Genomic DNA, 228,496 nt, shown 5'->3' on the forward strand with positions numbered 1-228,496 from the left:
GTTTGTCGATCCGGACGAGATTAAAGCGTTCTGTGAGAAATACGGCTACCGCATCTGTTATGACACGTCGCATTCCATGATGGCTTGTAATTACTACCAATGGGATCTTCATGAGTTTACCCAGAAGGTCGGCCCTTACACCGCACATATGCATATTGTTGATGCTTTGGGAGTGGATGGTGAAGGGGTACAGATCGGTAAAGGCGATGTGAACTTTGACGAGCTGGCTGATGATCTGCGGCGTCATGCGCCGGGAGCGCAGTTTATTCCTGAAGTGTGGCAGGGGCACAAAAACCAAGGGGAAGGGTTCTGGCATGCGCTTAACTTCCTGGAAAAGTATCTGTAAATGAGTAAAGCCATTATGGGGGCTGCGGCCTTGTCGGTAGGGGATATTCTCGGCAAGGTCATCGGCTTCATCATATTGCCTTATTTGACAGCACACCTAGGCGCGTCGGGGTACGGCGCGCTGACTCTTTATTTGTCCGTTATTCAGATCTTGATCATTTTCATTTCGTTCAGTGGTCAAGGTCTGTTGCCGGTCAAATACATGCAGGAGGGGGAAGGGAGCTCCCTGGTGTTCCGCAGAGATAACATCGCCTTGGCTTTCGCGTCGAGCGCGCTACTGGTGGCTATATTCTACATTGTCACACTGGTCACCAAGATCTCTGTTTCTTTCAGCGACGGTTTTCTGGTTGTTTTGGCATCTCTGGCGCAGGCGCTGAACTTTATCAATTTATCGCATTTGCGCATTAGTCAGACCTATAAAGTTGCCGCTATCGGCCAATTTTTGCTTTCCGCATTCAACGTTTTATTCACTATCGCTCTTTTTGAAATGATAGCGTCGACGCCAGGACAACGTTTGATAGCGATCGCGGCATCATTTTTCAGCATTCAGCTGGCCTACGAGTTCTTTGTTTACAGAAAAATAGCGGTTGAACGCAGCGTGCTCCAACCGTTGCGTAAGCGTTATAAGGAAATCATTAGCTACGGGGTATCCCTATTGCCACATCATGGCAGTTATTGGATTAAATCCTCGGTAGATAGATTCTTCATAGCGCATTACATGAGTACGGCGGTAGTCGGGGTTTATGGCTTGGCGTTTCAGCTAACCTCTATCGTTATGCTCTTTTTCGGCGTAATCAACCAGGCGTTCCAACCTTTCATTTATCGCAAGCTTAAAGCGAACGATTTTAGAGGGGTCGAGCTCATTCAATATGGTTACACAGCTCTGGTTATCGTTTCGTGCATTATTTACTTCTTTATTTTGCCATTTGCTTTCCCGTATCTGTTTAATGCTGAGTTCAATCGCGCTATTTATTACTTCAACATTCTTTTGCCTGGAACTGCATTTTTATCGATTTATTATATTTTTACGCACTCACTGTTTTACTATCGTAAAAATAAATTAATCTCAATTATTACCATGGGTTCGATGATAACGCATTTGATTGGTATATTTGTCATCACCATGACAGAAATCAAAGTTGAGTATTTCTGCCTGGTTTATGCAATTTCTAGTTTTTATGCGTGTGCAGTGACTTTTTATTGTGGTAAGCGACAGATCAGTATTGAGAGGAAAAGATGATAGCAAGTCTTAAACGATGGTTGCGAAACTTACGTAAGCAGCGTTATCGTTCAAAAGTTATCAGAATGGCTGAAAGATGTGGTCAAGATCCGAAAATTAACTTTTTAACTATCGTTAATAATAAAACCCGACTTGGTGATAACTTTAACTCCAATGGTTTGACGGTGGTTGGAAAGGGCGGTGTTACTATCGGTGATAATTTCCACTGTGGTTTTGGTTGTGTATTGATCACAGAAAATCACAATCATCATGGGAATGCGATTCCCTACGATAACACTTATGTGATTAAGGATACGCATATCGGGGATAATGTTTGGCTTGGGATCAATGTGATTGTTCTGCCCGGGGTTTCCATTGGGGAAGGGGCCATTATCCAAGCCGGCAGCGTGGTGGTTAAAGATATAGAGCCCTACGCTATAGCCGGCGGCCATCCAGCGAAACCCTTTTCGCAACGCGATGTTGCTCACTATCTGCAGCTTAAGGCTGAAGGCAAATTTCATTGAACGGCAGTTATACATTCATGCCCGTAGCTTAATCGGATATTAGAAATATGAGTAAATACATTGCGTATATTGAGTCACCGCTTCAGGCTTTTAATCTCATTGAGTATCTTGATGCGAAGAACATTGTGCTCGATCTGCTGATTGTCAATAAGCGTTCGGCCAATTCTGCGTTGAATCACGGGCAGATTGTTTATCTGTTGAACATGATTAAGCATCGCTCCCTGGAAACCATTGATGTTGAAGGGAAACTGGGTAATGCTTTTGATATTAAACGGCAATTGAAGAGTGTAACATCGGTGGTGAGTGCGAAGGAAACTGTCACTTTGATTGCCGGTGAGTATCGCGCGAGGGTTTTTTGGATTTTAGCGCATAAATATTCGAGAAGAAATGTGGTCCTGCTGGATGATGGTACGGCAACGCTCAGAATTAAACGCTACAATAATCTCACTGCTCGGGGCGTCGTGAAGTCGGTTTTCCTCAAGTCACTTGGTATGACCAATAATGAGAGAGAAAAAATAACCTTTTTCTCTGTTTATGACATCGAAGGTAATGTTTCAAAAAGAGATGTGGTCGTTAAGCACAGTTACCAAAATTTTAAGGCTAAACTGGCCAGTCTTCCTGATGGAAAGAACAGGGTCTTCATTATAGGTACGCCGCTTTATGAGGCAGGGGTAACGTCTGTTGATGATATTGACTTGACGCTAAGAATGATAAATGACTTAAAGTCAAATCAGATGGGTGCCGAGCTTGTTTATATTCCCCACCGCCGCGAGCGTGAAGAGAAAATAGATGAAATCAGAAAGTCTGTAGAGGTCCGTCGGTTGGATTTTCCCTTTGAGGTTTATCCCATTGTGGCTGGTGAGAACGTCAGTTGTATAGCCGGATTTTATTCATCATTGTATGACAATCTCGTAAAAATATATGATGAAAAAATTAAAATAATCGCTTACGTACTTGATGAGAAAGTTTTATCGCCAGAGTGGAGTGAATTTGTTAACGCGATTTATAAAAACTATGAGAGTTATGAAAACGCGGATATTACGCTGATTAAAAATAAATTTTAATTTTATAAATTTACCGTGGTGATGGAAAATGAAGATTGCTTTAATTAACACACTTTATGCTCCTTATAAAATCGGTGGTGCTGAAGTATCAGTTCAGTTGTTGGCTGAAAGCCTGCAACGAGCCGGGCATGAAGTTGGTGTGTTTTGTCTTCATGAATTTGATGAGATAAAATATGACACTCTTAATGGCGTTCATATTGCTTATTTACCTCTCAAAAATATGTACTGGCCATTTCAGGCTTCTTCGGCAAGCAAATTAAAGAAAGCGGTGTGGCATCTGCTTGATTCTTATAATCCATTTATGGCTCGTGCCATGCGTAAGGAGCTGCGCAAATTTTCTCCGGATGTGGTGCATACCAACAACCTCAGCGGTTTTTCCGTCGCAGCGTGGCGAGTGGCCAAGAAGCTGGGGGCGCGCGTGGTACACACGACTCGCGATTATTATCTATTCCATCCGAACGGCACGTTGTTTAAACATGGCCAAAATATGGACGTACAGTCGTCTGCAGTGCGCATCGCATCTTTTCTGAAGAAAAAAGCCAGTCAGCGCGTAGACGTTTTTGTTGGCATAAGTAAATATATTTCCGCCTTGCATCGGGAAAATGGATTTGCGCGCAACGCGGTACATACGCATATCTACAATCCTGTCGCCGCGATAGAGTATGTACCGACCGTCAACGAAAAGGTCAGGATCGGTTTTGTCGGTCGCCTCACCGAAGACAAAGGTTTTGATGAGTTTTGTGCTCTGGCAAAACAGGCCAGCGGCGATCCGCAGGTTGCATTCTACGCCGCCGGCAGATTCAATGGTGACGCCGCTGGCGAGAAGTTGAAGGTGTTAGCGTTGGAGGCAGGTATTCATTTGCTTGGCTTTATCAAGATTGAAGAGTTTATGACGCAGATTGACGCCGTTGTTCTACCAACGCGATGGAATGAGCCCTTTGGGCGAACCGTTGCGGAATCGGCCATCTCTGGTAAGGTTGTGTATACGCCTTTCAATGGCGGAGTGGCAGAAATCGCAGCTTTTTATGATAATATTTTCGAGCTAAAAGATTTTTCTGTCGCCAGTGTGGTTAGCGTCGTGAGAGAAAATAACAACAAACCGCGTCGTTCGTTTTTTGAACTAGAAAAAATAACCGATGCTTATGAGAGCGTGTATAGAGGGTCATAATGAGGGTATCGACAAAGTCGTTGGTTGTTTTTCTTTTGCTGATGTACATGACATTGCTCTCATTGAATGGCGTTGTGACCGTCGCTGCGTATATGTCGACCAGGGCACTTTTATTATATAAAGACTTTTTTGCCATGGCAGTGCCGGTTTTCGTCCTAATCTTGCTTTTTGCGCGTAACCCTAACGTGTCAAAACAGTGTAGAAGCGTAATGATCTTTTTCCTGTCGATGGTGATCTTCTCGTTAGTTTATGTACTTTTAAGTATGATCACCGGCAGGTTTGATTTCTTCCGCTCTATCGTTCAGTTTCGCTTAGAGTTACTGACATTCGGTTCTTTTTTCTTTGCCGCCGTTTTACTTCTTTTTGAATATAATGAGCGTGTCGAGATTGTTAATAAAATCATTAAGTACTATATTTTCTTTGCCGTATTGAATGCGCTCTTTGCGGTCGCCGAATCCAGTTTGGCAGGCCTGCTTTATGCACTAATCGGTTTTGACCCTGGCCCACAGTTGACACAGTTTGGTAAAGAATATGGTCTTCTGTTACGCACCATTCAGGGGCAATTACGTGCTTTTGGTCTGCTCACCGGGCCATTCAGCCTCAGTGAATATCTGTTTTTTGCACTGGTATTATCGCCTTATGTAAGCGAAAAAAATCGCAAGAAATATATTCTTCTCATTATGGTTGGGATCGCATTTTCAACATCGAAAACGGCGATTATCATGGCACTGCTTTATATCATGTTCCTGATGCTGAGACGCTTTTTCTCTCAACGTTTTAGCCTGAATTCAGTCACTATGGTAACGATGGTCTTGTCACTGTTCTTTTATATTACGACGACCAATTACAGTATTTATGAGATGATATTCCCGAAGGAGAATGCTTACGCGGAGAACAGCATTTTACTTCGTACGGTCAATATAGAAGCCGTGCGAGCTGACAGTGAGTATTCGCCATTTATCGGTGCTGGGTACGCTGTGAATGGTAACGCGGTGGTTGGTGATGACAATACGAACTCAATCCCGCTTGATAGTATGTATATCTACATGTTGTCGAATTACGGTAATGTCGGAATTATCCTTCTGGTTATTGTCGCTACGATAATTCTTGGCATTCTTTATCAGCGTACTCGTCTTGGCCTTAATCCCAGTGTTTACCTATACTGGATGATCTCGCTTTCGATGAATTTCGTTTATAATAACCCGTTGACAAACTATCCAGGCTATATATTCGCAATCATAATATCGATTTTGTTATTATCGATTAGAACGCCGGAGACGGGTTCCGTGAGTCGCTCAAGAAAGAATGTAGGTTATGTGCAATCGCTACATTGACACGGTATTATTTAAAATTGCGAGGTAATTAATGATTTATGTCAATGCGCGATTCTTAACGCAGGATTTGACAGGGGTTCAGCGGTTCGCTCAGGAAATATGCCTTGCGCTGAGTAAGATTAGGCATGATATCGTTTTTGTCTCGCCACTTAAAATTATTCACCACGATATCGCGTCGCAATTGAATGTTCAGGTGGTGGGTAAGAAAAGCGGTCACTTTTGGGAGCAGGTAGAGCTTCCTGCTTTTTTAAAGAAAAATAAAAGCCCGCTTCTAATAAATCTTTGCAATACGGCTCCGATCTTTTATCGTAATAAAATTGTTACTCATCACGATGTTATATATAAACGCTATCCGCAAAGTTACTCTGCAAAGTTTCGTTTCGTTTATAATAACTTTGTTCCCCTGATGTTGCGTCACAGTAAGGCGTTGATTACAGTTAGCGAATTTTCTAAAAAAGAAATTAGCCAGGCGTTTGACTACCCATTAAATAATATTTACGTAATCTATAATGCGGTGTCCGAGCAGTTTAAACCCATTGCGTCGGCATCCAATACAGAACGCCCTTATTTATTGGCCGTTTCGTCTCCAAATTATCATAAGAACTTTCATGGTCTGATTGCCGCTTTCTCTCAAATGGCAAACGGCCAGGATGTGACGCTGAAAATCATTGGGGCCGCCAACAAGAATTTCGCGGATGTTGGGTTTTCGACGGAAGGAACTGCAAGGAACGATAACATACAGTTTTTGGGGCGTGTGAGCGATCAACAGCTTGTAGAACTCTATTCTCATGCTCGCGCCTTTGTGTTCCCCTCTTTATATGAAGGGTTCGGCATTCCTCCGTTAGAAGCGCAGGCTTGTGGTTGTGCGATAGTAGCGTCCAATCGGGCTTCTATGCCCGAGGTATTGTCGAAGAGTGCATTGTACTTTGATCCGGAAAACATCCTGGAAATGAAACAGGCACTGGAGCGGATTATGCAGGATGAAGCGTTGCGCCAAATTTTAATCGCTGAGGGATTTACGAATGTCAAACGTTTCGATTGGATGCGTTCGGCAGCAGCGTTGAGCGAGATAATGACGAGATCTATGCAATGAAAAAAAAAGTGCTGCATGTCGCCGAAACAGTGAAGGGTGGCGTCGCTACGGTAATTAGACAACTTGTACAGCAAAATGATGAATTTGATTTTTACTGTGTGTTGCCCGATAGTCAATATCGTGAGATTGGCGCTTTCCCCGCAGAAAAAATGAAGGTATTTACGCGGACAGGGAGAAATATTTCTTCGTTTATCTCTTTGGCTATTAACTATATCCAGATGGTACGTAAAGAAAAACCGGATGTCATTCACGTCCACAGTACTTTTGCGGGGGTTGTTTGCCGGCTGTTAACGCCATTGGTAAGAATGACATGCAGGCCTAAAATTATTTATTGTCCGCATGCTTTTTCTTTCCTGATGGACACATCAGAAAAGAAAAAGAAGGTTTATGCCAAGATAGAGAAAATTCTGCAAAAGAATACCGATGTTATCATCTGTACCAGCGAATATGAGAAACGAACGGCACTGATGGCCGGATTGAGTCCTGATAATTTGACTGTGGTGTATAATGGCGTTGAACCCCCTGTAAAGCTGCCGGATGATACCAATCCTTATCGCCAAGATAAAATAAATATATTGTTTGTCGGCCGTTTTGATTATCAAAAAGGATTTGATTTGGTTCAGCGGATTGCCGACGAATTGGATGACAGATTTTTAATCACGATCGTCGGTGGCAATGTACACGCAAAAGAGCAACCGGCGCCACATTCCCGGATGGATTTTAAAGGTTGGTTGACTTCGGCAGAGATGGCGCCTTATTTCACCTACGCCGACGTGTTGTTGATGCCAAGCCGATGGGAGTCGTTCGGTCTGGTCGCCGTTGAAGCTGAAAGCTATGGGTTGCCCGTTGTCGCCAGCCGCTGCAGTTCATTGCCGGAGGTGGTGAGCGAAGGCGTTACGGGGTATCTGTTTACGACCAATCAGGCCGATGAGGCCGTTGAGATATTGAATGCTCGCGACCAACGCGATTGGAGTGCAATGAAAGTTGACTGTGTCGATTTCTACAATGCTAATTTTACTTCAGAAAAAATGATATCCAATACTTATCGTCATTACAGATAATCGATACATCCGTTTTTTGGAATGAAAATAATTTTTTTACTATTTATATTTAATCGGTGAGAGTAAAAATGAGTAACCTTTATCCTGTTATTATGGCTGGGGGAACAGGGAGTCGCCTGTGGCCGCTTTCTCGTGAATTATTCCCCAAACAGTTCTTAGCGCTGTGCAATGAATTTTCCATGTTGCAAACGACAGTCATGCGGCTTAAAGGGTTAGAGATTATTAATCCTCTTGTTATATGTAACGAAGAGCATCGTTTTATCGTGGCCGAACAACTGCGCCAAATCACGCGTTTATCGCATAATATTATTCTGGAGCCGGTAGGGCGTAATACGGCGCCGGCGATTGCGCTTGCCGCTTTGCAGGCGGTTTCCAGCGGTGACGATCCGCTCATGTTGGTATTGGCCGCGGATCACGTCATTCAGGACGAAGCGATTTTCCGCGATGCGGTCAATCAGGCAATTCCCTATGCTGAAGCGGGAAAACTGGCTACTTTCGGCATCGTTCCGACGGGCCCGGAAACGGGCTATGGGTATATTCAAAAAGGTGCCAGCGTCGACGGTTCCAGTATCTGCGGCGTTTCGCGCTTTGTCGAAAAGCCTAATCTTGAAACGGCGCAGCAGTATCTGGCCAGCGGCGACTATCTCTGGAATAGCGGTATGTTTTTGTTCAAAGCCAGCCGTTACCTGGAAGAATTAGGCCGTTTCCGCCCAGATATTCTGGACGCGTGTAAGCAGTCGCTTGCGCATTTGACCCCCGATATGGACTTTATCCGCGTTGACCGAGATGCATTCATTGCCTGCCCGGATGAGTCTGTCGATTATGCCGTGATGGAACAAACTGCCGATGCTGTCGTCGTACCCCTGGATGCGGGATGGAATGACGTGGGATCATGGTCTGCTTTGTGGGAAATCAGTGAAAAAGACACAAAAGGGAACTCTACTTTCGGTGATGTTCTTGAGCATAACTGTTCAAATAACTATATTCGCGCGGAGCATAAATTGGTGGCCGCTGTCGGGGTGACCAATTTGGTTGTGGTTGAAACCAAAGATGCCGTGTTGATTGCCGATAAAGATAACGTCCAAGACGTAAAAGAAATCGTCAACCAACTGAAGCGACAAAAGCGTTCCGAAAGCAAACAGCACCGTGAAGTTTATCGTCCGTGGGGCAAACATGATGCGATTGCTCAGGGCGATCGCTTCCAGGTGCGCCGCATTACTGTAAAGCCAGGCGAGAAATTGTCCTTGCAGATGCACCATCATCGTTCGGAACACTGGGTAGTGGTGTCAGGCACTGCCAAAGTGCATACCAATGGTAAAATGCAACTGATCAGTGAAAACGAATCCGTTTATATCCCTCTTGGGGTCGAACATTCTCTCGAAAACCCGGGAAAAATCCCGCTGGATTTGATTGAGATTCAGTCGGGTGCCTATTTGGGAGAAGACGATATCGTGCGAATCGGCGACTCCGCTCAGCATAATTAATCATTTTGGTGCGGTGGATATTTGAGCCGCATCACTGTATTTACGTTTGGTAAGGATCTCAACATGTCTCAATCATTGACTTGTTTCAAAGCATACGACATTCGCGGGCAGCTGGGTGAAGAGCTGAACAACGATATTGCCTATCGTGTCGGCCGTGCATATGGGGAGTTTTTGCAACCTAAAAGCGTTGTCGTCGGGGGAGACATCCGTTTGACCAGCGAGGAACTGAAACTCGCGTTGGCGGAAGGGCTGCGCGATGCCGGGGTTAATGTTCTGGATATTGGCGTCAGTGGGACGGAAGAAATTTATTTTGCCACTTTCCACTTAGGTCTCGATGGCGGCATAGAAGTGACGGCCAGTCATAATCCTATGGATTACAACGGAATGAAGCTGGTGCGGAGCCAGGCTAAACCGATCAGCGGCGATACCGGTTTGCGCGATATTCAGCGTTTGGCAGAAGATAATAACTTCGCTGCGGTGGATCCGACCCGACGCGGCAGCTACGAAACAATATCGATTGAAAAAGAATATGTGGATCATCTGCTGAGCTATGTGAATACGGCTAACTTCAAACCGTTGAAGCTGGTCGTCAACTCCGGCAACGGCGCTGCAGGTCACGTTATCGATGCTGTCGAATCGCGTTTCAAGCAGCTTCAGGTGCCGGTTGAATTTATCAAGGTTCACCACCAGCCTGACGGCAATTTCCCCAACGGTATCCCTAACCCGCTGCTGCCGGAGTGTCGGGAAGATACGGCGCAAGCAGTGCGTGCGCACAAGGCGGATATGGGAATCGCGTTTGACGGTGATTTCGATCGCTGCTTCTTGTTCGATGAACACGGCGGATTCATTGAAGGTTACTATATCGTTGGCTTGTTGGCGGAGGCGTTCCTGGAGAAAGACGCTGGGGCGAAGATCATTCATGACCCGCGCTTGAGCTGGAACACCATCGACGTGGTCAAGCAGGCAGGCGGGGTGCCGGTGATGTCGAAAACGGGCCATGCATTCATTAAAGAGCGTATGCGCCTGGAAGATGCCGTTTACGGTGGTGAGATGAGCGCCCACCATTACTTCCGCGACTTTTCATATTGCGACAGCGGCATGATCCCATGGTTGTTGGTTGCTGAATTGCTGTGCATTAAAAACAAGACGCTCGGGGAGTTGGTCGGGGATCGAATGATCGCTTATCCAGCATCGGGTGAAATTAACAGCAAACTGCAAGATCCAAAAGCTGCAATTGAAAGAGTACTCAATCGCTATCAGCCTTCGGCACTGGAATTTGACACGACCGATGGCATTAGTCTGGAATTTGCAGACTGGCGATTTAATTTACGTAGCTCAAATACTGAGCCGGTGGTGCGTTTGAATGTCGAATCACGAGCCAATCCTGCACTGATGCAGCAAAAAACAGAGGAAATACTGGCCTTGCTTCGACGCTGATCTCTGGTTTTAAAGCTATATTTTAATGCTGGGCGAGCGGTATATGCCCAGCGTTGTGAAGCGATATAGGTACCAGAGAAAACTAACAAAAGGCATCTATACTATGATAGTTAATAGGCAGTTATCTATGAACGGTTTCCGTCGGGGCGTGTTGCATACTAATGCGTCTCTTACTTCAATGCTTCAGCGCTTCTCTGATATTTTCGTTATCTTTAGCGGGCTGTACTTGTCTTGCCTAATCTCCGGTGCCGCATTTAGCGTGCAACACTGGATTATGGTATTAATATCGATCGTTATCTTCCAAATGATTGGTGGGATTACTGACTTTTATCGTTCGTGGCGTGGTGTGCGTGCGGGGCTGGAGATCCAGCTCATTTTGCAAAACTGGTCGCTGAGCCTGCTGTTGACCTCAGGAACGGTGGCGTTGATAAATGTGTTCAATAACGAGTATTCCGTCTATATCCAATGGTATCTGCTGGTCTGCTGCGGTTTGGTCATTACGCGCAGCGTGATCCGGCTGCTCTTGGGATACATGCGCAATATTGGCTTCAATACCCGTAATGTGGCCATCATGGGTGCGATGCCCGTCGGTATTCGTCTGGCAGAATCTTTACGTGACGCGCACTGGATGGGATTTAAAGTGTTGGGCATTTACGACAACGATAATTCTCCGTTGAACAGCAAAATCGAACGCTGCGGCGACTTGTCTCAGCTCGTGAGCGACGCGAAAAGTGGGCGTATCGATAGGGTCTATATCGCAATGTCGATGGAGCAGGAAAAATTGATCAAAGATACGATCGCGGATCTTTCTGATACGACCTGCTCAGTGATGCTGATCCCGGATATCTTTACGTTCAACATATTACAGTCGCGATCGGAAGAGATTAATGGCGTTCCCGTCGTTTCGTTATTCGATACGCCAATGAGCGGGATTAATCAGGTAATTAAGCGTATTGAAGACATCATTCTGTCAATATTTATTTTGCTGTTCATTTCTCCGGTTCTGTTGCTGATCGCCTGCATGGTCAAATTTACCTCTTCCGGGCCCATCATTTTCAAACAAAGGCGTTATGGCATGGATGGCAAGGCCATCGAGGTATGGAAATTCCGCTCGATGACCGTGATGGAAGATGGCGATAAAGTCGTTCAAGCGAAAAAAGGGGACGCGCGCCTGACGCCGGTCGGCTCCTTCTTGCGTCGTACCTCTCTGGATGAATTGCCGCAATTTGTCAATGTACTGAAAGGCGACATGTCGATTGTAGGCCCAAGGCCGCATGCCGTGGCACATAATGAACAGTATAGAAAGTTGATCAACGGCTATATGCTGCGCCATAAAATGAAGCCGGGTATCACGGGGTGGGCGCAGATCAACGGTTGGCGTGGCGAGACGGATACGTTGGAAAAAATGCAAAAGCGCGTTGAGTTCGATCTCGACTACATCCGTAACTGGAGCGTTTGGTTGGACATTAAAATCGTCTTCCTGACCATTTTCAAGGGATTCATTAATAAAGCGGCGTATTAGATTTTCTTTAAGGATGTCGCGCCTGGGAAATGTGGATTTCCTGATCTCTGGGGATGTTGAGACAGTTCATTTTTCTTTTAAAACTGGAGGTCGGTCAGATGTTGACTAAAACAAACCGTAAACTGAGGTGCTGGAAGGGGGCGGCTTCATCGCTGGCCTTCGCATTGCCGCTGATGTTTATCAGTGCGAACGCCTTGGCTTTCGAAGTCGGGGTTCATGCGCATTTTCGCTGGTATCCCAACGATCCGGATAAATATTTGGATCTGATTAAGCGTTACGGTTTCACGTCGTATCGAGCGGATTTTCCCTGGAGCGGATTGGAACAGCAAAAAGGGCAGTATGTCATAACCGGCAATATGCAAAAGGCCGACCAAGCGTTTAACGATGCCCAGGCAAAATTTGGTCTGAATGGGTTATTAGTATTGGCGTACGGTAACAAACTCTACGATCCATCGGGTTATCCAACGACGCCTGAAGCCATTCAGGCTTTTGCCAACTACGCGTATTGGACGGCCTCCAAATATAAAGGCAAGATCAAGTATTACGAGATCTGGAACGAATGGACGAATGCCACTGCGATTAAGCCGAAGCCGCGCACGCCACCGCCGCCGGAGATTTTTGTCGCGTTGGTGAAAGCTACGGCTGCTGCGGTTCGAAAGGCCGATCCCAACGCAATTGTCATTACGGGAACGGCCAACCCAACAGGAACTCGCGATCCTTCCTGGGTTGATAACATCGTTAAACTCGGCGTGTTGAATTACGTTGATGGTTTCTCCATCCACCCTTACTCCTATGGCAACGATAATTACGCTATACGGGCCCCTGAGGGGAACCTCGGCGTCGTGGATAAATTCGAGGCTCGGCTTGCAAAGGCAGCAGGTAAGACGGTGCCGATTTATATCACTGAAATCGGCGTGCCAACCTATGACGGTAAAGGCGGGTTATCAAAAGATGTGGCTGCGCAATATGTGGTGAAATATACTTTCCTGGCCAAATCGCGGCCCTTTATCAAAGGGATATGGTGGTACGATTTGCTCGATGATGGAGACAACCCGAAAATCAATGAACATCGATTTGGGCTGCTGACGAGAAACGGTCAACCGAAGCCGTCGATGCTGGCTTTAAGTAAGGTCGCAGATGTTGCGCGATCGTATTCCGTTGAGAAATACCAAGTGCTGCCGGGCGGTAAAATTTCCATCGCATTGAAAGGGAATAATCAACATGCGATGCTATTCTGGCAGGAAAAACCGGTGGCTAAGCCATCCAGCGGTATTTCTTCAGGCTTGCGCAGTTTTATGGCGAGTGAGGCGCCGCAAAACCAAAGTGCTACGCCGCTCAAAGAGGTTCAGGGGAATACGGCTGCGCCCGATGGCGATGTACCGGTAATGATGCGCTCCAGTGCTCCGATTGCCTCGCCCTGGTAGGCAGGCTGTGAGTAAAAAACCGCAAGCTTATTAAGCTTGCGGTTTTTTTTTGTCCAGCGTCATAAGCGGCTTGCTGCTTCGTCATTCGCCTGCATTTGCCGCCTATAAAAAAGCCAGCCGGCATAGCCGGCTGGCATCAGTATATAACTGCCGTTCTCCATGCGGCCCTGAATAAATAATCAGGACGCTTGGTGAAGGCGTTACGCTTACGCGTAGTGCAGCGTATCCACCAATTGCTGGTGGTTTTGCCCAGTCAGGTATACCACGGTATCGTTGAGGTCCAGCGAGTGGTTATCGTTGTTGTCGATAATCACGTAAGAGCTGGCAGTGTTACCGCCACCGCTGAATACAACGGATGCCACACCCACTTTCGACGTCAGCGAGTTGCTGCTATCCAGGCCAAGAATACCGCCCAGCAGGCCGATAACGCCATTGGTCAAACCGCCCACCAGTGTCCCCAACAATGCATCCAACGTGTCGGCAGAACGCGTACCGTAGTTCGCTACCGCGGTGCCGCTGGCGTCATCGGAGATAGTCAGGCCGCCATGGTTTACGTCGACAATCGAGTCCTTGAGGCTATTAAAGTCCTTGATGGTCACACCCGCCTGCGTGTTACTGGCCTTGATGTCGTAGGTGTTGGCACCTGCGCCGCCGGTCAGCGTGGTGTTGCCAATCACGCCCAGAGTATCGGCCGCACTGGAACCTTCTACGGTCATTTGGTAACCGTTCAGGCCCAACGCCGTCAACACCGGTGCCAACAGGTTGGTGGTGACAACGCTCAGCGGCAGAATGTTCAGCAACTGAATGATGATACCGTCACCGGTACCGCCATGGCTGGAGTCGAGATTCAGCCCCGCGGTATTGGTGGACGCATTGATATCACGCACGTTGCTGAAACCGCTGCCCACCGTCAGATCTAGCGCGTGATCACCGGTCACGTTGATGGTCTGAACCTGCGCATTGGTGCCGGCCAATGACAGAATATTGTCAAAGCTGCCGGTACCGCCCGAGGCTACGTTAACTGTACTCAATGCAGTACCGCCAATCAGGCTGCTGCTGCTGTTGAGGGTGATGGCACCGGCGTTCACATTGGCGGAACTCACCGCATCGAAGTTGATGTCGAAGTGATTGGTGGCATTCTGGACGAAGGTAAAGTTCAGCGTGCTGGCAGCGGTCGCGTCCCCTTTCACTGCCAACTGTGCGGCGTTGCCGCCGGCGGCGTTGATGACGTTGACGTTAGCCAGACCGGAAACCACAAACCCCTGAGTGCCCAGATTGGTGGCCGCCGCGTTCTGCGTAACCGTGCCGCCCGTAGTGCCTTCGACCGTGGACGTGCCGTTGGTCAGGCCAAAGTCAAAGGTGTTGTTTGGCGTTGTCACGCTGGTGGTAGTCGGTGAACCGATCAGCGGCGTCGTAATCAGCGTACCGACGGACTTGCCGATATAGCCGGTCAGGTCGATCTGCTCGAAGTTCGAGAAGTTGTTGGCGTTGCTGGTCACGGTGCTGGTACGAACGCCCAGGGCGTTTTGGTTGGTCACCACGGTTTTGGTGATGAAGTTGGCGGAGATGGAGTCCGTACCCGCGCCGCCATTAGCGGAGATGCCGGCGCCGACGGTGTTGGCTGCGCCGGTTGCCGCATTCCCCGCCCATTTCAGCGAGTCGTTGCCGTTGCCAAGGTTAAAGTCGCCGGTGCCTGTGGCGATGTTGGCCGTCGACGTCACGATGACATCATCATTTCCGGAACTGGCGTTCAGAATCACGTTGCCATTGTTAACGGTAATATCGACACCAGGGTTAACCCCGTTGTCAGACAGGTTGACCGTTGCTGCACTGGTGCCGTTGATGGTCAGATTCGCCAGGTGGTCGGCGAACTTCAGGTTCACGATGCTGGCGGCATTGGCGTTCAGTTGCACATCCGTCAACACTGCCGTTTCGGCATTGCTAATTTGGTGAGATGCGCCGGTGTTGACGGTGCCCGTCGCGTTGCCGCCGGCGGCCGTTGCCGTCAGAGACGCCGCGGTTTTGTACAGCAGGCTGGTACCGATATCGTATTCGAAGCCATGCTGCTGAGTGACGGTGGCACTGTCAGTGGCGACGGAGCTGCGCAGGTCGTTGATAATGGCCTGCGTGATGGCCGTTTTGCTCCCCAGCGCACCATAGCTGGCTAATTGCGCAGCGGTGGCGGCAGTGCCATGCACCAGGGTAAAGATATGCTGAACAAAATCATCGCCAGTCAATTGAGCGCCTTTCTTTTGCGACTCTGCTGAATTGATCAGGGTAGTGATGACCTGTGCATAAGTTTTACCGGCAAACAGTTCTTTGCTCCAGGTGTCCAGCCCGCGGGCATCGACGCCACGGCCAGGAATTGCCAGGAAGGCTGCTGCGACTTGTTCCTGATAGTTCAGAGCCGGCAGTTCACCCGGTTGCCACACGTGCGTCGCCGCCTGGAAGTGCTGTTGGGCCGTGGTATCGCCGGCGGCAACGGTGCCCTTCAGTGCTGCGATCACTTGAGCTACGACGTCGCCACGAGTCGAGCCGCCACTCAGCAAGGCGAGATAGCTGCTGCTTTCGGCCGAAGTTGGTGCGCGTTCATAGCTGTTTTGGAAGATGGCGTTGATGAAATCGCTATCGCTTAACGTTTTCAGCGGGCTGTTGTTCACGAAGGTTTGTGCGACCGCCGCCAGCGTTTTGCTGCCCTGCGCCAATACGGTTCCCCAGTAGGTAATGCCGTCCTGAGTTTGCGTTAAGCCCACGACATGGAAAACACCCTGTACGTCAGCTGCGCCGGCCGACGATGCGGCTGTCGCGACAGGGAACAGGGTTTTTTCGACTTGAGCTTCGAAATTGCTCTGTGCTGTCAGCAGCGTTGAATCAAAACCGCTGTAGCTAAGTACGTCGTTAATCACCTTGGCAACAACGGATGCCGTGGTGGGGTTGCCCGCTAAAAGATCGGCAAGCACGCTGCTGCTGGGGGCACTACCGTTCACTGCGGTGTAGACCTTGGTTACGATTTGAGAAGCCGTCAGACCGTTCAGGCTTGAGGTGCCGGTAATGAATTTTTGCGCAACTTGCTCCAGAGAAAGTGCAGAAGTTTCAATTTTCTGCGAGTAGTAATCTAACGCCGCGGTATCAATATTCTTTCCAGAGATTGCAAGGAAAAAAGCAGCCGCTTTTTGCTGTGCTACTAATGTGGCCATACGTTACCCCTTTGGATGTACCCATTTTCTACGGACATAAGAAAGATGTGACCGGCCCCCCATAGCCGTGCCAGGAAGAGGTTTGGTCAGATTTTTTAGTATTAAAGCTTGTGAAAACAACGGCATATAAAAATGACATACTAATGCCAATTGTTGCTTTCACGTTTTAATCAAAGGAGCTGATGAGATTTTTGTCAAGGCTATAGGATTTTTTTTATTTCTATTGTTTTGGTTTTTCTATAACTAATTGTGTTGTCAATTAATCCTGCGTTTTTGTCGCAGTTGATTAATATTTTTTATGAGTGCAATGATTTTGGTTGTTTTTTTAACGGTGGGGATTATTAGATTTCTAATTATTTCCAGTGGTGGCGGTTTGACTTTGCCGGGGCGTGGGAAAGGGGGGCGGTGTCCTGTCATTCAGGTTTGGATAACTTTTTGCTTTATATTGGTTTTTTTTTGAATTTTTGAGGAATGTTTTTTTCGTCTGCCGCCTTGCTGGAATTCCAAATGTGTATCTATAGTTAATGAAAAAGCAGCTGCAGTCTTGAGCATGTTTGGGGGCTTTTTTTGTGAGGTTAATCTCATAAAAATCAATGCGGATTTTGACTGACAGTGCACATGATGTAAGGGCAGAAAGTGAACCAATTTATACCGCGCAATGAAATTGCGGATGTTATACGGACTCGCAGCAAGGTTTTCTGGACCGTTGGCATATTTACCGCATTTATTAATTTATTAATGCTAGTTCCTTCTATCTATATGCTCCAGGTTTATGACCGGGTGCTTCCTTCTCGCAATGAAATCACGCTGTTGATGCTGACGCTGATCATGCTGGGCATGTTCGGGATGATGTCGCTGTTGGAATACGTGCGCAGCATGGTGGTGATCCGTATCGGCAGCCAGCTGGATATGCGGCTCAACACGCGAGTCTATACCGCGGCCTACGAGGCGAATCTGAAAAACGGCTCGTCTGATGCCGGCCAGATGCTGAGCGATTTGACCAATCTGCGCCAATTCCTCACCGGCAGCGCGCTGTTCGCCTTCTTTGATGCGCCGTGGTTTCCAATCTATCTGTTGGTGATATTCCTCTTTAACCCTTGGTTGGGGCTTTTCGCTCTGGTCGGTGCGCTGTTGCTGATCGCATTGGCGGTGATCAACGAAATGGTGTCGAAAAAGCCGCTGGCGGAAGCCAGCAAGCTGTCGATTATGTCCGGGACGCTGGCCAGCACCAATCTGCGCAATGCCGAAGTGATCGAAGCTTTGGGGATGTTGCCTAACCTGAAACGCCGGTGGTTCGGTCTGCACCAGCGGTTCTTGAACAGTCAGCGCATCGCCAGCGAACGCGCATCGCGGGTCACGTCGATCACCAAGTTTGTGCGCATGTCGCTGCAATCATTGGTGCTGGGGCTGGGGGGCTGGCTGGCGATCGATGGGCACATCACGCCCGGTATGATGATCGCCGGTTCCATTCTGATGGGGCGAACCCTGGCGCCGATTGAGCAGGTTATTAACGTCTGGAAGAGCTACAGCGCGGCGAAGCTTTCTTATGGCCGGTTGGTCAAGCTGCTGGAAACGCATCCGCAACGGGGTACCGGCATGTCCTTGCCGCGCCCGGAAGGGGTGCTGGCCGTAGAAGGCGTCACCGCCACGCCGCCGGGATCCCAAGGCGATGCGGTATTGCATAACGTGAGTTTTGCCATCCAGCCCGGTGACGTGCTGGGGATCATTGGCCCGAGCGCGTCGGGGAAATCGACGCTGGCGCGTTTGCTGGTCGGCATTTGGCCGGTCAGCGAAGGGATTGTTCGGTTGGATAATGCCGACATCTATCAGTGGAACAAGGATGAGTTGGGGCCGTATATCGGCTATCTGCCACAGGACATTGAGCTGTTTGCCGGGACTATCGCCGAGAATATCGCCCGCTTTAACGATATTGACTCAGAGAAAGTCATTGAAGCCGCCAAGCTGGCCGGCGTGCACGAACTGATCCTGCGTTTCCCTAACGGCTACGATTCGGTGCTCGGCAACGGTGGCGCTGGGCTTTCCGGTGGACAGAAACAGCGTATCGGCCTGGCGCGCGCATTGTATGGCGACCCTTCGCTGGTGGTATTGGATGAGCCTAACTCCAACCTGGATGATGCGGGCGAGAAAGCGTTGAACCAGGCCATTATGTTCCTCAAGCAACGTAATAAAACGGTGGTTCTGATTACCCATCGCACCAATTTGCTGTCGATGACCAGCAAGCTGTTGCTCCTGGTAAATGGCAACGTCAACGCATTCGGCCCGACTCAACAAGTGCTTCAGGCGTTAGCCAATGCGCAAAAAGCGCAGGCGCAACCGCCTCAGCAAGCGGTGAGGGCGGTAAATTCCGAGCCGGATGAAGGCAATATCCCGAAAACGCAAATTAATTAAGCCGTGAATTGCCTGGCGGCTATATTGCCGTCCGCAGTTTAAAGGAGTTGGTATGTCGACGCACATTGGCGAGCCGCAAGACTCGTATATTGAAGAGATCCCGCAGGATGAACGGCGGTTTACCCGGATGGGCTGGCTGGTCGTGGGAATTGGTCTGTTCGGATTTTTGGCCTGGGCAGCGTTCGCGCCTCTGGATAAAGGGGTGGCATCGCCGGGATCGGTAACCGTTTCCGGCAACCGCAAAACGGTGCAGGCCCCGGCCAGCGGCATCATCAAGAATATCGCGGTGAAAGACGGCGACAAGGTGAAAGCCGGAGAAGTCCTGGTGCAGTTGAGCCAGGTGCAGGCACAGGCGCAGGTCGATTCCCTGCGCGACCAGTACTACACCACGCTGGCCACCGAAGGGCGTTTACTCGCCGAGCGCGACGGTCTGAGCAACGTCACTTTTTCCCCTATTTTTGCCCAGATCAAAACTCAGCCGCGCGTGGCTGAAATCATCGCGTTGCAAACGCAGCTGTTCGCCTCCCGCCGCCAGGGGCTGCAAAGTGAAATTGACGGTTATAAGCAGTCGATGGACGGGATTCGTTTCCAATTGAAAGGCCTGCAGGATTCGCGCGCCAACAAGCAGATTCAACTTTCCAGCCTGCGTGAGCAGATGAACAGCATGAAGCAACTGGCGGCGGACGGCTACCTGCCGCGCAACCGCTACCTGGAAGTGCAGCGTCAGTTTGCCGAGGTGAACAGCAGCATCGATGAAACCGTCGGGCGGATTGGCCAGCTGCAAAAGCAGCTGCAGGAATCTCAGCAGCGTATCGACCAGCGTTTCGCCGACTATCAGCGCGAGGTCAGAACGCAACTGGCGCAAACCCAAATGGACGCCAGCGAGTTTCGCAATAAGCTGCAAATGGCCGATTTCGATCTGGGCAACACTGCCATCACCTCACCGGTGGACGGCACCGTGGTCGGATTGAATATCTTCACTCAGGGGGGCGTCGTGGGAGCGGGTGACCACCTGATGGACGTTGTACCCAGCCAGGCGACATTGGTGGTGGATTCTCGCCTCAAAGTCGACCTGATCGATAAGGTGTACAACGGGTTGCCGGTGGATCTGATGTTTACCGCCTTCAACCAAAACAAAACCCCGAAAATTCCGGGAACGGTCACGTTGGTTTCCGCCGATCGCCTGGTCGACAAAGCCAACGGCGAGCCTTACTACCAGATGCAGGTCACGGTCTCGCCGGAGGGCATGAAGATGCTCAGTGGCGAGGACATCAAGCCGGGGATGCCGGTGGAGGTGTTCGTGAAAACGGGGTCGCGCTCGCTGCTGAGCTATCTGTTTAAACCTATTTTGGATCGCGCTCATACTTCATTAACCGAGGAATAATTTTGATTCAATCAAAACGACAGGCTGCCGGTCTGGTTATCGGCACCCTTTTGTTTGCGATATCTGCGCCGGTTTATTCGATAGGGATTTTAGACGCATATTCGCTGGCATTAGAAAAGGACCCGACTTTCCGGGCGGCTATAAAAGAGAAAGAAGCGGGAGATGAGAACGAAAACATCGGCAGGGCGGGGCTGCTGCCGAAAGTGTCGCTGAACTATCAGAATTCGCCGCGCAACTGGCAGACGCAAAAATATCCGCAGAGCGACTTTTTCGGCAATGTTTCGGAGGTCACCCGGCGGCAGCAATATCGCAGTTATTCCAGTTCGATCACGCTGACGCAGCCGCTGTTCGATTATGAAGCGTACGCGCGCTACAAAGCCGGCGTCGCGCAGACGATGATGTCGGACGAACGCTATCGCGGTAAGTTGCTGGATCTTGCGGTTAGGGTGATTAACGCCTATGTCGAAGTGGCCTATTCCAAGGATCAAATCGCGTTGGCCGAAGCGCAAAAGGCGGCTTACAAGGAACAGCTGACCTTGAACGATCGCCTGATGAGCGCCGGTGAAGGCACCATTACCGACGTATCGGAAACCCAGGCACGCTACAGCCTGGCCGAAGCGCAGGTCATCGAAGCGCACGATGCGCTGGATGCCGCGCAGCGCGAATTGGAAGTGATTATCGGCATGCCGCTGAACCAGCTGGATGAGTTGCAGGTGTTGCGGCCGGGCAAGTTCAAGGTGGCGCCGCTGATCCCGTCCAAGTTTGAAGAGTGGCAAAAGATCGCGCTGGAGAATAACCCGGTGCTGGCCGCCTCGCGTCATGGCGTGGATGCCGCCAAGTATGACGTTGAAAGGAATCGGGCGGGCTTTATGCCGCAGGTTCAGCTGTATGCTTCGCATTCGGAAAACGACTCCAGCAGCGATAACACGGTTAACCAGAAATACCGCACCGACAGCATCGGCGTGCAGGTCAGCATGCCTATTTATTCCGGCGGCGGCGTTTCGGCGTCGACCCGGCAGGCGGCGGCGCGCTATGGCCAGGCGATGTATGAGATGGATGCGCAGACGGGCACCACGCTCAACGATCTGCGCAAGCAGTACAATCTGTGCATCAGCAGCCGCGCCAAGGTGGCGGCCTATGAGTTGGCGGTACAATCGGCCACCACACAGGTGACGGCGACCCGGCAAAGCGTGCTGGCCGGGCAACGTGTCAACGTTGACGTGCTCAACGCCGAACAGCAGCTCTATAGCGCCCAGCGCGATCTGGCCTCCGCCAAGTACGCCTACATCAAGTCGTGGATTACCTTGCTGAGCGACTCCGGTACGTTGGATGAAAAAGATGTTATGCGGGTAGCGCAGTATTTTGCCCGCAGTCGCTAGCAACATATTCACTATGAGCATTAATCTGAAAGAGCAGCGTTGAGCTGCTCTTTTTGTTATCAATCCTAAACCACCCCTTATGGAGGTGGTGATCGTTCATGTGGGACTATGCCCGTAGGGGGCACATGCTAAATACTGCCTCGGTTTGTTATCAGCAAATCAAGGGGTAAGTAGCATGAACAGATATGAATCCGCTTCCCATGTATTCTATCGCTGTCAGTATCATCTCGTATGGACACCGAAGTTCGGATACAAAATCCTCAAGGGTAATCTCGGTAAAGAGCATCAGCACATTGTGCACAAAAGAGAATACACTGGTGCTGCCTACGACAACTCTTTTCGTTTGCATACTTGTAAAGCCAATCGAATCAAAGGAACTCTATGAACATAGGGATGGTCAATTATGATAGAAAAGACGTGCGTTAGTGCGAATTTCATTTAAAATCAATTGATTGCTTAAATAAGGCAGTTCATCTTGAGCGCCAGGAGCGCGAGTAAGGAGTTTTTATGGCGGTTTTAATCACCGGAGGAGCCGGTTATATCGGTTCTCACACTGTTCTGGCTTTGTTAGAACATGGCGAAGATGTTGTAGTATTAGATAATTTATCAAACTCTTCCGATGAGTCTCTGCGTCGCGTTGAGAAACTCGCGGGTAGAAGTGCTCAGTTCTACCAAGGCGATATCTTGGATGCTGAGTGTCTGCATCGCATTTTCGAGGCTCACGACATCTCGGCTGTGATCCATTTTGCTGGGCTAAAGGCTGTCGGAGAGTCGACGCGTAAGCCGCTCGAGTACTATCAGAACAATGTCACCGGCACGTTGGTTTTGTTGGAGGAAATGCGTCGTGCGGGTGTGCATAAGTTTATCTTTAGTTCTTCTGCCACGGTGTACGGCACCCCAGAGCAAGTTCCTTTGACCGAGACGTCTCGCGTTGGCGGTACGACAAATCCTTACGGCACGTCGAAGCTGATGGTAGAACAAATTTTGCAAGATTTCGCTAAAGCAGAACCGCAATTCTCCATTACCGCCTTACGTTACTTCAACCCGGTTGGTGCGCACGAATCCGGCATGATTGGTGAAGATCCAAATGGTATTCCCAACAATCTGATGCCTTATATTGCTCAGGTGGCAATCGGAAAACTGGAGAAACTGTCTATTTTCGGTGACGACTATCCGACTAAGGATGGTACGGGGGTCAGAGATTATATTCATGTCATGGATTTGGCTGAAGGGCACCTCAAGGCGATTGAACACATCGATGAGCACAGAGGCTTTACAGTCTATAATCTGGGGACAGGGGTAGGATATTCGGTGTTGGAGATGCTCCATGCTTTTGAAAAGGCTTCAGGTCGCAACGTAGCTTACCAAATTGTACCACGCCGAGACGGTGACATTGCCGAATGCTGGTCCGCTCCAGGGTTGGCGTTCAAAGAATTGGGATGGAAGGCTACCCGTGATTTGGATGCCATGATGCGTGATGCGTGGAATTGGCAGAAGAACAACCCTCTGGGTTATCGCTAAAATAACACTGAATAGGCGTGATTTTTTATTACGCCTGTTTTATTTTCCTTATATGGCAACTTGTTTTTTACATTATATTTCAGTCAGACGTCTGTATTAACAATCTCATTATCACCATCAGAGTTATCCTATGTTAAATATCCCCAAATAAGTGATATCTTTAAAAAATATTAAAAAAAATCATTTTATATCAATGAGATTAATTCTCGATGAGAGTAGCTATGCATGGTTTTTTCACGTTGTTAACGCACATACTTCATCATTAGCCTGCTATCATTGATGTGTCCCAACCAGGCCCTATGACACTTAACGATTTGATATGTTAGAGTAATGTTATGACTAGCAGGGCCTCTAGGTAGAGGCTGTGTTCATGCTGGAGGATGCTTTAAAGGAATGAAGAAACTGTGCTATCCTGCAATGTCTTCAGTAGCGAACTATCTTAAGTTGATTTAGAGGGCGTTTAGACCCACTCAAATATAGTTCAATGTGAGGTGTTCTCGGCTTATTCAAAATGGCAGCAGCGCTAGGGAGACACTGGTTGGGTAGGAAATTCCGAGTGAGTGAGTAGTCAAATGAAAGTAATTGATACAAAGATTGCCGGCGTCAAAGTGATTGAACCTAAGATTTTCGGTGATCAGCGTGGCTTCTTTTTCGAAACGTTCCAAAAGCAACGTTACCAAGAACTACTTGATATTGAACATGATTTTGTTCAAGACAACTATTCTCGTTCGACACGTGGCGTGCTGCGAGGTTTGCACTTTCAGACCTCTCGTCCCCAGGGGAAGCTGGTCTATACCCTAAGAGGGGAGGTCTATGATGTTGTGGTGGACATCCGTCCAAATTCACCTTCTTTCAAACAATGGTTAGGGATCAATCTATCTGAGGGTAACAAGAAGCAACTGTGGATCCCACCTGGCCTTGCACATGGTTTCTTGGTGTTGAGTGATGAAGTCGACTTTGCTTATAAATGCACCGATTACTATGATCCGAAGAACGAGCACTGCTTGAGTTGGAACGATCCTGAACTGGCGATTGAATGGCCTATAGAGCATCCCCAGCTTTCTGAGAAGGATCTTAAAGGCAAATTATTCAGCGAGCTTTTTTAAATGCGTATACTGGTAACTGGCGGCAATGGTCAACTAGGCCATTGCTTGGCGGATACATTGCCTGGCAATTGGCAGATCGTTAGCCTGGACCGCAGACAACTTGACATTGCTGATTGGCCTGCAGTGCAGCAAACTGTTGCGGAGTTGAATGTAGATTTCATTGTAAATGCAGCAGCTTATACGCTAGTGGATAAAGCTGAAGAAGAAATCATCGTTGCGGAGGCTGCAAATGTTATCGGTCCAGCTAATCTGGCTATGATTGCAGAGAGCCTAAGCATTCCACTGATTCATATTTCGACAGACTATGTTTTTAGCGGTGCAGAAGAGGGCGTTTCTTTGTGTGAAGATTCACCAACGGGGCCGCTAAATGTCTATGGTCAAACCAAACTGCTTGGCGAAAAAGCCGTACTAACCACGTGCTCACGCGCCGTGGTGATCCGCACATCCTGGTTATTCAGTGAGCATGGCACCTCTTTTGTGCATACCATGCTTAAATTAGGAAAGACACGTAAATCGCTTGCTATTATTAACGATCAGTTTGGTCGACCTACCTATGCTGGTGATTTAGCTAAATGTATTCTCACTATTATTAGCCAAGGGGTTAATGAACCCATGCTATATCATTTCTGCGGGGACAAGATTGTCTCGTGGTTTGAGTTTGCTGCGGAGATTTTTTCTTTAGCTAAGGTATTTGACGATAGTTATAGATTTATGGCTTTGTCTTCTATTAACAGTGAACAATATAAATGCGCAGCCAAAAGACCTAAGCATGCGATACTTAACTGCGAAAAAATATATCGTGAACGCGGGATCTGCAATAGCAACTGGCGAGTGAGCCTGGAAAAAGTAGTTCCAAAAATTATTGATCAGATGAATAATTAATATGAAGACATTGTTGAAAAATACAGGTTTGATTTTTAATCTTACCAAGCGGGATGTTGAAAGTCGCTATCGTGGGACTAGTCTTGGTATCGTATGGTCACTGCTAAACCCTGTGATTATGCTTTCTATCTATAGCTTTATTTTTGGCTTTGTTTTTAAAGCCAAGTGGGGGCTGACAACGACAGAAAATTACACTTTGATTATGTTTGCCGGTCTGCTGACACATGGTTTTATTGCCGAATGCCTTGGCAAGGCGACAACAATATATGTATATAATGTCAGCTATGTTAAAAAAGTTTTATTTCCTCTTGAATCCTTGTGCTGGGTGTCTGTTTTTGGCGCATTATTCCAATTCTTTATGGGATGCATTGTTTTTGCCATTTTTTGTATTTTACTAAAGCAACCTGTTAGTCTAATGGCATTATTAGTTCCTATTGTTATTCTTCCATTGATTTTATTATCATATAGCATTTCATTATTTTTGTCATCGCTAGGTGTTTATATTCGTGATATGGGGCAGGTTGTTTCAGTTATCATTGCCTTAATGTTATTTATGTCGCCTATATTTTATCCTATTACTGCTGTTCCAGAACAATATCGTATGCTGATTTATATTAATCCGTTAACGTTTATTGTCGAAGCTTTACGTGATGTCGTCCTGTACGGAAAATTATTCAGTCTTGAAGGCTATGCACTCTATTGGGGTATCAGTATTGTGCTGTACGTATTAGCTATAACTTGGTTCAAAAAGGTAAAGAGAGGCTTTGCTGATGTCCTCTAATATTGTTATCTCTGCGCAAAATCTGCGTAAAGTTTATCAGATTTATTCCAGCCCGATGCAGCGCCTGGGAGCCTTACTGGGGTATCGGGGGGCTAAGGGTAGGGAGTTTGTCGCTCTGGATTCCGTTAATTTCGAGATTAGAAAAGGTGAAACAGTCGGTATTATTGGTGTCAATGGTTCCGGTAAATCAACTCTGTTGCAAATGATCTGTGGAACTTTGGCGCCTACAAGCGGCAGCGTATTTACTAAAGGGCGTATTGCACCGTTGTTAGAGCTTGGCGCTGGGTTTAATCCAGAGTTCACAGGGCGTGAAAACGTTTACCTGAATGCATCTCTTCTGGGCTTAACGCGTAAAGAAATTACGGAGCGTTTCGATAAAATAGCTAGCTTTGCCGATATCGGTGAATTTCTCGAGCGGCCGGTTAAGACTTTTTCGAGTGGTATGTTTGCACGTTTAGCCTTTGCCACTGCCATTCATGTCGATCCTGAAATATTAATCGTAGATGAAATTCTTGCTGTTGGAGATTCACGCTTTCAGCGAAAATGTGTAAAGAAGTTTAATGAAATCAGAAATGATGGATGTACAATCCTGTTCGTTTCGCACGATGATTATCAGGTTCGAAATATCTGTAATAGTGCACTATACCTTGAAAAAGGTGTACAGCGTTATTTTGGAAATGCAGATGTTGCTGTTCAGCATTACCTTTCTGATATGCAGAAGAGTGTGATGGAGACTCAAGATGCCGAAAATAAAGCTATTGAAAATGAAATAAGTAGCAGATTGATAAAAATAGCTAATGTATCTCTTCTCGATCGGACTGGGAATTCAGTAACCGAGCTGGCTAGCGGTGACAATGTTAAACTGTCTTTCGATTACAAATATGAAGGAAGTGACGGGGAATTCGATGGGCTGACCTTTGTCTTTAATCTTTACCGTAAAGATGGGGTATATATCTGTGGGACGACTACAGCAATGCGTGGCTTAGAACCATTTTCCCTAAGTCGGGAAGGACGAGTGACTATTGATTTTCCCGCATTGAAGTTGTTGTCAGGTATTTATAACTGGCGAGTCGCTGTCAATGATCAAGATGGTATACAGATAATTAACGAAGCTGTACCGGTCTGTGAGTTTTCTGTAGCCGATAACTTCAGTGCCGTTGGAATTTATGATATTGAACATAGCTGGTCTGTGGTGGCCAAGGGGTAAGTATGGAACGGATTGAGAACGATCTTCTTAAGTTGCAGTTTTTAAGAGAAGAACATCACCAGCGTTATCAGTACGTTGCCAGTTTTGCCAAGGGAGTTGTGGTTGACTGTGCATGCGGTATCGGATATTCGGCACCTATCATCTTGTCTAACCCTGCTGTAGTCAGTTACACAGGGTTGGATGTTGATCGAGAGGCAATCGCCTATGCACAAGAGCACAATACGACGGATTCTCGTTTTGAGTATGGTTCGATTTTAGCCTTGCCGTTCGATGATTGTAGCGTCGATACATTTATTTCCTTAGAAACGTTGGAGCATCTTGAGCAACCTGAATTAGCGATTGCAGAAGTCAAACGCGTGCTGAAACCAAATGGGATATTTATTTGCTCTGTGCCAACTAAAGATTACGAGAATTTTTGTGTCAGTTTGTATGGGCCTAACCCTTACCATATTCAAGCCTTCTCTTTAGAAGCTTTGAAAACATTGTTGCAAGCCCAATTTTCGCATGTTGATATTGCTGTTATCGCTCAAGAACTCGTCTCTATAGTGCATACATTTCAAGATCAAAAGATGCCGCCTGCGGTATTTAATGCAAAAAACAAGAACGTAATGAACGGTTCTTTCATTGCGATTTCATCTAATGTTGACGCTATTTATAATAAGAATACGCTATTTACAGGTATGAGTCGCATAGAATATGACCAAGAATTGGTCTCTCCATTGCGTCAAAGTTTGGAGTTTGCAGAACGCTTGGCTGAACAACGTTGGCAGTTGTTGCTTGAGGCTGAAAAAAGAATCAATGAAGTAACATATTATAAAGAACAGGCAGAGCGCATCTCTGAAGAAAGAATGCAAGCATTCAGGGACACGGAAGAGATGGTCCGTTCCCGAGATCAAGCTTTGTCTGAGGCAGAGCGGATTATTCAGATGCTTAAGGAACAGCTGGAAAGCGTTTCAAAGCAAAATTCGAACCAATAACTCTGTGAATGGATTATATCTACAATGATTGTCACGATTGCCGATAATATCGAAACCATTCTGGTCGATTTTTTTGATACTGTAGTCGAGCGTAGTTGCCACCCTGAAGTCGTGAAACGTAAATGGGCTGCCGCTCTCGTGGATTCATATCGTATTTGTCTATCCGTAGAGGATCTATATGCTCTACGTTTAAGAATCGAAGCGGGATTGTGCGCCAGTAGTCAAATGCAAGGCGATGACGCTGAATTCCGTTATGATGATATGTCGCTTGCCTTGTATTATGAACTTCAACGTGCGCAGATTGCGGCTCGATTGCCAGAAAGTGACACCTTCCTTGCTTTTTGCCGCGATCTAGAGTTGGCTATTGAGCTATCTGTGCAAAAACCAATAGTAGCAACGTTGGACATGCTGAGAGCTGAAAAAGCGAAAGGTAGACGTATTTATTTGGTTTCTGATTTTTATTTAGATCAACAATCAATTGTTTATTTTGCCAAATGTCATGGGTTTGATGATATTTTTGATGGATTCTTCGTTTCCAGCGAAAATAAGCGAACGAAGAAAGAAGGGCGAGCTTATGATGTGGTTATTGCAAGATTAGGTTTGAATGTTAAAAAGACGATTATGTTGGGCGACAATGCACACAGTGATGTTGCTATGTCGACAGCCAGGGGGCTGTTTGCGCATCATTTGCCTGTGGATCAACACCGATATGATGAGAGCCTACTGGCGGATCGTGAGCGCCTTGCGGTGGAGAACAAAGTTAATCGGGTGATCGCTGAAGATAATTTCAGCTTTAACTGGGTAAGTAGTGCAATTTATTTATTCACGCGTCGGCTCTATTGGTCTTTGGTGATAAACCAAGCTAAAAACGTTTATTTTTTTGCAAGGGAAGGCGAGTTTCTTCAAAAGGCGTTTGACAAATTTCAAGCTAGTTTGCCGAAAAATTTTTCGCGTATTACTAGTCATTATATGTATGTGTCGCGTCGAGCAACCTACTTGCCTTCATTGGGGCCTCTGAGTGGCAGCACATTCAACAAGTTATTATATCAGTATGGTTCATGTAGCCTGACTGCCTTTTTGAAAAGCATTAATCTCGATGATTATGTATCTGAGCTTAAAGTGCGTTTTCCTCAGGTGGATTTTGAAGAGCAGCATTTGAATATTGCTGGATTGCCGGCGTTTTCTGCGTTAATAGATGATGAATTCTTTAAGGCTATCTATGAACGCGAGCGCAAAGAACAGAATATCTATCTCAATGACTACTGTGACTCGTTGATGGCAGAAAAACATGATGAATGGGTTCATGTTGTTGATGTCGGCTGGAAGGGTAGTATTCAAGATAATTTGGTAAAAGCGACCCAGCGCAATATGTCTGGTTACTATTTCGGTATATTGGATGGGGCTGAAACCCATAAGAACAATATTAAAGAGGGGCTGCTGTTTGATCATCAGTGGGGGCAGCGCCTTGGTGATGATATGTTTAACGAGTTCCGTGCCGGTTTTGAAGTTTTTATGGGGGCCTCGCATGGCAGCCTAAAGAGATATGGTGTTGACATCGATAATTTTGTTTTCGACCATAACGACTCAGAGCTCGCTTTCTTCTATGAGCAAATAGCGCCATTCCAAGAGCGTGCATTGCATCAATTCAATGGTTTTTCAAAAATAGAGCGTGTTTATTCGCTATCTGATCATGAGATCAGCAAAGCGGTTAAAAAGTTTTACTTTCGTGGCGTGATGTTGCCGAGTCGGGTTGAACGTGAAAAATTTTCGTTGATCAAACACTATGAGAATTTTGGCGTATTCAACTTTAGCTCCTTTGGGCAGAGTAAACGTTCCCCCCTGTCTTATTTTAAGCGCTTGGTGAGAAATCCTCGACACACCATTGGTTCTGCTTGGTGGAAACCTCTGGATTTCCATGCAAATGGCGTATGGTATTTGAAATATCCTTATTTTTTGGTGAAAAAAATAAAGTTTAAAGGGGCTAAATAATGAGTAAAATTGCTTTTTTACTATGGAGTCCGGATATCAGTGGCGGCACTAATGTCATTTTTGAACATGCTACGCGTATGCGAAAGAATGGTGACGATATCACGATTATCACTGAGGATAAACCAAACAATAAGCGGTTAGAGTGGTTTCCAGGTGCAGAAAAACTGACTTGGATGGATTATGCTGAAGCTGCTGAAAAAAAGTTTGATCTGGTTATTGCGACTTGGTGGCGTACTGTATTTTATCTCAACAAAATCAATGCCAAGAAATATGCATTTTTTGTTCAATCCATCGAGTCGCGTTTCTATCCGGAAGATGAAGTGACTTTACGCACGCTTGTCGATCTGACTTATAGCTTGCATGTTAATTTTATCACTGAAGCGACATGGATTAAAGAATACCTTAAAGAACATTTTGACCAAGATGCGTTATTGGTCAGAAATGGAATTAGCAAGGCTTATTTTAATGATGAGATTAAACCAAAGGTGCCTCGAGCGTCTGAAAAGCTACGTGTATTAGTGGAAGGTCCGTTAAACGTCAGCTTTAAAAATACGGAACTTGCAGTTGAGTTGTGCCGGCAGTCTCGTGCTGATGAAGTCTGGTTTGTCACATCGACTGAAATTGGTGCTTACCCGAACGTTGATCGTCTGTTTAGCCGTGTGCCAATTTCTGAGATCGGTAGTATTTACGCCTCTTGCGATGTTTTGGTTAAACTTTCCACCGTTGAAGGAATGTTTGGCCCCCCGTTGGAGATTTATCATACTGGTGGCACCTCCATCAGTTATGATGTGACTGGTTACGACGAATATATTGAGCATAATGTCAATGGACTGGTGTCTTTCAGCCGCCAAAACCAGGAAATCATCGAGTTTATAAACCGCCTTAAGGATAACCCTGATGAGCTGGCTCAATTGAAAGCAAATGCTTTGGCTACCGCTGAAAAGTGGCCGGATTGGGAAAGCAGTTCCAAAGAGTTTTCAGCAGCGTGCGAGCAGCTTATTGCATCGGGAGTTATTACCTCGGTTACCTTACTTAAGGCGCAGACAGAGCGCTTTTGGCTCTTCTATGAGGAGTCATTGCGCCAGGCGCAGCAGGGGGGACAGGCGGGCATTCCCTCTCTAAATCGGTATGCACATTTTCGTCAGCGTGTTATCAATAAATTGCATCGCGACTACCCTACGATTTTTTCCTTGCTTCGGAAACTCAAATGGACGGTAAAATCTTATCTGCCGGGAGCTCGATGAGTGTTTGATTACGAAGTTGTGGTGTGTACTTACAACGGTGAACGCTACATTGTCGAGCAGCTTGCCTCAATTGTCGGCCAGACAATCTCTCCGCGGAGGATCATTGTCAGTGACGATGGTTCTACGGATAATACGCTGAAATTGATTGCTAATTTCGCTGCAACGACGTCAGTTCCGTTCGATGTGCAGCAGCGTGTTGCGGGCCCAAAAGGGCCCGCGCATAATTTCCTGCATGCGCTTTCTTTGACGACGGCAACGAACGTCTTTTTGAGCGATCAGGATGACGTTTGGGTAACTGATAAAATTGAATATTATCAGCGAGCGGTCAGCCAAATCGGCGATGAGTCCGTGCCGTTATTAATCTTTTCAGATGCTGAATTAGTTGACAGCGAACTTCGCTTCTTGAGCGCTTCTTTTTTACAGAATGAGCGACTTAATCCTGATCACCAGTTGGTGTTTCCTCGCTTGCTTTTCCAAAACTGTATCCAGGGTGCAACTGTGATGGTGAATCGATCACTGCTTAAGCATCTTCGCCCTAGCCAGCATATGTTGATGCATGATTGGTGGCTGGGTTTGCTGGCTACCACTTTTGGAAGGTTGGTGTTCCTTCCTGAACGATTGATAAAGTATCGGCAACATGCGAATAACGTGGTTGGCAGCAGTGGCTATGGATTGAAACGTATTCTGGCAAAATTTATGCGGCTGCCCTCAGTTGCACATCAGAATCGGTTAGTGATTGAGCAGGCGATAAGTTTCTATGAGATATACGGTGGGGAACTCAAAAAAGAGGATAAGAAATTTTTGGAGAGGATGTTAAGATCCCGACGTTTTGTGCTTTGGCAGCTTTTCTTGCTAAAATGTGGGGTTGCAAGAACAACCATTACGAGAACTATTTCCTTGTATTTCTTATATTAGAGTTTTTATGCCTGAATCTTTAGTTGAGCCATGTCGGTGCTTCATTTCAGTTATATCTCACGGTCATGGCAACATGATCATTGATGAGGGATGTCTAAAACTGCTGGCCTCAAACAACTACATTGTCGTTTTGAAAGATAACAAGCCACAGCGTGAACTTCAGGAATATTGTCAGGAGTCTGGCATTCATTATCTTGTTGATCAGCCTATGGGGTTTGGCGCAAACAATAACTATATTTTCACTTGGTGCCAGCAAGAGTTAGGAATGCGTGATGGGGATCGCTTTTTGGTGCTTAACCCTGATGTTTTTATCGAACCATCTGTGCTGGCAGCACTGCTGTTGCACGCGGAACAAAACACATACTCGCTAGTTGCGATCAATCTCTTCAACGATAAAAATTTTACTATTTATGACAAAGGGATAAGGCATTTCCCAACCATTAGCAGCTTTGCGGTTTCATTCTTGCTGCAGAAAAATAAGTCTATCTACGATAAAGACAAAATTACTCAGGATACGGAAGTTGAATGGGCAGCAGGCTCGTTTTTACTGTTTACTGCCAAATGCTATCGAGAGCTGGGCGGATTTGATACGCGCTACTACATGTACTGTGAAGATCTTGACATTTGCTGGCGAGCGAGGCGGGAGTTAGGGATAAACGTTGTTTATTTGCCTCAATTTAAAGCATTGCATCTTGCTCAAATGCGTAGTCGCTCACTTTTTTCTAAACATTTTATCTGGCACGTTACCAGCGCTTTGCGTTTTTGCTTGAAACAAGCGTTGAATAGATAAAATTGTCTTATCAACCCTCAGAGAGTGTCGACCTATCGCACCAATCACTACCCACCCGGCTCAATCCTGAGTTAACATGTGTGCCACATCACAAAACCTGCTGGCCGACGTTGCCGGCAGGGTCATCCTCAGACAGGAGTTCCTAAATGTCCAAGCAACAAATCGGCGTTGTCGGCATGGCGGTAATGGGCCGCAACCTCGCGCTGAACATCGAGAGCCGTGGTTACACCGTTTCCATTTTCAACCGTTCTGGCGACAAAACTGACGAAGTGATCGCTGAGAACCCGGGCAAGAATCTGGCGCCGTATTACACCGTTGAAGAGTTTGTCGAATCGCTGGAAAAACCGCGCCGCATCCTGCTGATGGTGAAAGCGGGCGAAGCAACGGATAAAACCATTGCCTCGCTGACTCCGCACCTGGACAAGGGCGATATCCTGATCGACGGCGGCAACACCTACTATCAGGACACCATCCGTCGTAACCGCGAACTGTCCGACCAGGGCTTCAACTTCATCGGTACCGGCGTTTCCGGCGGTGAAGAGGGCGCGCTGAAAGGGCCTTCCATCATGCCTGGCGGCCAGAAAGAAGCTTACGAGCTGGTGGCGCCGATCCTGGAGAAAATCGCTGCGGTTGCGGAAGGCGAGCCTTGCGTGACCTACATCGGCGCAGACGGTGCCGGCCACTATGTGAAGATGGTGCACAACGGCATCGAATACGGCGACATGCAGCTGATTGCCGAAGCCTATTCCCTGCTGAAGCAGGCGCTGAACCTGAGCAACGAGCAGCTGGCCGAAACCTTCGCCGAGTGGAACAAGGGCGAACTGAACAGCTACCTGATCGACATCACCAAAGACATCTTCACCAAGAAAGACGAAGACGGCAAATACCTGGTCGATGTGATCCTGGACGAAGCCGCCAACAAAGGCACCGGCAAGTGGACCAGCCAGAGCTCGCTGGATCTGGGCGAACCGCTGTCGCTGATCACCGAGTCGGTGTTTGCGCGCTACCTGTCCTCGCTGAAAGACCAGCGCGTTGCCGCGTCTAAAGTGCTGACCGGCCCGAAAGTGGCACCGTTCACCGGCGACAAAGCCGAATTCATCGAGAAAGTGCGTCGCGCGCTGTATCTGGGCAAGATCGTATCCTACGCGCAGGGCTTCTCTCAGCTGAAAGCCGCGTCTAAAGAAAACAACTGGGATCTGCACTACGGCGAAATCGCCAAGATCTTCCGCGCCGGCTGCATCATCCGCGCCCAGTTCCTGCAGAAGATCACCGACGCTTACGCGGCGGATGCCGATATCGCCAACCTGCTGCTGGCGCCATACTTCAAGCAAATCGCCGACGAGTACCAGCAGGCGCTGCGTGACGTGGTGGCCTATGCCGTGCAGAACGGTATTCCTACGCCGACCTTCTCCGCTGCGATCGCCTACTACGACAGCTACCGCTCCGCGGTGCTGCCGGCGAACCTGATCCAGGCTCAGCGCGACTACTTCGGTGCGCACACCTATAAACGCATCGACAAAGAAGGCGTGTTCCATACCGAATGGATGGAATAAGCCCGCCCGTTGAGCGATAAAAAAAGCCGCCGAGGTTAACGCCCGGCGGCTTTTTTATTGGGCGCGAGTTAACGTCACGCTTTTTTCTGATGCCGCTCGCGCAGCCGGCCGATCACCGCGCTCAGGTTCAGATCCTGGTCCTGCAGCAGCACCAGCAGGTGATAGATCAGATCCGAGGCCTCGTTGGTCAGCTCTTCGCGATCGTTGACCGTGGCGGCCAGCGCGGTTTCCACGCCTTCCTCCCCGACCTTCTGCGCAATGCGCTTGGTGCCGCTGGCATACAGGCTGGCAGTGTACGAGCTGTCCGGGCTGGCGTGCTTGCGCTCCGCCAACAGCTGCTCCAGCTGATAGAGGAACGTCCAGTCGCTGGCGGCCGGGTGGAAGCAGCTGCTGTTGCCGAGGTGGCAGGTCGGGCCGATCGGGTTGGCCAATACCAGCAGCGTGTCGTTATCGCAGTCCGGCGTGATGCTGACCACCTTGAGGAAGTGGCCGGAGCTTTCACCCTTAGTCCACAGGCGCTGCTTGGTGCGCGAGAAGAAGGTGACGTTGCCGCTCTGCTCGGTGGCCGCCAGCGCTTCCGGCGTCATGTAACCCAGCATCAGCACTTCGCCGGAAACGGCGTGCTGCACGATGGCCGGCATCAGGCCGTCGGTTTTTTCCCAGTCCAGCTGGTTGTTCTGTTGTTCTGTCAGCACACGCGAATCTCCACGCCTTGTTCAACCAGGAACCTTTTCAGCTCGCCGATATTGATGATTTGTTTGTGGAACACCGACGCCGCCAGCGCGCCGTCGACGTCCGCATCGCGGAACGCTTCCAGGAAGTGCTCCATGGTGCCCGCGCCGCCCGAGGCGATCAGCGGCACCTTGCAGGCCTCGCGCACCCGGCGCAGCTGCTGCAGATCGTAACCGTTGCGCACGCCGTCCTGGTTCATCATGTTCAGCACGATCTCACCGGCGCCGCGGCGCTGCACTTCCTGTACCCAGTCGAGGGTTTCCCACTGGGTGATGCGGGTGCGGCTCTCGTCGCCGGTATATTGGTTGACGTGATACTTGCCGGTTTCACTGTCGAACCAGGTGTCGATGCCTACGACGATGCACTGCACGCCGAAGCGTTCCGCCAGGCGGCTAATCAGCTCGGGATCGGCCAGCGCCGGCGAGTTGATCGAAATCTTGTCGGCGCCGAAAGACAGGATTTGGCTGGCGTCCTCGGCGCTTTTAATGCCGCCGGCGACACAGAACGGAATATCAATCACCTCCGCCACGCGCGATACCCAGCTTTTGTCCACCACCCGGCCGTCGCTTGAGGCGGTGATATCGTAAAACACCAGCTCGTCCGCACCTTCTTGCGCATAGCGCTGCGCCAGCGGCACGATGTCGCCGATGATTTCGTGGTTGCGGAACTGCACGCCTTTCACCACTTGCCCGTCTTTAACATCCAGGCACGGGATTATCCGTTTTGCCAGCATGCGATCGCCTCCTCAACGCTAAATTTACCTTCCAGCAGGGCGCGCCCCACGATCACGCCGGCAACGCCGCTGCCGCGCAGCTGGGCGATGTCGTCCAGATTGCCGATGCCGCCCGAGGCCTGGAAGGCCACCTGCGGATAGCGGCGGCTGATCGCCTGATACAGCGCCACGTTGGAACCGGCCAGCGTGCCGTCGCGCGAAATGTCGGTGCACAGCACGTGCTTCAGCCCGTAGGGCAGGAACTGCTCCACCACCTGTTCCAGCGTGGCGTCGGAATCCTCCTGCCAGCCGCTGATGGCCACGCGTTTCACGCCCTGCGCGTCGATGCGCACGTCCAGCGCCAGCACCAGCGCGTCGGCGCCGTAGCGCTCGAACCAGCTCTGCACCAGTTGCGGCTGTTTCACCGCGGTGGAGCCGATCACCACGCGCGTGGCGCCGGCCTCCAGCAGGGCGCTGACGTCTTGCTCGTTGCGGATGCCGCCGCCGACCTGCACCGGCACGTTAACCCCCGCCAGCAGTTTGCGCAGCAGCGGGATCTGGCGCGCCGCCGGATCCTTGGCGCCGGTCAGATCGACCAGGTGCAGCACCTGCGCGCCCTGTTGTTGATAGTCCTGCAGGCGTAACAGCGGATCGTTGCCGTAGTCGCGCTGTTGGTCGTAATCGCCCTGATGCAAACGCACCACCTTGCCGTCGATCAAATCCAAAGCCGGAATAATCATGCTGCCTACATCTCCAGAAAGTTTTTCAACAGTTGTGCGCCGGCCGCTCCAGAACGTTCTGGATGAAACTGCACGCCGAAGAAGTTGTCTTTTTGCACGGCGGCGGTGAAGGGCTCGCCGTAGTTCGCCTGGGCGATGGTGCTGGGGCATATCGGCATCGCATAGCTGTGAACGAAATAGAAGTAGGCGCCGTCATCGATGCCGCGGAACAGATGGTGGCCCGCCTGCGCGGACACCTGATTCCAGCCCATGTGCGGCAGCGGCAGGCCAAAGTCGGTCATCTGCTTCACCGGCGTATCGATAAGGCCGAGTGTCGTCACGCCGCCGTTCTCTTCGCTGCTGGCCGCAAGCAGCTGCATGCCGAGGCAGATGCCCAGCACCGGCTGCGTGCAGGCCTTGATCAGCTCGACCAGATCCCGTTCGCGCAGTTGATCCATCGCCGCCTGCGCGGTGCCGACGCCCGGCAGGAACAGCTTGTCGGCGCGCAGCACGATCTCCGGATCGCGGCTCACCTCCGGCTGGTAACCCAGGCGCCGCACCGCGTAGGTGACGGAGGCCAGGTTGGCGCAGCCGGTATCCAAAATCACCACGTTCATCACAGCACTCCTTTCGAACTCGGCAGGGTATTGCCCTCGACGCGGATCGCCTGGCGCAGCGTGCGGCCAAACACTTTGAACAGGCTCTCGACCCGGTGGTGGTCGTTTTTGCCCTTGGTCTTCAGGTGCAGCGTGCAGCCCATGGTGTAAGAGAGCGAACGGAAGAAGTGCTCGACCATTTCGGTGCTGAGATCGCCGACGCGCTGATAGTTGAACTCGGCCTTGTACTCCAGGTGCGGGCGGCCGGAAATATCCAGCGCGCAGCGCGCCAGGCACTCGTCCATCGGCAGCACGAAGCCGAAGCGAGCGATGCCGCGCTTGTCGCCAAGCGCCTTGTTCAGCGCTTCACCCAGCGCCAGACCGGTGTCTTCCACCGTGTGGTGATCGTCGATATACAGATCGCCTTTGACGTCGATCTCCATGCGGAAGCCGCCGTGGGTGGCGATCTGATCCAGCATGTGATCGAAGAAGCCGACGCCGGTTTTGATCTTGCTGCCGCCTTCGCGATCCAGCCAGACGTTGACGTCGATCTGCGTCTCTTTGGTCACGCGGTTAACCCGCGCGTGGCGGTCGCGCAGGGTCAGCTGGCGCACGATCTCTTTCCAGCCCAGCACGCCGCGCTGGTAGCGCAGCCCCTGGATGCCCATGTTTTCCGCCAGCTGCACGTCGGTCGGCCGATCGCCGATCACGTAGCTGTGGGCGGCATTCAGCACGCCGGGTTCGAGGTAGCCCTTCACCAGCGCGGTTTTCGGTTTGCGGCAGTCGCAGTTGTCCGCCGGCAGGTGCGGGCAGATCAGCACATCGGCGAACTGAATGCCCTGCGAGCTGAGGATCTGCATCATCAGGTTGTGCGGCGGATCGAAGGTTTCCTGCGGGAAACTGGCGGTGCCGAGCCCATCCTGATTGGTGATCATCACCAGCTGATACCCCGCCTGTTGCAGCGCCAGCAGGGAAGGGATCACGTCCGGCTCGAGCGCCAGCTTGTCCAGGCGGTCAACCTGGAAATCTTCCGGTGGCTCGGCGATCAGCGTGCCGTCACGATCGATAAAGAGGATTTTTTGGCTCACATTGGCTCCTGGCGAGTCTGGTTGGCGCCGGGCAGGGCGGACAAGGCGTCCACCACGCGTTGACATTCGTCGCGGGTGCCTATGGTGATGCGCAGGCAGCCGGACAGCCCGGGCTGTTTGTTTTGGTCTCGTAAGATAATGCCCTGATCCCACAAGCTTTTAAACACATTACTTGAGGCGGTGAAGCGGGCCAGCAGGTAATTGCTGTCGCTGGCGAAAACCTGCTCGACGCAGGCGCATTTTTCCAGCTGTTGCTGCAGCCAGCTGCGGGTGGCGGCGATGTCGGTGACGCGCTGACGCATGGTGCGGATACCTTCTTCGCTCAGCGCCTGCGCGGCGATATCCGCCACCGGCGTCGAAAGCGGGTAAGGCGCGATCACTTTCAGCAGCAGGGCGATCAGATCTTCGTTGGCGAGCGTAAAGCCGCAGCGCAGGCTGGCCAGCGCAAAGGCCTTCGACAGCGTGCGCAGGATAGCCAGGTGCGGATAGTCGCTCAGCCACCCGGCCACCGAGGCCTGCGGGCAAAACTCGATATAGGCTTCGTCCACCGCGACGATCGCCTTGCCTTTGGCCAGCTCCAGCAGGTTGCGCAGCGAGTCCGGGTCGATCAGGTTGCCGGTCGGGTTGTTCGGGCTGCAGACGTAGATCAGCTTCACGTTATCCATGCTGTCTGCGATGGCCGGCAGATCCAACTGCCAGTCCTCTTTGGCGGCCACGGTGCGGCGCTCCACGCCGAAAGTTTCGGCGCTGACGGCGTACATGCCGTAGGTCGGCGGGCAGAACAGAATGGCGTCTTTGCCCGGCTCGCAGAAGGCGCGGATCAGCAGTTCGATGCCTTCATCGGCGCCGCGGCTGACCAGCACCTGCTCTTTCTTCACCCCGGCGTAGGCGGCGTAGCGTTCGATTACCTGCGCCGGCTGGCACTCCGGATAGCGGTTGAAGGTTTGCGCGGTCAGCTGGAACTCGGGCGCGATCGGGTATTCGTTGGCGTTCAGCCACACGTCACCCTTACCGCCGAGGCGGCGCGCCGATTGATAAGGGGTCAGCTCGCGAACGTTGGCGCGCGCCAGTTTTTCGATGCTCATGCTTGCTCCTTCAGGGCGGCGACGCGCAGGGTCACGGCGTTCTTGTGGGCGATCAGCTGCTCGGCGGCGGCCAGGGTCTCGATGGTGGCGGCCAGGTTGCTGAAGCCCTGCGGCGTCAGCTCCTGCACCGTCATGCGTTTTTGAAAATCGGCCAGCCCCAGGCTGGAGCAGGTGGCGGTGTAACCGTAGGTCGGCAGCACGTGGTTGGTGCCGGAGGCGTAATCGCCGGCGGACTCCGGCGACCAGTCGCCGAGGAACACTGAGCCGGCGCTGGTGATGCCGTCCACCAGCTCGCGCGCATTGCGGGTCTGAATGATCAGGTGCTCCGGGCCGTAGCGGTTGCTGATGGCCACGCACTCAGGCAGATCGCGCGCCACGATCAGGCGGCTGCTCGCCAGCGCCTGGCGGGCGGTCTCGGCGCGCGGCAGCTCGGCCAGCTGGCTTTCCACCGCTTCGGCCACCGCCTGCGCCATCGCCGCGTCCGGCGTCAGCAGGATCACCTGCGAATCCGGGCCGTGTTCGGCTTGCGACAGCAGATCGGAAGCGACGAATGCCGGGGTGGCGCCGGCATCGGCGATCACCAGCACCTCCGAAGGGCCGGCCGGCATGTCGATAGCCGCGCCGTCGAGACGCTGGCTGACCTGCCGCTTGGCTTCGGTCACGAAGGCGTTGCCCGGCCCGAAGATCTTCGCCACGCGCGGCACGCTTTCGGTGCCGAACGCCAGGGCGGCGATCGCCTGCGCGCCCCCGACCTGAAACACTTCCTGCACGCCGCACAGCTGTGCCGCATACAGGATCTCATCGGCGATCGGCGGCGGTGAGCACAGCACCACCCGGCGGCAACCGGCGATGCGCGCCGGCGTCGCCAGCATCAGCACGGTGGAGAACAGCGGCGCCGACCCGCCGGGAATATACAGGCCCACCGAGTCGATTGGGCGGGTCACCTGCTGGCAGCGCACGCCCGGCTGCGTTTCGACGTCCACCGGCGGCAGTCGCTGCGCGTTGTGGAAGGTGTCCACGTTGGCGACGGCCACCGCCATCGCCTGTTTGATGTCATCGCCCAGTCGCGCGCAGGCGGCGGCGATCTGCTCGGCGCTGACGCGCAGCGCGGCGACTTCCGCCTTGTCGAAGCGGGCGCTATAGTCGCGCAGCGCCCGATCGCCGTTGGCCTTCACGTTGTCGAGGATCTCGCTCACCGTGCGGGTGATGCTGTCGGAAGCGGCGATTGCCGGGCGCATCAGCAGCTCGGCCTGGCGTTCGGCGCTGCACGTTGCCCAGTCGATCGGCGTGTTGAAGGTCGACATGGCGTTACTCCATCATCTTTTCAATCGGCAGCACCAGAATCGAGCTGGCGCCGAGCGCTTTCAGTTTTTCCATGGTTTCCCAGAACAGGGTTTCGCTGCTGACCATGTGCATCGCCACGCGGTTCTGCGCGCCGGCCAGCGGCAGAATGGTCGGGCGTTCGGCGCCCGGCAGCAGCGCGACGATCTCGTCCAGCTTCTCGCTCGGCGCGTGCAGCATGATGTATTTGGATTCACGCGCCTGGATCACGCCCTGAATGCGGGTCATCAGGCGGTCGATCAGCTGTTGTTTGGCTTCCGGCATTTCGCCGTCGCGCTGGATCAGGCAGGCTTTGGAGCGGTAGATCACCTCCACCTCGCGCAGGCCGTTGGCCTCCAGCGTGGCGCCGGTAGAGACCAGATCGCAGATGGCGTCGGCCAGGCCGGCGCGCGGCGCCACTTCCACCGAACCGTTCAGCAGGCAAGATTTAAAGCGCACGCCCTGCTTGTCGAGGTATTGCTTCAGCAGGTGCGGGTAAGACGTGGCGATGCGGGCGTCCTGCAGGCTTTGCGGGCCGGTGTATTCGGCGTCGAGCGGGGTGGCCAGCGACAGGCGGCAGCCGCCGAAATCGAGGCGGCGCAGGGTGAAGTAACGCGGGTCTTCGCCCTGAGCGCGGCGGCTGAGCAGCTCTTCTTCCAGCACGTTTTCGCCGATGATGCCCAGATCGACCACGCCGTCCATCACCAGGCCCGGAATGTCGTCATCGCGCACGCGCAGGATATCGATCGGCATGTTTTCCGCGAAGGCGATCAGACGCTGCTGCTGCAGGTTGATCTTGATGCCGCAGCGCGCCAGCAGTTCCTGGGATTCCTCGCTCAGGCGGCCCGACTTCTGCATTGCGATCCGTAAACGTGTCTTGTCCAGCATGGTAACCTCTGTTTAATCTGTAATTTTATGAATTTGTTGTAAAAATATTCTTTCTGTCTGTCCGAAGCCAAAAAAAAACCCTCGGAAGAAATCTTCCGAGGGCTCTCTCTTGCGTTCTGCGCGCCACTGGAAGATTAACAAACCGTCTTCCAGCACACATCGCCTGAAAGACTAGTCAGGGTGATGGTGATGATGGTGGTTGAACTGAACGCGTGTCATGGTGTTTTTCTCTAATCAAAAGCCGGTAAAAACCGTATGCCGATTAAGCTAAACTATCCGCTGTCCACCGCGCAACCCTTTTTTAACGTCATAAATTTAATTTATTGAAACAGGTTAGGTTATTAGCCACACACGGCTTTACCTAACCTTAAGCCGGGCAGATTGTATCGCCGTGCACAGTGGCGTAGCCTTAGGGGCAGGGCGCTGCGATCTTCAGGAGAGGAAGAGGATGAAAAAGGTAGCCATTATTGGTTTGGGTTGGCTGGGCATGCCGTTGGCGTTATCGCTGATGGGCCGCGGGTATGACGTGGTCGGCAGCAAAACCACGCCGGACGGCGTCGAGGCCGCGCGCATGAGCGGCATCGAATGCTATCAACTGGAGCTGACGCCGGAGCTGGAGTGCGATCCGGACGATCTGGAATCGCTGCTGCGCGTGGATGCGCTGGTGGTGACGCTGCCCGCGCGCCGCACCGTCGAAGGCAGCGAGAACTATTTCAATGCGGTGCGCATGCTGGTGGACAGCGCGATGGCCTTCGGCGTGCCGCGCGTGATCTTCACCAGTTCCACCTCGGTGTACGGCGAAACCGCCGGCACGCTGCGCGAAGAGTCGCCGCTGCGGCCGGTCTCGCCGTCGGGCCGGGTGCTGGCCGAGCTGGAGCGCTGGCTGCATGAATTGCCGAATACCTCGGTGGACATTCTGCGGCTGGCGGGGCTGGTGGGCGCCGATCGCCACCCCGGCCGCTTCCTGGCGGGCAAACTCGACGTGAAGGGCGGTTCGCAGGGGGTGAATCTGGTGCATCAGGACGACGTCATCGCCGCCATCCAACTGCTGCTGAAGCTGCCGAAGGGCGGCCACGTGTACAACCTGTGCGCGCCGCGTCATCCGGCCAAACGCGAATTTTATCCGGCGCTGGCCGAGCAGCTGCACCTGGAGCCGCCGCAGTTCGCCGACGAAGCGGAGCAGGATGAGCGGCTGGTGGACGGCAACCGCATCTGCAACGAGCTGGGTTTTGAGTACCAGTATCCCGATCCGGCGCGCATGCCGGTCAGCTAACGTCCGTCAGGCCCCGCGCATGCGGGGCTTTTTTTTCGCCGGCGCGCGCCAAATCCTCCAGCAGCGCGTTCAACGCCTCGTCGGGCTGGACGGGGCGGCTGACCAGGCTAAGCGTGGCGCGGTAAGAGAGCGCCGTGCCGCCCAGCTGCCGCAGCAGCCCCTGTTCCACCCAGCGCGCCGCGTAGTGGGTGGGCAGATAGCCGAGACAGGTGCCGCTCAGCACCAGATGGGCGACGCTTTCCATATGGTGGGCCACCGCCGCCAGGTGAGGCGGCGCGATCGGGCACAGCTGCTGCGCCAGCAGGTAGCCGCGCTTGACCCAGCGCGCGTTTTCAATCTGCTCGCGCTCCGGTTCTTCCACCGCGAACAGCGGGTGATCCGTGCTGCAGTAGATCGCCTGCGTCTCCTCCAGCCACGGCTGATAACGCAACGCCTCCAACTGCTGGCCAAAGTAGCCGATGCCCAGATCGAGCTGCCGGTGCAGCAGCCCTTGCTCAATCTCGTTCGGCGAACAGATGCGGCACTGCAATTGCACGTCCTGGTGGCGGCGCTGGAAGTGTTTGATGGCCTGGCTGAACGGATTGCCCGGCAGCGAAACCAGATTATCCACCAGACCGATCTGCAGATCGCCGGTCAGCAGGCCGTTCAGCGACTGGCTGACCCGGGTGAAGTCGCGGGCGGCGTTGAACAGCGAGCGGCAGGCGATCAGCATGCGTTCGCCCTTGGGCGTCAGCCGGAAGCCGGAGCGTCCGCGTTGGCACAGGCGAAAACCCAGCCGGGTTTCCAGCGAGGCCAGGTGAGTGCTGATGGTGGATTGGTTCATCAGCAGCGTTTCCTGCGCGGCGCTGACGCCCTGGGCTTCCGCCACCGCGACGAATACCCGCAGCAGTTTCAGATCGATATCGCTTAGGTTGGTGAGCATTCCCCCTCCGCAGAACGTCGGCCGGTTAACCCATTTTTAACATCGAAGAAATAGGGGCGGCGCTGAAGATATGGCCTTCCTTATGGCATGAAGTGGAAATAAAAATCAATACTTCAATAGGTTAGTTGCATCGCGTTTTTCGATGTTTACATGCAAAAGCGGGAATGGTAGCCGGGGTGGCCAACGGGGTAGTCTGCGAATGTTGCTCAAATGTTTCAATTCATCGCAGATCAAGACAAGGAAACGCCATGCTGAACCAACCCCAAAGCGGTAACGATATGCCGCGCTTTGCCGGTATTCCCACCATGATGCGCCTGCCCGCCGCCGAACAGGCGCGCGGTCTGGACGCCGCCTTTGTCGGCATTCCGCTGGATATCGGCACCTCCAACCGCAGCGGCACCCGCTATGGCCCGCGCCAGATCCGCCAGGAATCGGTGATGATCCGCCCCTACAACATGGGCACCGGCTCCGCCCCGTTCGAACGGCTGCAGGTGGCCGATCTGGGGGATGTCGCCATCAACCCTTACAGCCTGGCGGATAGCGTGCAGCGCATCGAGGCGGCTTACCACGAGATCCTGGCGCACGGCTGCATGCCGTTGACGCTCGGCGGCGACCACACGCTGACGCTGCCGGTGCTGCGCGCCGTCGCCCGTCGACATGGCCCGGTCGGGCTGATCCACGTCGATGCGCATTCCGACACCAACGAGGAGATGTTCGGTGAACAGCTGGCGCACGGCACCACCTTCCGCCGCGCGTTCGAGGAAGGGTTGCTGGCGCCGGAAAAAGTGGTGCAGATCGGCCTGCGCGGCAGCGGCTATGCGGCGGACGATTTCGACTGGTCGCGCCGTCAGGGCTTTCGCGTGGTGCCGGCCGAGGCCTGCTGGCACCGGTCGCTGACGCCGCTGATGGCGGAGATCCGCGAACAGATGGGCGATGCGCCGGTTTACCTCAGCTTCGATATCGACGGACTGGATCCGGCCTTCGCGCCGGGCACCGGCACGCCGGAGGTCGGCGGGCTGTCGGTTTGGCAGGGGCTGGAGATCGTGCGCGGCTGCCATGGGCTGAACCTGGTGGGCGGCGACGTGGTGGAGGTGTCGCCGCCTTACGATCGCTCCGGCAACACGGCGCTGCTGGCGGCCAACCTGCTGTTTGAAATGTTGTGCGTGCTGCCGGCCCGCTGAGGCGGCGCACTGACCCTACCGGCGGAGCGGTTGCGTCGGGGCCCCTGATAACAATAACAACGGAGTGGAGGTACCCATGAATCTCGATCTGCTGGTCGTGGTGTTTTACTTTCTGGTGATAGGCGCGGTGGGGTGGATGGGCATTCGCCGCGCCAATTCCAAAGAGGCGTATCTGGTCGCCGGGCGCAACCTGGGGCCGGGGCTGTATCTGGGCACGCTGTCGGCGGTGGTGCTCGGCGGCGCGTCGACCATCGGCAGCGTCAAGCTCGGCTACACCTACGGCATCTCCGGCGTCTGGCTGTGCGGCGCGCTGGGGCTGGGCATCGTGGTGTTGAGCCTGGTGCTGGCCAAGCCGCTGCTCAAGCTGAAGCTGTATACCGTCAGCCAGGTGTTGTCGCGGCGCTATCATCCGGCGGCGCGGGTTACCAGCGGCGCGATCATGCTGGCGTATGATCTGATGGTGGCGGTGACTTCGATCATCGCCATCGGCAGCGTGATGCAGGTGATGTTCGGCCTGTCGTTCAGCGCGTCTATCCTGCTCGGCGGCGGGCTGGTGGTGCTGTATTCGACGCTGGGGGGCATGTGGTCGCTGACGCTGACCGACATCATTCAGTTCATCATCATGACCGTCGGCATGATGCTGGTGCTGATGCCGATGAGCATCGTCAAGGCCGGCGGCTGGGAGGCGTTTACCAGCCTGCTGCCCGCCGGTTACTACCAGCTGTCGTCGATCGGGCTGGACACCATTCTGGTGTTCTTCCTGATCTACTTCTTCGGCATTCTGATCGGCCAGGACATCTGGCAGCGGGTGTTTACCGCCCGCAGCGCCAACGTGGCGCGCTTCGCCGGGCTGGGGGCGGGCGTCTACTGCGTGCTGTACGGCGTGACCGGCGCGCTGATCGGCATGGCCGGCAAGATCGTGCTGCCGTCGCTCAGCAACACCGACGGCGCCTTCGCCGCTATCGCGCAGGCGGTGTTGCCGGTCGGCGTCAGCGGGCTGGTGGCCGCCGCGGCGTTGGCGGCGCTGATGTCCACCGCCAGCGCCTGCCTGCTAGCCTCTTCCACCATCGCGCTGGAGGACGTATTGCCGGCCATCCGGCGCAAACCTTCCGGCGGGTTGGCCGCCGGGCGCTTCACCACGCTCCTCATGGGCGCGGTCATGCTGGGGCTGGCATTCGTGGTGCGCGACGTGCTGGCGGCGCTGACCCTGGCTTACAACCTGTTGGTGGGCGGCATGCTGATCCCGCTGGTGGGGGCGATCTTCTGGCCGCGCGCCACCAGCGCCGGCGCCATCGCCAGCATGCTGACCGGCAGCCTGTGCGTGGTGGGGCTGATGGTCTGGCACGGCATCGACGCCAACAGCCCAATCTACGGCGGCCTGCTGGGCGGCGGCGTCGCCTTCGTGCTGGGCAGCCTGTTGAGCCGCCCGGCAGCGCAGCTGCAGACCCAAACCGAGCGCTGAAACGCACTGAGCTTTTATCGCGGCGCCTTTGCTGCTTTACTGGAGGGCGGGGCGCACGGCTCCCGAATGGGTTTAACGGCGGTCGTAAGGAGATTGGGAGTGAAGGAAAAAATCAGCGTCGCATGCTGCCAGTTAGCGTTGCGGGTCGGGGAAGCGGAACATAATCGGGCGCTGTCCGCCCAGGCTATCCGCCGGGCGGCGCAGCGCGGCGCCAACGTTATCGTGCTGCCGGAGTTGGTGAACAGCGGCTACGTGCTGCGCGATAAGGCGGAGGCGCGGGCGTTGGCCGAGGCTGAAGACGGGCCTAGCCTCAGCCTGTGGGGAGCCCTGGCGCGCGAGTTGGATGTGGCGATCGTCGCCGGTTTCTGCGAGCGCCTGCCCGATGGCGAGGTGGCCAACAGCGCGGCATTGATCGATGCGCAGGGGGTGAGGGCGATTTATCGCAAAGCGCACCTGTGGCACGAAGAGAGCACCATCTTTACCGCCGGTGATCGGCCGCCGCCGGTCATCGAGACCCGCTTCGGCCGGTTGGCGATGATAATCTGTTACGATCTCGAATTCCCTGAGTGGGTACGGCTACCGGCGCTGGCCGGCGCTCAGCTGCTGTGCGCGCCGGTCAACTGGCCACTGGCGCCGCGCCCGCAGGGCGAACGGCCGGCGGAGATGGTGAAGGCGCAGGCCAACGCCGCCGTCAATCGGCTGTTCATTGCGGTGTGCGATCGTTGCGAAACGGAGCGCGGCGTTGCGTGGATCGGCGGATCGGTGATCGTCGACGCCGACGGCTATCCATTGACGCAGAGCCTGGCAGGCGAAGGCATGGTGCTGGCATCGATGGATATCGGCTCGGCCGATAACAAGCACATCGGCCGCCACAATCACGTGCATCGCGATCGGCGGCCGATGCTGTATTGACGCGGCGGGCCGCTCCGCAGAGGTTTTTTGCCGGCGGGAAAACCCGTCGTTTTGGCGCTTACAGCCAGCCCGATTTCTTCAGCTTCTGATACAGGAAAATGCAGCCGACGGCGGTCACCCCCAGCGTGGCGTGGTAGGCCCACGGGAACTTCAGTTCCGGCATGTCGGCGAAGTTCATGCCGTACAGGCTGAAGATCACCGTCGGGATGGCCAAAATCGCCCCCCAGCCCGCCAGCCGTTTCACCACTTCGTTCTGTTTGACCGTCACCAACGCCAGGTTGACGTGCATGGCGTTGGTCAGCATTTCGCGCATGTCGTCGATATTGCTGACCACCTGATGCGCGTGATCCTGCACATCACGCACATAGGCGCGCAGCTCTTTCGGGATCACCTCTTCGTGCAGGCGGATCAGCTGGTTGCAGATTTCATCCATCGGCAACGCGGCGTTGCGCAGCGCCAACAGGTGGCGGCGCAGGGTATAGACGTTCTCGATCGCCGCCTGATCGAACTCCGACTGAAACATGTTGGCTTCGATATTCTCGATGGTGCTCTCGAAGCGCGTCACCACGCTGCGGTAGTTGTCCACCACGAAGTCCAACACCGAATAGAGGGCGAAGCCTGGCCCGCGGCACATCTGCTTGCGGTTCTCCTCCGCCTTGGCGCGGATCGGCGCGTAGCTGGGCGAGGCGCCGTGGCGCACCGTCACCAGAAAGTTTTTGCCGACGAAGAAATGGGTTTCGCCGTATTCGATTTCGTCGTTCTCGCCCCACTGCGCGGTTTTCACCACGATGAACAGCGAGTCGCCGTAGGTTTCCAGCTTCGGCCGCTGGTGCGCGCACAGCGCGTCTTCGATCGCCAGATCGTGCAGGCCGAACTCTTCCTGCACCTTGCGCATAAACGCCGGCTCCGGCTGCCGCAGCCCCAGCCAGATGAAGGTATCCGGCTGTTTGACCACCTCGCTGATATCGTCGATGGTCACTTCGCCCAGCCGTTGGCCGGCTTTGTACGCCACACAGTTCACCACCATGCTTTTGCTGTCCATCCGTCCATCCATTAATCAGTCAGGGTTTTGGTAAGAAAATAACACTCATGTTCTACCGGATACTCTTTCAGCGTCATTTGCAGCCGATAGCCGAGCTTTTCGTAGAACGGCCGCGCCTGGAAGCTGAAGGTATCCAGGCGAGCGTAGCGGCAGCCGCGCGCCTGCGCCTCGCGTTCGGCGGCGCGCATCAACCGGCCGCCGAGGCCGCTGCCGCGCTGGGAATCCGCCACCCACAGCCATTCGACGCTCAGCCAGTTGCCCCAGGTTTCGGCGGTCAGCCCGCCGATCACCGTACCGGCCTCGTCGCGCGCATAGACGCTGAGCGGCTTGCGGTGACGGGCGTCGATATGCGGCAGGTTGTAAGCGCGCAGGCCTTGCCTGATCGCATCGAGGGTGTGTTCGTCAATCGCGTCGGTAACGGTAATGTCCATTTTTCCTCCTGGGTGATGGGTTAACTTAAGCACACTGCGGCCAAAAGGCAACCTGTTGAAATGTAATGCAAACGACCGCGCCCGCTGAGTGGGCTACACTAAACGGGTCATTTCACCTCCAGGAGGATGCCATGCCCCGATTGACTTTACTGGCCGGTTTGCTGCTGTGCAGCGGCCTGCTGCACGCCGCGCCGACGGTCAGCCAACTGCAGGACGGCCTGGAACACCCGTGGTCGCTGGCCTTCTTGCCGGCGGAACAAGGCTTGCTTATCACCGAACGGCCCGGCCGGCTGCGGCTGTGGCAGCAGGGCAAAGGCCTGTCGCCGCCGATCGCCGGCGTGCCGCAGGTTTACGCCGAGGGGCAGGGCGGCCTGCTGGAGGTGTTGCCGGCCCCTGACTTCGCCGCCAGCCGCCGGGTGTACCTCAGCTTCGCCGAACCGGGCGAGAGCGGCAAAGCCGGCACGGCGGTCGGCTACGGCCGTTTGAGCGACGACGGCGCGCGGCTGGAAAACTTCAAGGTGATCTTCCGCCAGCTGCCCAAGCTGTCGGTCGGCAATCACTTCGGCGGCAAGATGGCGTTCGATCGTCAGGGTTACCTGTTTATCGCGCTGGGCGAAAACAACCAGCGGCCGACGGCGCAGGAGACCGACAAGCTGCAGGGCAAGCTGGTGCGGCTGACCGCCGAAGGCGCGGTGCCGCCGAATAACCCCTGGGTCGGCCAGGCCGGCAAACGGCCGGAGGTTTGGTCTTATGGCCACCGCAATCCGCAAGGGCTGGCGCTGAACCCGTGGAGCGGCGCGATCTGGGAACACGAGCACGGCCCGCGCGGCGGCGATGAGCTCAACCTCCCGCTGCCGGGTAAAAACTACGGCTGGCCGCTGGCCACCTACGGCATCAACTATTCCGGCCAGCCGATCCCCGAGGCCAAAGGGGAACGGGTGCCCGACACCGAACAGCCGCTGCACTATTGGCGGGTTTCGCCCGGCCTCAGCGGCATGGCGTTCTATGACGGGCAGCGCTTCCCCGCCTGGCGGCACTCGCTGTTCATCGGCGCGCTGGCGCAAAAGGAGCTGATTCGCCTGACGCTGGAAGGCGACAAGGTGGTGGCGGAAGAGCGGTTGCTGGGCGATCGCGGCGAGCGCATTCGCGAGGTACGCAGCGGGCCGGATGGCTACCTGTATCTGCTGACGGACGAGCGGGACGGCAAGCTGCTGAAAGTGGGGGCGTCGTAACGCCCCACAGCGATCAGGTGAGTTCGCTCATCACGCCGCGCTGATAGGCCGGGCGAGCGCGCAGTTGCTGATACCAGCGCTCCATGTTCGGCCGCGGGTGGCGGGCGATCGGCATTTCGAACCAGGCGTAGGCGAAGCTGCCGAGCGGAATATCTCCGAAGCCGAACGCGTCGCCGGAGAGGTAAGGCTGATGTGCCAGCGCCTGTTCAATGACGTCGAAGTGTTTTTCCAGCGTGGCGATCGCCGCTTCTATTTTCGCCATGTCGCGCAATTCCGGCGCGGTGCGGATCAGGCCCCAAAAGACGATGGTGAAGGCCGGGACGATGGTCGAGGTGGTCCAGTCCATCCACTTCTCGGCGGCGGCGCGTGCCTGCAGATCTTGCGGATAGAACGTCGCGTCGCCGAATTTCGCCGCCAGATAGCGCACGATGGTGTTGGATTCCCACAGCACGAAGTCATCGTCCTGCAGCAGCGGCACCAGGCCGTTCGGGTTCAGCGCGCGGTAGCTCTCTTCGTTCACCTTGCCGAACGCGCCGCCGGCGTTGATGTGGGTATAGCTCAGCCCCAGTTCGGCGGCGCACCACAGCACCTTCCTGACGTTGTTCGAATTCTCACGACCCCAAATGGTCAGCATGGGATAACTCCGTTAGCGGATTAAAGACCCTTAATACCTACGCCACAATGCGCTTTTTGTCACACCATAGGGCACTTTTTGCCTGCCGCTCAGCGTTCCCAGCGGCACACTTCCCAGCCGTGCTCCGCCGCCAGCGCGCTCAGTTCGCTGTCGGGGTTGATCACCGTGGCGCTGTCGACGAATTGCAGCATCGCCTTATCGTTGAGGGAGTCGCTGTAGCCGTGGCTGTGCTCGAACTTCAGGTGCGGATGCTGCGCCAGCCAGTGCTGCAGGCGGATCACCTTGCCCTGTTGGTAGGTCATGGTGCCGTAGGTGTTGCCGGTGAAGCGGCCGTCGCTGATTTCCACGCCGATCGCCAGCGCATCGTCGGCGCCGAGCTGTTCGGCGATCGGCGCCACCAGGTGCTCGCCGGTGGCGGAGATCACCAGGATGCAGTCGCCGCGCTCGCGGTGCCACTGCAGGCGCTCACGGGCGGCGGGGTAGACGCGCGGCAGGATATCGCGGCGAATGTAGCGTTGCACCCAGCCGGCCACGGTTTGCACGCTCAGGCCGGCCAGCGGCGCCAGCGTGGCCTGCATGTAGTCCTCCATCGACAGCTTGCCCTGATAATAGAGCTGCATCAGCTGCTGCTCCTGCAACTCCAGCTCCGCCGGCGCGAAGCCCTGGCCGACCAGCCAGCGGATCCACAGGCTGGCGCTGTCATCGTCAATCAGGGTTTCATCCAGGTCGAATAAGGCTAAGTCCATCAGTATTTCTCCGGCAGGCAGGGTATGAGGTCGTTTACAGGATAGCGGATAGCGCCCATCGCCAGCCAGCGGCGTCGGCGAAATTGCGCAGAGCATAAGAAACATTGATGACGGTTTTGCGACAGTTTGTTGAACGTTTGCATAACTTAGAACGCAACAATATTGGCCGCCCCGGCGAGCGCGGTGATAACTATGGAGCAAATGCAGCTACCCGGTAGGGAGTGACAATGTTGATTATTCGCCTGTATGGCAGCCCGATCGTGATTGGGGAAGAAGAGGAACCGCATGATGACGCATCTGACGACGCTGAAGACGCTGCCGCTGCTGGATCTTTCGCAGCTTGACGGCGATGCGCGTCAGCGGCGCGCCTTTCTCGACGATCTGCGCGCGGCCGCCCGCGACGTCGGCTTTTTCTATCTGCGCGGGCACGGCGTGGACAGTGCGCTGAATGCGCGGCTGCAGCAGGGCGCGCGGCAATTTTTCGCGCTGCCGGAAGCCGACAAATTGGCGGTGCAGATGGTGCATTCGCCGCACTTTCGCGGCTACAACCGGGCAGCGGCGGAGCTGACGCGTGGCCAGCCGGACTGGCGTGAGCAGTTCGATATCGGCGCCGAACGCCCGGCGCTGACGCTGTCTGACGACACCCCGCGCTGGGCGCGTCTGCAGGGGCCAAACCAGTGGCCGGCGGCGCTGCCGACGCTGAAACCGCTGCTGCTGCAGTGGCAACAGGCGATGACCGCCATGTCGCTGCGGCTGCTGCGCGCTTTCGCTTTGGCGCTGTCGCTGCCGGAGCAGGCTTTCGATCGCTTGTACGGCGAGAAGCCCAACGAGCACATCAAACTGATTCGCTACCCGGGGCGGGACGCTACCGGCAGCGCACAGGGCGTCGGCGCGCACAAGGACTCCGGCTTTCTCAGCTTCCTGCTGCAGGACGCACAAAAAGGGCTGCAGGTGGAGGTGAGCGAAGGGCGGTGGATTGACGCCCAGCCGCGTGAAGACACCTTCGTGGTGAACATCGGCGAGCTGCTGGAGCTGGCGACCAACGGCTACCTGCGCGCCACGGTGCACCGGGTGGAAACGCCGCCGGCGGGGCGCGACAGGCTGTCGATCGCTTTTTTCCTCGGCGCGCGCTTGGACGCGGTGGTGCCGTTGTATCAACTGCCGCCGCCGCTGGCGGCGCAGGCGCGCGGCCCGGCCAGCGATCCGCTCAACCCGCTGCTGCGCGACGTGGGGTATAACTACCTGAAAGGCCGCATCCGTTCCCACCCCGATGTGGCGCAGCGCTTTTATCGGGACGTCATCGGCGTCTGAATAGCGGGCACAAAAAAGCCCGGCGCGCCGGCCGGGCTGATGGCGCTTGATGCGGGCGATTATTCCGCCAGTGCCTGCTGCAGATCGGCGATCAGATCTTCCACATCCTCAATCCCCACCGACAGGCGCACCAGCTGCGGCGTGATGCCGGTTGCCAGGCGCTGTTCCAGCGGAATGGAGGCGTGCGTCATGCTGAACGGCTGGCTGATCAGGCTTTCCACGCCGCCCAGGCTTTCCGCCAGGGTGAACAGGCGCGAGCGCTGGATGACCCGGCGCGCATAGGCATCGTCGCCTTTCAGCCGCACCGAGATCATGCCGCCGAAGCGCGTCATCTGGCGCGCCGCCAGCGCGTGCTGCGGATGGCTAGGCAGGCCGGGATAGTAGACGTTTTCCACCTGCGGCTGGCTCTCCAGCCACTGGGCGATGCGCAGTGCGCTGTCGCTGTGGCGCTGCATGCGCAGTGCCAGGGTGCGAATGCCGCGCAGCGTCAGGAAGCTGCTGAACGGATCGAGAATGCCACCGACCGCGTTTTGCAGGAAACCGAGCTGTTCCGCCAGCGCCGGGTTATCCCCCACCGCCGCGACGCCGGCCACCACGTCGGAGTGGCCGTTGAGGTATTTGGTGGCGGAGTGCACCACCACGTCAAAGCCCAGATCCAGCGGGCGCTGCAGATACGGCGAAGCGAAAGTATTGTCCGCCACGCTGATAAGCTGATGCTTTTTAGCGATCGCGGCGATGGCGCTCAGATCCGCCAGCTTCAGCAGCGGGTTGGTCGGGGTCTCTACCCAGATCATTTTGGTATCCGGCTCGATAGCCTGTTCCAGCCCGGCGAGATCCGCCGGTGACACGTAGGTGACGCGCAGGCCGGCGGTGCGGCTGCGCACCTTTTCCAGCAGGCGATAGGTGCCGCCGTACAGATCGTCTACCGCTACCAGGTGGCTGTCCTTATCGAGCAGCTCCAGCACCGTGGAGCAGGCCGCCAGGCCGGAGGCGAAGGCGTAGCCGCGGCTACCGCCTTCCAGTTCGGCGATGGCACTTTCCAGCGCGGTGCGCGTCGGGTTGGCGCTGCGGGAGTATTCGTAGCCGGTATGCTCGCCCGGCGCCGGTTGGGCGTAGGTGGAGGTGGCGTAAATCGCCGGCATCACGGCGCCGGTGGCGTCCGGGGTGTAACCGGCGTGAACGGTCAACGTATCAAACTTGGCCATAATGGGTCCTTATTAACGTAATTTTTGGCGCCAGGCGTTAAGCACGTCTGTGCGGGTAATCAGGCCGAGGAAGCGCTCGCCGTCGAGCACCACCGCGACGTGGCCATGGTTGAAGGTGGCCTGCAATTCTTCGTAGCCGGCTTCTTTTTGCAGCGTATGGACCCGCTTGGTCATTGCGCTGCCGGCCGACAGGCTGAAGTGGGCGGCGTCGGCCTGGACGGCGTTCAGCAGATCCCACTCATCGATCAGGCCGACCACCCGATCGCCTTCCAGCACCGGCAGCTGCGAGATGTCGTACAGCCGCATGCGGGCGTGCACAATCGCCAACGTGTCGTCCGGCGCGGCAGAAACGGCCGCGCCTTCGTCGTGGCGGTAGGCGATCAGATCGCGCAGATCGCCGTGCTGCGGTTTGCTCAACAGGCCCTGTTCCAGCATCCAGTGGTCGTTATACATTTTAGACAGGTATTTGTTGCCGCTGTCGCAGACAAAGGTCACTACCCGCTTGGGTTCGGTCTGTGCGCGGCAGTAACGCAGCGCGGCGGCCAGCAGGGTGCCGGTGGACGATCCCGCCAGCACGCCTTCCTTGCGCAGCAGATCGCGCGCGGTGGTGAAGGCTTCTGCGTCGCCGATGCGGTAAGCGTTGCGAACCTGGTCAAAGTCGCTGAGCGGCGGGACGAAGTCTTCGCCGATGCCTTCCACCAGCCAACTGCCCGCTTCGCCGATGTGACCGTTGTCGAGATAGTCCGCCAGTATTGAACCCGCAGGGTCGGCCAGCACGAATTCCGTCTGCGGCGAAACCTCGGCGAAATAGCGGCTCAGCCCGCCCAGCGTGCCGCCGGAGCCGACGCCAACCACGATAGCGTCCACGTCCTGCTCCATCTGCCGCCACAGCTCGGGGGCGGTGGTGGTGGTATGGGCCGCCGGGTTGGCCGGGTTGTTGAACTGATCGATATAAAAGGCGCCGGGGATCTCCCCGGCCAGGCGTTTGGCGTAATCCTGATAGTAAGCCGGATGCCCCTTGCCGACGTCCGAACGGGTCAGCTGCACTTCCACGCCCAGCGCGCGCAGGTGGAAGATCTTCTCGCGGCTCATCTTGTCCGGCACCACCAGCAGCAGCTTATAGCCTTTCAGCGCCGCCACCAGCGCCAATCCCAGGCCGGTATTGCCGGCGGTGGCTTCGATGATGGTGCCGCCCGGCTGCAGCTTGCCGTCGCGCTCGGCCTGTTCGATCATCGACAGCGCTACGCGGTCTTTGATCGAACCGCCGGGGTTTTGATTCTCCAGCTTGACGAACAGCCGGCACGGGCCGGTATCGAACCGGGTCAGTTCCAGCATCGGGGTATTGCCAATCATCTCGATGACGGAATGGGGGATCGCCATGACTCATCTCCAGGATTATTCGGTATAAAAGTCGTTATATGGATGATAGCGCTGAGGATAAGCGCTTTAAAAAGAACAAATAACGGTTCTATATGCCATTATGGAATATATTAATCTTTTTTAGACGTATAGATGCGCAGATGTTTAGCGGTGCAGATGCTTGGCCGTGTAGCCGTGGGTGGGTGCAAAAATGTGCGTCGCGATGCTTTTTTGAACGATAAGCGGGGGCCTGCGTACAGTTATGTAAAAATGCTGAAAATTCACGCTAAACCCTGCAAAAATAAGATAAATCACATAAACTCACAGCAAGGGCATTTTCGGTGCGTTGCGTTACCCGCTATGGGCGCCGCAGGGGGTTGCGGCCGGCACGCGCGCACCGGGCCACTCTCGCTGGTTGGCTTAAAACGTGAACATGTTTGAAAGTTAACGCTATTTCAATGGTTTGAATGGACACTCTGGCGACGTCATGATGAAAAAAAACTTATCCACTTCCCTGAAAAAACTGACCTTCAGCGTAGGCATCCTGTTGCTGGCCGCCCCGGCCGTGCACGCGGCCGAGCCGCCGGCGCCGCCGCAGGTAGACGCCAAGGCCTACATTCTGATGGATTACAACAGCGGCAAGGTGCTGACCGAAGGCAATGCCGACACCCGTCTCGATCCCGCCAGCCTGACCAAGATCATGTCCAGCTACGTGATCGGCCAGGCGATCAAGGCCGGCAAGATCAAGCCGGAAGACCTGGTCACCGTCGGCAAAGACGCCTGGGCGCCCGGTAACCCGGCGCTGCGCGGTTCTTCGCTGATGTTCATCAAGCCGGGCGATCAGGTGCCGGTACTGGAGCTGAATAAGGGCATCGTGATCCAGTCGGGCAACGACGCCAGCATCGCGCTGGCTGACTACGTGGCGGGCAGCCAGGATTCGTTCGTCGGCCTGATGAACAACTACGCCAAATCCCTGGGGCTGCAGAACACCCACTTCCTGACGGTGCACGGCCTGGATGCGGAAGGGCAGTACAGCACCGCGCGCGACATGGCGCTGCTGAGCCAGGCGCTGATCCGCGACGTGCCGGACGAATACGCGCTGCATAAAGAGAAAGAGTTCACCTTTAACAAGATCCGCCAGATTAACCGTAACCGCCTGCTGTGGAGCAGCAACCTGAACGTCGACGGCATCAAGACCGGTTACACCAGCGGCGCCGGCCACAACCTGGTGGCGTCGGCCACCGACGGCCCGATGCGCCTGATCTCGGTGGTGCTGGGCGCGCCGAGCGATCGCGTGCGCTTTAGCGAAAGCGAAAAGCTGCTGACCTGGGGCTTCCGCTTCTATGAAACCGCGACGCCGATCAAGGCCGATAAGCCGTTCGTCACCCAGAAAGTGTGGTTCGGCGACGTCAGCGAAGTGCCGCTCGGCGTGGCGAAAGACGCCTCGGTCACCATTCCGAAAGGGCAGATGAAAAACCTGAAGGCCAGCTACAAGCTGACCCAGCCGACGCTGGAAGCGCCGCTGGCGAAAAACCAGGTGGTCGGCACCATCGATTTCCAGCTGGACGGCAAGACCATCGAACAGCACCCGCTGGTGGTGATGCAAGAGGTGAAAGAGGGCAACTTCTTCAGCCGCATCTGGGATATGGTGATGATGAAGCTGAGCCAGTGGTTCGGCGGGATCTTCGGCTGAATACCCTGATGTGAGGAGCGCGCCCCGGGCGCACGATCCTCGACCTGGCCGCAACTGAGAGGTTGCGGCTTTTTTTTCGCGATTTTTTGGGGGCGGTGATTAAAAGTAGTCCACCAGCATGGTGGCGCCGCTGGTGAAATCGCCTTCCGCCAGGGTGACGGCGCTGTTTTTCACCGGCACCGCATCAAGCGTCGGCGGATTGGCGTAGTCGATGTTCAGCGGCGTATTGATGGCGAAGGCCTTACCGTTGGCCAACAGTTTGATGCCCAATCCATTGACGCTGCTGGTTAACACGCTGCCGTCGAAGGCCGCCGCGCTGCCCATGATCTTCATTTTCAGCTGGCGGCTGTTATCCAGAAACTCGCATTTGATGCTGTAATCGATGCGTTGCATATAGCGATTGCCGTCGATGCGTTTGATGCCGACCTTGCCGAAGTCGATATCGATGGTGCGCCCGTCGTTGATCACGCAAGGCGGAGGCGCCACCACGGTGGCGGTGATGTTGACCTTGGTGCCCTGGTCGGCGGCCTGAGCCGCGGCGCTAATCAGGCTCAGCGCCCACAGCAAAGCGCAGCGCGTTTTACTCGTCATGTTCATTCTGGCTCCCGTCTCAAGGTGCGCTGAAGATCAGCGTGGCCGAACCCGACAGCGGGCCGGTGGCGATGCTGGTGTAAGGGACATTGTTCTTTACCGGTACAAAGGTCACGGTATCGTTGCCCTGGCCGTTGACGATGCGCGTTCTGAAGGCGTTGTTCGGCTTCACCACCGCGCCGTTGTACATCATCGCCACGCCGACGTTAGGATTGGTGGTCTTGATAAAGTCGCTGGAGAAGCCGCTGGCATCGCTGACCATGCGGATCAGAATATCCTGCGTCGCGCTCTGGTCGTCGCATTGGTAGCTGAGCGCTTTGTCCTGTTTTATCTGGGCATCATTGGCGCTCTGGGTCAGAAAGTCCTGACGGATCTGGCCGAAGTCGACGTTAATCTGCTGGCCGTTGTTGATGGTGCAACTGGTGGTGACGAAGTAGGCGTCGTTGTCGGCGATCAGGCGCCAGCGATAAACGCCGCACTGTGGGCAACCCGGCTGATCGTTGGTCTGAATAAAGTTGATTTGGCCGATGACGTCGCCCTTGTTCACCTTGATGTCCGGCGTTGGGAAACGGTTCAACACGATATAGACCCGGATGGCGACCGACTGGGTTTGCAGGCCGGTAAGGCTGAGTACGCTGATGCCTGATGGCACCGGGGAGTTGTAATCGCTGCCGTTGATGGTGGTGCCGCTGCCGATGGCGCCAAAAATCGCACTGTTCATCGACAGCGCCGGGCTGTCGGTTTTGAGATAGTCATACCAGCTCGCGACGTCGTTTTTACAGGTGACCTGGCTGACGTTGACGATTTCGTTTTTGCCATAAGAAAGCTGTGGCCCGATGCGTACCCGGACGTCAACCGGCGTGGTCGAGCCCCCGGGTGGAATCAGTCCGCCATCGGACGTGCGGCAGGTAAACGCGTTGGCGTTGCCAATCAGCATGAAGAAAGATAATGCCAGGCAGCAACGTAAAAATAGCAGGGCTGTTTTTCTCACGATAATATCCCAATATATATAAATAGTGTGCGGCGTTACTCCGCAATGAAATATTGCCAATCAGGCCGGCTGGCCATATTTATTCCGTTAAAGGGGAGTGAGGGGCATCGCTGTTGGAGATGCCGTCGTTATCACCGTTCAGCAACGCGGTGGGATACCACCTCAATGAGTTGTTGATAGAGCCGTCCGTCACAATCACTTTTTTCCGGGAGACAAGATCCAGCAAAAGCCGCCGCGCCCGGTAAACACCGACGTTGACGGCATTGGCCAGTTGCCGCGTCGATAGCCATTGCTGCTGTGGCGGCAACCCGCCGATAGGGCACTTACGGGGCGACTGCGCGAATAATGTTTGCAGCAGATCGTGCTGCAATTGCCGTATTTCCTTTTGTTTCGGAGATAACGCTTCCATAGCACTTCCTCTGTATTCCGATTGCCGTATTCCTAAGAAAAAACAAACTTTCGCTGCCTACCAACAACGAGGTAAAACGCGAACAAAGAAAATTCCTATCTATTTATCAGGATTGAAAAAAAAGGCGTTGCCCGCCCCGTTTTTACCTGTGCTTAGGCAGGGGTGGCGTCACGCTGAAACCTAAAATTTTGGTTTATTATATTCACAAAGCGCCACTTTGCGATCTGATTACTTGGGAATCCAAGAAAAACAGGATATTGCTCTATAAAAGCATCTTTTACGATCTATGAGGCTAAAAATAACAGTAAATTAACTTCAATTAGGAAATAAATTGCGAATGTTCGCCTTGATCAAAAAAAGCCTTTTTTTGCCGAGAGGCATTTGCCAGAATATTCATCGCCGGACAAGAAGGACGGATTAGAAAGTATTGGCCTCTGCTTGTTGTGATTTCGTTTATTTTTATATGACGGATTCATTAATGGGTGGGCCGCTGCAGACTTGCCGTTATCGACGTATTTATTGTCGATGCCTTTGGGTTTTGGCAGTTAACCAACCAGCAAGATGCTAAAGAATCAGGGCTGCGCACATATAAGCGCGAGCAGGTTTCCTGTTGCTCTTTTTCTTGATTGGAATATGCATTTTTTCTTATAAGGAATATAGGTTCTATGAAACTTAACAAAATCATGATGGCTGCAGTGATTGCATTTGGCGCAAGTTCTTTTGCACAGGCAGCCGATCAGGGACACGGTAAGGTCACCTTCACGGGCTCTATTATTGATGCGCCATGCTCTATTGCGCCCGAGTCGATCGATCAGACCGTAGATCTGGGCCAGGTTTCCAACGTGGCGTTGAAAAACGGCGGCAAATCCAACCCGCGTCCGTTTGAGATCAAACTGGAGCAGTGCGACATCACCACGCTGAAAACCGTTAAAACCACCTTCAGCGGCGTCGCATCGTCCACCGACAAGGATCTGTTGGGTATCGCGGGCACCGCCAGCGGCGCCGGCGTAGCCATCTCTTACAATGGCCAGCCGATCAAACTGGGTGAAGCGACTACCGCGCAGACCCTGAATACCGGCAACAACACCCTGCATTTCGCCGCCTACCTGCAGGGCGAAGGCGCTTCCGCCGCCATCGTTCCGGGTGATTTCACTGCCGTAGCCGATTTCACCCTGGCTTATCAGTAAGTGAGCCCGAAGGCTTAATCAACCAGGCATGGGGTTCGCCGCATGCCTGGTGAATCTCCCTGTCAAAGGAATGTCGCGATGTTTTTACCAAGGAATCGAGCGGGTGCCGTTCTTTTGGCGTCGTTGGCGTTTGCGCCCGGCCATGCAACTTCCGCCGCGCAGGGGTGGGGCAAAGTCAACATGCACGGCGCCATTATCGACACCGCCTGCGCCATTGCCGCCGGCAGCCGCGATCAGACGATCGATATGGACACTATTCCTCTCGGGCAGATCATTCGTGACGGCCAGGGGATGACCAAACCTTTCAGTATCGAATTGGTCAATTGCGTTTTGGAACGGCCGGAAAACAAGCCTGACTGGAAATTCTTTCAGGTCACGTTTGATGGTTATGCGGAAGGCGCTCTGTTTGGCGTACAGGGCGATGCGCGCGGCGTTGCATTGGAGATAAAAGACAGCAGCGGCACGGCGGTTATTCCAGGGAAACCTTTGCCGATGGAGGGAATAATACCGGGGAACCGAGTGCTGAATTATTCCATGACGTTGATGCCGAATCACCAGCCGTTGAAGGTGGGAGCGTATTTTTCCACAGTGCGTTTTAAGCTGGATTATTTTTGATTTTTTCTCGTACTGACGGTTAATTCGTTATTGAAAGGACTTTATTATGCTTTCACCGGCAGGGAAGTTATTTCGTCTTCAGGCCTTGGGGCTTTGCGTTGCCCTTTCTCTCGGAAATCCAATCGCGTTGGTCTATGCCGCCGACGTGATTCAATTCAATACCGACGTATTGGACATCAACGATCGCAAAAATATCGATCTGAGCCAATTCACGCGCAGCGGCTACATCATGCCGGGCGTTTATACCATGGTGGTGCACGTCAATAAGAACGATCTGCCGGAACAGCCGGTGACGTTTATGGCGCCCGAGAACGATCCTAAAGGCAGCGAAGCCTGTCTTTCGCCGGAGTTGGTCAACCAACTGGGGCTGAAAGAAAAACTGTTAAGCACGCTGAACTGGACGCACGGCGGCCGTTGCCTTGACGCCTCCAGCCTGGCGGGGATGGAAGCCCGCGGCGATCTTGCCAGCTCTTCGCTGTATCTCAACATTCCTCAGGCCTATCTGGAATACAGCTCGGAAAACTGGGACCCGCCTTCGCGCTGGGATGATGGTATTCCTGGGCTGCTGTTTGACTATAACGTCAACGCCCAAACGCAAAAACATCAGAAGGGCGGCAGCAGTTACAGCCTGAGCGGCAACGGCACCGGCGGCGCCAACCTGGGTGCCTGGCGTCTGCGCGCCGACTGGCAGGCCAACCTCAACCATCAGACCGGCTCTTCTCAGCCGACCGATAAACAGTTCGACTGGAGCCGCTATTACGCCTACCGGGCGATCCCGGCGCTGCGTTCGCGGCTGACAATGGGTGAGGATTACCTGAACTCCGACATTTTCGACAGCCTGCGCTTTACCGGTGTCAGTCTGCGATCCGACGACAGCATGTTGCCGCCCAACCTGCGCGGCTATGCGCCGGAAGTGACCGGCGTGGCGAAAACCAACGCCAAGGTGGTGGTCAGCCAGCAGGGGCGCGTGCTGTATGAAACGCAGGTGGCGGCGGGGCCGTTCCGCATTCAGGACATCAACGATGCGGTTTCCGGCGAGCTGGACGTGCGCGTCGAAGAGCAGGACGGCAGCGTGCAGGAGTTCAAGATGAACACCGCCAACATCCCTTATCTGACGCGGCCGGGTACGGTGCGTTACAAGCTGGCAACGGGCAAGCCGTCGGAGTGGGGGCACCATCTGCGCGGGCCGATGTTCGGCACCGGCGAGTTCTCCTGGGGGATCAGCAACGGCTGGTCGCTGTACGGCGGGGGCATCGCCGGCGGCGATTACAACGCGCTGTCGCTGGGGATCGGGCGCGATCTGATGGCGCTGGGGGCGTTGTCGTTCGATGCCACGCAGTCGCGTGCGCGTTTGCCGCAGGATGGCACGTTGACCGGCGGTTCGTACCGGCTGAGCTATTCGAAGAACTTCGATGAATACGACAGCCAGGTCACCTTCGCCGGTTACCGCTTCTCTCAGGAAGACTTCATGAGCATGGGGGACTACCTGGATGCGCGTTACGAAGGGGGGCGCAGCGGCAAGAGCAAGGAGATGTACACCATCACCTTCAACAAACAGTTCCGCGATCTGGGGCTGAGCACTTATCTCAACTACAGCCACCAAACCTACTGGGATCGGGCACCGAACGATCGTTACAACCTGATGGTGTCGCGCTACTTCGACATCGGCGATTTCAAGAACGTCAGCGTGTCGCTGTCGGCCTATCGCAACCGTTACAACGAGCGCAACGACGACGGGATGTATCTGTCGCTGTCGCTGCCCTGGGGCAGCGCGGGCACGCTCAGTTACAACATGACGCTCGATCGCGAAGAGAACGCCCACCGGGTCGGGTACTACAACCGGGTCGATGAACACAACAACTATCAGATCAGCGCCGGCGCCGCACGCAGCGGAGCGACGGCCAGCGGTTATTACAGCCATCAGGGCGATATGGCGCAGATCAACGCCAACGCCAGCTACCAGGCCGGCCGCTACAGCGCCGTCGGTATCGGCGCGCAGGGCGGCCTGACAATGGCGGCGGAAGGGGCGGTGCTGCACCGCGTCAATACGCCGGGTGGCACGCGTTTGCTGCTCGATACCGAAGGCGTCGCCGGTGTGCCGGTGCGTGGCTACGGCAGTACGGTGCTGACCAACCGTTACGGCAAGGCGGTGGTGGCGGATGTAAACAGCTACTACCGCAACAAGGCCAGTATCGATCTCAACAGCCTGAGCGACAACGTCGAGGCGACGCGTTCGGTGGTGCAGGCCACGTTGACCGAGGGGGCCATCGGCTACCGCAAGTTTGAGGTGATTGCCGGCGAGAAGGCGATGGCGATCGTCAAGCTGGCGGACGGCAGCGAGCCGCCGTTCGGCGCCACGGTGCTGAATGCCCGCAAACAGGAGACCGGCATCATCAATGACGGCGGCAGCGTTTACCTGTCCGGCCTCAATCCCGGCGAGCGCATGAGCGTGCACTGGAACGGCGCGGCGCAGTGTGAAATCCAGCTGCCGGCGCCGCTGCCGGCCGAAATGTTGATGAACACGTTGCTGCTGCCTTGCCGTCCTCTTGCCGGCGATAAGCCGGTGGCCGACGCCAACTGACATACACCCGGCGGAGTGCGCTCCGCCGCTAAACCGCCGGGGCGGGCTCGTCCGCTTCCGGCCGACTGGAACCGTGAAGACATGATGAATCTGACTATGACCAGAAAGACCGTTTTCCTTGTGGGCCCGCTCGCCGCCGCGTTGACGATCGGCGCGGTCAGCCTGCCCGCTCATGCGGCCATCGCGCTGGATCGCACGCGCGTGATTTTCGACGGCGACCTGAAAACGGTCAGTCTCAACATCAGTAACCAGAACAAACAGTTGCCGTATCTGGCGCAGGGATGGATCGAAGACGATCGCGGCAACAAGATCCAAAGCCCTTTCACCGTGCTGCCGCCGGTGCAACGGGTGGAACCGGGCAAACCGAGCCAGGTGAAGATCCAGTCGCTGCCGGCGGCGCGTCAGCTGCCGCAGGACAGGGAGACGCTGTATTACTTCAACCTGCGCGAGATCCCGCCGCGCAGCAATAAGCCGAACACGCTGCAGATAGCGCTGCAGACGCGCATCAAAATGTTTTATCGCCCGGCGGCGCTCGCCCCGAAAAAGAATGCCGCACCGTGGCAGGAGCAGCTGACGCTGACCCGGCAGGGCGACAAGTACGTAGTGAACAACCCGACCCCGTATTACGTGACGATCGTTGAGGCGAGCGCCGGCAAGGGCGGGAAAGGGGCGGCGGGCTTTGAACCGCTGATGGTGGCGCCGAAGGCCAGCGCCCCGCTGAACGTCTCCGCCGCGAGCCTCGGCAACGGGCCGTCGCTGGCGTACATCAACGATTACGGTGGGCGGCCGCAGTTGAACTTCCGCTGCGCCGGCAATGCCTGCCAGGTCGTGCCGGTCGCCAAATGACGAGCCGCGCGCCAGCAGGGAAGACAGAGTGAACACAGCGGAGTGAACGAATCATGCAACGAAAGATCCCCATGCTGTTGGGAAAAGCCTATGAACGTCATCAGCGACGCACTATCGGCCTGACGGTGTTGGCCGCGCTGATGGTGCCGCTGACGGCGGGCACGATGCTGGTGCTGATGCCACCGGCCCGCGCGGTGGACAACTGGGAGGTGGAGGGCGCGAACGGCACGCTCCACGTCTACGGCGCGTTGACGGAAAGCGCCTGCAGTCTGGAAATGACCACCGCGCGTCAGGAAGTGTGGCTGGGGGAGACGGGGACGGCGCACTTCCAGCGCCCGGGCGATCGCGGCACGCCGGTGGCGTTCGAGCTGACGCTGAAAGACTGCCTGCGGGCGCCGGCGAGTAACCGCGACGCCTGGACCGGGGTGCTGGCCTGGAGCGGCAGCCAGCCTGCGGTGTCCATGGCGTTTGCCGCGCCGGCGGATGACGATGCGCCGAGCCTGGTCAGGGTCGCCGGCGTTACCGGCTTGGGGCTGCAGTTGGCGGATGCCAGCGGCCTGCCGGTGCGCCTCGGCGCGCGTAACAAACCGATCTTGCTGACGCCGGGGCAAAACACCCTGACGTATACGGTGACGCCGGTGCGCACCCCGGCGACGCTGAGCGCCGGCGCCTACCGTGCGGCGATCGATTTCCGCCTTTATTACGACTAATACGCCGCTTGCGCCGAGCCGGCGCAAGCCTAACCAAAGGGAGTGGCGTCATGCGCGCGACAGAGACGAACCGGCGCCGGAGCGCGCTGTTGGGGGCAGGCATGGTCATGGTGGCCGGCATGATGGCGCAGCCGGCGGACGCGGCGGAAAACATGCGCTTTCACGGGACGCTGGTGGCCGAGCCGTGCGTCATTCAGCCGGGAGATGAGGATATCCAACTGGATTTCGGCACCATCGTCGACAAATACCTGTATCTGAACACCCGCACCCATAGCCAAACCTTCGCGTTGCACCTGACCGAGTGCGATCTCAGCCTGGGCAATACGGTGGCCATTACGTTTACCGGCACCGAGAACGCCAAACTGCCCGGCCTGCTGGCGCTGGATGCCGGCAGCCTGGCCTCGGGGATCGGCATCGGGTTGGAGGACAGCAGCGGCAAGGCGCTGCCGCTCAATCGCGCCAGCGATAAATTCCGCCTGAATGCCGGCAACACCACGCTCACGCTGCAGGCCTATGTGCAGGGGGAGCCGGAGGCTATCCAAACGAAGACCATCGGCCGCGGCACCTTCAGCGCGGTGGCCACTTTTACGCTGGAATACGAATAAGCGTCTACAAGGACAAAAAACGCAATGATGATAAAGCCCCTCAATCGCGCCCTGCGCATGGGCCTGCTGTGCCTGTTGGCGTTGAGCGCCGCCGCCTGTCAAAACCAAAAATCGGGCAAACCCGCCGTGAACCCCCAAAATCAGGCTGTGCAAGCGCCGTCAGAAGAGGCTTTGCGCAAGCAGCGTGAGGCCGAGCAGCTGCAGCAGTGCCAGCAGCAACTGGGTGCATTGCGCACCATCAACGAGAAGCAGTATCAGCGCTATAAACAGGCCTTCGACAGCCTGATGAGCGGCGCTTCGCAGTACGCCAATCTGCGCGCGCGGGTAAACGGCGACACGCAGGAGACGGTGGATGCGCTGTATCGCTACAAGGTCAACTATCTGTGCGCCGGGGTGAATCAGGCGGTGTTGACCGGGCTGGCGGATCGCGGAGAGCAGGTTAAATGAGGCTGCGTCTGTTCGGCTGTGTCGCTCTGCTGTTCACCGGCGTTGCGCAGGCGGACGACGGCGTGCCTGCGCTGCTGCAGTTTGCCGAGCAGTATCAACGGCAGAGCACCGGGCCGAAGAGCGAAAACGCGGCGCCCGCCGACCATGCGTCGGGGCAAAAAAAGCGTGAGCCGGCGAAGCGCCCGTCGGACACCCACCAGCCGGCTTCACCGGCCAAAGCTTTTACGCTGAGCCAGGCATTATTGGCGCGTGACCAACAGCTGGCGCGCCAGCGAATGGAACTGACGATGTTGCGCCAGGAACTTGCCGCGCTGCGGGCGGAGAAAGCGGCGCCACCCGTCGCGACGTTGCCTGATTCGTCAACGCTGCAGCAGTGGATCGCCGGGCTGGGCGCCGCCTGGCGCGGTTCGCCCGATGCCCAGCGCGCCGAGGCGCTGCTGCGTCAGGCGACGCAGGAAATCGCCAAAACCAAAGCGGCGGCGATGCAGGCCGAACGGCGCGCCAGCGAGCTGGAGTCCGCCGCGCAGGCATCGGCACAGACGCTTGCACAACGCCAGCGCGAGCACCAGGAGGCGCTGCACGCTCTGCGCGCCGCGTTGGAAGCGAGTGAGCAGAAGCGAGCCGCTGAGCAGAAGGCGACCCAGCAGGCGCGCGAGGCGCTGTTGGCGCTGCATCAGCGGCTGCAATGGGAGATGACGCCGGAGCAGTTGAAGGATGAACGCAAGCGTTTGTCCTACGCGGCGGGCAGTGCGCTGGGGCGCGACATTCGGGGGGTAGTGGCGGAGCGTCAAAGCTGGGGCGTACCGGTGGATCGCGACAGCCTGTTGGCGGGCGTCATCGATAGCGTGTCGGGGCGTTTGCAGCTGCCGCCGGATGAACTGAATGCGCTGACGGCGCAGGCGGATGCCGCCGCCGTGGCCGCGCGTGAGAAACGCGTTAACGAACAGCGGCGGCGTGACGAAGATTACCTGGCGCAGTTCCGTCAACAAAAGGGCGTTAAGCCGTCGGCGATGGGCTTCTGGTATCGGGTGGATTACGCCGGGGAGGGGGCGTTGGCGCCAACGGCGGTGGTCGATGTGGTGGTGAAGGAGAAACTGACCGACGGCACGGTGATCCAGGATATGGAACTGAGCGGCAAGGTGCTGTCGCAACCGCTGTCCGAATATCCGCCGCTGTTTCGGGAGGCGATAAGCCATCTGCATAACCACGGTTCGCTGACGATGGTCGTGCCGCCGGCGCTGGCCTACGGCGAAACCGGCTATCCGCCGAAGGTGCCGCCCAACGCCACCATGGTTTATGAATTACGCATCGACAACAGCCAGGCACCGGCAAAGGGTGCCAAGGCGGTTAAACGGGAAGCCGACACGGCGGGAGGGCAGGGATGAACACAATGATAAAAATCGCGCTATTTGATGAAAACCGTTACTTCAGCGCTGGTTGGCAGGAGGCCCTGGCGCTGCACTTCAGCACTTACGGCAAGCGCACGCTGTTACTGGATGCGCAGCAGGTTCACGAAGCCGATCTGGTGTTCTGCTATTTTCCTCCCGGCGTGCAAAGCTGTTTTTGTCACTTCTTTGAGGCGCAGGCTGCGGGGCGCCAAACGCTGTATTTCTCGTTGCGAACACCGGAGGGGCGGCATAAACGCACCGCCGGCACCCGCTGCGCGCTGGAGGCCGGCGTCGTCTACCACGATACGCCGCTGGTATCGGCGCTGTATCAGGTGAACGCCGAGTTGGAGCGGCGCAGCAAATGGCCGGGCAGGCCGAGTTGTGGCATGAACTGCGTATGCCAGCACCGAGGCCTGACGCTGCGCGAACAGGAGATCATGCGCTGCATGACGCGGGAGATGGGAGTGACGCAAATCGCACGGATGCTGGACATCAGCGTGAAAACCGTCAGCAATCACAAGATGAGCGTTATGCGCAAGATGGGGTTCCGGCGTAATGCCGAACTTTACGGCTGGCTGCGGCACAGCGCCCGTCCCGGCGCCGTGGGGGCGCGAGCCGGCATTCAGCCTGGCATTGCGGCAGGGAAGGCGCAGTACTGAGACGGCGCCGGCCCAATCGGAGCGGCCGGCGCCTTAAGTGCCTCGCCGTGGCGGTCAGTTGCAGGCCACGACCTTGATCGCCAGCCCGCCCTGCGAGGTTTCGCGGTATTTGGCGTTCATGTCTTTGCCGGTTTCGTACATGGTTTCGATCACCTTATCCAGACAAACTCGCGGTTCGCTGGTGCGGCGCATCGCCATGCGTGCGGCGTTGACCGCCTTGACGGCGGAAATGGCGTTACGCTCGATGCAGGGCACCTGAACCTGGCCGGCGAGCGGATCGCAGGTCAGCCCCAAATGGTGCTCCATGGCAATCTCCGCCGCGATGCACACCTGCGCCGGGCTACCGCCCAGCAGCTCGGTCAACCCGGCCGCCGCCATCGAACAGGCCACGCCCACTTCCCCCTGGCAGCCCACTTCGGCGCCGGAGATCGAGGCGTTCATCTTGTACAGCGCGCCAATCACCCCGGACGCCAGGAAGTAACGGGTGTAGGAGTTGGCGTTTACCGGACGGATGAACTTGTCGTAGTAAGCCAGCACCGCAGGAATGATGCCGCAGGCGCCGTTGGTCGGCGCGGTGACCACGCGGCCACCGGCGGCGTTTTCTTCGTTGACCGCCAGCGCGAACATGTTGATCCAATCGACCACGTTCATCGGGTCGATATTGTTCTTGTCTCCGGTCACCAGAATGCGGCGCAGCGCGGCGGCGCGACGCGGCACCTTCATCGGGCCTGGCAGCAAGCCTTCGGTGTTGATGCCGCGCTCTATACCAGCGCTCATCACCTGCCAGACGTCGGCGAAGTGCGCGTCGATATCGGCCTTGCTGCGCAGCGCCAGCTCGTTCTGCATCACCAGGCCGGACAGCGACAGCCCGGTGTCTTTGCAATGCTGCTGCAGATCGTGCGCCGATTTGAACGGGTAGGGCACCGGCGTGGCGCCCTCGGCGGACTGGCCGAAGTGCTCTTCGTCGACGATGAAACCGCCGCCGATCGAGTAATAGGTTTTGCTGTGCAGCAGGCGCTCACCGGCGAAGGCGCGGATGCGCATGCCGTTTTCGTGCAGCGGCAGGTTATCGCTGTGGAAATTCATGCCGCCGTGCTGCGGGAAATCCACCTCGTGATGGCCGTTGGCCAGCGGCAGGCGGCCGCGCTGTTCGACGTCGCGAATAAAACCGGGAATGCTGTCGATGTCCACGTCGTGCGGCAGGTTGCCGGCCAGGCCCATGATGATGGCGATATCGGTGTGGTGGCCTTTACCGGTCAACGACAGCGAACCGTACACGTCGACCACCACGCGGGTGGTGTCCTGCAGCTGCTGGTGGGCGATCAGATCGTCGACGAACTGTTTGCCGGCTTTCATCGGGCCAACGGTGTGGGAACTGGATGGGCCGATGCCAATTTTGAAAATATCGAAAACGCTGACCATGGTCTCGCCTCCTTCTTCAGGTTTCAGGCGGTGAATACGAATGGGGGAGTGCGGGAGGGCCGGCGCGCAGCGGCGCCGGCCGGACGTGATTAGCCGAGCAGGCTGAACACGATAGCAGAGATGGCGATCAGACCCATCACAACCACGAACACGTTGCTGATGTGGCCGCTGTACTTACGCATGGCAGGCACTTTACGGATGGCATACATCGGCATCAGGAACAGCAGCATGGCGATGATTGGGCCGCCCAGGGTTTCGATCATGCCCAGGATGCTTGGGTTCAGGGTGGCGACGATCCAGGTGGTCACCAGCATGAAGATAGCGGTCATGCGGTTCAGCTTGGCGGTGCTGACGGTTTTGCCGCGGCTCTTCATCGACTTGGCAACCAGGCCGTTGAAGCCTTCACGCGCGCCCAGGTAGTGGCCCAGGAACGATTTGGTGATGGCGACGAAGGCGATAACCGGCGCGATGTACTCGATCATCGGGTTGTTAAAGTGGTTAGCCAGGTAAGACAGAATCGAGATGTTCTGCGCCTTGGCTTCCGCCAGGTTTTCCGGCGTCAGGCTCAGCACGCAGCTGAACACGAAGAACATCACGGTCAGCACCATCATGATGTGTGCGTAGGCCAGAATGCGGGAGCATTTCTTCTCGGCGTCTGCGCCGTACTCTTCGCGTTTGGCGACGGCGAAGGCGGAGATGATCGGCGAGTGGTTGAAGGAGAACACCATTACCGGGATCGCCAGCCACAGGGTCATGATCAGGCCGTGGCCCATGCCGGTACCGCTGCCGGACAGCGACACGTTTTCGAAGATGGCGCCGGTCCAGTTAGGGATCAGATACACTGCCAGCAGCATCAGCACCGCGACGAACGGGAAGACCAGGATGCTCATGGTTTTCACGATGGCCTGCTCACCGAAGCGCACGATGGTCATCAGGCCGACGATCAGGATCAGCGACAGGATGGCGCGCGGTGGCGACGTCATGCCCAACTGGTGGGTGATGAAGCTGTCGACGGTGTTGGTGATCGCCACGCTGTAAACCAGCAGAATCGGGTAGATGGCGAAGAAGTACAGCAGAGTAATCAGTTTACCGGCGGTGATGCCGAAGTGCTCTTCTACCACGGCGGTGATGTCTTCACCGGGATTTTTGCCGGACAGAACGAAACGGCACAGGCCGCGGTGGGCAAAGAAGGTCATCGGGAAAGCGATGATGGCCATGATGATCAGAGGAATCAAACCGCCGATACCGGCGTTGATTGGCAAGAACAGGACGCCTGCGCCGATGGCGGTGCCGTACAGGCCCAACATCCACATGGTATCCGTTTTACGCCAGGTACTGCTGGAGCCCGAGGCCGCAGAGGCAATTGTGCCGGTCTGTGTAGTGTCCATAAATATCTCCGAAGTGAACACGAATTTAAAATTAAAAGGCAAAACTTAAGGTTAAACCGTCAAACGTCCTATTCAGGCAACGCTTGCGGTAAGAATCAGGTGTTGCTTGCGGGGATGTTTTGGCGTCCCCCTGGTTGTTTATTGCGTTCATTACCAAGGCACAGCGCCGGGTAATTCACTAAAGACTTTTCACCGTCACGGGCGATAAAAGTCGTTACCACTGCCGACAGGTCTTTGCCTGTCGATTTTTGTTGGCGGCAAGATAACGATTTACAGTAGAAACAACCGTGATCCTGCTCTCAAATGCGTAATATGTGCAGTTATCTGCTTTTTTATCGATTTTTCGCGCATTTGTTGCACATTTGTGTAAGATTTTGTGCTGAGAACGCTCTCATAATAATTTCTGCGATTATGCGGTTTGTACAATAATTAGCCGGATAAAGCGCTGTGCTCAGCAGCAAGCCGAGCAATATATTTTATGCGTGGTTTTGGATCTAGCGAAAAACCCGGATTAAGCAGTTTTAGTGATGTGGATCACATTGTATTTTTAAGTAAAATTTCATTCATCAATTTGTTTTTAAATGGTTTTTAATGAAAATCGCCGTTAATAACGAAGGGAAATTACTTACGTGGTTAGCGGATAGAAATGCGTAACCATTCATCATATAAATAACAGATGCCTAACAGGTATTGGCGAGATTTGCTGCAACCGCTTAAACCGCCGTTTATTTAAACATCCCGACCTTTGGCGCGATTTATCATATAAAAGCCATAAATAGTCGTTAATTCACGCAGCCGACAGCCGGTTTAGCCTGCGAGAAAATAATCACTCGGGTGACCTGTTGCATTTTATTAACCTGATGTTGCGTGCGGATAAGCGAAAAACGCGAATCGATTGCGCATTATTTGTTCATTTTCGGGCGGGGAAAGAAGGGGATTGCAACGGTGCGCCGTCGGTTTCGACGGCGCAGAAGGCGGACTAATAGCGGGTAGCGATGGCGTTGTCGTTGAAGAACGCCATGAAGTCGGCGTCCGGCTGGCGGTCGCTGATCACCCGATCGAACTGCGTCAGCGGGCCGATGCAGGCCGGCTTGGTTTTGCCGAACTTGCTGTGATCCGCCACCAGGATCTTTTGCTGCGCCATCGCCATGGCGCGATGCTTCATCTCCAGCTCGTCGAAGTTGAAGCAGGTGGCGCCATGCTGCAGGCTGAGGCCGGCGGCGGAGATAAAGGCGATGTTCGGGCAGATGTGATCGAGCTCGTTGCGGCCGCCGACGCTGGAAAAGATGTAGTTGTTCGGCTTGAACTCACCGCCGCACAGGACCACTTTGCAGTTCGGTTTGTCCTGCAGCGCCAGGAAGGTGTTCAGCGAGTGACACACGGCGGTGAAGATCAGCTCGTCGGCGATGGCGTCGATGATCGCCGGGGTGGTGGTGCCGCAGTCGAAAAACACCGTGTCGTTTTCATTGATCAACGGGGCCGCCAGCAGGCCGATGCGCCGTTTCTCCGTCACCTGCTTGGCTTTTTGATCGGAAACGAAGTAGTTGGTCACGCCGTTGCTGCGCGGATCGGTCACCACATAGCCGCCGAGCAGCACCACCGGCGCCGGTTCGGCGCTCAGATCGCGGCGAATGGTCATCTCCGAGACCCCAAGCAGCACGGCGGCTTCTTTCAGGTGGATCTTGTCAGCGCGTTTTAACGCCTGAACTAACCGGTTGATACGTTCTTCGCGCCGCGTTTCCATAGGTCCGTCTTCCCACAGGTAGTAGAGGTAAAGGGCGTGCCGGCGTGTCCGGCGCTAAACACAACAATGCGGGGCAATATCGGGCCGCATTGGCCGCCCGTATTGTCCCGCATCGTTGTGTATTGGCTGTGCCCGTCAGGGCATGCCGACGATCAGTAGCTGCCCGCCGCCGGCTGGGCGCCGGATACGATGGCGACGCCGGAGCTGGTGCCGATACGCGTGGCGCCGGCGTTGATCATCTTCTCGGCGGTGGCGCGATCGCGCACGGCGCCGGAAGCTTTCACGCCCATTTCGCTGCCCACGGTCTTGCGCATCAGTTTGACGTGCTCTTCCCGAGCGCCGCCGGTGCTGAAGCCGGTGGAAGTTTTCACGAAGGCCACATCGAGTTCGCGACACATTTCACAAACCTGGACGATCTGCGCATCGCTGAGCAGGCAGGTTTCCAATATTACCTTCAACGGGATCGCCGCGCAAACCTCGCGCACGGCGGCGATGTCGGCTTTCACTTCGTCCAGCAGGCCGCTTTTCAACCAGCCGACGTTGATCACCATATCGATCTCTTGCGCGCCGGCGGCGATCGCCGCTTTGGCTTCAAAGGCTTTGGCGACGGTCAGGCCAGCGCCCAGCGGGAAACCGATCACCGAGCAGACTTTCACGGTGCTTTCCTGCAGCAGCTGGGCCGCCAGCGGCACGTAGCCGGAGTTGACGCATACCGCATAGAAGTTGTGCTGCTGCGCTTCTTCGCACAGTTTGGCGATCTGCAGTTCGGTGGCGTCCATCGCCAGCAGGGTGTGGTCAACGTAGCTGGCGTAATCGATGTTTTCGGTGGTCATCGCGATTCCTTAGTGAGGTTAAGACAGTAAGCGGGATGGGTAATGTGAAAATAATAACATTCAGATGTCGATAAACCTAGCGATGTTTAAAAATGTCGACGAGATCGTCGCGAACAGGCTGTTATGCGTATAACTTAAAGGTGTGGTTTTGTTATTTAAATAACATTTAGCGGCTCGCGGCCTGCGCGGGCGCAACGTCGAGGGAAAAAAGATGAAGATCAACATCGATCTGGCTCCTGAAGCTTTCGGGGCGCAGCGGCAGGAACTGTTCCGCAACGCGGATTTCGCGGTGAGTGCGCATCGCTGCGCAAAATGCGGGCCGATGCTGACGCTGGCGAACAGCCGTGGCGCGCTGACGGTTTTACCGTATCAGGGCCTCGCGATCTGGGATGCTGAGTTTGACGGTTACTCACTGAAGTCGGGCCGCCGCAGCGTGCGGGGCGCAGGAAAAAAGCGCGCTGACGATGCCGCGTTCTATCCCGCCTGGTCGGGTCAGGATCCGGCGCCGCCACTGATGCAACGCGTGTGGCTGGAGCTGACGGGCGATGAGCTGACGTTGCATGGCGAAGGCGAGCGGTTGGGCGGGCGTTGGCGCATCGGCCCGGCGCTGCGTTTGGCAGCCCAGAGCGCGCAGTTCGCCATAGAGATGAAGGTCACTAACCTAGGCGAGCGGCCGCAGCCGCTGCCCTATGTGTGTCGCCTCAACTATGATTGCATTCCCGACGCGGTATTCCGCCAGAATCTGCCGACGCCGGCTTTGTTAGGGGATGCGATCGGGCAAGAACTGCTGTGCTCCGACGATCTGACGCGCTATGTGGATCAGGCCGAGTTCTTTATGCTGACGCCGCAAGGCCGGCGCTATGTGACGCGCTTCGCCACCGGGCAATTCAACTATGGTCTCCGGCGCATCGCCGTTCAGGGCAACCGGCGGCGGCTGGCCTTTGTTCAGCCGGCGAACTGCCGCCCGAATGCGCCAGAGGGTGAGGCGGGGGTGATGCTGGGAGCGGGAAAAACGCGTGCGTTCTGCGTGACCACCGGCGTGGTGTGAAATCACGGGGCGGTAATGCCCCGGTCATGTTGTACGGTTACTCTTTCACCCAGCCGCGGCGAATGGCGAAGGCGAACAGGAAACGATACAGGCGCGACAGCTTGTCGGCGAGGGGATCGCCGAACAGATTCCACACCAGCTGGGCGAACAGGCAGCCGACCAGGCCGAGCAGGAAACCGCCGACCATATCCAGCGGCCAGTGTACGCCGAGGTAAACGCGTGACCAGGCGATGCCGACGGCGACAATCATCAGCAGCGCACCGGACCAGACCCGGTGCCAGAACAGGAACGCCAGCGCAAAGGTAAAGATGGCGGTGCCGTGATCGCTCGGGAACGAGCTGTCCGGCGCGTGTGCCAGGAAGGTATACCCCATGCCGGCGACGAATGGGCGCTCATGCGGCAGCAGCGCGCCGATAGCGGAGGCGGCAAGCATGGCGAACAGCAGCGCGATCGTGGTTTTCGCCACCACTTCGCGCTGTGAAACCAGCTGGCTTTGCGGCCCCCACAGCCACAGGCCGACGATCAGCAGCGGCACGATAATGATCAGATCGCGCGCCAAAAAGGTGGCGAAATCAATCATCCACTCGGGAGACGCCGGGGTCGCATTGATCCAGGCGAAAAGAACATGGTTTAACTGCTCCATAACCGTTACCTCATCTTGCGGCACCAATAGCCGCTAACCATCCAATAAATAACCAACTGGCTTAACCAAACCCACCAACCCGCCCACAGGTTATGGGTAAGAAAATGTGCGCCGCGTATGATCTGACCAAAGCCCATCAACATGCCGAGCGCAATGCCGCCGCACCAGCACCACCAGGCCAGGCGCGGGCGCTGCGGATAAAACAGGAAAAACAACGCCATGACCGCGAAACCGCTCGAGGCGTGCCCGCCGGGGAAACAGCGGCCGGGGCCCGGCAGCGCCGGCACCGCACCGAACAATGGGAAGGACATCGCCTTGCCGCCGTACTCGATCAGATCCCACGGACAGGAGTGCGCGCTGGTGGCCTTGAGAATGCCCACTACCAACGGGCCGATCCCGAGAAGCAACATGCTGACGATCAGGCGCGCGCTGCGGCGATAGATGCCCCAAAACAGCGCCAGTACCGCCCCGACGATCACTATTTGCTTCAGCAGGCGGTGGTTGATCAGATCCAGCCAATCATTGTTTTGCCACGGGAAATGCCCGCTGGCGGCATCGTACCAAAAGTTGCTGATCGCCCAGTCCAGCTGTTCGTTGCGGGAGAGCCACAGGAACAGCAGGCCGCTGATCAGCAGGCCAAAAACCTGCCAACGGTAAAAGGATGCCAGCAGGGAGTAAAGGGCGGTTGTCTTAATTTGCGGTGCCGTTGAGGATTGATTTAATGACGATTCTGGATTCACGCGCAGGCTCGGTGGCAGGATTGAATAGCGCCACTGTAATCATTCCGTCTTAAGAAAACCTTAGTCCGCCGGTAAGAAAACCCTATCCGACGTTACCGCCTTCGGCTAAGGTAATCGTTTGCTTTTTTTGGGATGAGAGTGTGGTGATGAAGAATAAAGCGCGTGTCTTACTGTTGGCGGCCGCCGGTGCGGCCTTTTCTCCGTTGAGTTTTGGCCAACCTGCGGCCGCCGGGCCGATCGTGGTGCAGGGCGCCATGCCGGTAGAGGCGGAACGTTTCGCCCTGCGGTTGGAAAACCCGCGCGAGGAGCAGATCGGCGGCTGGCGCTTTTGGCACGGCACCGTAGACGGCTACCCGGTGGTGGTGTCGGAGACGCTGAAGGGCATGTCCAACGCCGCGGCGGCCACGGCGATCGCCGCCACGCAGTTCCGCCCGGTGGCGATCATCAACCAGGGCACCGCCGGCGGCCACGATCCTGCGCTCAAGGTGTATGACATCGTGCTGGGCAAATATTCGGTCAATCTCGGGGCGTTCAAAACGCCGGCCAAGGCGTTGGGGGCAGGCAGCGACTCGCGGCAGTGGCAGCCGATGGATCTGTTGGCTTCCAAAGGCAGCGCCGGCGAGGACAAAAAGGCGCACAGCCTGCGTCAGTTTCCCGCCGACCCCAACCTGCTGGCGATTGCGCAAAGCGTTAAGGGCGATTACCGACAGGGCAAGGTCGTGGAAGGGGTAATCGGCTCGGCCGACGTGTGGAACAGCGAGCTGGACCGCATTCGCTATTTCCACGACAGTTATCAGACTTCGGTCGAAGAGATGGAGACCGCCTCCGCCGCGCAGATCGCCGCCGAATTCAAGGTGCCGTTCGTCGGCATTCGCGTGTTGTCCAACAACATCACCAATCAGGGCAACTACGATCCGCAAACCGGGCTGGCATGCCAGGATTATGTCTATCAGGTGGTGAAGGCCTATGTTGCCAACCTGAAGAAACGCTGAGTCATTGCTCCGGTTAATCGACGATATCAGGCGATTGTCACTATTGAACGCCTATTGTAAAGAAGATTAAACCTGTGGCGGGCTTAGCTGTAGTGTATTAGTTTATAGGCGGATTATTTGACAACGTGTAGGGATAAAACATGAATAAGGCATCCGTTGTATTTTCCGGCCTGCTGATGGCCGTTTCCGCCGGCGCTATGGCGGCTACCTCTGGCGATGACGCGGATATCAGCAAACAGCCGCTGGAAAAGGTCGCGCCTTACCCGAAAGCCGAGAAGGGCATGAACCGCCAGGTGATCTACCTGCCGAAGCAAGAGCACGAAGAGAACTACAAGGTGGAGCTGCTGATCGGCAAGACGCTGGAGGTGGACTGCAACCGCCACATGATCGGCGGCACGCTGGAAACCAAAACCCTGTCCGGCTGGGGCTACGATTATCTGGTGCTGGAGAAGCTCTCTGAACCGGCCTCGACCATGATGGGCTGCCCGGACAACACCAAGACCAAGCAATTCATCGCCGCCAACCTGGGCGACGCCGCGATGCAGCGCTACAACAGCCGCCTGCCGATCGTGGTGTATGCGCCGAAAGACGCGGAAGTGAAATACCGCATCTGGAAAGCCGAAGATACCGTAAGCCAGGCCGAGCAGAAGTAATCGCCGCCTGACGCCGCTCCGCTTGTCCTGCCCTGCGCGGCAGGCGGAGACTTTTCCCCGTTACGCTTTCTTTCCGCCCGCCAATACCGCCCGTTCGGTTTCTTCCCCCATGGCGATCAGCCAATCCAACACCGTTGAGAAGATCGCATCCTCCTGGCCGTCGGCCTGGGTCATCAGCACGTAATCCGTCCCGTCAGGCGCAAAGCCATATGGCGCCACCAGCGCGCCGTTGACGATGTCATCCGCCACCAGCGCCAACGGGCCGATGCCGATACCGGCGCCGGCGACCGCCGCCTGCAGGCTGAGATAGAAATGTTCGAAACGCAGCTCGTTGCCCGGCTGGATCTCGAAGCCGCTGTGGGCGCACCAGTCGCGCCAGGCGAACGGTCGCGTCTCGGTGTGGAGCAGGGTGCCGCGCAGTTCACGCCCCGCCGCGGCATGCTCCCGGCGGCATACCGGGCCGACCCGTTCTTTGAGGAACGGGCGGGCGACCACGTCGTCGGCGATCGGGAAATCGTTGCGGCGAATCGCCAGATCGATGCCTTCGCGCGAGAAGGCGACGGCGCCGCCGGCGGAGACCAGCTGCAGATCGCGCTCTTTCCCCACCGCCTGCTGCAAACCGGCCAGGCGCGGGATCAGCCAGCGGATCAGAAAGGTCGGCTCGCAGGAGATCACCAACGGGCGATTCTGATGATGCCGACAGGCGCGGTCGATCGCCGACTGCAGGTTGTCCAGCCCCCGGCCGATCTCGCTCGCCAGCTCTTGCGCCTGCGGCGTCGGATGCACCATGCGGCTGGTGCGCTGAAACAGCGCGAATCCCAAGGTTTGTTCGAATTCGCGCACCGCACGGCTGACGGCGCCGTCGGTGACGTTGAGAGATTTGGCGGCTTTCGACACGCTGCCGTACCGCACCGTAGCTTCGAAAGCCCGTAATACCGCCAGGTTAGGCAACCTTCGTTGACGCACTGCGCCCCCTTTTTGATTGAGTTTTTGTCAATCATCGATACTACGCAAATCGTTTTTTATTGTCAGCCAAATCCGCCAAAGTGTGCATCACTTTCCACTTACGGGTAACTGCGATGATTGCCATTCTCGCCGATGATCTTACCAGCGCGCTCGACGGCGCGGCTCCGTTCGCCGCACGCGGACTGAGCGCCTGCGTCATGCTGCGCCTGCCCGATGCCGCGTTGCAGGGCGCTGAGATCGTCGCTTTCGATTTAGATTCCCGCTTCGTTTCGCCGGAGCAGGCGGAGCGGCGTTTTCGCCATGCCGCCGCCTGCGTGAAACCGGCGCGCCTCATCTACAAAACGGTGGATTCCACGCTGCGCGGCAATCTGGGGCCGGAAACGCGCGGGGCGCTGACGGGCAGCGGGCGCCGTCTCGCCATCGTTGCGCCGGCCTTTCCGGATGCCGGCCGCACCACGGTGGGCGGCCGGCAATACGTCGACGGCGTCGCGCTGGAGCAGACCGCCTTTGCGCGCGATCCGAAGAACCCGATCGTCACCGGCTATGTCATGGAGCGCATGGCGGGGCTGGAGCCGACGCGTTTTCAGGTATTCGACGCCGCAGACAACGGCGAGTTGGATGGGGTCGTGAGGCGGATCGGCATTGCCGAACCGGTGGTGTGGGTGGGATCGCCGGGCCTGGCGGCGGCGCTGTCGCGTGCGTTGTCCTCGGAGGAGAACGCGCCGCCCACTCAACCGCCGCTGAGAGCCCGCAAGGTGCTGGTGGCGATTGGCAGCCTGCATCCGGCGAATGACGCCCAGCTGGCAAGCCTGCGGCAGGCGGGCGCGGTGCTGGTCACGCTGCCTGAAGCGGCCGATCCCGAGGCGGTAGCGCAAGAGGTGCGAGCGGCGTTTGCGCGTGCCGATGTGGTTTGCCTGATGTCGCCCCGGTCGCGAGCGGCCACGGCGGATCATGCCGCTGCGCTGGGCGCGGTCGTCAGCCGTTGCACGCCCGCCTTCGACGGGCTGGTGGCGACCGGCGGCGATACCGCGCGGCGTATCGTCGACGCCATGGCGGCCGGCTCATTGACGTTGTTCGGTGAGGTGGAACCCGGCGTGCCTTTCGGGTTGTTAAATCTGCCGGGCCGCAGGCTGCCGTTCGCCACCAAGGCGGGCGGTTTTGGCCGGGCTGCCACGTTGTTGAACTGCGTAACCCGGTTGCGCGCTGACCGAGAAGGAGAAGAACGATGACCCTTTCCACCTTGCCGCTGGCGATAACCATGGGCGATCCCGCCGGCATCGGGCCGGAGATCATCGCCAAACTGGCGGCCAAAGAGCGGTTGAGCACGCCTTATGTGGTGATTGGCGATGCCGGTGCTCTGGCGCGCGCGGCGGCCAGTCTGGGGCTGACGCTGCACATCCGCGAGCTGCCCGCCTCGTTGGCGGGATGGGACGAAGCCTGGATGCGGGGAGAAACCGCCGTCTATTCCGCCGGCGTTGCGCTGCCGGTGGACTTGCCCCCCGGCAGGCTCGATAAGCGCGCGGGCGCGGCGTCTTATGCCTGGGTGGTTGCCGCCATAGATCTGGCGTTGGCGGGGCGTATCGCCGGCATCGTCACCGCCCCGTTGAACAAGGAGGCGATGCGCCTGGCGGGGATCGATTATCCGGGGCACACCGAGATCCTGGCGGCGCGCTCGGGCACCCAGGACTTCGCCATGATGCTGGCCAATGACGAGCTGCGGGTGATCCTGGTTTCCATTCACGTTTCGCTGCGGGACGCCATCGACGCGGCGACCGTGGAAAACGAGCTGCGCGCGTTTCATCTGGCGCAAACGGCCTGCCGGGCGTTGGGCATAGCGAAACCGCGCATTGCGGTGGCCGGCCTGAATCCGCACGCCGGGGAGAATGGCCTGTTTGGCCGCGAAGATCTTGACGTCATCGTGCCCGCCATCGCCCTGGCGCGGAAACAGGGGTTGGACGTCAGCGGCCCCTGGCCCGGCGATACCGTTTTCATGCGCGCCCGGCGCGGGGAGTTCGACATTGTGGTCGCTCAATATCACGACCAGGGTCTGATCCCGGTGAAATATCTCGGGGTGGATCACGGCGTTAACGTCACCGTCGGCCTGCCGTTTATCCGCACCTCGGTCGACCACGGTACGGCGTTTGATATCGCGGGCAGCGGACGGGCGGAACACGCCAGCCTGCTGTACGCCTTCCGGCAGGCGGAAAAAATGCTGCGCGCCCAATAACTCACATCACCTGAAGACAATAAGGAAACACCATGCACACACCCGAGTTTATTTTCATGCTGACGCGCAACGACAGCACGGTGCCCGATGCGCAAGCGCGGCTACCAGAGGTGCTGGCTGCCGGCGTGAAGCATATCGGCTTTAAGGATATCGGCCTGCCGCTGGATCAACTCAAACAGTTGGCGCAGGCGATCCACGCCGGCGGCGCCACCGCTTATCTGGAAGTGGTTAGCCTGGATGAGGAAAGCGAGATGAATTCGGCGCGCGCGGCGCTGGCGTTGGGCGTTGATGTATTGATGGGGGGGACGCGGCCGGAAAGCGTGCTGCCGATCATTCGTCAGTCTGACCTGCGCTACTATCCGTTTGCCGGCCGCATCAGCGGCCACCCCAGCGTGCTGGAAGGTGACATTGACGATATTGTCGCCAGCGCCCGCCAGCGCGCCGCTTTACCGGGCGTGACAGGGCTGGATCTGCTGGCCTACCGCTTTGCCGGCGACGTGCCGACGTTGATTCGGCGGGTGTGCGATGCGGTCGACAAACCGGTTTATATCGCCGGGTCTATCGACCGGGAAGAGCGCATCGCCGCCGTGGTGACGGGCAATGCGGTTGGCTTCACCGTCGGTACCGCGGCGCTGGACGGTGTGTTTCCCGCCGATAAGCCGGGGCTGACGGCGCAAGTCAACGCCGTGAAATGCCTGATTGGCAATGTGATCCGCAAACTGTAACGCGTTCCCATTCGGTTCTTTCCAGGGCGATGGGGCGGTTATCTCATTCGTTGAATCATTAATTTGTATGGCTTCTCTTTTTAATGCTCTAGCGAGCAGGCACGCCCTTGGGCGCTCGCCGACGTTTACCCGGCAAAACAGCGTGATTGCCGCCAGGTTCAATATATATAGAGGGAGTGAAAAATGAATAAAGGGTTAGGGAGTGCCGTTGTGGCGGTGAGCCTGTTGTTAACCGGCTGCGATACCTTCAGCCTGCTGCGCGATCAAAAGATCGCCGACGCTTTTCACGTCGGCGCCGACAAGCGCTCGGTCAGCCGGGATTTCGGCGCGCCGATCGCCACCCTGCCGACGCTGAACGGCCAGGGCGTGTGCCACGACTATAACCACCGCTTGCCGAACGGCACCGTGACGCCGTTCTACGTCGGCTTCAGAAACAGCGACGGCAAAGTGGTGGCCTTTGGCCCCACCACCTGCGGGGAAGCGCAGGCCAACGGCAATCTGAACAGTGATGAACCTATCAAACAGCGGTTCTAAACGGGTGCTGCTGCGCCGGCCTGGGGCCGGCGCAGCAAAAGCAGCCCAGCAACGTCGGGTGTGCCATTTTTCTTTTTCTCTATATCCCTTCTGATTCTCCGCCAGGCTTTTATCTGAGATTTATTTTCCTATGGCGTTTGCCAGACGCCGCTGCCGAAAAACGCCACTGCATGAATTTCCTCCACCGAGTGTTACGGTGTGAACAGCAAGACAACAAAGCAATCTTTGCTGAATTGTGCTAGTTTTTCGAACATTCACGGACATGCAGTGACCTGCAAGATAAGGATATCCAATGCGTTATCGTTCGCTAAATCTCGGCGAGGTGACAAGGAAAGGGGCCGGAACGCCGCCTCAGGGAACCGACGTACGGGCTGGTGCCGTATGAAGCTGCACTCTCTCTTTTCTGAACACACGGCGCCGGAAAGTTTCTCCCGGATACTCACCCCGACACAAGCTCGCCATGAGCTGGAACGGCATTATCTGTTCGGCGGCGCAGCCGGCATATCGATAAGCAGCCGGTATTCCATAACCCGTAATACTCAATCCGGTATTGGCGTCACCGGTTATCGTGAGGACGCGGCTGTGAAGCGCAGCGTGTTCGATGATCTCAATCGGGGCGGCTTGCTGGCGATTGATGAGGGAATGGGCGCCTGGACGCCGACCAAATACGCGTTTTACGTCGACGCGGAAGGCCGATTACAGCGCTATCCCGGCAGCTCTCTTCCTGCCTTTTACCCTACAGGGCGCGTGATCGCCCGCTATGAAGAAATGGTCAGCCGCTATGGCCGGCGGGCAAAACCGACGGTGCTGCCGGCGAGGCAGAATACGACCCGGAATCCCCCTCTGCAGCAAGCCATCGCTACCGCAGTGGCAACCGTTGCCGCCACGGTACAGGCCATCCGTCCGATGACCAAGGCAGAACGCTGGCAAGAACGCCAGTACCTGATAGGGCGAGGCAACCGCAGCATTTACCCGGATGCGCGCATGGCGGCACAGCGATTGGCGGAGAACAACGTCGCGGTCGAAAAGGCGAAGTTGGCTGAGAATGTTTACAAGACCACTAACCCGCTCAAGGACACGATAGACATCCCTGAAGGCTGGAAGGACATTAGTAACAATGATGGGGCGCTGGGTAAACTCGGTTTAAGCAAAGATATGCTCTATGACGATGAGGATACGCCGGGCTTTCTGGCTCGGGTTTATCAGCCAGATGAAACGGTCTTTGGTAAAGCGATGAATCCGACGGTGGTGTTCCGTGGATCGCGTGCGCCCGAGTTCCCGGAGGGAATAAGTAAGGCTGCCCAGAAAGCGTTACTGAATGGCGATTTGTCAGGCATTAAAAACCTGAGTGACTGGTCAAATAACGGCGCTCAGGGGTTGGGGTTTAACTCCGAATATTACAAGAAAGCGGTCAATATAGGTAAAGCAATTAAAGGCGGTGCCGGGATATCTGGCCATTCGCTGGGCGGGGGCATGGCGTCTGCGGCCTCCATGGCCAGCGGCAAACCGGCTTGGACGTTTAATGCAGCAGGCCTGAATGCAGGAACTGTAGAAAAATATGGCGGTTCGATTATAGGCAGCGCCGATAATATTCAGGCGTATCGCGTGAAGGGGGAGCTATTGACCAAGCTGCAGGAGGTTGATTTGTGGGAGGATGCCAAAGACCTCCAATTTTATCCCCCGGCGGTGATGGCGAAAGAACGCTTGTCCATGTTGGCGCCTGATGCAGTGGGAGTAAAACACACGCTTTCCGGTGGAACAGGCTCACTGCTGGATAAGCACGGTATAGACCAGGCGATACAATGCATTGAAAATGAAAAAGACGATGACATTGCCACAATCAAGGGAAGAATATGAAAAAAATCATACTCATTATCACGATGGTAGTGTCTACGCTCATCATGCAGGGGTGCAAACAAGGTATGGATCTACAACCACAGGATTACTTTGAAGGAAAGCAGCTGGACATCGCCAACATCATCTACGAGGGTGACAGGCAAAAGCTGGATAAGGTTTTACCGACGGTAAGCAAAGAAACGTTAAATCGGCCGGCCAAGGCGGAGATGACGTTGCTATTCTGGGCGATAAATAACGCCATCTTTGACAAGAACACGCCAGAGCGGCTCAAGATCATTACGGATTTGGTCAAGGCAGGGGCAGATCCACTGCAGCCAAGACCGGAAGGGCGAAGTAGCCCGGCTGAATATGTTATGAAAGCGGATAAAGGCGTCTGGATACAGGCTATGCTTGAAGGCGGATTATCGCCTAATGCAAGGGATGAAATAAACAATCAGCCAATAATTTTCAAGAGCTTTCAAGCGGTTAATACAGAGACATTGAGTGCCCTAATAGATTACAAAGCTGATGTTAATATCAAAGGGGCTATGAACAGAACTCCATTAATTAATGCGCTGTATAACAGTTGCCCTGAGCACATTGAGGTTCTTTTGGCTCATGGCGCTAACCCCTTAGCCAAAGATGATTTTAATGACAGCTTCCTTTCTCTGATTTCTGCGGAAATAGCCAAAGGAGACAAAAATAATTCTTATATAAAAAAATTAATTAAAATTAAAGAGAAGATAAACATTGTGAATTAGTTAGCTTTCAGGCGGGTGAAATAACGGGCGTTTGACGTGGACGGGTACGGCATGAAGCACATTACTCTGATTATCACCGTGGTGCTGTCGATGTTTGTGATGCAGGGATGCAAACAAGGTATGGATTTACAACCGCAGTATTATTTTGAAGGGACGCAACTGGACATCGCCAACATCATCTACGAGGGTGACAGGCAAAAGCTGGATAAGATTTTACCGACGGTAAGCAAAGAAACGTTAAATCGGCCGGCCAAGGCGGAGATGACGTTGCTATTCTGGGCGATAAATAACGCTATCTTTGACAAGAACACGCCAGAGCGACTCAAGATCATTACAGATTTGGTCAAGGCGGGGGCAGACCCACTACAGCCTAGGCCGGAAGGGAGAAGTAGCCCCGCTGAATTTGTTATGAAAGCAGATAAGGGAGTCTGGATAAAATCCATGTTAGATGGGGGGCTCTCTCCTAATGCAAAAGATAAAATCAACAATAAGCCAATTATATTTAAAAGTATTCTTGCGAAGAATACAGAGACATTAGAGGTCATGTTGGATTATGGTGCGGATATAAATATAAGAAATTCACTGGGTGATACGCTGCTCATCGATGCTTTAGACTATCACTCCTATGACCACGTCATTCTTCTTTTAGAAAAAGGTGCCGATAGCGATATAAGAGGCAACTCGGGTTGGACGATGGGCAATCAGCTGCAACGGCTGATTAATAGGAGTCAGGACGGCAGTGAGGCGAAAGAGTCTCTTGAGCGCATCAGAGACGAGCTAATTAAGCGTGGCGGGAAATGGCCGCCTGCTCCTGTCAGTCAATAAACCGTCTCGCTGTAATACCAGAAAATGGGCACATGTTGTAAGGGTATTCTTACCGCAGAGGCATTGTCCACAGACGGTCGAGTTGCGAAAGTTTGCTTGGGTTGCGCACGATAAATACCTGAGCCAGTCGGCCTTCGGCATTCAAACTGAGACTGACAGACGCCGTAATACGGCCTTGTTCGGATAGCAAGGCGCCTGGCACGCCATTGATGAGCGCGTGTTGCCAGAGATAGGCTCGCCAAAATACGGGCAATTTACCGCCGATAAATTCGAGCACGTCACGTTTGCCGACGAGTTCAGCCAGGTTGGCGGGCACTTTGCCGCCGCCGTCCGCACTGAGCTTAACGTCTTCGGACAACAGGGTCGAAAGCGGTTCGATATCTGCCGTTTCCACCGCCGTTTTGAAAGCGATAAGCAAGGCTTCCTGCCGCTCTGTGGGCTGGGTTTTACGCTCCTCTGGGCGGCCAACTTTTTCGCGCGCGCGTGACACCAGTTTACGACACGCCGTTTCTTCTCCACCTAATGTCATGGCGAGATCCGCGTAGGGCAAGTCAAAGATGTCATGCAGCAAATAGGCTGCGCGCTCGCGGGGAGTGAGTCTTTCGAGCAACAGCATAAAGGCCGTCGACAGCGACGATGAGAGTTCCAACGTTTGCTCGGGCGTTTTGGCTACGGCGGTTTGAATGGGTTCTGGTAGCCAAATACCGACATAATCGACGCGAGCCTGCTGCGCGGCGCGCAGCAGGTCAAGACAACGACGAGTGCAGACGGTGGTCAGCCAGGCAGCAGGATTCAGAATGCTGTGGCGATCCGCATTTAACCATTTGATATAGGTATCTTGCACGGCATCTTCCGCGTCGGCCAGAGAACCTAAAATACGATAGGCGAGGCCGATCAGAAACGGTCTTCTCGATTCGAACAGTGCTGCATACTTGTCGTTTTTCATATTAGTGGCCGGAAATATGAATTCTATTCCACAGATTTATCATAGTGATATTTGCGGTTAGCGCGCTGATTTCTTCCTCGGAATAGTACGCGCGCAATGCCGCGCGCAGTGGGCCATACTCGGTATGGCGTTCAAGCCGCGTTAACGCTTCTGTCCAGGCAAATGCGGCGCGCTCGCGAGGCGTGAAATCATCAACGTGTTCCCATACCACCAGCCTGTCCAGACGTGCGTTGGTTTCACCGTCCTCACGCGCTTCTTTGGTATGCATCTCGACACAGTAACCGCAGCCATTGATTTGCGAAGCGCGCAGGAGGACGAGATGGTAGATCTTGCGCTCTAGATTGTGCGCGTCGATAGCGCCATGCACTTTCAGCAGCGCGGAAAAAACGTTGGCAATGGTTTGCGCATGATTGACAGGGTCGGTATTCACTGGCGTAGTCATAAGAACTCCTCATTTATCGGGTTAACACATATAGATGACGAATGAGAAGAGGGATGTGTGACCGAACCACAGCAAAAATGTGCATTTCGGGGTCGTGGGCCGTTGATGTAATACGTTTTTCAGGCAACAAAAAACCCGATAATCTTGAACCTAAAAGGCGGGATTATCGGGCTCCACAAAATGGGGACATCAAAGAAAAGCAGTGGCACTAATTCAGACTGCGGCCCCCAACGAAAGTTCTGGCCGGCGACAAAAAAATCAAAATATTTTTATCGCCGATTCATCTCTCCCGCTAATCGATCAGCCGAGTATCCCTGGCCATAGCACCACGATGAGTGAACCCGCCAGCGTTAACAGCACGTTAGCGATGGCGTAGGTGCCGGCATAGCCCAGCGCCGGGATATTGCTGCGCGCGGTGTCGCTGATGATCTCCATCGCCGGCGCACAGGTGCGGGCGCCCATGATGGCGCCGAACAGCAGGGCGCGGTTCATGCGCAGCACGTAGGCGCCGAACAGGAAGCAGATAATCACCGGCACCAGGCTGACGATCAGCCCGGCGATCAGCATCTGGCCGCCGACCGCGCCCAGGCTGTGGCCGATGCCGGCGCCGGCACTCAGGCCCACGCCTGCCATAAACACCATCAGGCCGAATTCTTTCACCATGTTCAGCGCGCCCTGCGGAATGTAGCCGAAGGTCGGGTGGTTGGCGCGCAGGAAGCCGAGCATGATGCCGGACATCAGCAGGCCGGCGGCGTTGCCGATGCCGAACGAGAAGTTACTGAACTGAATGGTGATCTGGCCGATCAGCAGGCCGATGATGAAGAAGGCGCAGAACGCCAGCAGGTCGGTCACCTGGCTGTGGATCGAAATAAAGCCAATCTTCTCCGCCACGCTCTTCACCCGGCGCGCGTCGCCGCTCACCTGCAGCACGTCGCCTTTGTTAAGCACGATGCTGTCGTCGATCGGCATTTCGATCTGGCTGCGGATCACGCGGTTGAGGAAGCAGCCGTGGTCGGTCAGCTTCAGCTGGCTCAGGCGCTTGTTCACCGCGTTGCTGTTCTTCACCACGATCTCTTCGGTGACGATGCGCATGTCGAGCAGATCGCGATCGAACACTTCCTTGCCGTTGCGGAAGCTCGGATCCAGCCGCGCGTGGGCGTCCGGGTAGCCGACCAGCGAGATTTCGTCGCCCACCTGCAGCACCGCGTCACCGTCCGGGTTGGCCAGAATGCCGTTGCGGCGGATGCGTTCGATGTAACAGCCGGTCTGGCGGTAGATGCCCAGTTCGCGCAGGTTCTTGCCGTCGGCCCAAGCCACCAGTTCGGGGCCGACGCGGTAGGCGCGGATCACCGGCAGGTAGACCTTGCGCTGGCTGTCGGTGTCCAGGCCGCGTTCGCGGGCGATCTGCTGGGCAGAGGTGGATAGGTCCTGGTGCTGCAGCTTCGGCAGGTAGCGCGCGCCGAAGATCAGGCTGACCAGACCGATCAGGTAGGTGAGGGCGTAGCCGAGGCTCAGATGATCCTGCGCCGCCAGCAGCGCCGGGCCGTTGACGATGGTGTTGCGCAGCGTATCGCCGGCGCCCACCAGCACCGGCGTCGAGGTCATCGAGCCGGCCAGCATGCCGGCGGTCAGGCCGATGTCCCAGTGGAACAGTTTGCCGAGACCGATGGCGATCACCATCGCCGAGCCGACCATCACCAGCGCCAGCATCAGGTAGTTTTTGCCGTCGCGGAAGAAAATCGAGAAAAAGTTGGGCCCGGCTTCCACGCCCACGCAGAAAATAAACAGCATAAAGCCGAGATTCAGCGCCTCGGTGTTAATGGCGAAGTGTTGCTGGCCGAGCAGCAGCGAAACCACCAAAACGCCAATGGAATTACCGAGTTGGACGGAGCCCAGACGGAGTTTACCGAGGCACAGCCCCAGTGCGAGTACCACGAACAGTAACAGAATGTAGTTACCGTTTAACAAACTAGCGACGTTTATGTTCACGGAGGATAACTTATTGTTTACCAGTAAGTGCTTGATATAGATAACTATAAGAGATAGATTCAGCCTTAAAACGACGTTATAAATCACCACCAGCGGAAGGCAAAGCGAACCATCGTTCGGCGGCGTTCATTCTAGACGCTATGACCGATGACAGCCAGCACAGAAAGCTGATTTCCTGCGCCGCCGTGCGCATTTAACTCTCTTTTGACCAAGGAAAAAATTCGGTTCAGCGTCACCGCGCGGGTGAGCGGTCCGATTTCTATTGATGCGGTAATTGGGCGGGGGAGAATTCGCATGACGAGTTATAGATATTGGCTGGGCATTCTCAGCTGTTTTCTGTTGTTCAGCCTGGTGTTTCTCGGCCAGCAAACCGGCCTGTTCGGCAGCACGGATCATGAGCACCACGGCGAAACCGGTCTGCTGCTGTTTGTGATCCCCGGTGCGATCGCCAGCTATCTGTCGAGCCGCAAGCGGCTGCTTTGCCCGCTGCTCGGCGCGCTGTATGCGCTGCCGCTGTGTCTGCTGATCCGCCATTTCTGGCTGACGCCGTCCTCTTCGTTCTGGCAGGAGCTGGCGTACGCCACCAGCGCGGTGTTCTGGTGCGTGTTCGGCGCGATGCTGATGCTGTTCGCCCTCGGCCTGTTGCAGACGCTGCAGCAGCTGCACCGGCGGCAGCGGCAATAAAAAAAGGCGCGTTAAGCGCCTTTTTTGTCTTTGTCGTTCAAAAACTTACTGGAACAGGTTCAGGTGTTCTTTGGCGTAAGCTTCGAAATCGGTGCAACCGCCGATGTGCTTCTCATCCAGGAAGATCTGCGGCACGGTTTCAACCGGTTTGCCGACGGTTTTTTCCAGATCGGCCTTGGTGATACCTTCCGCGTGGATGTCAACGTAACGGAAGTTGAAATCGTCGCGTTCTTCAGTCAGTTTTTCCGCCAGTTCTTTAGCGCGGACACAATAAGGACAGCCAGGACGCCCGAAGATTACTGCAAACATGCAACGCTCCTTAATTGGATTTTCAATAAATTGTTCGCTACCGCAACGACATCCCGTCACCGAAAAAGTCATTACCTGCGTCAGATGGCGCCTACTATGCCCGTTGAGCCGGCGAAAAAAAAGCAGGAATTACCTGTTAGTTTGATTCATGTAACCAATTAGTCTGCCGGGACTGTCGCCGCCGACGGGAATTCACTACACTGGAGGCAGACCTTCTGGAGAAGAAAAATATGCGTTCATTCGGTGACTTACCGCGCCCGGTGCTGGTGTTGGAAGGGCTGGGCATCGTGATGCTGGTGCTGGCCTACCTCAGCATTCACGGCCACCTGCAGCTGCCGGGCTGGCTGGCTTCGCAGCAGGCGGCGGTCGGCATGATTTTCCTCGGCGTGGCGCTGATGGTGCCGGCGGCGGCGTTTCTGGTGTGGCGCGTGGTGCAGGGCTTCGGGCCGCTGATGCGCGGCGGGTTGCCGCCGGAAAACGATCGCCGCAAACCGCAATCGAAAGATAATCAGGACAGCGATCCGCGCGCCTGAGCGCCGCGGCTGCTAACCCGCCTGCCGGGCAGGCGTTGGCCTTTGGGGTGACGAGTGAAAATTGCCATTCTTTCTCGCGACGGAACGCTCTACTCATGCAAGCGGCTGCGTGAAGCGGCGGAAGATCGCGGGCACAGCATCGATATCATCGATCCGCTCTCCTGCTACATGAACATCAATCCGGCGGCGCCGACCATTCATTATCGCGGCCGCCAACTGGAGCGTTACGATGCGGTGATCCCGCGCATCGGCTCCGCCATCACCTTTTACGGCACGGCGGTGCTGCGCCAGTTCGAGCTGCTCGGCAGCTACCCGCTAAACGAATCCGTGGCCATTACCCGCGCCCGCGACAAGCTGCGTTCGCTGCAGCTGCTGGCGCGGCAGGGCATCGATCTGCCGATTACCGGCTTTGCCCATTCGCCGGACGATACCGGCGATCTGATCGAACTGGTCGGCGGCGCGCCGTTGGTGGTCAAGCTGGTGGAAGGCACGCAGGGCATCGGCGTGGTGCTGGCGGAAACCCGCCAGGCGGCGGAAAGCGTGATCGACGCCTTTCGCGGGCTGAACGCCCACATCCTGGTGCAGGAGTACGTGCGTGAAGCGCAGGGGCGCGACGTGCGCTGTTTGGTGGTCGGCGGCCGGGTGGTGGCCGCCATCGAACGGCAGGCCAAGCCCGGCGAGTTTCGCTCCAACCTGCACCGCGGCGGCACAGCCCGCAAGGTGACCATCACCGCCAGGGAGCGGGCGATCGCGGTGAAAGCGGCCAGCACGCTGGGGCTGGACGTCGCCGGGGTGGATATCCTGCGCGCAGAGCGCGGCCCGCTGGTGATGGAGGTCAACGCGTCGCCGGGGCTGGAAGGGGTGGAAACCACCACCGGGCTGGACATCGCCGGCATGATGATCGAATACATCGAGCAGCGCGGCCGGCCAGGCTTTCGCCTGAAATCCGGCGGTTGACGGGCGGGCGGCGTGCTTTTCCCGCCGTGCAATATCTGAATTAGTGAATTAAGCCGCATTGATCGTGGCGTATCGGGTGAATATTCCGTAAGCTATGCGCCTTTTCGCGTATTGAATATTGTGAGGCTGGTTATTATGGATTCACTCATTGTCCCCGATTTGGCGCTGTTGCGGCGCTGGCTGGATCAGTCGGGCATCTCTTTCTTTGAGTGCGATTCCTGCCAGGCGCTGCACCTGCCGCACATGCAGAACTTCGACGGCGTGTTCGACGCCAAGATAGATCTGGTGGACAACGTCATTCTGTTTTCCGCGTTGGCCGAGGTGAAGCCGACCGCGCTGATCCCGTTGGTGGCGGACCTGAGCCAGATCAACGCCAGTTCGCTGACCATCAAGGCGTTCGTCGACATTCAGGACGACAACCTGCCGAAGCTGATCGTCTGCCAGTCGTTGAGCGTGGCGGTCGGCATCACCTACGAGCAGTTTACCCACTTCATGCAGCAGGGCGAAGAGCAGGTCTCGATGGTGATCCTCGAGGCGCGGGCGAACGATCTGCTGTTTATGGGTGATGAAGAAGAGATCCCCGCTGGCGCCGTGCGTCAGCCGATGCTGCACTGATCCTCGTCGTACCTTAAGCATGCCGTCGCTCCGGCGGCATGCTGCCGTTATTCCCCTCCGCAATAAAATATTCTGCACTTTGGCCTTTGCCGCCCGATCTTTCTCGCCTTTTGTGCCGTTAATGGCGTATCACATAGAGAAAAACTGCATAAAAAATCGATAAAAGGCGTTTTTTACCCTGGGGGCTGGCGGGTTGCGATGGCAGCGGCTATGCTGCTGATTCTGCAAAGGGCTTGCGATTTCCCTTGTGGCCACGCGAGCAGGGCAGTGAAAAAAGGCGCATGCAATCATATGCATAGCCATTCAGTTCGCGGTTGCAACGATTGCGCTCGATCAGGAAAGGTTTTGTATCGCTGCAGATACAAGTTCAATTCTATGATTCACCCTGTTTTGGAGGAAGTTACGGATGGTCACCCAACGTAAAAAGTGGTTATCGGGTGTGGTTGCCGGCCTGTTGATGGCCGCGTCCGTCACGGCGTCAGCCGAAGAGAAAACGCTGCACGTGTATAACTGGTCCGACTATATCGCGCCGGATACCCTGGCCAAATTCCAGAAAGAAACCGGCATCAAGGTGGTGTACGACGTCTTTGACTCCAACGAAGTGTTGGAAGGCAAATTGATGGCGGGCAGCACCGGTTATGATCTGGTGGTTCCTTCATCCAACTTCCTCGAGCGCCAGTCGCAGGCCGGCATCTTCGAGCCGCTCGACAAGAGCAAGATGCCCAACTACAAGAATCTCGATCCCGAGATGCTGAAGCTGGTGGCGCACAATGACAAGGACAACAAATACGGCATCCCTTACCTGATGGTGACCACCGGCATCGGCTACAATGTCGACAAGGTGAAGGCGGCATTGGGTAAAGACGCGCCGGTCGACAGCTGGGATCTGATCCTCAAGCCGGAAAACCTCGAGAAGCTGAAAAGCTGTGGCGTCTCCTTCCTCGATGCGCCGAGCGAGGTCTACGCCACCGTGCTGCACTACCTGGGCAAAGATCCCAACAGCACCAACGCGGCGGACTATACCGGCGCGGCTAACGATCTGCTGCTGAAGCTGCGGCCGAACATCCGTTACTTCCACTCGTCTCAATACATCAACGATCTGGCGAACGGTGATATCTGCGTGGCGATCGGCTGGTCGGGCGACGTGATGCAGGCGGCCAATCGCGCCAAAGAGGCGAAGAACGGCGTGAACGTGGCCTACGCGATCCCGAAAGAAGGGGCGCTGACCTACTTTGACATGTTCGCCATGCCGGCGGACGCCAAGAACAAAGACGCCGCCTACCAGTTCCTGAACTTCCTGATGAAACCTGACGTGATGGCCGGCATCAGCAACTATGTCTATTACGCCAATGCGGTGAAGGACTCCACGCCGTTGGTGAACGCTGAGGTGCGCAATAACCCGAACGTCTATCCGCCGGCCGATCTGCGCGCCAAGCTGTTCACGCTTAACGTACAGTCGCCGAAGCTGGACCGTGTCATTACCCGCGCATGGACTAAAGTTAAAAGCGGGAAGTGATGATGGGGGGATATCCCCCGATCGTCGGTAAACCGGCAGGCGGGCGCTCCCCGCCTGCATTGCCGTTTTGGGCCACGGCGCTCGCCGTGGTTTTGTGCCGCTTTACGCCGGAGAGCACCCCGATTGAACGACGCCATCCCTCGTCCTCAAGCCAAGTCGCAGAAGGTTTTCACCCCTCTGCTGGAAATCCGTAACCTCACCAAAACCTTCGACGGGCAGAACGCGGTCGAAGACGTTAGCCTTACCATCTACAAGGGCGAGATCTTTGCGCTGCTCGGCCCGTCCGGCTGCGGCAAATCCACCTTGCTGCGCATGCTGGCCGGTTTCGAGCAGCCCTCGGAAGGGCAGATCGTGCTCGATGGGCAGGATATGTCGCACGTGCCGCCGTACCAGCGGCCGATCAACATGATGTTTCAGTCCTACGCGCTGTTCCCGCACATGACGGTGGAGCAGAACATCGCCTTCGGCCTGAAACAGGACAAAATGCCACGGGCGGCGATCGCCGAGCGGGTGGCGGAAATGCTGGCGCTGGTGCACATGCAAGAGTATGCCAAGCGCAAGCCGCACCAGCTTTCCGGCGGCCAGCGGCAGCGGGTGGCGCTGGCGCGCAGCCTGGCCAAGCGGCCGAAGCTGCTGCTGCTGGATGAGCCGATGGGCGCGCTGGACAAGAAACTGCGCGATCGCATGCAGTTGGAAGTGACCGACATTCTCGAGCGCGTCGGCGTCACCTGCGTGATGGTGACGCACGATCAGGAAGAGGCGATGACCATGGCGGGGCGCATCGCCATCATGAACCGCGGCAAGTTCGTGCAGATCGGCGAGCCGGAAGAGATCTACGAGCATCCGAACAGCCGCTTCAGCGCCGAATTTATCGGCTCGGTCAACGTCTTCGACTGCGTATTGCAAGAGCGCCACGACGATGCGCTGATCCTGCAAAGCCCCGGATTGCGCCATGCGATCAAAGTCGATCCGGACGCCTCGGTGGTGGACGGCGTGCCGATCCAGGTGGCGCTGCGGCCGGAAAAGATCCTGCTGTGCGAACAGGTGCCGGAAGACGGCTGCAACTTCGCGGTGGGAGAAGTGGCGCACATTGCCTACCTGGGCGATCTGTCCATCTATCACGTGAAGCTGCACAGCGGGCAGATTATCAGCGCCCAGCTGCAAAACGGCCACCGTTTCCGCAAGGGGATGCCGACCTGGGGCGATGAAGTGCGTCTGTGCTGGGAAACCGACAGCTGCGTAGTGTTGACAGTGTAGTGGAGCCGGTGAGGAGTAACCCGTATGACCCTGCTTTCTGAACGCACGCCGGAACCGCCGGCCAAAACGCCCGGCACCTTCAAGGCGCTGTTCCACCGCCTGCTGATGGCTCACGGCCGCAAGCTGGTGATCGCGCTGCCGTATTTATGGCTGACGCTGCTGTTCATGCTGCCGTTCCTGATCGTGTTCAAAATCAGCCTGGCGGAGCTGGCGCTGGCGGTGCCGCCCTACACCGAACTGCTGAGCTGGGCGGACGGCAAGCTGAATATCGCGCTCAACTTCGCCAACTACCTGCAGCTGACCGACGATCCGCTGTATATCGACGCCTACCTGCAGTCGCTGCGCGTGGCGGCGGTCTCGACGCTGTGCTGCCTGATCATCGGTTATCCGCTGGCCTGGGCGGTGGCTCACAGCAAGGCGTCAACCCGCAACATTCTGCTGCTGCTGGTGATCCTGCCTTCCTGGACCTCGTTCCTGATCCGCGTCTATGCCTGGATGGGCATTCTGAAAAACAACGGCATTCTTAATAACTTCCTGATGTGGCTGGGTGTCATCGATCAGCCGCTGGTGATCCTGCACACCAACCTGGCGGTGTATATCGGCATCGTTTATTCCTATCTGCCGTTTATGGTGCTGCCGATCTACACGGCGCTGATCCGGCTGGATTACTCGCTGGTGGAGGCGTCGCTGGATCTGGGCGCCCGGCCGCTGAAAACCTTTTTCAGCGTGATCGTGCCGCTGACGCGCGGCGGCATCATCGCCGGTTCGATGCTGGTGTTCATTCCGGCGGTGGGGGAGTTCGTGATCCCGGAACTGCTCGGTGGGCCGGACAGCATCATGATCGGCCGCGTGCTGTGGCAGGAGTTCTTCAATAACCGCGACTGGCCGGTGGCTTCGGCGGTCGCCACCATCATGCTGCTGTTGCTGATCGTGCCAATTTTGTGGTTCCACAAACACCAGAACAAGGAAATGGGGGGGCAGGCATGAACAACTTGCCGGTAGTGCGTTCACCGTGGCGCATCGCCATCCTGACGATCGGCTTTACCTTCCTGTATGCGCCGATGCTGATGCTGGTGATCTACTCCTTCAACAGCTCCAAGCTGGTGACGGTGTGGGCCGGCTGGTCCACGCGCTGGTATACCGAACTGTTCCACGACTCGGCGATGATCAGCGCGGTGGGGCTCAGCCTGACCATCGCCGCCGCTTCCGCCACCGCCGCGGTGGTACTGGGGGCCATCGCCGCCGTGGTGATGGTGCGCTTCGGCCGTTTTCGCGGTTCGACCGGCTTCGCGTTTATGCTGACTGCGCCGCTGGTGATGCCGGACGTGATCACCGGCCTGTCACTGCTGTTGCTGTTCGTGGCGATGGGGCACGCCTTCGGCTGGCCGTCGGAGCGCGGCATGTTCACCATCTGGCTGGCGCATGTCACCTTCTGTACCGCTTACGTGGCGGTGGTGATCAGCTCGCGCCTGCGCGAGGTGGATCGCTCAATTGAAGAGGCGGCGATGGATCTGGGGGCGCCGCCGCTGAAGGTGTTCTTCGTCATCACCTTGCCGATGATCGCGCCAGCGCTGATCTCCGGCTGGATGCTGGCGTTCACCCTGTCGCTGGACGACCTGGTGATCGCCAGCTTCGTCTCCGGCCCGGGCGCCACCACGCTGCCGATGCTGGTGTTCTCCAGCGTGCGCATGGGGGTGAATCCGGAAATTAACGCGTTGGCCAGCCTGATCCTGCTGGTGGTGGGCATTCTCGGCCTGATCGCCTGGTGGTTTATGGCGCGCTCGGAAAAACAACGATCGCGCGAATTGCAGCGGGCGGCCCGTAGCTGAATCGTAACAAACCTGCTATTTTTGCAATCAATAAGTATTGCAACTAACCACCTGACTTTACATGCGCCACCTGTATAGGTGGCGCGTCGTAGCGGAATACGGATATGTCAGACATGCTGAAAAGCGGGCAGGGAATGGGATCGACTTCGGATGCGCCGGTGCCGGTGATGGTGGCGGGTACCGCCATGGTCGCGATCAAGTGTATCAGCGTGGTGCTGCTGCTGGGCGAGCTGGGCGTCGACGGCGCGCAGGAGTTCGTCAACACCAGCGCGCAGGCGTGGGATTCTACCTTTATCTTTCTGGCCGGCCTGCTGCTGCTGTGTCTGCAAATCAGCTGCGGTTTTGCCGTGATGCGCGGCCGCAACTGGGGGCGCTGGGGCTATGTGGTCTGCCAGTGCATCGTAGTGCTTTACCTGCTGTTGGCCACCATCGGCAGCGTCTTCCCCGAGGTGTTCACCGTGGAAGGCGAAACCAGCGGCCAAATCCTGCACGTTCTGATCCTGCAAAAGATCCCCGACGCGGTGATCCTGGCGTTGCTGTTTGTTCCCACCGCCAGCCGCCGCTTCTTCGCCGCGCGCAAGTGAGATTTTAGGCGCGCGGAGTGGTAAACTCTGCGCCCTTGATTCGTCATCCTGAACTTCACGGTAATCTTCATGCATTGCGCTTTGTATACGGCGGGCACCTGCCGTTCCTGTCAGTGGCTGGATAAGCCCTATCCGCAGCAACTGGCCGACAAACAGCATCACCTGCACTCGCTGCTGGCCGGGCGCGACGTCGCGCAGTGGCTGCAGCCGGTGGCGGGGGAACTGAGCGCATTTCGCAATAAAGCCAAGATGGTGGTCAGCGGCAGCGTGGAGCGCCCGCTGCTCGGCATGCTGCACCGCGACGGCACACCGGCCGATCTGAGCGACTGCCCGCTGTACCCTGCCGGTTTTGCGCCGATGTTCGCGGTGCTGAAAAGCTTCATCGCCCGCGCGGGCCTGACGCCGTACAACGTGGCGCGCAAACGCGGCGAGCTGAAGTACCTGCTGCTGACCGAAAGCACGCTCGACGGCGGCGTGATGCTGCGCTTCGTGCTGCGCTCGGAAACCAAGCTGGCGCAGCTGCGCGCCGCGCTGCCGTGGCTGCAGCAGCAGTTGCCGCAGCTCAAGGTGATCTCCGCCAATATTCAGCCGGTGCACATGGCGATCATGGAAGGGGAGCGCGAGATTGCGCTGACCGAACAGCAGGCGCTGGAGGAACGGTTCAATCAGGTGCCGCTGTTCATCCGCCCGCAAAGCTTCTTCCAGACCAACCCGCAGGTGGCCGCCGATCTGTATGCCACCGCCCGCGACTGGGTGCGCGCGCTGGGTATCGACAGCATGTGGGATCTGTTCTGCGGCGTCGGCGGTTTCGGCCTGCACTGCGCGCAGCCGCAAACGCGGCTGACCGGCATCGAAATCAGCGCGGAAGCGATCGCCTGCGCGCGCCAGTCGGCGCAGCGGTTAGGGTTGTTGCACGTAGATTTTCAGGCGCTCGATTCCACCCGTTTCGCCACCGCCGAAGGCCAGGTGCCGCAGCTGGTGCTGGTCAACCCGCCGCGGCGCGGCATCGGCCAGGCGCTGTGCGACTATTTGAGCCGGATGGCGCCGGACTATATTCTCTATTCGAGCTGCAACGCCGAGAGCATGGCGAAAGATATCGAGATGTTGCCGGGGTACCGCATCGAACGGGTGCAGCTGTTCGACATGTTCCCGCATACTGCGCACTACGAAGTGCTGACGCTGTTGGTGCGGCGTTAAAGGCGCTTTTTGGCAGCCGTGTAAGCCGCTGAACGTTCGCGTTTGCCCACAGACAGGACCAGAACCACGATCTCCGTTTCCATGACGCGATACACCAAACGAAAGCCGGATGCTCTGAGTTTGATTTTGTAGCAATCGGGCAAACCGGCGAGTTTGTTGGCAGGGACGTGGGGATTAACCAATACCGATACCAGCTTTTTTTTGAACTGTTCCCGGATCACCGGGGACAGTTTTTTAAATTCCTTCAGCGCATGTTCTTCGAATTCAAGCTTATAAGTCATCCAAATTGACCTTAATGCGTTTGCCGTTCATCCGTGAACGAACGATTTCAGCGAGTTCGATATCTTCCAGGTACTCCGCGATAGCCTCCCAGGTTTCCGGTGAGACGTAATATCCCGAAATCTTACCGTTGGTCAGGACGGCGACCGGCTGCCCTTGTGCCTCTTTAAGGGCGGCGTTGGGCGATTTCTTAAAATCGCTGATGCTGACTGCGGAATCGGCAAGAATGGGTTGAACCGTCATGATGTTATCCTTGATGCTAAATTCAGTATCAAATTTAGCACTAAATGGATGGGGTAGCAATCGGATGGAGCCGCCAAAGGATGGCGGCTCCACATGCGGACTTACTGCGGGAACCACTTGTCGTTGATGGCCTTGTAGGTGCCGTCGGCCTTGATGGCGTCCAGCGCGGCGTTCAGCTTGGCCAGCAGCGCCTGGTTGTCCGGGCGCACCGCGATGCCGAGACCTGTGCCGAAGTATTGCGCGTCGGTAACGTGTTCACCGACCGGCGCCAGCTGCGGGTTGGTTTTCAGCCACTCGTTCACCACGGCGGTGTCGCCGAACACGCCATCAATACGGCCGTTTTTCAGCTCCAGAATGGCGTTTTGGTAGCTGTCGTAAGAGACGGTGGTAATCTCCGGATGCTTGTCCTGCATGTATTTCTGGTGGGTGGTGCCGTTTTCCATGCCGAGTTTTTTGCCTTTCAGATCCGCCAGCGAGCTGAACTTGCCTTTTTGCGCAATCACGATCGCCGAGTTGGCGTAGTAAGGCTGGGTGAAGGCGACCTGTTTGCTGCGCTCCGGCGTGATATCCATACCGGAAATCACCGCATCGTATTTCTTGAATTTCAGCGCGGCGATCAGGCTGTCGAACGCCTGGTTGGTGAAGGTGCACTGCGCCTGCATCTGCTTGCACAGCGCGTTGGCCAGATCGATATCGAAGCCGACGATCTGGTTATTGGCGTCGAGCGATTCGAACGGCGGGTAGGTGGCGGAAGCGGCGAAGCGGATGGTCTCGGCCGCGGTGGCGTTAAAGGTGATTCCGGCCAACATCGTCGCGGCAAGCAGCAGTTTTTTCATGCGTAGAGCTCCTGTCTGGATCCTGAAAGTGATTTTTCGCTATCGTTTGTTTTTACTGGTAATCGCCAGAGGTTTTTGCGAGGACACCTGCTGATAACCCTGCCATCGAGTGAATTAAAATGCAATGAAAATGATTAAATATTGCCTCGAGAATAAAAAAAGCCCCGCACTACGGCGGGGCTTGAGGGGAGGCGGCCTCAGTTGCGGCGCTCAAACGCCAGCGCGCGGCGCTCCACCAGCCGCATCAGCAGCGTCAGCAGGCCGTTAACGCACAGGTACACCAGGCCTGCGGCGCCAAACACCATGACGTCGTAAGTGCGGCCGTACATCAGCTGGCTGTAGCCCATCACTTCCATCAGCGTGATGGTGTAAGCCAGCGAGGTGCTTTTGAACACCAGCACCACTTCGTTGGAGTAAGACGACAGCGCGCGCTTGAAGGCGAACGGCAGCAGGATGCGCAGCGTCTGCCGGCGCGACATGCCCAGCGCTTCGCACGACTGCCATTGCCCGGCTGGAATGGCGCGCACCGCGCCGTAGAACAGTTGCGTGGTGTAGGCCGCGCTGTTCAGCGCCAGCGCTATCATCGCGCACAGCCAAGGCTGCGACAGCAGATTCCACAGCCACGGGTAGTCGCGGATCGCCGGGAACTGGCCGGGGCCGTAGTAGATCAGGAAGATCTGCACCAGCAACGGCGTGCCGGTGAACAGCGTCACGTAGATCTTGACCAGCGGCGTCAGGATTGGCGTTTTCAGCGTCAGGATCACCGTCAGCAGCAGCGACAGCACCAGCGCGACGATCAGCGCGGCGACGGTCAGCGTCAGGCTGGTGTGCAACCCTTTGAGGATTTCCGGCAAATACTCAATCATCAGACCGGCTCCCGCTCAAAGCGCGTGGCGCGCAGCTCAATGCGTTTGATGACGTATTGGCTGAACAGCGTCACCAGCAGGTAGATGGCCGCCGCGATCACATACCAGGTAAAGGGTTCTTGTGTGCGGGTGGCGATGCTCTTGGTTTGCAGCATCAGATCGTTCACGCTGATCAGCGACACCAGCGCGGTGTCTTTCAGCAGCACCAGCCACTGGTTGCCGAGGCCGGGCAGGGCGTGGCGCCACATCTGCGGCATGATCAGGCGAAAGAAGATCGCCGCCTTGCCGAGCCCCAGCGCCTGGCCGGACTCCCACTGCCCCTGCGGTACCGCTTTGAGCGCGCCGCGCAGCGTCTGCGAGGCGTAGGCGGAATAGAGCAGGGCCAGAGCGATCACCCCGCACAGGAACGGGCTGACTTCGAAATTGTCGATCGCCAGCTGAATCGGCAGCTGGAACAGACCGAGGTTGAGGGTAAAGCCGTCGGAGAGCATCAGCAGCAGCTGCGACGAACCGAAATAGATAAACAGCACCACCAGGATTTCCGGCAGGCCGCGTAGCACGGTCACCCAGGCGGTGCCGAGCCAGCTGACCGCTTTCCAGCGGGACGATTCCCATACGGCGAACAGCATCGCCAGAATCAGCCCGAGGATCAGGGCGCAAACGGCAAGGCCGACGGTCATGCCGGCGGCGCTTGCTAAAGGTTGAAATTCATTCATCGGGGCGTATTACTGCTGGAACCATTTTTTGTAGATGGTTTCATAGGTCCCATCCTGCTTGATCTTGTCCAGAGCGGCGTTGAACTTGCCCTGCAGCTCGGTGTTCTTCTGGCGTACCGCGATGCCGAGGCCGGTGCCGAAGTAGTCTTTATCCGTGACTTTGGCGCCCACTGCCGCCAGCGCGTCATTCTGCTTCAGCCATTCGTTAACCACCGCGGTATCGCCGAACACCGCATCAACGCGGCCGTTCTTCAGATCCAAAATGGCGTTCTGGTAGCTGTCGTAAGGCACGGTGGTGATTTCCGGGTGCTTGTCGGTCAGGTATTTCTGGTGAGTGGTGCCGTTTTGCACACCCACTTTCTTGCCTTTCAGCGCCGCCACGTCGGCGATTTTGCCTTTCTGCGCGATGAACAGCGCCGAATTATCGTAGTACGGCTTGGTGAACAGCACCTGCTTTTCACGTTCCGGCGTAATGTCCATGCCGGCCATCACCGCATCGAAACGCTTGAATTTAAGGCTTGGGATCAGGCTGTCGAACGCCTGGTTGGTGAAGGTGCACTCGGCCTGCATCTCTTTGCACAGCGCGTTGGCCAGATCGACATCAAAACCCTGAATCTTGTTGCCGGCGTCAATAAATTCAAATGGAGGATAGGAGGCTTCGGTAGCGAAACGGATGGTTTCGGCTGCGGAGGCGGAAACGCTGATGCCGGCCAGAACGGCGGCGATTATTAGTTTTTTCATCGCAAACTCCCCAAATTACAGCAAGTTAATTGTTAGTGTGATAAGTAGTTGGCAAACTCGGTGGTCCGCGGCTGCGTGAAGTGGCTGCTGTCGCCTTGCTCCACCACGTGGCCGTTTTCCATGTACACCACGCGGCTGGCGGTCTTGCGCGCCACTTCCACTTCGTGGGTGACGATCACCTGCGTGATGCCGGTGCCGGCCAGTTCGCGAATGATGCTGACGATCTGAGCGGTGATTTCCGGATCCAGCGCCGCGGTCGGTTCATCGAACAGCAGCACCTGCGGTTCCATCATCAGGGCGCGGGCGATTGCCACGCGCTGCTGCTGGCCGCCGGAAAGGTGCAGCGGGAAGCGATCGGCGAAGTCGGTCAGGCGCAGGCGCTTGAGCAGCTTGTCGGCGCGCTCCATCGCCTGAGCCTTGGTCAGACCCAGCACGCGGCAAGGCGCTTCGATCAGGTTCTGAACCACGGTGAGGTGAGGCCACAGGTTGTATTGCTGGAACACCATGCCGACATTTTGACGCAGTTCGCGAATGGCTTTCTCGCCAGGCGCCTGCTTGAAGTCGAATTGGTTGCCGGCGATCTGCAGTTGGCCCGAACGCGGCATTTCCAGCAGGTTCAGCACCCGCAGCAATGAACTTTTCCCGGCGCCGCTTGGGCCAAGCAGCACCAGGGTTTCCCCGGCTGGACAATCCAGCGTGATGTCAAACAGCGCCTGGTGAGCGCCGTAATAGCAATTGATACCGTTAAGTTGAATACTCATGCGCCAGAATTGAATAGACATTGATGCCGCAAATGTTAACTTCCACAGAATACTTATGCAATCTTTGTGCGTTAAAATTTATGAGTGTGCGGCGGGACAGTAAAAGATTAGCACAAGATACCGCGACTCAAGCCGAGGGAGGGGATTTGTGGTGCAGGCTGTGAGATCGGTAGCGAAATTTTTTCTATTGGACGAAATCTGAGCGGCAGGCGGGAGGCGGGGATGGCCGACGCGGCAAACCCGCGTCGACCTGGGGATCGCGGGTTACTGGTTTTCCAACACCTGGCGCACGCTGCCGTTGGTGGCATGCGCTGGAACATTCAGGTAGCGAATATCATCAACCACCCAGCAGGTGCCTTCGCGCACCATCAGCACTTCGTCCTGCCAGTTCACGGTGCTGTTGGCGTCTTTTTGGTAGCTCAAGTCGACGCGCAGCGGGATGTTTTTCGCATCGGTGTTAGGAATGGTCGAGGCGCTGGCGACGGACGCGCTGCTTGGTCCCTGCGCATTGCCGGAGAACAAGTCGCCGGTGATCCGATGCTTGCCCGGGTTCTGGGCGGCGCTGACCAGATCCTGATACAGCACTTTGCTCAGGTAAGGCTGCAGCTGCGCCAGGCGGTTACTGTCCGGCAGGCCGGCGCCCTGCTGGATGCGCAGGTCATAGAACTTTTGCGCGACCGTATCCGGGCCGCCTTCCACACAGCTGCCGCTGCGGGTGCCGATATCCTTGTATGCCGGCTCCACCGTGGTACAGGCACTCAGCAACAGCGCTAAGGGTAAAACAGCCGCAATCGTTTTTGTTTTCATCTTATTACCTTATGTGAAAGTCTCTACCATGAAGACCGATAGCTTACAGTATAAATGCGTTTTTTGGCCTTGCATTCGTACTGCGTGCCATTGATTAAGCGAACATAACGCTAATCTTCTGGTCATAGATACGTTGAATTAATCAAACAAGGAATTCTGATGCAGCTTTCAACTACCCCGACCCTGGAAGGGTTCACCATCACCGAATACTGCGGCGTGGTCACCGGCGAAGCGATCCTCGGCGCCAACATCTTTCGTGATTTCTTCGCCGGCGTGCGCGATATCGTCGGCGGCCGCTCGGGCGCTTATGAGAAAGAGCTGCGCAAGGCGCGCTTGATCGCGTTCGAAGAGCTGGAAGATCAGGCGAAAGAGCTGGGAGCCAACGCGGTGGTCGGCATCGATATCGATTATGAAACCGTTGGCAAAGACGGCAGCATGCTGATGGTGACCGTCAGCGGCACCGCGGTGAAAGCCAGCCGCTAATCCCACTCCCCAACGCCCTGGCGCGTCCGGGGCGTTTTACTTTGTCCGACGGTGGCTTCCGTGGCGATTATTGATTAACGTTAACGCTATATCAGGTCATCACATCACAGGGAGGATAAGTGAAAATTTGGCCAGGGATCATCGCCGCCGCGCTGCTGGCGGGATGCCAAAACCCGCAGCAGGACACGCTCGTCGATCGCGGCGCTTACCAGCTCGAAACCCTGCATCAGGCGCAGGGCGCGGATCAACGCATCCGCTTTCTGGTGATGCACTACACGGCGGAAGACTTCCACTCATCGCTGAAAACGCTGACCGACGAACACGTCAGCGCGCATTATCTGCTGCCGGCGCATCCGCAGCGCGAACACGGTAAACCGACGGTGTTCCGCCTGGTGCCGGAAGCGATGCGCGCCTGGCATGCCGGCGCCAGCGCCTGGCGCGGCCGCAGCAACCTCAATGACACCTCGATCGGCATCGAAATCGTCAACAAGGGCTTCACCCGCAGCATGCTGTTCACCCACTGGCAGCCCTATACGGCGGAGCAGATCGCCGTGCTGATCCCGCTGAGCCGCGACATCATCCAACGCTATGGCATCCAGCCGCAGGACGTGGTGGGGCACAGCGACATCGCGCCGCAGCGTAAACAGGATCCCGGCCCGCTGTTCCCCTGGCGGCAGCTGGCGCAGGCCGGCATCGGCGCCTGGCCGGACGAACGCGACGTGCAGCGTTTGCTGGCGGGGCGCGATCGCCATGCGCCGGTACCGATGGCGCCGCTGCTCGAAAAGCTGGCGCGTTACGGCTACGCGATCGACCCGTCGTGGAATGCGCGGCAGCAGCGCAATGTGCTGGCGGCGTTTCAGATGCACTTCCGGCCCGACGATGTGCGCGGCGAACCGGATGCGGAGAGTGAAGCGATAGTCGATGCGCTGCTGGTGAAGTACGGCGCGGCGCGTTGATTACAGGCCGTGCAGCTTGCCGTGATCTTTCAGCCAGCGGGCGGTGCGCGCGATGCCTTCTTCCAGCGAGACGATCGGCTGATAGTCCAGCTCTTGCTGCGCGCGGGTGGTATCGAGCGTGAGGTCGAAATTGAGTTTGGCGACGCCGTAGTGGGTCAGCACCGGCTCCTTCTCGCTTTTGCTGCCGAGGCGCTCCATGCCGCGCGCCATCATGTCGAGCATCGGATAGGGGACGGAGCGGATATGGCACTTCATGCCCAAATCGTCGATCAACTGCTGCACCACGGTGCGAAGCGGGCGCGGCTGCTGGTTGGTGATGTTGTAGGCGCGGCCGGACGGCGTATCTTCTTTTAGCGTCGCCAGCCACATGGCGTGCACCGCATTCTCCAGGTAGGTCATGTCCACCATCGCCGCGCCGCCGCGCGGCAGCAGCAGGTTGCCGTAGCGTTTGATCATCTGCAGCAGCCGCGGCAGCATCACCTTGTCGTGCGGCCCGAACAATCCCTGCGGGCGCAGAATGGTGAAATGGGTCTGCGGATTGGACAGCGCCAGCTGCTGGATCACCTGCTCGCCGGCGGCCTTGCTGCGCGCGAACTCGTTGGCGTAGCGCTGCGGGCGAAAGTCTTCGGTCACGTTGCGGTGATGGTGGTAATCGAAATAGATCGCCGGGGAAGAGATGTGAATGAACTGCGCCACGCCGTAGGCCGCCGCCCATTCGCCGAGGCGGCGGGTGGCGCGGACGTTGGCCAGTTCGAAGGCCTCTTCGGTGCCCCAGGGCGAGGTGAAGCTGGAGCAGTGCCACAGCACGTCGACGTCCGTCAGCATCGCCTTGGCCTGCGAAGAGATCAGATTGGTGAGATCGGCATGAATGAACTCCGCGCCCATTTTTTCCAGCAGGCCGCCCATCGCCTGGTTGCGGCCGGTGGCGCGCACTTTGATGCCCTGACGGCGCAGATATTCGACGGCGTTACGGCCTAACCCACTGGTGGCACCGGTGACCAATACCTTCATAACGGACTCTATTCTCACCCAAAATCGGAATACCGGCGGGCGCTTGCGGCGCTCCCAGCAAATAAGATGCCATTCTTCCGTGATTTCGTGCGCTATGCAATCGGAAAGCCCCGAAGCACAGCGGCAAACTGTGCGGTTGATCGACAAATGAACGGCGTTCAGCGCCGTTGGCGGTCCAGGCCCTCGGCAAGTTCGGCGATGCGCTTCGCCATGCCGCGGAAAATGAACAGATGCGCGGGCATCATGGCGAACCAATACAGCAGCCCGCTAAAGCCGGCCGGATGCCACCAGGCGCGCACGTCCAGCGTGCGGCGATCGCCGTGATCGGTAATGGTGAAGCTCAGCCGCCCCAGCCCTGGCGCCTTCATGCCGAACAGCAGCGCCAGTTGCCGCAGCGGTTTCAGCGTGATGACTTTCCAGCCGTCGATCTCGTCGCCCAGCGCCAGGGCCGCGCGCGTCGGGCGGCCATAGACCACGCCGTTGCCGATCATGTCGTCCATGCGGGCGCGGATCCGCCACAGAATATTGGCGTAGAAATAGCCTTCTTCGCCCCCCAGTTGCTGCACCGTTTGCCATAGGGCCTCGCGGGTGGCGGCGGTGTCCAGCGAACAACCGGCCTGTTTCGGATAGTAACCGTAGCCGGGGCGCCAGCGGGCCCGCGCCGCCGGATCGTAGCCCCAGTCGGCGGAATCGACCACCTCCTGTTCGCGCTGCAGCGTGGTGGCGACCGCCTGATCGAAGGTGTGCAGCCGCTGCGGGATCAGGGCCTGCAGCGGCCGGCCGTCGGCGGGCAGATCGTGCTTCAGCCCCTGGATCAGCGCGCGGGCGATCGGCGTCGGCACCGAGGTGATCAGGCTGATGAACCACACCGAAATCAGCCGCGTCGGCAAAGGGATCGGGATCAGCCAGCGCCGTTTGCCGCTGAGGGCGATAAAGCGTTGGAACATATCCTGATAGCTGAGGTACTCCGGCCCGGCAACGTCGAAGATGCGGTGCTCCTGCGCCGGGTGCGCCAGCAGATCGGCCAGATAAACCAGCAGGTTCTCCAGCGCCACCGGCGACGACTTCGAGCGCACCCAGCGCGGCGGCGTCAGCACCGGCAGGTTATAGACCATGTCGCGCATCACTTCGAACGCCGCCGAGCCGGGGCCGACGATGATGCCGGCGCGCAGTTCGGTCACCGGCACGCCGCTTTGGCGCAAAATCTCGCCGGTCAGGCGGCGGGCCGCCAGGTGCGGCGAACTGTCGTCGTTCGGCTGCAGCGCGCCGAGGAAGATCATCTGTTTGACGCCGGCATTGCGCAGCGCGTCGCGCAGGTTTTCCGCCGCCTGGCGCTCCTTCTCGATAAAATCGTCGCCGTCGCCCATCGCGTGCACCAGATAGTAAAGCGTATCTGTCTCCCACAGCGCCGCGCTCAGGGTCTCCGGGCGGTACAGATCGGCATACAGGCAGTTGACCTGCGGCCAGTTCCGCTCCTGCAGCCACTCGATGCGCCGCGCGGCGGCGGTAATCTGGTGCCCCTGTTCGATCAGGTGCGGGATCAGGTTCTGGCCTATATAGCCGCTGGCTCCAAGAACCAGTACGCGTTGGGGTGTCATCGGGCCGCCTTGTGCGGTAGTAGAGGATTGGCAGAACGACAGGATGCCAAATTCAGGGTTTAAATGCACTTTTTGTATGGGTATAAGCCGGTTGCATCCATCGTGGCGCAGGTTCACACTACGCGCCCTTTATCGAACGAAAAACCGGATGCCATGAAGCTCAATGTGATTTGTTACGCCCTGCTGGGCCTGGCGCTGGTCGCCAGCCTGTTCTCGCTGCATCCGGTGTGGATGTGGTTGCTGCTGGCCAACCTGCTGACGTTTCTGATCTACGGCGGCGATAAGCTGGCGGCGCGCAAGGGGTGGCGGCGGGTGCCGGAGGCGACGCTGTTGCTGTTCGGCGCGCTGGGCGGGTGGTTGGGCGCACTGGCGGCACAGCAGATGTTTCGCCACAAAACCCAGAAGCAGCCGTTTAAAACCTGGTTCATCCTCAGCGTGGCGCTCAACCTGGTGGCGGTGCTGGGGCTGTGGTACTGGGTTTATGGCCGCTGGATCTTCTGATTACAGCAGCAGCGGCAGGGTGGCGCTGGCGGTGGCCTGCATCGCCTGAGCGTAGGCGGGATCGCGCCGAGCCAGTTCGGCGATCATCAACTCCACCAGCAGCATGGCGCCGACTTTGGCCGGCAGGGCGCCGGCGGTCAGCGGCCCTTCCGGTTTGGCCGCCACCAGCAGCGTATCCGCCAGCTTGGCCAGCGGGCTGCGTTGGGTGTTGCTGACGGCGATCACGCGTGCGCCGCGCCCTTTGGCCAATGCCACCGCATGCAGCACGTCCTTGGTGGAGCCGGAGCTGGAGATGACGATCAGCAGATCCCGCTCACTCAGCGAGGCGGCGTTCATCGCCGCCCGGTGCATGTCGCTGAACAGCTGCGCCGGTTTGCCGAGGCGCAGCAGCTTGTAGTGCAGGAAATCGCCGATGATGGCGCTGGCGGCGACGCCGTAAATCTGCACCGAAGCGCAACGCTGCAGGCTGTCCGCCGCCTGTTGCAGCGCCTGCGGATCCAACAGCGCGCCGGTATCCCGCAGCGCCTGAACGCTCTCTTCCACCAAATTTTCCGTCGCGCTTTGCCGCGTCGTCGCCTCCGGCTGGCTTTGTTGCAGGCTGAGAGCCAGCGCCATTTTAAATTCGGTATAGCCTTTGCAGCCCAGATGGCGGCACAGCCGCGTGACGCTGGCTTCGCTGGTGGCGCTTTCACGCGCCAGTTCGGTGATGGTCAGGTAAACGGCGCGGGAGGGCTGCGCAAGAAGATAGTTGCCGAGCTTTTGCAGCGTGGGGCTGTACCCCGCCAAATCCTGCCGCAGCCGCAATAACAAGTTGCCTGTATTCATCACGTTACCTTTCTGAGTATTCCCGTTTCTATTGTGGCGGAAAGACGCCGCCGCTCGCCAGCGAAATCGACGGATTGTGAAGCCGATCATCGTTATGAATAAAATTTTCATTAAATTAATTTTAATGTGGTAAAAATTTTCATCATAAAAATGATAGCGGGGAAAAATTTATGTCAACACCAGAATTGTCGCGCTCCGGCGGCTGGTTCGAAAAAGCCCAGCTGTTCGGCAAATCGTTCATGCTGCCGATCGCCGTGCTGCCGGCGGCCGGCCTGCTGTTGGGGATCGGCGGTGCGCTGTCCAATCCCAATACCGTCGAGGCTTATCCCTTCCTCGACGTTGGCTGGCTGCAAAGCGTATTTACGGTGATGGCCAGCGCCGGCGCCATCGTGTTCGCCAACCTGGCGGTCCTGTTCGCGGTCGGCGTGGCGGTGGGGTTGGCCAAAAGCGACAAGGGCACGGCGGGGCTGGCCTCGCTGATCGCCTACCTGGTGATGAACGCCACCATCAATGCGCTGTTGAAAATCAACGGCACGCTGGCCGAGCAGAACGCCGGCGCGGTGGGGCAGGGAACGATTCTCGGGATCCAGACGCTGGAGACCGGGGTGTTCGGCGGGGTGGTCATCGGTCTGGTGACCTGGTATCTGCACGGCCGCTACAACAAGATAGCGCTGCCGCCGTTCCTGGGCTTTTTCGGCGGCTCGCGCTTTGTGCCGATCGTCAGCTCGCTGGCGGCGATGGCGGTTGGCGCCCTGATGACCGTGGTGTGGCCGCCTTTCCAACGGCTGATCTTCGGCATGGGCGGGCTGGTGGACGCCAGCGGCTATCTCGGCACCTTTATCTACGGCTTCGTATTGCGCATGCTCGGGCCGTTCGGCCTGCATCACATCTTCTACCTGCCGTTTTGGACCACCGCGCTCGGCGGCAGCGAAGTGATCAACGGACAGCTGGTGGAAGGCACGCAGCGCATTTTCTTCGCCCAGTTGGCCGACCCGAATACGCAGCAGTTCTACATCGGCACGGCGCGCTTCATGTCCGGCCGCTTTATCACCATGATGTTCGGCCTGGTCGGCGCCTGCCTGGCGATGTACCAAAGCGCGCGCCCGGAGAACCGCAAACGCGTCGGCGGGCTGCTGCTGTCGGCGGCGCTGACCTCTTTCCTGACCGGCATCACCGAACCTATCGAATTCTCGTTCCTGTTCATCGCGCCGGCGCTGTACGTGGTGCACGCGCTGTTCGACGGCCTGGCGTTCGCGATCGCGCACATTCTGCATATCACCATCGGCCAGACGTTCTCCGGCGGTTTTATCGATTTCATGCTGTTCGGCGTGCTGCAGGGCGAAGCGAAAACCCACTGGATGTATGTGCCGCTGGTCGGGGTGCCCTGGTTCTTCCTGTACTACTTCACGTTCCGTTTCCTGATCCTGCGCTTCAATTTCAAAACGCCGGGGCGCGAGGTGGAAACCGCGCCGGAAGCGGTGACGACCGGCACCGAACGCTCGCAGCAGGTGCTGGCGGCGCTGGGCGGCAAAGAGAATATCGTCGAACTGGATTGTTGCGCCACGCGGCTGCGCGTGACGGTAAAACAGAGCCGGTTGCTGGACGAAAGCGGGCTGAAGGCCAGCGGTGCGCGGGCGGTGATCGTTCGCGGCAACGGCGTTCAGGTGATCTATGGCCCGCACGTGACCATTATTAAAAACGAAGTCGAGGAGTTGTTGGATTTATGACGCTTTCTATTTTGCAGCAGATTAAGGGCCGGCTGGTGGTGTCTTGCCAGGCGCTGGACGACGAGCCGCTGCACAGCGATTTTATCATGGCGCGCATGGCGCTGGCGGCCGAGCAAGGCGGTGCGGCGGCGATCCGCGCCAACGGCGTCGAAGACGTTAAAGCCATCCTGCGCACGGTGGCGCTGCCGGTGATCGGCATTATCAAGCGCGATTATGCCGGTAGCGATGTCTATATCACGCCGACCCTGCGTGAAATCGATGAGCTGATGACTGCGGCGCCGCAGATGATTGCATTGGACGCTACCGGCCACCGGCGGCCAGGGGAGCTGCAGCTGGCGGCGCTGGTTGCCGCGATCCGCGCCAGGTATCCCCGGCTGCTGCTGATGGCGGACATCGCCACCGTGGAAGAAGCGCAAGAGGCTGCCAGGTTGGGGTTCGACTGCGTGGGCACCACGCTGCACGGCTATACCGCCGAAAGCCGGGGCGCCCGACTGGCGGAGGACGATTTCGGCTTTCTGCGTGCGGTGCTGGCGGCGGTGCCGGTGCCGGTCATCACCGAGGGCAATGTCGAAACGCCGGCGATGGCCGCGCGCTGCCTGGCGCTGGGGGCGCATGCGGTGGTGGTGGGCGGCGCCATTACGCGCCCGCAGCAGATCACCCGCCGCTTTGTCGAGGCCATCGGCGGGCGGTGAAGGGCTCCCCGGCGCGCCGGGGAGGGGAAATCAGGCGTGCTGCTGGAGGAACTCCCGCCACAGCTCGACTACCCGCTGCAGATCCTGACGGCTGACGTCGAGGTGGGTCAGAATGCGCGTCAGCGGGCCGCTGCTGATCAGCACGTCGCGTTCGTGCATCCACGGGCCGAATTTGGCCGCCAGCGCCGGCGGTTGGCGCAGGTACAGCACGTTGGTCTGTGCGCCGGGTTCGACGACCTCCACGCCGATCTGCCGCAGCTGTTGCTCCAGCCAGACCGCGTTGTCATGGTCTTCGCGCAGCCGCGCGACGTTATGCTCCAGCGCGTAGAGGCCGGCCGCCGCCAGGATGCCGGCCTGACGCAGCCCGCCGCCGGTCATCTTGCGCCAGCGCAGCGCGCGCTGAATGAAGGCCTCGCTGCCGCACAGCAGCGATCCGACCGGCGCGCCCAGCCCTTTCGACAGGCAAATGGTGAAGGTGTCGCAGTATTGCACGATCTCTTTCAGCGGTAGGTTCAGCGCCACGGCGGCGTTGAAGATGCGCGCGCCGTCGATATGCAGCGCCAGCTGCCGCTCGCGGGTAAACTGCCACGCCTGCTGCAGGTAGGCCTGCGGCAGGACTCGGCCGCCGATGGTGTTTTCCAGGCTCAGCAGCCGGGTGCGGGCGAAGTGGATATCGTCGGGTTTGATGGCGGCGGCGAGCTTGTCCAGCGGCAGCGTGCCGTCCGCGTCGGCCTCGATCGGCTGCGGCTGGATGCTGCCCAGCACCGCCGCGCCGCCGGCCTCGTATTTATAGTTGTGCGCCTGTTGGCCGACCAGATACTCGTCGCCGCGCTGGCAGTGGCTCAGCAGCGCCACCAGGTTGGCCTGGGTGCCGCTGGGCAAAAACAGCGCCGCTTCTTTGCCTGACAGGCGTACCGCCTCGGCCTCCAGCGCGTTGACCGTCGGGTCATCGCCGTAGACGTCATCGCCGACCTCTGCCTGAGCCATCGCCTGGCGCATGGCGGCGCTGGGGCGGGTGACGGTGTCGCTGCGTAGATCGATAAGCATAGGGTTCCTGGAATGTAAGGGAGAGGAAAAGGGTACATGGCATCATATACCCTTATTTTACCGGGGGCAGCTTGCTTAGCGCAGCCAGTTGGTCTTCGCCAGCTCGACCACTTCGTCGCCGCGGCCGTTGATGATGGCGCGCAGCATGTACAGGCTGAAGCCTTTCGCCTGTTCGAACTTGATCTGCGGCGGCATCGCCAGCTCTTGCTTGGCGGTGACCACGTCCAGCAACGCCGGGCCGGGGTGCGCCAACATCTCCTGCAGCGCGCCGTCCAGATCCGAGGCTTTTTCCACGCGGATGCCCTTGATGCCGGCGGCGTTGGCGATCGCCGCGAAGTCCGGGTTATGCAGATCGGTGCCGTCGGTCAGATAGCCGCCGGCCTTCATCTCCATCGCCACGAACCCCAACACGCTGTTGTTGAACACCACGATTTTCACCGGCAGCTTGAGCTGCGCCAGCGACAGGAAATCCCCCATCAGCATGGTGAAGCCGCCGTCGCCGCACATGGCGATCACCTGTTTATCCGGCGCGGTGGCCTGGGCGCCGATCGCCTGCGGCATGGCGTTGGCCATCGAACCGTGGTTGAACGAACCGAGCAGGCGGCGCTTGCCGTTCATTTTCACGTAGCGGGCGGCCCACACCGTCGGCGTGCCGACGTCGCAGGTGAAGATGGCGTCGTCGCTGGCGTACCGGCTGAGCTGCTGCGCCAGATACTGCGGGTGGATCGGCTGGTCGTCGTTGGCGGTCGCCAGCCCGTCGAGATCCTTGCGCGCGTTGCGGTAATGCTCCAGCGCCTTGTCGAGGAACGCCCGGTCGCGCTTGGGCTCCAGCTGCGGCAGCAGGGCGGTGAGGGTGGTGTGGATATCGCCCACCAGCGCCATATTGACCGGGCAGTGCGCGCCGATGCTGCCGGGGTTGATGTCGATCTGAATGATGTTGGCGTTGGTGGGGTAGAACGCGCGGTAGGGGAACTGGGTGCCGAGCAGCACCAGCGTGTCGGCATTCATCATCGCGTGGTAGCCGGAGGAGAAGCCGATCAGCCCGGTCATGCCGACGCTGTAGGGGTTATCCCATTCGATATGCTCCTTGCCGCGCAGCGCGTGTACCACCGGCGCCTGCAGCAGCTCGGCCAGCTTGACCACCTCATCGTGCGCGCCGGCGCAGCCGCTGCCGCACATCAGGGTGATGTTCTTCGCCTTGTTCAGCGTCTCCGCCAGCTTGTTCAGCTCGCTCATCGGCGGCTGCACCAGCGGCAGCGCCGGGGTATGCCAGGTCAGGGTCGCGTCTTCCGGTGCCATGCGCAGCGCCACATCGCCCGGCAAGACCACCACCGAGACGCCGCGGTTGAGGATCGCCTTGCGCATGGCGATCTCCAGCACGCGCGGGAGCTGTTCCGGATTGGAAACCAGCTCGCAATAGTGGCTGCATTCGCGGAACAGCTCCTGCGGATGCGTTTCCTGGAAGTAGCCGCTGCCGATTTCGCTGGAAGGAATGTGCGCGGCGATCGCCAGCACCGGCACATGGTTGCGGTGGCAGTCGAACAGGCCGTTGATCAGGTGCAGGTTGCCGGGGCCGCAGGAACCGGCGCACACCGCCAGCTGGCCGGTGAGCTGGGCTTCGGCGCCGGCGGCGAAGGCGGCCACCTCTTCATGGCGGGTGCCCAGCCATTCGATGGTGCCCATGCGGTGCAGGCTGTCGCTAAGGCCGTTGAGCGAATCGCCGGTCACGCCCCAAATGCGTTTTACGCCGGCTTGATCCAGCGTTTTGGCGATCAGTGTGGCTACGGTTTGCTTCATGGTTCCCCCAAACATGGTTTAAAAAACGATGTGAACTCGATCCGGTGAGCGGCAGCAGAACAACTGCAAGCATAGCTTACCGGCGGTGGACGAGATGCGGTCAGGAAGGGTAAAGAGCGTAGGACGGGGGAAAGTGTAACCGGGCGGGGAGGGGGGAACTTGCCGATAAATGCCCCATCGCAGAGATGGGGCCAAGGGGTCACGCCAGCGTGACGTCGCCCCGCAGCTGGCAACTGCAGGCCAGCACGTAGCCTTGCGCTATTTCTTCCGCGCTCAGCGTCATGGTGCTGGTGGTGATGTAGTCGCCCTCGAGGATGCGGGTTTTGCACGAGCCGCACACCCCGGCACGGCAGGCGGCGTTGACCGGCAGGGCATTGGTCTCCATCGCCGCCAGCAGCGTGCTGCCGACCGGCACGCGGAATTCGCGCAGCGGGCGGGCGGCGCGTAGCGTCAGCCCTTCAGTGGCATCGGCCTGCGTTGTCGGCGTGTGGAACTGCTCTTTATGGAAACGCTCGGCCGGCACGCCGAGCCGGCGGCACAGCTGCTCCACCTGTTCCATATAGGGCGCAGGGCCGCAGGTCATCACCGTGCGTTCGGCGATATCCGGCGCCGCCTGCCGCAGCGTCTGCTCATCGATGCGGCCGCTGAGGTAGCCGGGTTGCAGATCCCGCTCGGCCATCAGCGTCAGGCGCAGCTGCGGATGGGCGGCGCACAGCGCACGCCACTGATCGGCGAAAATCGTGTCGGCGGGGGTGCGCACGTTAAAGATCACGGCGATATCGCAGGCCGGACGGTTGGCGGTCAGCCAGCGGCACATCGAGACGATCGGCGTCACGCCGCAGCCGGCGGCCAGCATCAGATAACGATCGGCCGGGTGGCGCTCGCAGCTGAACTCGCCCTGCGCGTCGGACAGCCACAGCGTGTTGCCGGGCTTGACCTCTTGCGTCAGCCAGCGCGATCCGATGCCGTCCGGCAGGCAGCGCACGCTGATGCTGAGAAAGCGGCTCTGGCCGGGCGAGGAGGAGAGCGTATAGGCGCGCAGCGTCTCCTCGCTGTTGCGGATGCTGACCAGCGCAAACTGGCCCGCCTGATAAGGGTAGAAAACGTCGCAGATCAGGTTCAGCGTCCAGACGTCGGCGGTTTCGCGCTGGATGGAATGTACCTGCATGCGGTTCGGGCAAAGCGGAGTGGGTTGAGTCATCGGGGCACCTCAAAAAGCAAAGGGGCCGGCGCAGGCGGCCCCATAACGTAATGGCATCAGGCGAGCAGCGCGTTGATATCCTGCTCGACGGTGGTGATCGGACGCAGGCCGAATTTCTCGTTGAGGATCGCCATCAGGTTGTCGGTCAGGAAGCCCGGCGCGGTCGGGCCGGTGACGATGTTTTTCACCCCCAGCGACAACAGCGTCAGCAGAATGACGATCGCCTTCTGTTCAAACCACGACAGCACCAGGCTGAGCGGCAGTTCGTTGACGCTGCAGCCGAGCGTTTCCGCTAGCTTGACCGCCAGCATAATGGCGGAATAGGCGTCGTTGCACTGGCCGACGTCCAGCAGGCGCGGCAGCCCTTCCAGGGTGCCGAAGTCCAGCTTGTTGAAACGGTACTTGCCGCAGGCCAGCGTCATGATCAGGCAGTCTTGCGGCACGCTGCGGGCGAAGTCGGTGAAGTAGCTGCGCTCGTCGCGGCTGCCGTCGCAGCCGCCGACCAGGAAGACGTGGCGCAGTTTTTTCTGCGACACCAGATCGATCACCGTGTCGGCGGCGTTCAGCAGCGTCTGGCGGCCGAAGCCGACGGTGATCAGGTGCTCGATCTCGGTGTAAGGGAAGCCGTTCATGCCCTGCGCCTGGCGGATCACGGCGCCGAAGTCGTCGCCCTCCAGATGGTTGACGCCCGGCCAGCCGACGATGCTGCGGGTCCAGATGCGATCGCCGTAGTTGCCGACGTTCGGATCGATGATGCAGTTGGAGGTCATCACGATCGGGCCGGGGAATTTGGCGAACTCCGTCTGCTGGTTCTGCCAGCCGCTGCCGTAGTTGCCCACCAGATGCTTGAATTTTTTCAGTTCCGGATAGCCGTGCGCCGGCAGCATTTCACCGTGAGTGTAGACGTTGACGTTTTGCCCTTCGGTTTGTTCGAGCAGCATGCGCAGATCTTTCAGATCGTGGCCGGAGATCAGAATGGCTTTCCCGGCCACCGGGCGCACGTTGACCGCGCTGGGCTGTGGATCGCCGTAGGCCTGGGTTTCGCCGCGATCGAGGATCGCCATCACGTTGAAGTTCATCTTGCCGATGCCCATGGCGTTGTTCAGCAGGGTGTCGACGTCGCGCGGTCGGGTGCCGAGCCAGGCCATAAAGGCGTGGTAGTCGGCATAGAGCTGCTCGTCGAACTGGCCGAGCACGTGCGCGTGTTCCATATAGGCCGCGGCGCCTTTCAGGCCGTACAGGCACAGCATGCGCAAACCGTGGACGTCGTCGCCGACCTCGGCCTTGTCGCCGTTGAGGGCAAACTGCGCCGCCTGTTGCAGCAGCGCAGGCATATCGTCACCGGCCAGCTGCAGCGCCGCCATCGGGTGATCGACGCGCACGCCGGCATCCAGCAGCCGGCAACGGGCAGCCAGCGAATCGCGCAGCAGCAGGGTTTCGCGCGCGTAGCCGATGATGCGCTGGGAGTCGAAGTTGACGTTGGTCAGGGTGGAGAAGAAGGCGCGCGGGGCGAAGCTGTCGATCTCGTGATCGACGATGCCCAGCGAACGCGCCTGCAGCGCCCAGGCGGAGAGGCCCTGCAGCGCCGCCACCAGCAGATCCTGCAGATCGGAGGTTTCCGCCGTCTTGCCGCACATGCCCTGAGCATACGCGCAGCCGTTGCCTGCCGGGGTACGGATGGTTTGTTCACATTGCACACAGAACATAGTCGCTTCCTTTTATTTTTAAAGTTGCATTTTTAATGCTTGTTTAAAAGCATAGATCGGCGATCGGGGTTGCAAAAGGCTTTTGTGCGACTACTGCGGGCAAGTTTGATTTAGCGCAATTTTGCCGTGCGGATGGGAATTATTACGCTTTGGGGGCCGGGCGGCCCCCAGGGGAGAGGATCAGGAGAACAGGGCGATCAGCACCGGCGCCAGCAGGCTCAGCAGGAAGCCGTGCACGATGGCGGGGGGCACCATGTCCAGCCCGCCGCTGCGCTGCAGCACCGGCAGGGTGAAGTCCATCGAGGTGGCGCCGCACAGGCCGAGGGCGGTGGAGCGGCTGCGGCGCACCAGCGTCGGGATCAGCATGATTGCCACCAGCTCGCGCGCCAGATCGTTGAAGAACGCGGCGCTGCCCATCACCGGGCCGTAGGCGTCGGTGATCAGAATGCCCGACAGCGAATACCAGCCGAAGCCGGAGGCCATCGCCAGCCCGGCCTTGACCGGCAGCCCCAGCAGCTGCGCCGCCAGCGCGCCGCCGGCCAGCGACGCGACGGTCACCACCAACGCCACCAGCGTGCCGCGGCGGTTGAGCACGATCTGGCGCAGCGTCATGCCGCTGTTGCGCAGCTGAATGCCGACCAACAGCAGCAGGAAGATCAGCGCATATTCGCTGCCTTTATGGGCGAACTGCAGCCATTGCCACTGCGTCAGGCCGAGCAGGAAGCCGCCGAGCACCACGCCGCACAGCTTGAGCGACTCCAGCGCCATGTGCACGCGCGAAGGCAGCTTTTCCTGTTTATGGCTGCTGCGCCACGGCATGCGCCGCTCCAGCAGCGCCAGCAACAGCAGATTGGCGCAGAGAATGCAGAAGAAGAACACCGCGCTGTATTGGAAGATCAGCACCAGGTTGCTGCTGAGATCTTCCATGAACGCCAGGCTGATACCCATGAAAAACAGGATCACGTACACCATCCAGCTCAGCAGCCGGTTGATCAGCACCAGCAGCGGGCGATGGCGTAAGGGAATGAGGTAACCGACAATCAGCGGTAACAGAATAATCAACAGTCCTGAGTACATGGTGCAGCTTGTGTCCTTGAGTTTTGGCGCGCGCCGAACGGCGTCGAGGAGCACACGCTAACCAAAAGCCCGGCCGGAGTAAAGCGGCAGATTTGACGTTGGCCGCTTGACCTGCAAGGGGTTTTTTGACCATGCTCTGTGAAGGTTGCCTCATTGACGAGGCGACGGCGCGCACGGGAGGCGGCGGATGTTCTTGGAGCGTATCGAAATTGTAGGTTTTCGCGGCATTAACCGGCTGTCCCTGATGCTGGACGACAACACGCTGTTGCTCGGCGAAAACGCCTGGGGTAAATCCAGCCTGCTGGATGCGCTGACGCTGCTGCTGGCGCCGGAGCAGAAGCTGTATCGGTTTGAGGCGCACGACTTCCATTTCCCGCCCGGAGAAGAGGCGGCCAAAGAGCGCCACCTGCAGGTGGTGTTCACCTTCTGCGAAAAAGACATCGGCCATGCGCACCTGCCGCGCTATCGCCACCTGACGCCGCTGTGGGTCAAGGGCGAAGATGGTCTGAGCCGCATTCATTACCGCTGCGAAGGCGAGCTGGCCGACGACGGCACGGTGTGCACCTGGCGCGGTTTTCTCGACGCCGACGGCAACGCCTTTCAACTGCACCATATCGAACAGCTGGCCCACGCCATCATCCGCATTCATCCGGTATTGCGCCTGCGCGACGCGCGCTTTATCCGTCGCCTGCGCCCCAGCAGCCTCGGCGATGAACGCAAACCCGATACCCAGGCGCTGGCGCAGCAGTTGGATCAGCTGACGCGCGAGCTGGTGCGCAATCCGCAGAAGCTGACCAACGGCGAACTGCGTCAGGGGCTGGCGGCCATGCAGCAACTGCTGGAGCACTACTTCGCCGAGCAAAGTTCGCAGGTGACGCGGCCGCGCCGCCGCGGCGGCGAACCGGAGCAGGATGCCTGGCGTGCGCTGGACGGCATCAACCGCATGGTGGCCGAGCCGAACAGCCGCAGCATGCGCCTGATCCTGCTGGGGATGTTTTCCACCCTGCTGCAGGCCAAGGGCGACGTTAAGCTGGATGCGCATGCACGGCCGCTGCTGCTGGTGGAAGACCCGGAAACTCGCCTGCACCCGATTATGCTGTCGGTGGCCTGGGGGCTGCTCAATCAGCTGCCGCTGCAGCGCATCACCACCACCAACTCCAGCGAACTGGTGTCGCTGGTGCCGGTGGAGCACGTCTGCCGGCTGGTGCGCGAGTCGGGGCGGGTCGCGACCTACCGTCTCGGGCCGCGCGGGCTGAGCGCCGAAGACGGGCGGCGCATCGCGTTTCACATCCGTTTTAACCGGCCGTCGTCGCTGTTCGCCCGCTGCTGGCTGCTGGTGGAAGGCGAGACCGAAGTGTGGCTGCTGAACGAGCTGGCGCGCCAGTGCGGCTACCATTTCGAGGCGGAAGGGGTGCGGGTCATCGAGTTCGCCCAGTGCGGCCTGAAGCCGCTGCTGCGCTTCGCCCGCCGCATGGGCATCGAGTGGCATGCGCTGGTGGACGGCGACGAGGCGGGCAAAAAGTACGCCAATACCGTGCGCAGCCTGCTGGACAATCATGAAGACAACGAACGCGATCGGCTGACCGCGCTGCCGGCGCCGGACATGGAACACTTCATGTTCCGCGAAGGGTTCGGCCCGGTCTATCACCGGATGGCGTCGGTGCCGATCAACGCGCAAATGCCGGTGCGCAAGGTGATCCTAAAAGCGGTCCACCACTCGTCGAAGCCGGATCTGGCGATCGAGGTCGCGATGCAGGCCGGCGAATGGGGCACGGACTCGGTGCCGCCGCTGCTGAAGAAAATGTTCTCACGGGTGATCTGGCTGGCGCGCGGCCGGGCGGACTGACGACGGCCCACCGGGCGTTATCGGGCGCAGAAATGCGCCGCCAATCCCTGTTCCAGCTCGTCCAGCAGCTGATAGCGGCGGCGATACTCGGCGCGCTTCTTGCTGGCAACCTCTTCGAGAGGTTTGCGGGCGATGCGCGCGGGCAGCAGGAAATAGCCGCTGTCGAGCGGTTTGGCGCCCATCGACAGCCAGAACTGATCGTAATCGGCGTGCAGTTGATCCTTCTTCTTACTCTGGTAACGCCAGTTTTGATAGATATGGGTGGCGTTGCCGACCGCCACGATCTGGCGGATGCCGAGGTGCCGCGCCAGCGTGCAGATGCCTTCCAGCACCAGCCGTTTGGGGAACAGGCCGTGGCACTCTTTGGTGGTGTGCTGGATCTCGGCGTGCGGCACCTCATGGTTTGCGCCCTGCAGGCCGCCGATGAACAGCGTCGGCTGCTGCTGATAATGCATCAGCGCAAAGGTGATCTCCGCCAGCATCACGCCGTTGGCGTTGCGCAGCAGCAGCGTGGCTTCCCCTTCCTTATTCAGCTTGTCGATCGCCGCCAGTTCCAGCGCGATCGGCGCTCCGTTTTTGCCCATCGCGCGGGCCAGCACGAAAGGCTGCGGGCCGAGGTGGCCGAGGCGCATCTTCAGCGGCATGCGCTGTGCGATAAGATCGTAATGATCGCGCAGGGCGAACAGGCATTCGATCTTGCTCATGTTGGCCGCCAGGTAGGGGCGATGCAGTTTGCACGGCAGGTTCGGCTGCGCGCTCAGGATCTCCTCCAGCAGCGGGTTGCTGGCCAGGGTGCTGAGCAGGCCGCTGGTGGTGCGCCAGTTGAGCAGCGAACGGCCGAGAAACTTCAGGCGAAACGCGGGCTTTTTCCAGGCGTTGCTTGGCGCCTTGTCGCCATTGATCAGCGCCGTCATCAGTTGCCAGCCGTTAAGCGGCCGGGCGGAGGCGAGTGGGTAGCTGAGCTGTGACATGATGAAATCCTTGGCTGTATTGAATGGCGCTATTTCATCAAGGCTTCACTAAACGGGAGTTCAATGCTGAACTGTAACCAGGCGTGTCTCCACATTGTGTTGAGCTAAGGTTTAGTTATTCCCTACGGTGCGTGCTAATTTAGCTCCGCCGCCGCAATGGGCGGTTGATATTCACAAGCACAGGCAGGTCAATTTTGACAGGGTTTACAGGACATAAACGCCGCTGGATACTCGTTCTGGCGGTCATTGCGGCGCTTGCCGCGGCGGCCGTTTGGCACTTTCGCCATCCGGCGCCAACCGATTTCAGAACGGTGAAAGCCAGCAAACGCGATCTGCAGCAGAACGTGTTGGCGACCGGCCAGCTGGACGCGGTGCGCAAGGTTGACGTCGGCGCGCAGGTCAGCGGGCAGTTGGAAAAGCTGTATGTCGAGATCGGCGACAAGGTGAAGAAAGGCCAGTTGCTGGGCGTTATCGATCCGCAACAGGCGCAGAACAGCATCCGCGAAGGCGAGGCGACGCTGCGTGAACTGCATGCGCAACTGCTGCAGGCGCAGGCCGAACAGCAGTTGGCGGCGGTCACGCTGCAGCGCAACCAGGCGCTGGCCAAGCTGCAGGCGGTGTCGCGCCAGGATCTGGATCAGGCGGCGACGCAGCTGGCGGTGAAGAAAGCGCAGGTGGGCACCATCAATGCGCAGATCGCGCGGAACCAGGCCAGCCTGGATACCGCCAAGATCAACCTGGCCTATACCCGCATCGAGGCGCCGATGGATGGCGACGTGGTGCAGATCACCACGCTGCAGGGCCAGACGGTGATCGCGGCGCAGCAGGCGCCGAACATTCTGACGCTGGCGGATCTTGGCACCATGCTGGTGAAGGCGCAGGTGTCGGAGGCCGACGTCATCAACCTCAAGCCGGGTCAGAAGGCCTGGTTCACGGTGCTGGGCGATCCGACCCGGCGCTTCGACGGCGTGCTGAAAGACATTCAGCCGACGCCGGAAAAGGTCAACAACGCCATCTTCTATTATGCGCGTTTCGAAGTGCCCAACCCGGAAAGGCTGCTGCGCTTGCAAATGACGGCGCAGGTGCATATTCAGTTGGCCGGCGTCGAGCAGGCGCTGGTGATCCCGCTGGCGGCGCTGGGCGATCAGATCGCCGACAATCGCTACCACGTCTCGGTGCTGAAGCAGGGCAAGGAAGAGAAGCGCGAGGTGGCTATCGGCCTGCGCAACAATATCGACGTGCAGATCCTCAGCGGCCTCGAGGCGGGCGATGAGGTGATCGTCAGCCGCGGCGGCGTGGAGGCCGGCTGATGGCGGCGCTGTTGCAGCTGAGCGGCATTCGCCGCAGCTACCGTTCCGGCGAGCAGACGGTGGAGGTGCTGAAGGGGATCAGCCTGAGCATCGATGCCGGTGAAATGGTGGCGATCATGGGGGCCTCCGGCTCCGGCAAATCGACGCTGATGAATATTCTCGGCTGTCTGGACAAGCCGAGCGCCGGCGTGTATCGGGTGGCCGGGCAGGATGTGGCGACGCTGAGCGACGATGCGCTGGCGCAGCTGCGGCGCGAGCATTTCGGCTTTATCTTTCAGCGCTATCATCTGCTGCCGCACCTGAGTGCGGCGCACAACGTCGAAGTGCCGGCGGTGTACGCGGGGCTGGGCAAAGCGGCGCGGCGCGAGCGGGCGGAGGCGCTGTTGCGGCGTCTGGGGCTGGGGGAGCGCGTCAACTACCGGCCGAGCCAGCTTTCCGGCGGCCAGCAGCAGCGCGTCAGCATCGCCCGCGCGCTGATGAACGGCGGGCAGGTGATCCTGGCGGATGAACCGACCGGCGCGCTCGACAGCCACTCCGGCGAAGAGGTGATGGCGATCCTCAAACAGCTGTGCGCCCAGGGCCACACGGTGATCCTGGTGACCCACGATCCGGCGGTGGCGCGCCAGGCGGAACGGATCATCGAGATCCGCGACGGCGAGATTATCGCCGATTCGCGCCCGGCACCGCAGGAGAATGCGCAGGCCAAGCCGCTGGCGCTGGCCGCCGCGGCACCTTCCTGGCGGCAGATGGGCGGCCGTTTCCGCGAGGCGCTGGTGATGGCCTGGCGCGCGATGGCGGCCAACAAGATGCGCACCGCGCTGACCATGCTCGGCATCATTATCGGCATCGCCTCGGTGGTGTCGATCCTGGTGATCGGCGACGCCGCCAAGCAGATGGTGCTGGCGGACATTAAATCTATCGGCACCAACACCGTCGACATCTACCCCGGCAAGGACTTCGGCGATGACGATCCGACCTACCGGCAATCGTTGAAATACGGCGATCTCGATGCGCTGCGCGAACAGCCGTACATCAGCGCGCTGTCGCCGAGCATCAGCAGCAGCATGCGGCTGCGCTTGGGCAACGTCGACGCGGCGGCCAACGTCAACGGCGTCAGCGAGCAGTTCTTCCGCGTGTACGGCATGAGCTTTACCCAGGGCGTCGGCATCGACTCGATGCAGGTGCAGTCGCAGGCGCAGACGGTGGTGATCGACGCCAATACCCAGCGGCGGCTGTTCCCGCACCAGAAGAACGTGGTGGGCGAGGTGATCCTGGTAGGCAACATGCCGGCGACGGTGGTCGGCGTGGCCAGGGAGAAGCAGTCGATGTTCGGCAGCAGCAAGACGCTGAACGTGTGGGTGCCTTACAGCACCATGGCCAACCGATTGATGGGCAACAATTATTTTGACTCGATCACCGTGCGCATCCGCGACGGCTACGACAGCAAGGAAGCGGAACAGCAGCTGTCGCGCCTGTTGACGCTGCGCCACGGCAAGAAGGACTTCTTCACCTATAACATGGACAGCCTGGTGCAAACCGCCGAGAAAACCACCCGCACGCTGCAGCTGTTCCTGACGCTGGTGGCGGTGATTTCGCTGGTGGTCGGCGGCATCGGCGTGATGAATATCATGCTGGTGTCGGTGACCGAACGCACGCGCGAGATCGGCATCCGCATGGCGGTGGGCGCCCGTTCCGGCGACGTGTTGCAGCAGTTCCTGATCGAAGCGGTTCTGGTCTGCCTGGTGGGGGGCGCGCTGGGGATTACGCTGTCGTTCGCCATCGGCCTGGCGGTGCAGCTGGTATTGCCGGGCTGGCAGATCAGCTTCCCGCCGGCGGCGTTGCTGAGTGCGTTCCTCTGTTCCACCGGCATCGGCGTGGTGTTCGGCTATCTGCCGGCGCGCAATGCCGCGCGGCTGAATCCGATCGATGCGCTGGCGCGCGAGTAGGTAACAGGCATAAAAAATGCCAGTCACACGGCGGCTGGCATTTTTATCGCAGTCACGCTCAGTGCAGCGCGACTTTGCCGGAAGCGTTTAGGACAGCGCCTCGCTTTCCACCGGCACAATAAGACTGGCATGGTTCCCTTTCGGCCCTTGATGCACGTCGAAGCTGACCTGCTGGCCCGCCTTCAACGTTCTGTAACCATCCATCTTGATGGTGGAATAATGCGCGAAAATATCTTCGCCGCCGCCGGCTGGGCAGATGAAGCCAAAACCTTTGGCGTTGTTAAACCATTTAACAGTACCCGTCTCCATGCTTTTACATCCCTCGCAACGCTATTTTAAGTGAGATGAATAACTGATTTCGCACCCGCCGTGGGCGGGTAGCAGGGTGGACAAGGGGTGGTTAAAAGACCACCAGCCACGAATTTACACTCTAGAGCAAATGATCGGGGCGTCAAGGGATCGGCTTTTGTCGGCGGGGAGCAGTTCACCAAAGTTTGAAGCAGGTAACGCTATTGCCACGATTCAGTCACAATTGGCCCGTTTTTTTGCGCACGTTACAGTGCGGCGGGACGAAGCCGAAGATGATAAAATAGTAACTATCCCCACTTTGAATAACCGAAACCTGCCCCCATATCTGAGGGCAGAGCAGAGAAGATGAGCAGCGATGGGCAATAACAACGACTGGCTAAACTTTGAACACTTGGCCGAAGAAAAACAAATCGATGCGGTAAAACCGCCGTCTATGTATAAAGTTATACTTAACAACGACGATTACACACCGATGGAATTTGTGATTGACGTTCTGCAAAAGTTCTTTTCTTATGATATTGAACGCGCAACGCAACTGATGCTCACGGTCCACTATCAAGGCAAGGCGATCTGTGGTGTTTTTACCGCCGAGGTGGCGGAAACCAAAGTCGTCCATGTGAACCGGTACGCAAGGGAGAACGAGCATCCGTTGCTTTGTACGCTGGAAAAAGCCTGAATAAGGCAATCTATTGGGGAGGTGCTTATGCTCAATCAAGAACTGGAACTCAGTCTCAACATGGCTTTCGCCAGGGCGCGTGAGCACAGACACGAGTTTATGACCGTGGAGCACCTGTTGCTGGCGTTGCTGAGCAACCCTGCCGCGCGAGAAGCGCTTGAGGCATGTACGGTGGATCTGGCCGCGTTGCGCCAGGAGCTGGAAGCCTTCATCGAACAAACCACACCGACGCTGCCCGCCGGCGAAGAAGAGCGCGACACTCAGCCGACGCTCAGCTTCCAGCGCGTGCTGCAGCGCGCGGTCTTCCATGTGCAATCTTCCGGCCGCAGCGAAGTGTCCGGCGCCAACGTGTTGGTGGCCATCTTCAGCGAGCAGGAGTCGCAGGCGGCCTATCTGCTGCGCAAACACGACGTCAGCCGTCTCGACGTGGTGAACTTCATTTCACATGGCACGCGTAAAGACGAGCCGGGCCAAGCGCCGAATGCGGAAAACCCGGTGAACGAAGAGCAGTCCGGAGGGGAAGACCGTATGGAAAACTTCACCACCAACCTCAATCAGTTGGCCCGTGTGGGCGGCATCGATCCGTTGATCGGCCGCGATCGTGAGCTGGAGCGCGCGATTCAGGTGCTGTGCCGCCGTCGTAAAAACAACCCGCTGCTGGTCGGCGAATCCGGCGTCGGCAAGACCGCCATCGCCGAGGGCCTGGCCTGGCGTATCGTGCAGGGCGACGTGCCGGAAGTGATGGCGGACTGCACGCTGTATTCGCTGGACATCGGTTCACTGCTGGCCGGCACCAAATACCGCGGCGACTTCGAGAAGCGCTTCAAGGCGCTGCTCAAGCAGCTGGAGCAGGATCAGAACAGCATTCTGTTCATCGATGAAATTCACACCATCATCGGCGCCGGCGCGGCTTCCGGTGGGCAGGTGGATGCCGCCAACCTGATCAAACCGCTGCTGTCGAGCGGCAAGATCCGGGTGATCGGCTCGACCACCTACCAGGAGTTCAGCAACATCTTCGAAAAGGATCGTGCGCTGGCGCGCCGTTTCCAGAAGATTGACATCACCGAACCGACGGCGGAAGAGACCGTTCAGATCATCAACGGCCTGAAGACCAAGTATGAAGCGCACCACGACGTGCGTTATACCGCCAAGGCGATCCGCGCCGCGGTGGAGCTGTCGGTGAAATACATCAACGATCGTCATCTGCCGGACAAGGCGATCGACGTGATCGACGAGGCGGGCGCCCGCAGCCGGTTGATGCCGGCCAGCAAGCGCAAGAAAACCGTCAACGTGGCCGATATCGAATCCGTGGTGGCGCGCATCGCTCGCATCCCGGAGAAAACCGTGTCGGCCAGCGATCGCGACGTGCTGAGAAACCTGGGCGATCGCCTGAAGATGCTGGTGTTCGGCCAGGATCAGGCGATCGAAGCGCTGACCGAAGCGATCAAGATGAGCCGCGCCGGCCTGGGCCACGAGCGCAAGCCGGTCGGTTCCTTCCTGTTCGCCGGGCCGACCGGGGTCGGGAAAACCGAGGTCACCGTACAGTTGGCCAAGGCGATGGATATCGAGCTGCTGCGTTTCGACATGTCCGAGTACATGGAGCGGCATACCGTCAGCCGTCTGATTGGCGCGCCTCCGGGCTATGTCGGTTACGATCAGGGCGGGCTGCTGACCGATGCGGTGATCAAGCATCCGCATGCGGTGGTGCTGCTCGATGAGATCGAGAAGGCGCACCCGGACGTGTTCAACCTGCTGCTGCAGGTGATGGACAACGGCACGCTGACCGACAACAACGGCCGCAAGGCGGACTTCCGCAACGTGATCCTGGTGATGACCACCAACGCCGGGGTGCGGGAAACCGAACGCAAATCGATCGGCCTGGTGCAGCAGGACAACAGCACCGACGCGATGGAAGAGATCAAGAAGGTGTTTACGCCGGAGTTCCGCAACCGTCTGGACAACATCATCTGGTTCAACCATCTGTCTACCGAGGTGATCCAGCAGGTGGTCGACAAGTTTATTGTCGAACTGCAGGCGCAGCTGGATGCGAAGGGCGTCTCGCTGGAAGTGAGCGACGAAGCGCGCGACTGGCTGTCGGTGAAGGGCTACGACCGCGCGATGGGCGCTCGTCCGATGGCGCGCATCATGCAGGAGAACCTGAAGAAACCGTTGGCCAACGAACTGCTGTTCGGCTCGCTGGTGGACGGCGGCTCCGTGAAGGTCGAGCTGGACAAGGACAAGAAACAGCTGACCTACCACTTCCTCAGCGCCGCCAAGCGCAAGGCGGACGAGGGCGCGGTGCACTAAGGCCGCCTTCAGGCAAAGAAAAAGCGATGCTTCGGCATCGCTTTTTTTATGGGTGAGATTCACCGTACAACAGAAACGAGTGAGCCCTCTCAGTTTACCTGCGCACCTGCAACCCGTTGTGTAACGTCGCTGCGGGGGTAAACGGAAAGGGCTCCCGAGGGATTACATCCTCGATGCCGCCAACGTGTGGCGCGCGGTGAGCCGATTAACGGCTACGGAAGACAATGCGGCCTTTACTCAGGTCGTACGGGGTCAGCTCTACAGTGACTTTGTCGCCCGTCAGGATGCGGATATAGTTTTTACGCATTTTACCGGAGATGTGTGCGGTTACCACGTGCCCGTTTTCCAATTCAACGCGGAACATGGTGTTCGGCAGCGTATCAAGAACGGTGCCCTGCATTTCAATATTGTCTTCTTTGGCCATCGAATCCTCTAGGTCTAACTACCTTAGTTTTTAACCGGCAAGATAATGCCGAAAAACCCCCATTATGTAAAGATGTGTCGGTGAACATTGCACCGTTTCCACCAATTAGTTTACTGGAGAGGGCGGTTCAGCCGGCTGTGGGGATATGACTTGCGGCTCCCAGCACGCCGGCGCCAAAGGCCGCCGTTGAAGGGTGCTGAGCTGCTGCAAAAATTGACGGCGCGGAATTTCACGCGCGCCAAGGCGGGCAGTGTGAGCGTTCAGCACCTGGCAGTCAATCAATTCCCCGCCATAAGCGGCAAAATGGCGGCAAAAGGCCATCAATGCGCATTTTGAGGCGTTGGTGACGCGGCTGAACATCGATTCGCCGCAGAACAACGCGCCCTGCGCCACGCCATACATGCCGCCGACCAGTTGATTATCCTGCCATACCTCCACCGAGTGCGCGTAGCCGAGGCGGTGCAGATGCTGATAGGCGCGCTGCACCTCCGGGCCGATCCAGGTGCCTTCATCCGGCCGGTGGGCGCAGGCGGCGATCACCGCGGCGAAGTCGTGATTGAGCGTGATGCGAAACGGATCGTGGCGCAAAAAGCGTTTCAGGCTGCGGTTGAGATGAAACTCTGTCGGGAACAGCACCGCACGCGGATCGGGCGACCACCACAGGATGGCTTCCCCCGGCGAATACCAGGGGAAGATGCCGCGCTCGTAGGCCGCCAGCAGCCGCGGCGCCGTCAGGTCGCCGCCGATAGCCAGCAGGCCGTTAGGGTCGCGCAGGGCGCTTTCAGGCGAGGGGAACGCCAGCGACTGTGGGGAAAGCTTCACGATGCGCATACGGGGTCTCTGCGTCCTCTACGGGCCGATTACGGCGCCAGGTTGCTGATACGGTTGCGAAAGCGGGCATAGCGGCCCTGCCGGCGCATCAGGGTGGCGTGATCGCCCTGTTCGACAATCCGGCCGTCGTCCATTACGCAAATGCGGTCGAGATGCTCCAGGCCGTACAGACGGTGCGTCACCAGGATCAGCGTCTTACCCTGACAGTGCCGGCGCAGCAGCGCCAGGATCTGCTGCTCGGTTTCGGCGTCCAGCCCTTCGGTCGGTTCGTCGAGCAGCAGCAGCGGGGCCGGGTGCAGCAGCGCGCGGGCGATGCCCAGGCGGCGCTGTTCGCCGCCGGACAGCTGCCGGCCGCCTTCGCCCAGCCAGGCGTTCAGCCCGCCGTCGCTGTCCAGCAATTTATCCAGCCCCACCTGCCGCAGCACCTCGCTCAGGCGAGCGTCGTCGGCATCCGGCGCGGCCAGCCGCAGGTTTTCCCGCAGCGTATCGCTGAAGATATGCACCCGCTGGCTGACGACCGTGGTCATCCGACGCAGCGTGGCTTCATCATAATCCTCCAGCGGTTCGCCGTTGAGCAGAATGTTGCCGCCGTCGGTGCGCCAGGCGCAGGTCAGCAGCTGCAGCAGGGTGGACTTGCCGCAGCCGGTGCGGCCGAGCAAGGCGATGTGTTCGCCAGCCGCGACTTCGAGCGTGACGTCGCGCAGCACCGGCTGCGGCTGGTCGGGGTAGGTGAAGCTCAGCTGCTGCAGGCTAAGCTGAGCCCGATCGGCGGCGGCCGGGCCGGCGGCCGGGAAGGTGACCTCCGGCTGACGATCGATGATCTGCTTGACCCGCGTGGCGGAGGCGATCACCTGGCCGAGGTGCTGGAAGGCACCGGCGACCGGCATCAGCGCTTCGAACGACGCCAGCGCGGCGAAGACGAACAGCGCGATCAGCGCGCCGGGCTGGCTATCGCCGCCGATGCCGGCGGCGGTCAGCCACAGCAGCAGCGTCACCGTCAGCCCGCTGGCGAGGATCATCAGCGCCTGCGCCTTGCCGCTCAGCGAGGCCTGCTGCCACTGGCGGCGTTGCCACCGCTGTTCGGTGGCGTTCAGCGTCTGGCGGAAGTCGTTGACGGCGCCGAACACCACCAATTCCGCCTGCCCCTGCAGCCAGGCGGTCAGGTCGGTGCGGTATTGGCCGCGCAGCGCGGTAAGCTGGCCGCCGATCGGCTTGCCGGCGCGATAAAACACCGGCGGCACCAGCAGTAACAACAGCAACAGGATGCCGCCCAGCGTCAGGGCGAGTGCAGGATCCAGCCAGCTCAGGCCGTAGGTGACCACCAGGATCACCACCGCTGCGCTGATCAGCGGCGAGATCACCCGCAGATAAAGATGATCCAGCGTGTCCACGTCCGCCACCAGGCGGTTGAGCAGCTCGGCCTGGCGGAAACGGGCGATGCCGCCCGGCGTCAGCGGCAGGATCTTGCTGAAGGTGAACACCCGCAGATGCGACAGCACGCGGAAGGTGGCGTCGTGGCTGACCACGCGCTCGGCATAGCGCCCGGCGGTGCGGAAGATCGCCGCGCCGCGCACGCCGGCGGCCGGCAGCATGTAGTTAAAGGTCAGCAGGCCCGCCAGTCCGGCCAGCGACGAGGCGGCCAGGAACCAGCCGGAGAGCGCCAGCAGGCCGATGCTGGCCAGCAGAGTGACGATCGCCAAGAGGATGCCGAGGCTAATCAGCAGGCTATGGCGGCGGTACAACGCCAAAAACGGCAGCAAAACGCGCATGATTAAAGCTCCCCGCGGCGATGGGCGATCAGAGTGGCGAACAGGCCCGGCTGGGCGCTGAGGGTGGCGTAATCGCCCTGTTGCACGATGCGCCCGTTATCCATCACCCAAATCTGATCGTAGTCTTCGGTGTCTTCCAACTGGTGCGTCACCAGCAGGGTGGTTTGCTGATGCGAAGCGGCGTTCAACGCCTGCATCACCCGCTGCTCGCTGTGGGCATCGAGGCTGGCGGCCGGTTCATCCAGCAGCAGCAGGCGGCGCGGGCCGATCAGCGCCCGGGCGACCGCCACGCGCTGCGCCTGGCCGACCGACAGGCGGGCGGCGTTGTCGCCCACTTCGGTGTCGAGCCCCTGCGGCAGATAAGGGAGCAGTTCGCTGACGTAGGCGAGTTCCACCGCCTGCTGCAGCTGTGCTTCGTCGGCCTGCGGGCAGCCCAGCAGGATATTGGCGCGCAGGGTTTGCGCCGGCAGGTGCGGGTTCTGGCCGACCCAGCTCAGCTGCTGGCGCCAGGTTTCTGCGGACAGGTCACGCAGCTCGACGCCGTTGACGGTCAGCGATCCGCGATAGGGCAGGAAGCCGAGCAACAGATTGAGCAGTGAACTTTTGCCGGCGCCGCTCAGCCCGACCAGCGCCACGCGCTGCTGCGGTTGCAGGGTGAAGCTCAGCGGCCCGGCCAGCAGCACGCCGTTCGGCGACAGGATTTCCAACGCGTTCGCCTGCAGCGTCAGCGGTTGATCGGCGGGCAGTTGCCGCGTGCCGTTGCCCATCTGCTCGCCTTCGGCGCTGAGGAAGGTTTCCAGCGCTTCCGCCGCGCCGACCGCCTGCGCCTTGGCGTGGTAGAAGGTGCCGAGATCGCGCAGCGGTTGGAAAAACTCCGGCGCCAGAATCAACACCAGAAAACCGGAAAACAGCGTTACCCCGAGGCCGTAGCTGCCGAAGTTGAGTTCGCCGAGGTAAGAAAAGCCGAAGTACACCGCCACCACGGCGATGGAGATCGAAGCGAAAAACTCAAGCACGCCGGAAGAGAGGAAGGCCATGCGCAGCACTTCCATGGTGCGGCTGCGGAAATCTTCGGAAGATTTGGCGATTTGCGCGGTTTCGGCCTGCGCGCGGTCGAACAGCCGCAGGGTGTCCAGGCCGCGCAGGCGGTCGAGGAAGTTGCCGCTCAATCGCGCCAGCGCCACGAAGTTGCGGCGGTTGGCGTCGGCGGCCCCCATGCCGACCAGCGCCATGAACAGCGGGATCAGCGGCGCGGTCGCCAGCAGAATGATGCCTGCGGCCCAATTGATCGGGAAGACGGCGATCAGGATCAGCAGCGGGATGAAGACCGCCAGATACATCTGCGGCAGATAGCGCGAGTAATAGTCCTGCATATCCTCGATCTGCTCGACGATGATGCTGGCCCAACTGCCCGCCGGTTTGCCCTGGATCCAGGCCGGCCCGAGCTGCTGCAGCTTATCCAGCACCTGTTGGCGCATGCGCTGGCGGATCACTTGGCCACACCGGAAACCGACCCGTTCCCGCAGCCAGCTCAACAGCGCCCGCAGCGCGAACGCGGCGGCCAGCCAGATAAACGAAGGGATCAGCTGTTCGCGCGGGGTATGCTCGATGATCAGGGCGTGCAGCAGGCTGGCCAACAGCCACGCTTGCGCCACGATCAGCAGGCCGCTGAACAGCCCCAACAGCATGGAAAGGCGCAGCCAACGCTGCGCTAACGAACTCTGGGTTTTAAGCCAACGGGTTAACTGTTGCTGTCTGGTTTTTTTCATCAGATATGCGTCTGCGTCGCCGGCGCCCGTTTGTTACGGGCTGGGTTAACGTACTGTTAAATAATAGTGTTTGGCGCAATCGGCGACAAACAAGCGAGGCCCCATGTTACCTCGTCACCCGGCAGACTGAAAATAATAAAGCGGCCAAATGTGGCTATAACAGACGCGAGAAGGGGAGTGCGGAGGGGGGAAACAAAAAAAGCGGCTCGAGAGCCGCTTTTTGCTGATGAAGAGAACGTTTTAGCAGACTTCTGCGCCGGCGATGCCGTCCAGGTAACGCTCCGCGTCCAGCGCCGCCATACAGCCGGTGCCGGCGGAGGTGATCGCCTGGCGATAGATGTGATCCATCACGTCGCCCGCGGCGAACACGCCGGGGATGGTGGTTTGGGTCGCATTGCCGTGAATGCCGGACTGCACCTTGATGTAGCCGTTTTCCAGCTCCAGCTGGCCGCCGAAGATGCCGGTGTTCGGGCTGTGGCCGATGGCGATGAACACGCCGGCCAGTTCCAGTTCACGGGTTTCGTTTTCCGCTTTGGTGCTGCGGATACGCACGCCGGTCACGCCCATTTCATCTCCCAGCACTTCGTCCAGCGTATGGTCGGTGTGCAGCACGATGTTGCCGCTTTTCACTTTTTCCATCAGCCGGTCGATCAGGATCTTCTCCGAGCGGAAGCTGTCGCGGCGGTGGATCAGGTGAACCTCGGCGGCGATGTTGGACAGGTACAGCGCTTCTTCAACGGCGGTGTTGCCGCCGCCGACCACTGCGACTTTCTGGTTGCGGTAGAAGAAGCCGTCGCAGGTCGCACAGGCGGAAACGCCTTTGCCCTTGAAGGCCTCTTCGGAAGGCAGGCCAAGATAGCGGGCGGAGGCGCCGGTCGCGATGATCAGCGCGTCGCAGCTGTATTCGCCGCTGTCGCCGAACAGGCGGAACGGACGCTGCTGCAGATCGACGCTGTTGATGTGATCGAAGACGATTTCGGTCTGGAACTTCTCCGCATGCTCGCGCATGCGCTCCATCAGCGCCGGACCGGTCAGGCCTTCGGCGTCGCCCGGCCAGTTTTCCACTTCGGTGGTGGTGGTCAGCTGGCCGCCTTGTTCCATACCGGTGATCAGCACCGGGCTCAGGTTGGCGCGCGCCGCGTAAACGGCGGCGGTGTAACCGGCCGGGCCGGAGCCCAGAATCAGTAATTTGCTATGTTTAGCCGTGCCCATGAATAACCTCTTTATTCCACAATGGCGGACAATGAAGCCGATTGTAGGGAAAATGACGCAGTAAAAAAAGCGCCGGGCGACGTTGTTAACGATTTGTATGATAGTTGTCGCCTATTAATGCACCCGCTGTCGGCAAATCGTACGCCGAACGCAGAAATTTACCTTATCAAAGTCGCATTAGGCTGCCGAATCGCCAAGCGCGCAAAAACGGCGCATTCTGCGACTTAGGCCGCTCCCTGCCGGGGTTTATCTGCCAGCGATTCATAACCAAAAATGGGATGCAGACTTTTCGTGACGGTACGTTGTTCTGATTTTGCTTCTTTTACTTTGACAATCCGCTGCGCATTTGCGAAAACATCATAGGAAGAAGAAATTATCCCCGTAACACCAGCAAATCGTACGTATTTGCGCCGCGAGGCGGCAATGCGCGGTGGATGTGCGGAGCAGGGCGCGCAAGCGTTTGCTGATTTTTTCTCGACCTTAACGTCGTTACCGGCGCCGCGTGGGGTTGGACAGACAGGCTGCGCGGCGTGGAATGATGGTAGTGAAGAAGCATATGACAGGCATCGGGTCTTCGCTTGGAACGAACCCTTACACATTGACGTTGGCTAGGGTGTGGCAAGTGCACGGAAGAAAATAAGAGAGACAATAATAATGGCAGACAACAAGAAACGCCCGGGTAAAGATCTTGACCGTATCGACCGCAACATCCTGAATGAGCTGCAGAAGGATGGGCGTATTTCGAACGTCGAGCTTTCGAAGCGCGTGGGGTTATCCCCGACACCATGTTTGGAACGCGTGCGCCGTCTCGAGCGCCAGGGTTTCATTCATGGCTATACCGCATTGCTTAACCCGCATTATCTGGATGCGTCACTGCTGGTTTTCGTGGAGATCACGCTGAACCGCGGCGCGCCAGATGTGTTTGAGCAATTCAACTCGGCAGTGCAGAAGCTTGAAGAGATTCAGGAGTGTCATCTGGTTTCCGGTGATTTCGACTACCTGTTGAAAACCCGCGTACCGGACATGTCGGCTTACCGTAAACTGCTGGGCGAAACCTTGCTGCGTTTGCCGGGGGTCAACGACACCCGTACCTACGTAGTGATGGAAGAAGTGAAACAGAGTAACCGTCTGGTTATCAAAACACGGTAAGGTGCAGGTGCAAAACCTGATTAAATTGGTTACACTCCTGTTTATTCATACAGTTTCGGCGCCGGGGAAGCTTCTCGGCGCTGTTGCTATGTCAGCTAACAGGAACCTGGAGAGCCTTTCTTGAGCCAGGAATATACAGAAGATAAAGAAGTTACCCTGAAAAGACTCAGCAGTGGCCGGCGTTTGCTGGAGGCTGTGCTTATCGTGGTAGCGATTTTTGCCGTTTACCTCATGGCTGCGCTGGTCAGTTTCAACCCGTCTGACCCAAGCTGGTCGCAGACCGCGTGGCATGAGCCGATTCACAACTTGGGCGGCGGTGTTGGGGCCTGGTTGGCCGACACGCTGTTCTTCACCTTCGGGGTGCTCGCCTACGCGATACCACCGATCATGCTGGTCCTGTGCTGGGCGGCCTATCGCCAACGGGCCAACAGAGACTACGTCGACTATTTCGCGCTCTCCCTGCGCCTGATCGGCACCCTGGCGTTAGTGCTTACCTCCTGTGGGCTGGCGGCGCTGAACGTTGACGATCTCTATTACTTCGCTTCCGGCGGCGTGATCGGCAGCCTGCTGAGCAACGCCATGTTGCCATGGTTCAACGGCATCGGCGCCACGCTGGCGCTGCTGTGCGTGTGGGCGGCGGGGCTGACGCTGTTTACCGGCTGGTCCTGGCTGGTGATCGCCGAGAAGATCGGCGGGGCGGTGCTGGGCGTCGCGACCTTCATGACCAACCGTTCGCGTCGCGAAGCGCGTTATTTCGAGGATGACGAGCGTTACGTTGACGACGAGCCTGAGCAGGCAGGGAAGGGCGCCGCCGCAGCGGTTGCCGCGACCGCCGCCGATCCGTTGCTCAGCGGCCTGCGAGCCGACGATGGTGAGGTTGAAGCCGCCGCCGCGCCAATCGCGCCGGCGGCTTCGCCTGCACCGGCGGTGAAGGCAGCGATCCACGAGCCCGTTGCAGCGCCGATCGCCGCTCAGGCGCCGTCGGTAACGGTGGCGCCGGCTGCGCCGGCCTCGGTCAATCAGCACCCGGTGAGTGCGCCGGCGCAAGACGCCACGCCGCCGCTGTACTCCTTCGAAATTCCGGAAGAAACGCCTGCACCGAAGGCGACGCGTCCTGTCGATCCTTATCAGGATGACGATGAGCCGCGTCTCGGTAATTGGCAAGAGCCGGCTGCGCCGCAGCCGCCGGCGCGTTCTCCCTTTGATTTTACCGCCGCGCAGCGCGACAGCGCCGACGTCAGCGGAGCGGGTGGTTTCAGCGCTACCGGTGCCAAGCCACAGCTGGATACGGCAGCCGCTGCCGCTGCGGGCGCCGCAGCGGCGACCTTCATGCCGGCCTTCACGGCCACCAGCGACGGCAATCCGCAGGTTAAGCAGGGCATCGGCCCTGAGCTCCCGCGGCCGAACCCGGTGCGCATCCCGACCCGTCGCGAGCTGGCTTCTTACGGCATCAAGCTGCCTTCGCAGCGTGCGGCCGAGCAGGAACAGCGCCAGGCGGATCCTCAGCAGCCGACGGCGGTGAGCCCGCAGGAAGAAGAGGCGCTGCAGGAAGCCGCGCTGCGTCAGGCGTTTGCCGAGCAGCAAAGCCAACGCTACGGCGAAAGCTACGCGCCGGAGCAACAAGATGACGAGAGCGCCCTGCAGGAAGCCGAGCTGAGCAAGGCGTTTGCCGAGCAGCAGAACCAACGCTACGGCGAAGGCTATCAACAGGACGACGAAGAGGCGCTGCAAGAGGCCGCGCTGCGCCAGGCGTTCGCCGAGCAGCAGCAGGCGCGCTACGGCCAGCAAGCGGCTGCTCCGCAAGCGCCGGCCGCCAGCCCGGTCGATACCCGCAATGCTTTCAGCTTCTCGCCGATGGCGGATCTGGTGGATGATGGCCCGAGCGAGCCGATGTTCACGCTGTCTCCGCAGCTTGAAGAGCGCATTGAACAGCAAAGCGAGCAACAGGACGACGTGCCGTTCGGCCAGTTTGAGCCTGCGGCGCCGGTTGCCCAACCTCAGCAACCGCACTCGCAGCCTCAGCAATACCAGCAGCCGCAGCAACAACAGTATCAACAGCCGTCGCAGCCATATCAGCAGCCACAGCAACCGGTGCAGCAGCAGCCTCAGCAAACTCAGGCCGAGCAGCATCCGGCGATGGACAGCTTGATTCACCCGTTCCTGATGCGCAACGATCAGCCGCTGCAGAAGCCGACCACGCCGCTGCCGACGCTGGATCTGCTGACCGAGGCCCCGAAAGAGGTAGAACCGGTCGACTCCTTCGCGCTGGAACAGAAGGCGCGTCTGGTGGAGGCCAGCCTGGCCGATTACCGCGTGAAAGCCGACGTGGTGGACATCCTGCCGGGGCCGGTCATCACCCGCTTCGAGCTGGATCTGGCGCCGGGCGTTAAAGCGGCGCGCATTTCCAACCTGTCGCGCGATCTGGCACGCTCGCTGTCGACGTCGGCGGTGCGCGTGGTAGAAGTGATCCCCGGCAAGCCTTACGTCGGTCTGGAGCTGCCGAACGCCAAGCGGCAAACGGTGTACCTGCGCGAAGTGCTGGATTGCCCGGCCTTCCGTGACAACCCGTCGCCGCTGTCCATCGTATTGGGTAAGGACATCTCCGGCGAACCGGTGGTGGCCGATCTGGGCAAAATGCCGCACTTGCTGGTCGCCGGTACCACCGGTTCCGGTAAGTCGGTCGGGGTCAACGCCATGATCCTGAGCATCCTGTATAAAGCCACGCCGAAAGAAGTGCGCTTTATCATGATCGACCCGAAAATGCTGGAGCTGTCGGTTTACGAAGGCATTCCTCACCTGTTGACCGATGTGGTCACCGACATGAAAGACGCCGCCAACGCGCTGCGCTGGTGCGTGGGGGAAATGGAACGCCGCTACAAGCTGATGTCTGCCCTGGGCGTGCGTAACCTGGCCGGCTACAACGAGCGCGTCGATCAGGCCGAGGCGATGGGGCGTCCGATCCCGGATCCGTTCTGGAAGCCGACCGACAGCATGGACATCACGCCGCCGGTGTTGGAGAAAGAGCCGTACATCGTGGTGATGGTCGACGAATTCGCCGATCTGATCATGACGGTCGGCAAGAAGGTCGAAGAGTTGATCGCTCGCCTGGCGCAGAAAGCGCGTGCGGCGGGTATCCATCTGGTGCTGGCGACCCAGCGTCCGTCGGTGGATGTGATCACGGGTCTTATCAAGGCCAACATCCCGACGCGTATCGCCTTTACCGTGTCGAGCAAGATCGACTCCCGCACCATCCTCGATCAGGGGGGCGCCGAGTCCTTGCTGGGTATGGGCGACATGCTCTATCTGGCGCCGAACTCCTCGATTCCGGTGCGCGTGCATGGCGCATTCGTGCGCGATCAGGAAGTGCACGCGGTGGTCAAGGATTGGAAAGCGCGCGAGCGGCCCCAATATAAAGAGGGCATTCTCAGCGGCGGCGAAGACGGCGAGGGCGGTGCCGGCGGTGGTATGGACGGCGACGAAGAGCTGGATCCGCTGTTTGACCAGGCGGTGGATTTCGTGGTGGATAAACGCCGCGCCTCCATCTCCGGCGTACAGCGCCAGTTCCGTATCGGCTATAACCGCGCGGCGCGCATCATCGAACAGATGGAAGCGCAGGGCATCGTCAGCGAGCAGGGGCACAACGGCAACCGCGAGGTGCTGGCGCCGCCGCGGCACGATTGATGGTCGTTTAGCCATTGCAATTCAATAAGAAAGGGCCGCTTAAGCGGCCCTTGTGCAAAGAAGCGTAAACCCGTTTCTTCTCGGAACATTGGCCTACCGGCCGATCGCCGGCTTCGGGTAAAGTAACCGGGTAAAGGGTTGATTTGACCCGCACGGCGTCGCCCTGCGGTTAACGCATTTCATAAGGTATCTGGAATAATGAAAAAACTGTTAGTTGCCTGCTGTCTGCTTTCGGGATTCGCTTCTACTTCCGTGCTGGCCGATGCCGCACAGGATCTGCAAAGTCGCCTGGCGAAGGTGAACAGTTTCCACGCCAGCTTCTCGCAAACCGTGACCAGCGCCGACGGTGCCGCGGTGCAACAGGGGGAAGGCGAGCTGTGGGTGAAGCGGCCGAACCTGTTCAACTGGCATATGACGTCACCCGATGAGAGCGTGCTGGTCTCCGATGGCCAAACCCTGTGGTTCTATAACCCGTTCGTCGAGCAGGTGACGGCAACCTGGCTGAAGAACGCCACCGGCAATACGCCGTTTATGCTGATCACCCGCAATAATGCCAGCGACTGGAAACAGTACAACGTGAAGCAAAAGGGCGATGATTTCGAGCTGACGCCGAAGTCCGCCAGCGGCAACCTGAAGCAGTTCGCCATCAGCGTGACCAACAGCGGCACCATCCGCAGCTTCGCCGCGGTGGAGCAGGACGGCCAGCGCAGTTCCTACACGCTGAAAAGCCAGCAGAACGTCGCCGCCGATCCGGCCAAATTCAAATTTACCCCGCCTAAGGGGGTGACGCTGGACGACCAGCGCCAGTGAGGTGCAAGTGAGTAATAATCTGTCGCTCGATTTTTCCCAGAACGAGTTCCAGCCGTTGGCCGCGCGTATGCGGCCGACCACGCTGGCGCAGTATATCGGCCAGCAGCACCTGCTGGCCGCCGGCAAGCCGCTGCCGCGCGCCATTGAGGCCGGGCAGCTGCACTCGATGATTTTATGGGGGCCGCCGGGCACCGGGAAGACGACGCTGGCAGAACTGATCGGCCGTTACGGCCAGGCGGATGTCGAACGGATCTCCGCCGTGACCTCCGGTATCAAGGAAATCCGCGAGGCGATCGAGCGGGCGCGGCAAAATCGCGACGCCGGCCGCCGCACCATCCTGTTCGTCGACGAAGTGCACCGCTTCAATAAGAGCCAGCAGGACGCTTTCCTGCCGCACATCGAAGACGGCACCATCACCTTTATCGGCGCCACCACCGAAAACCCGTCGTTCGAGCTGAACTCGGCGCTGTTGTCCCGCGCCCGCGTTTACCTGCTGAAGGCGCTGACTGCCGAAGATATCGGCCAGGTGCTGGATCAGGCGATGGGCGACAAGGCGCGCGGCTTTGGCGGCCAGAATATCGAGCTGCCGGCGGAAACGCGCCGCCTGCTGTCGGAGCTGGTGGGCGGCGACGCACGCCGGGCGCTGAACAGCCTGGAAATGATGGCCGACATGGCGGAGTTGGACGCCAAAGGCGTGCGGGTGCTGACGCCGGAGCTGCTGAAAGAAGTGTCGGGCGAGCGCAGCGCGCGCTTCGACAACAAGGGCGACCGTTATTACGATCTGATTTCCGCGCTGCATAAATCGGTGCGCGGCTCGGCGCCGGACGCCGCGCTGTATTGGTATGCGCGCATCATTACCGCCGGCGGCGATCCGCTCTACGTGGCGCGCCGTCTGTTGGCGATTGCCTCTGAAGACGTGGGCAACGCCGATCCGCGCGGCATGCAGGTGGCGATCGCAGCCTGGGATTGCTTCACCCGCGTGGGGCCAGCGGAGGGCGAACGCGCCATCGCGCAGGCGATCGTCTACCTGGCCTGCGCGCCGAAGAGCAATGCGGTTTACACCGCGTTCAAGGCCGCCATGCGCGACGCCAAAGAGCAGGCCGATTATGACGTGCCGGAGCACCTGCGCAACGCGCCGACCAAGCTGATGAAGGAAATGGGGCTGGGGGCGGAGTACCGTTACGCCCACGACGAACCCAACGCCTACGCCGCTGGCGAGAACTATTTCCCGCCCGAAATGGCCCATACGCGCTACTATCAACCGACCTCGCGCGGGCTGGAAGGGAAAATCGGCGAAAAGTTGGCATGGCTGGCTGAGCAGGATCAAAATAGCCCGACAAAACGCTACCGCTAGCGAGGCCGTTGCGGTAAGGTTAGCGGGTATCACTCTTCTTTTATGCGGCTATAAATCAGCCGCATAGAACAACAACACTTCTTTCAATAACAACAAGCACAGGATTAGCATGCTCGATCCCAATCTGCTGCGTAATGAGCTAGACGCAGTCGCCGTCAAACTGGCTCGCCGAGGCTTTAAACTCGATCTGGATCTGCTGCGTTCGCAGGAAGAACGTCGCAAAGTTCTGCAGGTAGAAACTGAAACGCTGCAAGCGGAACGCAACTCCCGATCGAAATCCATCGGCGCGGCCAAAGCGCGTGGGGAAGACATCGAGCCGCTGCGTCGCGAAGTGAACGAGCTGGGTGACAAGCTGGATGCCGCCAAGGCGGCGCTGGATGCGTTGCAGAGCGAGATCCGCGATTACGCCCTGACGCTGCCTAACCTGCCGGACGACGCCGTGCCGGATGGTAAAGACGACAGCGAAAACCTGGAAGTTGCCCGCTGGGGCGAACCGCGCCAGTACGACTTCGCGGTGCGCGATCACGTCGATCTGGGCGAAATGGCCGGCGGGCTGGATTTTGCCGCCGCGGTTAAGCTGACCGGTTCGCGCTTCGTGGTGATGAAAGGGCAAATCGCCCGCATGCACCGCGCGCTGTCCCAGTTCATGCTGGATCTGCACACCGAGCAGCACGGCTACCTGGAGGCCTATGTGCCTTATCTGGTTAACCACGCCACGCTGTACGGTACCGGCCAGCTGCCGAAGTTCGGCGAAGACCTGTTCCATACCCGTCCGCTGGAAGAAGAAGCCGACAGCAGCAACTACGCGCTGATCCCAACGGCGGAAGTGCCGCTGACCAACTTGGTGCGCGACGAGATCGTGGAAGAGGAAACTCTGCCGCTGAAAATGACTGCACACACGCCATGCTTCCGCGCGGAAGCCGGTTCTTACGGCCGCGACACCCGCGGTTTGATCCGCATGCACCAGTTCGACAAGGTCGAGATGGTGCAGATCGTTCGTCCGGAAGATTCGATGGATGCCCTGGAAGAGCTGACCGGCCACGCGGAAAAAGTGCTGCAGCTGCTGAACCTGCCTTACCGCAAGGTGCTGTTGTGCACCGGCGACATGGGCTTCGGCGCGTGCAAAACTTACGATCTGGAAGTGTGGCTGCCGGCGCAGGATACCTACCGCGAGATCTCGTCCTGCTCCAACATGTGGGACTTCCAGGCGCGTCGCATGCAGGCGCGCTGCCGCAGCAAAGCCGACAAGAAACCGCGCCTGGTTCACACCCTGAACGGCTCCGGCCTGGCGGTTGGCCGTACGCTGGTGGCGGTGCTGGAAAACTACCAGCAGGCCGACGGCCGCATTCAGGTGCCTGAAGTGCTGCGTCCTTATATGGGCGGCCTGGAATATATCGGCTAAACGGCAAACCACGAAAAAAGCGCCTGCGGGCGCTTTTTTTATGTCGAGAATTCAGCCCGTAGTCAGCGCATAAGCCTGTTGAATGTAGTCCGCCAGATGTTTGCTTTTCACCTCGTCGGGCGAGTGGAGCTTGATGTGCCGCCGATACTGGCCGCTGCCTTCGAGCTGGAGATAACGATCTTCCAATCGGTAGCCGTGGCCGAACTCCACCGTGACGTGGTGGCGATAGGCGAAAACGCCGCAGAAAAATTGGCTATGCGAGAACATGATGCCGCCGTATTTGACCGATTCGGTGACGCCGTTGCCGCACGCTGCAGCTATCCGGCGCACCTGCTGTACGATCTCCAGCAGTTCGCCGTGCGTGCTGCCGATGTCCGCCAGCAGGGCCTCTACCGCCGCATCATTTGCCTGACTCATCTTGCTTCTCCATCGTCAAATTCGCCCTGCGCTGAGCATAGCGCTTTTTCAGCCGGTTAGCCGGAAACAAATCGTGCGGTGCAATGATAAGAGGCGATTGACTTTTTTATCGCCAGTGGCATGATGCGCGCACTCTCATTGCGCGTTCGGTCACAATTTCACTATGTCCGCATACTCCCGCCCAGTGCTCTTATTGCTCTGCGGCCTTTTGTTGCTCACGGTATCCATTGCCGTTTTGAATACGTTAGTGCCTCTTTGGTTAACCCATGCTCAGCTGTCGACCTGGCAGGTGGGAATGGTCAGTTCCTCTTATTTCAGCGGCAACCTGTTGGGCACGCTGGTGGCGGGCAAACTGATCCAGCGCGTCGGTTTTACCCGCAGCTATCATCTTTCTTGTCTGGTGTTCGCCGCCGCGACTGCCGGCATGGTGCTGTCGATCGATTTTTGGAGCTGGCTGGGCTGGCGCTTCTTCGCCGGCGTCGGCTGCGCCTGGATCTGGGTGATCGTGGAGAGCGCGCTGTTGCGCAGCGGCAACCTGAGCAACCGCGGCCAGCTGCTGGCGGCCTATATGATCGTTTATTACCTTGGTACGGTGACCGGCCAATTGCTGTTGAGCATGACCTCGACCGAGTTGCTGCACGTGGTGCCGTGGGTGACCGCCATTGTGATTAGCGCCATGCTGCCGATGCTGTTCGCGCGGGTCAACCGCCATGAAGACGAGCCGCAGCAGGCGGCGGTGTGGACCATGCTGAGACGCCGCAGCGCGCGCCTCGGCATCAACGGTTGCATCATTTCCGGCATTGTGCTCGGTTCGCTATACGGCCTGATGCCGTTGTACCTCTCCCATCAGGGCATGAGCGACGCCAACGTCGGTTACTGGATGGCGCTGCTGGTCAGCTCCGGCATCGTCGGCCAATGGCCGGTCGGGCGCCTGGCCGATCGTTACGGGCGCCTGCTGGTGCTGCGCATTCAGGTGTTCGTGGTGATCCTCGCCAGCGTGGCGATGCTCGGCAACTACGCCATGGCGCCTTCGCTGTTCATCCTCGGCTGCGCCGGCTTTACCCTGTATCCGGTGGCGATGTCCTGGGCCTGCGAGAAGGCGCTGCCGCACGAGTTGGTGGCGATGAACCAGGCGCTGTTGATGAGTTACACCATCGGCAGCCTGCTGGGGCCGTCGATGACGGCGTTGCTGATGCAAAACTATTCCGACCGCGTGCTGTTCGTGATGATCGCCGCCGTGGCGCTGGTTTACCTGCTGATGCTGCTGAAGAAACAGAAGCCGGATCACCATCACACGCCGTTCGCCGCCGCCTGAGCATGAAAAAACCGGCCATGAGCCGGTTTTTTCTTTTGGCGTGCGCCAATCAGTAAATCACTTTGTGGCCGTAGCTTTCCAGGATGCCTTTGACGCGATCCATGGTCTCGGCTTTCGGCGGGTGCACGCCGTCCAGCTTGTACTCTTCCCCCATCGCTATCCATTTGTGCTTGCCCAGCTCGTGGTAGGGCAGCAGCTCGATTTTCTCGATGTTGGTCATGTCTTTGGTGAACTCGCCCAGCAGGTGCGCCGACTTATCGTCGTCTGACCAGCCCGGCACCACCACGTAGCGGATCCAGGTGCGCTGGTTGCGTTTCGCCAGGTAGCGGGCGAATTCCAGCGTGCGGTGATTGGAGACGCCGACCAGGTTCTGGTGGATCTCGTCGTTCATCTGTTTCAGATCCAGCATCACCAGATCGGTGGTGTCCAGCAGCTCGTCGATCACCGGATCGTAGCGGCGCACAAAGCCATTGGTGTCCAGGCAGGTATTGATGCCTTCGGCGTGGCAGGCGCGGAACCAGTCGCGCACGAATTCAGCCTGCAGGATCGCCTCGCCGCCGGACGCGGTCACGCCGCCGCCGGAGGCGTTCATGAAGTGGCGGTAGGCCACCGCGTCTTTCATCAGCTCTTCGACGGTCACTTCCTTGCCGCCGTGGGTGTCCCAGGTGTCGCGGTTATGGCAATAGAGGCAGCGCATCAGGCAGCCCTGGAAGAAGACGATAAAGCGGATCCCTGGCCCATCGACGGTGCCGCAGGATTCGAAGGAGTGGATGCGACCAATTGCTGACATTGCGGGGTTTTCTCCAATATTGACTGTCAAACGCAGTCTAAAAATAGGCGCGTGGCCGCCGGCCAGGTATCTGCGATGCAGCAGCGGGTGGAACCGCCACCGGGGTAATGATGCCTGTCGGCCGGTCAGTTGCCGGATAACTGTTTTGCCGGCTATCCATTCAGTATAGATGTCCGGCAAAACAGACTCGTACAGAGTCAGGGGAGAGCGGTGGGAGAAAAGGGCCGGCAAAACCGGCCCCTGCGTTGGTGCCGAGCAGTTTCCCGCCCGGCCGGCGTATTACATCGTTTGAGTGAAGGTACGAGTAATCACGTCCTGCTGCTGCTCTTTGGTCAGCGAGTTGAAGCGCACGGCGTAACCGGAAACGCGGATGGTCAGCTGAGGGTATTTCTCAGGGTTTTCCATCGCGTCCAGCAGCATTTCGCGGTTCATCACGTTGACGTTCAGGTGCTGGCCGCCTTCGATGGAGGCTTCATGGTGGAAGTAACCATCCATCAGGCCCGCCAGGTTGGCTTTACGCACGTCGTCGTCTTTACCCAGCGCGTTAGGCACGATGGAGAAGGTGTAGGAGATCCCGTCTTTCGCGTAGGCAAACGGCAGTTTGGCTACCGAGGTCAGGGAGGCTACTGCGCCTTTCTGGTCGCGGCCGTGCATCGGGTTGGCACCTGGGCCGAACGGTGCGCCTGCGCGGCGGCCATCCGGGGTGTTACCGGTTTTCTTACCGTACACCACGTTGGAGGTGATGGTCAGTACGGACTGGGTCGGTACCGCATTGCGGTAGGTGCGCAGTTTCTGAATTTTCTTCATGAAACGTTCCACCAGGTCGCAGGCGATGTCATCGACGCGGGCGTCGTTGTTACCGAACTGCGGATACTCGCCTTCCACTTTGAAGTCGATGGCCAGGCCGTCTTCGTCGCGAATGGTGGTGACTTTCGCGTACTTGATGGCAGACAGGGAGTCGGCCGCCACGGACAGGCCGGCGATGCCGCAAGCCATGGTGCGATAAACGTCACGGTCATGCAGTGCCATCAGCGCAGCTTCGTAGCTGTACTTGTCGTGCATGTAGTGAATGATGTTCAGCGCGGTCACGTACTGCTTGGCCAGCCAATCCATAAAGTGGTCCATGCGCGCCATGACTTTGTCATAGTCCAGCACTTCGTCCATCATCGGCGCTTCTTTAGGGCCGACCTGCATTTTCAGTTTTTCGTCAACGCCGCCGTTGATGGCGTACAGCATGGTTTTCGCCAGGTTGGCGCGGGCACCGAAGAACTGCATTTGTTTGCCGACGATCATCGGGCTGACGCAGCAAGCGATGGCGTAGTCATCGTTGTTGAAGTCAGGGCGCATCAGGTCGTCGTTTTCGTACTGAACGGAAGAGGTGTCGATGGACACTTTCGCCGCGAATTTCTTGAAGTTCAGCGGCAGCTTCTCAGACCACAGGATGGTCATGTTCGGCTCCGGAGACGGCCCCATGGTGTACAGGGTGTTCAGGAAGCGGAAGCTGTTTTTGGTGACCAGGGTGCGGCCGTCAACGCCCATACCGGCCAGGGATTCCGTTGCCCAGATTGGGTCGCCGGAGAACAGCTCATCGTACTCAGGGGTACGCAGGAAGCGCACCATACGCAGTTTCATCACCAGGTGGTCGATCAGTTCCTGCGCTTGTTCTTCGGTCAGTTTGCCCGCCTTGATGTCGCGCTCGATGAACACGTCGAGGAAGGTGGACACGCGGCCGAAGGACATGGCTGCGCCGTTCTGGGATTTCACCGCGGCCAGGTAGCCGAAGTAGGTCCACTGCACCGCTTCTTGCGCGCTGGTGGCCGGGCCGGAGATGTCGTAGCCGTATTTGGCGGCCATCTCTTTGATCTGAGCCAGAGCGCGGTGCTGTTCAGCGATCTCTTCGCGCAGCTGGATGGTCATTTCCAGATCTTCACCGTTTTCCAGTTTTTCCTGCAGCGATTTGAACTGGTTCAGCTTGTCGGCCATCAGGAAGTCGATACCGTACAGCGCCACGCGGCGGTAGTCGCCGATGATGCGGCCGCGGCCGTAGGCGTCCGGCAGGCCGGTCAGCACGCCGGATTTACGGCAGTTCAGGATGTCTTTGGTGTAAACGTCGAATACGCCCTGGTTGTGGGTTTTACGGTATTCGGTGAACACTTTTTTCAGCTGCGGATCCAGCTCGCGGCCGTACACTTTGCACGAACCTTCGACCATTTTGATGCCGCCGAACGGGATCAGCGCGCGTTTCAGAGGGGCGTCGGTCTGCAGACCCACGATGGTTTCCAGCTCTTTGGCGATGTAACCCGCGTCGTGAGAAACGATGGTTGAAGCAACGTTGGTGTCGAAATCAACCGGCGCGTGAGTGCGGTTTTCCAGTTTGATCCCTTCCATAACCTTGTCCCACAAGGTGGTGGTGGCCTGAGTTGCCCCAGCCAGGAAGGACTCGTCACCTTCATAAGGCGTGTAGTTTTTCTGGATGAAGTCACGAACGTTGACTTCATTCTGCCAGTCACCCTTGCTGAAACCTTCCCAAGCGTTGGCTAATTTCTCGTTAAGTTCGGTCATTGTACACCTACCTTTGATTGTGGATTTCTAACTCTGCGCGCGGTAACTCACAGCTTAGTGCTGTTCGCGGCCCCCGCGCAGATAAATTACCCAGTAAGTCAACCCAACCAGCAGACCGCCACCGATGATGTTGCCGATGGTGACCGGAATCAGGTTGTCGATGATGAAGTTGCTTACTGTCAGATGAGCGAATTGCTCAGGTACCGCCCCTACGGCTTGCCAGAATTCCGGCGTGGCGAAGTGTTTGACCACGATGCCCATAGGGATCATAAACATGTTGGCGATGCTGTGCTCGAAGCCGCTGGCGACAAACATCCCGACCGGCAGCACCATGGCGAGCATCTTGTCGGTCAGGGTGCGGCCGGAGTAGCTCATCCAGACCGCCAGGCAGACCATCAGGTTAGCCAGAATGCCGAGGCACACGGCTTCGATAAAGGTGTGATGCAGCTTGTGGTCTGCGGTTTGCAGGACATTCAGCCCCCACTGGCCGTTGGCGACCATATACTCGCCGGAGAACCAGATCAGCGCCACGAAGAACAGCGCGCCGACCAGATTGCCGAGATAAACGTTCAGCCAGTTGGCGCCCAGCTGGCCCCAGCTGATGCGGCCGCTGGCCTTGGCGATGACGATGAGCACGGTAGAGGTGAACAGGTCGGCGCCCGACACCACCACCAGCATTAACCCGAGAGAGAAGCAGATGCCGCCGACCAGTTTCGCCAGCCCGAAAGGCACGCCGGCGGTGCCGGTGGTCGCCGTGATGTAGAAGACGAAGGCGATGGAAATGAAGACACCGGCGGTGATCGCCAAATAAAACGTTTTCAGCGGATGTTTGGTGGCTTTATACACGCCGGCATCTTCAGCGATTTTCGCCGTTGCCGCAGGTAAAATCAGATCGAAGGGGCTGTCAGTTTTCAAACTAACTCTCGCTCTTAAGGGTTAAAACAACGCAATGAGATACTAGCAAAGCAGTATAGGGGAAAATTTGATTTGGATCATAAGGCGGGGAAGTAGAGCGGCAAAATGACGTGTTTTTTGTGTGGTTTTTGTGGTTAATTTATTGATTTTTAAGATAAAACAATTTTTTAATGTTTGCAAATTTTTTTGAATGTGCAGGGTGGGCCGCAGGCGCTAAAGTTAAATTTTTAGGCGTTTTGTCGCCGCGCAGCGCTGAAAGTTTAATTATCGGTTAATTATTATTTCACCGTCCGGCAACAATTGACGGTTTATTTATTTTTATGGTCGTTTAACCGCCAATTTTCCGGCGAGAAAATAAAACCGCATGCGTTGAAATACACCTCAAAAATGAAAACGCCGCAGCGAAGTGCGGCGTTTGGCAGCAGGGGTACTCCCAAAGTGGCAGTATCCCCTGATGATGCTTAGGCCTTGGCCCAGTGGCGGCGCTTGGCCACCTGCAGCTTCTCGTAGGCCGCCAGCAGTGCCTGATGGGCCGGCAACGCCTTCAGATCGGCATCGACGGCGAACAGCCCGTTGAAGCGCTCTTCACCGCTGATGGCGGCGGAGGCGGCGTTGACCGCTTCCTGGCCGTACATTTTCACGAACGCGGTATAGTATTGCGCCGCTTCGCGTTCAGGCTCCTGCGCCAGCAGCAACAGCGTTTGCAGGCAACGGTAGTAGTTGCTGCGCGCCGGGCTCAGCACCGAGGCGTTGAAGTCCTGCGTCCATTCGGTCCAGATCAGTGCCTGATCCAGATCGCCGCCCGCCAGCGCCAGCATCGCCTTCAGCTCGCCCACGCGCAGGGTATGCCAGGCGTTGTCTTTGCCGCTGGCAATGCCCAGCAGTTCGCGTACGCGGGTGAAATCGTCCAGCCCTTCGTCGTCCAACTGCTCGATCAGCGCCAGGTATTCTTCCGGCTCCCACTCGCTGCCCGGCAGCGCCAGCAGCGTGTCGCGCAGGTGCGCGCCCATGCTGTTGTTGGCCAGCAGCAGGTCTTCCGCCGGATAAATGTCGGACATGCCCGGCACGATGATGCGGCAAGCGTAGACGCCCAGGTGCTCGTAGTCGGCGATGTACACTTCCGCGTCTTCCTTGTCGAAGATGCTCATCAGGGTGGCGAACTCTTCCTGCGTGCTGCCGCTGAAGTTCCAGTCAACGAACGGGTAATCCGCGTCCTGTTTGAACAGATCCCAGGAGATCAGGCCGCTGGAGTCGATGAAGTGCGTTTCCAGGTTGGTGTGTTCCGCCACTTCTTCGTCATCGAAGGTCGGCGCGGTGAACACGTCGAGATCTTTCAGGCTGCGGCCCTGCAGCAGTTCGGTCACCGTGCGTTCCAGCGCCACGCCGAAGTCCGGGTGCGCGCCGAACGAGGCGAAGCAGGTGCCGTTGGTCGGGTTGAACAGCACCACGCAGATCACCGGGTAGTTGCCGCCCAGCGAGGCGTCATAGGAGAGGATCGGGAAACCTTCCTCTTCCAGTTTGGCGATGGCTTCCACCACGCCCGGGTAGCGGTTCAGCACTTCGTCCGGGATCGCCGGCAGGCTGATGGATTCGGCGATGATGCGGTTTTTCACATAGCGCTCGAACACTTCCGACAGGCCCTGCACGCGCGCTTCGTTGGCGGTGTTGCCGGCGGACATGCCGTTGGAAACATACAGGTTGCCGATGATGTTCATCGGGATGTACACGGTTTGCTGATCGGACTGGCGGGTAAACGGCAGCGCGCACACGCCGCGATCGGCGTTGCCGGACTGCAGATCGACAAGATCGCTGGCGCTCAGCTCTTGCTGCGGATCGTAGAAGGCGTGCAGGCGTTCGTCGAGGATGCCGGCCGGCAGCGCGTCGTCTTCAGGGATCGGGAACCATTTCTCATTCGGGTAGTGCACGAAGTCGCCTTCGGCGATCTGCCGGCCCAGATAGAAATCGGCGAAGAAGTAGTTGGTGGACAGGCGCTCGAAATATTCACCCAGCGCGGAGGCCAGCGCGGCTTTTTTGCTGGCGCCTTTGCCGTTGGTGAAGCACAGCGGGCAATCGCGATCGCGAATGTGCACCGACCACACGTGCGGCACCGGGTTCAGCCAGGAGGCTTCTTCGATGTTGAAACCGAGATCGCTCAGTTTCTGCTGGAAACGGGCGATGGAGTCTTCCAGGGCGGCGTCTTTACCGGGGATAAAAGTTTGCGTCATTGTCTTCATTTCATGTTTTCATGTTGACAGGTGTTTTTGTTTTACCTTTAATTTTCAAAATTTTGATTGAAAATTAGGCTGTATATTGTTCCGGTGTTTTTTGACGTTTTCTCATTCTTGCAGCAAAACGCGGGGTACGTGGTGGGGCCGAACTGAACACCAAAACAGCCTGCCATGAAGATGGCGTTACCCTGAGGGTTACCTCAACCTTGAGGGATATCTTCTCACACGTGAGAGAAAAAAGGGTAGGTTCAGTCGGTTCAGTCGGTTCAATATTTATATATAAATGATTTATATGGCTATCCTTCTGTTTTTTGAACCGACCTCACAGCAACGAGATGCAGAAACATCAAGCGAGAGGCTGCGCATCGTCTTGGTGGCGTGACACCATGAATCCATAGGTTAAAAGCTCTTGACATTCACCGGGAAAATGAGAATGATAATCAAACTCATTTGCCTGGGTTGTAAAACTGCCGCTCCCTCAGAACCATAAATATAGCTTTAGTCATGGGCGAATGGGAAATACAGATTAAATGATTTGCATTTTTAGTTTTCTCATTAATTATCATGGTTAGGGGAGATGACAGTTATAGAGGTATAAAATGAAATTTTCATTAGATAGTGCTTTTTATAAACGATGGTTAAGAAATTCGTTATATATTTTTTCAATATTCAGTGTTGTAAATTATATTAGTGAAGGTGTTCATGATGGAAGTTATTTCTTTATCGTGATTTTTGGCATTTGTTTTATTGTGGGCTTTGTTTTTTCATTGTTTAACTTAAATTTACAGGAACGTAAAGATGAAAGAACTTAATTTGAGTGAAATTAATCGAGTTACAGGTGCGGGCGGTGAACAAATAGCTCAACTGGCCGGCACTGTCGCCGGTACTTGGCTCGGTGGCGGTAATCCCTATGCTGGGGCCCTCGGCGGGTATGCGGCCGGAGAAATTTACAATGGAATTCAGAACGGCTATCAAACGGCTCCAAATATAGATGTAGGTATCGGGTCTTACAATGCTAACTTTAATTCTGACTTAGGCGCTAGCGGTAGTTTTTCTGTTGCAGATGTGCAAGCCATGGGATGGTGTAATTTTAATATGACTTATTTCTCTAGCTCTAGCGGTTGTTAAATGTCAATCGTTAAGCAGGCATTTTTCAATGCCTGCAATTCGATTTTTCGATTGATAATATTTTTGTGTGTTCTGGTTGACTAACGTATAGCAATTAAATCAATCCACTCTACAATTTCTCATTCAGCGATTGAGGGTATAACTCAGTGTATACCTGGCAAAGCAGATTCAAGTTGCGATGGCCGGTGGCCTGGGCGACACCTTCTCAATGCTAAACCCCACCTCAAATAGCCTGCTGCCCGCATCACGGCGCAGATACGGGGTTTTGCGTCATTCCTAAAGCGGCGGCAAAGTCACAGTTTTTTTAAGGATAGGCGCCATAATTCAGCGAGTTATCTGTCACGGAGAAATCTAATGAAATCAGTGAAACTCAGCGCGTTAACCCTCTTGTTGACCGGCGTCAGCGCCTCGGCGCTGGCGCTGCCCAACATCACCCTGCTGGCGACCGGCGGCACTATCGCCGGCGGCGGTGAGTCGGCGACGAAATCCAACTATACCGCAGGCAAGCTGGGCGTCGAGGCGTTGGTCGATGCGGTGCCGGCGCTGAAAGATATCGCCAACGTGCAGGGGGAGCAGGTGGTGAACATCGGCTCGCAGGACATGAACGATCAGGTCTGGCTGACGCTGGCGAAGAAAATTGACGCCGACTGCGGCAAGACCGACGGCTTCGTCATCACCCACGGCACCGATACGCTGGAGGAGACGGCCTATTTCCTCGATTTGACGGTGAAATGCGACAAGCCGGTGGTGCTGGTGGGGGCGATGCGGCCGGCGACGGCGATGAGCGCCGACGGCCCGTTCAATTTGTACAACGCGGTGGTGACGGCGGCGGATCCGCAATCGGCCAACCGCGGGGTGCTGGTGGCGATGAACGACACCGTGCTGGATGCGCGCGACGTCACCAAGACCAACACCACCGCCGTGCAGACCTTCCAGTCGCCGAACTACGGCCCGCTGGGCTATATCCACAACGGCAAGATCGATTACCAGCGCTCGCCGCAGCGTAAGCATACCCGGGATACGCCGTTCGACGTCAGCAAGCTGAACGAATTGCCGAAGGTCGGCATCATCTACAACTATGCCAATGCCTCCGATGCGCCGGCCAAGGCGCTGATCGCCGAAGGCTACCAGGGCATCGTCAGCGCCGGGGTCGGCAACGGCAACCTGTATAAAACCGTGTTCGACACCCTGGCGACGGCGGCGCACAATGGTGTGGCGGTGGTGCGCTCATCGCGCGTGCCGACCGGCGCCACCACCGAAGATGCGGAAGTGGACGACGCCAAGTACGGCTTTGTGGCCGCCGGCACGCTGAATCCGCAAAAAGCGCGCATACTGCTGCAGCTGGCGCTGACGCAAACCAAAGACGCGAAGCAGATCCAGCAGATGTTCAATCAGTACTGATCGTTTTCTCTCCTGCGGGGGCCGGCTGGGCTCTCGCAGCCATCTTGGCTGAATACAGCATAAAACACCGCGTTAACCCGCTGAATTTCCCCATGTCACAGGGTTTTATCGTCCAAACAATCGCGACGGCCGCAGAGCCTGTCATCACCCGGCGCGGCCGTTTGCCGCCGATGGGCGAATAAGCGTTGCAGCCATGGGGCGTGAGTGATAAAACCGATGGGTTGGTTAACGCGAGCGTTAACTTCGGGCGTCTTTTCGACAGGTCGCTTTTCTGCGGCGAACAGTGAATGTGGTGAGGGGAAATGACTCAGGTTTATAATTTTAGCTCTGGCCCGGCGATGCTGCCGGTGGAAGTGTTGCGTCGTGCGGAACAGGAACTGTGCAACTGGCACGGGCTGGGCACGTCAGTGATGGAGATCAGTCACCGCAGCAAAGAATTCATCGCCGTTGCCGAGCAGGCGGAACAGGATCTGCGCGATCTGCTGAAAGTCCCCTCCAACTATAAAGTGCTGTTTTGCCACGGCGGCGCCCGCGCGCAGTTCGCGGCGCTGCCGCTGAACCTGCTGGGCGACAAGGCCACCGCCGACTATATCGACGGCGGCTATTGGGCGCACAGCGCCATCAAGGAAGCGGAAAAGTATTGCGCCCCGAACGTCATCGACGTGAAAACACGCATCGACGGCCTGAGCGGCATCAAGCCGATGAAAGAGTGGCAGCTCAGCGACGACGCGGCTTACGTGCACTATTGCCCGAATGAGACCATCGACGGCGTGGCCATCGATGAAACGCCGGACTTCGGCGACAAGGTGGTGATCGGCGATTACTCCTCGACCATTCTGTCCCGCCCGCTCGACGTCAGCCGCTTCGGCGTGATTTACGCCGGCGCGCAGAAAAATATCGGCCCGGCCGGCCTGACTCTGGTGATCGTGCGCGACGATCTTTTGGGCAAGGCGCGCAAAGAAGTGCCGTCGATCCTCGATTACACCGTGCTGGCCGAGAACGACTCGATGTTCAACACCCCGCCGACCTTCGCCTGGTACCTGTCCGGGCTGGTGTTCAAATGGCTGAAAGAGCAGGGCGGCCTGGTGGAGATGCAAAAACGCAATCAGGCCAAGGCCGAGCTGCTGTACGCGACCATCGATAAATCCGACTTCTACCGCAGCCAGGTGGCGATCGCCAACCGTTCGTGGATGAACGTGCCGTTCCAACTGGCCGATGCGGCGCTGGACAAGGTGTTCCTCAGTGAAGCCGAGGCCATCGGCCTGCAGGCGCTGAAAGGCCACCGGGTAGTTGGCGGCATGCGCGCTTCTATTTACAATGCCATGCCGCTGGCCGGCGTGCAGGCGCTGACCGATTTCATGGCCGACTTCGAACGTCGTCACGGTTGATTCCGTCAGCCCGCCAGGCGCGGGCTGCCTCAGGCTGTTGTCCTTTTGCATTAAAGCGGCTCCGGCATTATTCCGGAGCCGTTTCGTTTATCAGAATTGGAGAGTTTTGTTCACATGGTGGATTCCCTGACGTTACAACCGGTCGCCCTGGTCAATGGCACCGTCAACTTACCCGGCTCGAAGAGCGTTTCTAACCGCGCTCTGCTGCTGGCGGCGCTGGCGAAAGGCACGACCCGGCTGACCAACCTGCTGGACAGCGACGACGTGCGTCATATGCTGAACGCGCTGCAGGCGTTGGGCGTGAACTACCAGCTTTCCGCCGATCGCACCCTGTGCGAAGTGACCGGCGTAGCCGGGCCGCTGGTGGCCGATCGGCCTCTGGAACTGTTCCTCGGCAATGCCGGGACGGCGATGCGCCCATTGGCGGCGGCGCTGTGCCTCGGCGAAGGCGACGTGGTGCTGACCGGTGAACCGCGCATGAAAGAGCGCCCGATCGGCCATCTGGTGGACGCGTTGCGCCAGGGCGGGGCGCAGATTGATTACCTCGAGCAGACCGATTACCCGCCGATCCGCCTGCGCGGCGGCTTCCAGGGTGGCGACGTCACCGTTGACGGCAGCGTCTCCAGCCAGTTCCTGACCGCGTTGCTGATGACTGCGCCGCTGGCGCCGCAGGATACGCAGATCCACATCAAGGGCGAGCTGGTTTCCAAGCCGTACATCGACATCACGCTGCATCTGATGCGCACCTTCGGCGTATCGGTGAGCCACGACAACTACCGGGTGTTCCATATCCAGGGGCGCCAGACGTATATCGCGCCGGGCGATTACCTGGTTGAGGGCGACGCGTCTTCCGCTTCTTACTTCCTGGCGGCGGCGGCTATCAAGGGCGGCACCGTGCGCGTGACCGGCATCGGCCGCAAAAGCGTGCAGGGCGACACCAGGTTTGCCGACGTGCTGGAGAAAATGGGCGCGCGCATTACCTGGGGCGACGATTTCATCGAGTGCAGCCGCGGTGAACTGCGCGGCATCGACATGGACATGAACCACATTCCGGACGCGGCGATGACCATCGCCACCGCGGCGCTGTTCGCCGAGGGGCCGACCACCATCCGCAATATCTACAACTGGCGGGTGAAGGAGACCGACCGTTTGGCGGCGATGGCCACCGAGCTGCGTAAAGTGGGGGCGGAAGTGGACGAAGGGGAAGACTACATTCACGTCGTGCCGCCGGCCAAACTGCAGTTTGCCGAGATTGGCACCTACAACGATCACCGCATGGCGATGTGTTTCTCGCTGGTGGCGCTGTCGGATACTCCGGTCACCATTCTCGATCCGAAATGCACCGCGAAAACCTTCCCGGACTATTTCGAACAGCTGGCGCGCATCAGCCAGCCGGCGTAACCCGTCAAATCGTTTATTTTAAGGCCCCTTTGTGGGCCTTTATCATTTTTAACCTTTGGCGACCGGCATTTCTTCTATACTTTTTCGCGGTTGTGCGCTTATTTTCAACAACCGGACAGTTCCAGGGTAACAGATCGCCGTAGGGCAGCGTATAATACGCCACCGTATTTGCCCCTGATTGGGCAGGTGACAGAGCGCACGGGCTTCGAGTCGAAGCACGCCGTGTCTCTGTGAGGTTTTCTACCTGAAGGAGAGAGAAATGACGGCTACAGCCCCGGTGATAACCGTTGATGGACCAAGTGGCGCAGGCAAAGGCACGCTGTGTAAAGCGTTGGCCGAGTCTCTGGGTTGGCGTTTGCTGGACTCCGGCGCGATCTATCGCGTGCTGGCGCTGGCAGCGTTGCATCATCAGGTGGATATCACTTCTGAGGAAGCGCTGGTTCCGCTGGCCGCACATCTCGATGTTCGCTTCGTTGCCCAGGACGGCAAGCTGCAGGTGATTTTGGAAGGTGAGGACGTCAGCAATGAGATCCGCACCGAAACCGTCGGCAACACCGCGTCGCAAGCGGCGGCGTTTCCGCGCGTGCGCGAGGCGCTGCTGCGCCGCCAGCGCGCATTCCGCGAGGCGCCCGGCCTGATTGCCGATGGCCGCGACATGGGCACGGTGGTGTTTCCGGACGCGCCGGTCAAGATTTTCCTCGACGCCAGCTCGGAGGAGCGCGCGCATCGCCGCATGCTGCAGTTGCAGGAGAAGGGCTTTAATGTTAACTTTGAACGTCTTTTAGCCGAGATAAAGGAACGGGACGACCGTGACCGTAATCGGCCTATCGCGCCTCTGGTGCCCGCTTCTGACGCCCTCGTGCTGGATTCTACCAGCATGTCGATCGAAGAAGTGATCCGGCAGGCGTTGACGTATGCACAGAAAGTGTTGGCGTTGCCGCAGCAATAAGCGCGGCGGCGCTATTGGCTTTTTGTCATATTTGTCATAGCGGTATCGCAATATATCGGGTAAAATTTTACCCCTGTAACCTTAAACCCTGTCGGCATGGAGCCAATGGCGGGGTATGTGAAACAACCCCATTCGGCGGGACGCTAAATGGACGTTAAACTAAAGAACCCTGAAGATTAACAACATGACTGAATCTTTCGCTCAACTCTTTGAAGAATCCTTAAAAGAAATCGAAACCCGCCCGGGTTCCATCGTTCGTGGCGTCGTTGTTGCTATCGACAAAGATATCGTACTGGTTGACGCCGGTCTGAAATCTGAGTCTGCCATCCCGGCTGAGCAATTCAAAAACGCCCAGGGCGAGCTGGAAATCCAGGTTGGTGACGAAGTTGACGTTGCTCTGGATGCTGTTGAAGACGGCTTCGGTGAAACCCTGCTGTCCCGTGAGAAAGCTAAGCGTCACGAAGCTTGGATCACGCTGGAAAAAGCTTACGAAGAAGCTGAGACTGTAACCGGTGTTATCAACGGCAAAGTGAAGGGTGGCTTCACCGTCGAGCTGAACGGCATCCGCGCGTTCCTGCCAGGTTCCCTGGTTGACGTGCGTCCGGTACGTGACACTCTGCACCTGGAAGGCAAAGAGCTTGAGTTCAAAGTCATCAAGCTGGATCAGAAGCGCAACAACGTTGTCGTTTCTCGCCGTGCGGTTATCGAATCCGAGAACAGCGCTGAGCGCGATCAACTGCTGGAAAACCTGCAGGAAGGCATGGAAGTTAAAGGTATCGTTAAGAACCTCACTGACTACGGTGCATTCGTTGATCTGGGCGGCGTAGACGGCCTGCTGCACATCACTGACATGGCTTGGAAACGCGTTAAGCACCCAAGCGAAATCGTCAACGTTGGCGATGAAATCACTGTTAAAGTGCTGAAGTTCGACCGCGAGCGTACTCGTGTATCCCTGGGCCTGAAACAGCTGGGCGAAGATCCATGGGTTGCTATCGCGAAACGTTACCCAGAAGGCACCAAGCTGACTGGTCGTGTAACCAACCTGACTGATTACGGCTGCTTCGTAGAAATCGAAGAAGGCGTTGAAGGTCTGGTACACGTTTCTGAAATGGATTGGACCAACAAAAACATCCATCCGTCCAAAGTTGTTAACGTGGGCGACGTAGTGGAAGTGATGGTTCTGGACATCGATGAAGAACGTCGTCGTATCTCCCTGGGCCTGAAGCAGTGCAAATCCAACCCATGGCAGCAGTTCGCAGAAACCCACAACAAGGGCGACCGCGTTGAAGGTAAAATCAAGTCTATCACTGACTTCGGTATCTTCATCGGCCTGGACGGCGGCATCGACGGCCTGGTTCACCTGTCTGACATCTCCTGGAACGTTGCAGGCGAAGAAGCAGTTCGTGAATACAAGAAAGGCGACGAAATCGCAGCGGTTGTTCTGCAAGTTGACGCAGAGCGCGAGCGTATCTCCCTGGGCGTGAAGCAGCTGGCTGAAGACCCGTTCAATAACTACCTGTCTATGAACAAGAAAGGTGCTATTGTTACTGGTAAAGTCACTGCAGTTGACGCCAAAGGTGCTACAGTTGAATTGGCAGGCGGCGTAGAAGGTTACCTGCGTGCATCTGAAGCCTCTCGCGACCGCATTGAAGATGCAACTCTGGTTCTGAACGTAGGTGACGAAGTTGAAGCCAAATTCACCGGCGTTGACCGTAAGAACCGCGTTGTAAGCCTGTCCGTACGTGCTAAGGACGAAGCTGACGAGAAAGACGCCATCGCAACTGTTAACAACAAACAGGAAGAAGGCAACTTCTCTAACGCAATGGCTGAAGCTTTCAAAGCGGCTAAAGGCGAGTAATGACGGGGGGCGGTCTCTGACCGCCCCGATACGGTAGTTTAGCTGCAAAGCTTGGAGGTACTATGACCAAGTCTGAACTTATTGAAAGACTTGCTGGCCAGCAATCTCATATTCCGGCGAAGGCCGTTGAGGATGCAGTGAAAGAGATGCTTGAGCACATGGCCGCAACGCTGGCCGAGGGCGAACGCATTGAGATCCGCGGATTCGGCAGTTTTTCTCTTCACTACCGTGCCCCGCGTGTAGGCCGCAACCCGAAAACCGGCGACAAAGTCGAGCTGGACGGCAAGTACGTTCCTCACTTCAAACCAGGCAAAGAGTTGCGTGACCGCGCCAATATCTATGGCTAGTCGCTGACTGCCCATAGCGTTGTTGCTTGTAAAGAATATAAAACGGTGCCTTTAAGGCGCCGTTTTTTTTCGCCTGCGATTCCCCGAGCTCTGCTTGTGAATTGCGTACCGCGCCGCATTTGCGGTGTGGCTGCTGCATAAGCCTCTCTTATCCTGCCGTGCTCGCCGCATCCTCACTAAAGCCCGCTGGCGGCGACATGTCGCTTGAATAATCCTGCTTGCTCTTCGTGATGCGTTTTTGCTCATGGTGAAGCCGATGGGAGAAGAGCGATCAAAATTTCGCTGGATCTGGCGATATTCGCCGTTATCTGCGGCATCTTGCCGCTGCTGCTTTTACCGCAGTTGCCAGAGCAATGGTTGCTGTGGCCGATGCTGCTGGTCGCCGGTTTACTGCTGCGCACCCGTTGGCCGTTCTGCCGTTATTTGGCCTGCCTGGGATTGGGATTCATATGGGCAGTTTTCAACGCCGGAAGCCTGCTCGGGCAAATGGATCGCTTAAGCCGCGTGCCGGAAGTGACGGCGGTGGTGCAGATAAGCAGCGTCGCACTGGAGCCTGCCGTCAGTAAGCAGACCCTGATGCGCATCGAGCGGGTCGACGGCCATTGGCTGGCGCCTGCGCTGGCGTTTACCACGACATGGGCTCCGAAAGAGCAACGGCTGTGTGCCGGGCAGCGTTGGCAATTGAAACTGCGCATGCGGCCGGTGCATGGCAAGCTCAATGAAGGAGGCTTCGACAGCCAACGTTGGGCGATCGCACAGCGCCAGCCGTTGACCGCTCAGGTCAGGCAGGCGCGCTTGCTGGAGGGGAATTGCGGCCTGCGCCAGCGCATTATCAGCCATGCTGAAGCCAACATTGGTGAATTGCGTTACAAGGCGGTGTTGCTGGCGTTGGCGTTTGGGGAAAGAACCGCGCTCGAACAGGCTTTGCGCACGCTGATGTTGAAAACCGGTATCGCTCATCTGATGGCCATATCGGGGTTACATGTTGCGATGGTCGCCATTTTGTTCTGGGCAGTGCTGCGCGCTCTGCAGTTTTTCCTCCCCGCCCATCTGATTGGTTATCGTTTTCCGTTGATCGCGGGCTGGGTGGCGACGCTGATCTATGTTTGGTTGGTGGGCGCCCAGCCGCCGGCGGTGCGTACCGCGTTGGCGATGACGCTGTGGATGCTGCTGCGTTTGCGCGGCGTGCATTGCTCTTCATGGCAAGTGTGGCTGTGGTGCATCGGGCTTATTTTGCTCTGTGATCCGTTGGCGGTCTTGTCAGACAGTTTCTGGTTGTCGGTACTGGCGGTGGGGTGCCTGATTTTTTGGTTCGAGTGGGCACCGCTCGGCGAGCGATTTCGTTCGGCGTGGTATTGGGCTCCGGTGCGCTGGCTGCATATTCAGCTAGGCATGACGTTGCTGCTGGTGCCGATGCAGGCCGCGCTGTTTCTGGGCCTGACGTTGACCTCGCTGCCGGCCAATCTCTGGGCGGTGCCCATCGTCTCATTGGTGACGGTGCCGTTGATTTTACTGGCGTTGATTTGCGGCATCTTCCCCTCGCTAAGTTACGGGCTTTGGTGGTTGGCGGATTTCACATTGGGATGGGTGTTTGTGCCGTTAAATTATCTGCAGCGCGGTTGGGTGGATTTGGGGGCCGCCTCGTTGCTTGCCAGCGCGTCGGGATGGCTTCTCGTTATCTGTTGGCGCTTTCATTGGTGGTGGCGCTATGCGCCTGGACTGGCAGCGATAGCCATATGCTGCGTGTTATGGCGAGGTAAAGCACCGGATTACCATTGGCGAGTCGACATGCTCGATGTCGGGCACGGCCTGGCGGTGGTGATCGAGCAAAACGGCAAGGGGATACTGTACGACACCGGCGATCGTTGGGCGACAGGCAGTGCCGCAGAACGGCATATATTGCCGATGCTGAACTGGCGGGGCATTGAGCTGGAGCAGATCATTATCAGCCATATTCATCTCGATCATATCGGCGGGCTCCCGACGATGCGGCGAGCGTTCCCGCAAGCTACCGTGCGCAGCCCGATACGCGGGGAAGGGCATTTACCCTGCATCGCCGGCGAGCGTTGGCGCTGGCAGTCGTTGCAATTCGAGGTGCTGTGGCCGCCGAAAATGCTCAAAAGGCCGGTTAATGACGACTCTTGCGTGATCCGTATCGACGACGGGAAATACAGTCTGCTGCTCACCGGCGATGCGGAAAAGAGGGCGGAGGCGCAGCTGCTCCGATTGCGGCGCGACCGCTTAATGGCCACGGTATTGCAGGTGGGGCACCATGGCAGCAAAACTTCCTCAACACCGCCTTTTTTGCGCGCGGTTAATCCCGAAGCTGCGCTGGCGTCCGCATCTCGTTACGGTAAATGGCGTTTGCCGGCGCGTAAAGTGGTCGCCCGATATCGGGCAAATGGCATTACATGGCACGATACGACGCGCTCCGGCCAGTTGTCGGTGCTTTTTTTCGACAACGATTGGCAAATTAAAGGCTTTCGCGAACAATTAATGCCCCGTTGGTACCATCAGCGGTTTGGCGTAGAGGGCGATAATGAGTAAAATAGGCCGCTATTTCTTCCGATGCTGGTATTTGCATGATGAATGATAAAGATCTCTCGACCTGGCAGACGTTCCGTCGACTCTGGCCGATGATCACTCCTTTTAAGACCGGGCTGATTGTGGCCGCCATTGCGTTGATTATGAACGCAGCGGGGGACACGCTGATGCTGTCTCTGCTTAAACCGTTATTGGACGATGGGTTTGGAAAAACCGACAGCAGCGTGCTGGTGTGGATGCCGCTGGCGGTGATTGCGCTGATGCTGATGCGCGGCGTGACCAGCTTTGTTTCAAGCTACTGCATTTCCTGGGTTTCCGGCATGGTGGTGATGCAGATGCGCCGCCGCCTGTTTGGCCACATGATGAGAATGCCGGTGGCCTTCTTCGATCAGCAATCCACCGGGACGTTGCTGTCGCGCATTACCTATGATTCCGAGCAGGTGGCGTCTTCTTCTTCCAGCGCGCTGGTGACCGTGGTGCGCGAAGGGGCCTCGATCATTGGCCTGTTCATCATGATGTTCTACTACAGCTGGCAGCTGTCGGTGATCCTGATCGTGCTGGCGCCGATCGTCTCCATCGCCATTCGCCTGGTGTCCAAGCGTTTTCGCAACATCAGCAAGAACATGCAGAACACCATGGGGCAGGTGACCACCAGCGCCGAACAGATGCTGAAAGGCCATAAAGAAGTGCTGATCTTCGGTGGCCAGCAGGTGGAAACCGAGCGCTTTAACTCGGTGAGCAACCGCATGCGTCAACAGGGCATGAAACTGGTCTCTGCGTCTTCCATTTCCGATCCGATCATTCAGCTGATCGCTTCGCTGGCCCTGGCGTTCGTGCTGTTTGCCGCCAGCTTCCCAAGCGTGATGGAAACCCTGACCGCCGGCACCATTACCGTGGTGTTCTCGTCAATGATCGCGCTGATGCGTCCGCTGAAGTCGCTGACCAACGTCAATGCCCAGTTCCAGCGTGGGATGGCGGCCTGCCAGACGCTGTTCTCCATCTTGGATATGGAACAGGAAAAAGACACCGGCACCCGCGAAGTGAAGCGCGCGAAAGGCGACATCGAATTCCGCAACGTCACCTTCTACTATCCGGCTAAAGAAACGCCGGCGCTGCGTGATATCAACCTGAAAATCGCCGAAGGCAAGACTGTGGCGTTGGTGGGCCGCTCGGGTTCGGGTAAATCCACCATCGCCAACCTGCTGACGCGCTTCTACGATATTCAGGAAGGCGAAATCCTGATGGATGGCCACGATCTGCGTGAATATACCCTGGCCTCACTGCGTAATCAGGTGGCGCTGGTCTCGCAAAACGTGCACCTGTTCAACGATACCATCGCCAACAACATCGCCTATGCGCGCGAGAGCGAATACAGCCGCGAGCAGATTGAGAAAGCGGCCGAAATGGCGTACGCGATGGACTTCATCAACAAGATGGAAAACGGCCTGGATACGGTGATCGGTGAAAACGGCGTGATGCTGTCCGGCGGCCAACGTCAGCGCATCGCCATCGCGCGTGCTTTGCTGCGCGATTGCCCGATCCTGATCCTGGATGAGGCGACTTCTGCGCTGGATACCGAATCCGAGCGTGCCATTCAGGCCGCACTGGACGAGCTGCAGAAAGACCGTACTTCGCTGGTGATCGCACACCGTCTGTCGACGATTGAGAAGGCGGACGAGATCCTGGTGGTGGAGGACGGTCGCATCGTCGAACGCGGCGAGCACGCCGAGTTGCTTGAACGGCAGGGCGCCTATGCGCAACTGCACCGCATGCAGTTTGGTCAATAATGATTGAGCGCATTTGGTCCGGCGGTTCGCTGCTTTATCTGGCGCTGCTGCCGCTCTCCTGGCTGTATGGCCTGTTCAGCTGGCTGATCCGCCTCAGCTACCGCTGTGGCCTGCGCAAAAGCTGGCGCGCGCCGGTGCCGGTGGTGGTGGTGGGCAACCTCACCGCCGGCGGCAACGGCAAAACGCCGATGGTGATCTGGCTGGTGGAACACCTGCAGCAGCGGGGCTATCGCGTTGGCGTGGTTTCGCGTGGTTACGGCGGTAAGTCGGCGGTCTATCCCCTGGTGCTCAATCAGAATACCTCGACCCGCGAGGCGGGCGATGAGCCGGTGCTGATTTATCAGCGGACCGGTGCGCCCGTGGCGATTGCGCCCAAGCGAGCAGAGGCGGTGCAGGCCTTGCTGCAACAACAGCCACTGGATGCGATCGTCACCGACGATGGCTTGCAGCACTATGCTTTACAGCGTGACTTCGAGCTGGTGGTCATCGACGGCGTGCGTCGCTTCGGCAACGGCTGGTGGTTGCCGGCCGGGCCGATGCGCGAGCGTGCTGCGCGGCTTGGCAGCGTCAATGCGCGCGTCGCCAATGGCGGCGTGGCGCAGGCCGGGGAAATTGCCATGCGCCTGCAGGCGCGTGATGCGGTGAACCTGCTGAGCGGTGAACGTCGCCCGGCGGCCGAGCTGCCGTGCGTGGTAGCGATGGCGGGCATCGGCCATCCGCCGCGTTTCTTCGCGACGTTGGAAAAATTGAACGTCGAGGTGGTGCAGGAAGTGGCGTTTGCCGATCATCAGGAATATCAGCAGGCGCAGCTGGCGGCGCTGGTTGCTGCCGATCAAACGCTGTTGATGACGGAGAAGGACGCGGTGAAATGTCGCGCCTTTGCCCAGCCCAATTGGTGGTATTTGCCGGTTGATGCGGTGCTACCGTCCGCTCAGGCTGAGCAACTGCTGCAGGATATCGAATCTCTGCTGACCAAGTAACCTCAGGATGTCAGCGTGGCAAGCCCCAGGGCTTGCGCGCAGGCTTCCAGCGAACGCTGCTGGGTTTGCTGATATAGCGCCAGCTCGTCGATCACCTCACTGCCCAACGCTTGTTCAAACGCTGCCCGGCTGGAAGCGGCGTTGTACTGCGCGTGGCGGCTGTCCCCCAGATTCGACTGGAAAATCCCCGCGGCGCTGACCGGCAGAAAATCTTCATACACCAGCGGCTGGAAGCGAACGTGTTCTTTCTCGATCAGTTGCTCCAGAGTGCTGTGCTTATCCAGCGACTCTTTGGCCGCCAGGCCGCATTCGGTCGGGAAATAGCGGAACCAGGCCAGCTGTTGCTCGCGCAGCGTGGCGTAATCATCCGGAAACGCCCGGAAGTTTTCCTCCAGCAGTTGATAGTAGCGCTCGGCATTCTTCTCGCTCGGCGGCCCCTGCAGCGCATCGTTGGTGGCCTGCAGCAGACGGTCGTAGAGTTCTCGTCCTTTCGTCGTCAGCGCCACACCGCGCTGTTCGATCTCGCCGAAGCGCGCGGTATGGTGGCCGGCGACGGCACGGCCGTCATGCTCAACGAAATCGACGCGTTCTTCCAACGCCTTGAAGCTGGTTTGGCGCAGCAGGATCGCGCGACGACGGCGCGGCGGGCCCTCGATGACCGCCTTGGGCGTAATGCCGCGGCCGGGCATCGCCTGCTGAACACGATCGATATCCAGCGTGCGCGGTGTCAGATGGTTGATATGCGGCCCTTTAAACGCCACCACGTCGGCGATCAGGCGATGCTGATCGTGCAGCTGCCGGTATTCTTCGGCGCTGACCGTCGCCTGGTTGTGCCAGCGGAAGGTTTCCAGCGCTTGTTCGACAAATTCTTGCGCCTGCACTTCATTCAGCCCGCCTTGCGCTTCCTGCAGCGCGATCAGCTCCAGCGCGCGATCGGTAAAGATGCGGCGGCGCGCCAGCAAGCGCTCGGCCAGCGCACGCAGCGCGGGATCTTCTATCAGTTCCAGGCGCAGCAGGGAGGTGAACACGCGGAAAGGGCTGATCTGCAGCGCGTCTTCGTGTACGGCGCGAAAAGCGGTGGAGTGCACCGGAACGCCCGCCACCGACAGGTCATAGTAACCGACCGGCGCCATGCCCATCACCCGGAACAGGCGGCGCAGGGTGGCCAGCTCGTCCGCGGTGCCGACCCGGATGGCGCCGTGGCGCTCCATCGCCAGGCGTTCTATCTCGCCGGTAATTTGCAGTTGATGAGCCAGTGCGGCATCTTCGCGCAGAACCTGTCGGTTGGTTTCCGCCACCAGCTCCAGCAGATCGCCGTACAGCGGCACCTCCTTTTGATACATGTCCGACATCGCGTGAGAGAATCTGGCGCGGATTTCATTAGGTGAAACGAACTGCTGGGCGGTCATGCGCATAGCTCCTTGATTCAGCATAATCTGAAAAATCGTGTTTTTAGCGGCAAAAGTGCTGGCGAAAAAGCCGTCTGCCTTGTTTTCCCCTCAAGTTTAGCTATCTGGTTTGGGATTTGTTATAGACGTGGCAAGCATATTAGAGTTTTATGCGTCAGCTCTCATTTGCAGCGCACAGACGGGCAAAAGATGCCCTGGCGAGCGGAGAGACGCGGTGGTTCGGCCGCGGCGACCATTAAATTAAGTCATGCATATTCAGGGAGATAAAAATAAATTCGGCTTATTTATGAATTTAAGGCAATAAACCTCTTGTGCATTCACCAGTTTTATGAGTAAATGCAAGTCGGCCTGTAATCCAGACCTATTTATGTTCGAGTTTAGAGTTAAGCAGTTCCTCCAAAAACGTTATCATCCGATTCCGCTTCAAAGACGAACCTTCTAAGTACCTCCCATAAGTAATGTTTCTGAAACGGCCCCAATTGCCTCTTATGGCAGGTTTTGTAAATATATTTAAAGGTAAATGTAATGTCTAAGAAGACTGGTCAGGTTAAGTGGTTCAACGAAAGCAAAGGTTTTGGTTTCATTGAGCAGAACGACGGCGGCAAAGATGTATTCGTACACTTCTCCGCAATCATGACCGACGGTTTCAAGACCCTGGCTGAAGGCCAGCGCGTCGAGTACACCATCCAGGACAGCCCGCGCGGGCCGGCTGCCGCCAACGTAGTTGCTCTGTAAGAATACAGGGAACGCGTATAAGAGATCTTAATACAACCATGGTGATGCGTCAGCGCTGAGTCATGCGGAAGATATTAAGTTCAACAAGCCCGCCTTAGTGCGGGTTTTTTTATTTTTTGCTCACGAGAGGTTTGTTACGAAAAACTTTAGGATGGGCTGGTAGCGTCCAGACAATATAAAAAATGACGTTGTCAAGGATGCTCAAGTAAAAGGATATAAGTTATGTTTAAAAATACTGTGTTAAAAATGGGTCGCGTGAAATGGTTTAATCAGGCCGAAGGCTATGGTTTTATTTCACCGGTAGATGGCAGCGACGAAATCTATGTCAATCGCAACGCTATCGCCAACACCAAAAATAAGTCGTTGAACGAAGGTCAGAACGTCGAGTTCTCGATCTATCGCAGCTCACATGGGCTGTCCGCGGCAGACGTTATCGCGTTCTGATCGCATCCACCTTCCTCGCCAGTGCCGGTGTCGCCACCCGCATGCACTGGCGAAGATAAATCCCTCGATATCCACTATTATCAGGCCATTGCCTACTTGTCACGGATATCAGGATGACCACCCCGATAATTTCCCTTACCGCCGCTCGCGCGCTGCACCTTGCCGCCCAGGGGCTGCTTTCTCCGCTTAAACGCCAGGCTCGGCCCGACGACGTCGTAAACGCGATCCAGCGCATGGGGCTGTTACAAATCGATACCATTAGCGTCGTCGCCCGCAGCCCGTATCTGGTGCTGTTCAGCCGTTTGGGGGCCTATCAACCGGAATGGCTGGAGCAGGCGCTCGCCGGCCGCAAGCTGTTCGAGTATTGGGCGCACGAAGCCTGTTTCCTGCCGATCGAGGATTTTGGTCTGCTGCGGCATCGCATGCTGGCGCCGCATGATATGGGCTGGAAATATTCCGCCGACTGGGTGCAGCAGCACCAGGCGGCGATGGACAACCTGCTGCGGCACATCGAACAGCAGGGGCCGGTGCGCTCCGCCGATTTCAGCGCCGAGAAGAAAGGCAACAGCGGATGGTGGGACTGGAAACCGGAGAAACGGCATCTGGAGATCCTGTTTACCGCCGGCAAGCTGATGGTGGCCGAGCGTCGCAACTTCCACCGGGTTTACGATCTGACCGAAAGGCTGCTGCCGGCCTGGGACGATGCGCGTCATGCGCTGCCTGCGGAGCGGGCGCGCCGGCAAATGTTGCATCGCACCTGCCGCTATCTGGGCATTTTCCGCGCCGAATGGTTGGCGGATTACTATCGGCTGAAACGCGTGGCGCCAAAAACTTTGCTGGCAGAGCTGCAGGATCAGGGGGAGATTTCGCCGGTGCGGGTAGAGGGGCTGGAAGGGCAGTTCTATGTGCATGGCTCACTGACGGAATTGCTGCCGCTGGCGGAACAGGGCAAGCTGAAATCGACGGTCACCAGCCTGCTGTCGCCGTTTGATCCGGTGGTTTGGGATCGCCGCCGGGCGCTCGAGCTGTTCAACTTTGACTATCGGCTGGAGTGCTATACGCCGAAAGAAAAACGCCGCTATGGCTACTTCACCTTGCCGGTGCTGCATCGGGGTGAACTGGTGGGGCGCATTGACGCCAAGGCGCACCGCCGCCAGGGGGTGTTCGAGATCATCAGCTTTCATGTGGAGCCGCGGGTGCGCTTCGGCAAACGGCGGGCCCAAGATATTCGGCAGGCCATCGCGCGTATGGCCAAATGGCACGGCGCGCAACGCGTCGCGCTGGGCGACATTCCGGCGGCGTTGGCCGCTGAATGGGGTGCCGGCTGGGAAGTGGGATAACGAGCGACGCCGTCGGTGGGGTAAAACGAAGTTCAGCGCCGCTCGTTACAAAGGGGCTCAGTGGCTGAAGTTAGCGAACAGAGCGATGATTTTATGCAGACGTTTGATCACGTATCACGGCCTTTTTGTGATTTGTATCACAAAATTCTACGCCGGGATGCGCCGCAGTTCAAGCTGTTGCGCCGGCGCGCTGAGGAAATATCGGTGGGTTGGCGCCGCCGGTGATTAACCTGAGGCCGGGCGTTATGCTATCCTCACTGCCTTTCCCAGATGACCAATCCCCTAGCGGAGGATGCATGGACCACCGTTTACTCGAAATCGTTGCCTGCCCGGTATGCAACGGCAAACTCTATTTCAATAAAGAAAACCAGGAACTGGTGTGCAAAGCGGACGGGTTGGCTTACCCGCTGCGCGACGGCATTCCGGTGCTGTTGGAAAATGAAGCGCGTGCGCTGTCGCTGGATGAGAAGCACGCATGAGTTTTATCGCTATTATTCCCGCCCGCTACGCCTCAACCCGTTTGCCGGGCAAACCGCTGGCCGATATTCACGGCAAGCCGATGGTGGTGCACGTGATGGAGCGCGCCCGCGAGTCCGGCGCCAGCCGCGTCATCGTGGCGACCGATCACCCTGAAGTCGCCAAAGCGGTGGAAGCCGCCGGCGGCGAAGTGTGCATGACCAGCCCGGATCACCATTCCGGCACCGAGCGTCTGGCGGAAGTGATCGCGCACTACGGCTTTGCCGACGATCAGATCATCGTTAACGTGCAGGGCGACGAACCGCTGATCCCGCCGGTGATCGTGCGTCAGGTGGCTGATAATCTGGCAGGCAGCCAGGCCGGCATGGCGACGCTGGCAGTGCCGATCGAGAGCGCCGAAGAGGCTTTCAACCCCAACGCGGTGAAGGTCGTGATGGACGCGCAGGGCTACGCGCTCTATTTCTCTCGCGCCACCATTCCGTGGGATCGCGAGCGTTTCGCCGCGTCGAAAGAGAGCATCGGCGACAGCCTGCTGCGTCATATCGGCATCTACGCCTATCGCGCCGGCTTCGTGCGCCGCTACGTCAGCTGGGCGCCGAGCCAACTGGAGCAGATCGAGCTGTTGGAACAGCTGCGGGTGCTGTGGTACGGTGAAAAAATCCACGTGGCGGCCGCGAAAGCGATCCCGAGCGTGGGGGTCGATACGCCGGAAGATCTCCAGCGCGTGCGCGACAGCATTCAACCTTGAGCCTGAGTTCGTCGGCGCGGCGCGCAACGCGCCGACGATGTAATACCCTCCATTATTGATCCCCGTTTTGTTGATCTGCGTTGAAGAATTTTTCCGCTCACCGTTCGATGATGTTACGCATCCCCCCTATTAGCCTGAGGTGAATGCCTTATGGAGCAGTTACGCGCCGAACTGAGCATTGTGCTGGGTGAGTCCATCAGCCGGCTGGAGCGGGTGAGCGAGCAGCCTTATGCGCATATGTATTCGCTGTACGATCGGCAGGGCAACGCGATCCCGCTGATGGCGAAAAGCTTTATCTGTCAGGGTATCGCCCAGCAGGAGGCGTACAAGCTGTCAATGCTGGCGCGCGACGGGGATATTCGCCTGCCTACGGTGTACGGCGTGGTGTGTACCCACCAGGCGCCGTACAAGGAAATCCTGCTGATCGAGCGCCTGCGCGGCGTGTCGGCTGAAGCGCCGACGCGTTCGCCGGATCGCTGGAATATGCTGATGGAGCAGATCGTTGACGGGATATTGGCCTGGCACCGCATCGACAGCCACGGCAGCGTCGGCAGCGTTGACAGCACGCAGGAGAACGACTGGTTTTGCTGGTATCAACAGCGGGTCGAAGTGCTGTGGGCGACGGTGGTCAATCTCACCACCCCGCAGCTGACCATGGCGGATCGCCGTTTGCTGTACCGCACGCGCGAAGCGCTGACCCATTTTTTCGTCGGCTTCGACGATCCTTGCGTTCTGGTGCACGGCAACCTGTCGCTGCGCAGCATGCTGAAAGATCCCAAAAGCGATCAACTGCTGGCGATGCTCAATCCCGGCGTGGTGCTGTGGGCGCCACGCGAATACGATCTTTTCCGCCTGTGCGAGGCGGGTATGCCCAGCCAACTGCTGTTCAGCTATCTGCGGCGCGCGCCGGTCGCCGACGCTTTTCTGGCGCGGCGCTGGCTGTACGTGGTGTGGGAAGCGGTGGGGCGTTTGATCCATACCGGCAAGCTGGAGCGGCGGCCGTTCGACTATGCGTCGCAACAGCTGCTGCCCTGGCTGGCCGGTTGAACGGGCCTTACTCGGCGCCGGCGCGGTCCGCGCCTTTCAGCCATTGCCACAGGCTGCCCAGCGTTTCATACCAGGCGCGCTCGGTATGGCCGAGGAACATTGACGACGGCGTGGCGCGATCCCAGATATTCAGCGGCGAGTCGATCGCCAACTGGTTGGCCGGCGCCGGGATCGGGTGCAGGCCCTTGGCCTTGAAGAAACGCATGGCGCGCGGCAGATGGTTGGCGGAGGTGACCAGAATGAAGGGTTGCTCGCCGACCAACTTGGCGACCTGAGCGGCCTCTTGCTCGGTATCGCGCGGTTCCCCCAGGATCACCATATCACTGCGCGGCACGCCCAGACTTTCGGCCACCAGCGCCGCCGTGGCGGCGTTGCTTTGCATGCGTCCGGCGGACGCGCCGGTAAATACCATCCTGGCGCCGGGATGCGCAAGATAAAGCCGCACGCCTTCCGTCACGCGCGGCAGACTGTTGCCGAGCAAATTCGAGCTGGGCGCCCAATCGGGATTGTAGGTATAGCCCCCACCCAATACCACGATGTAGCTGACCGGATCGTTGCCGCGATAAGTCTGGTATTCGGCTTCGATCGGCCGCAGCAGCCGGTCGGCCACCGGTTGCAGGCTGAAAAGCAGTAAAAACAGCCAGCTCAGCGTGAAAATCGTCTTACCGCTTTTTTGCCAGCGGGTGAACCACAGCAGCAGTAGCGCCAGCCCCATCAGCAGCATCAACAGCGGCAGCGGCATCAGCATGGCGCCAAAGAACTTTTTCAGGTTGAACAGCATCGAAAATCAGATCCTTTTGGGTGAAAAAGCGGCATCCAGGCATAAACGGGCCGCAAGAAGATACATTCTAAGCCAGTCTGTGCCAAAATAGCAGGTTTGAATGGGCGTGCTCTTTGCCGCCGACAAGAATGAGATCAGCGGAGCCGTTGTCCATGCAGGATCGCAATTTTGACGATATTGCTGAAAAATTTGCGCGTAATATTTACGGCACCACGAAAGGAAAAATCCGCCAGGCGGTGGTTTGGCAGGATCTGACCGGGCTGCTGGCGCAGTTGCCGCAGCGGCCGCTGCGCATCCTCGACGCCGGGGGCGGTGAAGGCCATATGGCCTGCCAACTGGCAGAATTAGGACATCAGGTGTTGTTGTGCGATCTTTCTGGTGAGATGATCCAGCGCGCCGCGCAGCTGGCGGAGCAGAAAGGTGTGAGCCAGAACATGCAATTCGTACAAAGTTCTGCGCAGGATATCGCTCAACATTTGGAACAGCCGGTTGATCTGATATTGTTTCATGCAGTGCTTGAATGGATTGCCGAGCCCGAAGCGGCGCTGCGGGCGTTGTATGACTGCCTGACGCCGGGCGGCGCGCTGTCGCTGATGTTTTTCAACGCCAACGGCCTCTTGATGCGCAACGTGGTGTTGGGTAATTTCCAACTGGTGGATCCCGAGGTCAGGCGGCGCCGCAAGCGTTCGCTGTCGCCGCAATATCCGCACGATCCGCTATTGGTCTACGGTTGGCTGGAACAGCTGGGCATGCGCATCAGCGGCAAAACCGGGGTGCGGGTGTTCCACGACTATCTGCAGAGCAGACAGCTGCAAACACAAAAATTTGAAGAGTTACTGGCGCTTGAACAGCACTATTGCCGGCAGGAGCCGTACGTGAGTTTGGGGCGCTATATTCACGTCATGGCGCATAAACCAAACCTGAAGGACGAACTATGAGTGAATTTTCCCAGACAGTACCCGAACTGGTCGCCTGGGCACGGAAAAATGATTTCTCTATTTCGCTCCCTACTGAGCGTCTCGCATTTTTGCTCGCCATCGCCACCCTGAACGGCGAACGGCTGGACGGCGAGATGAGCGAAGGTGAGCTGGTTGATGCATTTCGCCATGTCAGCAAGGGTTTTGAACAGACGCATGAAACGGTGGCGATGCGCGCCAACAATGCGATCAACGACATGGTGCGCCAGCGCCTGTTGAACCGCTTTACCAGCGAACTGGCGGACGGTAACGCGATTTACCGCCTCACGCCGCTGGGCATCGGCATTACCGATTACTATATTCGCCAACGCGAATTCTCCACGCTGCGTCTGTCGATGCAGCTGTCGATCGTGGCGCAGGAGCTCAAGCGCGCCGCCGACGCCGCCGACGAGGGCGGCGACGATTTCCATTGGCACCGCAACGTGTTCGCGCCGTTGAAATATTCGGTGGCGGAAATCTTCGACAGCATCGACATGACCCAACGCGTGATGGACGAGCAGCAGCAGAGCGTGAAAAATGACATCGCGGCGCTGCTGAGCAAAGACTGGCGGGCGGCGATCTCCAGCTGTGAAATGCTGCTGTCTGAAACCTCGGGCACCCTGCGCGAGCTGCAGGATACGCTGGATGCGGCGGGCGACAAGCTGCAGGCCAACCTGCTGCGCATCCAGGACGCCACCCTCGGCAACGTGGAGCTGGGCTTCGTCGACAAGCTGGTGTTCGATCTGCAAAGCAAGCTGGATCGCATCATCAGCTGGGGCCAGCAGGCGATTGACCTGTGGATCGGCTACGATCGCCACGTGCATAAATTTATCCGTACCGCTATCGATATGGATAAAAACCGCGTGTTCGCCCAACGCCTGCGCCAGTCGGTGCAAACCTATTTCGACCACCCGTGGGCGCTGACCCATGCCAATGCCGATCGTCTGCTGGATATGCGCGACGAAGAACTGGCGTTGCGCAGCGAGGAAGTGACCGGGGAACTGCCGCCGGATCTGGAGTTCGAAGAGTTCAGCGAAATTCGCGAACAGCTGGCGGCGATGATCGAAGAGGCGCTGAAGGTGTATCAGGAACAGCAGATGCCGCTCAACCTTGCAGCGGTGATGCGCGATTATCTGGCGCAATATCCGCGTGCGCGTCATTTCGACGTGGCACGTTTAGTGGTCGACCAGGCAGTGCGCCTCGGTGTGGCTGAAGCAGATTTCTCAGGGTTGCCGGCGGAATGGCAGGCAATCAATGATTACGGAGCCAAGGTCCAGGCCCATGTCATCGACAAATATTGAACAAGTAATGCCAGTCAAGCTGGCCAAGGCACTGTCCAACTCGCTGTTCCCGGCGCTGGACAGCCAACTGCGCGCGGGTCGTCACATCGGTATCGATGAGCTGGACAACCATGCCTTTTTAATGGATTTCCAGGATGAGCTGGAAGAATTTTACACCCGTTACAGCGTCGAGCTGATTCGGGCGCCGGAAGGTTTCTTCTATTTGCGCCCGCGCTCTACCACGCTGATCCCGCGCTCGGTGCTGTCCGAGCTGGATATGATGGTGGGTAAGATCTTGTGCTACCTGTACCTCAGCCCCGAGCGCCTGGCGCACGAAGGCATTTTCAGCCATCAGGAGCTGTACGACGAGCTGCTGAGCCTGGCCGATGAGAACAAGCTGCTGAAGTTCGTTAATCAGCGCTCCACCGGTTCGGATCTCGATCGGCAGAAGCTGCACGAAAAGGTGCGCACCTCGCTGAACCGCCTGCGCCGCCTTGGCATGGTCTACTTCATGGGCAATGACAGCAGCAAGTTCCGCATTACCGAGGCGGTGTTCCGCTTCGGCGCCGACGTGCGCAGCGGCGACGATCCGCGTGAAGCGCAGCTGCGCATGATTCGCGACGGCGAGGCGATGCCGGTTGAAACCAGCCTGTCGCTGAACGATGAGAATGAGGCTGAGGATCAGCAGGTTGATAACGCTCCTGACGGTGCAGAGGATGAACAGGAATGATTGAACGCGGTAAATTTCGCTCGCTGACGCTGGTTAACTGGAACGGCTTCTTTGCCCGCACCTTTGATCTGGATGAGCTGGTGACCACGCTGTCCGGCGGTAACGGGGCAGGGAAATCCACCACCATGGCGGCTTTCGTCACCGCACTGATCCCCGATCTGACGCTGCTGCACTTCCGTAACACCACCGAAGCGGGCGCCACCAGCGGTTCGCGCGATAAAGGCCTGCACGGCAAGCTGCGCGCCGGCGTGTGCTACTCCACCCTCGACGTCGTCAACTCGCGCCACCAGCGCGTGGTGGTCGGCGTGCGTCTGCAGCAGGTAGCGGGGCGCGATCGCAAGGTCGACATCAAACCATTCACCATTCAGGGCCTGCCGACCGCGGTGCAGCCGACCGAGCTGCTGACCCAGACCGTGGGTGAGCGCCAGGCGCGCGTGCTGTCGTTGCAGGAACTGAAGGATCGCGTGGAAGAGATGGAGGGCGTGCAGTTCAAGCAGTTCAATTCCATCACCGATTACCACTCGCTGATGTTCGATCTGGGCGTGATCCCGAAACGCCTGCGTTCGTCCGCCGATCGCAGCAAATTCTACCGTCTGATTGAAGCGTCGCTGTACGGCGGTATTTCCAGCGCTATCACCCGCTCGCTGCGCGATTACCTGCTGCCGGAAAACAGCGGCGTGCGCAAGGCGTTCCAGGATATGGAAGCGGCGCTGCGCGAAAACCGCATGACGCTGGAAGCGATCCGCGTCACCCAGTCGGATCGCGATCTGTTCAAGCATTTGATCTCCGAGGCCACTTCCTATGTGGCGGCGGACTATATGCGCCACGCCAACGAACGCCGCATCCATCTGGACGGCGCGCTGGCGCTGCGCAGCGATCTGTTGGGCAGCCGCAAGCAGCTGGCCGCCGAACAGTATCGCCATGTGGAAATGGCGCGCGAGCTGAGCGAACAGAGCGGTGCCGAATCCGATCTGGAAACCGATTACCAGGCCGCCAGCGACCACCTGAATCTGGTGCAGACGGCGATGCGTCAGCAGGAGAAGATCGAGCGCTATGAAGCCGATCTGGAAGAGCTGACCTACCGTCTGGAAGAGCAGAACGAAGTGGTGGCCGAGGCGAGCGAGCAACAGGCCGAAAATGAAGCGCGCGCCGAAGCGGCCGAGCTGGAAGTGGATGAGCTGAAGAGCCAGCTGGCCGACTACCAGCAGGCGCTCGACGTGCAGCAGACCCGTGCCATTCAGTATCAGCAGGCGCTGCAGGCGCTGGAGCGCGCACGCGCGCTGTGCCAACTGCCGGATCTGACCGCCGATAACGCCGAACAGTGGCTGGATACCTTCCAGGCCCGCGAGCAGGAGGCGACCGAAGCGCTGCTGATGCTGGAACAGAAGCTGAGCGTGGCCGACGCCGCGCACGGCCAGTTCGAACAGGCCTATCAGTTGGTGGGTAAAATCGCCGGCCAGGTCAGCCGCAGCGAAGCCTGGCAGTGCGCGCGCGAATTGCTGCGCGACTGGCCTTCGCAGCAGCACCTCGCCGAGCGCGTTCAGCCGCTGCGCCTGCGCCTAAGCGAACTGGAACAGCGCCTGCGCTCGCAGCAGGACGCCGAGCGCCTGCTGCAAGAGTTTTGCAAACGCCATGGCCAAGAGTACCAGCCGGACGATCTTGACATGCTGCAGCAGGAGCTGGAAGAGCGCCTGGAAGCGCTGTCGCAGAACGTCAGCGAAGCTGGCGAGCGCCGCATGGAGATGCGCCAGGAGCTGGAGCAGATCCAGCAGCGCATCCGTGAGCTGACGGCGCGCGCGCCGGTGTGGCTGGCGGCGCAGGACGCTCTGAGCCAGCTCAGCGATCAGAGCGGAGAGCCGCTGGAAAACAGCCAGCAGGTGACCGAATACATGCAGCAGCTGCTGGAACGCGAGCGTGAAACCACCGTCGAGCGCGACGAAGTGGCGGCCCGCAAACGTGAAGTGGAAGCGCAGATCGAACGTCTCAGCCAGCCGGGCGGCGCGGAAGATCAGCGCCTGGTCACGCTGGCCGAACGTTTCGGCGGTGTGCTGCTGTCGGAAATCTACGATGACGTCACCATCGACGACGCGCCTTACTTTTCGGCGCTGTACGGCCCTTCGCGCCACGCCATCGTGGTGCCGGATCTGTCGCTGGTGCGCGAGATGCTGGAAGGGCTGGAAGATTGCCCGGAAGATCTTTACCTGATCGAAGGGGATCCGCAGTCGTTCGATGACAGCGTATTCGCCGTCGAAGAGCAGGAAAAAGCGGTGGTGGTGAAAATCGCCGATCGCCAGTGGCGTTATTCCCGCTACCCGGAAGTGCCGCTGTTCGGCCGTGCGGCGCGCGAAAACCGCCTGGAAGTGCTGCATGCCGAGCGTGAAACGCTGGCGGAGCGCTATGCCACGCTGTCGTTCGACGTGCAGAAAACCCAACGTTCGCACCAGGCTTTCAGCCGCTTTATCGGTACCCATCTGGCGGTGGCGTTCGACGCCGACCCAGAAGCGGAGATCCGCAGCCTGAACGCCCGCCGTGGCGAAATCGAACGCGCACTGAACAATCACGAAGCGCAGAACCAGCAGCAGCGTCAGCAGTACGATCAGGCCAAAGAGGGTATTTCCGCGCTCAACCGCCTGATGCCGCTGGTGTCGTTGCTGAACGATGAAACGTTGCAGGACCGCGTCGACGAGATGCGCGAAGAGCTGGAAGAAGCGCAGGACGCCGCGCGTCATATTCAGCAGCACGGCGTGTCGCTGGCCAAGCTGGAGCCGCTGCTGTCGGTGCTGCAGAGCGATCCGCAGCAGCATGAACAGCTGCAGCAGGATTACGCGCAGGCGCAAAGCGTGCAGCGTCAGGCGAAACAGCAGGCGTTCGCGCTCACTGAAGTGGTGCAGCGTCGCGCGCACTTCAGCTATACCGACTCCGCCGGCATGCAGAACGCCAACAACGATCTCAACGACAAGCTGCGCCAGCGTCTGGAGCAGGCGGAAGCCGAACGCGCCCGCGCCCGTGAGCAACTGCGCCAGTATCAAACCCAGTTCACCCAGTACAGTCAGGTGCTGGCTTCGCTGAAAAGTTCGTACGACGCCAAGCGCGACATGCTGAAAGAGCTGAGCCAGGAGCTGGTGGACATCGGCGTGCAGGCCGACGCCAATGCCGAAGCGCGCGCCCGCGCGCGTCGCGACGAACTGCATGCGGCGCTGAGCAACAACCGCGCTCGCCGCAATCAGCTGGAGAAACAGCTGACCTTCTGCGAAGCCGAAATGGACGGCCTGCAGAAGAAACTGCGCAAGCTGGAACGCGATTATCATCAGCTGCGCGAGCAGGTGGTGACCGCCAAGGCGGGCTGGTGCGCGGTGATGCGCCTGGTGAAAGACAACGGCGTGGAACGCCGCCTGCACCGCCGCGAGCTGGCGTATATGGATGGCGACGAGCTGCGCTCGATGTCGGATAAGGCGCTCGGCGCGCTGCGTCTGGCGGTGGCGGATAACGAACACCTGCGCGACGTGCTGCGCCTGTCGGAAGATCCGAAGCGGCCGGAGCGTAAGATTCAGTTCTATATCGCGGTGTACCAGCACCTGCGCGAGCGCATCCGTCAGGACATCATCCGCACCGACGATCCGGTCGAGGCCATCGAACAGATGGAAATCGAGCTGGGCCGTCTGACCGAAGAGCTGACCGCGCGCGAGCAGAAGCTGGCGATCAGTTCGAAAAGCGTGGCCAACATCATTCGCAAAACCATTCAGCGCGAACAGAACCGCATTCGCATGCTGAACCAGGGGCTGCAGGCCGTTTCCTTCGGCCAGGTGAAGAGCGTGCGGCTGAACGTCAATGTGCGCGAAGCGCACGCCACTCTGCTGGACGTGCTCTCCGAGCAGCAGGAACAGCATCAGGATCTGTTCAACAGCAACCGCCTGACCTTCTCCGAAGCGTTGGCCAAACTGTATCAACGCCTGAATCCGCAGATCGACATGGGGCAGCGCACGCCACAGACCATCGGCGAGGAGTTGCTGGACTACCGCAACTACCTGGAGATGGAAGTGGAGGTATACCGTGGCTCCGACGGCTGGCTGCGTGCGGAAAGCGGCGCGTTGTCTACCGGCGAAGCCATCGGTACCGGGATGTCAATCCTGGTGATGGTGGTGCAGAGCTGGGAAGAAGAATCCCGTCGCCTGCGCGGCAAAGACATCTCGCCGTGCCGCCTGCTGTTCCTCGATGAAGCGGCGCGTCTGGATGCCAAGTCGATCGCTACGCTGTTCGAGCTGTGCGACCGTCTGGAGATGCAGCTGATTATCGCAGCACCGGAAAACATCAGCCCGGAGAAGGGCACCACCTATAAACTGGTGCGTAAGGTGTTCCAGAACCACGAGCATGTGCACGTGGTGGGGCTGCGCGGTTTCGCCGGCGAGCCGCCGGCGCTGGGTGCTGCGGCGGTTGAAACGCCGTAAGGCAGAAAAACGCCCTAAAAATCCGAAAATAGCCGCCGCAGGGTGGCTATTTTTTTGTGCGCGTGGATGATAGTCCTGCTTTTTTATCCGTTGAAAAGCGGTTAGTTTAATCACATAAACAGTTATTCGGCGCCCGCAGGGCGAAACGGCCTTTCTGTTTGTATACTGAAACTATATGCAGTTTTTGACGTTTTTTTTGTGAGCATACAGGGGGCAAGGGATGTTGCTTAAAAAGGGAAACTCTCTACGACGTTTGGCGCTGAGTGGCGCTATCGCCTGTAGTCTTGTGTCGTCGTTTTCCGCATCGGCCACCGTCCCGGCGTTGCCGGTGGCATCAGCAGGCATGTCCGTTGCGCAGAGCCGTTCTGAACTGCTGGCCGCGTTGCCGCGCGGCATGGATTTGCACTACCTGTCCACGCTGGCGCCGCTGTATGCGGCGAATCACATGCAGCCGATGTGGCAGGATCGCGAAGCCGTTCAGCAGTTTCAACAGCAGCTGGCCGAGCTGGCGATGTCCGGCGTGCAGCCGCAGTTCACCCAATGGGTGAAGATGTTGACCGATCCGGCGCTCAGTGAAGCGGGCCGCGATGCGGTGCTGTCCGATGCGATGCTGGGCTATTTGCAGTTCGTCTCCGCCATCGGTGCCAACGGCAACAACTGGCTGTACAGCAATATTCCCTACAAGCTTGGCTTGCCGCCCACCGCGGTGATCAACCAATGGCAGCTGGCGGTGCGCCAGGCGCGTACTCTGAGCTACGTGAATTCGCTCGCGCCGCAGCATCCGCAATACGCCAAGATGCATCAGGCGCTGCGCGACATGCTGGCGGACAATCGTCCCTGGCCGCAGGTGGGCAGCGGCCCGAGCCTGCGTCCAGGCCAAATGAGCAATGATATTCCGGCGCTGCGTGAGATCCTGACGCGCACCGGTATGCTCGCCGCCGCGGCGCCGGAAGCGGAGCCGGAACCGGCGGTGGTCTCGGCGAAGATCAATGAGCCCGACGACGGCGGGCTGACGGTAGACGAAGAGAAAAGCCGCGTGACGGTCAGCCCATCGGCAGCGCCGGTGACGGAGCTGACCGCGGAACAGACGCCGCCGCAGATTGGCAGCGTGGTGAGCGATAACCTCTATACCGACGAACTGGTGGAGGGCGTCAAGCGCTTCCAGAAATGGCAAGGGCTGACGGCGGATGGCGTGATCGGCGTGCGCACCCGCGAGTGGCTCAACGTGTCACCGAAAACCCGCGCCGCGCTGCTGGCGCTGAATATCCAGCGCCTGCGGATCCTGCCGGGGCATGTCGGCACCGGCATCATGGTGAACATTCCCAACTATTCGCTGACCTACTACCAGAACGGCAATGAGGTGCTGTCTTCCCGCGTTATCGTCGGGCGGCCGAGCCGCAAGACGCCGCTGATGAGCAGCGCGTTGAACAACGTGGTGGTCAATCCGCCGTGGAACGTGCCGACTACCCTGGTGCGTGAGGACATTGTGCCGAAGGCGATGCGTGACGGTAACTACTTCCAGAAACACGGCTATACCGTGCTGTCGGGCTGGAGCAACGATGCGGAAGTGATCAACCCGGCGATGATCGACTGGAGCATGGTCTCTGCGCGCAACTTCCCGTATCGCGTGCGTCAGGCGCCGGGCGCCACCAACTCGCTGGGGCGCTTCAAGTTCAATATGCCGAGCTCGGACGCTATCTACCTGCACGATACCCCGAACCACAGCCTGTTCCAGAAAGACATCCGCGCGCTCAGCTCCGGCTGCGTGCGGGTGAACAAGGCTTCCGATTTGGCGAATATGCTGCTGCAGGACGCCGGCTGGAACAACAGCCGCGTGTCTTCCACGCTGAAAGAAGGGAATACCACTTATGTGAATATTCGCCAGCGTATTCCCGTAAAACTGTATTATCTGACCGCCTGGGTTTCGGATGACGGCCAACCGCAATTCCGTACAGATATTTACAATTATGATAATACGGTGCGATCGGGCGCACAAATTTTGGCTCAGGCCAAAAAATTAATGCAGTAAATGCAGTAATTATAAATAAATAACGGTCAGAATGTTTGGCTATACCGCAGGCCCTCGTAGCCGGGGGCCTGTAAACCTAGGCGTATCGCGGGTTGACTCAGCATACGCAGGCGGTTATGGTTCGGACAGTGCGCTGCTTTGTGCATTTATTTTGACATTCTTGCCGGGTTTAACAGAGTCATGGACAAAATTGATCATCACCGCCGTAAATGGCTGGCGCTAGGTGGCGCCGCTATGGGCATAGCGCTGCTTCCAGGGCAAGCGTTTGCCAGTATTTCCACCGCTCGACCGCGTATTTTAGTGTTGAATAACCTGAATACCGGTGAATCTATTAAAGCCGAGTTCTTTGACGGCAAAGGTTACAATAAAGAAGAGTTGGTGCGGCTAAATCATCTGTTCCGCGATTATCGCGCCAACAAGGTTAAATCGATCGATCCCCGCTTGTTTGATCACCTCTATCGTCTGCAGGGGCTGCTGGGCACCAGCAAGCCGGTGCAGCTGATCTCCGGATACCGTTCCGTAGACACCAACAACGAACTGCGTGCGCATAGCCGCGGCGTGGCTAAGCACAGCTACCACACCAAAGGCCAGGCGATGGATTTCCACATCGAAGGTATCCAATTGAGCAATATCCGCAAAGCGGCGTTAAAAATGCGCGCCGGTGGTGTAGGATATTACCCACGTAGCAACTTCGTACACATCGATACCGGCCCGGTTCGGACCTGGTAATCGCTGTGCCGTCAGTGAATAACGCCGCCCCTTGCGGAAGCGGCGTTATTGTCATTGGAGCCTTATGAAATACCATCTTATTCCCGTTACCGCCTTTAGCCAGAACTGCAGTCTGATTTGGTGTGAAAACACGCAGCAGGCGGCGTTGGTCGATCCCGGCGGTGAAGCGGAAAAAATCAAAGCGGAAGTCGCGCGTCAGGGGGTGACGGTCACCCAGATTTTGCTGACGCACGGCCATTTGGATCATGTCGGCGCGGCGGCGGAGCTGGCGGACCATTATCAGGTGCCAATCTATGGCCCGGATAAAGAAGACGCGTTTTGGCTGGACGGTTTGCCGGCGCAGAGCCGGATGTTTGGGCTGGAAGAGTGCGCGCCGCTGACGCCGACCCGCTGGCTGTCGGAAGGCGATGAGATGCAGGTGGGCGAGATGACGCTCAAGGTGTTGCATTGCCCTGGGCACACGCCGGGCCACATCGTCTTTATCAATGAGCAGGCGCGTTTGGCGCTGGTGGGCGACGTGCTGTTTAACGGCGGCGTGGGGCGCAGCGACTTCCCGCGCGGTGACCATCAGGCGCTGATCGCCTCTATTCGCACCAAACTGCTGCCGTTGGGCGACGACATGCGCTTTATTCCCGGCCACGGCCCGATGTCGACCTTCGGCCACGAGCGCCAGACCAACCCGTTCCTGCGCGAAGAGCCGGCGGTGTGGTAACGATTATTTCCCGGTAGAAATAATCAAGGGCGCATAGAGCGCCCTTTTTTACGATTTATGACCTGCGTCGATGCCTTTAGAGCACGGCGACGATGGCTTCACACAGCGGCGCCATGTTGTCCGGCGTCATGCCGGCCACGTTTACCCGGCCCGAGTTCACGGCGTAGACGCCGAACTCTTCGCGCAGACGCAGCACCTGTTCTTTGGTCAGGCCGCTGAACGAGAACATGCCGTTCTGTTGGATGATGAAGCTGAAGTCCTGCTGCGCGCCTTTCTCCTGCAGGGTGTTCACGAACAGCTGACGCATGCGGTGAATACGCTGGCGCATGTCGGTCAGCTCCTGCTCCCACATCGCGCGCAGCGCATCGTTGCCCAGAATGGTGGCGACAACCGCCGCGCCGTGTGACGGCGGGTTGGAGTAGTTGGCGCGAATGGCCGCTTTCACCTGGCTGAAGGCGCGATCGGCGGTTTCGGCATCGGCAGCCACAATGGTGCAAGCGCCGACGCGCTCATTGTACAGGCCGAAGTTTTTCGAGTAGGAGCTGGCAACGATCAGCTCTTGATGTTTGGCGGCGAAAATACGCAGGCCCTGCGCATCTTCTTCCAGACCGTTGGCGAAGCCCTGGTAGGCGAAATCGAACAGCGGCAGCCAGCCATTGGCGACGGAAAGCTCAGCCAGCTGTGCCCACTGTTCCGCCGTTGGATCGATACCTGTCGGGTTATGGCAGCAGCCGTGGAACAGCACCACATCACCGGCCTGTGCCTGTTTCAGGCTGTTCAGCAGGCCGTCAAAGTCCAACGCGTGGTTGGCGGCGTCGTAGTAGGCGTACTCCAGCACTTCCAGGCCTACGGCGCTAAAGACGTTCTTGTGGTTTGGCCAGCTTGGGTTGCTGATCCAGATGCGCTTGGCGCTGGTCTGGTTGGCGATAAAGTCTGCCGCCACGCGCAGGCCGCCGGTGCCGCCGGGCGTCTGTGCGGTACGCGCGCGCCGCGCGGTAACGATCGGGCTCTCTTTGCCGAACAGCAGCTCTTGCGTGCAGCTGGCGAACGCCGGGATGCCTTCAATGCCGAGATAGTTTTTGGTGGTCTCGTTTTCCAGCAGATACTGTTCAGCTTTTTTTACGCTGGTCAGCACCGGCGTTTTGCCAGTTTCGTCTTTATAAACGCCAATCCCTAAATTGATTTTATTCGGGCGGGCGTCGGCGCGGAAAATGTCGGTCAGGCCCAGGATCGGGTCGGCGGGTGCGGCTGTGATTTTTTCAAACATGTCAGGTGCTTCCAAATCTCGGAGTTAAGCAGACAGAAGCATCAGGGTAGCGCCAGTTATCGGCTTTGCCAACCGTTTGCGATAAAAACACCGCGATCTTGTGAACGGGAAGGATTCGACAGAAAAAATGATGGGGAAGGGGAAATCTGCAGGATAAAACGTTACCGGGAGACACAAATAAAAACAGGGCCGAAGCCCTGTTTTTTAACTTAGCCGACGGTAAACCGCCGTTAAGCGAGACAACTTAGAACTGGTACACCAGACCAACGGCTACGATATCGTCGGTAGCGGTGCCGGTTGCTTTGGTGAACTCGTTGTCATCCAGCAGGTTGATTTTGTAATCAACGTAGGTGGACATGTTTTTGTTGAAGTAGTAAGTGGTACCAACAGAAACATATTTAACCAGATCCTGGTCAGAGCTTACGCCTGGGACGTTCAGGTTCTTGCCTTTAGACTGCAGGTAAGACACTTCTGGACGCAGACCGAAGTCGAACTGGTACTGAGCAGTGACTTCGAAGTTCTGAGTTTTGCTCGCGAAGCCACCGCACTTGTCATCGGTAGCTGCACAGCCTGCACCGAAGTTACCGCCGCCGAACGGAGTCATGTTACGGGTTTCTGCGTACATCGCCGCCAGGTAAACGTTGTTGGCATCGTATTTCGCGCCCACGGTCCATGCGTCAGCCTTGTCGCCACGCTCGTTGGAACGCAGTTTCTGGTCGTCGGTACGGTTGGAAGAAGCGTATGCAGCGCCGAAGCTTACGCCTTCGCCGATGTCATAAGTAGAGGAGATACCCCAGCCGTCGCCGTTTTGTTTCTTAACGTTACGACCGTCGTTCTGGTTTTTGCCCTGGTATTGCAGAGCGAAGTTCAGACCGTCAACCAGACCGAAGAAGTTGTTGTTACGATAGGTCGCAACGCCGTTGGTACGGCCGGTCATGAAGTTGTCGGAGTAGGTGTAAGTATCGCCACCGAACTCTGGCAGCATATCGGTCCAGCCTTCCACGTCGTACAGTACGCCGTAGTTACGGCCGTAGTCGAAGGAGCCGTAGTCAGCGAATTTCAGACCGGCGAAGCCCAGACGGGTTTTGGTGCCTTCGGTGCCCTGGGATTCGGCGTGGTTGGACTGAACGTTGTATTCCCACTGGCCGTAACCGGTCAGTTGGTCAGTAATCTGGGTTTCACCTTTGAAGCCGAAACGAACATAGGTCTGATCGCCGTCATTGCCTTTGTCGTCGGAGAAGTAGTGCAGACCGTCAACTTTGCCGTACAGATCCAGCTTGTTGCCGTCTTTGTTGTAGATTTCAGCTGCGTTTGCTGCACCAGCAGCCAACAGAGCCGGGATAACCACTGCAAGAATGTTGCGCTTCATCATTATTACCCTCATTGGTGTTATTCGGACACCTTTGCCACTGCCGCCAATAATTCTTTGGGAACTATTGTTGATAGATTGGTGTCGTCCTGTGTCTGAACGCAGTGTTCCATTCACAGGCGGGTTAATCTAGGACGAAAATGATACCAATGTCCCAATCAGGTTGCAAAAGGAAAGTATGTGTAACCAAATGTAATTTTTCGGGAACTTTGTGATGTGCGTCAATATTAAAAAATGCGAAAGGCCAGCGAGGCTGGCCTTTGTTTTGTAACGAAATCGTTTAAAAAACGTTTGATCGTATGAATTAGAAGCTTGCGTTACGTGGTGTGCGTGGGAACGGGATCACATCGCGCACGTTTTGCACGCCGGTGACATAGGCGATTAAACGTTCAAAACCCAGGCCGAAACCGGAATGCGGCACGGTGCCGTAACGACGCAGATCGCGATACCACCAGTAGTCTTCTTTATTCAGGCCCATCTCTTCCAGACGTTGATCGAGCATGTCGAGGCGTTCTTCACGCTGCGAACCGCCGATGATTTCACCGATGCCCGGCGCCAGCACGTCCATGGCCGCGACGGTTTTACCGTCTTCGTTCATGCGCATATAGAACGCTTTGATGTCTTTCGGGTAGTTCTTCACCACCACCGGCGCCTGGAAGTGTTTCTCCGCCAGATAACGTTCATGTTCGGAAGAGAGATCGATGCCCCAGGAAACCGGGTTTTCGAAGGTTTGGCCAGAGGCCAGCAGGATCTCAATGGCGTCGGTGTAGTCCACCTGGGCGAAATCGGAAGAGACGAAGCGCTCCAGACGAGAGATTGCGTCTTTATCCACGCGTTCGGCGAAGAATTTCAGATCGTCTGCACGTTCATCCAGCACCGCCTGGAACACATACTTCAGCATGCTTTCGGCCAGGCCGGCGACATCGTCCAGCGTCGCGAAGGCCACTTCCGGCTCGATCATCCAGAACTCCGCCAGGTGGCGGCTGGTGTTGGAGTTTTCGGCACGGAAGGTTGGGCCGAAGGTGTATACCTTGGACAGCGCACAGGCGTAAGTTTCGCCGTTCAGCTGGCCGGAAACGGTGAGGAAGGCTTCCTTACCGAAGAAGTCCTGGCTGAAATCGACGGCGCCCTTGTCGGTGCGCGGCAGGTTTTCCAGATCCAGCGTGGACACGCGGAACATTTCGCCGGCGCCTTCGGTGTCGGAGGCGGTGATCAGCGGGGTGGACACCCAGAAATAACCATTTTCATGGAAGAAGCGGTGGATCGCCTGCGCCAGGGTATGACGCACGCGCGCCACGGCGCCGATCAGATTGGTGCGCGGGCGCAGGTGGGCCACTTCGCGCAGGTATTCGATGCTGTGGCGTTTGGCCGCCATTGGGTAAGTATCCGGATCGTCGACCCAGCCGACCACGTTGATCGCGGTGGCCTGCAGCTCAAAGCTCTGGCCTTCGCCCGGTGAGGCGACGACCTTGCCGGTAACTTCAACTGAGCAACCGGTGGTCAGGTGCAGCACTTCATCCTGATAATTCGGCAGAGAATTATTAACGACGGCCTGTAACGGATCAAAGCAGGAACCGTCATAGACGGCCAGGAAGGAGATACCAGCTTTTGAATCTCTCCGGGTACGTACCCAGCCGCGTACGGTGACTTCACTGTCAACCGCAGCACGACCTTGCAGTACGTCGACTACAGGCACTACGCTCATAGATTTCTCTCTTTAATAATTTGGTTTAGAAATAGCTTACAACCCAAGAATATGGGGGTAATGGCTATGTTACTTGCCGCGGTGCAGAGCACAAGCAGAAATCATCGGATTGGCGCAACATTTATCGTGGCTGGCTGAAAAGAGGGCGGTCGGGATAAAACAAAAAAGCCGGCGCCTGAACCGGGCCGGCTTTCTCTCTATATATAGAAGGCTCAGCTGGCTTTCTTCACCAGCGGCAGATCGAAGGCCTTGCGCAGAGCCCTGACGAACGCCTGATCCTGGCAAATGGTTTTGCCGGGGCTGTCGGAGAGCTTGGCCACCGGCTTGCCTTTGCACTCGACCAGCTTGATCACGATATTCAGCGGTTTGACGCCGGGAATATCGCAGGTCAGGCGCGTGCCGATGCCGAAGCCGAGATTGATGCGCTGGTAGAAATGGCGATAGAGCGCCAGCGCTTTTTCCAGATCCAGGTTGTCCGAGAACACCAGCGTTTTGCTCATCGGATCGATGCCCAGCTTTTGATAATGGGCAATGGCCTTTTCACCCCACTCGACGGGATCGCCCGAATCATGGCGCAGCCCCTGATAACGTTCGGCGAACTGCGGGCCGAAGTCGCGCAGGAAGGCATCCATGGTGATACAGTCGGTGAGCGCGATGCCAAGCTGATCCGGGTATTCATCCAACCAGGCTTGCAAGGCGGCGCGCTGGCTGTTGGCCAGCACCGGGCTTATTTGCTGATGCGCCTGGAACCACTCATGCGCCTGAGTGCCGACCGGCGCCAGGCCGAGCTGATGCGCCAGATCGTAATTGCTGGTGCCCGACAGGTACGGGAATTCGGTCTGCAAGGTGCTGACGATGGCCTGTTGCACGCCTTGAGAGAAACGGCGACGGGTGCCGAAGTCCATCAGCTTGAAGCGCGAAAGATCCAGATCGCCCGCCAGCGTCTTGAACTGAGCCAGCTTGGTTTGCAGATGCGCCACCGCCTGTTCCGGCGTCGCCAACGGAGAGCGCCGACGGTGCACCACTTCGCTGATCACCGCCAGCAACGGCACTTCCCACATGATCACTTCACGCCAGGGGCCGGCGATGCGGATTTGCAGCTTGCCGTCGCGGTTGTCTATGGTGACCTGCTGCGGATCGTAGCGGAACGTTCGCAGCCAGCTCAGGTAATCCTGACGGAAGAAGGGCAGACCCGAAAGATAAGCGAATTCGGCGTCGGTCAGCGCCAGCCGGCTCATCAACGCCACCTGCGCGCGGATCTCGTCGGCATATTCGCCCAGCAGTTCGTCGCCGCGGCAGCGGAATTCCGCCGCCACGCTGATCGCGGGATAGCGATGGAACACTGCTTGCTGCATATGAAGCTTATAAGCATCGGTATCAAGCAGTGATGTCAAAATCGGGGAAGCGTATTGAGTCATAGCGCGTTACAGCATCCTCGTCAGGCGCGTGTCCAAATCCGGATAATCATAAAAGTGGGGGTGGAGTATACCCGGATTATCCTGTTATTGAAGCTGCATCACACCATAAATCACCAAAGCGGGTCGAGGATTAAACGTGCCTTTATGGCGGCCTGATAGCGGCGGGGAGGAAAAAAAGCCAGATATGCCTGTAAGGTGAATGACTTAGCCTAATTAGTCATAAAAATTATAATGTTAATTATTTTAAACAGCGAATCAGATATAGCCGGCCTGGGTAAGCACGCTGACCCGATCCTTGCCGTTCTTTTTGCAAAAATAGAGCGCTTCGTCCGCCTGTTTGATCGCCGCCTGTAGCGCGGTGAATGCGTTGACCGGCGCAATGCCGCAGCTGGTGGTGAAACGCACTTGCCGTCCATCGGCCAGATTTAGCGTCAGGCGATGAGTGCGGGCGCGCAATTGCTCCATGATGTCCCGCGCGTTGTCCAACGAACAGTTGCCCAGCAGCACCGCGAACTCTTCGCCGCCGTAGCGGCAGAAGATGTCGCTGGCGCGGAACGCGCGTTGCAGCAGGTGGCCGAATGCCACCAGCGCCCGGTCGCCCACGTCGTGGCCATAGCTGTCGTTGAGCTGTTTGAAGTTGTCGATGTCGATCAGGCAAAAGGCCTGCGGGTAGCTGCCGTCGCCCAGCAGCTGACATTCAAGGAAGAATTTACGGCGGTTGTAAATATTGGTAAGCGGATCGAGGAAAGAAGAGGCCTCGAGCTCTTTAATCAGCAGTTGTTTCTCGCTTTCCAGCGAGACCTTGTCCAACTGGTATTGCCTGAGCTGCTGAATGGCGTCGCTGATGGCGATCAATTCCTGGCTGTAGAAGGCGTCGTTGCGATCGATATTTATCTCGCCGCGCGACAGCCGCACGATATTGTTGTGGGTCTTGGTCAGCCAGCGGTTGATGCTGGTGCAGAACACCAGCGCCGGCAAAATGAACAGCAACACCACCAGGCCGGCGAGTGCAATCATGCCGTAAATGGTCGTCTGGCTGTCGTAAATCTTGTGACGCGACGCGAGGGTTTCCAGTTCGAAGCTGCGTTGATACAGCGCCTGCGACAGCCCGCTCACATCGTCGACATAGCGCGAAATAAGCGCGGTGGGGTAGGGCTGATGGGTATCGATAGCGGTGTACAGCCCATGGGTAATCTGTTGGAGGCGCTCAGCGGAAACCTGGGCGAGCAATGCATTGACGATGTTGGTGATTTGTCCATCGTCGTAGTTGATCTTCATGAAGATCAATCGGGTGCTCAGCGCGTTCAGTACGCCGGTCAGCTGAATGGACTTCAGGTAGGCGTCTTTGCGAATGAGCGGTCTGACGTTGACGTCGATAATCTGATCGCTCAATTCCGTCAGTGACATATTCAGCCGGTTATTAAGGCGGATGGCCTCGAGAAACATAAAAGAGTCGGTATCCACCATCCGGGTATCGTAGGTGTAGCGGTAATAGCTCTTACTGGTTTGCGAGATGTAATAGGCGCTGTTGATGTTGAACAGATTAGCGTTGGTGTTATTGACCTGCGAAAGCTGCAGGTTGTCATTATCCAGCAGCTGTTCCATCAGGCTGATCATCGACAGCGCGGCGATTTTTTGCCGAACCCCGAGCTGTCTGGCGACCTCATCGTCCAGATGTTCGCGGATGCGGGTAATTCTTTCGCGCGCCGCCCGATCGGCGGCCAAACATTGTGCTCGGGTGATTTGCGGATCGATCAGGCTCAAGCGTTTGAGGCGGTGCGCCTGCAAGGCAGCCTGAAAGGCTTCGGAGATTTCTTTGGCGCGATCAATTTTGTACAGATTGAGTTGGTTATCGCGGTAGTCGGTATGGGCTTCGAGCAGCTCATCGACGATGAACAGAGAGAAGGAAGTCATCAGGCACAGGGTAAAAAAATAGATTGCGTATTTAATTTTCATAGTGCGAGTCATCCTGATCCTGATGCCGCAATTATACCACCATGCCGCCTGCGTCGCCTCAACTATGCCGGCGCCCTCCGGTGGCGGTTTTTTAGCATTAAATGCTGATTTTTATTTAGCCATTGGTCACCTGCGCTATCGCCTGGCGGGCGATTTATGATTTGCCTCTGATTTCTCTCTCGTGGTCGCCCGGCGGCTCTGGGCTTTTCGGCCAGCTGTGATACAGTTTATTCACAATTCAGGCCCACCGCGCGCCGCAGGGGAACACTCCGGCTGCGGTACGAAGCAGAAGAGCGGCCTGGCACCTATAACTCACCGAGACGTTTAAGGGTTTTTATGACACAACAGCCACAGGCAAAATACCGCCACGATTATCGCGCGCCCGATTACACCACGACCGATATCGATTTGGACTTCAGTCTGGACGCGGAAACCACGCGCGTGACCGCCGTCAGTAAAATCAAACGTCAGGGCGCGGCCGACGCACCGCTGGTGCTGGATGGCGAAGATCTGACGCTGGTGAGCATTCAGGTGGACGGCCAACCGTGGAGCGCCTACCGCCAGCAGGATAACCAACTGATCATCGAAGCGTTGCCGGCACAATTCACTCTCACCATCGTCAACGACATTCACCCGGCGAAAAACACCGCGCTGGAAGGGCTGTACCTGTCCGGCGATGCGCTGTGCACGCAATGCGAAGCCGAAGGTTTCCACCACATTACCTATTATCAGGATCGCCCGGACGTGCTGGCGCGCTTTACCACCCGCATCGAGGCCGACAAGGCGCGCTATCCGTTCCTGCTGTCGAACGGCAACCGCATCGGCCAGGGCGAATTGGCCGATGGCCGCCACTGGGTGCAATGGCAGGATCCGTTCCCGAAACCTTGCTACCTGTTCGCGCTGGTGGCGGGAGACTTCGACGTGCTGCGCGACAGCTTCACCACCCGTTCCGGCCGTAAGGTCGCGCTGGAGCTGTTCGTCGATCGCGGCAACCTGGATCGCGCCGACTGGGCGATGACGTCGCTGAAGAACTCGATGAAGTGGGACGAGACCCGCTTCGGCCTGGAATACGATCTCGACATTTATATGATTGTGGCGGTCGATTTCTTCAATATGGGCGCGATGGAGAACAAAGGATTAAACATCTTTAACTCCAAATACGTGCTGGCGAAGGCGGAAACCGCCACCGACAAGGATTACCTGAACATTGAAGCGGTGATCGGCCACGAATACTTCCACAACTGGACCGGTAACCGCGTAACCTGCCGCGACTGGTTCCAGCTCAGCCTGAAAGAGGGGCTGACGGTGTTCCGCGACCAGGAGTTCAGTTCCGATCTGGGATCGCGTTCGGTCAACCGCATCGACAACGTGCGCGTGATGCGCGGCGCGCAGTTCGCCGAAGACGCCAGCCCGATGGCACACGCCATCCGCCCGGATAAAGTGATCGAGATGAACAACTTCTACACCCTGACGGTGTATGAAAAGGGTTCCGAAGTGATCCGCATGATGCACACCTTGCTGGGGGAGGAGAACTTCCAGAAAGGGATGCAGCTCTATTTCGAACGCCACGACGGCAGCGCCGCCACCTGCGACGATTTCGTGCAGGCGATGGAGGACGCGTCCAACGTCGATCTGTCGCGTTTCCGCCGTTGGTATAGCCAGTCCGGCACGCCGCTGTTGACGGTTCGCGACGATTACGACGCGGAAACCCAGCAGTATCGCCTGCATGTCAGCCAGCAAACCGCGCCGACCGCCGATCAGCCGGAGAAATTGCCGCTGCATATCCCGCTGGATATCGAACTGTACGACAGCGAAGGCAACGTCATTCCATTGCAAAAGGGCGGCCTGCCGGTCAATAACGTGCTGAACGTCACCGAAGCGGAGCAAACCTTCGTGTTCGACGGCGTGGCGCATAAGCCGGTGCCGTCGCTGCTGCGCGAATTCTCCGCGCCGGTGAAGCTGGACTATCCGTACAGCGATCAGCAGCTGACCTTCCTGATGCAGCACGCGCGCAATGAATTTGCGCGTTGGGATGCGGCGCAGAGCCTGCTGGCGACCTATATCAAGCTGAACGTGGCGCGGCACCAGCAGAAGCAGCCGCTGTCGCTGCCGCTGCACGTGGCCGATGCGTTCCGCGCAGTGCTGTTGGACGAAAAACTGGATCCGGCGCTGGCGGCGCAGATCCTGACGTTGCCGTCGGAGAACGAAATCGCCGAGCTGTTCGCCACCATCGATCCGGAAGCGATCGCCGCGGTGCATGAAGCGATCGTTCGCTGCCTGGCGCGGGAGCTGGCCGATGAGTGGCTGGCGGTATATCACGCCAACAAGACCGACGGCTACCGCGTGGAGCACGCCGAGATCGCCAAGCGCGCCTTGCGTAATGTGTGCCTGGGCTATCTGGCGTTCGGCGAAGATGTGGCGCTGGCGGATCAGCTGGTGAGCGAACAGTATCGCCAGGCGGACAACATGACCGACTCGCTGGCGGCGCTGTCTGCTGCGGTCGCGGCCCAGCTGCCGTGCCGCGATGCGCTGCTGGCGGCGTTCGACGAACGCTGGCATCAGGATGGCCTGGTGATGGATAAATGGTTCGTGCTGCAGGGCAGCAGCCCGGCGGCAGACGTGCTGAGCAAGGTGCGCGCGCTGCTGCAACACCGTTCGTTCAGCCTGAGCAACCCGAACCGCACCCGTTCGCTGATCGGCGGCTTCGCTTCCGGCAACCCGGCGGCGTTCCATGCCGCGGACGGCAGCGGCTATCAGTTCCTGGCGGAGATCCTCAGCGATCTCAACCAGCGCAACCCGCAGATCGCCGCGCGCCTGATTGAACCGCTGATTCGCCTGAAGCGTTACGACGCGGGCCGCCAGGCGCTGATGCGCAAGGCGCTGGAACAGCTGAAAGGATTGGAAAACCTGTCCGGCGATCTGTACGAGAAGATCAGCAAGGCGCTCGACGCCTGATCTTTTCGCGCTGGATAGATCAAGGGACGGCCTGCGCCGTCCCTTTTTTCATCCCTTCAATTCGCCGCCCGACGGCCGCTGGCCGCTGTGGCCGGCGGTGATAACACCCGCTCCAGCACTTCGGCCTCCAGTTCCGCTAGCCGGGCGGAACCTTTGCGGCGCGGCCGCGGCAGATCGAGAGTCAGATCCAGCCCGATACGCCCCTCTTCGATCAGGATCACCCGATCCGCCAGCGCGATGGCTTCGCTGACGTCGTGCGTGACCAGCAGTACGGTAAAACCGTGCTGTTGCCACAGCGTTTCTATCAGCCCCTGCATCTCGATGCGCGTCAGGGCATCCAACGCACCGAGCGGTTCATCCAGCAGCAGCAGGCGAGGGCGGTGGATCAGCGCGCGCGCCAGGGCGACCCGCTGCTTTTGCCCGCCGGACAGCGCCGCCGGCCAGTCGCGGGCGCGATCCGCCAAGCCGACCGCGTCCAGCGCCTGCAGCGCCGCATCGCGCCACTTTCCGCGCAGCCCCAGGCCCACGTTGTCGATCACCGTTTTCCACGGCAGCAGGCGCGCATCCTGAAACATCAGCCGGGTATCCTCTTTAGCGGCGGCAAGCGGCGCGTTGCCGCTGAGCAGCGCGCCGCTGCTGGGTTGTTCCAGGCCGGCCAACAGGCGAAGCAGGGTGCTCTTGCCGCAGCCGCTGCGGCCGACCACCGCCACGAACTGCCCGGCGGAAATGCGCAGTTGAATATTGTCCAGCACGGTGCGGTTGCCGTAACCTTTGCCGATGGACTCCAGCGTCACCGGCGTGCCTTGCGCAAGGCGAGCGGGAAGGGTCATAGCGCTTCTCCCTGTTTGAGTTGATAGGCCGGATGCCAGCGCAACCAGACGCGCTCCAGCAGCTGTGCGCCCACGTCCGCCAGCTTGCCGAGCAGGGCGTACAGCACGATCGCCACCACCACCACGTCGGTTTGCAGGAATTCACGCGCGTTCATCGCCAGGTAGCCGATGCCCGAATTGGCCGAAATGGTTTCGGCGACGATCAGCGTCAGCCACATGAAGCCGAGAGCGAAACGCACGCCGACCATAATCGACGGCAGCGCGCCCGGCAGCACCACCTGCGTAAACAGGCGGAAACCGCTCAGGCCGTAGCTGCGGGCCATCTCCAACAGGCCGCGATCGATGTTCTTGATGCCGTGATAGGTATTGAGATAAATCGGGAACAGCGTACCGAGCGCCACCAGAAAGATCTTGGCGGATTCATCGATGCCGAACCACAGGATCACCAGCGGGATCAGCGCCAGGTGCGGCACGTTGCGGATCATTTGCACCGAGCTGTCCAGCAGGCGTTCGCCCCAGCGCGACAGCCCGGTAATAAAGCCGAGAATCAGCCCGATGCTACCGCCGATGGCAAAGCCGATCAGCGCGCGCTGGCTGCTGATGCTCAGGTGCTGCCACAGTTCGCCGCTTTGGCTCAGGCTCCAGAAGGCGGCCAGCACCGCGCTCGGCGCCGGCAAAATGCGGTTGGACAGCCAGCCGGTTTCGACGGCGATCTGCCAGAGGATCACCAGCGCCAGCGGCAGCGCCCAGGGGGCCAGCCGATACAGGATGCGTTGCGCGTTCTTTGCCATCGGGGCGCTCCTCAGCTCTGCGACACTTTTTGCGGAACATAAATGTTGGCCACCACTTCGCCCTGCGGGCGCACCGGCTGAAGGCGCGCGGGCGTTTCCTCCTGCGCCAGATCGAGGTGCGGGAACAGCAGTTCGCCGACGCGGTAGGCCTCTTCCAGATGCGGATAGCCGGAGAGAATAAAGGTGTCGATGCCCAGATCGGCATATTCCTGCATGCGCGCCGCGACCGTCGGGCCATCGCCCACCAGCGCGGTGCCGGCGCCGCCGCGCACCAGGCCGATGCCGGCCCACAGGTTCGGGCTGATCTCCAGGTTGTCCTTCTTGCCGCCGTGCAGCGCCGCCATGCGCCGTTGGCCGACGGAATCGAAGCGCGCAAAGGCCTGCTGCGCGTCGGCGATGGTTTCCTCATCGAGGTGGGCGATCAGCCGATCGGCGGCGCGCCAGGCCTCTTCGGTGGTTTCCCGCACGATGACATGCAGGCGGATACCGAAGCGTACCTGGCGGCCTTTCGCCGCCGCTTTGGCGCGCACCTCTTCGATTTTCTCTTTAACCTGCGCCGGCGGCTCTCCCCAGGTGAGATACATTTCTACCTGTTCGGCGGCCAGATCCTGCGCGGCGGCGGAGGATCCGCCGAAATAGAGCGGCGGGCGCGGCTGCTGCACCGGCGGGAACAGCAGTTTGGCGCCTTTCACCTGAATGTGCTTGCCGTCGAAATCGACGGTTTCGCCTTCCAGCACCCGGCGCCAAATGTGGGTGAACTCGGTTGAGGCTTCGTAGCGCTCTTCATGATTGAGATGCAACCCCTCCGCCGCCAGCTCTTCCGGATCGCCGCCGGTGACCAGATTGAACAGCGCGCGCCCGTTGGACAGGCGATCCAGCGTCGCCGCCTGGCGCGCCGCCAGCGTAGGGGAGATGATGCCCGGCCGCAGCGCGACCAAAAACTTCAGCCGCTGGGTGACCGGGATCAGCGAGGCGGCCACCAGCCAGGAGTCTTCGCACGAGCGGCCGGTGGGGATCAATACGCCGCCGAATCCCAGCCGATCCGCCGCCTGGGCGATCTGCTGCAAGTAACCGTGATCGACGCTGCGCGCCCCCTGTGCGCTGCCGAGATAGTGGCCATCGCCGTGGGTGGGTAAAAACCAGAAAACGTTCAGGCTCATCGTCAGTGTTCTCCCATTGTTTATTGCGCGCTTGGGCGCCAGATGCGTTGTGAGATGTCGACCTTCACCGGCACCAGCCGGTTGGCGTAAAACAGGTCGGCGGTTTGCTGCTGCGCGGCGATCGTCTGCGCATCGAGCGGTGTGATGGCGGTCGGCGGGCGGTGATCCAGATAGCTGGCGATCACCGGTTCGGGCAGCCCCATGGCGTTGGCCAGCAGGGTCACGCTTTGCGCCCGGTCGCTGCGGGTGAGCGCATCGGCCTGGGTCAGCACGGTCAGAACCTGGCTGATAAAGCTGCCATTGGCTTCGGCGTAGGGGCGCGCCGCCAGATAGAAGGAACCGGTCTGGTTCAGATCGGTGCCGTCGCCGAGCACCCGTACGCCGCCCTGCAGCAGCGCGGCGGAATAATAAGGATCCCAGATGGCCCAGGCATCGACGTTGCCCTGCTGGAAGGCGGCGCGCGCATCGGCGGGGGTCAGATAGGCGGGCTGGATATCCGTAAATTTCAGGCCGGCCTTTTGCAGCGATCGCAACAGCAGGTTGTGCGAGCTGGATCCTTTCTGGAAAGCGACCTTATGGCCTTTCAGATCGGCGACGGTTTTGATCGGGCTATTTTCCGGCACCAGGATCACCTCCGCCTTCGGTTTGGGCGGCTCGACGCCGACATACAGCAGGTCCGCGCCGGCGGCCTGCGCGAAGATCGGCGGAATATCGCCGGTGCTGCCCAGATCGATGCTGCCGACGTTCAAGGCCTCGAGCATTTGCGGGCCGGCGGGAAACTCGATCCAGCTGATGCGGGTGGCGGGGAAACGTTCCTCCAGCAGCCGGTGGCTCTTCGCCAGCACCAGGCTGACCGATCCTTTTTGGTAGCCGATGCGGAACTGCGCCGGATCCTGCGCGGCGGCGGCAGTGGCCCAAACCAACGACAGCAGGCCGGTGAGGGTAGCGGCGCTGAGCCAGCGCCGTAAAGCGATGCGTTCTTTCATTCAGGCTCTCCTTTTCCAGGCCTTTCAGGCGGTCTGACGTGCCGCCAGCGGCGAGGCGACGCGCAGCGCGGGCGGTTTGCGGCGGCCAAGCGCCAGATAGAAACTGGCCAGCGCCTCTTCCAGCCGGGCGGCGACGGCGTCGGTGAGCGTGGCGCCTTCGCCGGTCAGTTGGATCTGGCTGTCGTCGGCGAATACGCCGTGCAGCACTTCCTGCGCTTTCAGCGCTGCCAGCACCGGTTTGAGCGCATAGTCCACCGCCAGCATGTGGCCGACAGAACCGCCGGTCGCCAGCGGCAGCACCACCTTATGATCCAGAGCTCGTTCCGGCAGCAGATCCAGCAAGGTCTTCAGCGCACCGGAAAACGACGCTTTATAAACCGGCGTGGAAATCAGCAGGCCGTCGGCCTGCGCCAGCTGGTCGGCAAACGCCTTGATCGCCGGGCTGTTGAAGTTGGCATACAGCAGGTCTTCGGCATCGAAGTCGTGCAGGGTATAAGCCGTCACTTCCACCCCTTGCTGCCGCAGCCAGTTCTGGCTCAGCGCGAGCAGTGCGGCGGAACGTGATGGGATGCGTGGGCTGCCGGCCAGTGATATAACGCGCATTGCCACTCCTTATAACTAAAAGTTAGGTTTAATTAGAAAATCAATGAGAAGTGTTTTAAACCTACCAGCAACCGGGCGCGTTTTTTAAATCTCATTTTTTGATTTGGATATGCGCAAAAGCGGATTGGCGCCGATTTGGCGGTGAAGCGGGAAAACGATTGCGTAAAAACCGCTTTTTTTGCCTTTAATCAATTCCAATTAGGCGGGGGATACCGGATAATACGCCCCCGGTTTGCAACCGGGAAATCAGGAGAGTCCATGTACTACCCCCTCATCAGGAAAGCGTTGTTCCAGCTCGATCCCGAGCGCGCGCACGAAGTGACCTTTCGTCAGCTCAGCCGTATTACCGGCACCCCATTAGCGTTTCTTGTCCGTCAGTCCGTGCCGACCAAACCGGTCAGCTGCATGGGGCTGTCGTTTAAAAACCCGTTGGGATTGGCCGCCGGTCTGGATAAAAACGGCGAATGCATCGATGCGTTCGGCGCGATGGGCTTCGGCCATGTGGAAGTCGGCACCGTGACGCCGCGCCCGCAGCCGGGCAACGACAAGCCGCGCTTGTTCCGCGTGATTGAGGCGGAAGGCCTGATCAACCGCATGGGGTTCAATAACCATGGCGTGGACAATCTGGTTGAAAACGTTAAGAAATCCCATTTCGGCGGCATTCTTGGGATCAATATCGGCAAGAATAAAGACACCCCGGTCGAACAGGGTAAAGACGATTATTTGATCTGCATGGATAAAGTTTATCCGTATGCCGGTTATATCGCGATTAACATCTCTTCACCGAATACCCCGGGGTTACGATCCTTACAGTATGGCGAAGCGCTGGACGATCTTTTGGCTGCGATTAAAAATAAGCAGCAGGAATTACATGCGCGCCATCACAAATATGTGCCGGTGGCGGTAAAGATCGCGCCGGATCTTTCAGAAGACGAATTGATCCAAATTGCCGATAGCCTGGTGCGGCATAATATCGATGGCGTGATCGCCACCAATACCACCTTGGATCGAAAATTGATCCAGGGGTTAAATTACTGCGAACAAGCAGGCGGATTAAGTGGGCGTCCGTTGCAATCGCGCAGCACGGAAGTGATCCGTCGTCTTTCCACCGAACTGCAAGGGCGCCTGCCGATTATCGGCGTGGGCGGCATCGATTCGCTGACGGCGGCGCGCGAAAAAATGGAGGCCGGCGCGAGCCTGCTGCAAATTTATTCCGGATTTATCTATCACGGCCCGCGTTTGATTAAAGATATCGTTACCCATATCTAATATTTTTCCTCTCATTTTATTCCGGGGGTTTATTTCTGCCCCCGGCTCGTCTATATTTTGTTCGTTAGCATAAATATCGTTCGCGGAATTATCCGATGTTTAAGCTATTTTATCGGTGATAAAATCGCCTTTTAGGGTGAGTGCGGCGTTGGCATAGGCAGCGAGAAGGATACGAAATGAAGATAAAACCTGACGATAATTGGCGTTGGTATTTTGATGCCGAACACGATCGGCTAATGCTGGATTTAGCTAATGGTATGATCTTCCGTTCACGTTTCCCGGCCAAAATGTTAACGCCGGACGCCTTCGATGAATGCGCTTTTTGCGTGGATGACGCCGCCCTTTATTTCACCTATGAAGAACAGTGCAAGCAGATCAAACTCAGCCATGAGCAGCGCGCCGAGCTGGTGTTGAATGCGCTGGTCGCCTACCGCTTCCTGAAACCGCTGATGCCGAAGAGCTGGCATTTCTCGCAGCAGCATTACCCGCTGCAGCCGAAAAACGGCGAGCTGGCGGCGGTGAAGGTGATGGAAAGCGGCGTGGAAGCGCGCTTGCTGGTGGTGGAGGCCGGGGATAACGCCAGCCTGTGCCTGCTGGCGCAAAATCAACTGACGGTCGCCGGCCGCACCATGGTATTGGGCGACGCCATCAAGGTGATGCACGATCGGCTGAAACCCTGCGCGCAGGATGAAAGCGCCGCCCCAGCTTACGACAGGGCGGTATAAGGCGGATTACGCCAACGTCAAATCACTTTTTGGGATACAGCTGCAGCACAGGATGGTGCCGTTGTCGCCCAGCGCGCTTTTCTTCAGCGGCGCGACCTCACCGCTCAACAACGTAATGCGGCAGCTGCCGCAAATCCCGGCGCGGCAGGAGTAAGGCACGCGAATGCCTTGCTGTTCCAGCTGTTCGAGCAGGATCTGCTGGTTGTTGCCGGTAAACACCTTTCCTTCATATTCGATAGTGACGCTGTGCTCGCTGTCTTGCGGCGCCTGCACGCTCTCCACCACTTTGCCGGCGCCATAAGGGCGCGGCGGCTTGGTCGACAGCACTTCCACCGTATCGCCCACGCGGATGATGCCGCTGCTGCGCGCGATCATGTTCTGGCCGAAATCGATATCGCCGTTGTCGGCGGAGCGGAATTTTTGCAGCGTACTCAGCGGTTCGCCGCTCGGGTGCTTGCGGCCGCGCTCGGTGCTGACGGTGGTGAGCACGCAGCGGCTGCAGGGTTTCACCAGATCGAACATCACGTCGCCGACGCGGATCACCTGCCAACCGTCCTCGGCCCAGGCGGCTGCGCCGCTCACCACCAGATTGGGGCGGAACTGCTCCAGCTTGATGCTGCCGGGGCAACGCCGCTGCAGATCGTTGAACGAAGCCTGGTTAATCAGCAGATAAGGGTAGCCGTCGGCAAAGGTCAGCGGGATTTCGGGGTGTTTTTTCACCCGTCGGGTCAACTCCGGCCCCAGCCAGCGCAGTTCAACGTCGCGCTGGAAATAGCCGCTCAGCCAGCGGTTGATCTCATCCGGCGCGATCAGCGCGGTGAAATGGTTGCCCCACACCTCGGTCGGCTGCGGCGCGGCGGCGAAGTCGCTGAAGCGAATGGCGGCGCTTTCGCCGTCCGGCGCGCTCAGGAATAGACCGTCCGGCAGCAGCGCCGGCGTGAACAGCACCATCTGCGGGTATTGGCGCGCGGTAATAAAGGTGCCATCCGGCTCGGTGATCATAAAGTTGCGGTCGAAGGCCAGACCGCTGCTGCCGACCTGAGCGTAAGAAAGCTGCAGACCGCGCAGTGATTTAACCGGATGGACGTAGAGTCTGGAAAGCGTGATCACCCTCATCTCCGTGCGATTATTAAATAGAAGGGAGCAACTTTATGACAAGCGGTGCGGATTAGCTATAATGCGCAACAATTTTCTTTTTGGTGATAAGCACGATATGAACTCTCTGTTTGCCAGCACGGCGCGTGGATTGGAAGAACTGTTAAAAAGCGAGCTGGAAGCGCTTGGCGCTCACGACTGCAAAGTGGTGCAGGGTGGGGTACATTTTCAGGGTGACGATCGTCTTCTGTACCAAAGCCTGCTGTGGAGCCGCCTGGCTTCGCGCATTCTGTTGCCACTGAACGAATTCCGCGTGCACAGCGATCTGGATCTGTACCTCGGGGTGCAGGCGATCGACTGGCCGAGCATTTTTGGCGTGGATAAAACCTTTGCCGTGCATTTCAGCGGCGTGAACGAAGAGATCCGCAACAGCCAGTATGGCGCGCTGAAGGTGAAAGACGCCATCGTCGACAGCTTCACCCGCAAACTCGACCAACGCCCGACGGTCGCCAAGCAGCAGCCGGATATTCGCGTTAACGTCTTCCTGCAACGCGATATGGCCAGCGTGGCCCTCGATCTGAGCGGTGAAGGCCTGCATCAGCGCGGCTACCGCGATCTCACCGGCCAGGCGCCGCTGAAGGAAAACCTGGCGGCCGCCATCGTGCTGCGTTCCGGCTGGCAGCCGGGCACGCCGATGCTCGATCCGATGTGCGGCTCCGGCACGCTGTTGATCGAAGCGGCGATGATCGCCGCCGATCGCGCGCCTGGCCTGCACCGCCAGCACTGGGGCTTCAGCGCCTGGAATGGCCACAACGCCGAACTGTGGCGTGAAGTCACCGCCGAAGCGCAGGTGCGCGCGCGCCGGGGCCTGCAGGAAACCGCCTCTCGCTTCTTCGGTTCCGATATCGATCGCCGGGTGATTGAGATGGCGCGCGGCAACGCCCGCCGCGCCGGCGTCGCCGAGCTGATCACTTTCAACGTCGGCGACGTGGCGCGCTTGACCAATCCGCTGCCGGAAGGCCCGCACGGCACCGTGATCAGCAATCCGCCGTACGGTGAGCGTCTGGAAAGCGAACCGGCGCTGATCGCGCTGCACAACATGCTGGGCCGCGTGATGAAAAGCGCCTTCGGCGGTTGGCAACTGTCGCTGTTCAGCGCCTCGCCGGAGCTGTTGAGCTGCCTGCAGCTGCGCGCCGAGCGCCAGTTCAAGGCGAAGAACGGCCCGCTGGAGTGCGTGCAGAAAAACTATCAGCTGGCGGCGAACCCGGCCGGCGCCACTACCGGCGGCGTGCAGGTGGCGGAAGATTTCGCCAACCGTCTGCGCAAAAACTTGAAGAAGCTCGACAAGTGGGCGAAACAGCAGGGCATTGAATGCTACCGCTTGTACGATGCCGATCTGCCAGAATACAACGTCGCGGTGGATCGTTACGGCAGCAAGGTGGTGGTGCAGGAGTATGCGCCGCCGAAAACCGTCGATGCGCAGAAAGCGCGTCAACGCCTGTTCGATGTGATCAACGCGACGCTGGCGGTGCTGGAATTGCCATCGAATCAGCTGATCCTGAAAACTCGCGAGCGGCAGAAGGGCAAGAATCAGTACGAGAAGCTGGCGCAGAAGGGCGAGTTCCTGCTGGTGGAAGAGTATAACGCCAAGCTGTGGGTTAACCTGACCGACTATCTCGATACCGGCCTGTTCCTCGATCACCGTATTGCGCGCCGCATGCTGGGCGAGATGAGCGGCGGCAAGGACTTCCTCAACCTGTTTGCCTATACCGGCACCGCCAGCGTGCACGCCGGGCTGGGCGGCGCGCGCAGCACCACCACGGTGGACATGTCGCGTACCTACCTGGAATGGGCGGAGAAGAACCTGCGCGCCAACGGCCTGACCGGCCGTCAGCATCGGCTGATCCAGGCCGACTGCCTGTCGTGGCTGAGCAACGCCAACGAACAGTTCGACGTGATCTTCATCGATCCGCCGACGTTCTCCAACTCCAAGCGGATGGAGAACACTTTTGACGTGCAGCGCGATCATCTGGCGCTGATGAAAGATTTGAAACGGTTGCTGCGCCGCAACGGGACCATCATGTTCTCGAACAACAAGCGCGGTTTCCAAATGGATATGGCAGGGCTGAGCGCGCTGGGCCTGGAGGCGAAAGAGATCACCGCCAAGACGCTGTCGCAGGACTTTGCCCGTAACCGTCAGATCCACAACTGCTGGCTGGTGACTCACGCCGGCGAAGGAAAATAATTACTATGTCGTTAATCAGCATGTCCGGCGCCTGGCTCTCTTTCAGCGATGCGCCGCTTTTAGACAACACCGAAATTCATATCGAAGACAACGAGCGCGTGTGTCTGGTCGGGCGCAACGGCGCCGGCAAATCCACGCTGCTGAAGATCCTCGGCAAAGAGATCCCGCTGGACGACGGCCGGGTGATCTACGAGCAGGATCTGATCGTGGCGCGCCTGCAACAGGATCCGCCGCGCAATATCGGCGGCAGCGTGTTCGACTTCGTGGCCGAAGGCGTCGCGGAGCAGGCGGAACACCTGAAGGCGTACCATGCGATTTCCCATCTGGTGGAGAGCGACCCTAGCGAGAAAAATCTGGCGCGCATGGCGCAAATCATGGAGATCCTCGATCACCAGGGGCTGTGGCAGCTCGACAGCCGCATCAGCGAAGTGCTGCTGCAGCTGGGGCTGAACGGCGACGCCGAGCTTTCCTCGCTGTCGGGCGGCTGGCTGCGTAAAGCGGCTCTGGGCCGCGCGCTGGTGAGCTCGCCGCGCGTGCTGTTGCTCGACGAACCGACCAACCACCTGGATATCGAAACCATCGACTGGCTGGAAGGCTTCCTGAAAGAGTTCGACGGCAGCATCGTCTTCATCTCGCACGACCGTTCGTTTATCCGCAACATGGCGACGCGCATCGTCGATCTGGATCGCGGCAAGCTGGTTTCCTGGCCGGGCAATTACGATCTGTATCTGCAGAGCAAAGAAGAAGCGCTGCGGGTGGAAGAGCTGCAAAACGCCGAGTTCGATCGCAAGCTGGCGCAGGAAGAGGTCTGGATCCGTCAGGGCATCAAGGCGCGCCGTACCCGTAACGAAGGCCGCGTGCGTGCGCTGAAGGCGCTGCGCGTCGAGCGTTCGCAGCGCCGCGAAGTGATGGGCACCGCCAAGATGCAGGTGGAAGAGGCGACCCGCTCCGGCAAAATCGTGTTCGAGCTGGAAAACGTCAATTATCAGGTGGGCGAAAAAGTGCTGGTGCGCGATTTTTCCGCCCAGGTACAGCGCGGCGACAAGATTGCGCTGGTGGGGCCGAACGGCTGCGGCAAAACCACGCTGCTGAAACTGATGCTCGGTCAGCTGAAAGCCGACAGCGGCCGCGTGCACTGCGGCACCAAGCTGGAAGTGGCCTATTTCGATCAGCACCGCGCGGATCTCGATCCGGAGCGCACGGTGATGGACAACCTGGCGGAAGGCAAACAGGAAGTGATGGTCAACGGTCGTCCTCGTCACGTCTTGGGCTACCTGCAGGACTTCCTGTTCCACCCGAAACGCGCGATGACGCCGGTGAAGGCGCTGTCGGGCGGTGAGCGTAACCGCCTGCTGTTGGCTAAGCTGTTTCTGAAACCGAGCAATCTGCTGATCCTCGATGAACCAACCAACGATCTCGACGTCGAAACGCTGGAGCTGCTGGAAGAGCTGATTGACGGCTATCAGGGCACCGTGCTGCTGGTCAGCCACGATCGTCAGTTCGTCGACAACTCGGTGACCGAGTGTTGGATCTTCGAAGGCAACGGCGTGATCAACGCCTTCGTCGGCGGTTACTACGATGCGCATCATCAGCGCGCCACGGCGAAACCGATTCGTCAGGCGGCGCCGAGCGCGAGCAAACCGGCGGCGGAGAAAAAGGCCGAACAGCCGAAGAAAGCGGCGGCCAAGCTGAGTTACAACCTGCTGCGCGAACTGGAACAGTTGCCGCAGCGGCTCGAACAGCTGGAGGCGGAGATCGAAGCGCTGCAGGCGCAGATGAGCGACGCCGACTTCTTCACGCGGCCGCACAGCGAAACGCAACAAGTGCTGACGGCGCTGGCTAACGCCGAGCAGGCGCTCGAGCAGGCCTTCGCCCGCTGGGAAGAGCTGGAAGCGATGAAAAACGGCTGACCGTTGCGATACCGCCCGCGCGCTGCTGCGGGCGGTATCGACGTGCCGGTGAGCAACGTTATTTAGGAGGAATATGGTGTGTTCCCACAACAATCATCAGCAGCATAGTCATTCCGCACCTTCGGCGGAGCACCAGGATAACCTGATGCTGTGCCCGCAGTGCGACATGCTGGTGGCGCTGCCGCCGCTGGCCTATGGCAGCAAAGCGGTCTGCCCGCGCTGCAAAACCACGCTCAGCGCCCGCTGGGACGAGCCGCGCAAGCGGCCGATCGGTTACGCCCTCAGCGCCCTGTTCATGCTGGTGCTGGCCAACATTTTCCCGTTTATCAACATGCGCGTCGCCGGCATCGGCAATGAAATCCGGCTGATTCAAATTCCGGAAGTCATGGTGGCGGAAGACTACGCCAGCATGGCCACGCTGTTTATGGTGTTCGTGCAGCTGATCCCGGCGTTTTGCATGGTGGCGATCATTCTGCTGTGTGCCAAAGTGCGTTTGCCGCTGGGGCTGAAAGAGTGGATGGCCCGGGTGCTGTTCCAGTTCAAGACCTGGTGCATGGTGGAAATTTTCCTCGCCGGGGTGCTGGTCAGCTTCGTCAAGCTGATGGCCTACGGCGATATCGGCATCGGCAGCAGCTTCGTGCCTTATTGCCTGTTCTGCCTGCTGCAGGTGCGCGCCTTCCAGTGCGTGGATCGGCGCTGGCTGTGGCAGGACATCGAACCGGCGCCGCGCCTCGATCGCCCGCTGACGGTGGGGCGCACCGGCATGCGGCAGGGCGTGCGCTCTTGCGCCTGCTGCACGGCGATCCTGCCGGCCAATCAGGTGCGCTGCCCGCGCTGCCACACCAACGGCTACGTGCGTCGCCGCCACAGCCTGCAGTGGACGCTGGCGCTGCTGGTGACCTCCGTCATGCTGTACATTCCGGCCAACCTTATGCCGATCATGGTGACCGAGGCGCTGGGCAACAAAATGAACTCCACCATCATGGCGGGGGTGATCCTGCTGTGGGGCGACGGCTCTTATCCGGTGGCGCTGGTGATTTTCATCGCCAGTATCATGGTGCCGTCGCTGAAAATGCTGGCGATCGGCTGGCTGTGCTGGGATGCCAACGGCAGGAAGAAACCGCGCGCCGACAGCGAGCGCATGCATCTGATTTATGAAGTGGTCGAATTCGTTGGCCGCTGGTCAATGATCGACGTGTTTGTGATCGCCGTATTGTCGGCGCTGGTGCGAATGGGGCAGTTGATGAGCATTTACCCCGCGACGGGCGCCGTGCTGTTCGCGCTGGTGGTGATCCTCACCATGTTCGCCGCCATGACATTTGATCCCCGGCTGACCTGGGATCGCGCAAGTGAAACAATCAACAAGGAGCCGCAAGGTGACGGAAAATAATCATAGCGTCGCGGACGTCGAGAAGATCAAGCGCTGGTCGCCGGTGTGGATCATTCCCATCGTGACCGCGCTGATCGGCGCCTGGATCCTGTTTTACCACTTCAGCCATCAGGGGCCGGTAGTGACGCTGGTCACCACGACGGCGGAAGGGCTGGAAGCGGGTAAAACCAAAATCAAAAGCCGCAGCGTGGACGTCGGCGTGGTGGAAACTGTCACGCTGAGCGAGGATCTGAGCAAGGTGATGGTGCAGGCGCGCCTTAATTCCGGCATGGAGAAATTGCTGCGCCAGGACTCCGCCTTCTGGGTGGTGAAGCCGCAGATCGGCCGTGAAGGCGTCTCCGGGCTGGGCACGCTGCTCTCCGGCGCCTATATCGAACTGCAGCCGGGCAACAAGGGCAAAGACGGCAAAGACAACTATCAGCTGCTCGACGCGCCGCCGCTGGCCTCTCCGGATGCCAAAGGGCTGCGCATCGTGCTGGACAGCGAAAGATCGGGCCAGCTCAACGCCGGCGATCCGGTGCTGTTCCGCGGCTACCGCGTCGGCTCGGTGGAAACCAGCTATTTCGATCCTAAAACGCGCGCCATGCGCTATCAGCTGTTCATTACCGCGCCTTACGATCAGCTGGTTACCACCAACGTGCGCTTCTGGAAAGACAGCGGCGTGGCGTTCGACATGTCGGCGCAGGGCATGCGGGTGGAGATGGGGTCGCTGACCACCCTGTTCAGCGGCGGCGTCAGTTTTGACGTGCCGGAGGGCTGGGATCGCGGCGAACAGGCGAAAGAGAAGGCGGAGTACCAGCTGTTCGACAACCAGCGCAGCACGCAGGATTCGCTGTATACCGTGCATAAGGACTACCTGCTGTTCTTCTCCGACTCGGTGCGCGGCCTGCAGCCGGGCGCCCCGGTCGAGTTCCGCGGCATTCGTCTGGGCACGGTGGCGCAGGTGCCGTTCTACAAAGAGGGGATGGCGCAGCGCCTGGACAACGATTACCGCATTCCGGTGTTGATCCGCATCGAGCCGGATCGCTTCCAGAAAGAGCTGGGCGGCAATTTCGATATCGAAGGGCATTTGAAAGACGCCGAGTCCCGCGGCATGCGCGCCTCGATGAAGTCCGCCAACCTGCTGACCGGTTCGCTGTACATCGATCTCGACTTCTATCCGCAGGAGAAACCGTGGAAAGGGCCGCGCGAGCTGTTCGGTTATCCGCTGATGCCGACCACCAGCGGCGGTCTGGCGCAGATCCAGCAGAAACTGATGCAGACGTTGGATAAGATTAATTCGATGCCGATCAATCCGATGATCAACGAAGCGACCAAAACGCTGGCGGAAAGTCAGAAAACCATGAAATCGACGCAGCAGACCATGAAGTCGCTGAACGACATCATCGCCAGCAAAGAGATGCAGGCGCTGCCGCAGGACATGCAGAAAACCCTGCTGGAGCTGAACCGCAGCATGAAAGGGTTCCAGCCTGGTTCGCCGGCTTACAACAAGATGGTGGGCGATATGCAGCGCCTCGACCAGGTGTTGCGTGAGCTGCAACCGGTGCTGCGCACCCTGAATGAGAAGAGCAACGCGCTGGTGTTTGAAGCCGCCGGCAGCACTGACCCTCAGCCGAAGAAGGCCACGAAATGATGAAATGGATCCCGGTAGCCCTGGCGCTGTTGCTCAGCGCCTGCAGCAGTTCGCCACAGAAGACCTACTATCAGTTGCCGGCGCTGGGTGCGCCGGCCGCGGCCAGCAGCAGCGGCGCCTCCACGCGCCAGCTGTGGCTGGAGCACGTGAGCGTGGCGGATTATCTGGCGCAGAGCGGCGTGGTGTATCAGACCAACGACGTGCAGTATGTGATAGCGCAGAACAATCTGTGGGCCAGCCCGCTCGACCAGCAGCTGCAGCAAACGCTGGTCACCAACCTGAGCAGTGCGCTGCCGGGCTGGGTGGTCTCTTCGCAGCCGATGAGCAGCGATCAGGATGTGCTCAACGTCACCGTCAGCGGCTTCCACGGCCGTTTTGACGGCAAGGCGATCGTTCGCGGCGAGTGGGTGCTGAACCGCCAGGGGCGCTTGATCAAACGGCCTTTCAGCCTGGAATTGAAACAGGGCGAGGACGGCTATGATGCCCTGGTGCGCACCCTGGCGCAGGGCTGGCAGCAGGAAGCTCAGGCTATCGCAGCACAGATGGGCGGCATTTAGTCATAATTTGGTCTAAAATCGTCTAATCCCTGTCAGCGTGAAAATTCGGTTTTTTTCGCTGGCAGGGATTTCTATTTAATTTCAAACGGTTAAACCCTTCCCCGGCAGATCAGCCACTTAGCACTTTCCTCGGGCGTAGCTCACAAATATGACATTGGCGTGAATTTTGCGCATTGATCTTCTCTTCTTTTAGCGCTATTGATTACTCGTGGCTGCGCAAAAAGCAGCCATTGTTTTCTTTCCACCAGACCAAAATGAGGGAAACGAGGCATGAAGAGACAGAAACGCGATCGTCTGGAAAGGGCGCATTCGAGAGGGTATCAGGCAGGTATTTTAGGGCGTTCCAGGGAACATTGTCCCTACCAATCATCGGTGGACGCCCGGTCTCAATGGCTGGGAGGTTGGCGAGAAGCCATGGAAGACAGGGCTGTGACCGCTTAAGCGGCTCCCTGTCAAATAAAAGGAATAACCTCCGCCCTTGGCGGAGGTTTTTGTTTGTGCCGTTTATTCGTCCTGCCAGCGTTTCAGTAAAATACTCGCATTCACGCCGCCAAAGCCGAAGCCGTTTGATAAGGCGTAGGTCATGTCCATCGATTCAGCCCGTTTCGCGACCAGATGCAAGCCTGCCGCCGCCGGATCGGGATTGTCCAGATTCAGCGTTGCAGGAGCTATCTGATCGCGCAGAGCCAGGGCGGTAAAGATGGTTTCCAGCCCGCCGGCGGCGCCGAGCAGGTGCCCGGTCGCTGATTTCGTCGAGGTCACGGCGACAGTCCCGGCAGTGCCAAACAGGTGCTTGATGGCATTGATTTCGCCTAAATCGCCTACGGGTGTCGAAGTCGCGTGCGCGTTTAAATGCTGAACCTCTTCCGGGGCGATATTCGCCTGCTTCAACGCGATTTTCATCGCCCGATAGGCGCCGTTGCCGTCTTCAGCGCCGGAGGTCATGTGGTAGGCGTCGGCGCTGGTGCCATAGCCGACGATTTCCGCGAGCGGCGTAGCGCCGCGCGCCCGCGCATGCTCCAGCGTTTCAATCACCAGCATGCCGGCGCCTTCCCCCATGACAAAACCGTCCCGGGCGCTGTCGAAAGGCCGGGAGGCCTGTCGCGCCAACTCGGCCGGTGCAGTGGACATGGCGCGCGCGGCGGCGAATCCGCCCAGGCTAACGGTGTCGATAGCGGCTTCGGTACCGCCGCACAGGGCGATATCGGCCTCATCATTGCGGATCATACGCACCGCGTCGCCAATGGCCTGCACGCCGGCCGCACAGGCGGTGACCGGTGCGCCAATCGGGCCTTTGAAGTGATGCTTGATGGAAACGTGACCGGCCGCCAGATTGACCAGGAAAGAGGGGATGGTGAATGGCGACAGGCGCTTGGCGCCGCGGCTGTCCGTAGTGCGCACTGCCTGGGCAATGGCCGGGAAGCCGCCAATGCCCGAGGCGATGACGGTGGCGGTTCGCTCTTGTTTTTCCTCCGTATCGGCTATCCAGCCGGCCTGACGAACGGCTTCATCCGCCGCCGCCATGGCAAACAGAATAAAGCGATCCATTTTCTTTTGGTCCTTGGGGGCGACGGACGCGTCTGGGTTGAATCCCGCCTCGGCATCTTGCGCCAGTTCGGGGACTTGCCCCCCGACCTTGACCGGCAAATCTGCAACGATCTCGTCAGGCAAAGCCCGAATGCCGGACTCTCCTTTTAATAAACGTTGCCAGATGGTCTCCACGCCGCACCCTAACGGTGAAACGGCGCCCATGCCGGTAATAACGATACGACGATTGCTCATGACTGCTCCTTGGTGAGTTCGGATAAATCGGCGAGGCGCCGCTGCCGCATCAGTTCGGCGCGTTGACGTATGCCGTCATTTGCCGCAGGCCCCGGTGCCAACGTAATAAACTGCGGCGGCACCTGCTGTTGGGTCTCGACGTTGATCAACTGGACCTGGATCGGCCGATCGGTGCGGCCGTCGACTAACAAGGCGCTAATGTCACCGTCGATCAAATGGCGATTGCCCCATTGTGAGAGAGCGGCCAGTACGGGAAGAAAGTCGTTGCCGCGTTCGGTGAGCAGATATTGATAGCGAACCGGCCGCGTTTGATAACGTTGCTTATGCAGAATGCCGTGGGCCACTAAATCCTTCAGGCGTCGGGCCAGGAGAGTGGGTGAAATCCCCAGACTTTGTTGGAATTCGTCGAACTTGGACAACCCCTGAAAGGCATCACGCAGGATCAGGATGCTCCACCATTCTCCGACGCGATCTAACGAACGTGCGACGGGGCAAGGTGTATCGCTAAAGCGGGTTTTTTGCATATCGCCTCTTTGTGGATACATTTATTGTAGTTACATGATGGCTATACTAGGCGATTTTGAGGGGCAAGAAAATGACCGGATGCAAAAAACCGCTATCGCGTCGGTGCGGGCTGCGGGGAGGGGCCTCGCTCAACTGGCCTGCGTTCGGGTAGGAATAGGGTGGAGACAGGGGGGGGAGAAAACGTTTCGGCAGCGGGCAATTAAATGAGGTGAGTAGTCTTTAAACGAGAAGTGAAAGAAATGCCATCACGCTGGGCGTGATGGCATGCGAAGAGGAAGACGATGGCCGCCTTCTCCTCAGCGTGATCAGAACGCTGTGGTGTCCTTGAACAGGCCCACTTTCAGATCGGTGGCGGTATAGATCACTTCGCCGTCAACCAGCACTTCGCCATCGGCGACGCCCATGATCAGCTTGCGGGTGATGACGCGTTTGAAGTTAATGCGGTAGGTCACTTTCTTCGCGGTTGGCAGCACCTGGCCGGTAAACTTGACTTCACCGACGCCCAGCGCGCGGCCTTTGCCTTCGCCACCCAGCCAACCGAGGTAGAAACCGACCAGCTGCCACATCGCATCCAGGCCCAGGCAGCCTGGCATGACCGGATCGCCGATAAAGTGGCAACCGAAGAACCATAGGTCCGGATTAATATCCAGCTCCGCTTCCACATAACCTTTGTTGTGAGTTCCGCCGTCTTCGGTCATCTTGACCACGCGGTCCATCATCAACATGTTACCTGCCGGCAACGGTGGGCCACCGGCGCCGAACAGCTCGCCACGGCCGGATGCTTCGAGGTCTTCTTTCGTATAGGAATCGCGTTTATCTACCATGTTCTCAGTAAGCCTTATTTTAATGAAGGACGCAGGTTAGCTAACACGTGTACGCTGAACAAGTCCGATCAGCCGTGGTTGAACCAGTTGAGCCAGCGCAGCGGCCACGGACGACGGCGTTCCTGCAGGCTCACCTGCGCAATCCGTTCCTGAATGGCCGCCAACAAGTTCGGCTGTTGTTCGTCAGAGTAGAGGCAACCTGTGAGCAAAGGCAAGGCTTCCGCCGCGCTCTCTACCGCCCACAGATGGAATTGCCCTTCGCGTACCGCGTCGACGACATCCTGGCGCAGGCACAGGTGGCGCACGTTGGTCGCGGGCAATACGACGCCCTGTTTGCCCGTCAGGCCGCGGCGCAAACAAACCTCGAAGAAACCTTCGATCTTTTCGTTAACGCCACCTATCGGCTGTACGTTGCCGAATTGGTCGACGGAGCCGGTGACGGCGATCTGCTGGGTGATCGGTTGCTGTGACAGGGCGCTGATCAACGCGCACAGTTCAGCCAGCGAGGCGCTGTCGCCGTCTACTTCACCGTAAGATTGCTCAAAGACGATGGAAGCGGAGAAGGGTAACTGCTGATCCAGATCCAGCTCGGCGATCAAAAACGCCTGCATGATCATCATGCCTTTAGCGTGCAGGTTGCCACCCAGTTCGGCTTTGCGCTCGACGTCGGTGAACTCGCCGTCGCCGAGGTGCACAACGCAACTGATGCGCGACGGTTCGCCAAAACTGCGTGGATGGCCGGGATAATCCAGGACTGACAGGCCGTTGATTTGCCCGATCACTTCACCCTCGGTCTCAATCAGAATCTGGCCCAGCTCGATTTCATCCTGCATACGTTCGGCCAGATAGCTTTCACGCCATTCGCGGGCATTTAACGCCGCTTCGAACGCTTTGGCCGTAATGCGATCTTCTTCGGCATACAGTGCGGCTTCGGACAGCTGCTGGCCAAGCCAAACCGGCGAGAGTGGCAGGATGCCCTGGTCGCCACTGTAACGCACGGCCTGAACGATCAGCGGCGCCCAGGCGTCGCTCGCCAGCATCGGCAACTGCTGGTCGGCAATCACGCCATTGACGTAGCCGCACCACTGCGCCATATCATCAACTTCAGTCAGCTGCAGATCGTCTTCGAATTCACCGTAGACCGCTTGTTCACTCAGTTCCGGCTCGATATCGTGAAAATCGGCCAGGCCGTGGCGATCGCCGACCACAATCAGCCGCAGCTCCAGCGGCATTGGCGGAATGGCTACCGGCAGCGGGCGGGTTTCGTCTGGCGAAACCCAATGGAACTGACGTTGGCCGATCATTTGCTTCAGCCGCAGCCATAGCAACGGCTGAGCCAACAGGGCACGGGCCGACAGAATCAAAATGCCGCCGTTGGCCTGGTGCACCAGACCCGGCTGCAGGGTGATGTCGCCATTGTGGATCCGTACGCAGCCAAACAGTTGCTCCGGCTCAACCCACTCCTGGAACAGGCAAGCGCCGCCGGCGGCAAAAGGTTCATCGCCACGGCTGGCCGGCTCTACGCTGACTTTGCCATCCTGAATGACATAGTGGCTGCCGCGGCATGCCGTGTTTTTCGGCAGCAGTGGCGTGACGGCGTGAGCGATCAGTTCCAGATACTCTCGTGTTTCTTGCGCCTTCAACAGCATGAAACGCGGTGGCGATTGGGGGTGGCAAAATAGCGTCAGGGCATTTTCCAGCCGAGGCTGAATGGCGGAAAAGGGCACGGGTGCCAACTGAGCGGCGGTATCAAATATCGCCTGATAAGGCGTTACGTCCGGCAATAAAGATTGCCATTCAAGTCGGTTATTGGTCAAAGTGTTAGATGCAATCGTTAAAAAGGGAAAGGGCGATTATACAAGAATAACGGCGGCTTGATACATGCGGAGTGCCAGTTGGCATCAGGGAGTTTGACATCGCGCGGTGACTGTGCAAAAAACAGTCTAAAAGACGGCTTAATTGCCGGGGAAATTTGGCGCAAAGCTGTTATGCTTATTTGAAGTTACGCGGTCACTGAAGAGCTCAAGATGAAATATCAGCAACTGGAAAATCTGGAGAGCGGTTGGAAATGGAAGTACCTGGTGAAGAAACATCGGGAAGGGGAACTCATTACCCGCTACATTGAAAACAGCGCTGCTCAGGAGGCGGTTAACGAGCTGCTGAAGCTGGAAAATGAGCCGGTAAAGGTACTTGCATGGATTGCCGCTCACATGAATCCGGAACTGGATAACCGGATGAAACAAACGATCCGCGCCCGCCGTAAACGTCATTTTAACGCAGAACATCAGCATACGCGTAAAAAATCTATCGATCTGGAGTTTTTGGTTTGGCAACGATTGGCTGCCCTGGCGCGCCGACGTGGCGTTACGCTGTCGGAAACCGTCGTGCAGCTTATCGAAGACGCTGAACGCAAAGAAAAGTATGCGAACCAGATGTCGTCGTTGAAAGAAGACTTGAAGGCGATTCTTGGCAAAGATCCCAAGTAAGTGCGTGAGCGCGCCTTTGTTGCGCTTGGTTTCAACAATAGGACGAAAAAAAACCCCGCTATGCGGGGTTTTTATTAGGCGAGTAAACTTAGCCCTGAGGCTGAGTTACAACGTCTTTGATACCTTTAACTTCGATCTCTACGCGACGATCTGGTGCCAGGCAAGCGATCTGAGCTTTGGTAGCGCGGCCAGATTTGTAGCCACAGGTGTTGCCAGTAACTGCATCTGCTTCACCCATACCACGTGCAGAGATTTTGTCTGACGGGATGCCTTTGGAGACCAGGTAGTCAACAACGCTCTGTGCACGTTGTTCGGACAGTTTCTGGTTGTACTGGTCAGAACCAACGGCGTCGGTGTAACCCAGAACAACTACGGAACCGTCTTTAGGATCCATGGAGCTCAGCTGGCTGTACAGCTGATCCAGAGCCTGTTGGCCTTCTGCTTTCAGAGTAGACTTGTTGAAGTTGAACAGCACGTCAGACTTCAGAGTGAAACGCTTGGTTTCAACAACTGGAGCTGGAGCCGGAGCTGGTGCTGGAGCAACTACGTCATCCTGACCGAAGCGGTAAGAAACGCCCAGGCTCAGCATGGTGTTGTCTGGACGTGCGCCAACGGTACCTGCGTCACCGATGTTGCTTACGAACTGGTAATCCAGGCGAGTAGCCCAGTTTTTGGTCAGTGCGTATTCAACACCAACAGCAGCCAGCGGAGAAACGCCGGTGTCGTGGTCGCTCAGACGCTGACCAGTACGGCCGTAGTTAGCTTTGGAATCTGCACGCCATACCATACCACCCAGACGAGTGTAGATGTCCAGATCGTCAGCAATTGGGTAGCTCAGTTTAGCGGCCAGTTGAACGCCCTGCGCTTTGAAAGCACCGTTGTTCACGCTGCCTTTGTAAGGCATGCGGCCGAGCCAGTCATAGCCCAGTTCGAAGCCCAGGTATTGGTTTGCCTGGTAGCCCAGGAACGCGCCGGCACCCAGCTGATCTTTGTGGGTAGGACCGTTGCCGATACCGTTCTGGTAACCGTTGCCGTAGAAGCCAACGTCATGGTACTGGGACCAGCCCAGTTTAGCACCGGTGTACCAAGTGTTATCTTTTGGAGCGGCTTGCGCTACGGTAGCGAAACCTGCCAGTGCCACTGCTAATGCGATAGCTGTCTTTTTCATTTTGCGCCTCGTTATCATCCAAATAGGCAATGAGCTTTAAAGCTGTTTTAAGCCCTTGGTTAAATTCCTTCGCCAAGGTTTAAGCCCTCGTTTGTTACTCGCCAGTTTTTCTGACGTTATAGAGCAACCTTGGCGATGTAAAGTCTACAACGTGGCGCGAAAGTTACAAGTGTGATGTGATAAGGCTCTAAAAAAAAACGCGGAATCGTACATATTTGCTAACATTCTCAGCCTAAAAAAACGGCGATTCCTTGGGCGTTTTTACTTGCCAAACCGCAGCCGGACTAGCTTTGTGCCTTCCACCGCAAAGGTTCCGCTTATGGGGTGCGAAAATGATGGGAAAAATCCTAAATTTACTTAATGATACAAAGAAGAGTGAATTTTTAGGGTGGAACAGTGTCCGTGAGTCGGGTTAATGTCACGTTGAGGGCGCATGATAAACCCATAGGCATTACCCAATTCTGCCGCACGTCTTAATTTTAGACGATCCTCCTCCGTTAGCTCGGGCAACCAGCCAAGAACCACGCTGTAATTTCCCGTTTGCAGCGCTTTTTCCATAGCCTCGACCGTATTCACCGGGCTGATTTGGCTCAATTGCACCATCTTATCTACAGGCAGGCCGGATTGCTGCAGCCATTGCTTGCTTAATTTTTGCTGCGGTGTCAGCCACAGAAGCCAGCGAGACTGCTTGCCCAGTTGCAGCAGCAGGGGCAACAGCAATTGAGCCACTGCGGGCTGGCGCTCGTTGTAAACAAGTTCACTGATCAAGCCATTCTCTTTGCCGACATCCGTGTTCTTCTCAGCATTGCGCGCTGTAAAAGAGCCTTGGCTGAAATGAGGTTGGTAGAGTGATTGAGTACGCATAAAGTTCCCGCCCGTCGTGTTACTGTATGTTTATACAGTATCCCTGATTTGGGATAAGATCAACCCAAATTTTCGTAGCGGCTCGCATAATTGCGATCATTTTTTGTACCGGTGTTTTTTGTGATTGGCATGCGGGTGGATAGTGCGTATTTTCCTAATTAGTTGTTCACGTTACTCTTTTCATTGATAAGAGAAATAATACGACCGGAACCTAAAAAGGAGAAACGCTATGAAAAGGATGTCGATACGAAGGATCGCACAGGCTAAAAATTGCTTCGCGGCGCTGGGCGCCATCACCACGCGGTCACAGTTTGGCGGCTACGGCCTGCTGGCCGAGGGGGTAATGTTTGCAGTGATAGCGGAAGGAGAGTTGTACCTGCGGGCTACGGCGAGCATGGAACCGGCTTTTCGCGCCAGAGGGATGGTCAATATGGTCTATTCCAAGCGTGGAGTGCCCATCACTTTGCGTTATTACTGGGTTGACGAGTCGCTGTGGCGGGAACGCAACGAGCTGGTGGGGCTGGCCTGGCAGGCCGTCAGGGAAGCGCGTCGAGAGCAGCGGCTTAAGGCCGGCGATCACGGTCGATTGAAGGCGTTGCCGAATATCGATGTCAACATGGAGCGCTTGCTATGGCGAGCGGGTATCCGCAACGCCTATGACCTGCGGCTGCAAGGCGCTAAACGCAGCTATCTCCGCCTGCTGCAACAGCAGACCAATCTGGGGCTGCGCGTGCTGCTGTCGCTGGGCGGCGCGATAGCCGGTTATCATCAGGCGGCGTTGCCGGCCGAATTGCGCAACGAACTGGTGCGCTGGTTCGATCATACGATGGCGATGCGCCGCCATGGGCATGAGCCAGTGGTTCAGGGCCCATCGAGCGAGCCCTGAATAATTAGATTGCCTTATTGATTTGGGCGTGGAGTGTGGTGAGCTCCGGCAGCAGTTCGAGCATCAACCCCACCTGTTGCAACACCAACTGCTCTTTGCTTTCAGGTTCCGGAACGGCTCTGCGAATGCGCTCCGCCAGCTGTTCCAGCGCTTGCGCAATGCGCTGGCTGTTCCGTTCTTCCTGATGCAAGGCGCCGTCCACGTAACACACGGCATCATTGAGCAGATCGAGGGTGACAGGGGTATTCAGCCGCTCGCGGTGCGCCCCCAACGCCGAGATATAACTCAGGAGAGTGTGGTTGAGGCAAAGCAGGCGGAAGGCGGCTTCCTGCAATTCCTTGTCGGCCTTGGGATCGGCGGACATGTTGGAGATGACCGAAGCCAGTTCGGCATCGCTGTTGTGGGCATCTCGCCGCGCAATGCGGTAGGCGAGGCCGTTATCCTTACCCTGGTGGTATTGCACCAGAATGGCGTCCAGATAACGGCAGTTGGCATTCAGGGTTTTATCCACCACCGCCGGCAGTTGGCGGAATTTCCAGTCCGGCCAGATAAAGCTGACCGCCGCCCAGGCGATGGCGCAGCCCAACAAGGTGTCGTAAACGCGCGGGGCGGCTACTTCGAATCCTTCACCCAACAGGTTAAAGCATAACAAGACCAGTAGCGTGATGAACATGGTGGCGTGGGCATACTGGACGGTGCGGAAAGCGAAAAATAGAACGCCGGTGATGACGATCAACACCAGCTGTCCTTCCAGTGAAGGCACGAAATAGAGGATCGGCAGGCCGATCAGGATACCGGCCAGGGTGCCGATGATGCGCAGCGCCAGGCGTCGGCGGGTAGCGTTGTAGTTCGGTTGACAGACGAACAGGCTGGTCAACAGGATCCAGTAACCGTGCTGCATGCCGGTGAACTGGATGAAAGCGTAACCCACGCACAGCACCACCGACATGCGGATCGCGTGGCGGAACAGGGCCGATTGCGGCGTCAAATGGCGGCTGATGCGCAGGCGGATGTCGCTCCAGCCGGTTAAGCGATCGTCGGCCAGGCTGTTCTCTTCCGCTTGCCCGCTTGCCAGCGTCTGCTCTGACTCAATATTGGCCAGCTGCGCATCGATCGCATGCAGGTTTTTCAGCAGGTGCGCCAGCGCCTTGGTTTGTTCTGAATTGCCCTGGGTTTCGGCGATGCGCGCCAAGGCCTCCTGAATGCGGCTGAAGGCCGGCTCAAAACGCGGGTTGTGCTGGTATTTTTGCCGCAGCAGGATCGATTGTGCCAGTTGGCGGCAGGCGCGCGCCTGCATGCTCAGCAAACGCTGGAAGCGGAATAAAATATCGCTGTGGCGGAATTGCCGGCTGAGCGCGTGATACTGAACGTGGGAAGAGCTGGCGCGTTCGTGGATATCCTGCGCGACAAAATAGTAGTGCAAGGTACGGCGGGTGCCGCGCTGGCCGCGATCGCCTTTCAGGCGCGTCAGCAGCGAGGCTTTGGTCTGGTTAAGCAACGCGACCAACGCGCTGTTGGCCATCGCAACATCCATCCATGGCAGGTCGGCGTCGCGTTCGGCGTCGGGATCGAACAGGTTGGCTTTGGCATCCAGATAGTTGGCCAGTTGATCGTAGCAGCGCGCCAGGTTCTCTTGCAGTGGCCGGATAGGGAACAGCAGGTGGCCCGCCAGCGTCAGCAGGTTGTACCACAGCGCACCGATCACCAGCAGCAGCGGTTGCTGATACCAGGCATCGTACATGGCGGTGCCGAGCATGGTGTAAACCGCGATCAGCAGTGCGCCGAAGGCGATGGTGGCGTAACGTTGCCCCAAGGCGCCCAGAAGGATAAAACCGCAGGTCGACGTGGTTAAGCCAAGGGCGAACAACCAGGGATAGGGGAACAGCAGCTCGATTGAAGCTGAGGCGACAAAGAAGCACACCAGCGTGATCAGCAGGTTGCGTAACCTGCCGGCCAGGCGGTCATCCAAGTCGGTCAGGGCCGCTGCCACCACGCCCAGCGTCAGCGGGATGGTCAGCTTGGGAATGCCCAGCCACCAGGGAACGGCGGTGGTGCCGATCAGCGCAATAAGGATGCGCAGGTGATACAGCAGATTGCTGTTATAGGTGTAACGACGTACTGCGGGTGCAAAAGAGCGCACGAAAAACTCCTCAAACGGAGAAAAAATTAACGCTGATGATAGTGGCGGCGAGCATTCTCAATACGCGCTTGCTGAGCCATTTCTACCGAGACGACGCGGCGCCCCACCGGCCACAGCGCGATGGCGGCAATTTTGAAATTGGCGATGCCGACCGGAATGCCGATGATCGAAACGCACTGCACGATACCGGCGGCGATGTGTGACAGGCACAGCCACCAGCCGAACAGCACCAGCCAGATAACGTTGAGCAGTGAGCCGCCGGCGGAGAGCAGCGCATTGCTTTTTTCCGGGTAGAGCTCATCGACGTGGATTGCCTCATTGCCGAACGGCACCAGCGACAGCTTGGTGATTTCCCAGCAGGAGCGGGTGAGCGGCAGCGTGATGACCAGCAGCACGCTGAACACCGTGGCGATGAGCCAACCCAGCGTGGTGAAGAAACCGCCCAACACAAAATTAAGAATATTCAGTACAGTACGCATAGACGTCATTCTGCTCTAATGTTGGCCAAACCGCGATGCGGGCGTATTCACGATAAAAACGCAAAATCTATTCTACCCTTTTTTTAGCGCTAGAGTGCCACTGCTTATCGCAGGTAAACTGGCAGATATCCGTTATTTAATCTCAACATAGTCATGGCGCGACGATATGGAACTTAAAGCGACATCGCTGGGGAAACACCTGGCTCAGCACCCTTATAACCGCGTGCGGTTGCTGCACGCCGGCGTTGAGGTGAGCGGGGAAAAACATGAATACCTGATCCCCTTCAATCAACTGATTCAGGTCAGGTGCAAGCGCGGCATCGTCTGGGGCGAGCTGGAATTTGAATTGCCGGACGAAAAAGTGGTGCGACTGCACGGCACCGAGTGGCAGGAAACGCAGCGTTTTTATCACTATCTGCAGCAGGCGTGGCAGCAGTGGAGCGCCGAAATGAGTGAGGTCAGTGCCGGCGTGTTGCAACAGCAGGTGGCACAGATTCAGCGCATTGAGCAGCAAGATAAATGGTTCAAAAAGTCTGAGCTGGGCAAACTGCAGCAGCAAATCCGTGAAGCCTTCTCCGCGCTGCCAATGCCGGTGGCGCGCCTGGAGGAATTCGATAACTGCCGGGCCGATTACCATCTGTGTCTGCAATGGCTGCAGCAGGGGCAACGCAGTGTCGACCAACGCAACCGGCAGTGGACCGATCGCATGTTGGAGCAACATCACGACTTCTTCCAGACCGTCGAGAGCTCACCGCTCAATGACTCTCAGAGCCGTGCGGTGGTCAACGGCGAGGATTCCGTCCTGGTATTGGCGGGGGCCGGCAGCGGCAAGACGTCGGTGCTGGTGGCGCGCGCCGGCTGGCTGCTGCGCCGTCAGGAGGCGGAGCCGGGCCAAATCTTGCTGTTGGCGTTCGGCCGTCAGGCTGCGAGTGAGATGAATGATCGCATCAAAGAACGTTTGGGCGATGTCGGTATTCAGGCCAAAACATTCCATGCATTGGCGCTGCAGATCATTCAACAAGGCAGCCGCAAAGCCCCGGCCATCAGCCGGTTGGAAACCGATGCCAGCGCGCGCAAAGCGTTGTTGATTGCCCATTGGCGCGAGCAATGTGCAGAGAAAAAAGCCCAGGCGAAGGGGTGGCGTCAATGGTTGACCGAGGAGCTGGAATGGGACGTGCCGGAAGGCGACTTCTGGCAGGATAAACGCCTGGCGGACCGGCTGGCGGGCCGGTTGGAACGCTGGCTGGGGCTGATGCGCATGCACGGCGGCAGCCAGGCGGAAATGATTGAGCAGGCGGATGAAGAAATCCGCGATCTGTTTTCGAAACGCATTCGGCTGATGGCGCCACTGTTGAAAGCCTGGAAAAGCGCCTTAAAAGAGGAAGGAGCGGTGGACTTCTCCGGCCTTATTCATCAGGCGGTCAACATTCTCGACAAGGGGCGCTTCGTCAGCCCGTGGAAACATATTCTGGTCGATGAGTTTCAGGATATCTCGCCGCAGCGTGCGCTGTTGCTGGCGGCGCTGCGTCGGCAGAACAAGCAGACTTGCCTGTTTGCGGTGGGGGATGACTGGCAGGCGATTTATCGCTTCAGCGGCGCAGAGTTGACGTTAACCACGGCTTTTGCCACCCACTTCGGCGAAGGGGCGCAGTGCGCGCTGGACACCACTTATCGTTTCAACGAACGTATCGGCGAGGTGGCCAACCGGTTCGTGCAGCAGAACCCGCACCAGCTGAAAAAACCGCTCAACAGCCTGAGCAAGGGCAATAAAAAGTCGGTGGCGATCCTGCCGCACGAGCAGTTGGAGCCCTTGCTGGATAAACTGAGCGGCTACGCCAAGCCGGATGAGCGCATCCTGGTGCTGGCGCGCTACCATCATCTGAAACCGGAAGCGCTGGCGAAGGCGGCCACCCGCTGGCCCAAGCTGGATCTGGAATTTATGACCATCCACGCCAGCAAGGGGCAGCAGGCGGAATACGTCATCATCGCCGGTTTGCATGATGGGCGTGACGGCTTCCCCGCCGTGGCGCGCGAGTCGGTGTTGGAAGAGGTGCTGCTGCCGCAGCCGGAGGATTTCCCGGATGCCGAAGAGCGCCGTCTGCTGTATGTCGCGTTGACGCGCGCTAAACATCAGGTGTGGCTGTTGCAGGATCGTGAACGTCCTTCGGTGTTCGTTGAACACCTGCAAGATCTTGGCGTACCGGTGCAGAAAAAACCGTAAGCCTGGGCCTGGCGGCTGCCAGGCCGCGAGGACTATTTCAGGCGGTCTTGCAGGTAGCGCTGATAGTCGGGGATGGCGATCTCCACCTCGCTTTTGAACAGCGGAGAGTCGATCAGAAAGTCGGCGGTCGAGCGGTTGGTGGCCACCGGAATATTCCATACGGTCGCCAGCCGCAGCAGCGCCTTCACGTCCGGATCGTGCGGCACCGCGTTCAGCGGATCCCAGAAGAAGATCAGCATGTCTATCTTGCCTTCCGCAATCAGTGCGCCAACCTGCTGATCGCCGCCCATCGGGCCACTCAGCATGCTGGTGACGGGAATGCCGCTGGCGCGCTGGATCAGATTACCGGTAGTGCCGGTGGCGTACAGCTGGTGCTGCGCCAGAATGGTCTTGTGGCTTTCTACCCACTCCAGCAGGGCCTGTTTGCGGTGATCGTGCGCCACCAGCGCAATGTGTTTGCGCGCGGCGATAGTGCGGGTGGTCAATTCCATCTCGGTGTCCTTCGCTAATCGGGGAATGTGCGACAGATTACTGAAACTGTTTTTCACTGCCTAGCGTTTGCGCTTGAAAATGCGAAGAAAAGACGCCTTTACGGGGAAAGGCGCCGGGAGGGATCAGCGAATCGGTTGTTTATTGGCCCAGCGCAGAAAACGCTTCTGTGTTTCCTTGTCGGCCTGTTGAAACCAGTATTGCAGCATTTGTTCCGACACGTTTTCACCTTTCAACGTCACCGTCGGGGCGTTTATCGGCGCGCCGGCCAACGCGAGGGCTGAGGCATTGCCCGCGTTCGCCTGAACAAAGCTCGGAACGGAGGCCGGGCGGTTCTGGCGGTTGTAATCGGTCATCACCTTTTCCAAATCGGTATTGAAGGTGACGCTGTCGGGATGCAGCACATCATGCCGGAACGGCAGGGCGTTGCCGTCTTTATCGACCACCAGATAATTCAACGTTCTGTCAAAGCGTTGCGCATCACGATCGTTCTCGATGCGTGGCAGTTCGATCGCCACCTGGCTGATCTTTTGCGTATTGAAGGTGGCAACCAGCGGCAAGGAAGCATAGGCCTGCGTATGCTGGCCGGAACGTACGGTTTTGGTCACTTTAAACAGCAACTGGTGCTGCCCGCCATCCAGTTCAAGGCTGTCGGCGCCTTTTAACAACGAACCTGTCATTTTCTTGCCGTCGACCACCAGCAGGTCGATGTCCGGGGAGAGTTTCAGGGTCGTAGCCGCGGCAGGTATGCTGATGCTGAGCAACGCCGCAACCACCAGACCAAATTTCATCATTATCTCCTTATAAAGTGGCGTAACGCTAAGTGTTGAACACGGCATAGGTTGTGTCAAAATTTTTCAATCGGGTATTTTGTTTACATTTTTACATATTTTATCGCGATTAGACATGACCATGCGCAGCTGAACCGCGACAGCCTCTGACCATAAGATTGCGGTGAAGTTTCCCTTGCGTTGCGTTTAACCGAACGAATGCCGATCGGTTACACTCGAAATGGAAAGTGACGCAGTGATAAACGGGAGTTGAAGATGCAAGATCAAGAGATTGTTGAGCTGTTGCAACAGGTGAAAACTATCGCGCTGGTCGGTGCCAGCGATAACCCATCACGGCCCAGCTATGGGGTGATGGCGTATCTGTTGGCGCAAGGGTATCAGGTGATCCCGGTCAGCCCAAAACTGGCGGGGCAGACGCTGCTGGGGCAGCAGGTTTACCCTACGCTGGCCGCTATCCCGCAGCCGGTGGATATGGTTGACGTGTTTCGCAATTCAGAAGCGGCTTACGGCGTGGCGCAAGAGGCGATAGCGATCGGCGCCAGGGCGCTCTGGCTGCAGATAGGGGTGATTAACGAGCAGGCGGCAGCGCTGGCGAAACAGGCCGGGTTGCGTGTGGTGATGGATCGCTGTCCGAAAATCGAAATCCCGCGCTTAGGGTTGGAGCGCAAAATAAAAAGGGCCAGGCGCGATGCCGGGCCCTCTCGGGTTTCTCAGGTCTTGGCGCGGTCAATTGCGCAAGCGTGGCGCCTGTAGCTGGTGACGGATGGATTCCGCCAGTTCATCCAGCGATGGTTGCTCGGGGTGTGCCTCCTGGGCTTCGCTATCCAGCTGCGCTTCCGCCAGATAGGTGTGTACCGGTTGGCCTTCCTCGTCTTCCATCACCACGTGGTACCAAGGGGCTGAACGCAGTTCATCGTTCGCCGCTATTTCGTCAGCTTTGGGTTGTTCCAAAGAGTATTCCGGGTCGATATCGATCACGACGCCCAAATACCCCAGCAGTTTATGCCTAACCTGTTGTCCGATACCGAATTTGCTGGCAATCATGATGACCTCCTGAGAAACAATGCCTTGCTCATATATGGGGGCAGGGCAGCGCATTTCAAGTTACATCACCCGACAAGCGAATCCTTTCAGATACAGCCCCTCAGGGTATGTGGCGATCACCGGGTGATCGGCAGCCTGTCGGAACTGCTCTATAAATTGTACATCACGTCCGGCATCTACAGCGGCGTCGGCCAAAATTTTCTGGAACAGGTCGGTCGGCATCAGGCCGGAGCAGGAGAAGCTGAGCAGAATGCCGCCCGGATTCAGCAGCTGCAGCGCCAGCATGTTGATGTCTTTGTAGCCGCGGCAGGCGCTGGCCAACTGATTCTTGTTCTCGACGAATTTCGGCGGATCCATGATGATCAGATCGAATTTTTCGCCTTGAGTGCGGTAGTTGCGCAGCAGCTGGAACACGTCATCGCGAACGAACTCCGCTTTGTTCAGATCCAGCTTATTGAGCTCGACGTTCTGTTTGGCGATATCCAGCGCCGCCTGCGAGGTATCCACGCTGATCACCTGCGCGCAACCGCCCATCAAAGCGGAAACGGCGAAGGCGCCGGTGTAGGAGAAGCAGTTCAGCACCCGACGGCCGGCGGAGTAATTGCGCGCCGCCAGGCGGCTGTCGCGCTGGTCGAGGTAGAAACCGGTCTTGTGCCCCTGCTGAATGTCCACCAGCAGCTTCATGCCGTGTTCGGTGATCGGCAGCAGTTCCGGCGGCAGATCGCCCAGCACCGGGCCCTGCGCCAGCGGCAGGCCTTCTTTTTTACGTACCGCAACGTCGGAGCGATCGTAGATCGAACATTCCGGGTAGCAATGCTGCAGGGCGGAAAGCAGGGCCGGGCGCTGGTATTCGGCACCGGCGGACAGCAGCTGCAGCACCAGGAAATTCTGGAAGCGATCGATAGTGATGCCCGGCAGGCCGTCGGACTCGCCGGCGATCAGGCGGTATCCGTCCAGACCGTCGCGCTGTGCGACCCAATCGCGCCAGCTTTGCGCTTGCTGCAGGCGGCGAATGAAGAAATCGATGTTAATCTCTTCATCTTGCTGGAAGGTCCAGACGCGTGCGCGGATCTGCGACTCGGGCGAATAGGCGCCGCGTGCCAGCCACTTACCCTGGCTGTCGAGGATATCAATGGTTTCACCGGAGTGGGCTTTGCCCTCAACGCGTTGAACGGCGCCGGAGAACACCCAAGGGTGGCGACGGAGTAAGGACTTTTCACGTCCTTTGGCGAGATGTAAGCGCATGGTTAAACTACTTTTTATTCAATGGGTTAATTGGCTGGATTAAGCGTTTGCCAAAATAAGTTCGTCATCATAGCTGAATCTGACAGCGTTCACTACCGCGTTGGCTCGGATTGTATCGCGTTATCTCTGCGGGCGTCGCACCGAAGAGAGAGAAAGTGCAGCCTTCAAACTGAAGAAATGGCAGCTTAAAAAGGTGTATTATAGCAAGCCAGAGATGAAAGCATGTTGATCAGTGCGTGAAGGCGCTTTGTTACCTGCAGGATTAGATGTTTGACAGGGGATTATGCTTTATAGGGCATAAGGCTACAGAGTGATATATTTATTCTTGTTAAGAGTATTTTTGGCTGTTTTTGTAATATAAAGTGAAGGGAGTGCACCAGTGAGATTCTTTTTGTTTTTCATTTTTTTTATGACGACTCACACAGTATTGGCTAACGAGTGGGTTTTTAGTGATGATGAAAACGCTATAAGTGATGGGGTATTAAAGATTTCGGTTCAGGCTGGGCATTATAAAATTTCATTTCCACCTACTGCGAACCCAAACTCAGGTGCTGTGTCGATTAACGGCGAGCGGTTTTACGGTAACCGTTCTTTTGGATTCGACGGCGAGCAAGCGGACATAATGATTGATAGGTTAATAAAGGTAAAGAGTGCTCAGGTTGAATATGATGATCGTTTTAAAACGAAAGTTGTTCGCAAGTTGGTTGATTTTTCTGACATTACACCATCCCTCGATAGCTTGAAAAATAAAAGTCATTGACACCTCTCACATCATCGACGATAGAGCAGATGGCTTTACTCGAAATAGGAATAGCGCTGTCGCTTGGTTGCCCGGTGGTATGTTTACTCACGACGGCTGGCCGACGGTACGCTTTCTTGTGAGCAAGCAGAGCCCATCATTCAAGAGTGTGGATTGAAGATTACCGTTTTGTTTTTAACTGGTTGATTATTAATGTCTTTTTTGGAATTTCATAGTAATTGACTTCAGGCTGAGGTTCGCCTCACGGAAGAAAGCCTATCTCCGGGCAGATGGGGATGTAAGCTTTTTGTAAGTTTTTTGTGAGTTTTAGGTTTTTTCGCATTGACAAAAATCTTAACTTAATCTGTTATTGAGCACCTGATGTTTATTATGCAGATATTAGGATTTTTCTTAAATGTCTAAAGAAAGAAGCTTGTCGTTTGATTTTTTGAAAGGGTTGCTTATCTTGCTCGTCATCGTGGGACATTTATTGCCAGGCAGCGCTGATGTCGGTTTGCGTGGGGCAATATATTATTTCCATATGCCGCTTTTTCTAGGGGTGACGGGCTACTTTGTTCGGCGTTATTTTCTTGATGGCGGCGTGATTAGCGTGCTGAAAAAGTATCAGTGGCGCATGATAATTCCTTATATGTTGGCATTCGTTGTTTACAGCGTTTATTCTCTTTACTCCTCAGAAGAAGTAGGTTTAAAGCAGTTCATCGGTCTATTCCTTTACCCCTACTATCATCTTTGGTATATCCCAGCAGTGATCATATTCGTGCTATATACTATGGTCATTTACAAGAGTAATTTCTTAATTGGTTTCTTTCTGTTCACTTCCGCGGTGTTATCTATTGTCTGGTACTGTTACGCCGACACGCTGGAAAACCAATATGCCTGGCTGAAATTCATTGGTGATAAGCGTTTCTATTATTACTACTCCTTCTTTTTATTAGGTTTCCTGATCGGGGATAAGAATTTTCACGGTAACCCGCTGGCGTTGTTCGCTATCGCGTTGGTCGTAGGCATATTAGGGTACTATGAACCGAACGGGGCACTGCTGGATGCCGCCTCATGGTTTGCATTTAATGCTGCGCTGTTGCTGTTGATGGTGAGTTTGTGTAAACGCCTGAAGCTGAGAATTGAGGGCTTTGTGGTCAAAATGGGGCAGGTATCTCTACCTATTTATCTTTGGCATGTGTTACCCATTTTGCTTGTCGGAGCAATGGTCGATAAGGATACGTTAGGTTTTTATCTCAGCGTAACGGCCATTATTTTCGCTCTGGTCATCATATTTATCCGCTTGCGTGGCAAAAGCAGATTTATCGACTCTTTCTTTTACGGAGAAAGGGCCAACTGGCTACCTGCCGAAAAATAGCAAGTCTGTCCCGGCCGAGGGAGCTCGGCCGTCTACTTTTTACGTAAGCCTCTATTATAGAAATTGTTGTCCTCTGGCTCCTTGCCTCTTTATCTTTTGATTGAGTTTCTATACTCAATACATACTTATTCTTTAGACAAGATAACAGGGGGCGATTATGACACAAGTTTGCATTGCTGCGTATGTGTATGGCGTGGTGCAGGGGGTTGGGTTTCGCTATTCCACCCAGCGGCAGGCCGAGGCGTTGGGGGTGACAGGCTATGCGCGCAATCTCGATGACGGCAGTGTTCAGGTGGTGGCCTGCGGCACACAGGCGCAGGTGGACAAGCTGCTGGAGTGGTTGAAACAGGGCGGCCCGCGCAGCGCGCGCGTCGAACGTGTGCTGGTGGAGCCGCAGGGCCTGGCTGATTACAGCGGGTTTGGCATTCGTTATTAAACGCTCGCCTGCAGCGGCGCTGCGGGCAGAGCGGTCAAATGCATTTTACCGGTTTCGGCAATCCGGCGATTTTGGTGGCTTGTTTGGCCGGCCCTTTCGGGAACAGGCGATACAGATAGCGGCTGTTGCCTTTTTCTTCGCCGTATTTCTGCGCCATCGCTTTGACCAGCATGCGGATAGCCGGTGAGGTATTAAATTCCTGATAGAAGTCGCGCACGAAACGCACCACTTCCCAGTGTGCTTCGGTGAGCACGATCTCTTCCTGCGCGGCCAGCAGCGGCGCCAGCCCTTCATGCCAGTCGGCGCTGTTTTTCAGATAACCCTGCGCGTCAGTGTCGATAACCTGACCTTCAAACTCCAACATACTGCCTCGATAACGGATAATTCGGAACGGCCGCCAGTTTAGCAAATTTTTTCAGCCGCAAAAAACAAAGCCCCGCCGGAGCGGGGCCTGGAAAGCTGGTGTATCGTGCGATCAGTTGCTGCGGGCGAAGCCCAGAATGCTCAACAGGCTGATGAACATGTTGTAGAGCGACACGTACAGGCTAACGGTGGCGCGAATGTAGTTGGTCTCGCCGCCGTGAATGATGTTGCTGGTTTCCCACAGGATCGCGCCGGCGGAGAACAGGATGAACAGCGCGCTGATGGCCAGGTGCAGGGCAGGGATCTGCAGGAACAGGTTGGCGATCACCGCCACCAGCAGTACCACAAAACCTGCCATCATCATGCCGGACAGGAATGACATGTCTTTACGGGTGGTCAGCACATACGCCGAGCAGCAGAAGAACACCGCTGCGGTGCCGCCCAGCGCCAGCATGATCAGATCGCCCGCGCCGGCGTTCAGGAACGAG

Annotated in this window: 202 protein-coding genes, 3 pseudogenes and 1 other annotated feature (2 of these 206 running past the window's edge); of the genes and pseudogenes, 118 read left to right on the forward strand and 87 right to left on the reverse strand. The window is 57.8% G+C overall.

The genetic code is table 11. The annotated features are described in order from the left end of the window. The 12 genes from ACJ8HH_RS03605 to ACJ8HH_RS03660 all read left to right on the forward strand — a co-directional run. Nucleotides 1-346, forward strand: partial view of an N-acetylneuraminate synthase family protein gene (locus ACJ8HH_RS03605; protein WP_033637743.1) — the final stretch only. It extends 1,895 nt beyond the left edge of the window; the window shows 346 of its 2,241 coding nt (coding positions 1,896-2,241); its start codon lies off the left edge, out of view; it ends in the stop codon at nt 344-346. Further along, nucleotides 347-1,585: an oligosaccharide flippase family protein gene (locus ACJ8HH_RS03610; protein ID WP_033637744.1), complete on the forward strand. Its 1,239-nt coding sequence runs from the start codon at nt 347-349 to the stop codon at nt 1,583-1,585. After that, on the forward strand, nt 1,582-2,088 hold the full coding sequence (locus ACJ8HH_RS03615) for an acyltransferase (protein WP_071998120.1): 507 nt from the start codon (nt 1,582-1,584) through the stop codon (nt 2,086-2,088). Before ACJ8HH_RS03610 ends, ACJ8HH_RS03615 begins: the two co-directional genes overlap by 4 nt. A 47-nt stretch (nt 2,089-2,135) precedes the next feature. Further along, complete coding sequence (locus ACJ8HH_RS03620; RefSeq protein WP_060451426.1) at nt 2,136-3,152, forward strand: hypothetical protein; 1,017 nt, start codon at nt 2,136-2,138, stop codon at nt 3,150-3,152. A 28-nt stretch (nt 3,153-3,180) separates the two neighbouring features. Further along, nucleotides 3,181-4,320, forward strand: a complete 1,140-nt coding sequence (locus ACJ8HH_RS03625; RefSeq protein WP_060418364.1) for a glycosyltransferase family 4 protein — start codon at nt 3,181-3,183, stop codon at nt 4,318-4,320. Further along, entirely contained in the window at nt 4,320-5,654 is a 1,335-nt protein-coding gene (locus ACJ8HH_RS03630; RefSeq protein WP_033637748.1) for an O-antigen ligase family protein, read from the forward strand. The genes ACJ8HH_RS03625 and ACJ8HH_RS03630 overlap by 1 nt, the downstream gene beginning before the upstream one ends. 31 nt (nt 5,655-5,685) lie before the next feature. Next, a complete protein-coding gene (locus tag ACJ8HH_RS03635) occupies nt 5,686-6,747 on the forward strand; it encodes a glycosyltransferase (RefSeq protein WP_197766155.1) in 1,062 nt (353 codons plus the stop codon). Then, nucleotides 6,744-7,808 (forward strand): glycosyltransferase family 4 protein, encoded by a 1,065-nt coding sequence (locus ACJ8HH_RS03640; RefSeq protein ID WP_060451428.1) that lies wholly within the window; start codon nt 6,744-6,746, stop codon nt 7,806-7,808. The genes ACJ8HH_RS03635 and ACJ8HH_RS03640 overlap by 4 nt, the downstream gene beginning before the upstream one ends. A 68-nt stretch (nt 7,809-7,876) precedes the next feature. After that, on the forward strand, nt 7,877-9,292 hold the full coding sequence (locus ACJ8HH_RS03645) for a mannose-1-phosphate guanylyltransferase/mannose-6-phosphate isomerase (RefSeq protein WP_033646763.1): 1,416 nt from the start codon (nt 7,877-7,879) through the stop codon (nt 9,290-9,292). Between the two features lie 63 nt (nt 9,293-9,355). Further along, nucleotides 9,356-10,729 carry a phosphomannomutase CpsG gene (cpsG, locus tag ACJ8HH_RS03650; RefSeq protein ID WP_033637752.1) on the forward strand — a complete coding sequence of 458 codons (1,374 nt, stop codon included), beginning with the start codon at nt 9,356-9,358 and terminating at the stop codon, nt 10,727-10,729. A 127-nt stretch (nt 10,730-10,856) separates the two neighbouring features. Next, the gene (gene wcaJ / locus ACJ8HH_RS03655; RefSeq protein WP_033638709.1) at nt 10,857-12,251 is read left to right on the forward strand and encodes an undecaprenyl-phosphate glucose phosphotransferase; all 1,395 of its coding nucleotides are present in this window, start codon (nt 10,857-10,859) and stop codon (nt 12,249-12,251) included. Between the two features lie 98 nt (nt 12,252-12,349). After that, nucleotides 12,350-13,675: a cellulase family glycosylhydrolase gene (locus ACJ8HH_RS03660; protein WP_060451760.1), complete on the forward strand. Its 1,326-nt coding sequence runs from the start codon at nt 12,350-12,352 to the stop codon at nt 13,673-13,675. 206 nt (nt 13,676-13,881) lie between these two features. Here ACJ8HH_RS03660 and ACJ8HH_RS03665 read toward each other — a convergent pair whose 3' ends face one another. After that, nucleotides 13,882-16,872 carry a beta strand repeat-containing protein gene (locus ACJ8HH_RS03665; protein WP_033646762.1) on the reverse strand — a complete coding sequence of 997 codons (2,991 nt, stop codon included), beginning with the start codon at nt 16,870-16,872 and terminating at the stop codon, nt 13,882-13,884. Between the two features lie 636 nt (nt 16,873-17,508). Here ACJ8HH_RS03665 and ACJ8HH_RS03670 point away from each other — a divergent pair. From ACJ8HH_RS03670 to gndA, 15 genes and pseudogenes are all read left to right on the forward strand, one after another. Then, nucleotides 17,509-19,281: a type I secretion system permease/ATPase gene (locus ACJ8HH_RS03670; RefSeq protein ID WP_033637754.1), complete on the forward strand. Its 1,773-nt coding sequence runs from the start codon at nt 17,509-17,511 to the stop codon at nt 19,279-19,281. Between the two features lie 52 nt (nt 19,282-19,333). Then, complete coding sequence (locus tag ACJ8HH_RS03675; protein ID WP_033637755.1) at nt 19,334-20,665, forward strand: HlyD family type I secretion periplasmic adaptor subunit; 1,332 nt, start codon at nt 19,334-19,336, stop codon at nt 20,663-20,665. Between the two features lie 2 nt (nt 20,666-20,667). Then, on the forward strand, nt 20,668-22,044 hold the full coding sequence (locus ACJ8HH_RS03680; RefSeq protein WP_039566802.1) for a TolC family outer membrane protein: 1,377 nt from the start codon (nt 20,668-20,670) through the stop codon (nt 22,042-22,044). Nucleotides 22,045-22,219: 175 nt separating this feature from the next. Then, nucleotides 22,220-22,327, forward strand: a pseudogene (locus ACJ8HH_RS03685) (IS200/IS605 family transposase); the annotation flags it as partial. A gap of 224 nt (nt 22,328-22,551) precedes the next feature. Next, nucleotides 22,552-23,565: a UDP-glucose 4-epimerase GalE gene (galE, locus tag ACJ8HH_RS03690; protein ID WP_060387485.1), complete on the forward strand. Its 1,014-nt coding sequence runs from the start codon at nt 22,552-22,554 to the stop codon at nt 23,563-23,565. Between the two features lie 572 nt (nt 23,566-24,137). Continuing rightward, nucleotides 24,138-24,671: a dTDP-4-dehydrorhamnose 3,5-epimerase gene (rfbC, locus tag ACJ8HH_RS03695; protein ID WP_033646757.1), complete on the forward strand. Its 534-nt coding sequence runs from the start codon at nt 24,138-24,140 to the stop codon at nt 24,669-24,671. Continuing rightward, nucleotides 24,672-25,553, forward strand: a complete 882-nt coding sequence (gene rfbD / locus ACJ8HH_RS03700; RefSeq protein ID WP_033646754.1) for a dTDP-4-dehydrorhamnose reductase — start codon at nt 24,672-24,674, stop codon at nt 25,551-25,553. It abuts the gene before it with no gap. Nucleotide 25,554: 1 nt separating this feature from the next. After that, entirely contained in the window at nt 25,555-26,334 is a 780-nt protein-coding gene (locus ACJ8HH_RS03705) for an ABC transporter permease (protein WP_033646751.1), read from the forward strand. Further along, the gene (locus tag ACJ8HH_RS03710; RefSeq protein WP_033646749.1) at nt 26,324-27,541 is read left to right on the forward strand and encodes an ABC transporter ATP-binding protein; all 1,218 of its coding nucleotides are present in this window, start codon (nt 26,324-26,326) and stop codon (nt 27,539-27,541) included. The genes ACJ8HH_RS03705 and ACJ8HH_RS03710 overlap by 11 nt, the downstream gene beginning before the upstream one ends. Nucleotides 27,542-27,543: 2 nt before the next feature. Beyond that, nucleotides 27,544-28,518 (forward strand): methyltransferase domain-containing protein, encoded by a 975-nt coding sequence (locus ACJ8HH_RS03715; protein ID WP_050438916.1) that lies wholly within the window; start codon nt 27,544-27,546, stop codon nt 28,516-28,518. Between the two features lie 24 nt (nt 28,519-28,542). Then, nucleotides 28,543-30,507, forward strand: a complete 1,965-nt coding sequence (locus ACJ8HH_RS03720) for an HAD family hydrolase (RefSeq protein ID WP_033646747.1) — start codon at nt 28,543-28,545, stop codon at nt 30,505-30,507. Then, nucleotides 30,507-31,751, forward strand: coding sequence for a glycosyltransferase family 4 protein (locus tag ACJ8HH_RS03725; protein WP_033646744.1), 1,245 nt, complete (start codon nt 30,507-30,509; stop codon nt 31,749-31,751). Before ACJ8HH_RS03720 ends, ACJ8HH_RS03725 begins: the two co-directional genes overlap by 1 nt. Continuing rightward, the gene (locus ACJ8HH_RS03730) at nt 31,752-32,666 is read left to right on the forward strand and encodes a glycosyltransferase family 2 protein (RefSeq protein ID WP_050438915.1); all 915 of its coding nucleotides are present in this window, start codon (nt 31,752-31,754) and stop codon (nt 32,664-32,666) included. A 73-nt stretch (nt 32,667-32,739) separates the two neighbouring features. After that, a complete protein-coding gene (locus tag ACJ8HH_RS03735; protein WP_080281272.1) occupies nt 32,740-33,456 on the forward strand; it encodes a glycosyltransferase family 2 protein in 717 nt (238 codons plus the stop codon). A 146-nt stretch (nt 33,457-33,602) separates the two neighbouring features. After that, the gene (gene gndA / locus ACJ8HH_RS03740) at nt 33,603-35,009 is read left to right on the forward strand and encodes an NADP-dependent phosphogluconate dehydrogenase (RefSeq protein WP_049212993.1); all 1,407 of its coding nucleotides are present in this window, start codon (nt 33,603-33,605) and stop codon (nt 35,007-35,009) included. 74 nt (nt 35,010-35,083) lie between these two features. Here the strand turns inward: gndA and hisIE are convergent, their stop codons facing one another. From hisIE to hisL, 9 genes are all read right to left on the reverse strand, one after another. Next, nucleotides 35,084-35,704: a bifunctional phosphoribosyl-AMP cyclohydrolase/phosphoribosyl-ATP diphosphatase HisIE gene (hisIE, locus tag ACJ8HH_RS03745; RefSeq protein ID WP_060451429.1), complete on the reverse strand. Its 621-nt coding sequence runs from the start codon at nt 35,702-35,704 to the stop codon at nt 35,084-35,086. After that, on the reverse strand, nt 35,698-36,474 hold the full coding sequence (gene hisF / locus ACJ8HH_RS03750) for an imidazole glycerol phosphate synthase subunit HisF (protein ID WP_033637764.1): 777 nt from the start codon (nt 36,472-36,474) through the stop codon (nt 35,698-35,700). The genes hisIE and hisF overlap by 7 nt, the downstream gene beginning before the upstream one ends. Beyond that, entirely contained in the window at nt 36,456-37,193 is a 738-nt protein-coding gene (gene hisA / locus ACJ8HH_RS03755) for a 1-(5-phosphoribosyl)-5-[(5-phosphoribosylamino)methylideneamino]imidazole-4-carboxamide isomerase (RefSeq protein ID WP_043147048.1), read from the reverse strand. The genes hisF and hisA overlap by 19 nt, the downstream gene beginning before the upstream one ends. A gap of 5 nt (nt 37,194-37,198) precedes the next feature. Then, the gene (hisH, locus tag ACJ8HH_RS03760) at nt 37,199-37,789 is read right to left on the reverse strand and encodes an imidazole glycerol phosphate synthase subunit HisH (RefSeq protein WP_033646739.1); all 591 of its coding nucleotides are present in this window, start codon (nt 37,787-37,789) and stop codon (nt 37,199-37,201) included. Beyond that, nucleotides 37,789-38,856, reverse strand: coding sequence for a bifunctional histidinol-phosphatase/imidazoleglycerol-phosphate dehydratase HisB (gene hisB, locus ACJ8HH_RS03765; protein ID WP_033637767.1), 1,068 nt, complete (start codon nt 38,854-38,856; stop codon nt 37,789-37,791). The genes hisH and hisB overlap by 1 nt, the downstream gene beginning before the upstream one ends. Next, nucleotides 38,853-39,941 carry a histidinol-phosphate transaminase gene (hisC, locus tag ACJ8HH_RS03770; RefSeq protein ID WP_442520213.1) on the reverse strand — a complete coding sequence of 363 codons (1,089 nt, stop codon included), beginning with the start codon at nt 39,939-39,941 and terminating at the stop codon, nt 38,853-38,855. The genes hisB and hisC overlap by 4 nt, the downstream gene beginning before the upstream one ends. Continuing rightward, nucleotides 39,938-41,245 (reverse strand): histidinol dehydrogenase, encoded by a 1,308-nt coding sequence (gene hisD, locus ACJ8HH_RS03775; protein WP_039566788.1) that lies wholly within the window; start codon nt 41,243-41,245, stop codon nt 39,938-39,940. The genes hisC and hisD overlap by 4 nt, the downstream gene beginning before the upstream one ends. 4 nt (nt 41,246-41,249) lie before the next feature. Continuing rightward, nucleotides 41,250-42,149: an ATP phosphoribosyltransferase gene (gene hisG, locus ACJ8HH_RS03780; protein WP_033646732.1), complete on the reverse strand. Its 900-nt coding sequence runs from the start codon at nt 42,147-42,149 to the stop codon at nt 41,250-41,252. Between the two features lie 69 nt (nt 42,150-42,218). Beyond that, nucleotides 42,219-42,345 (reverse strand) — a sequence feature (His leader region). Continuing rightward, nucleotides 42,321-42,368, reverse strand: a complete 48-nt coding sequence (gene hisL, locus ACJ8HH_RS03785; RefSeq protein WP_100396937.1) for a his operon leader peptide — start codon at nt 42,366-42,368, stop codon at nt 42,321-42,323. (Overlaps the previous feature by 25 nt.) A gap of 229 nt (nt 42,369-42,597) precedes the next feature. Here hisL and ACJ8HH_RS03790 point away from each other — a divergent pair, with 229 nt between their 5' ends. Continuing rightward, a complete protein-coding gene (locus tag ACJ8HH_RS03790; RefSeq protein WP_039566785.1) occupies nt 42,598-43,422 on the forward strand; it encodes an SDR family oxidoreductase in 825 nt (274 codons plus the stop codon). On the opposite strand, the gene ACJ8HH_RS03795 is transcribed toward ACJ8HH_RS03790, so the two are convergent. Next, complete coding sequence (locus tag ACJ8HH_RS03795) at nt 43,415-44,344, reverse strand: LysR family transcriptional regulator (protein ID WP_060425583.1); 930 nt, start codon at nt 44,342-44,344, stop codon at nt 43,415-43,417. The genes ACJ8HH_RS03790 and ACJ8HH_RS03795 overlap by 8 nt on opposite strands. 248 nt (nt 44,345-44,592) lie before the next feature. Here ACJ8HH_RS03795 and speB point away from each other — a divergent pair, with 248 nt between their 5' ends. From speB to ACJ8HH_RS03810, 3 genes are all read left to right on the forward strand, one after another. Beyond that, nucleotides 44,593-45,525, forward strand: a complete 933-nt coding sequence (gene speB / locus ACJ8HH_RS03800; RefSeq protein ID WP_060387490.1) for an agmatinase — start codon at nt 44,593-44,595, stop codon at nt 45,523-45,525. A 76-nt stretch (nt 45,526-45,601) separates the two neighbouring features. Further along, the gene (locus ACJ8HH_RS03805) at nt 45,602-46,987 is read left to right on the forward strand and encodes a sodium:solute symporter (RefSeq protein ID WP_033646725.1); all 1,386 of its coding nucleotides are present in this window, start codon (nt 45,602-45,604) and stop codon (nt 46,985-46,987) included. Between the two features lie 99 nt (nt 46,988-47,086). Beyond that, complete coding sequence (locus tag ACJ8HH_RS03810) at nt 47,087-47,899, forward strand: nitrilase-related carbon-nitrogen hydrolase (RefSeq protein WP_230298425.1); 813 nt, start codon at nt 47,087-47,089, stop codon at nt 47,897-47,899. 58 nt (nt 47,900-47,957) lie between these two features. On the opposite strand, the gene corA is transcribed toward ACJ8HH_RS03810, so the two are convergent. Together corA and ACJ8HH_RS03820 are read right to left on the reverse strand one after the other, a co-directional pair. After that, nucleotides 47,958-48,941 carry a magnesium/cobalt transporter CorA gene (gene corA, locus ACJ8HH_RS03815; RefSeq protein WP_033637778.1) on the reverse strand — a complete coding sequence of 328 codons (984 nt, stop codon included), beginning with the start codon at nt 48,939-48,941 and terminating at the stop codon, nt 47,958-47,960. 11 nt (nt 48,942-48,952) lie between these two features. Further along, entirely contained in the window at nt 48,953-49,372 is a 420-nt protein-coding gene (locus ACJ8HH_RS03820) for a GNAT family N-acetyltransferase (RefSeq protein ID WP_033646721.1), read from the reverse strand. A gap of 131 nt (nt 49,373-49,503) precedes the next feature. Between ACJ8HH_RS03820 and ACJ8HH_RS03825 the strand changes: the two genes are divergently transcribed. Further along, on the forward strand, nt 49,504-50,604 hold the full coding sequence (locus ACJ8HH_RS03825; RefSeq protein WP_033646720.1) for a PQQ-dependent sugar dehydrogenase: 1,101 nt from the start codon (nt 49,504-49,506) through the stop codon (nt 50,602-50,604). 13 nt (nt 50,605-50,617) lie between these two features. Here the strand turns inward: ACJ8HH_RS03825 and ACJ8HH_RS03830 are convergent, their stop codons facing one another. Together ACJ8HH_RS03830 and ACJ8HH_RS03835 are read right to left on the reverse strand one after the other, a co-directional pair. Continuing rightward, entirely contained in the window at nt 50,618-51,238 is a 621-nt protein-coding gene (locus ACJ8HH_RS03830) for a glutathione S-transferase family protein (RefSeq protein WP_033646718.1), read from the reverse strand. Nucleotides 51,239-51,327: 89 nt separating this feature from the next. Next, nucleotides 51,328-51,984 carry an HAD family hydrolase gene (locus ACJ8HH_RS03835; protein WP_060387493.1) on the reverse strand — a complete coding sequence of 219 codons (657 nt, stop codon included), beginning with the start codon at nt 51,982-51,984 and terminating at the stop codon, nt 51,328-51,330. A 288-nt stretch (nt 51,985-52,272) separates the two neighbouring features. Between ACJ8HH_RS03835 and ACJ8HH_RS03840 the strand changes: the two genes are divergently transcribed. Then, on the forward strand, nt 52,273-53,295 hold the full coding sequence (locus ACJ8HH_RS03840) for an isopenicillin N synthase family dioxygenase (RefSeq protein WP_033646714.1): 1,023 nt from the start codon (nt 52,273-52,275) through the stop codon (nt 53,293-53,295). Between the two features lie 59 nt (nt 53,296-53,354). Here ACJ8HH_RS03840 and ACJ8HH_RS03845 read toward each other — a convergent pair whose 3' ends face one another. Both ACJ8HH_RS03845 and ACJ8HH_RS03850 read right to left on the reverse strand, forming a co-directional pair. Then, nucleotides 53,355-54,500, reverse strand: a complete 1,146-nt coding sequence (locus tag ACJ8HH_RS03845) for a trans-sulfuration enzyme family protein (RefSeq protein ID WP_033646713.1) — start codon at nt 54,498-54,500, stop codon at nt 53,355-53,357. Between the two features lie 12 nt (nt 54,501-54,512). After that, nucleotides 54,513-55,880 carry a pyridoxal-phosphate dependent enzyme gene (locus tag ACJ8HH_RS03850; protein WP_033646711.1) on the reverse strand — a complete coding sequence of 456 codons (1,368 nt, stop codon included), beginning with the start codon at nt 55,878-55,880 and terminating at the stop codon, nt 54,513-54,515. Between the two features lie 466 nt (nt 55,881-56,346). On the opposite strand from ACJ8HH_RS03850, the gene ACJ8HH_RS03855 reads away from it, so the two are divergent. Further along, nucleotides 56,347-57,552 carry a serine hydrolase gene (locus ACJ8HH_RS03855; RefSeq protein ID WP_038881127.1) on the forward strand — a complete coding sequence of 402 codons (1,206 nt, stop codon included), beginning with the start codon at nt 56,347-56,349 and terminating at the stop codon, nt 57,550-57,552. A 99-nt stretch (nt 57,553-57,651) separates the two neighbouring features. Here the strand turns inward: ACJ8HH_RS03855 and ACJ8HH_RS03860 are convergent, their stop codons facing one another. From ACJ8HH_RS03860 to ACJ8HH_RS03870, 3 genes are all read right to left on the reverse strand, one after another. Next, nucleotides 57,652-58,143 carry a fimbrial protein gene (locus ACJ8HH_RS03860; protein ID WP_223181936.1) on the reverse strand — a complete coding sequence of 164 codons (492 nt, stop codon included), beginning with the start codon at nt 58,141-58,143 and terminating at the stop codon, nt 57,652-57,654. Between the two features lie 19 nt (nt 58,144-58,162). Continuing rightward, entirely contained in the window at nt 58,163-59,080 is a 918-nt protein-coding gene (locus ACJ8HH_RS03865) for a fimbrial protein (RefSeq protein WP_071883788.1), read from the reverse strand. 133 nt (nt 59,081-59,213) lie between these two features. After that, complete coding sequence (locus ACJ8HH_RS03870; RefSeq protein ID WP_033646709.1) at nt 59,214-59,543, reverse strand: hypothetical protein; 330 nt, start codon at nt 59,541-59,543, stop codon at nt 59,214-59,216. 665 nt (nt 59,544-60,208) lie between these two features. Between ACJ8HH_RS03870 and ACJ8HH_RS03875 the strand changes: the two genes are divergently transcribed. The 9 genes from ACJ8HH_RS03875 to ACJ8HH_RS03915 all read left to right on the forward strand — a co-directional run bounded on the left by ACJ8HH_RS03875 (nt 60,209) and on the right by ACJ8HH_RS03915 (nt 68,581). Beyond that, nucleotides 60,209-60,730 carry a fimbrial protein gene (locus ACJ8HH_RS03875; RefSeq protein ID WP_025302212.1) on the forward strand — a complete coding sequence of 174 codons (522 nt, stop codon included), beginning with the start codon at nt 60,209-60,211 and terminating at the stop codon, nt 60,728-60,730. A gap of 78 nt (nt 60,731-60,808) precedes the next feature. Continuing rightward, the gene (locus tag ACJ8HH_RS03880) at nt 60,809-61,345 is read left to right on the forward strand and encodes a fimbrial protein (RefSeq protein ID WP_033646708.1); all 537 of its coding nucleotides are present in this window, start codon (nt 60,809-60,811) and stop codon (nt 61,343-61,345) included. Nucleotides 61,346-61,391: 46 nt separating this feature from the next. Continuing rightward, nucleotides 61,392-63,926, forward strand: coding sequence for an outer membrane usher protein (locus tag ACJ8HH_RS03885; protein WP_072265064.1), 2,535 nt, complete (start codon nt 61,392-61,394; stop codon nt 63,924-63,926). A gap of 81 nt (nt 63,927-64,007) precedes the next feature. Next, on the forward strand, nt 64,008-64,772 hold the full coding sequence (locus ACJ8HH_RS03890; protein ID WP_048321394.1) for a fimbria/pilus periplasmic chaperone: 765 nt from the start codon (nt 64,008-64,010) through the stop codon (nt 64,770-64,772). Nucleotides 64,773-64,843: 71 nt separating this feature from the next. Further along, nucleotides 64,844-65,482, forward strand: coding sequence for a fimbrial protein (locus ACJ8HH_RS03895; protein WP_442520237.1), 639 nt, complete (start codon nt 64,844-64,846; stop codon nt 65,480-65,482). 50 nt (nt 65,483-65,532) lie between these two features. Further along, nucleotides 65,533-66,087, forward strand: a complete 555-nt coding sequence (locus ACJ8HH_RS03900) for a fimbrial protein (RefSeq protein WP_033646700.1) — start codon at nt 65,533-65,535, stop codon at nt 66,085-66,087. Between the two features lie 24 nt (nt 66,088-66,111). Then, a complete protein-coding gene (locus ACJ8HH_RS03905; protein ID WP_033646697.1) occupies nt 66,112-66,534 on the forward strand; it encodes a hypothetical protein in 423 nt (140 codons plus the stop codon). Beyond that, nucleotides 66,531-67,919, forward strand: a complete 1,389-nt coding sequence (locus ACJ8HH_RS03910) for an FKBP-type peptidyl-prolyl cis-trans isomerase N-terminal domain-containing protein (protein ID WP_060451431.1) — start codon at nt 66,531-66,533, stop codon at nt 67,917-67,919. Before ACJ8HH_RS03905 ends, ACJ8HH_RS03910 begins: the two co-directional genes overlap by 4 nt. Continuing rightward, nucleotides 67,916-68,581 carry a response regulator transcription factor gene (locus tag ACJ8HH_RS03915; protein WP_060451432.1) on the forward strand — a complete coding sequence of 222 codons (666 nt, stop codon included), beginning with the start codon at nt 67,916-67,918 and terminating at the stop codon, nt 68,579-68,581. Before ACJ8HH_RS03910 ends, ACJ8HH_RS03915 begins: the two co-directional genes overlap by 4 nt. A 54-nt stretch (nt 68,582-68,635) precedes the next feature. Here ACJ8HH_RS03915 and ACJ8HH_RS03920 read toward each other — a convergent pair whose 3' ends face one another. The 4 genes from ACJ8HH_RS03920 to deoC form a co-directional block, all read right to left on the reverse strand. Beyond that, complete coding sequence (locus ACJ8HH_RS03920; protein WP_033646691.1) at nt 68,636-70,003, reverse strand: L-serine ammonia-lyase; 1,368 nt, start codon at nt 70,001-70,003, stop codon at nt 68,636-68,638. Nucleotides 70,004-70,092: 89 nt separating this feature from the next. Continuing rightward, nucleotides 70,093-71,391, reverse strand: coding sequence for an HAAAP family serine/threonine permease (locus ACJ8HH_RS03925; protein WP_004938697.1), 1,299 nt, complete (start codon nt 71,389-71,391; stop codon nt 70,093-70,095). Nucleotides 71,392-72,370: 979 nt separating this feature from the next. Continuing rightward, nucleotides 72,371-73,135, reverse strand: a complete 765-nt coding sequence (deoR, locus tag ACJ8HH_RS03930) for a DNA-binding transcriptional repressor DeoR (RefSeq protein WP_033646689.1) — start codon at nt 73,133-73,135, stop codon at nt 72,371-72,373. Between the two features lie 152 nt (nt 73,136-73,287). After that, on the reverse strand, nt 73,288-73,968 hold the full coding sequence (deoC, locus tag ACJ8HH_RS03935) for a deoxyribose-phosphate aldolase (RefSeq protein ID WP_033646686.1): 681 nt from the start codon (nt 73,966-73,968) through the stop codon (nt 73,288-73,290). Nucleotides 73,969-74,179: 211 nt separating this feature from the next. On the opposite strand from deoC, the gene ACJ8HH_RS03940 reads away from it, so the two are divergent. Next, on the forward strand, nt 74,180-75,016 hold the full coding sequence (locus ACJ8HH_RS03940) for a hypothetical protein (protein WP_060436873.1): 837 nt from the start codon (nt 74,180-74,182) through the stop codon (nt 75,014-75,016). 37 nt (nt 75,017-75,053) lie between these two features. Here the strand turns inward: ACJ8HH_RS03940 and ybjG are convergent, their stop codons facing one another. Together ybjG and ACJ8HH_RS03950 are read right to left on the reverse strand one after the other, a co-directional pair. After that, nucleotides 75,054-75,659 (reverse strand): undecaprenyl-diphosphate phosphatase, encoded by a 606-nt coding sequence (ybjG, locus tag ACJ8HH_RS03945; protein WP_033646683.1) that lies wholly within the window; start codon nt 75,657-75,659, stop codon nt 75,054-75,056. Between the two features lie 5 nt (nt 75,660-75,664). Then, nucleotides 75,665-76,399 carry a phosphatase PAP2 family protein gene (locus ACJ8HH_RS03950; protein ID WP_197766157.1) on the reverse strand — a complete coding sequence of 245 codons (735 nt, stop codon included), beginning with the start codon at nt 76,397-76,399 and terminating at the stop codon, nt 75,665-75,667. A gap of 146 nt (nt 76,400-76,545) precedes the next feature. Here ACJ8HH_RS03950 and ACJ8HH_RS03955 point away from each other — a divergent pair, with 146 nt between their 5' ends. Further along, complete coding sequence (locus ACJ8HH_RS03955) at nt 76,546-77,391, forward strand: 5'-methylthioadenosine/S-adenosylhomocysteine nucleosidase (RefSeq protein ID WP_033646681.1); 846 nt, start codon at nt 76,546-76,548, stop codon at nt 77,389-77,391. Nucleotides 77,392-77,531: 140 nt separating this feature from the next. Further along, entirely contained in the window at nt 77,532-78,044 is a 513-nt protein-coding gene (eco, locus tag ACJ8HH_RS03960; protein WP_033637803.1) for a serine protease inhibitor ecotin, read from the forward strand. 60 nt (nt 78,045-78,104) lie between these two features. On the opposite strand, the gene ACJ8HH_RS03965 is transcribed toward eco, so the two are convergent. Then, a complete protein-coding gene (locus ACJ8HH_RS03965) occupies nt 78,105-79,010 on the reverse strand; it encodes a LysR family transcriptional regulator (protein ID WP_053091702.1) in 906 nt (301 codons plus the stop codon). Between the two features lie 59 nt (nt 79,011-79,069). Between ACJ8HH_RS03965 and ACJ8HH_RS03970 the strand changes: the two genes are divergently transcribed. From ACJ8HH_RS03970 to ACJ8HH_RS04000, 7 genes are all read left to right on the forward strand, one after another. Then, on the forward strand, nt 79,070-80,239 hold the full coding sequence (locus ACJ8HH_RS03970) for a four-carbon acid sugar kinase family protein (RefSeq protein WP_197766158.1): 1,170 nt from the start codon (nt 79,070-79,072) through the stop codon (nt 80,237-80,239). Next, nucleotides 80,236-81,237, forward strand: coding sequence for a 4-hydroxythreonine-4-phosphate dehydrogenase PdxA (gene pdxA, locus ACJ8HH_RS03975; RefSeq protein WP_060451434.1), 1,002 nt, complete (start codon nt 80,236-80,238; stop codon nt 81,235-81,237). Before ACJ8HH_RS03970 ends, pdxA begins: the two co-directional genes overlap by 4 nt. Before the next feature lie 32 nt (nt 81,238-81,269). Then, nucleotides 81,270-81,962, forward strand: a complete 693-nt coding sequence (locus ACJ8HH_RS03980; RefSeq protein ID WP_060451435.1) for a hypothetical protein — start codon at nt 81,270-81,272, stop codon at nt 81,960-81,962. 183 nt (nt 81,963-82,145) lie between these two features. Then, nucleotides 82,146-82,496 carry a hypothetical protein gene (locus tag ACJ8HH_RS03985; protein ID WP_154613418.1) on the forward strand — a complete coding sequence of 117 codons (351 nt, stop codon included), beginning with the start codon at nt 82,146-82,148 and terminating at the stop codon, nt 82,494-82,496. Between the two features lie 381 nt (nt 82,497-82,877). Continuing rightward, nucleotides 82,878-84,353, forward strand: a complete 1,476-nt coding sequence (locus ACJ8HH_RS03990) for a hypothetical protein (protein WP_060451436.1) — start codon at nt 82,878-82,880, stop codon at nt 84,351-84,353. Then, the gene (locus tag ACJ8HH_RS03995) at nt 84,350-85,093 is read left to right on the forward strand and encodes an ankyrin repeat domain-containing protein (RefSeq protein ID WP_060419791.1); all 744 of its coding nucleotides are present in this window, start codon (nt 84,350-84,352) and stop codon (nt 85,091-85,093) included. Before ACJ8HH_RS03990 ends, ACJ8HH_RS03995 begins: the two co-directional genes overlap by 4 nt. A gap of 51 nt (nt 85,094-85,144) precedes the next feature. Beyond that, the gene (locus tag ACJ8HH_RS04000) at nt 85,145-85,918 is read left to right on the forward strand and encodes an ankyrin repeat domain-containing protein (protein ID WP_197766159.1); all 774 of its coding nucleotides are present in this window, start codon (nt 85,145-85,147) and stop codon (nt 85,916-85,918) included. 49 nt (nt 85,919-85,967) lie between these two features. On the opposite strand, the gene sigJ is transcribed toward ACJ8HH_RS04000, so the two are convergent. The 3 genes from sigJ to ACJ8HH_RS04015 all read right to left on the reverse strand — a co-directional run bounded on the left by sigJ (nt 85,968) and on the right by ACJ8HH_RS04015 (nt 89,295). After that, a complete protein-coding gene (gene sigJ, locus ACJ8HH_RS04005) occupies nt 85,968-86,864 on the reverse strand; it encodes an RNA polymerase sigma factor SigJ (protein ID WP_049213126.1) in 897 nt (298 codons plus the stop codon). Between the two features lies 1 nt (nt 86,865). Further along, nucleotides 86,866-87,306: a carboxymuconolactone decarboxylase family protein gene (locus ACJ8HH_RS04010; RefSeq protein ID WP_049213125.1), complete on the reverse strand. Its 441-nt coding sequence runs from the start codon at nt 87,304-87,306 to the stop codon at nt 86,866-86,868. Nucleotides 87,307-87,606: 300 nt separating this feature from the next. Further along, complete coding sequence (locus ACJ8HH_RS04015) at nt 87,607-89,295, reverse strand: aspartate:alanine antiporter (RefSeq protein WP_004938680.1); 1,689 nt, start codon at nt 89,293-89,295, stop codon at nt 87,607-87,609. A 294-nt stretch (nt 89,296-89,589) separates the two neighbouring features. Between ACJ8HH_RS04015 and ACJ8HH_RS04020 the strand changes: the two genes are divergently transcribed. Beyond that, nucleotides 89,590-89,979, forward strand: a complete 390-nt coding sequence (locus ACJ8HH_RS04020) for an inner membrane protein YbjM (protein ID WP_033637808.1) — start codon at nt 89,590-89,592, stop codon at nt 89,977-89,979. A gap of 45 nt (nt 89,980-90,024) precedes the next feature. Here the strand turns inward: ACJ8HH_RS04020 and ACJ8HH_RS04025 are convergent, their stop codons facing one another. Continuing rightward, on the reverse strand, nt 90,025-90,288 hold the full coding sequence (locus ACJ8HH_RS04025) for a GrxA family glutaredoxin (RefSeq protein WP_004938676.1): 264 nt from the start codon (nt 90,286-90,288) through the stop codon (nt 90,025-90,027). A 230-nt stretch (nt 90,289-90,518) separates the two neighbouring features. On the opposite strand from ACJ8HH_RS04025, the gene ACJ8HH_RS04030 reads away from it, so the two are divergent. The 9 genes from ACJ8HH_RS04030 to rlmC all read left to right on the forward strand — a co-directional run bounded on the left by ACJ8HH_RS04030 (nt 90,519) and on the right by rlmC (nt 98,776). Then, nucleotides 90,519-90,821, forward strand: coding sequence for a YbjC family protein (locus ACJ8HH_RS04030; protein ID WP_033646672.1), 303 nt, complete (start codon nt 90,519-90,521; stop codon nt 90,819-90,821). A 54-nt stretch (nt 90,822-90,875) separates the two neighbouring features. After that, a complete protein-coding gene (rimK, locus tag ACJ8HH_RS04035; protein WP_033637810.1) occupies nt 90,876-91,778 on the forward strand; it encodes a 30S ribosomal protein S6--L-glutamate ligase in 903 nt (300 codons plus the stop codon). A gap of 135 nt (nt 91,779-91,913) precedes the next feature. Beyond that, entirely contained in the window at nt 91,914-92,393 is a 480-nt protein-coding gene (locus ACJ8HH_RS04040) for a YbjN domain-containing protein (protein ID WP_004938666.1), read from the forward strand. 406 nt (nt 92,394-92,799) lie between these two features. Then, nucleotides 92,800-93,909 (forward strand): spermidine/putrescine ABC transporter substrate-binding protein PotF, encoded by a 1,110-nt coding sequence (gene potF / locus ACJ8HH_RS04045; protein WP_033637811.1) that lies wholly within the window; start codon nt 92,800-92,802, stop codon nt 93,907-93,909. A gap of 123 nt (nt 93,910-94,032) precedes the next feature. Next, nucleotides 94,033-95,166, forward strand: a complete 1,134-nt coding sequence (potG, locus tag ACJ8HH_RS04050) for a putrescine ABC transporter ATP-binding subunit PotG (protein WP_197766160.1) — start codon at nt 94,033-94,035, stop codon at nt 95,164-95,166. A gap of 24 nt (nt 95,167-95,190) precedes the next feature. Then, a complete protein-coding gene (potH, locus tag ACJ8HH_RS04055; protein WP_060443363.1) occupies nt 95,191-96,153 on the forward strand; it encodes a putrescine ABC transporter permease PotH in 963 nt (320 codons plus the stop codon). Then, nucleotides 96,150-96,995, forward strand: coding sequence for a putrescine ABC transporter permease PotI (gene potI, locus ACJ8HH_RS04060; RefSeq protein ID WP_016928360.1), 846 nt, complete (start codon nt 96,150-96,152; stop codon nt 96,993-96,995). Before potH ends, potI begins: the two co-directional genes overlap by 4 nt. 104 nt (nt 96,996-97,099) lie before the next feature. Then, nucleotides 97,100-97,579 (forward strand): YbjO family protein, encoded by a 480-nt coding sequence (locus tag ACJ8HH_RS04065; protein ID WP_060387528.1) that lies wholly within the window; start codon nt 97,100-97,102, stop codon nt 97,577-97,579. Nucleotides 97,580-97,648: 69 nt separating this feature from the next. Next, entirely contained in the window at nt 97,649-98,776 is a 1,128-nt protein-coding gene (gene rlmC / locus ACJ8HH_RS04070) for a 23S rRNA (uracil(747)-C(5))-methyltransferase RlmC (protein WP_060387529.1), read from the forward strand. Here the strand turns inward: rlmC and ACJ8HH_RS04075 are convergent. The 8 genes from ACJ8HH_RS04075 to ACJ8HH_RS04110 form a co-directional block, all read right to left on the reverse strand. Continuing rightward, a complete protein-coding gene (locus tag ACJ8HH_RS04075) occupies nt 98,773-99,057 on the reverse strand; it encodes a type II toxin-antitoxin system RelE family toxin (protein WP_033654647.1) in 285 nt (94 codons plus the stop codon). The genes rlmC and ACJ8HH_RS04075 overlap by 4 nt on opposite strands. Then, a complete protein-coding gene (locus ACJ8HH_RS04080) occupies nt 99,047-99,298 on the reverse strand; it encodes a type II toxin-antitoxin system Phd/YefM family antitoxin (protein ID WP_004928423.1) in 252 nt (83 codons plus the stop codon). Before ACJ8HH_RS04080 ends, ACJ8HH_RS04075 begins: the two co-directional genes overlap by 11 nt. 101 nt (nt 99,299-99,399) lie before the next feature. Next, nucleotides 99,400-100,134, reverse strand: a complete 735-nt coding sequence (gene artJ / locus ACJ8HH_RS04085) for an arginine ABC transporter substrate-binding protein (protein ID WP_043147094.1) — start codon at nt 100,132-100,134, stop codon at nt 99,400-99,402. Between the two features lie 197 nt (nt 100,135-100,331). Then, complete coding sequence (artM, locus tag ACJ8HH_RS04090) at nt 100,332-101,000, reverse strand: arginine ABC transporter permease ArtM (protein ID WP_033637817.1); 669 nt, start codon at nt 100,998-101,000, stop codon at nt 100,332-100,334. After that, nucleotides 101,000-101,716, reverse strand: a complete 717-nt coding sequence (gene artQ, locus ACJ8HH_RS04095; protein WP_060443362.1) for an arginine ABC transporter permease ArtQ — start codon at nt 101,714-101,716, stop codon at nt 101,000-101,002. The genes artM and artQ overlap by 1 nt, the downstream gene beginning before the upstream one ends. Before the next feature lie 9 nt (nt 101,717-101,725). Next, nucleotides 101,726-102,457: an arginine ABC transporter substrate-binding protein gene (gene artJ / locus ACJ8HH_RS04100; RefSeq protein WP_033637819.1), complete on the reverse strand. Its 732-nt coding sequence runs from the start codon at nt 102,455-102,457 to the stop codon at nt 101,726-101,728. A 32-nt stretch (nt 102,458-102,489) separates the two neighbouring features. After that, entirely contained in the window at nt 102,490-103,218 is a 729-nt protein-coding gene (gene artP / locus ACJ8HH_RS04105) for an arginine ABC transporter ATP-binding protein ArtP (RefSeq protein ID WP_038884338.1), read from the reverse strand. Nucleotides 103,219-103,482: 264 nt separating this feature from the next. After that, nucleotides 103,483-104,025: a lipoprotein gene (locus ACJ8HH_RS04110; protein WP_043147096.1), complete on the reverse strand. Its 543-nt coding sequence runs from the start codon at nt 104,023-104,025 to the stop codon at nt 103,483-103,485. A gap of 159 nt (nt 104,026-104,184) precedes the next feature. Between ACJ8HH_RS04110 and ACJ8HH_RS04115 the strand changes: the two genes are divergently transcribed. Then, complete coding sequence (locus ACJ8HH_RS04115; RefSeq protein ID WP_033637822.1) at nt 104,185-104,508, forward strand: heavy metal-binding domain-containing protein; 324 nt, start codon at nt 104,185-104,187, stop codon at nt 104,506-104,508. A 119-nt stretch (nt 104,509-104,627) separates the two neighbouring features. Then, the gene (locus ACJ8HH_RS04120; protein ID WP_049197174.1) at nt 104,628-105,464 is read left to right on the forward strand and encodes an N-acetylmuramoyl-L-alanine amidase; all 837 of its coding nucleotides are present in this window, start codon (nt 104,628-104,630) and stop codon (nt 105,462-105,464) included. Here ACJ8HH_RS04120 and ACJ8HH_RS04125 read toward each other — a convergent pair whose 3' ends face one another. Continuing rightward, on the reverse strand, nt 105,465-106,475 hold the full coding sequence (locus ACJ8HH_RS04125) for an NAD-dependent epimerase/dehydratase family protein (RefSeq protein ID WP_060451439.1): 1,011 nt from the start codon (nt 106,473-106,475) through the stop codon (nt 105,465-105,467). Nucleotides 106,476-106,633: 158 nt separating this feature from the next. Further along, nucleotides 106,634-108,073 (reverse strand): DUF2867 domain-containing protein, encoded by a 1,440-nt coding sequence (locus ACJ8HH_RS04130; protein ID WP_060451440.1) that lies wholly within the window; start codon nt 108,071-108,073, stop codon nt 106,634-106,636. A gap of 153 nt (nt 108,074-108,226) precedes the next feature. Here ACJ8HH_RS04130 and ACJ8HH_RS04135 point away from each other — a divergent pair, with 153 nt between their 5' ends. After that, nucleotides 108,227-108,574 (forward strand): DUF1294 domain-containing protein, encoded by a 348-nt coding sequence (locus ACJ8HH_RS04135; protein WP_060387820.1) that lies wholly within the window; start codon nt 108,227-108,229, stop codon nt 108,572-108,574. Here ACJ8HH_RS04135 and ACJ8HH_RS04140 read toward each other — a convergent pair whose 3' ends face one another. Next, on the reverse strand, nt 108,575-109,402 hold the full coding sequence (locus ACJ8HH_RS04140) for a MurR/RpiR family transcriptional regulator (RefSeq protein ID WP_043147107.1): 828 nt from the start codon (nt 109,400-109,402) through the stop codon (nt 108,575-108,577). Nucleotides 109,403-109,569: 167 nt separating this feature from the next. On the opposite strand from ACJ8HH_RS04140, the gene ACJ8HH_RS04145 reads away from it, so the two are divergent. Then, nucleotides 109,570-111,126, forward strand: coding sequence for a PTS transporter subunit EIIC (locus ACJ8HH_RS04145; RefSeq protein WP_060387532.1), 1,557 nt, complete (start codon nt 109,570-109,572; stop codon nt 111,124-111,126). After that, entirely contained in the window at nt 111,123-111,818 is a 696-nt protein-coding gene (locus ACJ8HH_RS04150) for an N-acetylmannosamine-6-phosphate 2-epimerase (protein WP_060451441.1), read from the forward strand. Before ACJ8HH_RS04145 ends, ACJ8HH_RS04150 begins: the two co-directional genes overlap by 4 nt. Before the next feature lie 30 nt (nt 111,819-111,848). Here ACJ8HH_RS04150 and ltaE read toward each other — a convergent pair whose 3' ends face one another. The 5 genes from ltaE to ACJ8HH_RS04175 all read right to left on the reverse strand — a co-directional run bounded on the left by ltaE (nt 111,849) and on the right by ACJ8HH_RS04175 (nt 118,646). Further along, entirely contained in the window at nt 111,849-112,865 is a 1,017-nt protein-coding gene (gene ltaE / locus ACJ8HH_RS04155) for a low-specificity L-threonine aldolase (protein WP_043147112.1), read from the reverse strand. A gap of 75 nt (nt 112,866-112,940) precedes the next feature. Further along, nucleotides 112,941-114,662 (reverse strand): ubiquinone-dependent pyruvate dehydrogenase, encoded by a 1,722-nt coding sequence (gene poxB, locus ACJ8HH_RS04160; RefSeq protein ID WP_033646648.1) that lies wholly within the window; start codon nt 114,660-114,662, stop codon nt 112,941-112,943. Between the two features lie 199 nt (nt 114,663-114,861). After that, the gene (gene hcr / locus ACJ8HH_RS04165; protein ID WP_043147126.1) at nt 114,862-115,863 is read right to left on the reverse strand and encodes an NADH oxidoreductase; all 1,002 of its coding nucleotides are present in this window, start codon (nt 115,861-115,863) and stop codon (nt 114,862-114,864) included. 56 nt (nt 115,864-115,919) lie between these two features. Further along, complete coding sequence (gene hcp / locus ACJ8HH_RS04170) at nt 115,920-117,569, reverse strand: hydroxylamine reductase (protein ID WP_043147128.1); 1,650 nt, start codon at nt 117,567-117,569, stop codon at nt 115,920-115,922. 180 nt (nt 117,570-117,749) lie between these two features. After that, nucleotides 117,750-118,646 carry a lysine exporter LysO family protein gene (locus ACJ8HH_RS04175; protein ID WP_004928363.1) on the reverse strand — a complete coding sequence of 299 codons (897 nt, stop codon included), beginning with the start codon at nt 118,644-118,646 and terminating at the stop codon, nt 117,750-117,752. A gap of 187 nt (nt 118,647-118,833) precedes the next feature. Between ACJ8HH_RS04175 and ACJ8HH_RS04180 the strand changes: the two genes are divergently transcribed. Further along, nucleotides 118,834-120,492 carry an ATP-dependent endonuclease gene (locus ACJ8HH_RS04180; RefSeq protein ID WP_033637834.1) on the forward strand — a complete coding sequence of 553 codons (1,659 nt, stop codon included), beginning with the start codon at nt 118,834-118,836 and terminating at the stop codon, nt 120,490-120,492. Between the two features lie 17 nt (nt 120,493-120,509). On the opposite strand, the gene ACJ8HH_RS04185 is transcribed toward ACJ8HH_RS04180, so the two are convergent. Further along, nucleotides 120,510-121,463, reverse strand: a complete 954-nt coding sequence (locus ACJ8HH_RS04185) for a VirK/YbjX family protein (RefSeq protein ID WP_060429823.1) — start codon at nt 121,461-121,463, stop codon at nt 120,510-120,512. Nucleotides 121,464-121,657: 194 nt separating this feature from the next. Here ACJ8HH_RS04185 and macA point away from each other — a divergent pair, with 194 nt between their 5' ends. Both macA and macB read left to right on the forward strand, forming a co-directional pair. Further along, entirely contained in the window at nt 121,658-122,773 is a 1,116-nt protein-coding gene (macA, locus tag ACJ8HH_RS04190; protein WP_060429825.1) for a macrolide transporter subunit MacA, read from the forward strand. Then, the gene (gene macB, locus ACJ8HH_RS04195) at nt 122,773-124,719 is read left to right on the forward strand and encodes a macrolide ABC transporter ATP-binding protein/permease MacB (RefSeq protein ID WP_049197188.1); all 1,947 of its coding nucleotides are present in this window, start codon (nt 122,773-122,775) and stop codon (nt 124,717-124,719) included. The genes macA and macB overlap by 1 nt, the downstream gene beginning before the upstream one ends. 87 nt (nt 124,720-124,806) lie before the next feature. Here macB and cspD read toward each other — a convergent pair whose 3' ends face one another. Continuing rightward, the gene (gene cspD / locus ACJ8HH_RS04200; protein WP_004928349.1) at nt 124,807-125,028 is read right to left on the reverse strand and encodes a cold shock-like protein CspD; all 222 of its coding nucleotides are present in this window, start codon (nt 125,026-125,028) and stop codon (nt 124,807-124,809) included. Nucleotides 125,029-125,383: 355 nt separating this feature from the next. Between cspD and clpS the strand changes: the two genes are divergently transcribed. After that, nucleotides 125,384-125,704 (forward strand): ATP-dependent Clp protease adapter ClpS, encoded by a 321-nt coding sequence (gene clpS, locus ACJ8HH_RS04205; protein WP_004928347.1) that lies wholly within the window; start codon nt 125,384-125,386, stop codon nt 125,702-125,704. A 27-nt stretch (nt 125,705-125,731) separates the two neighbouring features. Further along, nucleotides 125,732-128,011: an ATP-dependent Clp protease ATP-binding subunit ClpA gene (clpA, locus tag ACJ8HH_RS04210; RefSeq protein ID WP_442520214.1), complete on the forward strand. Its 2,280-nt coding sequence runs from the start codon at nt 125,732-125,734 to the stop codon at nt 128,009-128,011. Between the two features lie 205 nt (nt 128,012-128,216). Here the strand turns inward: clpA and infA are convergent, their stop codons facing one another. The 5 genes from infA to trxB all read right to left on the reverse strand — a co-directional run bounded on the left by infA (nt 128,217) and on the right by trxB (nt 134,016). Then, nucleotides 128,217-128,435, reverse strand: a complete 219-nt coding sequence (gene infA, locus ACJ8HH_RS04215) for a translation initiation factor IF-1 (RefSeq protein ID WP_002211347.1) — start codon at nt 128,433-128,435, stop codon at nt 128,217-128,219. 105 nt (nt 128,436-128,540) lie between these two features. Beyond that, entirely contained in the window at nt 128,541-129,266 is a 726-nt protein-coding gene (gene aat, locus ACJ8HH_RS04220) for a leucyl/phenylalanyl-tRNA--protein transferase (protein ID WP_033637838.1), read from the reverse strand. A gap of 29 nt (nt 129,267-129,295) precedes the next feature. Next, nucleotides 129,296-131,035: a heme ABC transporter ATP-binding protein/permease CydC gene (cydC, locus tag ACJ8HH_RS04225; RefSeq protein WP_060387538.1), complete on the reverse strand. Its 1,740-nt coding sequence runs from the start codon at nt 131,033-131,035 to the stop codon at nt 129,296-129,298. Nucleotides 131,036-131,037: 2 nt separating this feature from the next. Then, nucleotides 131,038-132,804: a heme ABC transporter permease/ATP-binding protein CydD gene (cydD, locus tag ACJ8HH_RS04230; protein ID WP_060425590.1), complete on the reverse strand. Its 1,767-nt coding sequence runs from the start codon at nt 132,802-132,804 to the stop codon at nt 131,038-131,040. Between the two features lie 240 nt (nt 132,805-133,044). Beyond that, nucleotides 133,045-134,016, reverse strand: a complete 972-nt coding sequence (trxB, locus tag ACJ8HH_RS04235) for a thioredoxin-disulfide reductase (protein WP_033637844.1) — start codon at nt 134,014-134,016, stop codon at nt 133,045-133,047. A gap of 654 nt (nt 134,017-134,670) precedes the next feature. Here trxB and lrp point away from each other — a divergent pair. The 5 genes from lrp to serS all read left to right on the forward strand — a co-directional run bounded on the left by lrp (nt 134,671) and on the right by serS (nt 142,412). Further along, a complete protein-coding gene (gene lrp / locus ACJ8HH_RS04240; RefSeq protein WP_004928318.1) occupies nt 134,671-135,165 on the forward strand; it encodes a leucine-responsive transcriptional regulator Lrp in 495 nt (164 codons plus the stop codon). 120 nt (nt 135,166-135,285) lie between these two features. After that, nucleotides 135,286-138,846, forward strand: coding sequence for a DNA translocase FtsK 4TM domain-containing protein (locus ACJ8HH_RS04245; protein WP_197766163.1), 3,561 nt, complete (start codon nt 135,286-135,288; stop codon nt 138,844-138,846). A 198-nt stretch (nt 138,847-139,044) separates the two neighbouring features. After that, on the forward strand, nt 139,045-139,656 hold the full coding sequence (lolA, locus tag ACJ8HH_RS04250; protein WP_019454555.1) for an outer membrane lipoprotein chaperone LolA: 612 nt from the start codon (nt 139,045-139,047) through the stop codon (nt 139,654-139,656). Between the two features lie 67 nt (nt 139,657-139,723). Continuing rightward, nucleotides 139,724-141,010 (forward strand): replication-associated recombination protein A, encoded by a 1,287-nt coding sequence (locus ACJ8HH_RS04255; RefSeq protein ID WP_048322053.1) that lies wholly within the window; start codon nt 139,724-139,726, stop codon nt 141,008-141,010. Between the two features lie 109 nt (nt 141,011-141,119). Then, nucleotides 141,120-142,412: a serine--tRNA ligase gene (gene serS / locus ACJ8HH_RS04260; protein WP_033637847.1), complete on the forward strand. Its 1,293-nt coding sequence runs from the start codon at nt 141,120-141,122 to the stop codon at nt 142,410-142,412. Nucleotides 142,413-142,463: 51 nt separating this feature from the next. Here serS and ACJ8HH_RS04265 read toward each other — a convergent pair whose 3' ends face one another. After that, nucleotides 142,464-142,829 carry a DUF1801 domain-containing protein gene (locus ACJ8HH_RS04265; RefSeq protein ID WP_039566712.1) on the reverse strand — a complete coding sequence of 122 codons (366 nt, stop codon included), beginning with the start codon at nt 142,827-142,829 and terminating at the stop codon, nt 142,464-142,466. A 163-nt stretch (nt 142,830-142,992) separates the two neighbouring features. Here ACJ8HH_RS04265 and ACJ8HH_RS04270 point away from each other — a divergent pair, with 163 nt between their 5' ends. Then, nucleotides 142,993-144,144 carry an MFS transporter gene (locus tag ACJ8HH_RS04270; RefSeq protein WP_033637849.1) on the forward strand — a complete coding sequence of 384 codons (1,152 nt, stop codon included), beginning with the start codon at nt 142,993-142,995 and terminating at the stop codon, nt 144,142-144,144. 49 nt (nt 144,145-144,193) lie between these two features. Here the strand turns inward: ACJ8HH_RS04270 and pflA are convergent, their stop codons facing one another. The 4 genes from pflA to ycaO form a co-directional block, all read right to left on the reverse strand. Further along, entirely contained in the window at nt 144,194-144,934 is a 741-nt protein-coding gene (gene pflA, locus ACJ8HH_RS04275; RefSeq protein ID WP_033637850.1) for a pyruvate formate lyase 1-activating protein, read from the reverse strand. A 279-nt stretch (nt 144,935-145,213) separates the two neighbouring features. Beyond that, a complete protein-coding gene (gene pflB / locus ACJ8HH_RS04280) occupies nt 145,214-147,496 on the reverse strand; it encodes a formate C-acetyltransferase (RefSeq protein ID WP_004928286.1) in 2,283 nt (760 codons plus the stop codon). A 54-nt stretch (nt 147,497-147,550) separates the two neighbouring features. Then, complete coding sequence (focA, locus tag ACJ8HH_RS04285) at nt 147,551-148,411, reverse strand: formate transporter FocA (protein ID WP_019454548.1); 861 nt, start codon at nt 148,409-148,411, stop codon at nt 147,551-147,553. Nucleotides 148,412-148,872: 461 nt separating this feature from the next. Beyond that, nucleotides 148,873-150,636, reverse strand: coding sequence for a 30S ribosomal protein S12 methylthiotransferase accessory factor YcaO (ycaO, locus tag ACJ8HH_RS04290; RefSeq protein ID WP_039566710.1), 1,764 nt, complete (start codon nt 150,634-150,636; stop codon nt 148,873-148,875). Between the two features lie 801 nt (nt 150,637-151,437). Between ycaO and ACJ8HH_RS04295 the strand changes: the two genes are divergently transcribed. Continuing rightward, nucleotides 151,438-151,767 carry a hypothetical protein gene (locus ACJ8HH_RS04295; RefSeq protein ID WP_071883793.1) on the forward strand — a complete coding sequence of 110 codons (330 nt, stop codon included), beginning with the start codon at nt 151,438-151,440 and terminating at the stop codon, nt 151,765-151,767. Between the two features lie 109 nt (nt 151,768-151,876). Here the strand turns inward: ACJ8HH_RS04295 and ACJ8HH_RS04300 are convergent. Next, nucleotides 151,877-152,022: pseudogene (locus ACJ8HH_RS04300) on the reverse strand (site-specific integrase); the annotation flags it as partial. A 99-nt stretch (nt 152,023-152,121) separates the two neighbouring features. Between ACJ8HH_RS04300 and ansB the strand changes: the two are divergent. The 9 genes from ansB (at nt 152,122) to lpxK (ending at nt 164,422) form a co-directional block, all read left to right on the forward strand. Continuing rightward, nucleotides 152,122-153,168: an L-asparaginase 2 gene (ansB, locus tag ACJ8HH_RS04305; protein WP_043147148.1), complete on the forward strand. Its 1,047-nt coding sequence runs from the start codon at nt 152,122-152,124 to the stop codon at nt 153,166-153,168. Nucleotides 153,169-153,470: 302 nt separating this feature from the next. Next, nucleotides 153,471-154,556: a 3-phosphoserine/phosphohydroxythreonine transaminase gene (gene serC, locus ACJ8HH_RS04310; protein WP_033637853.1), complete on the forward strand. Its 1,086-nt coding sequence runs from the start codon at nt 153,471-153,473 to the stop codon at nt 154,554-154,556. 114 nt (nt 154,557-154,670) lie between these two features. Beyond that, nucleotides 154,671-155,957, forward strand: a complete 1,287-nt coding sequence (gene aroA, locus ACJ8HH_RS04315; RefSeq protein WP_033654246.1) for a 3-phosphoshikimate 1-carboxyvinyltransferase — start codon at nt 154,671-154,673, stop codon at nt 155,955-155,957. A 259-nt stretch (nt 155,958-156,216) separates the two neighbouring features. Then, nucleotides 156,217-156,906, forward strand: coding sequence for a (d)CMP kinase (gene cmk, locus ACJ8HH_RS04320; protein WP_004928270.1), 690 nt, complete (start codon nt 156,217-156,219; stop codon nt 156,904-156,906). A 184-nt stretch (nt 156,907-157,090) separates the two neighbouring features. Beyond that, complete coding sequence (gene rpsA, locus ACJ8HH_RS04325; protein ID WP_004928267.1) at nt 157,091-158,764, forward strand: 30S ribosomal protein S1; 1,674 nt, start codon at nt 157,091-157,093, stop codon at nt 158,762-158,764. A gap of 62 nt (nt 158,765-158,826) precedes the next feature. After that, a complete protein-coding gene (gene ihfB / locus ACJ8HH_RS04330; protein WP_004928264.1) occupies nt 158,827-159,111 on the forward strand; it encodes an integration host factor subunit beta in 285 nt (94 codons plus the stop codon). 276 nt (nt 159,112-159,387) lie between these two features. Further along, the gene (locus ACJ8HH_RS04335) at nt 159,388-161,658 is read left to right on the forward strand and encodes a ComEC family protein (RefSeq protein WP_080377022.1); all 2,271 of its coding nucleotides are present in this window, start codon (nt 159,388-159,390) and stop codon (nt 161,656-161,658) included. A 35-nt stretch (nt 161,659-161,693) separates the two neighbouring features. Then, nucleotides 161,694-163,442: a lipid A ABC transporter ATP-binding protein/permease MsbA gene (msbA, locus tag ACJ8HH_RS04340; RefSeq protein ID WP_021504329.1), complete on the forward strand. Its 1,749-nt coding sequence runs from the start codon at nt 161,694-161,696 to the stop codon at nt 163,440-163,442. Beyond that, the gene (gene lpxK / locus ACJ8HH_RS04345; RefSeq protein ID WP_060419720.1) at nt 163,442-164,422 is read left to right on the forward strand and encodes a tetraacyldisaccharide 4'-kinase; all 981 of its coding nucleotides are present in this window, start codon (nt 163,442-163,444) and stop codon (nt 164,420-164,422) included. The genes msbA and lpxK overlap by 1 nt, the downstream gene beginning before the upstream one ends. A 2-nt stretch (nt 164,423-164,424) precedes the next feature. Here lpxK and hglS read toward each other — a convergent pair whose 3' ends face one another. Continuing rightward, nucleotides 164,425-165,831, reverse strand: a complete 1,407-nt coding sequence (hglS, locus tag ACJ8HH_RS04350; RefSeq protein WP_033637856.1) for a 2-oxoadipate dioxygenase/decarboxylase HglS — start codon at nt 165,829-165,831, stop codon at nt 164,425-164,427. A gap of 525 nt (nt 165,832-166,356) precedes the next feature. On the opposite strand from hglS, the gene cspE reads away from it, so the two are divergent. The 6 genes from cspE to ACJ8HH_RS04380 all read left to right on the forward strand — a co-directional run bounded on the left by cspE (nt 166,357) and on the right by ACJ8HH_RS04380 (nt 170,622). Next, entirely contained in the window at nt 166,357-166,566 is a 210-nt protein-coding gene (cspE, locus tag ACJ8HH_RS04355; RefSeq protein WP_019454537.1) for a transcription antiterminator/RNA stability regulator CspE, read from the forward strand. A 222-nt stretch (nt 166,567-166,788) separates the two neighbouring features. Continuing rightward, on the forward strand, nt 166,789-167,010 hold the full coding sequence (locus ACJ8HH_RS04360; RefSeq protein ID WP_004928241.1) for a cold-shock protein: 222 nt from the start codon (nt 166,789-166,791) through the stop codon (nt 167,008-167,010). A 113-nt stretch (nt 167,011-167,123) separates the two neighbouring features. Further along, nucleotides 167,124-168,350: a winged helix-turn-helix domain-containing protein gene (locus tag ACJ8HH_RS04365; protein ID WP_048321413.1), complete on the forward strand. Its 1,227-nt coding sequence runs from the start codon at nt 167,124-167,126 to the stop codon at nt 168,348-168,350. Between the two features lie 296 nt (nt 168,351-168,646). Beyond that, a complete protein-coding gene (locus tag ACJ8HH_RS04370) occupies nt 168,647-168,829 on the forward strand; it encodes a Trm112 family protein (protein ID WP_004928237.1) in 183 nt (60 codons plus the stop codon). Then, nucleotides 168,826-169,575, forward strand: a complete 750-nt coding sequence (gene kdsB, locus ACJ8HH_RS04375) for a 3-deoxy-manno-octulosonate cytidylyltransferase (protein ID WP_442520215.1) — start codon at nt 168,826-168,828, stop codon at nt 169,573-169,575. Before ACJ8HH_RS04370 ends, kdsB begins: the two co-directional genes overlap by 4 nt. A 150-nt stretch (nt 169,576-169,725) precedes the next feature. Then, on the forward strand, nt 169,726-170,622 hold the full coding sequence (locus ACJ8HH_RS04380; protein WP_033654240.1) for a YcbJ family phosphotransferase: 897 nt from the start codon (nt 169,726-169,728) through the stop codon (nt 170,620-170,622). Between the two features lie 7 nt (nt 170,623-170,629). Here ACJ8HH_RS04380 and elyC read toward each other — a convergent pair whose 3' ends face one another. Beyond that, complete coding sequence (gene elyC, locus ACJ8HH_RS04385) at nt 170,630-171,403, reverse strand: envelope biogenesis factor ElyC (RefSeq protein ID WP_033646606.1); 774 nt, start codon at nt 171,401-171,403, stop codon at nt 170,630-170,632. Between the two features lie 152 nt (nt 171,404-171,555). Between elyC and cmoM the strand changes: the two genes are divergently transcribed. The 7 genes from cmoM to ACJ8HH_RS04420 all read left to right on the forward strand — a co-directional run bounded on the left by cmoM (nt 171,556) and on the right by ACJ8HH_RS04420 (nt 182,284). Next, complete coding sequence (cmoM, locus tag ACJ8HH_RS04390; RefSeq protein WP_033646604.1) at nt 171,556-172,341, forward strand: tRNA uridine 5-oxyacetic acid(34) methyltransferase CmoM; 786 nt, start codon at nt 171,556-171,558, stop codon at nt 172,339-172,341. Next, the gene (mukF, locus tag ACJ8HH_RS04395; RefSeq protein ID WP_004928228.1) at nt 172,338-173,660 is read left to right on the forward strand and encodes a chromosome partition protein MukF; all 1,323 of its coding nucleotides are present in this window, start codon (nt 172,338-172,340) and stop codon (nt 173,658-173,660) included. Before cmoM ends, mukF begins: the two co-directional genes overlap by 4 nt. Further along, nucleotides 173,641-174,369 (forward strand): chromosome partition protein MukE, encoded by a 729-nt coding sequence (gene mukE / locus ACJ8HH_RS04400; protein ID WP_033637863.1) that lies wholly within the window; start codon nt 173,641-173,643, stop codon nt 174,367-174,369. Before mukF ends, mukE begins: the two co-directional genes overlap by 20 nt. Then, nucleotides 174,366-178,814: a chromosome partition protein MukB gene (gene mukB, locus ACJ8HH_RS04405; protein WP_060451443.1), complete on the forward strand. Its 4,449-nt coding sequence runs from the start codon at nt 174,366-174,368 to the stop codon at nt 178,812-178,814. The genes mukE and mukB overlap by 4 nt, the downstream gene beginning before the upstream one ends. 220 nt (nt 178,815-179,034) lie before the next feature. Beyond that, entirely contained in the window at nt 179,035-180,843 is a 1,809-nt protein-coding gene (gene ldtD / locus ACJ8HH_RS04410) for a L,D-transpeptidase (RefSeq protein ID WP_049233767.1), read from the forward strand. Nucleotides 180,844-181,023: 180 nt separating this feature from the next. Next, on the forward strand, nt 181,024-181,572 hold the full coding sequence (locus ACJ8HH_RS04415) for a YcbK family protein (RefSeq protein WP_033637866.1): 549 nt from the start codon (nt 181,024-181,026) through the stop codon (nt 181,570-181,572). Between the two features lie 64 nt (nt 181,573-181,636). After that, nucleotides 181,637-182,284, forward strand: a complete 648-nt coding sequence (locus ACJ8HH_RS04420; protein WP_033646596.1) for an MBL fold metallo-hydrolase — start codon at nt 181,637-181,639, stop codon at nt 182,282-182,284. A gap of 76 nt (nt 182,285-182,360) precedes the next feature. Here the strand turns inward: ACJ8HH_RS04420 and ACJ8HH_RS04425 are convergent, their stop codons facing one another. From ACJ8HH_RS04425 to ACJ8HH_RS04445, 5 genes are all read right to left on the reverse strand, one after another. Beyond that, complete coding sequence (locus ACJ8HH_RS04425) at nt 182,361-183,551, reverse strand: amino acid aminotransferase (protein ID WP_033637868.1); 1,191 nt, start codon at nt 183,549-183,551, stop codon at nt 182,361-182,363. Nucleotides 183,552-183,795: 244 nt separating this feature from the next. Continuing rightward, the gene (ompC, locus tag ACJ8HH_RS04430) at nt 183,796-184,923 is read right to left on the reverse strand and encodes a porin OmpC (RefSeq protein ID WP_039566689.1); all 1,128 of its coding nucleotides are present in this window, start codon (nt 184,921-184,923) and stop codon (nt 183,796-183,798) included. A gap of 301 nt (nt 184,924-185,224) precedes the next feature. After that, nucleotides 185,225-186,625 carry an asparagine--tRNA ligase gene (gene asnS, locus ACJ8HH_RS04435; protein ID WP_033637870.1) on the reverse strand — a complete coding sequence of 467 codons (1,401 nt, stop codon included), beginning with the start codon at nt 186,623-186,625 and terminating at the stop codon, nt 185,225-185,227. Between the two features lie 212 nt (nt 186,626-186,837). Then, on the reverse strand, nt 186,838-188,043 hold the full coding sequence (gene pncB, locus ACJ8HH_RS04440) for a nicotinate phosphoribosyltransferase (RefSeq protein WP_033646591.1): 1,206 nt from the start codon (nt 188,041-188,043) through the stop codon (nt 186,838-186,840). Nucleotides 188,044-188,298: 255 nt separating this feature from the next. Continuing rightward, nucleotides 188,299-189,999: a diguanylate cyclase gene (locus ACJ8HH_RS04445; RefSeq protein WP_197766164.1), complete on the reverse strand. Its 1,701-nt coding sequence runs from the start codon at nt 189,997-189,999 to the stop codon at nt 188,299-188,301. 336 nt (nt 190,000-190,335) lie between these two features. Between ACJ8HH_RS04445 and pepN the strand changes: the two genes are divergently transcribed. Then, on the forward strand, nt 190,336-192,954 hold the full coding sequence (gene pepN / locus ACJ8HH_RS04450; RefSeq protein ID WP_039566687.1) for an aminopeptidase N: 2,619 nt from the start codon (nt 190,336-190,338) through the stop codon (nt 192,952-192,954). 56 nt (nt 192,955-193,010) lie between these two features. Here pepN and ssuB read toward each other — a convergent pair whose 3' ends face one another. The 5 genes from ssuB to ssuE are packed head-to-tail and all read right to left on the reverse strand — an operon-like array spanning nt 193,011 to nt 197,324. Then, nucleotides 193,011-193,784 carry an aliphatic sulfonates ABC transporter ATP-binding protein gene (gene ssuB / locus ACJ8HH_RS04455; RefSeq protein WP_039566685.1) on the reverse strand — a complete coding sequence of 258 codons (774 nt, stop codon included), beginning with the start codon at nt 193,782-193,784 and terminating at the stop codon, nt 193,011-193,013. Then, on the reverse strand, nt 193,781-194,575 hold the full coding sequence (gene ssuC, locus ACJ8HH_RS04460; protein ID WP_033646585.1) for an aliphatic sulfonate ABC transporter permease SsuC: 795 nt from the start codon (nt 194,573-194,575) through the stop codon (nt 193,781-193,783). The genes ssuB and ssuC overlap by 4 nt, the downstream gene beginning before the upstream one ends. Before the next feature lie 11 nt (nt 194,576-194,586). Beyond that, nucleotides 194,587-195,735, reverse strand: coding sequence for an FMNH2-dependent alkanesulfonate monooxygenase (gene ssuD / locus ACJ8HH_RS04465; protein ID WP_033646584.1), 1,149 nt, complete (start codon nt 195,733-195,735; stop codon nt 194,587-194,589). 20 nt (nt 195,736-195,755) lie between these two features. After that, nucleotides 195,756-196,721 (reverse strand): sulfonate ABC transporter substrate-binding protein, encoded by a 966-nt coding sequence (locus tag ACJ8HH_RS04470; RefSeq protein ID WP_033646583.1) that lies wholly within the window; start codon nt 196,719-196,721, stop codon nt 195,756-195,758. A gap of 24 nt (nt 196,722-196,745) precedes the next feature. Next, nucleotides 196,746-197,324 (reverse strand): NADPH-dependent FMN reductase, encoded by a 579-nt coding sequence (gene ssuE, locus ACJ8HH_RS04475; RefSeq protein ID WP_033646581.1) that lies wholly within the window; start codon nt 197,322-197,324, stop codon nt 196,746-196,748. A 258-nt stretch (nt 197,325-197,582) separates the two neighbouring features. On the opposite strand from ssuE, the gene pyrD reads away from it, so the two are divergent. Both pyrD and ACJ8HH_RS04485 read left to right on the forward strand, forming a co-directional pair. Continuing rightward, nucleotides 197,583-198,593, forward strand: a complete 1,011-nt coding sequence (gene pyrD, locus ACJ8HH_RS04480) for a quinone-dependent dihydroorotate dehydrogenase (protein WP_033646580.1) — start codon at nt 197,583-197,585, stop codon at nt 198,591-198,593. A 176-nt stretch (nt 198,594-198,769) separates the two neighbouring features. Further along, nucleotides 198,770-199,318, forward strand: coding sequence for a cell division protein ZapC (locus tag ACJ8HH_RS04485; RefSeq protein WP_033637882.1), 549 nt, complete (start codon nt 198,770-198,772; stop codon nt 199,316-199,318). Nucleotides 199,319-199,324: 6 nt separating this feature from the next. Here the strand turns inward: ACJ8HH_RS04485 and ACJ8HH_RS04490 are convergent, their stop codons facing one another. After that, the gene (locus ACJ8HH_RS04490; protein ID WP_043147166.1) at nt 199,325-200,428 is read right to left on the reverse strand and encodes a YcbX family protein; all 1,104 of its coding nucleotides are present in this window, start codon (nt 200,426-200,428) and stop codon (nt 199,325-199,327) included. A 103-nt stretch (nt 200,429-200,531) separates the two neighbouring features. Between ACJ8HH_RS04490 and rlmKL the strand changes: the two genes are divergently transcribed. The 6 genes from rlmKL (at nt 200,532) to rmf (ending at nt 208,589) form a co-directional block, all read left to right on the forward strand. Continuing rightward, nucleotides 200,532-202,658: a bifunctional 23S rRNA (guanine(2069)-N(7))-methyltransferase RlmK/23S rRNA (guanine(2445)-N(2))-methyltransferase RlmL gene (rlmKL, locus tag ACJ8HH_RS04495; RefSeq protein WP_089185444.1), complete on the forward strand. Its 2,127-nt coding sequence runs from the start codon at nt 200,532-200,534 to the stop codon at nt 202,656-202,658. Between the two features lie 5 nt (nt 202,659-202,663). After that, on the forward strand, nt 202,664-204,568 hold the full coding sequence (locus ACJ8HH_RS04500; RefSeq protein WP_033637886.1) for an ABC transporter ATP-binding protein: 1,905 nt from the start codon (nt 202,664-202,666) through the stop codon (nt 204,566-204,568). Nucleotides 204,569-204,641: 73 nt separating this feature from the next. After that, entirely contained in the window at nt 204,642-205,958 is a 1,317-nt protein-coding gene (pqiA, locus tag ACJ8HH_RS04505) for a membrane integrity-associated transporter subunit PqiA (RefSeq protein ID WP_071883795.1), read from the forward strand. After that, nucleotides 205,945-207,591 carry an intermembrane transport protein PqiB gene (gene pqiB / locus ACJ8HH_RS04510; protein WP_033646578.1) on the forward strand — a complete coding sequence of 549 codons (1,647 nt, stop codon included), beginning with the start codon at nt 205,945-205,947 and terminating at the stop codon, nt 207,589-207,591. The genes pqiA and pqiB overlap by 14 nt, the downstream gene beginning before the upstream one ends. Continuing rightward, nucleotides 207,588-208,148, forward strand: a complete 561-nt coding sequence (gene pqiC, locus ACJ8HH_RS04515) for a membrane integrity-associated transporter subunit PqiC (RefSeq protein ID WP_039566678.1) — start codon at nt 207,588-207,590, stop codon at nt 208,146-208,148. The genes pqiB and pqiC overlap by 4 nt, the downstream gene beginning before the upstream one ends. 270 nt (nt 208,149-208,418) lie before the next feature. Beyond that, nucleotides 208,419-208,589, forward strand: coding sequence for a ribosome modulation factor (rmf, locus tag ACJ8HH_RS04520; RefSeq protein WP_004928150.1), 171 nt, complete (start codon nt 208,419-208,421; stop codon nt 208,587-208,589). 63 nt (nt 208,590-208,652) lie between these two features. Here the strand turns inward: rmf and fabF are convergent, their stop codons facing one another. The 4 genes from fabF to ACJ8HH_RS04540 form a co-directional block, all read right to left on the reverse strand. Continuing rightward, nucleotides 208,653-209,930, reverse strand: coding sequence for a beta-ketoacyl-ACP synthase II (gene fabF / locus ACJ8HH_RS04525; RefSeq protein ID WP_060387545.1), 1,278 nt, complete (start codon nt 209,928-209,930; stop codon nt 208,653-208,655). Then, a complete protein-coding gene (locus ACJ8HH_RS04530; RefSeq protein WP_033637890.1) occupies nt 209,927-210,454 on the reverse strand; it encodes a winged helix-turn-helix transcriptional regulator in 528 nt (175 codons plus the stop codon). Before ACJ8HH_RS04530 ends, fabF begins: the two co-directional genes overlap by 4 nt. A gap of 306 nt (nt 210,455-210,760) precedes the next feature. Then, nucleotides 210,761-211,279, reverse strand: a complete 519-nt coding sequence (fabA, locus tag ACJ8HH_RS04535; protein ID WP_004928144.1) for a bifunctional 3-hydroxydecanoyl-ACP dehydratase/trans-2-decenoyl-ACP isomerase — start codon at nt 211,277-211,279, stop codon at nt 210,761-210,763. 68 nt (nt 211,280-211,347) lie between these two features. Beyond that, complete coding sequence (locus tag ACJ8HH_RS04540) at nt 211,348-213,096, reverse strand: AAA family ATPase (RefSeq protein WP_033646573.1); 1,749 nt, start codon at nt 213,094-213,096, stop codon at nt 211,348-211,350. Nucleotides 213,097-213,306: 210 nt separating this feature from the next. On the opposite strand from ACJ8HH_RS04540, the gene matP reads away from it, so the two are divergent. Further along, nucleotides 213,307-213,765, forward strand: coding sequence for a macrodomain Ter protein MatP (matP, locus tag ACJ8HH_RS04545; protein ID WP_004928138.1), 459 nt, complete (start codon nt 213,307-213,309; stop codon nt 213,763-213,765). Nucleotides 213,766-213,853: 88 nt separating this feature from the next. Here the strand turns inward: matP and ompA are convergent, their stop codons facing one another. Both ompA and sulA read right to left on the reverse strand, forming a co-directional pair. Beyond that, nucleotides 213,854-214,933, reverse strand: coding sequence for a porin OmpA (ompA, locus tag ACJ8HH_RS04550; RefSeq protein WP_033638719.1), 1,080 nt, complete (start codon nt 214,931-214,933; stop codon nt 213,854-213,856). Nucleotides 214,934-215,290: 357 nt separating this feature from the next. Further along, nucleotides 215,291-215,797, reverse strand: coding sequence for an SOS-induced cell division inhibitor SulA (sulA, locus tag ACJ8HH_RS04555; protein ID WP_033646571.1), 507 nt, complete (start codon nt 215,795-215,797; stop codon nt 215,291-215,293). Nucleotides 215,798-216,026: 229 nt separating this feature from the next. Between sulA and ACJ8HH_RS04560 the strand changes: the two genes are divergently transcribed. Beyond that, nucleotides 216,027-216,683 carry a TfoX/Sxy family DNA transformation protein gene (locus ACJ8HH_RS04560; RefSeq protein WP_033646570.1) on the forward strand — a complete coding sequence of 219 codons (657 nt, stop codon included), beginning with the start codon at nt 216,027-216,029 and terminating at the stop codon, nt 216,681-216,683. A 4-nt stretch (nt 216,684-216,687) separates the two neighbouring features. Here ACJ8HH_RS04560 and yccS read toward each other — a convergent pair whose 3' ends face one another. Together yccS and ACJ8HH_RS04570 are read right to left on the reverse strand one after the other, a co-directional pair. After that, a complete protein-coding gene (yccS, locus tag ACJ8HH_RS04565; protein ID WP_060424911.1) occupies nt 216,688-218,823 on the reverse strand; it encodes a YccS family putative transporter in 2,136 nt (711 codons plus the stop codon). A 26-nt stretch (nt 218,824-218,849) separates the two neighbouring features. Further along, nucleotides 218,850-219,302 (reverse strand): YccF domain-containing protein, encoded by a 453-nt coding sequence (locus tag ACJ8HH_RS04570; protein WP_033637896.1) that lies wholly within the window; start codon nt 219,300-219,302, stop codon nt 218,850-218,852. Between the two features lie 166 nt (nt 219,303-219,468). On the opposite strand from ACJ8HH_RS04570, the gene helD reads away from it, so the two are divergent. Beyond that, nucleotides 219,469-221,523 (forward strand): DNA helicase IV, encoded by a 2,055-nt coding sequence (helD, locus tag ACJ8HH_RS04575; RefSeq protein WP_033637897.1) that lies wholly within the window; start codon nt 219,469-219,471, stop codon nt 221,521-221,523. A gap of 32 nt (nt 221,524-221,555) precedes the next feature. Here helD and ACJ8HH_RS04580 read toward each other — a convergent pair whose 3' ends face one another. Both ACJ8HH_RS04580 and ACJ8HH_RS04585 read right to left on the reverse strand, forming a co-directional pair. Next, nucleotides 221,556-222,014, reverse strand: coding sequence for a methylglyoxal synthase (locus tag ACJ8HH_RS04580; protein WP_015377363.1), 459 nt, complete (start codon nt 222,012-222,014; stop codon nt 221,556-221,558). A gap of 123 nt (nt 222,015-222,137) precedes the next feature. Next, nucleotides 222,138-222,803 (reverse strand): DUF2057 family protein, encoded by a 666-nt coding sequence (locus ACJ8HH_RS04585; protein WP_049235528.1) that lies wholly within the window; start codon nt 222,801-222,803, stop codon nt 222,138-222,140. A gap of 255 nt (nt 222,804-223,058) precedes the next feature. Here ACJ8HH_RS04585 and ACJ8HH_RS04590 point away from each other — a divergent pair. Continuing rightward, nucleotides 223,059-223,469 (forward strand): annotated as a pseudogene (locus ACJ8HH_RS04590) (CoA-binding protein); the annotation flags it as partial. A 60-nt stretch (nt 223,470-223,529) separates the two neighbouring features. Here ACJ8HH_RS04590 and hspQ read toward each other — a convergent pair. Both hspQ and rlmI read right to left on the reverse strand, forming a co-directional pair. Then, nucleotides 223,530-223,847, reverse strand: coding sequence for a heat shock protein HspQ (gene hspQ / locus ACJ8HH_RS04595; RefSeq protein WP_033637900.1), 318 nt, complete (start codon nt 223,845-223,847; stop codon nt 223,530-223,532). A 60-nt stretch (nt 223,848-223,907) separates the two neighbouring features. Continuing rightward, nucleotides 223,908-225,092, reverse strand: coding sequence for a 23S rRNA (cytosine(1962)-C(5))-methyltransferase RlmI (gene rlmI / locus ACJ8HH_RS04600; RefSeq protein ID WP_033637902.1), 1,185 nt, complete (start codon nt 225,090-225,092; stop codon nt 223,908-223,910). 379 nt (nt 225,093-225,471) lie between these two features. Here rlmI and ACJ8HH_RS04605 point away from each other — a divergent pair, with 379 nt between their 5' ends. From ACJ8HH_RS04605 to yccX, 3 genes are all read left to right on the forward strand, one after another. Continuing rightward, nucleotides 225,472-225,852, forward strand: a complete 381-nt coding sequence (locus ACJ8HH_RS04605) for a hypothetical protein (protein ID WP_197766165.1) — start codon at nt 225,472-225,474, stop codon at nt 225,850-225,852. 394 nt (nt 225,853-226,246) lie between these two features. Beyond that, on the forward strand, nt 226,247-227,209 hold the full coding sequence (locus tag ACJ8HH_RS04610) for an acyltransferase family protein (RefSeq protein WP_049213692.1): 963 nt from the start codon (nt 226,247-226,249) through the stop codon (nt 227,207-227,209). Between the two features lie 157 nt (nt 227,210-227,366). Then, nucleotides 227,367-227,645, forward strand: coding sequence for an acylphosphatase (yccX, locus tag ACJ8HH_RS04615; protein WP_033646563.1), 279 nt, complete (start codon nt 227,367-227,369; stop codon nt 227,643-227,645). A 34-nt stretch (nt 227,646-227,679) separates the two neighbouring features. On the opposite strand, the gene tusE is transcribed toward yccX, so the two are convergent. Then, nucleotides 227,680-228,009 (reverse strand): sulfurtransferase TusE, encoded by a 330-nt coding sequence (gene tusE, locus ACJ8HH_RS04620; RefSeq protein WP_004928095.1) that lies wholly within the window; start codon nt 228,007-228,009, stop codon nt 227,680-227,682. 111 nt (nt 228,010-228,120) lie between these two features. Further along, a protein-coding gene (gene yccA / locus ACJ8HH_RS04625; protein ID WP_004928091.1) for an FtsH protease modulator YccA crosses the window boundary here: on the reverse strand, nt 228,121-228,496 show its 3' portion. Its footprint extends 284 nt past the window's final position; 376 of the gene's 660 nt are visible here — the last part of the coding sequence; its start codon lies off the right edge, out of view; the stop codon is at nt 228,121-228,123.

The organism is Serratia sp. CY32780, from assembly GCF_052169135.1.
In the GTDB taxonomy this organism is placed as follows: domain Bacteria; phylum Pseudomonadota; class Gammaproteobacteria; order Enterobacterales; family Enterobacteriaceae; genus Serratia; species Serratia sarumanii.

Excerpts from the sequence above, each read along its gene's own strand:
- ACJ8HH_RS03610 (WP_033637744.1), top strand. The coding sequence starts at position 347 with ATGAGTAAAGCCATTATGGGGGCTGCGGCCTTGTCGGTAGGGGATATT.
- ACJ8HH_RS03615 (WP_071998120.1), top strand. The coding sequence starts at position 1,582 with ATGATAGCAAGTCTTAAACGATGGTTGCGAAACTTACGTAAGCAGCGT.
- ACJ8HH_RS03620 (WP_060451426.1), top strand. The coding sequence starts at position 2,136 with ATGAGTAAATACATTGCGTATATTGAGTCACCGCTTCAGGCTTTTAAT.
- ACJ8HH_RS03625 (WP_060418364.1), top strand. The coding sequence starts at position 3,181 with ATGAAGATTGCTTTAATTAACACACTTTATGCTCCTTATAAAATCGGT.
- ACJ8HH_RS03630 (WP_033637748.1), top strand. The coding sequence starts at position 4,320 with ATGAGGGTATCGACAAAGTCGTTGGTTGTTTTTCTTTTGCTGATGTAC.
- ACJ8HH_RS03635 (WP_197766155.1), top strand. The coding sequence starts at position 5,686 with ATGATTTATGTCAATGCGCGATTCTTAACGCAGGATTTGACAGGGGTT.
- ACJ8HH_RS03640 (WP_060451428.1), top strand. The coding sequence starts at position 6,744 with ATGAAAAAAAAAGTGCTGCATGTCGCCGAAACAGTGAAGGGTGGCGTC.
- ACJ8HH_RS03645 (WP_033646763.1), top strand. The coding sequence starts at position 7,877 with ATGAGTAACCTTTATCCTGTTATTATGGCTGGGGGAACAGGGAGTCGC.
- cpsG (WP_033637752.1), top strand. The coding sequence starts at position 9,356 with ATGTCTCAATCATTGACTTGTTTCAAAGCATACGACATTCGCGGGCAG.
- wcaJ (WP_033638709.1), top strand. The coding sequence starts at position 10,857 with ATGAACGGTTTCCGTCGGGGCGTGTTGCATACTAATGCGTCTCTTACT.
- ACJ8HH_RS03660 (WP_060451760.1), top strand. The coding sequence starts at position 12,350 with ATGTTGACTAAAACAAACCGTAAACTGAGGTGCTGGAAGGGGGCGGCT.
- ACJ8HH_RS03665 (WP_033646762.1), bottom strand. The coding sequence starts at position 16,872 with ATGGCCACATTAGTAGCACAGCAAAAAGCGGCTGCTTTTTTCCTTGCA.
- ACJ8HH_RS03675 (WP_033637755.1), top strand. The coding sequence starts at position 19,334 with ATGTCGACGCACATTGGCGAGCCGCAAGACTCGTATATTGAAGAGATC.
- galE (WP_060387485.1), top strand. The coding sequence starts at position 22,552 with ATGGCGGTTTTAATCACCGGAGGAGCCGGTTATATCGGTTCTCACACT.
- rfbC (WP_033646757.1), top strand. The coding sequence starts at position 24,138 with ATGAAAGTAATTGATACAAAGATTGCCGGCGTCAAAGTGATTGAACCT.
- rfbD (WP_033646754.1), top strand. The coding sequence starts at position 24,672 with ATGCGTATACTGGTAACTGGCGGCAATGGTCAACTAGGCCATTGCTTG.
- ACJ8HH_RS03705 (WP_033646751.1), top strand. The coding sequence starts at position 25,555 with ATGAAGACATTGTTGAAAAATACAGGTTTGATTTTTAATCTTACCAAG.
- ACJ8HH_RS03710 (WP_033646749.1), top strand. The coding sequence starts at position 26,324 with ATGTCCTCTAATATTGTTATCTCTGCGCAAAATCTGCGTAAAGTTTAT.
- ACJ8HH_RS03715 (WP_050438916.1), top strand. The coding sequence starts at position 27,544 with ATGGAACGGATTGAGAACGATCTTCTTAAGTTGCAGTTTTTAAGAGAA.
- ACJ8HH_RS03720 (WP_033646747.1), top strand. The coding sequence starts at position 28,543 with ATGATTGTCACGATTGCCGATAATATCGAAACCATTCTGGTCGATTTT.
- ACJ8HH_RS03725 (WP_033646744.1), top strand. The coding sequence starts at position 30,507 with ATGAGTAAAATTGCTTTTTTACTATGGAGTCCGGATATCAGTGGCGGC.
- ACJ8HH_RS03735 (WP_080281272.1), top strand. The coding sequence starts at position 32,740 with ATGATCATTGATGAGGGATGTCTAAAACTGCTGGCCTCAAACAACTAC.
- gndA (WP_049212993.1), top strand. The coding sequence starts at position 33,603 with ATGTCCAAGCAACAAATCGGCGTTGTCGGCATGGCGGTAATGGGCCGC.
- hisF (WP_033637764.1), bottom strand. The coding sequence starts at position 36,474 with ATGCTGGCAAAACGGATAATCCCGTGCCTGGATGTTAAAGACGGGCAA.
- hisA (WP_043147048.1), bottom strand. The coding sequence starts at position 37,193 with ATGATTATTCCGGCTTTGGATTTGATCGACGGCAAGGTGGTGCGTTTG.
- hisH (WP_033646739.1), bottom strand. The coding sequence starts at position 37,789 with ATGAACGTGGTGATTTTGGATACCGGCTGCGCCAACCTGGCCTCCGTC.
- hisC (WP_442520213.1), bottom strand. The coding sequence starts at position 39,941 with ATGAGCATCGAAAAACTGGCGCGCGCCAACGTTCGCGAGCTGACCCCT.
- hisD (WP_039566788.1), bottom strand. The coding sequence starts at position 41,245 with ATGTCGACCTTCAACACGCCGATCGACTGGGCAACGTGCAGCGCCGAA.
- hisG (WP_033646732.1), bottom strand. The coding sequence starts at position 42,149 with ATGCTGGACAAGACACGTTTACGGATCGCAATGCAGAAGTCGGGCCGC.
- ACJ8HH_RS03790 (WP_039566785.1), top strand. The coding sequence starts at position 42,598 with ATGAAAAAGGTAGCCATTATTGGTTTGGGTTGGCTGGGCATGCCGTTG.
- ACJ8HH_RS03795 (WP_060425583.1), bottom strand. The coding sequence starts at position 44,344 with ATGCTCACCAACCTAAGCGATATCGATCTGAAACTGCTGCGGGTATTC.
- speB (WP_060387490.1), top strand. The coding sequence starts at position 44,593 with ATGCTGAACCAACCCCAAAGCGGTAACGATATGCCGCGCTTTGCCGGT.
- ACJ8HH_RS03805 (WP_033646725.1), top strand. The coding sequence starts at position 45,602 with ATGAATCTCGATCTGCTGGTCGTGGTGTTTTACTTTCTGGTGATAGGC.
- corA (WP_033637778.1), bottom strand. The coding sequence starts at position 48,941 with ATGGACAGCAAAAGCATGGTGGTGAACTGTGTGGCGTACAAAGCCGGC.
- ACJ8HH_RS03820 (WP_033646721.1), bottom strand. The coding sequence starts at position 49,372 with ATGGACATTACCGTTACCGACGCGATTGACGAACACACCCTCGATGCG.
- ACJ8HH_RS03825 (WP_033646720.1), top strand. The coding sequence starts at position 49,504 with ATGCCCCGATTGACTTTACTGGCCGGTTTGCTGCTGTGCAGCGGCCTG.
- ACJ8HH_RS03830 (WP_033646718.1), bottom strand. The coding sequence starts at position 51,238 with ATGCTGACCATTTGGGGTCGTGAGAATTCGAACAACGTCAGGAAGGTG.
- ACJ8HH_RS03835 (WP_060387493.1), bottom strand. The coding sequence starts at position 51,984 with ATGGACTTAGCCTTATTCGACCTGGATGAAACCCTGATTGACGATGAC.
- ACJ8HH_RS03840 (WP_033646714.1), top strand. The coding sequence starts at position 52,273 with ATGACGCATCTGACGACGCTGAAGACGCTGCCGCTGCTGGATCTTTCG.
- ACJ8HH_RS03845 (WP_033646713.1), bottom strand. The coding sequence starts at position 54,500 with ATGGCCAAGTTTGATACGTTGACCGTTCACGCCGGTTACACCCCGGAC.
- ACJ8HH_RS03850 (WP_033646711.1), bottom strand. The coding sequence starts at position 55,880 with ATGGCGATCCCCCATTCCGTCATCGAGATGATTGGCAATACCCCGATG.
- ACJ8HH_RS03855 (WP_038881127.1), top strand. The coding sequence starts at position 56,347 with ATGATGAAAAAAAACTTATCCACTTCCCTGAAAAAACTGACCTTCAGC.
- ACJ8HH_RS03860 (WP_223181936.1), bottom strand. The coding sequence starts at position 58,143 with ATGACGAGTAAAACGCGCTGCGCTTTGCTGTGGGCGCTGAGCCTGATT.
- ACJ8HH_RS03865 (WP_071883788.1), bottom strand. The coding sequence starts at position 59,080 with ATGCTGATTGGCAACGCCAACGCGTTTACCTGCCGCACGTCCGATGGC.
- ACJ8HH_RS03870 (WP_033646709.1), bottom strand. The coding sequence starts at position 59,543 with ATGGAAGCGTTATCTCCGAAACAAAAGGAAATACGGCAATTGCAGCAC.
- ACJ8HH_RS03875 (WP_025302212.1), top strand. The coding sequence starts at position 60,209 with ATGAAACTTAACAAAATCATGATGGCTGCAGTGATTGCATTTGGCGCA.
- ACJ8HH_RS03880 (WP_033646708.1), top strand. The coding sequence starts at position 60,809 with ATGTTTTTACCAAGGAATCGAGCGGGTGCCGTTCTTTTGGCGTCGTTG.
- ACJ8HH_RS03885 (WP_072265064.1), top strand. The coding sequence starts at position 61,392 with ATGCTTTCACCGGCAGGGAAGTTATTTCGTCTTCAGGCCTTGGGGCTT.
- ACJ8HH_RS03890 (WP_048321394.1), top strand. The coding sequence starts at position 64,008 with ATGATGAATCTGACTATGACCAGAAAGACCGTTTTCCTTGTGGGCCCG.
- ACJ8HH_RS03895 (WP_442520237.1), top strand. The coding sequence starts at position 64,844 with ATGCTGTTGGGAAAAGCCTATGAACGTCATCAGCGACGCACTATCGGC.
- ACJ8HH_RS03900 (WP_033646700.1), top strand. The coding sequence starts at position 65,533 with ATGCGCGCGACAGAGACGAACCGGCGCCGGAGCGCGCTGTTGGGGGCA.
- ACJ8HH_RS03905 (WP_033646697.1), top strand. The coding sequence starts at position 66,112 with ATGATGATAAAGCCCCTCAATCGCGCCCTGCGCATGGGCCTGCTGTGC.
- ACJ8HH_RS03910 (WP_060451431.1), top strand. The coding sequence starts at position 66,531 with ATGAGGCTGCGTCTGTTCGGCTGTGTCGCTCTGCTGTTCACCGGCGTT.
- ACJ8HH_RS03915 (WP_060451432.1), top strand. The coding sequence starts at position 67,916 with ATGAACACAATGATAAAAATCGCGCTATTTGATGAAAACCGTTACTTC.
- ACJ8HH_RS03920 (WP_033646691.1), bottom strand. The coding sequence starts at position 70,003 with ATGGTCAGCGTTTTCGATATTTTCAAAATTGGCATCGGCCCATCCAGT.
- ACJ8HH_RS03925 (WP_004938697.1), bottom strand. The coding sequence starts at position 71,391 with ATGGACACTACACAGACCGGCACAATTGCCTCTGCGGCCTCGGGCTCC.
- deoR (WP_033646689.1), bottom strand. The coding sequence starts at position 73,135 with ATGGAAACGCGGCGCGAAGAACGTATCAACCGGTTAGTTCAGGCGTTA.
- deoC (WP_033646686.1), bottom strand. The coding sequence starts at position 73,968 with ATGACCACCGAAAACATCGATTACGCCAGCTACGTTGACCACACCCTG.
- ACJ8HH_RS03940 (WP_060436873.1), top strand. The coding sequence starts at position 74,180 with ATGAAGATCAACATCGATCTGGCTCCTGAAGCTTTCGGGGCGCAGCGG.
- ybjG (WP_033646683.1), bottom strand. The coding sequence starts at position 75,659 with ATGGAGCAGTTAAACCATGTTCTTTTCGCCTGGATCAATGCGACCCCG.
- ACJ8HH_RS03955 (WP_033646681.1), top strand. The coding sequence starts at position 76,546 with ATGAAGAATAAAGCGCGTGTCTTACTGTTGGCGGCCGCCGGTGCGGCC.
- eco (WP_033637803.1), top strand. The coding sequence starts at position 77,532 with ATGAATAAGGCATCCGTTGTATTTTCCGGCCTGCTGATGGCCGTTTCC.
- pdxA (WP_060451434.1), top strand. The coding sequence starts at position 80,236 with ATGACCCTTTCCACCTTGCCGCTGGCGATAACCATGGGCGATCCCGCC.
- ACJ8HH_RS03980 (WP_060451435.1), top strand. The coding sequence starts at position 81,270 with ATGCACACACCCGAGTTTATTTTCATGCTGACGCGCAACGACAGCACG.
- ACJ8HH_RS03985 (WP_154613418.1), top strand. The coding sequence starts at position 82,146 with ATGAATAAAGGGTTAGGGAGTGCCGTTGTGGCGGTGAGCCTGTTGTTA.
- ACJ8HH_RS03990 (WP_060451436.1), top strand. The coding sequence starts at position 82,878 with ATGAAGCTGCACTCTCTCTTTTCTGAACACACGGCGCCGGAAAGTTTC.
- ACJ8HH_RS03995 (WP_060419791.1), top strand. The coding sequence starts at position 84,350 with ATGAAAAAAATCATACTCATTATCACGATGGTAGTGTCTACGCTCATC.
- ACJ8HH_RS04000 (WP_197766159.1), top strand. The coding sequence starts at position 85,145 with ATGAAGCACATTACTCTGATTATCACCGTGGTGCTGTCGATGTTTGTG.
- sigJ (WP_049213126.1), bottom strand. The coding sequence starts at position 86,864 with ATGAAAAACGACAAGTATGCAGCACTGTTCGAATCGAGAAGACCGTTT.
- ACJ8HH_RS04010 (WP_049213125.1), bottom strand. The coding sequence starts at position 87,306 with ATGACTACGCCAGTGAATACCGACCCTGTCAATCATGCGCAAACCATT.
- ACJ8HH_RS04020 (WP_033637808.1), top strand. The coding sequence starts at position 89,590 with ATGACGAGTTATAGATATTGGCTGGGCATTCTCAGCTGTTTTCTGTTG.
- ACJ8HH_RS04025 (WP_004938676.1), bottom strand. The coding sequence starts at position 90,288 with ATGTTTGCAGTAATCTTCGGGCGTCCTGGCTGTCCTTATTGTGTCCGC.
- ACJ8HH_RS04030 (WP_033646672.1), top strand. The coding sequence starts at position 90,519 with ATGCGTTCATTCGGTGACTTACCGCGCCCGGTGCTGGTGTTGGAAGGG.
- ACJ8HH_RS04040 (WP_004938666.1), top strand. The coding sequence starts at position 91,914 with ATGGATTCACTCATTGTCCCCGATTTGGCGCTGTTGCGGCGCTGGCTG.
- potF (WP_033637811.1), top strand. The coding sequence starts at position 92,800 with ATGGTCACCCAACGTAAAAAGTGGTTATCGGGTGTGGTTGCCGGCCTG.
- potH (WP_060443363.1), top strand. The coding sequence starts at position 95,191 with ATGACCCTGCTTTCTGAACGCACGCCGGAACCGCCGGCCAAAACGCCC.
- potI (WP_016928360.1), top strand. The coding sequence starts at position 96,150 with ATGAACAACTTGCCGGTAGTGCGTTCACCGTGGCGCATCGCCATCCTG.
- ACJ8HH_RS04065 (WP_060387528.1), top strand. The coding sequence starts at position 97,100 with ATGTCAGACATGCTGAAAAGCGGGCAGGGAATGGGATCGACTTCGGAT.
- rlmC (WP_060387529.1), top strand. The coding sequence starts at position 97,649 with ATGCATTGCGCTTTGTATACGGCGGGCACCTGCCGTTCCTGTCAGTGG.
- ACJ8HH_RS04075 (WP_033654647.1), bottom strand. The coding sequence starts at position 99,057 with ATGACTTATAAGCTTGAATTCGAAGAACATGCGCTGAAGGAATTTAAA.
- ACJ8HH_RS04080 (WP_004928423.1), bottom strand. The coding sequence starts at position 99,298 with ATGACGGTTCAACCCATTCTTGCCGATTCCGCAGTCAGCATCAGCGAT.
- artJ (WP_043147094.1), bottom strand. The coding sequence starts at position 100,134 with ATGAAAAAACTGCTGCTTGCCGCGACGATGTTGGCCGGAATCACCTTT.
- artM (WP_033637817.1), bottom strand. The coding sequence starts at position 101,000 with ATGATTGAGTATTTGCCGGAAATCCTCAAAGGGTTGCACACCAGCCTG.
- artQ (WP_060443362.1), bottom strand. The coding sequence starts at position 101,716 with ATGAATGAATTTCAACCTTTAGCAAGCGCCGCCGGCATGACCGTCGGC.
- artJ (WP_033637819.1), bottom strand. The coding sequence starts at position 102,457 with ATGAAAAAACTAATAATCGCCGCCGTTCTGGCCGGCATCAGCGTTTCC.
- artP (WP_038884338.1), bottom strand. The coding sequence starts at position 103,218 with ATGAGTATTCAACTTAACGGTATCAATTGCTATTACGGCGCTCACCAG.
- ACJ8HH_RS04110 (WP_043147096.1), bottom strand. The coding sequence starts at position 104,025 with ATGAAAACAAAAACGATTGCGGCTGTTTTACCCTTAGCGCTGTTGCTG.
- ACJ8HH_RS04115 (WP_033637822.1), top strand. The coding sequence starts at position 104,185 with ATGCAGCTTTCAACTACCCCGACCCTGGAAGGGTTCACCATCACCGAA.
- ACJ8HH_RS04125 (WP_060451439.1), bottom strand. The coding sequence starts at position 106,475 with ATGAAGGTATTGGTCACCGGTGCCACCAGTGGGTTAGGCCGTAACGCC.
- ACJ8HH_RS04130 (WP_060451440.1), bottom strand. The coding sequence starts at position 108,073 with ATGACACCCCAACGCGTACTGGTTCTTGGAGCCAGCGGCTATATAGGC.
- ACJ8HH_RS04135 (WP_060387820.1), top strand. The coding sequence starts at position 108,227 with ATGAAGCTCAATGTGATTTGTTACGCCCTGCTGGGCCTGGCGCTGGTC.
- ACJ8HH_RS04145 (WP_060387532.1), top strand. The coding sequence starts at position 109,570 with ATGTCAACACCAGAATTGTCGCGCTCCGGCGGCTGGTTCGAAAAAGCC.
- ACJ8HH_RS04150 (WP_060451441.1), top strand. The coding sequence starts at position 111,123 with ATGACGCTTTCTATTTTGCAGCAGATTAAGGGCCGGCTGGTGGTGTCT.
- ltaE (WP_043147112.1), bottom strand. The coding sequence starts at position 112,865 with ATGCTTATCGATCTACGCAGCGACACCGTCACCCGCCCCAGCGCCGCC.
- poxB (WP_033646648.1), bottom strand. The coding sequence starts at position 114,662 with ATGAAGCAAACCGTAGCCACACTGATCGCCAAAACGCTGGATCAAGCC.
- hcr (WP_043147126.1), bottom strand. The coding sequence starts at position 115,863 with ATGACTCAACCCACTCCGCTTTGCCCGAACCGCATGCAGGTACATTCC.
- hcp (WP_043147128.1), bottom strand. The coding sequence starts at position 117,569 with ATGTTCTGTGTGCAATGTGAACAAACCATCCGTACCCCGGCAGGCAAC.
- ACJ8HH_RS04175 (WP_004928363.1), bottom strand. The coding sequence starts at position 118,646 with ATGTACTCAGGACTGTTGATTATTCTGTTACCGCTGATTGTCGGTTAC.
- ACJ8HH_RS04180 (WP_033637834.1), top strand. The coding sequence starts at position 118,834 with ATGTTCTTGGAGCGTATCGAAATTGTAGGTTTTCGCGGCATTAACCGG.
- ACJ8HH_RS04185 (WP_060429823.1), bottom strand. The coding sequence starts at position 121,463 with ATGTCACAGCTCAGCTACCCACTCGCCTCCGCCCGGCCGCTTAACGGC.
- macB (WP_049197188.1), top strand. The coding sequence starts at position 122,773 with ATGGCGGCGCTGTTGCAGCTGAGCGGCATTCGCCGCAGCTACCGTTCC.
- cspD (WP_004928349.1), bottom strand. The coding sequence starts at position 125,028 with ATGGAGACGGGTACTGTTAAATGGTTTAACAACGCCAAAGGTTTTGGC.
- clpS (WP_004928347.1), top strand. The coding sequence starts at position 125,384 with ATGGGCAATAACAACGACTGGCTAAACTTTGAACACTTGGCCGAAGAA.
- clpA (WP_442520214.1), top strand. The coding sequence starts at position 125,732 with ATGCTCAATCAAGAACTGGAACTCAGTCTCAACATGGCTTTCGCCAGG.
- infA (WP_002211347.1), bottom strand. The coding sequence starts at position 128,435 with ATGGCCAAAGAAGACAATATTGAAATGCAGGGCACCGTTCTTGATACG.
- aat (WP_033637838.1), bottom strand. The coding sequence starts at position 129,266 with ATGCGCATCGTGAAGCTTTCCCCACAGTCGCTGGCGTTCCCCTCGCCT.
- cydC (WP_060387538.1), bottom strand. The coding sequence starts at position 131,035 with ATGCGCGTTTTGCTGCCGTTTTTGGCGTTGTACCGCCGCCATAGCCTG.
- cydD (WP_060425590.1), bottom strand. The coding sequence starts at position 132,804 with ATGAAAAAAACCAGACAGCAACAGTTAACCCGTTGGCTTAAAACCCAG.
- trxB (WP_033637844.1), bottom strand. The coding sequence starts at position 134,016 with ATGGGCACGGCTAAACATAGCAAATTACTGATTCTGGGCTCCGGCCCG.
- lrp (WP_004928318.1), top strand. The coding sequence starts at position 134,671 with ATGGCAGACAACAAGAAACGCCCGGGTAAAGATCTTGACCGTATCGAC.
- lolA (WP_019454555.1), top strand. The coding sequence starts at position 139,045 with ATGAAAAAACTGTTAGTTGCCTGCTGTCTGCTTTCGGGATTCGCTTCT.
- ACJ8HH_RS04255 (WP_048322053.1), top strand. The coding sequence starts at position 139,724 with ATGCGGCCGACCACGCTGGCGCAGTATATCGGCCAGCAGCACCTGCTG.
- serS (WP_033637847.1), top strand. The coding sequence starts at position 141,120 with ATGCTCGATCCCAATCTGCTGCGTAATGAGCTAGACGCAGTCGCCGTC.
- ACJ8HH_RS04265 (WP_039566712.1), bottom strand. The coding sequence starts at position 142,829 with ATGAGTCAGGCAAATGATGCGGCGGTAGAGGCCCTGCTGGCGGACATC.
- ACJ8HH_RS04270 (WP_033637849.1), top strand. The coding sequence starts at position 142,993 with ATGTCCGCATACTCCCGCCCAGTGCTCTTATTGCTCTGCGGCCTTTTG.
- pflA (WP_033637850.1), bottom strand. The coding sequence starts at position 144,934 with ATGTCAGCAATTGGTCGCATCCACTCCTTCGAATCCTGCGGCACCGTC.
- pflB (WP_004928286.1), bottom strand. The coding sequence starts at position 147,496 with ATGACCGAACTTAACGAGAAATTAGCCAACGCTTGGGAAGGTTTCAGC.
- ycaO (WP_039566710.1), bottom strand. The coding sequence starts at position 150,636 with ATGACGCAAACTTTTATCCCCGGTAAAGACGCCGCCCTGGAAGACTCC.
- ACJ8HH_RS04295 (WP_071883793.1), top strand. The coding sequence starts at position 151,438 with ATGAAAGAACTTAATTTGAGTGAAATTAATCGAGTTACAGGTGCGGGC.
- ansB (WP_043147148.1), top strand. The coding sequence starts at position 152,122 with ATGAAATCAGTGAAACTCAGCGCGTTAACCCTCTTGTTGACCGGCGTC.
- serC (WP_033637853.1), top strand. The coding sequence starts at position 153,471 with ATGACTCAGGTTTATAATTTTAGCTCTGGCCCGGCGATGCTGCCGGTG.
- aroA (WP_033654246.1), top strand. The coding sequence starts at position 154,671 with ATGGTGGATTCCCTGACGTTACAACCGGTCGCCCTGGTCAATGGCACC.
- cmk (WP_004928270.1), top strand. The coding sequence starts at position 156,217 with ATGACGGCTACAGCCCCGGTGATAACCGTTGATGGACCAAGTGGCGCA.
- rpsA (WP_004928267.1), top strand. The coding sequence starts at position 157,091 with ATGACTGAATCTTTCGCTCAACTCTTTGAAGAATCCTTAAAAGAAATC.
- ihfB (WP_004928264.1), top strand. The coding sequence starts at position 158,827 with ATGACCAAGTCTGAACTTATTGAAAGACTTGCTGGCCAGCAATCTCAT.
- msbA (WP_021504329.1), top strand. The coding sequence starts at position 161,694 with ATGATGAATGATAAAGATCTCTCGACCTGGCAGACGTTCCGTCGACTC.
- lpxK (WP_060419720.1), top strand. The coding sequence starts at position 163,442 with ATGATTGAGCGCATTTGGTCCGGCGGTTCGCTGCTTTATCTGGCGCTG.
- hglS (WP_033637856.1), bottom strand. The coding sequence starts at position 165,831 with ATGACCGCCCAGCAGTTCGTTTCACCTAATGAAATCCGCGCCAGATTC.
- cspE (WP_019454537.1), top strand. The coding sequence starts at position 166,357 with ATGTCTAAGAAGACTGGTCAGGTTAAGTGGTTCAACGAAAGCAAAGGT.
- ACJ8HH_RS04360 (WP_004928241.1), top strand. The coding sequence starts at position 166,789 with ATGTTTAAAAATACTGTGTTAAAAATGGGTCGCGTGAAATGGTTTAAT.
- ACJ8HH_RS04365 (WP_048321413.1), top strand. The coding sequence starts at position 167,124 with ATGACCACCCCGATAATTTCCCTTACCGCCGCTCGCGCGCTGCACCTT.
- ACJ8HH_RS04370 (WP_004928237.1), top strand. The coding sequence starts at position 168,647 with ATGGACCACCGTTTACTCGAAATCGTTGCCTGCCCGGTATGCAACGGC.
- kdsB (WP_442520215.1), top strand. The coding sequence starts at position 168,826 with ATGAGTTTTATCGCTATTATTCCCGCCCGCTACGCCTCAACCCGTTTG.
- ACJ8HH_RS04380 (WP_033654240.1), top strand. The coding sequence starts at position 169,726 with ATGGAGCAGTTACGCGCCGAACTGAGCATTGTGCTGGGTGAGTCCATC.
- elyC (WP_033646606.1), bottom strand. The coding sequence starts at position 171,403 with ATGCTGTTCAACCTGAAAAAGTTCTTTGGCGCCATGCTGATGCCGCTG.
- cmoM (WP_033646604.1), top strand. The coding sequence starts at position 171,556 with ATGCAGGATCGCAATTTTGACGATATTGCTGAAAAATTTGCGCGTAAT.
- mukF (WP_004928228.1), top strand. The coding sequence starts at position 172,338 with ATGAGTGAATTTTCCCAGACAGTACCCGAACTGGTCGCCTGGGCACGG.
- mukE (WP_033637863.1), top strand. The coding sequence starts at position 173,641 with ATGTCATCGACAAATATTGAACAAGTAATGCCAGTCAAGCTGGCCAAG.
- mukB (WP_060451443.1), top strand. The coding sequence starts at position 174,366 with ATGATTGAACGCGGTAAATTTCGCTCGCTGACGCTGGTTAACTGGAAC.
- ldtD (WP_049233767.1), top strand. The coding sequence starts at position 179,035 with ATGTTGCTTAAAAAGGGAAACTCTCTACGACGTTTGGCGCTGAGTGGC.
- ACJ8HH_RS04415 (WP_033637866.1), top strand. The coding sequence starts at position 181,024 with ATGGACAAAATTGATCATCACCGCCGTAAATGGCTGGCGCTAGGTGGC.
- ACJ8HH_RS04420 (WP_033646596.1), top strand. The coding sequence starts at position 181,637 with ATGAAATACCATCTTATTCCCGTTACCGCCTTTAGCCAGAACTGCAGT.
- ACJ8HH_RS04425 (WP_033637868.1), bottom strand. The coding sequence starts at position 183,551 with ATGTTTGAAAAAATCACAGCCGCACCCGCCGACCCGATCCTGGGCCTG.
- ompC (WP_039566689.1), bottom strand. The coding sequence starts at position 184,923 with ATGATGAAGCGCAACATTCTTGCAGTGGTTATCCCGGCTCTGTTGGCT.
- asnS (WP_033637870.1), bottom strand. The coding sequence starts at position 186,625 with ATGAGCGTAGTGCCTGTAGTCGACGTACTGCAAGGTCGTGCTGCGGTT.
- pncB (WP_033646591.1), bottom strand. The coding sequence starts at position 188,043 with ATGACTCAATACGCTTCCCCGATTTTGACATCACTGCTTGATACCGAT.
- ACJ8HH_RS04445 (WP_197766164.1), bottom strand. The coding sequence starts at position 189,999 with ATGAAAATTAAATACGCAATCTATTTTTTTACCCTGTGCCTGATGACT.
- pepN (WP_039566687.1), top strand. The coding sequence starts at position 190,336 with ATGACACAACAGCCACAGGCAAAATACCGCCACGATTATCGCGCGCCC.
- ssuB (WP_039566685.1), bottom strand. The coding sequence starts at position 193,784 with ATGACCCTTCCCGCTCGCCTTGCGCAAGGCACGCCGGTGACGCTGGAG.
- ssuC (WP_033646585.1), bottom strand. The coding sequence starts at position 194,575 with ATGGCAAAGAACGCGCAACGCATCCTGTATCGGCTGGCCCCCTGGGCG.
- ssuD (WP_033646584.1), bottom strand. The coding sequence starts at position 195,735 with ATGAGCCTGAACGTTTTCTGGTTTTTACCCACCCACGGCGATGGCCAC.
- ACJ8HH_RS04470 (WP_033646583.1), bottom strand. The coding sequence starts at position 196,721 with ATGAAAGAACGCATCGCTTTACGGCGCTGGCTCAGCGCCGCTACCCTC.
- ssuE (WP_033646581.1), bottom strand. The coding sequence starts at position 197,324 with ATGCGCGTTATATCACTGGCCGGCAGCCCACGCATCCCATCACGTTCC.
- pyrD (WP_033646580.1), top strand. The coding sequence starts at position 197,583 with ATGTACTACCCCCTCATCAGGAAAGCGTTGTTCCAGCTCGATCCCGAG.
- ACJ8HH_RS04485 (WP_033637882.1), top strand. The coding sequence starts at position 198,770 with ATGAAGATAAAACCTGACGATAATTGGCGTTGGTATTTTGATGCCGAA.
- rlmKL (WP_089185444.1), top strand. The coding sequence starts at position 200,532 with ATGAACTCTCTGTTTGCCAGCACGGCGCGTGGATTGGAAGAACTGTTA.
- ACJ8HH_RS04500 (WP_033637886.1), top strand. The coding sequence starts at position 202,664 with ATGTCGTTAATCAGCATGTCCGGCGCCTGGCTCTCTTTCAGCGATGCG.
- pqiA (WP_071883795.1), top strand. The coding sequence starts at position 204,642 with ATGGTGTGTTCCCACAACAATCATCAGCAGCATAGTCATTCCGCACCT.
- pqiC (WP_039566678.1), top strand. The coding sequence starts at position 207,588 with ATGATGAAATGGATCCCGGTAGCCCTGGCGCTGTTGCTCAGCGCCTGC.
- rmf (WP_004928150.1), top strand. The coding sequence starts at position 208,419 with ATGAAGAGACAGAAACGCGATCGTCTGGAAAGGGCGCATTCGAGAGGG.
- fabF (WP_060387545.1), bottom strand. The coding sequence starts at position 209,930 with ATGAGCAATCGTCGTATCGTTATTACCGGCATGGGCGCCGTTTCACCG.
- ACJ8HH_RS04530 (WP_033637890.1), bottom strand. The coding sequence starts at position 210,454 with ATGCAAAAAACCCGCTTTAGCGATACACCTTGCCCCGTCGCACGTTCG.
- fabA (WP_004928144.1), bottom strand. The coding sequence starts at position 211,279 with ATGGTAGATAAACGCGATTCCTATACGAAAGAAGACCTCGAAGCATCC.
- matP (WP_004928138.1), top strand. The coding sequence starts at position 213,307 with ATGAAATATCAGCAACTGGAAAATCTGGAGAGCGGTTGGAAATGGAAG.
- ompA (WP_033638719.1), bottom strand. The coding sequence starts at position 214,933 with ATGAAAAAGACAGCTATCGCATTAGCAGTGGCACTGGCAGGTTTCGCT.
- sulA (WP_033646571.1), bottom strand. The coding sequence starts at position 215,797 with ATGCGTACTCAATCACTCTACCAACCTCATTTCAGCCAAGGCTCTTTT.
- ACJ8HH_RS04560 (WP_033646570.1), top strand. The coding sequence starts at position 216,027 with ATGAAAAGGATGTCGATACGAAGGATCGCACAGGCTAAAAATTGCTTC.
- ACJ8HH_RS04570 (WP_033637896.1), bottom strand. The coding sequence starts at position 219,302 with ATGCGTACTGTACTGAATATTCTTAATTTTGTGTTGGGCGGTTTCTTC.
- helD (WP_033637897.1), top strand. The coding sequence starts at position 219,469 with ATGGAACTTAAAGCGACATCGCTGGGGAAACACCTGGCTCAGCACCCT.
- ACJ8HH_RS04580 (WP_015377363.1), bottom strand. The coding sequence starts at position 222,014 with ATGGAATTGACCACCCGCACTATCGCCGCGCGCAAACACATTGCGCTG.
- ACJ8HH_RS04585 (WP_049235528.1), bottom strand. The coding sequence starts at position 222,803 with ATGAAATTTGGTCTGGTGGTTGCGGCGTTGCTCAGCATCAGCATACCT.
- hspQ (WP_033637900.1), bottom strand. The coding sequence starts at position 223,847 with ATGATTGCCAGCAAATTCGGTATCGGACAACAGGTTAGGCATAAACTG.
- rlmI (WP_033637902.1), bottom strand. The coding sequence starts at position 225,092 with ATGCGCTTACATCTCGCCAAAGGACGTGAAAAGTCCTTACTCCGTCGC.
- ACJ8HH_RS04610 (WP_049213692.1), top strand. The coding sequence starts at position 226,247 with ATGTCTAAAGAAAGAAGCTTGTCGTTTGATTTTTTGAAAGGGTTGCTT.
- yccX (WP_033646563.1), top strand. The coding sequence starts at position 227,367 with ATGACACAAGTTTGCATTGCTGCGTATGTGTATGGCGTGGTGCAGGGG.
- tusE (WP_004928095.1), bottom strand. The coding sequence starts at position 228,009 with ATGTTGGAGTTTGAAGGTCAGGTTATCGACACTGACGCGCAGGGTTAT.